Annotated in this window: 175 protein-coding genes and 2 pseudogenes; 81 read left to right on the top strand and 96 right to left on the bottom strand. The window is 48.1% G+C overall.

The genetic code is table 11. The features are described 5' to 3' along the window. From ACFS7Z_RS14860 to ACFS7Z_RS14840, 5 genes are all read right to left on the bottom strand, one after another. On the bottom strand, window positions 1-479 hold a 479-nt coding region (locus ACFS7Z_RS14860; RefSeq protein WP_377485936.1), incomplete at its 3' end, for a hypothetical protein. A 174-nt stretch (window positions 480-653) separates the two neighbouring features. Further along, window positions 654-848, bottom strand: a complete 195-nt coding sequence (locus ACFS7Z_RS14855; protein WP_377485934.1) for a hypothetical protein — start codon at window positions 846-848, stop codon at window positions 654-656. A 76-nt stretch (window positions 849-924) separates the two neighbouring features. Continuing rightward, window positions 925-1,473: a hypothetical protein gene (locus tag ACFS7Z_RS14850; protein ID WP_377485932.1), complete on the bottom strand. Its 549-nt coding sequence runs from the start codon at window positions 1,471-1,473 to the stop codon at window positions 925-927. Between the two features lie 836 nt (window positions 1,474-2,309). Further along, a complete protein-coding gene (locus ACFS7Z_RS14845; RefSeq protein ID WP_377485930.1) occupies window positions 2,310-3,986 on the bottom strand; it encodes a hypothetical protein in 1,677 nt (558 codons plus the stop codon). Window positions 3,987-4,346: 360 nt separating this feature from the next. Then, window positions 4,347-5,399, bottom strand: a complete 1,053-nt coding sequence (locus tag ACFS7Z_RS14840) for an endonuclease/exonuclease/phosphatase family protein (RefSeq protein ID WP_377485928.1) — start codon at window positions 5,397-5,399, stop codon at window positions 4,347-4,349. Between the two features lie 710 nt (window positions 5,400-6,109). Between ACFS7Z_RS14840 and ACFS7Z_RS14835 the strand changes: the two genes are divergently transcribed. The 3 genes from ACFS7Z_RS14835 to ACFS7Z_RS14825 all read left to right on the top strand — a co-directional run bounded on the left by ACFS7Z_RS14835 (window position 6,110) and on the right by ACFS7Z_RS14825 (window position 7,549). After that, on the top strand, window positions 6,110-6,223 hold the full coding sequence (locus tag ACFS7Z_RS14835) for a DUF2391 family protein (RefSeq protein WP_377485944.1): 114 nt from the start codon (window positions 6,110-6,112) through the stop codon (window positions 6,221-6,223). A 257-nt stretch (window positions 6,224-6,480) separates the two neighbouring features. Next, window positions 6,481-7,122, top strand: coding sequence for a DUF389 domain-containing protein (locus ACFS7Z_RS14830; protein ID WP_377485926.1), 642 nt, complete (start codon window positions 6,481-6,483; stop codon window positions 7,120-7,122). 181 nt (window positions 7,123-7,303) lie between these two features. Beyond that, window positions 7,304-7,549 (top strand): hypothetical protein, encoded by a 246-nt coding sequence (locus ACFS7Z_RS14825; protein ID WP_377485924.1) that lies wholly within the window; start codon window positions 7,304-7,306, stop codon window positions 7,547-7,549. 587 nt (window positions 7,550-8,136) lie between these two features. On the opposite strand, the gene ACFS7Z_RS14820 is transcribed toward ACFS7Z_RS14825, so the two are convergent. From ACFS7Z_RS14820 to ACFS7Z_RS14810, 3 genes are all read right to left on the bottom strand, one after another. Next, a complete protein-coding gene (locus ACFS7Z_RS14820) occupies window positions 8,137-8,538 on the bottom strand; it encodes a hypothetical protein (RefSeq protein WP_377485922.1) in 402 nt (133 codons plus the stop codon). A 60-nt stretch (window positions 8,539-8,598) separates the two neighbouring features. Next, window positions 8,599-8,916, bottom strand: coding sequence for a hypothetical protein (locus ACFS7Z_RS14815; RefSeq protein WP_377485920.1), 318 nt, complete (start codon window positions 8,914-8,916; stop codon window positions 8,599-8,601). A gap of 427 nt (window positions 8,917-9,343) precedes the next feature. Beyond that, window positions 9,344-9,502: a hypothetical protein gene (locus ACFS7Z_RS14810; protein WP_377485918.1), complete on the bottom strand. Its 159-nt coding sequence runs from the start codon at window positions 9,500-9,502 to the stop codon at window positions 9,344-9,346. Between the two features lie 184 nt (window positions 9,503-9,686). On the opposite strand from ACFS7Z_RS14810, the gene ACFS7Z_RS14805 reads away from it, so the two are divergent. Together ACFS7Z_RS14805 and ACFS7Z_RS14800 are read left to right on the top strand one after the other, a co-directional pair. Next, a complete protein-coding gene (locus ACFS7Z_RS14805; RefSeq protein WP_377485916.1) occupies window positions 9,687-9,989 on the top strand; it encodes a hypothetical protein in 303 nt (100 codons plus the stop codon). Window positions 9,990-10,347: 358 nt separating this feature from the next. Beyond that, complete coding sequence (locus ACFS7Z_RS14800; protein ID WP_377485914.1) at window positions 10,348-10,728, top strand: hypothetical protein; 381 nt, start codon at window positions 10,348-10,350, stop codon at window positions 10,726-10,728. A gap of 203 nt (window positions 10,729-10,931) precedes the next feature. Here the strand turns inward: ACFS7Z_RS14800 and ACFS7Z_RS14795 are convergent, their stop codons facing one another. The 6 genes from ACFS7Z_RS14795 to ACFS7Z_RS14770 all read right to left on the bottom strand — a co-directional run bounded on the left by ACFS7Z_RS14795 (window position 10,932) and on the right by ACFS7Z_RS14770 (window position 17,198). Continuing rightward, window positions 10,932-12,038 (bottom strand): hypothetical protein, encoded by a 1,107-nt coding sequence (locus tag ACFS7Z_RS14795; RefSeq protein WP_377485912.1) that lies wholly within the window; start codon window positions 12,036-12,038, stop codon window positions 10,932-10,934. A gap of 55 nt (window positions 12,039-12,093) precedes the next feature. Further along, window positions 12,094-13,047 (bottom strand): glycosyltransferase family 2 protein, encoded by a 954-nt coding sequence (locus tag ACFS7Z_RS14790; RefSeq protein ID WP_377485910.1) that lies wholly within the window; start codon window positions 13,045-13,047, stop codon window positions 12,094-12,096. Further along, window positions 13,044-13,697: a hypothetical protein gene (locus ACFS7Z_RS14785; RefSeq protein WP_377485908.1), complete on the bottom strand. Its 654-nt coding sequence runs from the start codon at window positions 13,695-13,697 to the stop codon at window positions 13,044-13,046. The genes ACFS7Z_RS14790 and ACFS7Z_RS14785 overlap by 4 nt, the downstream gene beginning before the upstream one ends. Further along, window positions 13,694-14,398 (bottom strand): WbqC family protein, encoded by a 705-nt coding sequence (locus ACFS7Z_RS14780; RefSeq protein ID WP_377485906.1) that lies wholly within the window; start codon window positions 14,396-14,398, stop codon window positions 13,694-13,696. The genes ACFS7Z_RS14785 and ACFS7Z_RS14780 overlap by 4 nt, the downstream gene beginning before the upstream one ends. Window positions 14,399-14,569: 171 nt before the next feature. Beyond that, a complete protein-coding gene (locus ACFS7Z_RS14775) occupies window positions 14,570-16,027 on the bottom strand; it encodes a lipopolysaccharide biosynthesis protein (RefSeq protein ID WP_377485904.1) in 1,458 nt (485 codons plus the stop codon). Between the two features lie 88 nt (window positions 16,028-16,115). Continuing rightward, window positions 16,116-17,198, bottom strand: a complete 1,083-nt coding sequence (locus ACFS7Z_RS14770; protein WP_377485902.1) for a DegT/DnrJ/EryC1/StrS family aminotransferase — start codon at window positions 17,196-17,198, stop codon at window positions 16,116-16,118. A 989-nt stretch (window positions 17,199-18,187) separates the two neighbouring features. Here ACFS7Z_RS14770 and ACFS7Z_RS14765 point away from each other — a divergent pair. The 3 genes from ACFS7Z_RS14765 (at window position 18,188) to ACFS7Z_RS14755 (ending at window position 20,678) form a co-directional block, all read left to right on the top strand. Further along, window positions 18,188-18,499, top strand: a complete 312-nt coding sequence (locus ACFS7Z_RS14765) for a hypothetical protein (protein ID WP_377485900.1) — start codon at window positions 18,188-18,190, stop codon at window positions 18,497-18,499. Between the two features lie 608 nt (window positions 18,500-19,107). Further along, the gene (locus ACFS7Z_RS14760; protein WP_377485898.1) at window positions 19,108-19,914 is read left to right on the top strand and encodes a site-2 protease family protein; all 807 of its coding nucleotides are present in this window, start codon (window positions 19,108-19,110) and stop codon (window positions 19,912-19,914) included. A gap of 149 nt (window positions 19,915-20,063) precedes the next feature. Then, window positions 20,064-20,678, top strand: a complete 615-nt coding sequence (locus ACFS7Z_RS14755; protein WP_377485896.1) for a MarC family protein — start codon at window positions 20,064-20,066, stop codon at window positions 20,676-20,678. 16 nt (window positions 20,679-20,694) lie between these two features. Here the strand turns inward: ACFS7Z_RS14755 and ACFS7Z_RS14750 are convergent, their stop codons facing one another. From ACFS7Z_RS14750 to ACFS7Z_RS14740, 3 genes are read right to left on the bottom strand one after another with little or no spacing between them, the layout of a single operon-like run. Then, window positions 20,695-21,570 carry a universal stress protein gene (locus tag ACFS7Z_RS14750; protein WP_377485894.1) on the bottom strand — a complete coding sequence of 292 codons (876 nt, stop codon included), beginning with the start codon at window positions 21,568-21,570 and terminating at the stop codon, window positions 20,695-20,697. Continuing rightward, the gene (locus tag ACFS7Z_RS14745; RefSeq protein WP_377485892.1) at window positions 21,567-23,255 is read right to left on the bottom strand and encodes a BCCT family transporter; all 1,689 of its coding nucleotides are present in this window, start codon (window positions 23,253-23,255) and stop codon (window positions 21,567-21,569) included. Before ACFS7Z_RS14745 ends, ACFS7Z_RS14750 begins: the two co-directional genes overlap by 4 nt. Before the next feature lie 17 nt (window positions 23,256-23,272). Continuing rightward, on the bottom strand, window positions 23,273-24,418 hold the full coding sequence (locus tag ACFS7Z_RS14740; RefSeq protein ID WP_377485890.1) for a hypothetical protein: 1,146 nt from the start codon (window positions 24,416-24,418) through the stop codon (window positions 23,273-23,275). Window positions 24,419-25,067: 649 nt separating this feature from the next. Here ACFS7Z_RS14740 and ACFS7Z_RS14735 point away from each other — a divergent pair. The 4 genes from ACFS7Z_RS14735 (at window position 25,068) to ACFS7Z_RS14720 (ending at window position 32,493) form a co-directional block, all read left to right on the top strand. Then, a complete protein-coding gene (locus ACFS7Z_RS14735) occupies window positions 25,068-25,754 on the top strand; it encodes an alpha/beta fold hydrolase (RefSeq protein WP_377485888.1) in 687 nt (228 codons plus the stop codon). A 45-nt stretch (window positions 25,755-25,799) separates the two neighbouring features. After that, window positions 25,800-25,973 carry an alpha/beta fold hydrolase gene (locus ACFS7Z_RS14730; RefSeq protein ID WP_377485886.1) on the top strand — a complete coding sequence of 58 codons (174 nt, stop codon included), beginning with the start codon at window positions 25,800-25,802 and terminating at the stop codon, window positions 25,971-25,973. Window positions 25,974-26,622: 649 nt separating this feature from the next. Next, window positions 26,623-28,314 carry a potassium channel family protein gene (locus tag ACFS7Z_RS14725; protein ID WP_377485884.1) on the top strand — a complete coding sequence of 564 codons (1,692 nt, stop codon included), beginning with the start codon at window positions 26,623-26,625 and terminating at the stop codon, window positions 28,312-28,314. A 1,050-nt stretch (window positions 28,315-29,364) separates the two neighbouring features. After that, window positions 29,365-32,493 carry a transglycosylase domain-containing protein gene (locus ACFS7Z_RS14720; RefSeq protein WP_377485882.1) on the top strand — a complete coding sequence of 1,043 codons (3,129 nt, stop codon included), beginning with the start codon at window positions 29,365-29,367 and terminating at the stop codon, window positions 32,491-32,493. 148 nt (window positions 32,494-32,641) lie between these two features. Here ACFS7Z_RS14720 and ACFS7Z_RS14715 read toward each other — a convergent pair whose 3' ends face one another. Continuing rightward, complete coding sequence (locus ACFS7Z_RS14715) at window positions 32,642-33,517, bottom strand: ATP-binding protein (RefSeq protein ID WP_377485880.1); 876 nt, start codon at window positions 33,515-33,517, stop codon at window positions 32,642-32,644. Between the two features lie 543 nt (window positions 33,518-34,060). Between ACFS7Z_RS14715 and ACFS7Z_RS14710 the strand changes: the two genes are divergently transcribed. Further along, window positions 34,061-34,441, top strand: a complete 381-nt coding sequence (locus tag ACFS7Z_RS14710) for a DUF2255 family protein (RefSeq protein WP_377485878.1) — start codon at window positions 34,061-34,063, stop codon at window positions 34,439-34,441. A gap of 70 nt (window positions 34,442-34,511) precedes the next feature. On the opposite strand, the gene ACFS7Z_RS14705 is transcribed toward ACFS7Z_RS14710, so the two are convergent. From ACFS7Z_RS14705 to ACFS7Z_RS14695, 3 genes are all read right to left on the bottom strand, one after another. After that, complete coding sequence (locus ACFS7Z_RS14705) at window positions 34,512-35,033, bottom strand: GAF domain-containing protein (protein ID WP_377485876.1); 522 nt, start codon at window positions 35,031-35,033, stop codon at window positions 34,512-34,514. Between the two features lie 67 nt (window positions 35,034-35,100). Beyond that, on the bottom strand, window positions 35,101-35,475 hold the full coding sequence (locus tag ACFS7Z_RS14700) for a response regulator (RefSeq protein WP_377485874.1): 375 nt from the start codon (window positions 35,473-35,475) through the stop codon (window positions 35,101-35,103). Window position 35,476: 1 nt separating this feature from the next. After that, the gene (locus tag ACFS7Z_RS14695) at window positions 35,477-38,017 is read right to left on the bottom strand and encodes a PAS domain-containing sensor histidine kinase (RefSeq protein WP_377485872.1); all 2,541 of its coding nucleotides are present in this window, start codon (window positions 38,015-38,017) and stop codon (window positions 35,477-35,479) included. 432 nt (window positions 38,018-38,449) lie between these two features. Here ACFS7Z_RS14695 and ACFS7Z_RS27425 point away from each other — a divergent pair. Next, window positions 38,450-38,910, top strand: a pseudogene (locus ACFS7Z_RS27425) (transposase); the annotation flags it as partial. Between the two features lie 148 nt (window positions 38,911-39,058). Here ACFS7Z_RS27425 and ACFS7Z_RS14685 read toward each other — a convergent pair. Beyond that, window positions 39,059-39,250 carry a CsbD family protein gene (locus ACFS7Z_RS14685; protein ID WP_377485868.1) on the bottom strand — a complete coding sequence of 64 codons (192 nt, stop codon included), beginning with the start codon at window positions 39,248-39,250 and terminating at the stop codon, window positions 39,059-39,061. A 329-nt stretch (window positions 39,251-39,579) separates the two neighbouring features. Here ACFS7Z_RS14685 and ACFS7Z_RS14680 point away from each other — a divergent pair, with 329 nt between their 5' ends. Together ACFS7Z_RS14680 and nudC are read left to right on the top strand one after the other, a co-directional pair. Beyond that, window positions 39,580-40,083 (top strand): phosphoheptose isomerase, encoded by a 504-nt coding sequence (locus tag ACFS7Z_RS14680; RefSeq protein ID WP_377485942.1) that lies wholly within the window; start codon window positions 39,580-39,582, stop codon window positions 40,081-40,083. Between the two features lie 142 nt (window positions 40,084-40,225). Next, on the top strand, window positions 40,226-41,164 hold the full coding sequence (gene nudC, locus ACFS7Z_RS14675; protein WP_377485866.1) for an NAD(+) diphosphatase: 939 nt from the start codon (window positions 40,226-40,228) through the stop codon (window positions 41,162-41,164). A 19-nt stretch (window positions 41,165-41,183) separates the two neighbouring features. On the opposite strand, the gene ACFS7Z_RS14670 is transcribed toward nudC, so the two are convergent. The 8 genes from ACFS7Z_RS14670 to ACFS7Z_RS14635 form a co-directional block, all read right to left on the bottom strand. Continuing rightward, window positions 41,184-41,600, bottom strand: a complete 417-nt coding sequence (locus ACFS7Z_RS14670) for a c-type cytochrome (protein WP_377485864.1) — start codon at window positions 41,598-41,600, stop codon at window positions 41,184-41,186. After that, entirely contained in the window at window positions 41,587-42,276 is a 690-nt protein-coding gene (locus ACFS7Z_RS14665; RefSeq protein WP_377485862.1) for an SCO family protein, read from the bottom strand. The genes ACFS7Z_RS14670 and ACFS7Z_RS14665 overlap by 14 nt, the downstream gene beginning before the upstream one ends. Continuing rightward, window positions 42,260-42,694 carry a hypothetical protein gene (locus ACFS7Z_RS14660; RefSeq protein ID WP_377485860.1) on the bottom strand — a complete coding sequence of 145 codons (435 nt, stop codon included), beginning with the start codon at window positions 42,692-42,694 and terminating at the stop codon, window positions 42,260-42,262. The genes ACFS7Z_RS14665 and ACFS7Z_RS14660 overlap by 17 nt, the downstream gene beginning before the upstream one ends. 270 nt (window positions 42,695-42,964) lie before the next feature. Then, window positions 42,965-43,396, bottom strand: coding sequence for a GNAT family N-acetyltransferase (locus tag ACFS7Z_RS14655; protein ID WP_377485858.1), 432 nt, complete (start codon window positions 43,394-43,396; stop codon window positions 42,965-42,967). A 123-nt stretch (window positions 43,397-43,519) separates the two neighbouring features. Beyond that, complete coding sequence (locus tag ACFS7Z_RS14650; protein WP_377485856.1) at window positions 43,520-43,672, bottom strand: hypothetical protein; 153 nt, start codon at window positions 43,670-43,672, stop codon at window positions 43,520-43,522. A gap of 117 nt (window positions 43,673-43,789) precedes the next feature. Further along, window positions 43,790-44,026, bottom strand: a complete 237-nt coding sequence (locus ACFS7Z_RS14645; protein ID WP_377485854.1) for a hypothetical protein — start codon at window positions 44,024-44,026, stop codon at window positions 43,790-43,792. Window positions 44,027-44,231: 205 nt separating this feature from the next. Further along, window positions 44,232-44,657 carry a DUF2267 domain-containing protein gene (locus ACFS7Z_RS14640; protein WP_377485852.1) on the bottom strand — a complete coding sequence of 142 codons (426 nt, stop codon included), beginning with the start codon at window positions 44,655-44,657 and terminating at the stop codon, window positions 44,232-44,234. A gap of 157 nt (window positions 44,658-44,814) precedes the next feature. Then, window positions 44,815-45,144: a DMT family protein gene (locus ACFS7Z_RS14635; protein ID WP_377485850.1), complete on the bottom strand. Its 330-nt coding sequence runs from the start codon at window positions 45,142-45,144 to the stop codon at window positions 44,815-44,817. A gap of 184 nt (window positions 45,145-45,328) precedes the next feature. Between ACFS7Z_RS14635 and ACFS7Z_RS14630 the strand changes: the two genes are divergently transcribed. Together ACFS7Z_RS14630 and gyrB are read left to right on the top strand one after the other, a co-directional pair. After that, a complete protein-coding gene (locus ACFS7Z_RS14630) occupies window positions 45,329-45,967 on the top strand; it encodes an SIMPL domain-containing protein (RefSeq protein WP_377485848.1) in 639 nt (212 codons plus the stop codon). Window positions 45,968-46,251: 284 nt separating this feature from the next. Further along, window positions 46,252-48,210 carry a DNA topoisomerase (ATP-hydrolyzing) subunit B gene (gene gyrB, locus ACFS7Z_RS14625; protein ID WP_377485846.1) on the top strand — a complete coding sequence of 653 codons (1,959 nt, stop codon included), beginning with the start codon at window positions 46,252-46,254 and terminating at the stop codon, window positions 48,208-48,210. A 97-nt stretch (window positions 48,211-48,307) separates the two neighbouring features. On the opposite strand, the gene ACFS7Z_RS14620 is transcribed toward gyrB, so the two are convergent. Then, entirely contained in the window at window positions 48,308-48,898 is a 591-nt protein-coding gene (locus ACFS7Z_RS14620; protein WP_377485844.1) for a hypothetical protein, read from the bottom strand. Between the two features lie 791 nt (window positions 48,899-49,689). Here ACFS7Z_RS14620 and ACFS7Z_RS14615 point away from each other — a divergent pair. Beyond that, window positions 49,690-50,325: a class I SAM-dependent DNA methyltransferase gene (locus ACFS7Z_RS14615; RefSeq protein ID WP_377485842.1), complete on the top strand. Its 636-nt coding sequence runs from the start codon at window positions 49,690-49,692 to the stop codon at window positions 50,323-50,325. A gap of 254 nt (window positions 50,326-50,579) precedes the next feature. Here ACFS7Z_RS14615 and ACFS7Z_RS14610 read toward each other — a convergent pair whose 3' ends face one another. Next, window positions 50,580-51,293 carry a DUF6565 domain-containing protein gene (locus tag ACFS7Z_RS14610; protein WP_377485840.1) on the bottom strand — a complete coding sequence of 238 codons (714 nt, stop codon included), beginning with the start codon at window positions 51,291-51,293 and terminating at the stop codon, window positions 50,580-50,582. A 60-nt stretch (window positions 51,294-51,353) separates the two neighbouring features. Next, window positions 51,354-53,213 carry a glycoside hydrolase family 3 protein gene (locus ACFS7Z_RS14605; protein WP_377485838.1) on the bottom strand — a complete coding sequence of 620 codons (1,860 nt, stop codon included), beginning with the start codon at window positions 53,211-53,213 and terminating at the stop codon, window positions 51,354-51,356. Between the two features lie 241 nt (window positions 53,214-53,454). On the opposite strand from ACFS7Z_RS14605, the gene ACFS7Z_RS14600 reads away from it, so the two are divergent. The 5 genes from ACFS7Z_RS14600 (at window position 53,455) to ACFS7Z_RS14580 (ending at window position 57,730) form a co-directional block, all read left to right on the top strand. After that, window positions 53,455-54,288: a rhomboid family intramembrane serine protease gene (locus tag ACFS7Z_RS14600; protein ID WP_377485836.1), complete on the top strand. Its 834-nt coding sequence runs from the start codon at window positions 53,455-53,457 to the stop codon at window positions 54,286-54,288. Continuing rightward, entirely contained in the window at window positions 54,281-55,105 is an 825-nt protein-coding gene (locus ACFS7Z_RS14595) for a TVP38/TMEM64 family protein (RefSeq protein ID WP_377485834.1), read from the top strand. Before ACFS7Z_RS14600 ends, ACFS7Z_RS14595 begins: the two co-directional genes overlap by 8 nt. Before the next feature lie 564 nt (window positions 55,106-55,669). Continuing rightward, window positions 55,670-56,149 (top strand): hypothetical protein, encoded by a 480-nt coding sequence (locus ACFS7Z_RS14590; RefSeq protein ID WP_377485832.1) that lies wholly within the window; start codon window positions 55,670-55,672, stop codon window positions 56,147-56,149. A gap of 105 nt (window positions 56,150-56,254) precedes the next feature. Next, the gene (locus ACFS7Z_RS14585; RefSeq protein ID WP_377485830.1) at window positions 56,255-57,100 is read left to right on the top strand and encodes a potassium channel family protein; all 846 of its coding nucleotides are present in this window, start codon (window positions 56,255-56,257) and stop codon (window positions 57,098-57,100) included. A 63-nt stretch (window positions 57,101-57,163) separates the two neighbouring features. After that, window positions 57,164-57,730 (top strand): HD domain-containing protein, encoded by a 567-nt coding sequence (locus tag ACFS7Z_RS14580; RefSeq protein WP_377485828.1) that lies wholly within the window; start codon window positions 57,164-57,166, stop codon window positions 57,728-57,730. Between the two features lie 39 nt (window positions 57,731-57,769). On the opposite strand, the gene ACFS7Z_RS14575 is transcribed toward ACFS7Z_RS14580, so the two are convergent. Beyond that, complete coding sequence (locus tag ACFS7Z_RS14575; protein ID WP_377485826.1) at window positions 57,770-57,961, bottom strand: hypothetical protein; 192 nt, start codon at window positions 57,959-57,961, stop codon at window positions 57,770-57,772. Window positions 57,962-58,161: 200 nt separating this feature from the next. Between ACFS7Z_RS14575 and ACFS7Z_RS14570 the strand changes: the two genes are divergently transcribed. Then, window positions 58,162-59,124: a sterol desaturase family protein gene (locus tag ACFS7Z_RS14570; RefSeq protein WP_377485824.1), complete on the top strand. Its 963-nt coding sequence runs from the start codon at window positions 58,162-58,164 to the stop codon at window positions 59,122-59,124. Window positions 59,125-59,175: 51 nt separating this feature from the next. Here ACFS7Z_RS14570 and ACFS7Z_RS14565 read toward each other — a convergent pair whose 3' ends face one another. Further along, entirely contained in the window at window positions 59,176-59,613 is a 438-nt protein-coding gene (locus ACFS7Z_RS14565) for a hypothetical protein (RefSeq protein ID WP_377485822.1), read from the bottom strand. Window positions 59,614-59,718: 105 nt separating this feature from the next. Beyond that, window positions 59,719-60,768: a nucleoid-associated protein gene (locus ACFS7Z_RS14560; RefSeq protein ID WP_377485820.1), complete on the bottom strand. Its 1,050-nt coding sequence runs from the start codon at window positions 60,766-60,768 to the stop codon at window positions 59,719-59,721. A 418-nt stretch (window positions 60,769-61,186) separates the two neighbouring features. On the opposite strand from ACFS7Z_RS14560, the gene ACFS7Z_RS14555 reads away from it, so the two are divergent. Together ACFS7Z_RS14555 and ACFS7Z_RS14550 are read left to right on the top strand one after the other, a co-directional pair. Further along, entirely contained in the window at window positions 61,187-61,846 is a 660-nt protein-coding gene (locus ACFS7Z_RS14555) for a hypothetical protein (protein WP_377485818.1), read from the top strand. 275 nt (window positions 61,847-62,121) lie between these two features. Next, window positions 62,122-62,850, top strand: a complete 729-nt coding sequence (locus ACFS7Z_RS14550; RefSeq protein ID WP_377485816.1) for a porin family protein — start codon at window positions 62,122-62,124, stop codon at window positions 62,848-62,850. Window positions 62,851-62,987: 137 nt separating this feature from the next. Here the strand turns inward: ACFS7Z_RS14550 and ACFS7Z_RS14545 are convergent, their stop codons facing one another. The 3 genes from ACFS7Z_RS14545 to ACFS7Z_RS14535 form a co-directional block, all read right to left on the bottom strand. Beyond that, window positions 62,988-63,629, bottom strand: a complete 642-nt coding sequence (locus ACFS7Z_RS14545) for a hypothetical protein (protein WP_377485814.1) — start codon at window positions 63,627-63,629, stop codon at window positions 62,988-62,990. A 359-nt stretch (window positions 63,630-63,988) separates the two neighbouring features. Further along, on the bottom strand, window positions 63,989-64,702 hold the full coding sequence (locus ACFS7Z_RS14540; protein ID WP_377485812.1) for a response regulator transcription factor: 714 nt from the start codon (window positions 64,700-64,702) through the stop codon (window positions 63,989-63,991). A 157-nt stretch (window positions 64,703-64,859) separates the two neighbouring features. Then, entirely contained in the window at window positions 64,860-67,139 is a 2,280-nt protein-coding gene (locus ACFS7Z_RS14535; protein ID WP_377485811.1) for a sensor histidine kinase, read from the bottom strand. Between the two features lie 296 nt (window positions 67,140-67,435). On the opposite strand from ACFS7Z_RS14535, the gene ACFS7Z_RS14530 reads away from it, so the two are divergent. From ACFS7Z_RS14530 to ACFS7Z_RS14520, 3 genes are all read left to right on the top strand, one after another. Then, on the top strand, window positions 67,436-68,284 hold the full coding sequence (locus tag ACFS7Z_RS14530) for a redoxin domain-containing protein (RefSeq protein WP_377485810.1): 849 nt from the start codon (window positions 67,436-67,438) through the stop codon (window positions 68,282-68,284). Window positions 68,285-68,386: 102 nt separating this feature from the next. Continuing rightward, on the top strand, window positions 68,387-69,631 hold the full coding sequence (locus tag ACFS7Z_RS14525; RefSeq protein ID WP_377485809.1) for a T9SS type A sorting domain-containing protein: 1,245 nt from the start codon (window positions 68,387-68,389) through the stop codon (window positions 69,629-69,631). Between the two features lie 115 nt (window positions 69,632-69,746). Continuing rightward, window positions 69,747-70,757 (top strand): alpha/beta fold hydrolase, encoded by a 1,011-nt coding sequence (locus ACFS7Z_RS14520; RefSeq protein WP_377485808.1) that lies wholly within the window; start codon window positions 69,747-69,749, stop codon window positions 70,755-70,757. Between the two features lie 10 nt (window positions 70,758-70,767). Here the strand turns inward: ACFS7Z_RS14520 and ACFS7Z_RS14515 are convergent, their stop codons facing one another. Continuing rightward, entirely contained in the window at window positions 70,768-70,995 is a 228-nt protein-coding gene (locus tag ACFS7Z_RS14515; protein ID WP_377485806.1) for a hypothetical protein, read from the bottom strand. A 148-nt stretch (window positions 70,996-71,143) separates the two neighbouring features. Here ACFS7Z_RS14515 and ACFS7Z_RS14510 point away from each other — a divergent pair, with 148 nt between their 5' ends. Both ACFS7Z_RS14510 and ACFS7Z_RS14505 read left to right on the top strand, forming a co-directional pair. Next, window positions 71,144-71,911, top strand: a complete 768-nt coding sequence (locus tag ACFS7Z_RS14510; RefSeq protein WP_377485804.1) for a DUF547 domain-containing protein — start codon at window positions 71,144-71,146, stop codon at window positions 71,909-71,911. A 93-nt stretch (window positions 71,912-72,004) separates the two neighbouring features. After that, window positions 72,005-72,367: a hypothetical protein gene (locus ACFS7Z_RS14505; RefSeq protein WP_377485802.1), complete on the top strand. Its 363-nt coding sequence runs from the start codon at window positions 72,005-72,007 to the stop codon at window positions 72,365-72,367. A 102-nt stretch (window positions 72,368-72,469) separates the two neighbouring features. Here the strand turns inward: ACFS7Z_RS14505 and ACFS7Z_RS14500 are convergent, their stop codons facing one another. The 3 genes from ACFS7Z_RS14500 to ACFS7Z_RS14490 form a co-directional block, all read right to left on the bottom strand. Further along, a complete protein-coding gene (locus ACFS7Z_RS14500) occupies window positions 72,470-72,853 on the bottom strand; it encodes a hypothetical protein (protein ID WP_377485800.1) in 384 nt (127 codons plus the stop codon). Window positions 72,854-73,380: 527 nt separating this feature from the next. Next, the gene (locus tag ACFS7Z_RS14495) at window positions 73,381-73,794 is read right to left on the bottom strand and encodes a response regulator (protein WP_377485798.1); all 414 of its coding nucleotides are present in this window, start codon (window positions 73,792-73,794) and stop codon (window positions 73,381-73,383) included. Window positions 73,795-73,804: 10 nt separating this feature from the next. After that, window positions 73,805-77,149 carry a PAS domain S-box protein gene (locus tag ACFS7Z_RS14490; protein WP_377485796.1) on the bottom strand — a complete coding sequence of 1,115 codons (3,345 nt, stop codon included), beginning with the start codon at window positions 77,147-77,149 and terminating at the stop codon, window positions 73,805-73,807. A 449-nt stretch (window positions 77,150-77,598) separates the two neighbouring features. Here ACFS7Z_RS14490 and ACFS7Z_RS14485 point away from each other — a divergent pair, with 449 nt between their 5' ends. Further along, entirely contained in the window at window positions 77,599-79,833 is a 2,235-nt protein-coding gene (locus ACFS7Z_RS14485) for a heavy metal translocating P-type ATPase (RefSeq protein ID WP_377485794.1), read from the top strand. Window positions 79,834-79,864: 31 nt separating this feature from the next. Continuing rightward, window positions 79,865-80,074 carry a heavy-metal-associated domain-containing protein gene (locus tag ACFS7Z_RS14480; protein ID WP_377485792.1) on the top strand — a complete coding sequence of 70 codons (210 nt, stop codon included), beginning with the start codon at window positions 79,865-79,867 and terminating at the stop codon, window positions 80,072-80,074. Window positions 80,075-80,133: 59 nt separating this feature from the next. On the opposite strand, the gene ACFS7Z_RS14475 is transcribed toward ACFS7Z_RS14480, so the two are convergent. The 10 genes from ACFS7Z_RS14475 to ACFS7Z_RS14430 all read right to left on the bottom strand — a co-directional run bounded on the left by ACFS7Z_RS14475 (window position 80,134) and on the right by ACFS7Z_RS14430 (window position 90,594). Continuing rightward, entirely contained in the window at window positions 80,134-80,523 is a 390-nt protein-coding gene (locus ACFS7Z_RS14475) for a transmembrane 220 family protein (protein WP_377485790.1), read from the bottom strand. A gap of 311 nt (window positions 80,524-80,834) precedes the next feature. Beyond that, window positions 80,835-81,056, bottom strand: a complete 222-nt coding sequence (locus ACFS7Z_RS14470) for a hypothetical protein (protein WP_377485788.1) — start codon at window positions 81,054-81,056, stop codon at window positions 80,835-80,837. Between the two features lie 293 nt (window positions 81,057-81,349). Further along, complete coding sequence (locus ACFS7Z_RS14465) at window positions 81,350-82,645, bottom strand: sensor histidine kinase (protein WP_377485786.1); 1,296 nt, start codon at window positions 82,643-82,645, stop codon at window positions 81,350-81,352. Beyond that, window positions 82,629-84,008, bottom strand: a complete 1,380-nt coding sequence (locus tag ACFS7Z_RS14460) for a sigma-54-dependent transcriptional regulator (protein ID WP_377485784.1) — start codon at window positions 84,006-84,008, stop codon at window positions 82,629-82,631. The genes ACFS7Z_RS14465 and ACFS7Z_RS14460 overlap by 17 nt, the downstream gene beginning before the upstream one ends. Window positions 84,009-84,075: 67 nt before the next feature. After that, on the bottom strand, window positions 84,076-85,257 hold the full coding sequence (locus tag ACFS7Z_RS14455; protein WP_377485782.1) for an ABC transporter permease: 1,182 nt from the start codon (window positions 85,255-85,257) through the stop codon (window positions 84,076-84,078). Beyond that, on the bottom strand, window positions 85,254-86,492 hold the full coding sequence (locus ACFS7Z_RS14450) for an ABC transporter permease (protein WP_377485780.1): 1,239 nt from the start codon (window positions 86,490-86,492) through the stop codon (window positions 85,254-85,256). The genes ACFS7Z_RS14455 and ACFS7Z_RS14450 overlap by 4 nt, the downstream gene beginning before the upstream one ends. A gap of 4 nt (window positions 86,493-86,496) precedes the next feature. Then, entirely contained in the window at window positions 86,497-87,195 is a 699-nt protein-coding gene (locus ACFS7Z_RS14445; protein WP_377485778.1) for an ABC transporter ATP-binding protein, read from the bottom strand. Between the two features lie 80 nt (window positions 87,196-87,275). Next, entirely contained in the window at window positions 87,276-87,641 is a 366-nt protein-coding gene (locus ACFS7Z_RS14440; protein WP_377485776.1) for a DUF3471 domain-containing protein, read from the bottom strand. A gap of 41 nt (window positions 87,642-87,682) precedes the next feature. Beyond that, entirely contained in the window at window positions 87,683-89,158 is a 1,476-nt protein-coding gene (locus ACFS7Z_RS14435) for a TolC family protein (RefSeq protein WP_377485774.1), read from the bottom strand. 188 nt (window positions 89,159-89,346) lie between these two features. Further along, complete coding sequence (locus ACFS7Z_RS14430) at window positions 89,347-90,594, bottom strand: efflux RND transporter periplasmic adaptor subunit (RefSeq protein ID WP_377485772.1); 1,248 nt, start codon at window positions 90,592-90,594, stop codon at window positions 89,347-89,349. A 391-nt stretch (window positions 90,595-90,985) separates the two neighbouring features. Between ACFS7Z_RS14430 and ACFS7Z_RS14425 the strand changes: the two genes are divergently transcribed. After that, window positions 90,986-91,393 carry a DoxX family protein gene (locus ACFS7Z_RS14425; RefSeq protein WP_377485770.1) on the top strand — a complete coding sequence of 136 codons (408 nt, stop codon included), beginning with the start codon at window positions 90,986-90,988 and terminating at the stop codon, window positions 91,391-91,393. A 74-nt stretch (window positions 91,394-91,467) separates the two neighbouring features. Here ACFS7Z_RS14425 and ACFS7Z_RS14420 read toward each other — a convergent pair whose 3' ends face one another. Then, window positions 91,468-92,691, bottom strand: a complete 1,224-nt coding sequence (locus tag ACFS7Z_RS14420; RefSeq protein ID WP_377485768.1) for a glycoside hydrolase family 88 protein — start codon at window positions 92,689-92,691, stop codon at window positions 91,468-91,470. A gap of 258 nt (window positions 92,692-92,949) precedes the next feature. On the opposite strand from ACFS7Z_RS14420, the gene ACFS7Z_RS14415 reads away from it, so the two are divergent. The 7 genes from ACFS7Z_RS14415 (at window position 92,950) to ACFS7Z_RS14385 (ending at window position 102,867) form a co-directional block, all read left to right on the top strand. Continuing rightward, window positions 92,950-94,728, top strand: coding sequence for an aminopeptidase P family protein (locus ACFS7Z_RS14415; RefSeq protein ID WP_377485766.1), 1,779 nt, complete (start codon window positions 92,950-92,952; stop codon window positions 94,726-94,728). A gap of 294 nt (window positions 94,729-95,022) precedes the next feature. Beyond that, window positions 95,023-96,744 (top strand): hypothetical protein, encoded by a 1,722-nt coding sequence (locus ACFS7Z_RS14410; RefSeq protein ID WP_377485764.1) that lies wholly within the window; start codon window positions 95,023-95,025, stop codon window positions 96,742-96,744. Further along, window positions 96,734-97,957, top strand: a complete 1,224-nt coding sequence (locus tag ACFS7Z_RS14405; RefSeq protein WP_377485762.1) for a radical SAM/SPASM domain-containing protein — start codon at window positions 96,734-96,736, stop codon at window positions 97,955-97,957. The genes ACFS7Z_RS14410 and ACFS7Z_RS14405 overlap by 11 nt, the downstream gene beginning before the upstream one ends. A 475-nt stretch (window positions 97,958-98,432) precedes the next feature. Then, window positions 98,433-99,131, top strand: a complete 699-nt coding sequence (locus ACFS7Z_RS14400) for a 3'-5' exonuclease (RefSeq protein WP_377485760.1) — start codon at window positions 98,433-98,435, stop codon at window positions 99,129-99,131. Then, entirely contained in the window at window positions 99,128-101,035 is a 1,908-nt protein-coding gene (locus ACFS7Z_RS14395; protein ID WP_377485758.1) for a DUF294 nucleotidyltransferase-like domain-containing protein, read from the top strand. Before ACFS7Z_RS14400 ends, ACFS7Z_RS14395 begins: the two co-directional genes overlap by 4 nt. A 41-nt stretch (window positions 101,036-101,076) precedes the next feature. Beyond that, window positions 101,077-101,784, top strand: a complete 708-nt coding sequence (locus tag ACFS7Z_RS14390) for a 2'-5' RNA ligase family protein (RefSeq protein WP_377485756.1) — start codon at window positions 101,077-101,079, stop codon at window positions 101,782-101,784. A gap of 171 nt (window positions 101,785-101,955) precedes the next feature. Beyond that, window positions 101,956-102,867 (top strand): AEC family transporter, encoded by a 912-nt coding sequence (locus ACFS7Z_RS14385; RefSeq protein ID WP_377485754.1) that lies wholly within the window; start codon window positions 101,956-101,958, stop codon window positions 102,865-102,867. Between the two features lie 121 nt (window positions 102,868-102,988). Here the strand turns inward: ACFS7Z_RS14385 and ACFS7Z_RS14380 are convergent, their stop codons facing one another. The 3 genes from ACFS7Z_RS14380 to hemN all read right to left on the bottom strand — a co-directional run bounded on the left by ACFS7Z_RS14380 (window position 102,989) and on the right by hemN (window position 106,005). Continuing rightward, window positions 102,989-103,621 (bottom strand): hypothetical protein, encoded by a 633-nt coding sequence (locus ACFS7Z_RS14380; protein WP_377485752.1) that lies wholly within the window; start codon window positions 103,619-103,621, stop codon window positions 102,989-102,991. Window positions 103,622-103,775: 154 nt separating this feature from the next. Beyond that, on the bottom strand, window positions 103,776-104,309 hold the full coding sequence (locus ACFS7Z_RS14375; protein ID WP_377485750.1) for a CopD family protein: 534 nt from the start codon (window positions 104,307-104,309) through the stop codon (window positions 103,776-103,778). 316 nt (window positions 104,310-104,625) lie between these two features. Beyond that, window positions 104,626-106,005 carry an oxygen-independent coproporphyrinogen III oxidase gene (gene hemN / locus ACFS7Z_RS14370; protein ID WP_377485748.1) on the bottom strand — a complete coding sequence of 460 codons (1,380 nt, stop codon included), beginning with the start codon at window positions 106,003-106,005 and terminating at the stop codon, window positions 104,626-104,628. A gap of 158 nt (window positions 106,006-106,163) precedes the next feature. Here hemN and ACFS7Z_RS14365 point away from each other — a divergent pair, with 158 nt between their 5' ends. Both ACFS7Z_RS14365 and ACFS7Z_RS14360 read left to right on the top strand, forming a co-directional pair. Beyond that, window positions 106,164-107,285, top strand: coding sequence for an alanine racemase (locus tag ACFS7Z_RS14365; protein ID WP_377485746.1), 1,122 nt, complete (start codon window positions 106,164-106,166; stop codon window positions 107,283-107,285). 3 nt (window positions 107,286-107,288) lie between these two features. After that, window positions 107,289-108,173, top strand: coding sequence for a glycoside hydrolase family 25 protein (locus tag ACFS7Z_RS14360; RefSeq protein ID WP_377485744.1), 885 nt, complete (start codon window positions 107,289-107,291; stop codon window positions 108,171-108,173). 125 nt (window positions 108,174-108,298) lie between these two features. Here the strand turns inward: ACFS7Z_RS14360 and ACFS7Z_RS14355 are convergent, their stop codons facing one another. Further along, window positions 108,299-109,504: a hypothetical protein gene (locus ACFS7Z_RS14355; protein WP_377485742.1), complete on the bottom strand. Its 1,206-nt coding sequence runs from the start codon at window positions 109,502-109,504 to the stop codon at window positions 108,299-108,301. Between the two features lie 125 nt (window positions 109,505-109,629). Next, a complete protein-coding gene (locus tag ACFS7Z_RS14350; RefSeq protein WP_377485740.1) occupies window positions 109,630-111,435 on the bottom strand; it encodes a glycosyltransferase in 1,806 nt (601 codons plus the stop codon). 278 nt (window positions 111,436-111,713) lie between these two features. On the opposite strand from ACFS7Z_RS14350, the gene ACFS7Z_RS14345 reads away from it, so the two are divergent. From ACFS7Z_RS14345 to ACFS7Z_RS14335, 3 genes are all read left to right on the top strand, one after another. Beyond that, on the top strand, window positions 111,714-112,997 hold the full coding sequence (locus tag ACFS7Z_RS14345) for a glycoside hydrolase family 2 TIM barrel-domain containing protein (RefSeq protein ID WP_377485738.1): 1,284 nt from the start codon (window positions 111,714-111,716) through the stop codon (window positions 112,995-112,997). 233 nt (window positions 112,998-113,230) lie between these two features. Beyond that, window positions 113,231-113,986 carry a nucleotidyltransferase gene (locus ACFS7Z_RS14340; RefSeq protein ID WP_377485736.1) on the top strand — a complete coding sequence of 252 codons (756 nt, stop codon included), beginning with the start codon at window positions 113,231-113,233 and terminating at the stop codon, window positions 113,984-113,986. Between the two features lie 3 nt (window positions 113,987-113,989). Next, window positions 113,990-114,733, top strand: a complete 744-nt coding sequence (locus ACFS7Z_RS14335; protein ID WP_377485734.1) for a metallophosphoesterase family protein — start codon at window positions 113,990-113,992, stop codon at window positions 114,731-114,733. A 103-nt stretch (window positions 114,734-114,836) separates the two neighbouring features. On the opposite strand, the gene ACFS7Z_RS14330 is transcribed toward ACFS7Z_RS14335, so the two are convergent. The 5 genes from ACFS7Z_RS14330 to ACFS7Z_RS14310 form a co-directional block, all read right to left on the bottom strand. Beyond that, the gene (locus ACFS7Z_RS14330; RefSeq protein WP_377485732.1) at window positions 114,837-115,127 is read right to left on the bottom strand and encodes an acyl carrier protein; all 291 of its coding nucleotides are present in this window, start codon (window positions 115,125-115,127) and stop codon (window positions 114,837-114,839) included. A gap of 145 nt (window positions 115,128-115,272) precedes the next feature. After that, entirely contained in the window at window positions 115,273-118,446 is a 3,174-nt protein-coding gene (locus ACFS7Z_RS14325) for an efflux RND transporter permease subunit (protein WP_377485730.1), read from the bottom strand. Window positions 118,447-118,477: 31 nt separating this feature from the next. After that, window positions 118,478-119,530, bottom strand: coding sequence for an efflux RND transporter periplasmic adaptor subunit (locus ACFS7Z_RS14320; RefSeq protein WP_377485728.1), 1,053 nt, complete (start codon window positions 119,528-119,530; stop codon window positions 118,478-118,480). Between the two features lie 20 nt (window positions 119,531-119,550). Further along, on the bottom strand, window positions 119,551-120,903 hold the full coding sequence (locus tag ACFS7Z_RS14315; protein WP_377485726.1) for a TolC family protein: 1,353 nt from the start codon (window positions 120,901-120,903) through the stop codon (window positions 119,551-119,553). A 69-nt stretch (window positions 120,904-120,972) separates the two neighbouring features. After that, window positions 120,973-121,434, bottom strand: a complete 462-nt coding sequence (locus ACFS7Z_RS14310) for a GbsR/MarR family transcriptional regulator (protein WP_377485724.1) — start codon at window positions 121,432-121,434, stop codon at window positions 120,973-120,975. Between the two features lie 352 nt (window positions 121,435-121,786). Between ACFS7Z_RS14310 and glgP the strand changes: the two genes are divergently transcribed. After that, the gene (glgP, locus tag ACFS7Z_RS14305) at window positions 121,787-123,454 is read left to right on the top strand and encodes an alpha-glucan family phosphorylase (RefSeq protein WP_377485722.1); all 1,668 of its coding nucleotides are present in this window, start codon (window positions 121,787-121,789) and stop codon (window positions 123,452-123,454) included. Window positions 123,455-123,516: 62 nt separating this feature from the next. On the opposite strand, the gene ACFS7Z_RS14300 is transcribed toward glgP, so the two are convergent. Further along, a complete protein-coding gene (locus tag ACFS7Z_RS14300) occupies window positions 123,517-124,986 on the bottom strand; it encodes an aminoacyl-histidine dipeptidase (protein WP_377485720.1) in 1,470 nt (489 codons plus the stop codon). A 223-nt stretch (window positions 124,987-125,209) separates the two neighbouring features. Between ACFS7Z_RS14300 and ACFS7Z_RS14295 the strand changes: the two genes are divergently transcribed. Further along, a complete protein-coding gene (locus ACFS7Z_RS14295) occupies window positions 125,210-126,073 on the top strand; it encodes an ROK family protein (protein ID WP_377485718.1) in 864 nt (287 codons plus the stop codon). Window positions 126,074-126,136: 63 nt separating this feature from the next. Further along, a complete protein-coding gene (gene proB / locus ACFS7Z_RS14290) occupies window positions 126,137-127,225 on the top strand; it encodes a glutamate 5-kinase (RefSeq protein WP_377485716.1) in 1,089 nt (362 codons plus the stop codon). 82 nt (window positions 127,226-127,307) lie between these two features. Here the strand turns inward: proB and ACFS7Z_RS14285 are convergent, their stop codons facing one another. Continuing rightward, the gene (locus tag ACFS7Z_RS14285) at window positions 127,308-128,999 is read right to left on the bottom strand and encodes a cation:proton antiporter (protein WP_377485714.1); all 1,692 of its coding nucleotides are present in this window, start codon (window positions 128,997-128,999) and stop codon (window positions 127,308-127,310) included. Beyond that, entirely contained in the window at window positions 128,999-129,823 is an 825-nt protein-coding gene (locus ACFS7Z_RS14280) for a universal stress protein (protein ID WP_377485712.1), read from the bottom strand. The genes ACFS7Z_RS14285 and ACFS7Z_RS14280 overlap by 1 nt, the downstream gene beginning before the upstream one ends. 302 nt (window positions 129,824-130,125) lie before the next feature. Between ACFS7Z_RS14280 and mgrA the strand changes: the two genes are divergently transcribed. Continuing rightward, on the top strand, window positions 130,126-131,115 hold the full coding sequence (mgrA, locus tag ACFS7Z_RS14275) for an L-glyceraldehyde 3-phosphate reductase (protein WP_377485710.1): 990 nt from the start codon (window positions 130,126-130,128) through the stop codon (window positions 131,113-131,115). Window positions 131,116-131,244: 129 nt separating this feature from the next. Here the strand turns inward: mgrA and ACFS7Z_RS14270 are convergent, their stop codons facing one another. Both ACFS7Z_RS14270 and gloA2 read right to left on the bottom strand, forming a co-directional pair. After that, entirely contained in the window at window positions 131,245-132,309 is a 1,065-nt protein-coding gene (locus ACFS7Z_RS14270; protein WP_377485708.1) for a flavin reductase family protein, read from the bottom strand. A 54-nt stretch (window positions 132,310-132,363) separates the two neighbouring features. Then, window positions 132,364-132,753 carry an SMU1112c/YaeR family gloxylase I-like metalloprotein gene (gloA2, locus tag ACFS7Z_RS14265; RefSeq protein WP_377485706.1) on the bottom strand — a complete coding sequence of 130 codons (390 nt, stop codon included), beginning with the start codon at window positions 132,751-132,753 and terminating at the stop codon, window positions 132,364-132,366. 293 nt (window positions 132,754-133,046) lie between these two features. Between gloA2 and ACFS7Z_RS14260 the strand changes: the two genes are divergently transcribed. The 5 genes from ACFS7Z_RS14260 (at window position 133,047) to ACFS7Z_RS14240 (ending at window position 138,515) form a co-directional block, all read left to right on the top strand. Beyond that, window positions 133,047-134,420 carry an NAD(P)/FAD-dependent oxidoreductase gene (locus ACFS7Z_RS14260; protein ID WP_377485704.1) on the top strand — a complete coding sequence of 458 codons (1,374 nt, stop codon included), beginning with the start codon at window positions 133,047-133,049 and terminating at the stop codon, window positions 134,418-134,420. Window positions 134,421-134,428: 8 nt separating this feature from the next. Beyond that, window positions 134,429-135,973 (top strand): 4Fe-4S binding protein, encoded by a 1,545-nt coding sequence (locus ACFS7Z_RS14255; RefSeq protein ID WP_377485702.1) that lies wholly within the window; start codon window positions 134,429-134,431, stop codon window positions 135,971-135,973. Between the two features lie 39 nt (window positions 135,974-136,012). After that, window positions 136,013-136,378: a hypothetical protein gene (locus tag ACFS7Z_RS14250; RefSeq protein ID WP_377485700.1), complete on the top strand. Its 366-nt coding sequence runs from the start codon at window positions 136,013-136,015 to the stop codon at window positions 136,376-136,378. A gap of 169 nt (window positions 136,379-136,547) precedes the next feature. Then, window positions 136,548-137,480 carry a hypothetical protein gene (locus ACFS7Z_RS14245; protein WP_377485698.1) on the top strand — a complete coding sequence of 311 codons (933 nt, stop codon included), beginning with the start codon at window positions 136,548-136,550 and terminating at the stop codon, window positions 137,478-137,480. 138 nt (window positions 137,481-137,618) lie between these two features. Continuing rightward, the gene (locus tag ACFS7Z_RS14240; RefSeq protein ID WP_377485696.1) at window positions 137,619-138,515 is read left to right on the top strand and encodes an alpha/beta fold hydrolase; all 897 of its coding nucleotides are present in this window, start codon (window positions 137,619-137,621) and stop codon (window positions 138,513-138,515) included. A 121-nt stretch (window positions 138,516-138,636) separates the two neighbouring features. Here the strand turns inward: ACFS7Z_RS14240 and ACFS7Z_RS14235 are convergent, their stop codons facing one another. The 3 genes from ACFS7Z_RS14235 to ACFS7Z_RS14225 all read right to left on the bottom strand — a co-directional run bounded on the left by ACFS7Z_RS14235 (window position 138,637) and on the right by ACFS7Z_RS14225 (window position 141,853). Next, a complete protein-coding gene (locus tag ACFS7Z_RS14235; protein WP_377485694.1) occupies window positions 138,637-139,197 on the bottom strand; it encodes a hypothetical protein in 561 nt (186 codons plus the stop codon). Beyond that, on the bottom strand, window positions 139,190-140,692 hold the full coding sequence (locus ACFS7Z_RS14230; RefSeq protein ID WP_377485692.1) for a PQQ-dependent sugar dehydrogenase: 1,503 nt from the start codon (window positions 140,690-140,692) through the stop codon (window positions 139,190-139,192). The genes ACFS7Z_RS14235 and ACFS7Z_RS14230 overlap by 8 nt, the downstream gene beginning before the upstream one ends. A gap of 438 nt (window positions 140,693-141,130) precedes the next feature. Next, entirely contained in the window at window positions 141,131-141,853 is a 723-nt protein-coding gene (locus tag ACFS7Z_RS14225; RefSeq protein ID WP_377485690.1) for a hypothetical protein, read from the bottom strand. 304 nt (window positions 141,854-142,157) lie between these two features. Here ACFS7Z_RS14225 and ACFS7Z_RS14220 point away from each other — a divergent pair, with 304 nt between their 5' ends. From ACFS7Z_RS14220 to ACFS7Z_RS14210, 3 genes are read left to right on the top strand one after another with little or no spacing between them, the layout of a single operon-like run. Then, window positions 142,158-143,402: a glycosyltransferase family 1 protein gene (locus ACFS7Z_RS14220; RefSeq protein WP_377485688.1), complete on the top strand. Its 1,245-nt coding sequence runs from the start codon at window positions 142,158-142,160 to the stop codon at window positions 143,400-143,402. Between the two features lie 58 nt (window positions 143,403-143,460). Beyond that, window positions 143,461-144,687: a UDP-galactopyranose mutase gene (glf, locus tag ACFS7Z_RS14215; protein ID WP_377485686.1), complete on the top strand. Its 1,227-nt coding sequence runs from the start codon at window positions 143,461-143,463 to the stop codon at window positions 144,685-144,687. Continuing rightward, entirely contained in the window at window positions 144,644-146,161 is a 1,518-nt protein-coding gene (locus ACFS7Z_RS14210; RefSeq protein ID WP_377485684.1) for a hypothetical protein, read from the top strand. Before glf ends, ACFS7Z_RS14210 begins: the two co-directional genes overlap by 44 nt. A gap of 192 nt (window positions 146,162-146,353) precedes the next feature. On the opposite strand, the gene ACFS7Z_RS14205 is transcribed toward ACFS7Z_RS14210, so the two are convergent. Beyond that, on the bottom strand, window positions 146,354-146,902 hold the full coding sequence (locus tag ACFS7Z_RS14205) for an NUDIX domain-containing protein (RefSeq protein ID WP_377485682.1): 549 nt from the start codon (window positions 146,900-146,902) through the stop codon (window positions 146,354-146,356). A gap of 686 nt (window positions 146,903-147,588) precedes the next feature. Between ACFS7Z_RS14205 and ACFS7Z_RS14200 the strand changes: the two genes are divergently transcribed. The 7 genes from ACFS7Z_RS14200 (at window position 147,589) to ACFS7Z_RS14170 (ending at window position 154,015) form a co-directional block, all read left to right on the top strand. Continuing rightward, on the top strand, window positions 147,589-148,245 hold the full coding sequence (locus tag ACFS7Z_RS14200) for a response regulator (RefSeq protein ID WP_377485680.1): 657 nt from the start codon (window positions 147,589-147,591) through the stop codon (window positions 148,243-148,245). A 982-nt stretch (window positions 148,246-149,227) separates the two neighbouring features. Continuing rightward, window positions 149,228-149,542 carry a hypothetical protein gene (locus ACFS7Z_RS14195; RefSeq protein ID WP_377485678.1) on the top strand — a complete coding sequence of 105 codons (315 nt, stop codon included), beginning with the start codon at window positions 149,228-149,230 and terminating at the stop codon, window positions 149,540-149,542. A gap of 481 nt (window positions 149,543-150,023) precedes the next feature. Further along, a complete protein-coding gene (locus ACFS7Z_RS14190) occupies window positions 150,024-150,908 on the top strand; it encodes a TIGR02587 family membrane protein (RefSeq protein ID WP_377485676.1) in 885 nt (294 codons plus the stop codon). Window positions 150,909-150,914: 6 nt separating this feature from the next. Next, entirely contained in the window at window positions 150,915-151,337 is a 423-nt protein-coding gene (locus ACFS7Z_RS14185) for a hypothetical protein (RefSeq protein ID WP_377485674.1), read from the top strand. Between the two features lie 44 nt (window positions 151,338-151,381). Beyond that, the gene (locus ACFS7Z_RS14180; protein ID WP_377485672.1) at window positions 151,382-152,278 is read left to right on the top strand and encodes a cyanophycinase; all 897 of its coding nucleotides are present in this window, start codon (window positions 151,382-151,384) and stop codon (window positions 152,276-152,278) included. Between the two features lie 17 nt (window positions 152,279-152,295). Further along, window positions 152,296-152,673, top strand: a complete 378-nt coding sequence (locus ACFS7Z_RS14175; protein WP_377485670.1) for a hypothetical protein — start codon at window positions 152,296-152,298, stop codon at window positions 152,671-152,673. 22 nt (window positions 152,674-152,695) lie between these two features. Next, window positions 152,696-154,015: a hypothetical protein gene (locus ACFS7Z_RS14170; protein WP_377485667.1), complete on the top strand. Its 1,320-nt coding sequence runs from the start codon at window positions 152,696-152,698 to the stop codon at window positions 154,013-154,015. Between the two features lie 48 nt (window positions 154,016-154,063). On the opposite strand, the gene ACFS7Z_RS14165 is transcribed toward ACFS7Z_RS14170, so the two are convergent. Genes ACFS7Z_RS14165 through ACFS7Z_RS14155 form a run of 3 tightly spaced genes read right to left on the bottom strand, consistent with a single transcriptional unit; the run spans window position 154,064 to window position 157,744 of the window. Next, a complete protein-coding gene (locus ACFS7Z_RS14165; RefSeq protein WP_377485665.1) occupies window positions 154,064-155,422 on the bottom strand; it encodes a DUF2254 domain-containing protein in 1,359 nt (452 codons plus the stop codon). 42 nt (window positions 155,423-155,464) lie between these two features. Continuing rightward, on the bottom strand, window positions 155,465-156,379 hold the full coding sequence (locus ACFS7Z_RS14160) for an isoaspartyl peptidase/L-asparaginase family protein (RefSeq protein WP_377485663.1): 915 nt from the start codon (window positions 156,377-156,379) through the stop codon (window positions 155,465-155,467). A gap of 42 nt (window positions 156,380-156,421) precedes the next feature. Then, window positions 156,422-157,744, bottom strand: coding sequence for an erythromycin esterase family protein (locus ACFS7Z_RS14155; protein ID WP_377485661.1), 1,323 nt, complete (start codon window positions 157,742-157,744; stop codon window positions 156,422-156,424). 555 nt (window positions 157,745-158,299) lie between these two features. Here ACFS7Z_RS14155 and ACFS7Z_RS14150 point away from each other — a divergent pair. Then, complete coding sequence (locus ACFS7Z_RS14150) at window positions 158,300-160,303, top strand: heavy metal translocating P-type ATPase (RefSeq protein WP_377485659.1); 2,004 nt, start codon at window positions 158,300-158,302, stop codon at window positions 160,301-160,303. A 226-nt stretch (window positions 160,304-160,529) separates the two neighbouring features. On the opposite strand, the gene ACFS7Z_RS14145 is transcribed toward ACFS7Z_RS14150, so the two are convergent. From ACFS7Z_RS14145 to ACFS7Z_RS14130, 4 genes are all read right to left on the bottom strand, one after another. Then, window positions 160,530-161,729, bottom strand: a complete 1,200-nt coding sequence (locus ACFS7Z_RS14145; RefSeq protein ID WP_377485657.1) for an MFS transporter — start codon at window positions 161,727-161,729, stop codon at window positions 160,530-160,532. 534 nt (window positions 161,730-162,263) lie between these two features. Continuing rightward, window positions 162,264-162,911 (bottom strand): class I SAM-dependent methyltransferase, encoded by a 648-nt coding sequence (locus ACFS7Z_RS14140; protein WP_377485655.1) that lies wholly within the window; start codon window positions 162,909-162,911, stop codon window positions 162,264-162,266. A 381-nt stretch (window positions 162,912-163,292) separates the two neighbouring features. Further along, window positions 163,293-164,897, bottom strand: a complete 1,605-nt coding sequence (locus ACFS7Z_RS14135) for a peptide chain release factor 3 (protein WP_377485653.1) — start codon at window positions 164,895-164,897, stop codon at window positions 163,293-163,295. Between the two features lie 331 nt (window positions 164,898-165,228). Next, window positions 165,229-165,435, bottom strand: coding sequence for a dodecin family protein (locus ACFS7Z_RS14130; RefSeq protein WP_377485651.1), 207 nt, complete (start codon window positions 165,433-165,435; stop codon window positions 165,229-165,231). Window positions 165,436-166,056: 621 nt separating this feature from the next. On the opposite strand from ACFS7Z_RS14130, the gene ACFS7Z_RS14125 reads away from it, so the two are divergent. The 3 genes from ACFS7Z_RS14125 (at window position 166,057) to ACFS7Z_RS14115 (ending at window position 170,179) form a co-directional block, all read left to right on the top strand. Then, window positions 166,057-167,022: a hypothetical protein gene (locus ACFS7Z_RS14125; protein WP_377485649.1), complete on the top strand. Its 966-nt coding sequence runs from the start codon at window positions 166,057-166,059 to the stop codon at window positions 167,020-167,022. Between the two features lie 399 nt (window positions 167,023-167,421). Further along, entirely contained in the window at window positions 167,422-168,999 is a 1,578-nt protein-coding gene (locus ACFS7Z_RS14120) for a SulP family inorganic anion transporter (protein ID WP_377485647.1), read from the top strand. Window positions 169,000-169,396: 397 nt separating this feature from the next. Beyond that, window positions 169,397-170,179 carry a polysaccharide deacetylase family protein gene (locus ACFS7Z_RS14115; RefSeq protein ID WP_377485645.1) on the top strand — a complete coding sequence of 261 codons (783 nt, stop codon included), beginning with the start codon at window positions 169,397-169,399 and terminating at the stop codon, window positions 170,177-170,179. A 5-nt stretch (window positions 170,180-170,184) separates the two neighbouring features. On the opposite strand, the gene ACFS7Z_RS14110 is transcribed toward ACFS7Z_RS14115, so the two are convergent. After that, the gene (locus ACFS7Z_RS14110) at window positions 170,185-171,483 is read right to left on the bottom strand and encodes a hypothetical protein (RefSeq protein ID WP_377485643.1); all 1,299 of its coding nucleotides are present in this window, start codon (window positions 171,481-171,483) and stop codon (window positions 170,185-170,187) included. 81 nt (window positions 171,484-171,564) lie between these two features. Beyond that, window positions 171,565-172,614 carry a hypothetical protein gene (locus ACFS7Z_RS14105; RefSeq protein WP_377485641.1) on the bottom strand — a complete coding sequence of 350 codons (1,050 nt, stop codon included), beginning with the start codon at window positions 172,612-172,614 and terminating at the stop codon, window positions 171,565-171,567. Window positions 172,615-173,222: 608 nt separating this feature from the next. On the opposite strand from ACFS7Z_RS14105, the gene ACFS7Z_RS14100 reads away from it, so the two are divergent. Together ACFS7Z_RS14100 and ACFS7Z_RS14095 are read left to right on the top strand one after the other, a co-directional pair. After that, a complete protein-coding gene (locus ACFS7Z_RS14100) occupies window positions 173,223-175,058 on the top strand; it encodes an outer membrane protein assembly factor BamB family protein (protein ID WP_377485639.1) in 1,836 nt (611 codons plus the stop codon). 54 nt (window positions 175,059-175,112) lie between these two features. Beyond that, window positions 175,113-177,074, top strand: coding sequence for a T9SS type A sorting domain-containing protein (locus ACFS7Z_RS14095; protein ID WP_377485637.1), 1,962 nt, complete (start codon window positions 175,113-175,115; stop codon window positions 177,072-177,074). 128 nt (window positions 177,075-177,202) lie between these two features. Here the strand turns inward: ACFS7Z_RS14095 and ACFS7Z_RS14090 are convergent, their stop codons facing one another. The 4 genes from ACFS7Z_RS14090 to ACFS7Z_RS14075 form a co-directional block, all read right to left on the bottom strand. After that, window positions 177,203-177,976 (bottom strand): metallophosphoesterase family protein, encoded by a 774-nt coding sequence (locus ACFS7Z_RS14090; RefSeq protein ID WP_377485635.1) that lies wholly within the window; start codon window positions 177,974-177,976, stop codon window positions 177,203-177,205. 52 nt (window positions 177,977-178,028) lie between these two features. Next, window positions 178,029-178,505 (bottom strand): arsenic resistance protein, encoded by a 477-nt coding sequence (locus ACFS7Z_RS14085; RefSeq protein WP_377485633.1) that lies wholly within the window; start codon window positions 178,503-178,505, stop codon window positions 178,029-178,031. Window positions 178,506-178,568: 63 nt separating this feature from the next. Continuing rightward, complete coding sequence (locus tag ACFS7Z_RS14080) at window positions 178,569-179,414, bottom strand: arsenite methyltransferase (RefSeq protein WP_377485940.1); 846 nt, start codon at window positions 179,412-179,414, stop codon at window positions 178,569-178,571. Window positions 179,415-179,463: 49 nt separating this feature from the next. Then, the gene (locus tag ACFS7Z_RS14075; protein WP_377485631.1) at window positions 179,464-179,796 is read right to left on the bottom strand and encodes an ArsR/SmtB family transcription factor; all 333 of its coding nucleotides are present in this window, start codon (window positions 179,794-179,796) and stop codon (window positions 179,464-179,466) included. A gap of 433 nt (window positions 179,797-180,229) precedes the next feature. Between ACFS7Z_RS14075 and ACFS7Z_RS14070 the strand changes: the two genes are divergently transcribed. The 5 genes from ACFS7Z_RS14070 (at window position 180,230) to ACFS7Z_RS14050 (ending at window position 184,585) form a co-directional block, all read left to right on the top strand. After that, window positions 180,230-181,165 (top strand): ring-cleaving dioxygenase, encoded by a 936-nt coding sequence (locus ACFS7Z_RS14070; RefSeq protein ID WP_377485629.1) that lies wholly within the window; start codon window positions 180,230-180,232, stop codon window positions 181,163-181,165. Window positions 181,166-181,385: 220 nt separating this feature from the next. After that, window positions 181,386-181,922 (top strand): YceI family protein, encoded by a 537-nt coding sequence (locus ACFS7Z_RS14065; RefSeq protein WP_377485627.1) that lies wholly within the window; start codon window positions 181,386-181,388, stop codon window positions 181,920-181,922. A gap of 145 nt (window positions 181,923-182,067) precedes the next feature. Further along, complete coding sequence (locus ACFS7Z_RS14060; RefSeq protein ID WP_377485625.1) at window positions 182,068-182,781, top strand: pirin family protein; 714 nt, start codon at window positions 182,068-182,070, stop codon at window positions 182,779-182,781. A gap of 9 nt (window positions 182,782-182,790) precedes the next feature. Continuing rightward, a complete protein-coding gene (locus ACFS7Z_RS14055; RefSeq protein WP_377485623.1) occupies window positions 182,791-183,726 on the top strand; it encodes a ring-cleaving dioxygenase in 936 nt (311 codons plus the stop codon). A gap of 232 nt (window positions 183,727-183,958) precedes the next feature. Continuing rightward, a complete protein-coding gene (locus tag ACFS7Z_RS14050) occupies window positions 183,959-184,585 on the top strand; it encodes an alpha/beta hydrolase (RefSeq protein WP_377485621.1) in 627 nt (208 codons plus the stop codon). 77 nt (window positions 184,586-184,662) lie between these two features. On the opposite strand, the gene ACFS7Z_RS14045 is transcribed toward ACFS7Z_RS14050, so the two are convergent. Together ACFS7Z_RS14045 and ACFS7Z_RS14040 are read right to left on the bottom strand one after the other, a co-directional pair. After that, on the bottom strand, window positions 184,663-185,865 hold the full coding sequence (locus ACFS7Z_RS14045) for an AI-2E family transporter (protein WP_377485619.1): 1,203 nt from the start codon (window positions 185,863-185,865) through the stop codon (window positions 184,663-184,665). A gap of 295 nt (window positions 185,866-186,160) precedes the next feature. Beyond that, window positions 186,161-187,153: a helix-turn-helix domain-containing protein gene (locus ACFS7Z_RS14040; RefSeq protein WP_377485617.1), complete on the bottom strand. Its 993-nt coding sequence runs from the start codon at window positions 187,151-187,153 to the stop codon at window positions 186,161-186,163. Between the two features lie 107 nt (window positions 187,154-187,260). Here ACFS7Z_RS14040 and ACFS7Z_RS14035 point away from each other — a divergent pair, with 107 nt between their 5' ends. Beyond that, window positions 187,261-189,699 carry a TonB-dependent siderophore receptor gene (locus ACFS7Z_RS14035; RefSeq protein ID WP_377485615.1) on the top strand — a complete coding sequence of 813 codons (2,439 nt, stop codon included), beginning with the start codon at window positions 187,261-187,263 and terminating at the stop codon, window positions 189,697-189,699. Between the two features lie 106 nt (window positions 189,700-189,805). Next, entirely contained in the window at window positions 189,806-190,993 is a 1,188-nt protein-coding gene (locus ACFS7Z_RS14030; protein WP_377485613.1) for a PepSY-associated TM helix domain-containing protein, read from the top strand. 243 nt (window positions 190,994-191,236) lie between these two features. Here the strand turns inward: ACFS7Z_RS14030 and ACFS7Z_RS14025 are convergent, their stop codons facing one another. The 3 genes from ACFS7Z_RS14025 to ACFS7Z_RS14015 all read right to left on the bottom strand — a co-directional run bounded on the left by ACFS7Z_RS14025 (window position 191,237) and on the right by ACFS7Z_RS14015 (window position 195,154). After that, window positions 191,237-192,310, bottom strand: a complete 1,074-nt coding sequence (locus tag ACFS7Z_RS14025) for an NADH:flavin oxidoreductase/NADH oxidase (protein ID WP_377485938.1) — start codon at window positions 192,308-192,310, stop codon at window positions 191,237-191,239. 194 nt (window positions 192,311-192,504) lie between these two features. Beyond that, entirely contained in the window at window positions 192,505-193,146 is a 642-nt protein-coding gene (locus ACFS7Z_RS14020; RefSeq protein ID WP_377485611.1) for a hypothetical protein, read from the bottom strand. 544 nt (window positions 193,147-193,690) lie between these two features. After that, on the bottom strand, window positions 193,691-195,154 hold the full coding sequence (locus tag ACFS7Z_RS14015) for a M48 family metalloprotease (RefSeq protein WP_377485609.1): 1,464 nt from the start codon (window positions 195,152-195,154) through the stop codon (window positions 193,691-193,693). 346 nt (window positions 195,155-195,500) lie between these two features. On the opposite strand from ACFS7Z_RS14015, the gene ACFS7Z_RS14010 reads away from it, so the two are divergent. After that, window positions 195,501-195,962, top strand: coding sequence for a DUF4268 domain-containing protein (locus tag ACFS7Z_RS14010; RefSeq protein WP_377485607.1), 462 nt, complete (start codon window positions 195,501-195,503; stop codon window positions 195,960-195,962). Between the two features lie 117 nt (window positions 195,963-196,079). Here ACFS7Z_RS14010 and ACFS7Z_RS14005 read toward each other — a convergent pair. The 4 genes and pseudogenes from ACFS7Z_RS14005 to ACFS7Z_RS13990 form a co-directional block, all read right to left on the bottom strand. Next, window positions 196,080-196,588 (bottom strand): annotated as a pseudogene (locus ACFS7Z_RS14005) (NADAR family protein). A gap of 43 nt (window positions 196,589-196,631) precedes the next feature. Next, complete coding sequence (locus ACFS7Z_RS14000) at window positions 196,632-196,829, bottom strand: peptide-methionine (R)-S-oxide reductase (protein ID WP_377485605.1); 198 nt, start codon at window positions 196,827-196,829, stop codon at window positions 196,632-196,634. A gap of 282 nt (window positions 196,830-197,111) precedes the next feature. Continuing rightward, window positions 197,112-197,801 (bottom strand): LytR/AlgR family response regulator transcription factor, encoded by a 690-nt coding sequence (locus ACFS7Z_RS13995; RefSeq protein ID WP_377485603.1) that lies wholly within the window; start codon window positions 197,799-197,801, stop codon window positions 197,112-197,114. Beyond that, complete coding sequence (locus tag ACFS7Z_RS13990; protein ID WP_377485601.1) at window positions 197,794-198,831, bottom strand: sensor histidine kinase; 1,038 nt, start codon at window positions 198,829-198,831, stop codon at window positions 197,794-197,796. Before ACFS7Z_RS13990 ends, ACFS7Z_RS13995 begins: the two co-directional genes overlap by 8 nt. Window positions 198,832-199,181: 350 nt before the next feature. On the opposite strand from ACFS7Z_RS13990, the gene ACFS7Z_RS13985 reads away from it, so the two are divergent. Beyond that, window positions 199,182-200,564 (top strand): phosphatase PAP2 family protein, encoded by a 1,383-nt coding sequence (locus tag ACFS7Z_RS13985; RefSeq protein WP_377485599.1) that lies wholly within the window; start codon window positions 199,182-199,184, stop codon window positions 200,562-200,564. Window positions 200,565-200,959: 395 nt separating this feature from the next. On the opposite strand, the gene ACFS7Z_RS13980 is transcribed toward ACFS7Z_RS13985, so the two are convergent. Then, the gene (locus ACFS7Z_RS13980; RefSeq protein WP_377485597.1) at window positions 200,960-201,418 is read right to left on the bottom strand and encodes a GNAT family N-acetyltransferase; all 459 of its coding nucleotides are present in this window, start codon (window positions 201,416-201,418) and stop codon (window positions 200,960-200,962) included. Between the last annotated feature and the right edge of the window lie 204 nt (window positions 201,419-201,622).

Genomic DNA, 201,622 nt, shown 5'->3' with positions numbered 1-201,622 from the left:
GCGTTGTTGTCCCACAGGCCGAACACCCCATCGGTGTATTCCCTTTCCCCCAGCATGCTGTTTCGGTCCGTATCCCAGTTGCCAAACCAGCCGCTGTCGGCAAAGCCAGTTCCAAACTCGCTGGTATTCAGGAAACCGTCGGTGTTCATGTCCCAGTCTGACCAGGTCTCGTTCTCCAGCCCCCAGTCGTTGGAGGCGGTGTTCCACTCGTTCTCGTCCAGGCGGTTGTCGTTGTTGACGTCCCAGGTATCGTAGAGGCCGGCATTGTACTCGTTCTGGTCCAGCAGGTTATCGTCGTTCAGGTCCCAGTCCTCATAATAGTTGTTGGAGGCGAAGGTGGAGTTGAACTCGTTGCTGTCCCACGGGCCGGTGCCCAGGTCAGCGTCCGCCCCTGTCGCGCAGGCAGCCATACCCGCTGCCAGTAATAGGCTGAGCCCGTTGATGGACCACTTCCTGATGTTTGTTCCTTTTTCTTTCATAGCATTTGGTTTTGATTGGTTAACTTGTGTTTCTGTTTTGTTATGTCAGCAAATAGACTAGGGAGGCATTCCTGCAGGCCAGCCTGAAAACGCCCCATCTTTTCAGTGTTGGCCATTGAATTGTTTGGCACAGCCACCACTTATAGTACAAAGTCCGTTACAGCTAAGTGGAGTTTACTCGTTGCTTTCTTCTGTACCCGTGACAACCTCCTCTGAATCGGCTTGGCTTCCTTCTTCTCCTTCCACACCTTCTTCGGTCATGTTTCCTTCGGCCACCTCTTCTCCTCCGCAGGCCACCATGCCCGCCATGAGGAAAATACAAAGCCCGCTTCTGATTCCTTTGAGGATATTTATACCATTCACTTTCATCTTTTCTATTGTTTATGGTTTACATAAAAGTGAGGATAACCCCTTGATAAGGCGCTCTCATTGTATCATTCCTTTTTTAGTCGCCGTAGTAGGTGCCGTAGAAGTCATCGTACTCTTCCTCTGTCAGTTTGTCGTCGCCGTCATCGTCCCACAGTCCGAAGATGCCGTCGGTGTACTCCCGCTCCTCGAGCATGTTGTCGCCGTCCATGTCCCAGCCTTCATACCAGTCGGTGAAGTAGTCGTTGGTTTCTATGCCTGTCATAAACTCGTTCATGTCCAGCATGCTGTCACCGGTCGTGTCCCAGGTGTCCCAGTCAGTCATGGTCAGGCCGAAGTCAGCCGTGGCCTCGCTGAGCTCGCTGTCCTCGAGCATGTCGTTGTCGTTGGTGTCCCAGGTCTCAAAGAAGCTGGTCGTGAACTCATCGTCACTGAAAAGGTCATCGCTGTCCGTGTCCCAGCCGCTGAAAAGGTTACTGGAGGAAAAGTCCTCATAGAAACTGTCGTTGTCGAACACGGCAACCTCGTCCTCCTCCTCATCGTCGCAGGCCACGGCCCCCAGCATCAGGAACAGGCAAAGCCCCATCCCCATCTTTCTCCACTTGTTTGATTTTGTCGTTTTCATCATCTGTAACCGTTGGTTTTATTTAACTCATGATATTTATACTTATTATATCATGATATATATACTTACCCTATCATTTACGGCTGCTGCTGCACATCGTTCAATTAAAAAAATATTAACTGTGTGATTATTAGATATATATGTTTATAACTTATAAAACAATGCGAAGGTACTAATGCAACAAGAGGTTGTAAAAGCTTGCTGGATAGCACTATCAGCTGAAGACAGAGACAAGTGGGAAACAAGCAAAAAAGAATTGCAGACGGAAAACTGCAGGGTCAGGACTGGCTACTTGTAAAAAGGGCAACCCGGCTGAAGGGAAGGAGTAAAACAAAGGGCCGTCTTCCCATGTACGGTTGGTTTGTTTAAGAGGAAATGGGCGACTGTCTAGCATGTCCCCCTTTTTCCTTTCCTCTTGCAGAGATACTCCCATTTAACCTCAAATAGTTAACCTATGAAAAAAACCAGTGCTGCTTCTGCTCATGGCTTTTTAGTGTCTGCGTGTCCGGTTTTGGCCAGACCAACATTATCACCATGCCGGTGGCAGAGATTGTTCAGAAGTAAAAGGTGTATCTGCAGCCCGGGAGGCGTGGTAAACAAGGATATCATCCAACTGGCAAACATCGTCACTTACGGGTTTGGGGGGAACTTTCAGGGAGGAGTAACCATGAGCGACGTCACCTTTGACTATGGTGCAGAAAGGCTTTAAGCTCAACGACAAAACTTGTCTGGCAGTCGGAGCACTCTCGGGTGTAAAAGTTGCGGACAACGGGACTGACTTCTCCACCTTAAACTATGTCAACGCGCAGACAAAGGTTCTGGCCTTATGAAGTGTGTCCTCACTTCTTGCTGACCTTCCAGAGCACCCCTGTAAAAGGATGGGCGCTCATGCCGCTGGAGTTGAACTCCACTATCCCGAAGTCCACGATGTAAAGATCTCCGTTCCGGCTCCACTCCAGCTGAATAGGGCGCTCCAGTCCACCGGCGTTTTGAGTGGCAGAGGCGGGGACCCTGCTTTCGTTGTAAATGTAGTCGTACGCCTTGCCCGTGCTCAGTTCTACCCGCTGCACCTTGAAGCCGGGCCAGTCATAGGAAACGCCGGGAGGCGCATTCTCTTCTGCCGTAGGCACCTCCTTGGGGAAGTTGGGGTGGTACTTCTCTCCCTTGAAGAAAGGGATGATGGCCCCGAACTCTGCGACCAATATATCGCTTTCCGCTACCCCGAAGCCTTCCCTCCCGAACACCATTCCCTCGGCCGCGCTATGTACTGGCAGTAGCGCGATAGGCTGAATAGGTCTCTCCTTTCCCTTCAAAAGCTTACGGTGCGTTTCCTCGGTCAGGGCAAACTTCCGCACCTCGTCTTTGTACTCAAAGCGCTCATCTGTGATGGGGATGCCGCTGTAGAAGTCCGGCCAGCCATACCATTCCCCCTCCTTCACCTCGTACACCTGCTCATAGTCAAAGTAGAGCCCGCGCGGGGGCATGGGGTTGGCGCTGTTCATGGTGGTGATGAGCCTTCCGTCGGGTGAGAAACGGTACCCAAAGCTTGAGCGGAACCCCCAGGCTATCCTCTTCAAGTCCGTCCCGTCAGGGTTCACGCTGTAGAAAGCCCCGTTGCAGATCTCCTGCCCCTCTATCACCTGCCCGTACTCTGTCTCCGTGCCTAAAGAGACATAAACCCCTGTCAGCACAGAGTCCTTGGTAACACTCTTCATTCCCTTTGTGGGCACCCAGTAATTCAGCCCCGTCAGCACCACATCCTCCCCCGGTATCTCGCGGGCCTGCGGTTTGTTGAAGATGTCCATCACGCTTGTCCAGTGCTTTTCCGGCACGCCGGTGTTACCCTGAGTGGACAGGAAGAAGTACATCCTCCCGTCTTTGAAGACAGGCTTTGCATTCAGGAACTCCCCCCAGGAGGGAAGCCCATCGACGATGGTCTTGAACTCGCCTGTCTGAAGGTCATAAGTGGAGTAGCGGGACCTGTGGGAGATGTATAGCTTCCCCTCATGGTGCGTGACGCCTGTAACAGGGGGAATCAGCCCCTCGGGAAGTTTCCCCTTTGTCGGGAAGGAGACGTTCTTTATCACATCCACCGGCACCACCTTGTCATACACCACTTCCCATGTCCCTGCCTCCGTGAGCCTCATGATGCGGGCGCCTGGTGCCTTCTCTGGCTTTGTGCCGTAGGTGTGGCCTCCGGCCTCGGCGATGTAGACGCTTCCCTCGTCATCAAAGGTAACGTCCACAGGGTAAGTCAGCCCCTGCGACACGGCCTCAATCTTCAACCCTTCCGGCAGGACTACGTCCTCCGGCCTTACCTTTCGCGTGGTCTCGGGTGTGCCGGAGGTTTCAGCGACTCCTTTTGTGTTGTTTGGCTGGTCCTGGATTCCAGCGTTGGCGGTAGCGTCAGTTCCTGTGTTTCCAGCTTTTTTCCCCCCGGAGGAGGTGCAGCCTGTCTGAATCGCCAGGAACAGAAAAAGACTGGCAAGAGCGGATATGTAAACTTTAGTTTTCATAAGTATATAAAGAGTAAAAATAGCTTTGTGCGCGGGTAGGGTATCACCATGTGTACTCTTTTTAAGCGGATTCGTTTTACCCTCTACCGGTGGAGAACCAGGCTCGCTGAATTTTACAGCTTTAGCACATTGCAATTACCTAACGTGTGTGATGTCCCGAAAACGTGGGAGTTTTGAGATGTTTTACAGACAAGAATCTTGTGCTTACCATAACAGCTGTTATAGCGCAAACCGCGCCTACTGCCTGGAGATGGAGTGTAGGATTTGAAGAAGAACCGCATGTCCTGTATAGGCGCCTGCTAGCCCGTTGCTGCGTCATACCATTGTGCAGCTTGACCATGAAGGAGGCTTTTTCTGTTCTTATGGCTTTAAGCTCAACTTGGCATAGAAAGGAAAATGGTCGGAGCCGAAGTCCGGCAACCGCTCCAGCGCTACAACGCCAAAGTCTTCTGTGACATAGACGTAATCCAGGGGCCAGCGCATGATTGGGTTCTTTGCGCCGAAAGTAGGGTAAATGCCGCGCCCAACCCGTGTATCATGCAGCAGGCCGGCCCCGTCAAACAGCCTTTCGCGCTGCGCCCAGGACACATCATTGAAATCTCCTGCCACAATAGCCGGTACAGCGGTATTGGTCACCATCTGCCCAACCTTTACAAGGGCCACCTCCCTGTCTTCCACTGTGCCGGGGCCACTTGGGAAAGGGGTAGTGGGGTGTACGCCATGAAATTTAACAGTTCGTCCACCGGGTAGCTCAAGTCCCGTGTGAAAGGAGGGGACACTGTCGGTGGACAAGAAGAGTATCTCAGGGTCCCGCAAAGGGAACTTTGAGTATAGTATCATGCCATAGGTATTGCCCAGGGGGTGTTCCATTCCGTAGGCGTACTTCTCATCAACAGGCTCCAGGACATCCTCCCACCATGCGTTTGGTTCTATGGCAAGCACAACATCAGGGTTTAGCTCATCTATCATTCTCAAAAGACCGACGGACTCCCGGTTATGCATTTTCACGTTAACCACCAGCACACTTACTGTAGCGTCCGGGTCTGCCGCCTCTTCAGCAACAGAACCCACCTGCTCTTCCGCCATTCCGGTATAGGGGTACAGATAGATACACTGTAACACAACCGCTGCGACCAGCCCCACTATAAACGAAGCTTTCCAGATTCCTCCCTTATCCTCTCTGTCTCTAGTTATGTATCTGTCCTCATCCATGTGTCTGTCTCTGTCCTTTTGCACAAGCAGGAAAAGAACCAGCACCATTACCAGTGCAATCAGCACCTGAATACGGGGGAAGTCAAGAACCTTGACCCACCACCACTGCTCGTCTGCTACAAGAGAGCCGAGTGTGGCCAGAATAAGCAGTGTTCCGAGTAGTATCAGGAGGTAGAAGAAAAACTTTCTGGTGTCGCTCATATCGCTGACGCTTTAGTTAATGTTTTATATACCAGTAAAAAAGCAGCATGTCTCAACCTCCCTTTCTGTGGTTTATGTAGAAACGAGTTGAGGCTAAATAAAACAGCTTAAAGGAGCGTAAGCTTCTTATACTAAGGATGCTTAGCTCCTTTGTTCTACAGCCAAATGCAGATTTTACACTTTCATCTATACGTGCTTTTAGAATGTTTCCCGGTGCAAAGAAGAAATATAACTACTGTTTCGGGGCACTGTACTAATGGCACTTGCACTACATACTGATTTTGCTGTGAATGTGATACCTACTAAAAGACCGCTGTATGGAGTTCCTTTTGCCAATTTGGATATTACACTCATGAACTTTATCAAGCAGGCATCAGTGGGAGTTTTCCATGCTGTTTGAGGGGACGCATCTCTCGTGGTCACGGGTACTTTGCTTTTACTTCTGCCAGGGTTGAGAACAAGTCAAAGGTCATCGGACACCCTACACCAACCGGCCACGGCAAGAGGTATATTATGGTCCTTAGTCTTGGTTATAATGAATATTGCTGCTGGTAGAGGTGTGTCGATGTACGAAGGTGCTATCCCTTTACAGCATCCTGAGCCGATATAAGACCCGACAATGAACTATGCTGTGCACGTTGCCTGCGGTACAAGTTGCCTGCTTTACTTTCAGTCAAGGTATAACATAAACCAGAAGACATGGCGCAAAGATTCTCTACGGGCGGACCAGTAAAGGATTCCCTGAAGGAGTATGCGCAGGGCTTGGCTTCAGCTTTCCGCTGCTCTACACGATGGAGATATGGTGGCACCGCTCTCCTGTGTGACAGCCTTTTCAAAAATGCTTCTATTTTTTTCTGTAACTGTTCGTTTAAGGGTAAAAGCAGGAATACAAAACTAAAGGCTAGGCTGAGACAGCTTCAATTTGGGATGCCAATGGTTAGAATCAAAACCTGAAGCACTGATTTATTTTTCCTTCTTCTGTTATAGAGGTGTAACAGTTTCAGCTTCTTACCTAATACCGGTAATGTTGTGAAAAAGTAAAACAAAGCAGGGTACATTGATATATTATTGATTGATGGCTATGGTAGTGAAAATTCGAAAATTCGTATCAGGAGAGACAGTACTCCGAATCGCCAAACAGGCGGAGTTTAGTATGTCATACTTGGTTTTTATGGCAATGGCAGGAATTCTCGCGGCAGTAGCACTCCTTACTTCCTCTGTACCCATTTTGATTGGTTCTATGGTTATTGCACCTGCCTTTGCTCCCCTTGCCTTAATTGCCTTTGCTATTGTTGGAAGGCAGCCAGGGCTGGTTTGGCGGGGAATCTGGATAGCAACTGTTGGATTACTTGTCTCAACATTGGCTGCAATGTTAATTACCTGGTTGTTGAATGTAACCAACGTGATTCCACCGGAAACAAACCTACTTGATAAACCACTATTGGAAGAGCGGGTCCGTCCCGGTTGGTACAGTGTAGCTGCAGCCTTTGCGGCTGGTGTTGCTGGTACCTTTGCGTTAGCCAAGCAAACAACTGACACCTTGGTAGGAGTAGTGGCTGCCTTGGCACTTGTGCCAGCCGCAGCAGCTGGAGGAGTGTGTCTCTTAACGCAAGATCCGCAACGTGCAATAGGCGGCTTTGGATTGCTGGGAATTAATGTCGGATTAATTATCCTAATGGGAATAGTTACACTTCTTTTACTTCGACCAGACCAGAAAGACTAATCAATTAGATTTACTTTATAATAGCTTTACCTCTCGTTTAACCGTCAAAGCTTGTTTTAACGCCCTCCCTCATTCTCTGTTTCTTCTTTACTTTTATTTATCAAATCAATCAGCTCTTTCTTGTATTTTGGATTTCTGGCCCAGAATTCGTCAAGACTGTTTATAACAGCTAAAAGTAAATTTGCTCACCTCCTGCCATGGCCGGGAAGCCTTGGATATCGTCAGGGAGGTGTGCCAGCGTACGCAGTGCCCGGTGTTGATTCTGCTGGATATCCATATGCCGGTCCTGGACGGCTTCGGGTTTTTAGAGGCGCTGCAAAACTCGGCTGACCTGAACTGCGCCGCATCCGGATCGTACTGCTTAGCTCCTCCACGCATGCTTTGGATGTGGCTAAGGCAAAAGAATACCCGGTCATTGATTTTATAGAAAAGCCCCTGACCCTGGGGAAGCTGTCCAGGTTTTTGTGAAAGGCACCTGCAGCTTGGTTCCTTCGCTCTGGTAGTGCCCCTAGTAGAGAGAGGCTGCCCCGTTTATCATAAACAGGTTTATGGGCAATCTTATAAGATATTTCATGAACTGTGTTGAAACAAGCGCATTCATTCTTCCTCTCAGTTTCTTTTACTCGTTCCGCAACTCCCGCAGCCTATCCTTTAACTCCTCCCGTAGCCGCTGGCATACCCGGTGCAGGTCAGGGTCCTATATGTTCAGAGCGTGAAGGTAGAACAGGCACTGAGCGACTTCAAACGCACTCAGGTGCTTTACCTCCACTTTCATGATGTGTTTATACAAAAAAGACATGTACGACCTTACGGCACTTGTCCTTTTGTTGCTGCCGGATTATTACAGAACGTCATGGAGTAAAATACTGAGATTGCAGGTGCTACTACTTAAATTGAACAATTCTCGGGTCTGGCAACATCTACTTCGTCTACTTTCCGTTGCGGGGGGAAGGGAGAATAGGTTCCGGGGAAGATGATTTGAGGTATGAAGGTGATTAAAAAGATCATTGCCCTCTATTTCCGGCAAGGCCTCCTTGATGGGCCTGCCCAACAGTTGGCGGCCGGGAAACAGTTGCTGGTAGCTTGGGTTGACCAACTCGTATACCAGGTCAGGCCGTCAAGGATGCAAATCGCGGCCGGCGCCTGCATAAACAAACGCTGCAGCCGCAGCCGCTGCCGTTCGGCTTCAGCCTGGGCGCTTTGCACCTCCCTAGTATGCTCGGCTACGCGGGCTTCCAGCTCCTCGTTGAGCTGCTCCACCTGCTGCCGGGCCCGAACCTGCGCCGTCACTTCATAGGCGAACACCAGGATGCCGTCCACCTCGCCTGCCGGGTTGCGCGTGGCCTGATAGGTGAAGTTATAGTAGTTTTGGCCCAGGCGGCCGCCGGAGTTGTCGTGGTCGAGCTGCACCAGCATCTCGTGGGCGTGGAAGCTCTCGCCAGGGCGGAACACTCAGTCCAGCAGCCCGAAGAAAGGCTAGCCCGGCTGCTCGGGTATGGCCTCGGCTATGGGCCTGCCCAGCAGCGGGCGCTCGCCCTCCAGCCGCTGGTAGGGCGGGTTGACCAGCTTGAAGACGTGCTGCGGCCCCTCGAAGATGCAAATCATAGCCGGGGCCTGCATTAAGATGCCGTGCAGCTGCTGGCGGCTCTGCTCGGCTTGCTGGGTAGTGGAATCGGACTTATGTAGGCAAGGTATAGTAGCCCAGAGGCTAAAGATAAGGAGACAAGGTGTAAGCTGAATGGGTTTCTGAGAATCGAGCCCGAAGCGTGCTGGCGTCTTCTCTGACGTTCCCAAACTCGCCAGGTTACAGCCCGTGTGGTGAATCCGTCTGTATGCAGGACCATTCCGGCTTTTCCAAGCAGGCACAATTCAGAAATAAGAAAGCGGGCTCATGTCGCCAGTTCTACTCAACATAAAACTAGTTATCAGAAGAATATAAGTTGATTTTAGGCAAATCTTCTATTTGCTTGCATAACTCTTCCTGCTATAAGCGGCTTTTGTTCAGCCTGCTGATGCCTCCGTTCGGTGAAGCCAAAGCAGCTGGATCATATTGAATCGACTCAGTCCCTGTGCCTTACCAGTAGTAGCACGTATTGCATTTTAAGTAGTTTTCTGAGTTTATTTAAGTAACAACACGGTATCACCTGAGGTGTGAAAGCCGTACTATATCTATGACTATATAAGCAAAGTTGAGGTAGGAAGCAGGGGGCGTTCGAAGCTGCTAAGTACCTGTTACCATCGCTGCCTTGCTGAGGAGGACGCTAGCCTGCACCGGCAGGGCAGGCTGCGGGAAGAGAAGGGCCTCGTGGAGGTGCCTGCGTGCGCTGTGCCGGGAACCGGAAAGAGGCTCCGGCAACATTCCCTGGTCCTGTAGGTGCATCACCCTGCCTACACCCCCCTCTTCTTTACCTCCGGGAGCAGGCTTGTGAGCTGGATTTCTAATTTTTTAACCCTAAACTACCTTCGCCTATGCACGTGCAGGTGATTCATGATTGCGTCTCCTACAGCTTTGAACCGGGCTTGGCTCTGTTCCAAAGCAGGTGGCTGAAAACCGTAGAAAGCGAATGCTACCGGGAGGGCATGCTGCACCTGTGCGGGTGCATAGGGCCCGCTGCTGGCTCCACCATTCCTCCAGGCATTATCTGCCTACTCTTAGTGACCAGGCGTGGATGTTAGAGGTGCTCTACCCGCTGCTGGCCCGGACCAAGCTCAGGCGGGCGGCCATCGTCTTGTCGGAGGACCTGTTTCTGCAGACCATCCTGGAGCAGCTCTGCAGCCGGTCTAAGCCAATCTTCCTAGGCGGCATCCGGATGAGGACCTTCCACGATGTGGATAGCGCCGAGGAGTGGCTGCTAGCAGGTGAATGACGGGGAGGTGCCTTGTTATATTCTACTTCCTCCTTTCCCACTGGCCAAACAAGCCATGCCCGGTGCCAAAGTATTCTTTGTTCACGGTGTATCACGAGGCGTACCATTCCACAAGCTCGTTTAAGTTTCATGCTCACCTCTTGCAAATTTTACAATTGTACTTCTTGATAACATATAAGTAGCTAAAGCATTCTTACACAGTGCTTCCCCTTTTGTGGCAGCGCCTTTCAGGCAAACACTTCATTCGTATAATGATAGTATACAATTGAATAGAGGCGTCTCAACATGCAAAGCCATGGCTTTGGTTTAGGTATATTCAGATGAGTACGGAGAGGTTCAGTGTGACAGGGAAAACCACTTGGTACAGGTCTATTGGTCCACCCACTGCAGCGAGCAGCCTCTAAGGAACCTGCTTTTAGAGGCGGCCCGCCACGCCGCTTCATCCCATCTGACGGCATGGCTTTGCGACATGCAAAAACTGTACTACATGGAAATGGCAGACCAGAACTGGCTGATAAATGAGCTCTTCCCGTCTCTCAGCAGGCGGAACCGCTATCGGGTGGCCTTTGTGGTGAACATCAACAACTATGATCTGATGTCCAGTTACCAAACAAAGTCCATGGTGCTACACAACCCTGATCTTGCCCATGTCATCACCATGGACTTCTTCCTGACCAATGGTGAAGTCAAAGGTTGGCTGCTCTCACAAACTCCCCCCGATAACGCCCCCTCTCTTTAGGGGCAGAGACCCCACCAGTTCGTCTTCCGTCAGCTGGGCTATTACTAGGAGAGGTATCCGAGCACCTGAGCATTCAGTGTAGTACAATGTCTTGAAACAGGTCCTGTTAAACAGAATAGTGCTTCTCGTTCTATAACGCCTCTTATGTTCAACAGGACCACCTGTAGAGCAGACTGATCTGGGGGTTGCCAGTGGCAGTTAACTTACTTGGCTTTACGGTGTGCGGAGTCACTATCAATGTGCTCCTCTTGACTCTGGTAAGCTTCTTCGGTGCTACTGAAGAAATCATGCATTGCCTCTGCTTCTTTATTATTTCCCCCTCTCATAAATTTTTGCTGTGCCACGGACACGAGTTCCCTTAAAAAATTGAAATCAAAGGGAGTCTTTGCCAAGCCATACAAAGCATTCTTGCATCCTGAAAGGAAACAGTTCCTGGAGAATGCATCGATAGAGCGTTCTTTCAGCTTGTCTGCCTGTATGAGCTTTGGAAACCGAAGGGATAGCTTTTTAACAGTTGCCAGCTTATTCTCTAAATCCAGGCAGGTAAAACCATCATTATATACCGACAAGAGGATCTTGTCAATAAATTTTTTCTGGCGCTGGCCCCAATAATGCAAAATATACTGGTCGCAGGGCAAAATCTGAGTTGCAGTCTGTAGCACCAGGGAAAAAGCCAGCTGCTCACTTATATGCCAACGGGTAGCGCTGTAAAACTCATCGTTAAGTGTAAAGACATCGGGTAAGAGAGGGGCGCTTTCCTTTGTTAAACCAAGCACTCCGGAATTCCAGTAAACCTGCTTTTTATGAAAGCTCTTTACCTTTTTTCTAACTGTGAAAGTTTTACTCTCTATCAGTTTGATAAGTGCTATTGGATAATGCTCGTGATTGAAGGAGGCATTGTGCCTGACTGCTCCCTCGAAAGTGTGCTCTGCCAGGTGCATGTACGACTTTCCGGGAGCAAAACTTTCAAGCCAGGGTAAAGCGTCAGACATGAAAAAAATATCTGAATCCAGAAAAACCAGATCATCAGAAGGAAAGCGCTGAAATACCTCGTCGACAACAGCTATTTTCCGCCGGTGTATGTAATCCATCCCTCCCAGCATAGATTCTAACTTTGAAGCGGAAAGATATTCATACTCTATAGGGAAATCAGAAAGCAGAGGGTAGAAAAACCCGGGATTATCCGTAAAGATGAAAATGCGAACATCCGATTTTTTGCCGCTGAACCAGGCCCAAAAGCTCAGAACAGCGAAAACTGCCATTCTATAGTCAGCTTCTCGTTCGTAAGACAGCAAAATGATGTTTTTCATATTTTCAGGGTAGGTTATTGAAACAGGATATGCTGCCTCTTTTACTCGCTACTAGTTATGACTTCAGCTTATAGTAAATGTAAAAGTTGACAGGGCTGATGGAAACAATAAACATCCCGAAATACCGGTACTGGAACAGCAGGTCTTTGTTCAGCTTAAAGCACAGCTTCGCATACTCCCTGTACTTTTTGTAGTCTCTGTTTTCAATGGCTACCCGTGTCAGTTTGTAATGAAACCACTCCAGCACCGGGTATATCTCCTTTTTGTACCTGTAGTCGAAGTGCCGGTCGATACTGGTGTAAAGCTCTATCATCCGTTCCCAGTACCTGTAGCCATTCAGGAAATTGGTGGTACCTTGCCTGTGCCTGCGGTATACACTCATGACACCAGGCAATAGTTTGAGCTTGCCGTGCGAGGCAAGGAGAATGAAAAAGGGAGTGTCTCCCACTACGGCTCTCCTTAGCCACTCCGGGTAGTCTACAATCAGGTTTCTCCTGAACATGACAGAGGCCGTGGGAACCAGCCATTTCCCAAACAAGTCTGTAATTTCGTAGGTGTCCTTGGCGTACTCTTTGAACAGCTCAGGCTCCCTGTCTGGCTCATGCTCAAATTTCACGGAGCTGTTATGAAAGCACATGGCATAGGCACTGTTCCCTTCCAGAAAATCCACCTGCTTTTGGAGCTTCAACGGGTCTGTCCAATAGTCATCGCCTTCACACAGGGCAATGTATTTGCCTCTGCAGGCTTCCCTTGTTCTCTTTGCGTTTTCCTGTGCCCCTATATTTTTACCAGACGCCAGTAAGTTTACCCTATCCGGGTACTTAGCCTTGTATTCTTCACAAATCACCCTGGTTTCATCGGTGCTGCAGTCCTCTCCAATGACAACCTCAAAGGGGAAGTTTGTCTCCTGCATAAAAACCCCTTCCAGGCACTCTCTGATGTAACTGGCGTGGTTATAGGTTATGATTCTTGCGCTTACAAGTGGGTTCTCTATCATTTTCTCCTTCATTGAGCATTCCTCAAAAGCTTGGCCGGGTTGCCAGCCCAGATTTCCAGCTCCCCCATATCTTTCAGTAACACACTTCCCATGGCAAGTGTGGAGTAGTTGCCTATGGTTAAGAACTCCCTTATGGTGCAGTTCATGCTGATGTGGACTCCCTCACCCACCTTCAGGTTGGAGCCCGAGCAGGAGCCGGCGGCAACAAAAGTATGTGCCCCTATCGTACAGTTGTGGCTGATAATGGCACCAATCATGACACGGGCACATTTGCCTAGCTTAACGCTCGTGGATATGATGGCATTCGGCATGACGACGCTTCCAGGGCCAAACTCAACGTTTGCCGCTATATAGGCAGTAGGGTGAACAAATACCGCCAGGCGTTCATCTGGTATATTCAGTGAGTCAAAAAGCTGGATCCTTTCTCTTTGCCCGTCTATTTTATAAATGGTGTTTAGGAAATAGTAACCTTCATCTATAAACCTGGGGATATCCCCCAAACCGCCTTTTACAGGATATCCCTCTATTTCCTCCGCATTGTCCCTGTCATTAATATACCCGGTGAATTGGTATTCATTGGCCCCTCTCTTGTTTGCATCCATTATCGCATTGGCAATAACAGAGGCATTGCCCTGTCCGCCCAGTATCAGAACTTTTTTCATAGTAGTTTATATGATTTTAAATATGTGGCGATTGTGTCTTTATCATTGAACATCAGTACGTCAACCATTGACAGCCACGGGACAAACTCACCGTTAGGCTGTGGGTAAGAAATGGGCATAGATTGAATAAAGTGCAGCTGTATACCATGCCGGGCAAAGGAAGCTTTGGTGTATAATTCTCTGCCTCCTATGGCATTGATATATTCGTTGCCATTCTCTTTTAGCACGATATCAACCAGCCTGTCTTCCCTTCTCAGCTCATGGTTAGCGTAATTGGCCTGTGAGCTTCTTTTGATGGAGGTTGTAAGACCTAGGTAGGAGCAAACCTGCTTGATGCTTTCTGTGGCTAAATCTGCAATAGTTTCCTGCGCTTTGTTTTGAAGCACTGCCTCTAGAAGTGGGTACACTTCCTCAAAATAAGGAGCTTTGCAATAGGCAGTTTCTATGGTTGCGCGCAATTTCCGCGTTTCTTTACTCGACCAGTCAACGCTGATGTCTTTGATGAGCTTGTTTTGGCTTGGGTTCAAACAGGGTATGGTAAACGTGTGTGCAGAACCGTTCAACAGGATGCGGTTCCTGTTTATCCAACCTTTCTTTGTGTACTGAACATCATCGTACAAGACGAACAAGTCGACAGCCTGGAGCATCTGGAAATAACCTATATAGGGGAACACGTACGGCTGCATGATGGCGATTTTCATTGCGTATCCGGGGTAAGGCGCTTTTACGGGTTTAATTTCCTTGAAGTTGACTCTTTGTTTCCTGCTTGCCGGGGCAAGGTCAATTGTTATGTTTCTTAAGTATTCCCATTCTTAGCAACACTACGTTTCATTCTGCTATAGAGATGGTTTGCCTGCCATAGCACCTACACCCTAAGTTCTTCCCAACCTGTACCGCTGCATTGAGAAATTGTATAGGTAGAGGAGGTCTTTCCTGTTGAAAGCAGCACTGACGGCCAGGTAAAAAAGGGTGCCCAGCGAAGGCCACAGCAATAGCCCCCACCAGGTATAAATACCCAAGGCCTCACTACCCCACATCACCAGTAGCCCCATGCTCAAGGCTGCCACGAAGTTTGGAAGAATATCCTTTAACTGCTGCGTCATGCTATAGCCAATAAACTTGTTGGAGTAATGGGTATTGATGAGGAGGGACAGGAAAGATTGGGCCACCTGGCCGTATATCAGACCCATAATCCCCCATCTGAAAGTGATCAGAACGGCAATGACCGTAAGGGCTTTTTTGAAAATCTCCAGGTAAAGGAACAGGTCCGACCTCTTCTTGAGTGTTAGGATGTTGAGGTTCAGCGAGTGTATCGGGTAGAGAAGGCCCACGAAAGTAAGTGCTTTCAGCATAGGGATTGCCTCCGCCCATTTTTCCGTGAGCAGGACGAGTACCAGGCTTTCACTGATGCCCATCAGGCCCATTAGCATGGGGAAATAAACAAAGGAGATTACCTGCATCAGGCGCCTACAGGCATCTTTCAACTTGGGAGGGCTATCCTGGAGTTCAACCAGGACTGGATAGGATACTTTGCCTGTTACCTGGGAAATCAATGTCTGCGGAATATCCTTCAGCGTGACGGCCCTGTTATAGTAGCCTAGGGAGGAGGCTGCGTAGAACTTGCCTATCATCAAGGGATAGAGGTTCCCAAACCCTGTGTTCAGCAGGCTGGAGAGGAGTAGCTTGGAGCCAAACCCGAAAAAATCTTTGAACGAGTCCTTCGAGAACCTCAAGGAGGGAAGCCATGCGCCCAGGGACCAGTATAGAACGGTGGCAATGACAGCGTTTACCAACTGCCGGACAACAAGCGCCCAGTAGCTCCACCCACTGTAGGCCAGGTACAGCCCGACTGCCCCTGATATAATGTTGCTTGTCAAAGAGCGGAAGCTTATACTGCGGAAGTCAAGCGCTTTTGCTAATCTGATGTTCTGAACTATGTTCAGGGAGTTGACGATTAGCACCAGTCCCAGTACCCTGACTATCTGGGTTAACGCTGGTTCCCCATAGAACCCGGCAACCAGAGGTGCACAGAGGAAGATTACAAGGTAAGTGGCCGATGATAATGCTACGTTGCTCCAGAAAACAGTAGCATAGTCCGCGGCGGTTGCGTCTTTCTTTCTCATCAAAGCGCTACCCAGGCCAGCATCAACGAAAGGGCTTAGGAATGCTATAAAAACACCGACCATCGCAATCAGACCGAACTCACTGGGCGCAAGGAGCCGGGCCAGGAACACAGATATGATAAAGTCGCCGAGCATGTTGCCAAGGCGCTCTCCTGTCATCCACACAAAACCTGAGGCAGCTTTGCCCTTTAAACTGGTGTCTTTCATGGCGTAAAGACAAACACCTAGAGCAGAGAGGCAAAACCAGGAGATGAACTGATACCAGTCTCCCCTTTACCTACTCCAGCATTTGCTTTTAATAATTTTGAGCTCTTAGTATGGCTCTACAAATCATTTTAACTTCTTCTATCGATAAATCGTGGTACAAAGGCAAGCACAAAACCCTAGCCGAGACTTCACTTGACACTTTAACCTCCTGGTTGGGCTCTACATAATTCAGCGTCTCCAGGGAAGGATAGAAGTACCGCCTTGGGTAAACATAAATGCCATGTAAAGCCCTGATTATTTTCCTCACAGTCTCCTCCGTCTCGAACAGGACAGGGTAGTAAGCATAATTGAAGCCTGCTTCCGGGCTAAGGAAAGGCCTGCCAACCTTCAGAGGCTTTAGCATACGGTTATACTCCTCGGACAGCTGCTTCCTGCGCTCAAGAATCTGGTTGACGTATTTCAGGTTACACAAGCCCATGGCGGCATGGAACTCACTGTTCTTCCCGTTAATCCCCACCCCATAGAATTTTTCCGGGCCATTGTATCCGAAATTGCGCATGTGGGCGATCTCCTTGGCAATAGCAGGATCGTGGGTAACGATAGCGCCTCCTTCAATGGTGTGGAACAGCTTGGTTGAATGGAAACTAAGCGTGCTCACATCACCATGCCGCACCACTGGTTTCCCCTTATAGCTAGTCCCGAAGGCATGTGCGGCATCATAAATCACCCTCAGGTTATGCTTTGCAGCAACAGCTTCTATTTCTCCTACCGCGCAGGGGTTACCAAAGACATGGGTAGCAAGAATGGCACTGGTATCGCTCGTAACAGCCGCCTCAATTAGGCTTGGGTCTATGTTGTAGGTGGCAGGGTCAATGTCCACAAACACGGGCTTGCAGCCTTCCCATACAATGCTGCTGGTGGTAGCCACGAAAGAAAACGGGGTGGTGATAATTTCACCTTTCAGCTTCAGTGCCTTTATGGCTATCTGAATAGCAATTGTGCCGTTGCTAACAAAGAACAGGTGTGGAACGCCTAAATATTCTTTAAGACTGAGCTCCAGCTCGTTTACCAGCGGTCCATTGTTTGTCAGCCACACCCTGTTCCATATACCCTTCAGGTAGTGGTCATACTCTTCTTTGGGGGGGAGAAAGGGCTTATTGATGTTTATCATTCAGGGGCGAAGTTTCAAAGAGGCTGTTTATGAAATTGGAAGAACAGGTAAAGTGGACATGAGATAATGGAGGTTGATTTTTGTGAACGAAGTTGCAATGCTAAGATATGAGAAGCAGGTGCTCATCAGAAGACAAGCTGTTTACGTCGGCAGAGGCTTAAGTATGGTTTCTACTTTGATACTGAACTTAGTAGGTACTGATTCTTCAAATTAATTATGGAATTTGAAAACACTGTTAGTTTGTTAAACCTCATAGGCACTTAGACTTTGATTGGTTTTATGGCTTGGCTTCACCAGGCAATATTGATGCTCTTAGCTACTTCTTTTAAGAATCTTCCTTATATGTAATTGGTCTATTTTAATCATCTAACACTCCTCAAGGCATGCCTTTAAGTTGAATTAACTCGAAAAACGCTAACCTACAGGCTACGAAGAAAGGTCACAATTGTTTATAATCATAGTTAAAGTTTATCAAAAGAAGCTTTAAGTAATCTTAAAATAACTTAGCATCATGAGGTATGCCCAGTGCTGCTGAGGTCGATAGAATCAAGACAATCTGAGCACAGGCTGGAGTGCATGTATGTGGTCAGGCTGGTGGAGGAACAAGTATCAAGGTCATTACCAGAAAGAAGTATCGGGTGCAGGCCCTGTCATTTACATGTTTTTGCCCTAGACGGACTGGAGTAGGCTCAGTTGTTTTATGCTGTCACTTCCAGAGGTAGGCTGCTGTTCTGCAGCCTGAACATGGCAGTGTGCCGGTTTATTAGTTAAATCATTATATAATTTATTGGAGAAATTAATTTCGATTAAACATTGGAGGATGGTTTAGCAGGCTCTAATACACCTCTCACTCGACTAATTAGTCTAAAACAGGAGTTTTCTTCACAGTTCCATCGCTTCATTCATCCTGCAGCAGGCGAAACAATGCATGAAACCAGGTTAAGAATTGAAAACAGGCACTTCCCATACTTCCTGCGGGGGAGAGCCTTATGGTTCAGGAAGTAAATATTGTAGTAAAGACGAAAGAAAAAGATAACATCCTTCAATTCAATGGAAAAAATATTCAGTTGGGACAAGGACCTCTTCCACTCCCAATTACAGCTCCCTCTGTTGCACTGTCGGTTGATTCATCGGTAGTGGAACCTGCTTGGGGAGGATTGCCACAGGCAATCTTTTCCAGACTTTCAGGCTCCCCAATTGGTGAATGGACTTTAAGGTTTGATCCTACGGAACTACGAATTACCGATATGGTAGAAGACATCTTTATAGGAATACAGTATGAAATTGGTAGTACAACATAGGAGGCTAAAATTGTTAGCCAGATTAAATCATATTTACAAGTAAGCACCATTCAAATGGCAGAACCATCTTATCTCCAGCCTATAAACATAGATGAATATTCAGAGGAGGGAGTTTGAATAGTTTATAAATTTAAACTCCCAACACCGCAACCTGATCTTTGCGAATGGGTACTTCAAAGGAGAGGTTATTTGTAACATACACGATAGGAGAAAGTAAATGGAATCCTAGCAGTCTGGTGATATATTGCAGACCTTGTAATTTGCGAAGGTAACAGGCTCTTAGGTGCTGTCTATAGCAGGAAATAGAAAAATTACAGTTACAAATTGCGTCACACCAAGAATTCAATTGCCTGATAACCAGCTATTTAACTAAAAAATAATGATTCCAAACGGGATCACTATCAAGCACTTATAGGGTAAAACTTGTAAGTGCTTTTTTTATGTGCATAAAACATAGCTTCCGATTATCAGGAGTCGCCTTTTTTCAACAAGAGATTGCCAGGCTCCTCATCACCTTGAGCCTTTCCTGTTCAATAATATTGGTTCTGCTCAGTACTTGTTCTACTTCATTTCTCTAATTTATGCGCTGTCGCAACGGCTCTTCTTGCATGACCGATACTGAAGAGCAGGAGCATGCGGAGTTCAACTTTATACTACACGCACGTTCTTGTGCAAGAAAAAAAAAGCAGTGGAAAAACAAAAATCATTTCCTGGTTACCGTAACAGGTAGGGTTATGTTTGGAATAAATGATTTACCAAAGTTCTTTCTGGCCTTTTTCCTTGTGCTTCCTGTTATTTCGTTGGTGCATGAGGCGGGGCACGTGTTTTTCGCCTGGCTAATGGGGGGCAGGAACATCAAAGTGACCATTGGTACCGGGGACGTGCTGTTCCGGGTTGGCTTGCTGGAGGTGCGCCAATACTACTTCTGGTACGGCCTCTGCTCTTTTGATAACCTGAAGCGGAATGAACGCCTAGCCAACATCCTTATTTTCTCGGGGGGCGCCCTCTTCAATGCTATATCAGCCGTGGTTGTGATATCCCTGATAGAGAACAACAGGCTGGAGCCGAACCTGGCTACTTATCAGTTCACCTACTTTTCGCTGTACTACATCTTCTTTGCGCTACTGCCGATGCCTTACCCTGGAGGAAGCTACAGCGACGGCAAAATTATACTGGACCTAATCCGGAACAAAAAAAATCTGGGGGAGAAGACATACCGTGTGCAGTGGAACGAGGACAGGAAACAATGGTGCTTACTGGACCACGAGCACAAACTCATACAGGCTTTTGGGGATGAAGAGCAGGCACTTGCCAGAGCACATGAGGTGGCGCAAAGCAACCGGCCTAGCCGCTTGCTCAACAGTAGAAACGGGGAAGAGGTTGAGGTGCAGAACTACCCGAGGATACCCCTTTAAGCCTTCTTCTCGTTCAGTCATCGCCGTATTGCTGCTGAAACAAAACGGCGTAGACGGAATGTTTCGCAAAGCTTACCGTCTGACAGTCCTGTAAAATCTATCTTCGCGGTGCCCCGTAACAAGGAAGGCACTAAACCCACAATCATACTATGATAGCAGCCATCTTCAGTTTTCTGGTTATGCTCAACCCATTTGCACTTTTTTTGTACCTGAAACCTGTGATGAACGATTTATCGGACGCAGATTTCCGGTCTGTTTTTCTAAAGGCTACCTTCATTTCCTTCTTTGTTTTTCTGGTTTTTTTGCTTTTTGGCGACGTTGTATTCCAGAAGGTGTTTCGCATCAATTTTGAATCTTTCCGGATATTTGGCGGCATCGTGCTCTTTTCCTTTGCCTACATTTTTATTGTGCAGGGCAAAAAAGGCTTTATCCAGATAAAAGGTGACCTGCATGATTTGGCCTCTGAGATAGCCCTACCGTTTATGGTGGGGGCAGGCACCATCTCCCTTACTATTCTGATGTCGGATCAGCTAGAACTGTGGCAGGGTGTGGTGTCGCTGGCACTTATCATGCTTTCCAACTTCATCATTATCATGGGGCTCAAGCAAATCCGCCGCGGCATGCGCTCTAAAAGTGTGCAGACCGCCTTCGATAAGAACATGGAGCTGCTGTTGCGCATCAACGGCTTTTTCCTTGGTGCCATTGGTGTAGATATGGTGGTGACCGGAATCAGCAACCTAATGGCGGCCGCAAGCCAGGGATAGGCTGCTGTGCCGGCATTTACTTAATAACTTCCTCTGAGTACACCAGCCAGAGCGGCGTGTCGATGTCCATGTTGTATATCTTTGTTGGCACGCTGCCCAGGCTGAGTGACGGTATGGGGTTGCTTCCCTTCAGGCCGAGCACCAGCAAATCGTACTTTCCTTTGCGAAGCTGCAGGCAGATCCGATCGGCCGTGCTTTTTCCGGCGGCACGAACTAAGATGTAAGGCACATCGGCTATTTCACCGTGCCGTTTCTGAAGCTCCCTGAACCTTCCATTTACCACCTCTTCCGCTTTCTTTACTGCTTTCTCCTCGGATATCAGCGGGAAGTACTGCGTGGGCAGTTTATAAACGTGCATAATCTCGAGGTTTAGCCCTAGCTGGTCCGAAAGGCTTTTGCTAAGCCGCAGCGCGTGCACCGAAGCGTCAGAGAAGTCTATCGGTGTCAGCACCCGCTCTACATTGAACCTGGCTGTTTCCGGGAAAACAAGAATGCTGCAGGGCAGGATGCGCAGCAGCTTGGTGCCCAGGGCACCTGTGCTTTTATTGCTCATCCGTTTGCCAAGCAGTGTCAGCTTTACATCATATCGCTTTACCAGGTCAGCCATCATCACCTCGGTATTCGGTTCTTCGCTCACCAGTATCTCATGGTCGCAGCCCCCGGCAAAATGCTCCGCCACGATGTCGGCGATATTAGCCTCCACCTCTTGACTCAGGTCCACATCACCGAAAGTTTCCCGGAAATCCTCGCTCAGTTCAGATGTCTTTATATTATGGACAAAAAACACCTTTTTCACCGGCAGGCGCTCACATACCGAGCGGGTGAAGGCCACCAGCTTTTCATCTATATCACTTAGGTCCAGGCAGACCATCATAGCATCTATTGCAATCATAAATTTTGTTCAGTTTTTGAAGGTGGTGGTACATCTCTTTTCCCGTCAGATGCGCTGTTCCTTTCAGATGCGCTGTGCTCCTGCTTTGTCGCTCGCTTCGCTAGCATCTCAGCCATTAACTGCTGGTAGTCTTTCCGTTGCTGTGCTGTATTCAACTTGTTTTCTTCTTCCATCTCTTCGCTTAGCCCCTTGTACAGGCTGTAGCACATCGAGAGCAGAATAAGGGCAAAGGGCAAACCTGTGATGATTACAGCCGTTTGCAGGGCCTGTAAGCCCCCGCCAAGCAAGAGTACTGCGGCCACAGCGCCACCTGCCAATGCCCAGAAAATACGCAAGCCCACTGAAGGATTTGGATTACCGCCCGAGGTAAGGCTTACCACCACCAACGAACCGGAGTCGGAGGAGGTAACAAAAAAGCCGGCTATCAGCAGCACTCCAATAACAGATAATATGGTGGAGAAGGGCAGCTGTTCAAAGAATATGAACAAGGCCGTGGAAATATCTGCTGCCACCGCATCGGCAATAGCCGTGTTGCCGGCCAGTGTTTCGCGCAGCGCCGTGCTGCCGAAAGCGGTCATCCACAGGAAGGAGAGGAGGGAGGGGGCTATGAGTACACCCAGTATAAACTCCTTGATGGTTCTGCCCTTAGATACCCGCGCAATGAAAATACCCACAAATGGTGCCCATGAAATCCACCAGGCCCAGTAGAAAACTGTCCAGGTGCCCTGCCAGTTGTTAGAGGAGAAAGCTTCATTCCAGAACGAGAGCTGCATAAAGTTACCCATGTAGGAGCCAATGTTCTGCACGTAAGAGCCCAGTATAAAAACAGTTGGCCCCAGTACCAGCACCGCCACCAGTATTAACAGTGCAATGCGTATGTTCCACTCACTCAGGATGCGCACACCCTTATCGACTCCGGTTGCCACAGATACAGTGGCAATACCGGTGATCACAGCAATAAGTATAATCTGGGTGGTGATGTTGTTTACAATGGCTGGAAATACATGGCTAAGTCCTGCAGCCACCTGTTGCACACCTAGTCCCAATGAAGTTGCCAGACCGAAAAGCGTTGCAATTACAGCCAGCGTATCGATAATGTGCCCTGCTATACCATGAATCCGCTCGCCCAGAAAAGGATAGAAGGCAGAGCGCACTGTTAGCGGTAGCTGCCGGTTGTAAGTAAAGTATGCTAGCGCCAGCGCTACCAGTGCATAAATAGCCCAGGCGTGTAGTCCCCAGTGCAGGAACGTATAGTTCATGGCTTGTCGGGCGGCGGCAGGTGTGCCAGGCTCCCCAAGTGGGGGTGTCTGGAAATGGTTGATTGGCTCAGCAATGCTCCAGAAAAGTAAGCCGATTCCCATGCCCGCACTGAAGAGCATGGCAAACCAGGCGGAGGTGGTGAACTCAGGTTTGGCGTCCTTGCCGCCTAATCTTATCCCACCAAATCGGCTGAAGGCCAAAAACAGGCAAAAAGCTACAAATACGTTCACGCTGAGTATAAATAGCCAACTCATGTTAGCCGTTACAGCCGTCTGTACATCGCTGAATATCGCCTCGGCACTCTCCCGGAAAATAAGCACCAAAGCGATGCTGATCACCAGAAAAACAATGGATGACCAAAATACAGGGCCATTTACCTCCAGGCCCAGTGACTTCTTTGTATCGCTTCTAGTTACTTTACTCATCAATCAGAAATTTTAAATCAGAAATAATACCCCATGTTTATATTAAAGCGCAAGTGCCAGTCCGTGTCTCCGGGTGTGCCGAAGGCAAGGGCGTTTGTCCACTCGGGACCGAGCCAGGGTTGGTTATACCCGAATGCTGCATCGGTATAGATGTACATCGGACCGGCGGTGAACAAGGCACCCAGCACGTTCATATGGGTGTTCTCAAAGCCACTTACACGCTTGTTGTAGTAGCCGTAGTTGTTGTAGAAGGTGATGCCCTGCAGCAGGCGCGTGTCGAGGGGCAGGTGATAGGCTAAACTGGCGGTGTACATTTCACCTTTGGAGGCCACGTTGTAGTTCGCGCCGTAGGCCCCCATTTCTACAAAATTCAGGTCCTCCCCGGCTGCGTATTGTGGGTTCATGCGGTAGAGCATTGCCTGTAGCTTTACATTCCAGGGGCTGTAGGCAGGTTTGTACTCATAATGTACGGCGGCAGCGTACCTGGTGCCATTTTGCTCTGTGTCCAAGTTATAAAGGAGCCCGCCCTGAAGGGAAGCCCCCAGTTCATGGGCAAGGCTGTCGCCCAGGCGCCGCACCAGCTTGAAGTCCAGTTGGTTGTTCTCTTTGTTGCGACCGGTAATATCGTAGGAGTAGCGGTTGGGGCTGGGCTCCGCCAGGCCAAACACAAACTCCTCAGCGCTTTTATAATAGGCTGCCTGCCATTGCCACCTGCCGCTGTCGTGTATGTATTTTACCCCCATGTCATGGTCATCCTCGAAACCTACATAGTAGGTGATGTTAAAGAACCAGTTGTTGGAGTTGTACTGCTGAATGCCGAAAGGCACCTGGTTCAGGCCAACTTGTATCTGCGACCTTTCCGATAAGTCATGCTGAAACCAACCCTGCTTCAGGAAAGCGCCGCCAAAGGCCTGTGAGTAATGTCTGAACTCTGCGTTCAACTTAATGCCTTTGTACTCTGACTCTACATTGATACGGAATACGTCATAGCCAAAGTCGCCGCCCCGCTCCAGCTGGTCTTCTTTCCAGGTGGAAAGGTTGTAGTTGAAGCGCAGCGCGCCTCCTATTTTTAGGATTGGCTCAGGAGGGTCTTCTTCCGGATATTGAGCATAGCCCCATGTGCTGATGAGGCAGGTGATAAAAAGTAAAAATAGTCTTTGCATAATAGAAGGATGTAGTAACACATCTAAAATCCTTCATAAGTAGGACGGTTTTAAAGCGGAAATGTTCTTTGGAGTACCAGAAGTGGTTTTTATATCTGGTTTAATATTCATGAGTACTGCTGGATACGGTATACAATGGTAGGAGTAACGCATAGTTGCAGATGTATTCTCTCTGAGCTTACAGGAAGAGTTTTCTCTGCAGGGCATAGGCACTTCAATAATTCGTTCCTGACCTATCCATGTCAGTCCCTGGAAACCCCGCAGCACACAGAAGGTTTGATACTGTGTGGCCAGCGTCTGCCTGACAAAGATGTGCTGGGCATGGCACTCCTGTTTAAAGGTGCGGCAGCACTCCTCCACATGCCAGTGCTTTGCCTTCACCTCCTCAAAGTTTTCTTGTAGTTGCTGCCTTTGACTGGATGACTCATGCTTATCCAATCAAGTATGAAGGACTGGTACTAAAAAAGAAAATGGCTGCCTAACAAAACCCTCGGATAAGTCACTGCAATTCCAGCAGTCGGTTTTAAGGGTGTCTGCTGTTTACCTGCCCCTGCTATAGCGCCACTTTATCAGAGGGTGTGCGTTTAAAAGATATAGAGTGCGATCATCATGCCTTTCCGTCTGTCGGAAGAGGCCAACCCTGATTGCTATGGATGTAATTGAAGCGTACAAACAAAGCCGGGATAAATTATTCGAAGACAGAGGGGTAAAGTTCCAGTCAAAGCTGATACCTGCGAACGGGCCTGTCAGGCAAGTGCACTACCTTGAACTGGGCGCAGGGGAACCCCTTATCCTGATTCACGGCGGGGGCAGCCACTCAAGCGAATGGGTAGATATCCTCAAGCCCCTGTCGGAGCGGTACCATCTGTTTGTGGTGGACCGTCCGGGTTGTGGCCTCACCGATAGCATGAACTACCGTGGAGTTGCTTTCCGGCAAAGCGCCGTCGGGTTTATATCTTCTTTCATGAACGCGGCAGGCTTGGAAGCTGCATTGCTCATGGGGCAATCGATGGGGGGGTACTTCAGCATCTGCTTTGCCATGGAACACCCAGAAAGGGTAAAAAAGCTATTGCTCATGGGAGTTCCTGCCGGAATGAACAGGTGGATCCCTTTGGTGCTGCGGCTGTTGGGGACGAGAGGGGTCAACCGGCTGTTGGCTGGCACCATCGCCAAGCCCAGCATCCGGAACGTGAGGAGTATACACCGGCAGTTGCTGGTTGCCGATGCAGAAAAACTGTCGGAGGACTACCTCAGACATTGTTATCACAGCCAGCTCCTGCCCGGTTCTCAACCTGGGTTTCTGTCTTTGCTGGAGCGGGTGCTGACACTGAAATGATGGAGGGAGGACCTCTACATAGGCGATCAGCTGCATCAATTGAAAATGCCTGTCAGGTTCATATGGGGGGACAGGGATGTTTTCGAAAGGCCAGTGACGGGTATGCGTAAAGCCTCGGCTATACAGGACATGCGCTTTGAGGTGGTGGAAAATGCCGGGCACAGCCCCTGGCTGGACCAACGGGAACGGTGTGCCGATTTGGCTGCTGCCATGCTTTAGGAGTAGGCTTCCTGGGGCATGGCAGCAGGGATGAGTCCTGCCCCTACTGCAGTTAGAATACTTCCTGCTTATCCTGATAATGCAGTATACCAGCAGCAATATCAAAGCTGCAAAGAATTCTTATACACAACAGGCGTGGCCGGTATAATGCAACAGGAAAAGCCTAAGCGGCAGGATTAATGCCCTTCCTGGTGCATCTTTTGCTCTACGTGCTGGAGTAGTTGCCCCATCTCATGCCTGTAAAAGCTTCCTTTGAAGATGGCAATGGCAGACTGTACTGCTTTATGATTCATGACATACCTCAGTTTTTTCACACGAAGGGCTGATAGACAATGCTATATCCTTAATAAGTTGCTGGAATAAAGGATTCAATGAGAGTACGCAAGCATCTGTAACTATGAAGAACATAGTTATGTACCACTTCCAAGCAGTAGGTCTTTGGTTCGGATTTAAATGGAATTAACTCATATATATATATATATATATGAGTTAATTTATATATACTTGATACCTTCATTACATTTAACAGAGAGGGTTTTATTGTGTCGTGTGCAGTAGTTACGGATCTATCTCTTGAGAGCAGGGGACAACCTGCGGCAGTAGTGGTTTCAAGAATCCTTCACAGGCACTTTTACCGTAAACACTGCATATGAAGTTTCTCCCCACTCAACTCATACTCTTCCTGCGTAACAGCCCCGAGCGCCGCAACTTACAGCTCCTGTTTCGGTTTCTGGTGGTGTTGCTGATCCTGGTGCTGGCTTTCACCGTCATCTTTCACCTGCTCATGCTGCGGGAGGGGCAGCAGCATAGCTGGATCACCGGCTTCTACTGGACCCTCACGGTGATGTCTACTTTGGGATTTGGAGATATTACCTTCCACAGCGACTCCGGACGCTTTTTTTCTATTGTGGTGCTGCTGTCAGGCATGGTGTTCCTGCTGATTCTTTTCCCCTTCACATTCATTAACTTCTTCTATTCTCCCTGGATGAAGGCGCAGGAGAGTGCCCAGGTGCCGCGCGAGCTGCCTGCCGAAACGAATGGGCATGTGGTGCTAACCCGCTACGACCCGGTGACGGAGGCGCTGATAAAGAAACTGAACCGGTTCCGCTACCCCTACGTCGTGCTGGTACCGGACCTGGCTGAGGGGCTGCGTCTGCATGCACTGGGTGTGAACGTGATGCTGGGGGACCTTGATGACCCCAGAACATATAAAAAGCTGCAGGTGGAGGGCGCGGCGCTGGTAGCTACAACTGCCACAGACGTTATCAACACCAACGTTGCATTCACGGTGCGGGGGATAAGCAGTGAGGTGCCGATTATCTCCACCTGTAGCTTTGAAGCATCGGTTGACATCCTGGAATTGGCAGGAAGCAACCACGTGCTGCGGCTGGGCGAGATAATGGGCCAGTTCCTGGCGCGCAGGGCCAGCGGGGGAGACGCGCGGGCGCACGTCATCGGAAAGTTCGGGGAGCTGCAGATAGCGGAAGCCACTGTGGCCGGCTCACCGCTGGTGGGACTCACGCTGCGGGAGACAAAGCTGAGGGAGCAGGTTGGGGTCAGTGTGGCTGGTGTCTGGGAGCGCGGCAAGTTCAGGGCTGCGCAACCTGATACTCAAATCAGCCCCAGCACCGTGTTGGTGCTGGCTGGCTCAGAGGCTCAGGTGGACAAGTACAATGAGGTGTATCAGGTAGAACAGCCGAAGAGCCACCCTGTTGTAATTATCGGTGGCGGGAGAGTTGGCAGGGCCACAGGCCGGGCTCTGCAGGCACGCCAGCTGGACTACCGGCTTATTGAGAAGGCGCCGGAGCGGGTAAAACAAGACCCAAGGTACATTCTGGGGGACGCTGCTGAACTGGAAGTACTGCAGCAGGCAGGCATAGAAACTTCCCCCTGTGTTATCATCACCACACACGATGATGACATGAATGTGTACCTCACCATCTACTGTCGCAGGTTGCGACCGGACATACAAATCATCACCCGCTCCACCCTGGAGCGCAATCTGGGCACGCTGCACCGGGCCGGGTCAGACTATGTGATGTCTTACGCCTCCATGGGGGCGAACACAATCCTGAACCTGCTGAAGCGGAGTGACATTCTGATGGTAGCCGAGGGCCTTAACCTGCTCAAGGTAAAGGTGCCGGAGCGCCTAGCGGGGCGCACGATCGCACAGTCTTCTATCCGGCAGGAGACAGGCTGCACCATCATTGCTATCCGCCATGCAGGCATGCAGCATATCAATCCCGACCCCAACAATAAGCTTCCCGCTGATGCGGAAATCATTCTGATTGGAACCGTAGAGGCGGAAGAGCATTTTTTTCGCCTCTACGGGGCAAAGTAAACAACCTCAAGCAAAAGCTTACCCGCGGGTGATACAACATGCTGTGGATTAAAGGAGTAGTGAGTAAGAGTACGGCTCTATGGCCGCACCTGTAGTATGCCCTTCAGAAGATGTTTTCTAGTCCTATAACTTCGTCATCGTTACACACAGGATTATGCAACATAGTACTATAAATGGCCCGAAGCTATGGAGCAATGCTGCACTTGGAACTGCTCTCCAACAGTAGGAATAGTATACCACTTAAATAGATGCTGCTGTCCATGGTGGGCCAGCCCAGGGTCCTTCTGGTAAAGTAGCCCAGCAGTAGCATCACCACGACCTCAAGGAGCGCCTTCTCATGGAGGATACTGCGGGGATTAGCGTTACTTACGCCCTCCTTGCTTGCTGAAAGCCAGAAAGCAAAGCTGCTGAGACTCCTAACAGAAGAAGTGAGACAGGTTGCTCTGGCCAAGCTTATAGCCATATCGGAAGACATCACCGAAAAAATCCTTGTGAATTTTGCGTCTCTTCCTCCTGCTGCCACTATCTACTTCTTCCACGCATAGCGATTTCAAAAGCAGAAAACCTGAAACATATCAGGAATCATTGACAAGTTATGTGGTTCGGACAGAGCAACAGTTGGGCGTTGCAATCCCTGCTTTGCCCGGTTCTACCAGGAACTAAAACCAGAAGCGGTAGCTGAGCAGGCGACCGAAACCGGTTCTTGTAAAGTATGTGATAAAGGGATTGGATGGATTTAACCTTTTATAAATTTCTTAGCTATAATCCTGAATTTTGATACCATAAATTCTGTTAATTATACAGTTGTGTTAATATGGCGAGACAATCAGAATTATAGTAGACTGAATTACCAAAAATATATATTAGCGTGTAAACATTTATAGCAGTTCTTTGATATTCATGTTTTTAGTACAATCTTAATAGCTGGATAAAACAGATGTGGTGCAGGCTTTATTATAATATTTCTGATGCAACCAGTCACCTTTGAGGCTCTTTTAACGTAAAAACAGAAACAAAGCCCACCGCTTTTCACCCTAAAAAAAGTCCAAAATGATAGCAAACGATTACGCAGCCCCTATACCCACAGACAGGAAAGAGAAGAAGCGTGGGACCATACTTAAATGGACAGTGATTGGAATTCTGCTCCTGGGAATCTGCCTTGGCATTGCTGCTGTAGCTTATGAAATGCATACGTCAAAGTTTCAGGCACGTGAACTATCAGAATACGCCTCTTCCCTGACCTATAGCCTGGAGTCGGGGCCAAGCAATGAAGTGGTTTACCCGGAAGAAGGACCATTTGATGTGCGCCTTGGCTATGCTAAACTGCCGCATTTGCTGGAAAGAGCACAATCCCGTGGCTTAGAGGTAGCCTATCAGACTCGGTTCTCACCGGCCCTGGTAGATTACACTTCCAAGGGATTCTTTACACCTTACCCGGAGAAAAGTCAGACCGGCCTCAATATTGTCGACTGCCGGGGTGAGTCTGTATATCAGTCGCCATACCCGCGGCGCGTCTACTCCAGCTTTGAATCTGTTCCTTCCCTTACGGTGCAATCACTGCTATTCATCGAGAACAGAGAACTATTGGATACTGAAAGACCATACATGAACCCGGCCGTGGATTGGGGGCGTTTCACCAAGGCCATCATGCATGAGGCTGCCAAGGCTATCGGACTGGAATATGCAACAATAGGTGGCAGCACATTACCCACTCAAATTGAGAAATACCGCCATTCGCCTGCAGGGCTTACCGCCGGGCCTCGCGAGAAGCTCATGCAAATGGTGTCCGCAAGTGTGCGGGCATACCAGGGAGGAGCTGAAACGCTTCCTGCCCGCCAGGCTGCGGTGCTTTCGTATGTGAACACAGTGCCTCTTTCCGGTGCACCGGGATATGGCGAAGTACACGGCGTTGGTGATGGCCTCTGGGTTTGGTTCGGGTCGGACTTCGACAGCGTTAACCAACTGCTGAATATTCCGGCTGCCAGCGGCGATACACTCTTAGCACAGGGGCAGGCGCTGCGGCAGGTTCTGTCGCTGATGATTGCCCAGCGCCGGCCGTCCTACTACCTGGGTAACAGGGGCCGTGTGGAACTAAGCACCCTCACGGGTAGCTACCTGCGCCTGATGGCGGATAACGGTTACATCAGCCCGGAACTGCGGGATGCCGGACTGGCACAGGAAGTAACTTTCCGTGACTTCAGTAAAGACCCTGCCGTAACACCGATGGATACAGACAAAGGAGTTCTTATGGTGCGCACCCACCTTTCAGAGCTTCTGGGCACATCTTTATATGATTTGGACCGGCTGGACCTTTCTGCCACAACTACCCTGCAGAAAGACTTGCAGGAGCAGGTAAGCTCATACCTTAACCATTTGAGTGATCCGGAGTTTGCCGGTTCTGTTGGCCTTTTCGGGGAGCGCCTGCTAACACCTTCCAGTACCGAGCAGGTACGCTACAGCTTTACCTTGTTAGAGCACACCCCAAAGGGCAACCTGGTACGTGTGCAGACAGATAATACGGATCAGCCTTTTGATATCAACGAAGGGAGCAAATTGGAGCTGGGGTCCACCGCAAAGCTGCGGGTTCTGGTAACATACCTGGAGGTGATTGCTGAAATCCACAAACGCTACGCCAATCAGCCGGCAGAGGTGCTGCGGAAAGCGTTAGGAGAACCCCAGGATAACCTAACCCAGTGGGTGCTGGTGTACCTGCTGAGGGAGAAAGAGAAGGATTTGTCGGCTATACTGCATGCTGCGCTGGAGCGGCGTTATTCAGCCAGTCCGCGGGAGGTTTTCTTTACCGGAGGTGGCCAGCATACCTTCCGCAATTTCAGAAACGAAGATAACTGGAGCAACCCTACCGTGCGGGAGTCATTGCTGAAGTCCATCAACCTGCCATTTGTGCGTGTAATGCGCGACCTGGTGCGCTACAGCACCTACCAGACTGCCGGCTCCCGGGTGCAGCTGTTAGGAGATGATAAAGATCCGCGCCGCAGGAAATACCTGACACAGTTCGCCGACAGAGAAGGGAAGATGTTCCTGCTGCGCTTCTGGCGCAAGTACGAAGGTAAAAATCCTGAGGAGCGCCTGGACAAATTTCTGTCAGGGCTGCGCCAGGACCCGGTGCGGTTGGCCGCTGTTCACCGTTACCTGTACCCAGGTACCGACTCCGTTCTCTTTGCCAGGTTTTTGCGTGAGCGCTTGCCTGATGAAAAAATTAAGGATGACAGGGTCATGGAACTATACCATCGGTATGGGGCTAACGCCTATAGCTTACCGGACCAGGGGTATATTGCCCGTGTCCATCCGCTGGAGCTGTGGGTACTGCGCTACCTGCTAAAGCATCCGGAGGCGAAATGGGCCGATGTTGTGGAAGCAAGCCAGGAGCAACGCCAGGAAGTGTATACCTGGTTGTTCCGAACGCGTTTCAAAAATGCACGGGACTCCCGCATCAGTACCATGCTGGAAGTAGAGGCTTTTGCCGACATTCAACAGCGCTGGGAACGCCTCGGGTATCCTTTCGACCACTTGGTGCCTTCCTTCGCCACTGCACTCGGATCCTCCGGCGACCGTCCGGCGGCACTCGCAGAGCTGATGGGCATAATTCTGAACAATGGGGTGCGTCAACGGACACTCCGTATTGATAAGCTACATTTTGCTGCGAACACTCCTTATGAAACAGCCCTTACAAGACAACCTGTGGAAGGGGAGCGGGTAATGGCCCCGGAAGTGGCCACTGCTGTCAGGGGTGCATTGTCGGAGGTGGTGGATGCGGGAACGGCCCGCCGCCTGCAAGGTGGCTTTACCAAAGCCGACGGTAATCCTTTGCCAATGGGCGGTAAAACCGGTACCGGAGATAACAGGCTTGTTACCGTGAGTGCCGGAGGCCACCGCAAAACCTCCCGCGCTATTAACCGTACGGCCACGTTTGTGTTCTTCCTGGGCAACAACCACTACGGCACCCTGACCGCCTTTGTGCCTGGGCGCGAAGCAGCAGGGTTTAGCTTTACCTCGTCGTTGCCGCTACAGGTGCTGCGTGGTATGGCGCCAATCCTGCAGCCTTACCTGGAGCCCAGGCAAAATACCTCCTGCACAGAAGCGCCAGTGGTTTCTCCGGTGGCAGCGCAGCCGATAGCAGTAGAAGGGGAGGTGGCAGCTCAAACCTCCGCAGACAGTTAAGCTGGGTTTAAATGCTGCGATGTGGGTTTGGGTGCTTTAGAGGGATATGATATGAAGTCCGGGAAATTAAAAATGGGTGCCACTTCAGCGAAAGCAGGAAGTAGCACCCATTTTACGTAAGGGCACACGCATCGGGCGAGCTGCAAAATCAATAGTCCAGTTTATAGGCCACTACTTTGTTTTTTTGGAAAGTGGGAACCAGCACCAGTTTTTCTTCTTCTATATAATCAATATCTGCAGTGTTGGATTCTTCTCCTTTTGTGTCCAGCAGCAACTGCTCTTTTCCGTTACGCACCAGGTAAATCTCACCCTGCCACCGGCTGGCAATGTAGGTGCTGTCATCAATAATTACCAGGCCGTCGCCACCTGTTACAGTTTCATTTACAGGTTCAGCAGTTTTGTTCTGCATATTGTATTTTCGCAGTCCTTTTCCATCCAAAATAAACATTTCACCTGCCTCATTAAACGCGAGGCCGTTGATGCCCTCCATGCCTTCTGCCACCGTATTCACGCTGCCGTTTTCCAACACATGCACTTTGCCTGTTCCAGAATCAGTGAAATATACTTTTTTGCCATCAGTCGCGGCATCGTTCAGGAAGGTGGCACCCTGCACGGGGTAGCGGTTCGTGATGGAGCTATCGGCTATGCTAATTTCTACCAGTTCATCAATATCTGTTACATAGAGCTTGTCATTCATTTTCGCCAGGCCTTTTGGAGCATTCAATCCTGTCACCCAGTTCAGTTCGGCTACTGACCCATCAGGCCCCATCCTGGAAATATATCCTTTGCCGTCTTTTTCAGAATGATTCCCCTGGATGTTGCTGACATAGATGATGTTGGCGTCTTTGTCGTACAATGTCGACTCGGCAGTGGTCATGACCGTGTCTGTTTCCCATGCCTTTGTGAGGGTAGGGTTTCTAGGGGCCTCCGTTGCGTTTGCTTCTGCTGCTTCCTGGTTTTCAGTTTCACCTGAACAGGAAAACAAGACAGCAGCGAGTAATAGAAGTGAAAAAGTGCTCTTCATAGTCAGAAGGTTTTAGAGTGAGAAAAGTTTTTAAATATTTATTTTACAAAATATTATATTCCCTACGCAAGATAGGCGTTATGAGTATATCCTGTAGCTGTAAAAGATTGTTTTCAGCTTGTAGCCTACCATAAAAGGCTGCTGGAAAAGAAGCAGAGTGCGGCAGAAAGCTAAACGCTCAGGGAAGCATGTTTATGTTACCGGCATCGGGTCTGGCTATGCCGACACAGAAAGGGCGATAGGAGAAGGTGAATTCCGGGTTTCGTCAGTTGAAAAAGCATCGGCACAAGGTTTGGAAGTTATTGGGAACCGGAAATCCCTTGCATACATTATCAGGCGCCGGAGTACGATTGCTTCTGTTCTAGAGGGTCTGCCAGGGCAGCTATGCCAGAAAATGTATATATAAAAAGGCTGATAAAACCGTGCTGCCGGGCGACTGTGGGTATTTTAGAAATAACTATAGTTGCCCTGGCTATAAGCAGAAACTGGACATTGTATGGCGGGAGCCTGTTTATATCTTTTGAAAAAACTCACATGTCACTGATGGCTGATTTCGATCAAGCGGTACTGGATTTTATTAACAAACATAACCTGATAGGTATAAAAGCTGGAAAGAACAGAGACACCTTTCTCCAGATCTGGATGGTGGTAGTTGACAGGCGTGTGCTTGCCCGCTCCTGGGGGCTTAAAGAACGCAGCTGGTTTAACTCCTTTTTGCAGGACCCTCATGGGCAGATCCAGTGCGGCGACAGAACCGTTGCTATCAAAGCCCGCGTACAGGAAGGGGATGAGGAGCTACAGGAACGGATTAGCCAGGCCTACTTAAGGAAGTATGACAAGGGAGAAAACTCCTTCTATGAGCATGGCATAATCAGGCCGGAGCACGTAGCTAAAACAATGGAGTTTCTGCCCTTCGGTGAATGACGGAACTGCATACTTCCTGCTGTAGCGTGAAGTACAATTCTCGTATGGCTCATCTGAGTGGCAGGTGGTTCTACATGCTGCCCATAGCCAGCCGCTCCTCCAGTTCTTCCATCACTACAGTTGCCAACCCTTCCAGTAGCTTTTCTTCGTCTTTGGAAAATGTCCGCGGCTTCTTATCCGCGATAGCTATTACCCCGATATGAAAACCATCTGGTGTCTTGAGCGGAGCCCCTGCATAGAACTGCAAGCCAAAGTCGCCGTAGACGACTGGGTTCGATAACAGGCATAGTTCTTCTCTGGCGTTTTCGAAAACAGTTACACCCTCCTGAAGAACAGCCAGTGAACACAAACTGATGTCCCTGCTCATCTCATTCGTACCCTCCATGCTCAGGCTTGCTTCTATTCTTACCTTTGTGTCTTCTACAAAGCTCACCACTGCTACAGGCACATGAAAAATTCGTGCGGCCATGCTGACAACATGCTGGAAGGTGCCCATTTTGTCGTGGCTGTCTCCAATGTTGTAGCCATAGAGCTTTGCCAGCCTTTCGTTTTCATTTTGAGGAACTTGTTTTTTCTCGAGTATAGTTTCCATGAGTTATAAGGTGTTGTCTGTTATTGCTGCACTTTAAAGCACAAAGAGGGTGGCTGATTGAGCTGTTTTAACAAGCTACGATGTGGATGTCCTCGCTCCGGATGGGCTTTTGTATCAGCCCCGCCACAAAAGGATAATCCTTCAGCCGCAAAGTGTCTGAAACATCAAGCGAAGAAGTCAGAACGTAAATACTGCATCTTTCACGGAGCCTGTGTGCCATTGGAGCCAGTGCATTTAGAAAATCCCAGCCATCCATAACAGGCATGTTCAGGTCCACAAACATTAGCTCAGGAACATTGTCCTCATGCACTTCCTGAAGTGCCTCCAGCGCATCAGCTGCAATCAAGAAGGTGCTGATATCGTGTGTAGCATCCTCCAAAGACAACATGTTCATTGTCAGAAATGTGCTTAAGTGGTCGTCGTCGATGATGTATATTTTCATATCAGGCTTTTGGCAAATACATCAGGAACCTGGTGCCAACACCCACCTGGCTGGTCGCCTCTACGTGCCCACCCATGGCCTCCAGATGGGTTTTGACCAGGTACAGGCCAATGCCCCTGCCTTTCTTGTCGGTATGGAATCGCTTGTACAGCTTAAAGAGGTTGTTGTTTGCCCTTTGCATATCAAAGCCGGAGCCGTTGTCGGAGAAGGAGATAAAGGTGCCCTTGCCGGAGTTGCCGAAGCTTTTGATGCGCACCACCAGCGGCCGTTCTTCTGAGCGGTACTTAATGGCGTTAGACAGGAAATTGTAAAAGATGCTGTACAGGTACGCCTTGTTTACGCTCACGCTAAGTTCGTTTTCAACATAATTGAAAAGTGCACCCCCGCAATTCTGCAGCGGCTCCTGCAACGACGACAGCACCTGTTCTATAACCAGGTTTACGTCTACCAACTCCTGTTCCAGGTTCTCTTTGCTGTCGCGGATGGTGAGAATCGTGTTAATGTCCCTTAGTACAGTATCTAACTGTGCGATGCTCTGGCTTAGGGTAGACAACGACTTTTCATATAGCTCAGAGTTCTTGTCGAGCCTGGTCAGCAGGTTGGCCAGGCCCAGGGCGTTGGCAACGGGTGCCCGTAGGTTATGCGATACCAGGTATGTGAACTGCTGCTGATCGCTGTTCTTCGCGTAGAGGTCTTGGGTCATTTTCAGCAGGTTGGCTTCCGCCTCTTTCCGGAAGGTAACGTCCTTGAGAATAGCAACGAACTGCCTCACCGCTCCCACGTTATCAAAGACTGGCGTGATGTCCATCGATACCCAGAACTTTTCTCCGGATTTCTTATAATTAAGAAGCAAAGCATTAAAGTGGACTCCCAGTCTTAGTTTCTCACCTATCATTTTAGCTGTTGCTTCTTCTGTCTCTTCTCCCTGCAATAACTTGCCTGGCTTTATTCCGGCTATTTCTGAGAGGGTGTACCCTGTCGTTTTCGTGAAGCCTTCATTTACCCACTCCGTCAGTCCGTTGGCATCTGTAATGATAACGCCGTTATCCGTTCCGCTTGCTACCAACGACAGCTTTTCGAGTTCCTGCTGCGACTTTACCCTGTCGGTGATATCTGTCTGAACCGTAACGAAGCCCAAAATTTCTCCTTTCCCGTTACAGGTAGGGTTCACTTGTACAGAGAGCCATAATTCTTCCCCGTTTTTTTTGTAATTCAGAACTTCAAAAGACACCGGTTGGCAGCGGTTCATTTTCTCTTTCACCGCTTCAAAGGCCTTTTGGTCAGTTCTATGACCGTGCAGAAAGTCAGAAGGTATTTTGCCTGTAACCTCATCTAAACTATAGCCCGTGAGTCTGGTAAAGCCTTCGTTTACCCATTCAATTCTGCGCGCGCTGTTGGTGATGATTACGCCGTTGGTTGTTTTGCTGGCAACTAATGAGAGTTTTTCAAGCTCGTGTCTGGCCTTTACTTTTTCGGTGATGTTATCGAAGTAAACAGAAATGCCTTCTTCTGACGGAAATGCCCGCACATCCAGCCACACATCCGTTGGCTTGTAGTAAGCCTCGAACTGTACTGCCTTTCTTGTTTCTACTGCCAAGTGGTATTGCTGGTAGAAGGCGCCATTGATTTCGGAAGGTAGTTCCCTCCACGCGTTTTTCCCCAGGTAGTATTCCCTGTCAAGGGAAAGGAGCCTTTCCGCTTCGCTGTTGATGTAAGTGAAGTTCCACCCTTTATCTAAGGTGAAAAACGCGTTCGTGATGCTCTCAAAGATGGTGCTTAGCCTTTTGGCCAGCCGCTTGATAGTATTGTAGGAATGTACAAGAGACGTAACTTCCTTCGCTACCGTCTGCACGCAAACTACCTCATCTTTTACAATAACTGGGTATTTAATGGTGTCATAGATCCTGACCTTGCCATTTTTCTCAAACTCAAACTCGAACCGCATGGATTCTCCCTGCAGGGCTTGCCGAAGGTACCTTTCATTGACAGCAGCCATATCGGGAGGAAGGAAGGATGAGGCCGGAGCGTTCACCAACAACTCTTCTCTTATCCCAAGTGTCTTTACTACCTGCTGGTTGACCTCCGTAATCAGCCCCTGCCTATTTTCAACAAACACGATGTCCGGGTTATTGTCAAACAGGGCCCTGTACCGTTGTTCGCTTTCATGTAAGCGTGATTGGCCTAGTTTCTGCGTCGTCATGTCACGGCCTACACAATAAAGCACCTGATCGTCTTCTGACCAAACCCCATACCAGCGGATGGGAACCACGTGCCCATCTTTATGAATGTAATGGTTTTCAAAAGAGGTTCTCCTGGAGTCTCCATTCAGGTTTTCGATAGCCTGCATGGTGTCAAATAAATCATCAGCCTGAAGAAAATCTGAATAGTGATGGCCCATTAATTCGTTGCGCTCATACCCCAGTATTTGTTTGCAGGCATCACTCACGTACTGAATGTAACCATCCCGATCAATTCCCCCGATCAGGTCGAGAGAATGTATCACCATTTTTTCAAAGTCAAAAAGAGCCTGATCAGTTTTCATCTAATATTCAGGATTATATCCAGTTCTTGGGGTTATTGGTTTATTCCAAAAATAAATAGCCTGGCATTGCCGCAATTCTTTTCTAAATAAACCTGATAGCAAGATATAAGAATATTTTCTTCTTACAGTATATTTAAATCTAAATATTTAATTTATTAGATTATTACTAGATAGAGGCTTGTTTAAATGATTGTGCCTTTTAGAATATTTATAGTAAGTGAAACGCGGGGATAACTGCATTTCTGATGTCTAATTTCTGATGGTGTTGAGCTAAACAATGTTGCCTGTTTCACTTTTCAGTTAACAAACTTGTCTGCGCCTTTTTTATTTGAATTAGGGGATTAACTTATTTGAATTCAGGTATTTGTGCAACAAGAAAGGCTAAGGATTTGGTGGGAATATTTTCCGATGTTACACCTATTCCTTAGCCTTATGCACTTCATAATAGATCTGCCAAAGTGGTGGAAGTTTTCTGCTTCATCTACGATTTCTGTAAGGAAGTAAAAGACTACCTCACCCAACACCCGCTGCCAAAAGGCTCTTCGAGAAGCACCCGCCGGCAGGAGACCTGCCCTCTCTGAGAGCGTGGTCTTGAATATTCCCACACTTTACCACCTCTCGGGCTTCAAGTGCTTCGAGTACTACTATTAGCGACTGGTGCTCGAGAAGCTGAGGAGCTTCTTCGCTCGGGCCGTCGGCGCGCCTGCTCCTCACTCCGGCCAACGTGGCCGACAGCACCAGAGGTGCTGAGTAGTCTCTTAGAGGGGCTGAAGGGCAAGTGCTACGGGGACAGAGGCTATCTCTCCTTCCTGCTGGTGAAGGGCCTGCACCTGATGGCCAGGATGAGGAAGAACATGAAAAACATGCTCCTCAAGCTCAAGGTACGGAATAACAGTATTATTAATAGCAGCGGGAGTTTGAATAACAGACCAAAAGATAAATTTTACAGACTAAGCCGCACTGTGTTCTGATGTTTCTCTTTATCAAAGCAAAAGCCGCTCATAGTACATGAGCGGCTTTTGCTTTGATGGTCTTCGCTTGTTATAAAGAATCAATCCATTTCTTCAGCTCACCTTTAGCTTTGCCTGTCTTCTGCTGCAGCTTTCCCAGCCACTCATCCTGCTGTCCTTCGTTGTAAGTCAGGTCATCATCTGTCAGATCACCGTACTGCTTCTTTAGTTTTCCTTTTAGTTCGTTCCAGTTTCCTTTTGTTCTATATTCTGCCTCGTTCATAGGTGCTTTGTTTTATGTGGAACATAATTGTTATAAGGCTTTACGCGCTTTGTTTCAACGTGTTGTTTAACATAATCAAAGTTTTTAAACTATTGGTTTACAAAAAGATGATGAAATATAATGCAATTAGCTAATGGCTAAACAGGATAAGCAAAAGGAGCAGAGTAGCTGAGGCACCAAGTTGAAATGCAGAAAAATAGCGTAAGTTTTTCGCAAGGCTTTAGGTAGAAAACAGCAATTACTTTTACTTTTACATTTCCGGTTTTTAATGATGGTGCAACAGAAACATGAACCATCTATTCTCCAACTATTGAAAACGATATACTATGATGCCTACTGAAAACGACAAGCAGCAGCTGTTTAAGCAGATAGAGAGACAACTAACAGAGCAAGGCTTCTCCATCGACAAGCAGGACCAGTCAAGGCCCTGGGGTGGTTTCTTTGTGATAGACGAAAGCCAGGCCCAGCAATTTGCCGATACCTATTTCGAAGGCATGTCTGTAGACAAACTGAAAATATCAGGGAAGCTAAGCCCGAAGATTCTGGTGGTGGCACCGGAGAAGCGCCTATCGTGGCAGTACCATCACCGCCGTGCCGAAATTTGGAAAGCGGTGGAAGGCAAGGTAGGTGTGGTTACCAGCGACACAGATGAAGAAGGCGATATGATGATGCTGGAGCCAGGCGATTACATTACCCTGAAGCAGGGCGAACGTCACCGCCTGGTTGGGCTACAGGAGTGGGGCGTGCTGGCCGAGATCTGGCAGCACACTGACGCAGAGAACCCGTCTAACGAAGATGATATTGTAAGGGTGCAGGATGATTTCGGACGCTAATTGGCGTCTGCAAAATTATCCTCAGAAAGATACGAAAGAGCCAATCTGATTTTCAGGCTGGCTCTTTTGGTTTACCTACCTGTACATTGAACATGCCGCGCCATCAAACTGTATAAATATTATCAACCGCCTTACCCTTATCATGAACTTCTTCTCTCATAACCCCCTGAACCGCTTTTCAGAAATGCGTCCGGATGAGGCACACATGCAGCAACTGTGGCAGCAGCAGGAGGCGCGAGTGTTGGTGGTGCACGAATCCCTCAGCCTAATCAAAAAAACAGGTTCAGGAAAATTGGCTGCGGTGCTACGGCAACAGGAGGCAGAAGATCTGGCAAAGCTGGCACAGGTGCAGGTGTATCTTGGCTCAGAGGAGGTAGTGCCTTATTTTGTTCTGGGCTTTGAGGGAATGGAGGAACAGCTGCAGAATTTGCTGGGAGAAGACTACGCACTTGCTGATTTGCGCATGTCTGCTCATGAGCTACCGCAGCCGGATGGAGCTTTGCTGGCTTATGCACGAGGCATGGTACACTGGAACCTGCGCCACCGGTTTTGCGCCAACTGCGGCAGCGTGACCTACAGCACAAATGCCGGACATGTGCGGCAGTGCACGAACGAAGCTTGTAACCTGCACCACTTTCCGCGCACAGATACTGCCATTATTGTGATTATTTCGGAGGGAGATGCGTGTCTGCTGGGGCGGCAGGCGGTGTGGCCGAATGGGATGTATGCTACTATTGCTGGCTTTCTGGAGCCCGGTGAGACGCTGGAGCAGGCGGTGGCACGCGAAGCACAGGAAGAGACGGGTGTGGAGCTTCAGAAGATTACCTACCACTCCTCCCAGCCCTGGCCTTTCCCTAGTTCCATCATGGTCGGCTTCAATGCAGAGGCGCGTAACCGGAATCTGGTATTGGACAATGATGAATTGGAAGATGCCCGCTGGTTTACCCGTAAAGAGATTGAGGCTGGCTTGCAGGATGGAACCCTTCGCCTTCCACCACCAATTTCAATTGCCTACCGCCTCATCAGGGACTGGTTTAACGCCAATGGGGCCTATAAACTTGAAGAACTAACAGGTTATTAACCCGTCAAGGAGTATAGCCTTACTGCCGGTGCGGCGGGCAAGCCTCCAACAGCTTCCCTACCTCGGGTAAAGTATAGCGCTCGTTGTTATTCCCGAAGTTCGTCTGAATGTAGTTGAGCAGGTTAGTGACATCGTCTGTGTTCATGGTCTCAAGGCCTGGCATGGCGCGGTTGTATTCCTGGCCGTTTACAACCATGGGCCCTTCTATGCCATGGCGGATAAGACAGGGCAGTTCCTCACGGTGCTCCTGCAGGTAATCAGCCCCTGCAACAGGCGGAATCAGGTTGCGAAGGCCGCTGCCGTCTTCCATGTGGCAACTCTGGCAGTTCGCCTCGTATAGGCGCTGCCCTTCATTCTTTCTTTCTGTAAAGCACTGCGTAAGAGTGGTGAGGGCCAAAATTCCCGTCACCACCACTATTCCATTACTTCTGCGCATGCTTTTGCTCGTTCAGCAGCACCGGGATGTCCTGTAGCAGCTCGTCTACAGAGGCCTCTTTCGTGCCATCGTACACACCGCGTATGCGGCGCTGCTCATCCACCAGTATAAAGTGGCCGCCATGGGTAAATCCACCGCCTGCTGCGTCTCCGTCTTCCTGCACAGCTACCAGGTATTTTGAGGCAATATCATAGATACTGTCTTTCTCACCTGTCAGGAAGTGCCAAGTGTTGGATTGCACCCCTAGACGGTCAGCATAGTCCTTCAGCACCGCCACTGTATCGTGCTGCGGGTCGATGGAGTGGGAGAGCAGCATTACATCCGGGTTGTTTTTGTATTCCTCGTACACGCGCAGCATCTGGCTCTTCATTTTAGGGCAGATAGAAGGGCAGGAGGTAAAGAAGAAGTCTGTGACATAAATTTTACCCTTCACTGTTTCCTGCGTTACCTGCTGGCTGTCCTGGTTCACGAAAGCAAAGTCCGGGATCTGGTGGTAAAGCGTGTCAACCACTAACTGGCCGTTCACTTCCCGCTCTACAGCCTCCCGCTCCCCCAGTATGGGTAGCGTCTTTTCCTTTGCGTCGCTTTCGCTGCAGGAATACAGGAAACCGGCTGAAAAAGCCATTGCAGTAGATATGATAGCTTTTTTGAGGGTGAATTTATTTCTGTTGCTCATATTGCTGGTATGTTTTCCGGGCAGCCTGAATGGTGCTGTCCATTACTGTTTGTACTCGCTCAATTTTTTGTAGCTCCTGCTGTAGGTATACTTTTGCCTGCTCGGGCTGCAGGCTGTCAGGAGCAGTATAGTTGCGCATCCACACCATCATCACTTCATCCGCCTGATTCAGTTCGTCTATCTGCTGCTGAAGTGCCTGCAGAGTGGCGCTGTCGGTTTGCCGGGCCGCTAAAGTGTCGCGGAGGCTGCGAAAGCTGCGGCGCAGTTTATAGATATCGCCCATCCTGGCCATGGCGTCATCATGTATAGCCATAACGTTTGCCTCCAGTTCTTCCTGCTGCGTTGCCTCCGAAGAGCCCTGGTTGCAGCCAGTTAGCAGCAGGAACGGCACAAGAATGAGTATGATTTGATTCTTCATGACTTGCTTCAGATATAAAAGGATTTAGAAGGCAAAAAGGTTTAGTTGTGGCTGGATAAGAAGCGCATGTTTTCGTGCTGATTCAACAGCGGTGCTACTTAGTTTGATTGTAAGAAGAAAAGCAGTTGAAGGCATAGTTTTTTATTCCTGTGCGGCACGCTGCAAAGGTATGGCTGCCTGTTGCAAAGAACAAGTTTAGTTTGCAGTGTTTGTAAAGAGGGGGTAATGGGCTAAGGAGTGGCTGATGACTCGGTTCTGTACGATTTCCTGCTATAGCTTCAGTTCGAATACTTTCTGCTCTTTTGTTTCTGTAAAGCCTAAATTCTGGTAGAACTGATGTGTTTTGGATCGTGCTGAATTTGTTCTAACTCTTAGTTTGATGATGGACCTTTGTTTACTCCACTCCATCACTTGCTCTACCAGTCTCCTGCCAACACCGGCTCCCCTTGCACTGGTGTCTAAGACCAGTCCTCCAATTTCTACAAAGGGTGCCGATTCTATCCGTATGGCGAAAAAGCCATGTATCCACCCAACAACATTTCCTTTGGCTACTGCAACAAAAGCGCAATGCATTTCATCTGCCATTACGGCTTTTATTCGTTCTGCTGTCTCTGGCACAAAAGCATTGTAGCCTAATTGCTCTAAGAGGTTACAGATTGCCTCCGAATCTTCTAAAGCGACTTCTCTCACAATGACATCCATAAGAACAATTGATAGGTTTAAATATCAAAAAAAGCATAGTAACACTAAGGCTCCAGGGTAATGGGATGGTGCACTTGTGCTTGCTAGACTAGAAAGCATTCTACCTTTTCCTTTTCTTCATCGCTATAGTCTTTCTTCCACTTCAAGATGCAGCATGTCCTTTAGTGTTTCCACATCCTGCAAAGCCTCCTTTTTGTTTTCTGTTTTAATGACATAATCTGGAGTGGCAGCATAGGAGAAAAGGGCAATGGAATAGGTGGTGCGGGTATGGAACATAGTAGGAGAAATGCCGTTTGGAGAATTCCAGGCGCGATTGCTGTTAGAGGTGAAGCGGATTCTGCGAAAGTTTGGCAGGTTTTCCCAATCACCTGCTTTGTAGCCGAGCAGAGAGGTCTATTCTCTTATTCTTTTCTTCTCCGGATCTATCTGAGTGCCATTATAGGAGAACCGAAGGCACAAGCCCAGCAGCAAAGCACCCATGCCTACCAGTATTGTTCTGGTAAGGGAATCTTGCTGCTCCATAAACAGGGGGCTGAGCCAGACAGCAAGGGAAATTGCTACAAAGACAAACCAGAAACTGCTGGCCCCTCCAAACACATACCCGGTTTTTCTATCGAATCTGTTTTCCATATACTGGCGGATGCTCCGGCTAGTTGGCTGCTAAAACTTTATCTATGATACACAATATTGCAGTGTACTACAACTGAATACTGGCAGAAGCTATGAGAAAAGCATTTTTATCAGTTATTTTCTTTGATGCAAATTATACTGCCCCTTCAAGCAAAAAGGTCTGACCGTAGCCAGACCTTTAGGATGTTTTTTTAGTTTGTCTTGCTTAAGCTGGTATCGTGAATTCTGAGTGCAGCGCCTGCGCTACCTGCTCATACTGTCCTTCTGAAATATGGTCGCGAAGGAAAGCCATTACATCATGGTAGGCATAGTACGCGTGGTCCAGTGTCGGGAAATCTGCTTCTTCCGCGCCTGCATCCTTGCTGCGGATAAACTCCAGCCATTCGTCTTCGTGTCGGATGCGCACGGGTTCATGTACAGTAAAGCCATGGAAGTATATGCCTTTCCAAAGTATTGGCAGCTGCGCCGCCAGGTGAATGGCCTCACCGGTCGGGATGCGGTCGCGGATGGCGTGCAGCACCGAGCGGAAAATCCTTGCTGCTTTTTGCTCATCCTCTATTCCCAAATAAGAGCAAAGCTCATGGAGCCATGTCTTTCCGTCTTTTAAATAATTATCTAAGTTCATTGCCATAGTTTTCCTCCTTTCATTAAAGTGAAACATCTATTAAAATGAACGTGTGCTACAAAAGAGGGTTTAAGGCTACACCATGAATCAAATCAGAGAACTGAGCCATGGCCTGAAATCAGAGAGCCAGGCGGCATAATGTAAAATGGATTTACCGCGTCCTTCACCACTTCTTAAACACAAAGAAAACGGCGGCTAAAATGAAGAGAAAACCTACCAGGTAGTTCCACTTCAGATCCTCGCGCAGGTACAGCACCGAAAAGCCAATGAATACCACCAGCGTGATGACCTCCTGTATCGTTTTAAGCTGGAAGGCTGTAAACTGGCCATACCCGATTCGGTTGGCGGGCACCTGAAAGCAGTATTCAAAAAAAGCTATCAGCCAGCTGATGAGAATTACCTTCCAGAGCGACACCTCCCTGAAACGAAGGTGCCCGTACCAGGCAAAAGTCATAAAGATGTTGGAGATGAGCAGCAGGATAATCGTTCGCATCGCATCTTGTTTTTGCCTGCAAATCTGGGGATTTTATGCACTGGTAGTATACGTATATGATACATTTCTGCTGTTATGATACATTTCTGCTGTTGTGCAGCATTTTCTAAAGCCAGGCTGCATCTGCAATTATCTGGCATGATTCTCGTTATTTGAAAACTATATACTCTTATCCTATATAACTATGAAGCAAGTACATGTGTGGGTGCTGGTGCTGCTAGCCGGCTTTGGCACCCTGAGTAGCTGCCAGGTGCGTGACGAGGAAAAAGAAGATTATCTGGAAGTCATCGGAGAGCATGAGCAAACCATGCCAGATGCAGGTTACCGTCTCAACCTGTCTTACAACGGCCCGATGGGCATGCGCAACGAGTTTATGGAATGGGCCGATTCCCTACAGAAGCAAGTGCCCAATATGGTGCTCACGAGCGAGAACATTTACATACACTATATGCCGGAGCAGATGGGCCGCGAGAAGATAAAGCCCGAGATGTACCAGACCAGCGTTTCCTATAATATTACTGTGGCAGACAGTGCCATGTACGGCCGCATTATGCAGGATGTGCTGCGCCATAATTTCCCGTTCAGCGTGAACGTATCGGGCACTGTCATAGACCCCGCCAAACGACAGCAGGTGCAGCAGGAACTGATGCAGCAGGCGCTGGAAAACGCGAAGGCAAAACTAAACTTCCTGAGCCCCGGCGAAGGCAGTTATAAGATCGTAGGCGTGGAAGAGATGGATAACACAGTACCCTACGGTCCGGAATATAACGACTTTAATCGTCGCATGGTGTCTCGGGTGAAGGTAAAGGCGAGGCTGCTGTAGCTGCCTTCTGCCATTTGCAGCATGCTGGGTAATATTTTCCTGTTTCTAAACTGATAAAAGGCAACCTGTCAGCACAGGTTGCCTTTTTGTGTTTTACAAAGATGTTCGCAGGAGCTGGCGGCACTAATCAGCCGCCTTTTTTGTTGATATAGAAGCGTTTGTGCCTGTTGGAAAAAGGGAGGGTATGTAGGAGGTGTTCAAAGCCGCCTGTTTACCCTCAAATGTATAGCATAAACGAAATAAAAGTAGTAATTTTACCTAATCAATCTTTCTGATAACACAACATGAGTGACGTAGAAGAGATAGCAAAAGCTAACAATTATTCAGCCAACAGCATCCAGGTACTGGAGGGACTCGAAGCAGTTCGCAAGCGTCCGGCCATGTACATCGGCGATATCGGTATCAAGGGCCTCCACCACCTGGTATGGGAGGTAGTAGACAATTCTATTGACGAAGCTCTTGCCGGTCATTGCGACGAAATATCTGTAACTATAAACGAAGACAACTCCATCACAGTGTCCGACAACGGACGCGGCATTCCGACAGATTTCCACACTAAAGAAGGCCGCTCGGCCCTGGAGGTAGTTATGACGGTGCTGCACGCTGGTGGTAAGTTCGACAAAGACACCTATAAAGTATCCGGTGGTTTGCACGGAGTGGGGGTATCCTGCGTCAACGCACTGTCTACCGACCTGCATGTTACGGTGCACCGCGACGGCAAAATTTACGAGCAGCACTACAACATCGGTGTGCCTGCTTTCCCGGTGCGTGAGATTGGCAACACCGACAAGACAGGAACAACTGTTCGCTTTCAGCCGGACGCCTCTATCTTCACCACCACCGAGTATAAGTATGATACCATTGCAGGTCGTTTGCGCGAACTGTCGTTCCTGAACAAGGGCATCCGCATTAACCTGACGGACCTGCGGGAGATGGACGATCAGGGAGAGCCATTGTTTGTTTCCTTCCTATCAGAAGGTGGTCTGAAGGAGTTTGTGGCTTATCTGGATGAGACGCGCGAAAACCTGATACCGGAGCCAATTCACGTGGAAAGCGAGAAGAACGGTGTGCCAGTGGAAATTGCCCTGCAGTATAACACCTCTTACGCTGAGAATATTTTCTCTTATGTAAACAACATCAATACTATAGAGGGCGGTACGCACGTAGCTGGTTTCCGCCGTGCCCTTACCCGCACCCTAAAGTCTTACGCCGACAAGTCTGGTATGCTGGACAAGGTGAAGATAGAAATTGCCGGTGATGACTTCCGCGAAGGACTCACTGCCGTTATCTCAGTAAAGGTGCAGGAGCCCCAGTTTGAAGGCCAGACAAAAACCAAGCTGGGTAACTCAGAGGTTTCCGGTGCTGTGGATACGGCTGTAGGCGAAATGCTGACACAGTACCTGGAGGAGAATCCAAGGGAGGCTCGTATTATCGTACAGAAAGTGATACTGGCGGCGCAGGCCCGTTTTGCAGCGCGAAAGGCGCGTGAGATGGTGCAGCGCAAGAGCGTGCTCTCCAGCACCAGCCTTCCAGGCAAACTGGCCGACTGCTCAGATAGCAACCCTGAGAACTGTGAGATTTACCTGGTAGAGGGTGACTCAGCGGGTGGTTCTGCCAAGCAAGGCCGTAACCGTAAGTTCCAGGCTATACTGCCGCTGCGGGGTAAGATCCTGAACGTAGAGAAAGCGCAGGAGCACCGCATTTACGAAAACGAGGAAATCAAGAACATGATCACGGCCCTTGGTGTGAGCTTCGGAACAAAAGAAGACGACAAGGCCCTAAACATGGAGAAACTTCGCTACCACCGCGTTATCATTATGACGGATGCGGACGTGGACGGTTCTCACATCCGTACGCTTATTCTGACCTTCTTCTTCCGTTATATGAAGGAGTTGATTGAAAACGGTTACATCTATATTGCGCTTCCGCCGTTATACCTTGTGAAGAAAGGCAAGGAGGAGCGTTACTGCTGGAGTGAGCAGGACCGTGTGGAGGCGATACAGGAACTGGGCAAAGGCCGTGAGGACAGTGTAGGTGTGCAGCGTTATAAAGGTTTGGGTGAGATGAATCCGGAACAGCTCTGGAACACCACCATGGACCCTCAACACCGCAGCTTAAAGCAGGTATCCATTGACTCTGCCGCTGAGGCTGACCACTTGTTCTCGATGCTGATGGGCGATGAAGTTGGCCCACGCCGCGACTTTATTGAGCGAAACGCCAAGTATGCCCGTGTAGACGTGTAATTCAGTTCTTAAACTACCATAACCGGCAGCGGCTATATCTTTCATTAGGTATAGCCGCTACTGGTTTATATGAATCTGCTTTGCACTAAGATTAGAGCTAAGGCTGTTGTGATTGGGCTACATTGTGCTGTAGGCAGTGGTAATCTGTAACAATAAAAGAAGGGCTTGTATTGTCAGGTGATAGGAGTACTTTTTTGAAAGAGCCACTAGCAAAGAAGATGTACCGAATCTGCAATTGTTGCTTTCTTCTTTTGCCATTTAACTGCCACTGATGCTTAATGGGATCCAGATGTATCATGGAAAAATCTGGATCCCACTTACCTCTCATCATCACGATTGCGTTTCCTTTCGGATTAAACTGTACAAACTCAAAATGTTCCTTTTCTTCATCATAACGCAGCATGCCCTTTACTTGCTGCGTTACCCCATCAGGCTGTATAATTTCAAACTCCTCGTGCAAAATCTTATTTTCGTTTCTGCTGTAGCGTACGCTACCAGTCGAATTAAAGAAATTCACCTGATCAGGCTGCCAGATCATTGTTTTCACCAGATGCGTACCTTGCATCTTCTTAAAGAGTAGGTCTGCATCTGCGGCTGTAAAGTCTTTGCCTCTCTGCGCTTGGGTGGTAACAGGCACTGCCCAAATCAGCAGCACCAATGACAGTAGTAGAATCGTGTTCTTTTTCATGTTTTATTTGGTATAGGTTGTAGTAGTCGCACTATAGGTAGCTGGCAGTGAGGCAGCATACAATGGCTTAATCAATGGTATTCATCAAAAGAGATTATTTAGTATCATTAGAATTTGCTAGCAGGATATGCACCATAGATAATTGCACTCGCACGCATGATATTATGCAGCGGTTCTACCTGTATTATAAGCTGGAAATAGCCGCTTTAATCAAAATTTCCTTCTTACTGCTGCCCATTTACACTTTTGTTTTATTCGTTTTTGAAGAGTTATTTAATTCTGTTTTATGCTAGTATTCAAGCTTATACCCGATGTGCAATAGTATATTGTTTTTAGCATTCATGTATTATTCTAAACAGAGTATGACTTATTGCTAATTATTTTCTTTCCTAATTTTACAAGCCAATAGCGCTTTGCCTGTGTCCTGCTTCAACTATACCAATTTCAGCATGATTGATGTAAACCGGATTGACTAGAGCGAACTCGCGTTGAGGTGCTATTATAAACTGGTACAATTGATTAGCCCTGGCAATATGAGGAGAAAGAATAGTGATAACAGATAAGCGCGGCCAGTATTAGAAGGGTATCAAACAGGGAGTGCTCGATATATTTTCTAGGGCTGTACTGTCAGTAAGTGCGGGTACATGGGGTATAGGAAAGAGTATAGAGGATACTGGCCGGTGCACCTGCTCTGTGTCGTGCTGCAGGTGAGCGAGCAGCAGCGCCTGTATCGAATACGCCTTGCGCGCTTTAGCTACTAAATATAGACGACAGAACTTTCAACAAAAGCAATGGAAATAATGGACGTAAAACAGGCCTATAACATTTGGGCAGAACAATACGATACGAACAAGAACAATACCAGGGACATGGAAGCAGTTTCACTGAGGGATACTTTAGCGAAAACAGACTTTGAAAATTGTTTGGAAATAGGATGCGGAACAGGGAAGAACACACAGTGGCTGATAACCAAAGCAAAAAGTGTTACATCCGTAGACCTTTCTGAAGAAATGCTCAAAATAGCCAAAGAGAAAATAGTATCAGATAAGGTACGGTTCTATCAGGCAGACATCACCCAGGATTGGAGTTTTGTGCATCAGACATATGACCTTATGACTTTCAGTCTTGTTTTAGAGCACATAGAAGATTTAGAAAGCATTTTTCAAAAAGCAGCTAGCGCAATAGCATCAAAAGGGTACCTCTATATAGGGGAGCTGCATCCATTTAAGCAGTATTCAGGTACCAAAGCCAGATTTAATACCGAAGCCGGGCTACAGGAAGTAACGTGCTTTACTCATCATATATCAGAATTCATACATGCTGCCAAGAAGAATGGATTCAGGATTGAAGAGGTAAAGGAATATTTTGATAACGATAACAAGAACAGCACTCCCAGAATCTTGACACTGCTTTTTATAAAAGTTTAACAGTATACTACTCAACTCATGCCTGGGAAAGTAATGTGAACTGTGTGCCTGTTGCACAACCCACTAACAATAGGTTTGAAACAGGACACGTATGAGAGGTTAGAGGAAAAAAGCGAAAGAAGGCGCTCAGGCCCGGCAGGAGCTTTGAAAGGCTGCGAAAGCTCTTCACAGGTTCTACATCAACAACAAGTCATATAATCAGAAAAGCTGGCATAAGACCAGCTTTTCTGATTATATGACTTGTATTACGTCTTTTATCTGTTAGCGCTGCCGCGCAACATATCCTGGGTATCAGCAGAGCCTTCGAGAGCCAGGTACTCCGCCTGTAGGGTGCGGATCTTAAGCTTATCACTGGTTCTTAACTGGTTTTCAATTTCGCGGCGGCGTTGGTTTAGCTGGCTGTACACGTAGTCTACATAGTCCCAATCGTCCTGCGTCCAGTTGCTGCGCTTGGCTCTTACCTCACCCATCAAGGTAAGGTATGCCTCCCGTATGTTCTCAGGCTGTACGTTATTTAGGTTATTGTACTCGTCCAGCAACTGGTTCTGCCATTGGGTTACTTTGGCAGGATCAAGTGGCTGATCCTGCCGGCGTTCCTGCCGGTCTTCCCAACGCTCGTAACGGCCCTGCAGCGTTCTGAATTCTTCTTTCGATTGTTCCGAAAGGCTGTCAAACTTCTGCTCCAGCCTGGCATTGCGTTCACGTAGCTCTTCCCGCACCTGCGGCCACTCCCGGCGTATGGCGGTGTCTCCTTTCTCTGTCTGCCGGTTTAACCAGGCCCTGAACTCCTCCAGTTCATCCTCTGCTGTGTTGCCTGTTCTCACCACACGGGCTGTGTCTTCACTTTCAGCGGTGTCCACGGTTATCTCTTCTGTCGTTTCCACTTCGCGGCGGTTTTCACAGCTCCAGAGAGCAAGGCTTAAGCAGAGCATTGCAGTATATCTAAATGTTACCATTAAAGTATCCATAGTTATCTAGTGTTAAAAAATGCTTCTGCCTTATGTACGAAAAGAGCTTCTTTTAGATAACTACCGGGTAGCTAAGGGGTTTTTCGCCGTGATCAGAGGTTTGTCTTTGCTGATGCCATCGCCATAGGCGTAATACCTGTTTACCGTAACAGGCAAGGTCCCCCGTGCCGGTATCTTACCGAAAATCAATTTTGCGGCTGCTTCCTGTGCGTGGAAGTGCGGCTGGTAAGCCACTAGCAGGCTCTTGCTTTTCTCTATTCCCGGGAACTGGTTCAGCGCATAGGCGTTATCGAAGAGCGTGATGACGGCCTTATTAGAGGCTGCCAGCTTTTGCACCAGTTCGCGGGCCTCTTTAGAATAGCCCAGGTTGTTGCTCGGCCGGATGCTGGGTCCGTAAAGCCCCACCAGCACCACATCATACTGCTGTAGCTTTTTCCAGAGCTTCCTTGTTTTCTTTGCTTTGGCTTTGCGTGAGATAACGAAGTCAGTGGTTTTGGCACGCTCCTTCACCTCGCGCTGGAAAGCCATGGTGCGCCTGGCTCCGATAGACAAAGTTGCAATACGAAGGCCGCGCTTCTGCTTCAACGGCAGCATGCTCTTCCTGTTGTTCAGGAGTGTCAGAGCAGCTTCTGCAATGGCACTGTTTGTACTGTCGGCTGCACTCGGGTTCAGGTCCTCATACAGGTTGTTCAGGTCAATGGGCGTGTAATTATCCAACCCTACCCATTGCTTGGCTGTAAGGATGCGTTTGCAGCGGCGGTCAATTTCATCCTGTGTTATTTCGCCCCGCCTGATGGCTGCTTTTATGGCCATGATAGCCTTGGGGACGCTTTTTAGACGTTCCAGGACATCATTACCAGCCACAAGCGCACGTGCCTCCGCCACACCAGGCTCAAAGTGTTTGGTCACACCCTTCATCACCATGGCATCGGTAAACACCAGCCCCTCAAAGCCCAACTCCTCTTTCAGCAGTCCGGTTACAATAGGTTTAGATAAAGTAGACGGCAGGTTGGCACTAGAATCGAGCTGCGGGATGTGCATGTGAGCTACCATTACACCACCCAACCCCTGCTTTATCAACTCCCGGAACGGGTACAACTCCAACGAGTCCAGGCGTTCGCGGGCAAAAGGAATTACCGGCAGGTCGTGGTGTGAGTCCACATCCGTATCGCCATGGCCCGGAAAGTGCTTGGCTACGGCAATGATATCATTTTCCTGCATGCCTCGCATAAAAGCAAGGCTCTTTGCTGTCACATCCTTCCTGTTTTCTCCGAAAGATCGGTAACTGATAACCGGGTTATTCGGGTTGTTGTTGATATCGGCAACAGGCGCGAAGTTTACATGCATGCCGAGTCGCTTAAATTCTGCTGCCACCTCGGCTCCCATAGCGTAAATCAATCCATTATCGGCTACGGCGCCTAGCATCTGCTGGAAGGGGTACTGCACAGTGCTGTCGAGCCGCATTCCGATGCCTGTCTCTGCATCCATCGAAATGAACAGGGGCACTTTGGAGGCTGCCTGGTATCTGTTTGTGAGGATAGCCTGCCGCACCGGCCCACCCTGGAAAAAGATGATACCCCCGACTTTGTACCGCTTCACCAGGTTGAGCACATCAGCCTCATACGCAGCCCCCTGATCCGAGAAAGCTTCTATCACAATGAGCTGTGCGATGCGCTCTTCAGGAGTCAGGGTATTAAAAACGGAATCCACCCAAAAGGAAGAAGAAGTATCCCGCAGCGCTGTTATCAGGGAAGCAGGGCGTACATAATCCACCCGTTCAACAGGGAAATATGCTTGCTGCTTCTCAGCATAGGTTTGCCGTGTAGTGTCAGAACTCTCGCAGGACAACAACAGCGGCAGTAGCGCCAACGTGAGGCAGCATAATATTCTTCTAACAGTATATGGAGTAACAGTATGCATTTTTAGTTTCTTATCGCCACCACCTGCACTTACCAGCCTGAACTTAAAAAGTACCCGCGCTGCAAATATCCAGGTTGCGGGGGTGATAGCCTGTGCTTCCAGTTTTTAGTTTACACCGGGCCAATACAGTACGTAAGAACTGCATGAACAGGTAAAGCAAAATGTACTGTTTTTTGTTCATTAACTGTATCTTTCATAAAACTAATGGAGATGTCACAGACTTATCCATCTAATTACCCCTATGGCTGTACTTCTATCTGAAAGCAATACCTATGATGATTTGCAGGGCGAGCACGTACACTTTGGCTACAGTTTTCTGCCCGGAACCCTGTTTGTGGCACTTCTGGCGCTCATCAGCCTGCTGACTTACCTGACAGAAGCCAGCCTGATCTGGCTTGGTGTGCTGCCGCGGAGTTTCTTTGGCTTGATTGGGGTGTTTACAGGTCCGCTCATACACAGTGGCCTGCTGCACCTGCTCTCCAATGCCTTTCCGCTGGTGCTGTTGTCAGGGTTCATCCTCTTCCTGCACCGCCCGACGGCTACGCGCGTTATTCTGCTGGTGTATGTGCTGAGCGGCATCCTGACGTGGTTTATTGGCCGGCAGGCTTACCATATAGGAGCGAGCGGGGTAGTGTATGGGCTGGCAGGATTCCTGCTGTTCAAAGGTTTCCTGCAGCAGAACCGGAGCTCGATGGCGGTTTCCCTGGCGGTGCTCTTTTTGTACAGCGGTCTGTTCTATGGCCTGTTCCCGAACGAGGAACATGTGTCGTGGGAAGGGCACATAGCCGGTCTGGTAGCGGGGCTTGTTGCAGCCATTGTATATGCTGAACCTAATCCACAGCAGGCAGACCAAAAGCCCATAGAACCAGAAGTTGTACAGCGGCATATGAGCAATACCTTGGGAGTGCACTATCATTACTTTGGAATCCATTATGCTGTTCGGGAGGAAAAGAAAGATAAAACTACCTACTCCTACACCCTAAATCCTGCCACTGGTGCTGCTAAAATGCCAACCAAGCGTGCTCCTGTTTCGTCTAACAGATGGAAAGCAGGATTCAACAGGAAGTATGACTGAAGACGAAAAATACAAAAAGCGGTATAATAACGACGGTTTTCCCCAGAAAGACGATCACCTGCGGGGGGACTATGACCATCCGCACCTGCAGCAGGAATCTGCTCCTGCGGACAAAGACAAGCAGGAAGATCACGATGAATTCAAGCAAAGTAAGTGGCCGCTTATTATCACAGGCATACTCATAGCGGCACTGGTAGCTTCTTATTTTATATTCCCGTCCTTTCAGCAGGAAGTAGATAAAGCATGGGATGTTCTGACGAGCGGGGACGAGCAGCGCATATCGGATTGGGTAAGCCAGTTCGGCTTTTGGGGGCCGTTCTTTATCATACTGGCTATGGTAGCCCAGATGTTTCTGCTGGTAATTAATGCAGTAGCGCTTATGCTGGTAGCCATCATTGCCTACGGGCATTTCTGGGGTTCCCTTATCGCCATTGCGGCCGTTGCGGTAGCTTCTACCGTCGGGTACTGGATTGGTCACGGCCTGGGAGAAGCAGGTGTCAGTAAGCTGATTGGCCGGAAGTCAGAAAAGAAAATCGTTAAGTTTGTTGATAACTATGGGATTTGGGCTGTTATCATCGCCCGTATCTCGCCTTTTCTATCGAATGATGCGGTTAGCTTTGTGGCAGGACTGGCCCGTATGGGCTACATCAAATTTCTGGGGGCAACACTGGCCGGAATTGTACCCCTGACGGTTCTTCTAGCCTGGCTTGGTCAGAACAACGAGCGGTTAAAAACCGGGTTGATATGGGTATCTGTGGTCAGCCTCGCCGCGTTTATCGGCTACATCATCTACGATAAGTATATAAAGAAAAAGTAATGCAGATACAGCAGGCTTCTGTTCTGGTATAGCCTGAATTCAATCTTCCTTAAATAAAGTAGATTATTTTTAACCTGAAAAAGAAGCGTCTCCGGAAGCAAGCTAGCTCTCTTTCCGGAGACGCTTCTTTTTTGTGTGACAGGGTGAGTCCTTTCTCATGGATGATGCATTGTTTGCCCGTTCCTCCGGTAACTGAAAAATCAGGAAACTGGTTGTGGGGAAAGGATAAGTACAGTTGTGTTCCACATATTAAGGTATAAGCTGTGTCATATTAAGTGTCAGTTTTGTTGTTTTTAAGTGCAATTGTTCTTTGAAATAATACAGGACAGACACAACTATATATAAATTTTCTATTGTCCTGTTTATATAAATTATTATTAAAATAATAATGAAGTAAAATTTAGGAGAAAACTACCTTTTTAACCGCCTCATGTAACAAAATAAAACCATTCTCTTTTCCTGTCGTTTAAGCGGGTTATTGAAAAATAAATCGATGTTCCACGAAAAGGATAACTAATGTTTAGGACTAAATTACTCGCCGCCTTACTCTCAATTGTATTAGCCGTGGCAGAAGAATTTTCCTTGTTTGATGAGGAATCCCCCGAAACGAAAATCGAAGAAAAAGACGAAAATCTTACCTGGCATTTAAAAGCCCCCGACCGCACTATCAGAGAAATAGAAGAAACAGAGCCTGAACTAGTTCCTACAGCCACTTTCACTGTTTCCGCTTCCATTTATCATCCAGTGCCGGGCCAGACGGATTCCACCCCGTACATTACCGCAGATGGCTCCCGCATCAATAAGAAAAATCCTAAAAAGCACCGTTGGATAGCCGTCTCCCGTGACCTGCACAGCCGCTGGGGTGGCGATATCAGCTACGGTGATTCCCTTCAGATAACAGGAGTCTCGGACGAACTGGATGGCCTGTATATAGTGCGCGATGTGATGAACCGCCGCATCCGCAATCAGATTGATATTCTGGTAGGGGAGAAGGACAAGGTAATGGGCTTCTGGAAGAATGTAGAAATCGCCAAACTCAATTAACATAACAGGAGCTACCAGCCGAACGAACTGTTGCCTGCGCCGTACCCTATGCTGAAAAGCAGTATTGCCCACTAAACGGGCGATGCCTTTGATGCAAACCGTTATATGACGAAAGAAGATCAGGAAAAAGGCGCAGCCAAGCAGGAACTGGAGAAGGAGCGTTATGAGCTGCTGAAAAGACTGCAGGATGCGCTGGAACTGCCTATGGTGGTGCTGGGCTTTATCTGGCTGGTGCTGCTCGTGGTGGAGTTTATCTGGGGCTTAAGTCCGGTGCTGGAGCTTATCAGCACTGTTATCTGGATACTCTTCATTCTCGACTTTGTACTCAAGTTCATACTGGCACCCCACAAGCTCAATTTCCTCAAAAACAATGTGCTCACTACCATCTCACTGGCTGTTCCTGCCCTGCGCCTGTTCCGTATTACGAGGGCTTTCAGGCTCATCAGCACCGTGCGGGCTACACGGGGGCTACGGCTTGTAAAAGTAGTCGGTTCCATCAACAGGGGTATGCGCAGCCTCGGCAAGGCCATGAAGCGCCGTGCCTTCGGCTATGTGGCAACACTGACCTCGGTGGTGATTACAGCAGGAGCGGCGGGTATGTATGCCTTCGAAAACGAACATGGCCTTAAAACGTATGGGGAAGCCGTTTGGTGGACTGTGATGCTGCTCACCTCTATTGGCAGCGATTACTTCCCGGTTACTCCGGAAGGACGGGTACTCTGCCTGCTGCTGGCCATGTATGGCTTTGCCGTTTTCGGCTATTTTACGGCTACCTTAGCCACTTTCTTTATAGACCGTGATGCTGGCAGCGAGGATGCAGAGGTAGTAGGAGCAAGGCAGGTAAAGGCGTTGCAACAGGAGATACGGCTGCTCCGGGAAGAATTGCAGGCATCGCTGCCCCGGCAGGAGCATCCATCGCCGGGCCAGCCCAACACTCCCCCGGAAGTATAATCCCTTTTTGACAGCTTTAGAAGTTTATGTATTTTGGGGGTTTGAAATAGAACAACCGAAAGCATGAGACACAAAGAAGCCGTAGAAATACTGAACAGCATGACGACCAGCGAAAGCCTTCTCCGCCACGCCCGCACTGTGGAGCTGGTGATGCAGGCGTATGCCAGGAAGTTAGGAGAAGATGAAAGCAGGTGGGCTATAACGGGCCTGTTGCATGACTCAGATTATGAGGCCTACCCGGACCAACACCCGAACGTAATCGTAAACCTGCTGCGTGAGCGGGGGGAGGAGGAAATAGCGCATGCTATTTCAGCGCATTACACGCACTGGGGAGTAAGCTACGACACCTTACTGGATAAGGCTCTGATAGCCTGCGACGAAATAACCGGTTTTGTAGTAGCGTGTGCGCAGGTAAGGCCTGACCGCCTGCAGGGGCTGGAGGCCAAATCTGTGATAAAGAAACTGAAGCAGAAAAGCTTTGCTGCCTCCGTAGACCGGGAAGAAGTACGGAAAGGCGCTGAGTTGTTCGAAGTAGATATTTCTGAGCACATCGGCTTTATTATTCAGGTGCTGCAGCAACACCAGGAGGAACTGGCTTTGCTGCCTCAGGCCAGCAATTCAGAAAACTAAGCAGAAGGAGCAGTTGTATTTTGTAGCAGCGCTCCCGTTTTACATCATGTAATCCTGCAGTATCTCGAGCCCCTCCTTGTCGTCCCGGGCTTCTACCACTTCGTTTATTACGAACTGAATCTCCTGCTCTGTCCAATTCTCCTTCTCGGCCGCTTTTGTAAAGGAATCCAACGCTGCATAGCGGGAGCCTTCTGCGGGTACCTTAGCCTTAACTTTCTTTCTGATGCGCATGGTCCGGGGTTTTTCCTGCAAATGTACGAAAGCCGCAGAACAAAGAAATTAGCAGCCTTCGATTTATCGCTAACGCTTAACCGTTTGCATAGCACATTCCCGTTAATGAGTCAGCCGTTGGCCCTTCTTGTGCGTGTTTCTGCTTAACCCTTTACTCTTTTGGCCGTTGAATTAAAGGTACGTTAGAGTAAAAGCACCCTATGGAAAAACAGATTTTTACGTTCGATGAGCTACAGCACCTCGACGATCTCACCATCATGCACTATGCCATTCCGGTAATTGTGCTATCGGTGTTGGTTGAGTGGATTGTAGGCATTTACAAAAAACGTAACAACTATCATAAAAAAGAGTTTGCATCAGCATTGATCATTGGGGCCGTAAACACTGTCCTGAGTGGCTTGCTTAAAATATGGCTGTTTGGGGTAGCACTAGTAGTTTATAATATGGTGCCTTGGGCCATGCCAAGAGAATGGTGGGGATTTGTTGTCTGTTTTATAGCCGTGGATTTCTGCCGCTACTGGGCGCACCGAATTGCGCATGAGCAGCGCTTCTGGTGGGCAACCCATGTCACGCATCACTCCTCAGAAATAATGAACTTCTCTGTGTCGTTTCGTACCAGCTGGACACAACATATCAAGTTTATCTTCTTCATTCCGGTGCCTTTACTGGGCATCGACCCGTTCACGTTCTTTATATGCCACCAGGTGGCGGTGCTGTACCAGTTCTTTGTGCACACCGAACTCGTGAAGAAGCTGCCTGCGCCTATTGAGTATATCTTCGTGACGCCATCGCACCACCGCGCGCACCATGGATCCAACCCGGAATACATCGACAAGAACTACGGGTCCACCTTCATCATCTGGGACAGGATGTTTGGTACCTTTGTGCCGGAGGAAAAGAAACCGATTTATGGCCTGACCAAACCTGTTAAATCATTTAATCCTATCTACCTCGTTTTTCATGAGTGGGTGGATTTGATAAAAGACCTGAAGCACACTAAGTCTCCAAAGGAAGTATTCCGTATGCTGTTTAGTCCTCCCGGTACGATTGTAACCGAGCATCAGCAGCTGAGTTTAGTGCCACCGGCGGCCCAAGAGGCAACAGCAGAAGGGGAGAAAGAAAAAGTGATTTACAGGCCAACAGATACGGCGGGCGCGGCCTGATTTATAAATATACAGAAATAAAAAAGCATGGCAACTGCCATGCTTTTTCTATTAATAATTTTCCTGGTTTAGCGGACTTTGATGCCGTGACGAGGGGTTGCTCTGCGCTTCTCGCGGCACACCCATCTTCTCTTCCCGGCGCTGCTGGTACTGCTGGAACTGCAGTGGGGTTAGCACATCTTTTATCTGGGAAAGTCTCGTCTGGCTGATAACGTCCATTTGCTTTACCATTTTTCGGGGCTCCTTCTGAAACTTTACCTTGGCTTCCTCCGCACTTTGCATGCTCTTGAGGTTGATAGCTTTTATCTTCTGGGTTTGCTCCGGGGTAAGCCGCAGGTTTTTTGCCATACCTGCCGTTATCTCGTCTGCACGCTGGTCAAGGGTTTTAACACCTGCCTGAGCGGCACCAGGCTGCTGAGCAGCCGGGCCCTGTGCGAAAGAGGCAGTAGTGGCAAAAGCAAAAAATAAGGCAAAGGCTAATCTCTTCATAATATCGGTTTTATCTTCCAGTGTCCCATTACAATTTTCATTCCGCTTTTACGTCGCATTGGCTTTTTAAACAAAGCTTTAAACACATGCATGCAGTAGCTAACGTCAGCTCTCATTGTGAAAGTATACTTTATAGAAGTGCATGCCACGTTCCTGGTCAAATCCACGTTCCACATACTGCTCACTCTGCTCCGGGTTATAACCGCTGAACTTGATTTCTATCTGCGTATCCAGCTTGATAAAGTTGCGGAACTTGCGCTTCATGTTGCGGACAGTGTTTTTGTTTATAGTAAAATCAGTAAAGCCTTCTATGTCGCGCTCTTCGGCAAAAGCCTGGCTGTAGTTTTTGAAACGCTCTTTTGTTTCCGGCTCATCAATCACACTGCTCGTAAATTCCTCCAGGTCAAACATCTCGCTCTTCGAAAAATAGTCTACGGAGCGACTGATAAAATCAACTTGGGCCTTTTTGCTTTCTGTTCTGGCAAATACTTCCTCAGAAAAATCATTGCATAGGTTCAGGGCAGTTTTAGTGTTGAAGTTAGTATCTTTCAACTCTGTCACGTTCAGGAAATCTTCTTTCCAGAACACGGCATCAGTACTGTTGGCATCCACTAGCTTCACCCGGAAGCCATCTTCGGCTTCTATGTTAAAGATCATGCAGCCCTTGTCTACCCCTTTCAGGTTCACGCCGGAATGATAATCCACATTCAGGTCATCCTCGCTGTCTTGAATGGTAAGGAAGGTGTCTTTGTTCTCCGACTTAAAGATACCGACTGCCTCCACGATGTCGTCTTCCATTAAGCAACCGGCAAAATGCACCACGTAGAGTTCTCCGCTCTTTACCTTCGGGTGGTCCGATTGCTCGTAGAGGTGGTTCAGAATGTGCACGGAATACTCAAAGAATTTGGAAGGCTCATTAAAGATCAAGGCCGAATAGGCAAACATCTCATTCAGGGCAATATCTGAGGTGTGCGTAAACCGGAAGAACTCTTCCTGCTTAAAAGGGGACAGGAAGTAGTTTAGCAGCAGGTCCGACAGCTGCTCATCGCGCAAATCAACCACCTCTTTTGAGGCGATGACACCTTCTTCTTTTGCTTTGTTGCCTACCCGGTGAATGGCCAGCTGCTTCAGGCGCACCTGTGTTTTTTCGTTCATCTCTTACATCCTTCTGTTGCGTTGCAAAGCTACTATTTTAATTTTTGTTGATGCAGAAATTGCACGTTGGGGAAACTGTTCTTTGATGTTGAAGTAAAACTTTTGAATGGAAGGATAATCAGCATAAACAACCTGCCCCTCCTTGTAGGGAATTAGCTGACACCTGTAGATTCCTTCTTTGGAGTAGGGTAATTTCATTCTATACTTGTCTTTGCTCGCGTCCCACGAGTGTGCGCTATACTTGGGCTTCTGGCCCAGTTGGGTTACATACCCGACATCATTTAAGACACAAGTTTAAAAACTTGCGCCAGTACAATGGAAAATAAAACAGCATAACTCTCAGGCAGGGTTGGGGAATTTTTTCGCAACTGCTGATTTGATTTTGAAACTCAGGCTAACAGATACAACAGACCATACTATGAAGCCAGACCTGATTGCGCCACCACCCTGGAGATTAGCCGGAGAAGGCACTGTGCTGCTGTATCATTTCCCGCGGGGATTTAACCAGGAGTACGGCTTTATGGAGCCTTTTCAGAGCAAAGGGTACAAAGGCTGGATAGGGGCAGTGATGCTGGTGGAATATACAACATCGGAAGTGGGACCGTACTTTGAGCTGCTTTGTATACCCGGCTTCTTTACAATAGGAGGGAAGTTTACATTCTCTGTCTCCAGAATTTTTGTCTCTACTCACGAAAGTGCCTGGAATGGGAGACACAACTGGGGCCTTCCCAAGCAAGTGGCTGACTTTACCGTTGTAAAGCGGGCTGACGGGGAGCGTTTGTATGAAGTAGAGGTGGACGGACATTTATTTTTAAAGGCACATGTGAAGCCCTGGAGTCCGTCAGTTCCTTTTTCTAATAAAGTGGTTCCCTTCACACGCATTGTGCAGCAGATTCAGGACCAACTGCTGCTGACGCGTCCTGTCGCATCCGGGTATATGCAGCTGGCTTCACTAAAGCAAGTGGCTGCCGAACCCAATTATTTTCCTCCGCTTCACCAGTTGAAGCCCCTGGCATGCCTATACATGCCGGATTTTCTAATGACTTTTCCGAAGCCGGAAGAACTTTGGGGCAGCTAGCTAGTTTTTACATTTTTTTTAAGGAAATAACAAAAGAAGGTTCTCTATGCTCCTCTATCATGAGAACTCATTCAAATACAGCAAGGAGTTCCATTCTTCATTTATAGGGTGTGCGCGGCTTGGTGAAAAAAATATAATACTATTAATCAGTAACTTTTATAATAAATAAAGAAGGTTAGAAGTTTAAGGAACCTTTCTGGCATGATATTTCCATTAAGCACGTTAAGCAGCGCAGCTTATAAAATCAATAGGGTATAATTTAATGGAACTTCATCATGAAAAAGATATTTCTACTTATAGCGGTTGCGTTTAGCTTGATAGTAAGCGATGCAAGTGCACAAAAAAGACCGGGATACATAAATCCAGAACAACCATATAATACACAGAAGCAGCAATCAAAAGTCTCCTTTGGTATAAGAGCAGGCGTAAATCTTGCTGATTGGGAAGGGGAAACCATGCAGAGTGTGCAGGATTTAGTGGACATGTCTGGCGGTTCTTTCTCGCAGCAAATGCGAACAGGATTTTACGCTGGCGGCTATGTTTCCATTCCGATACTACCGGGTTTAGAAATTGAGCCAGGGCTGCAGTATTCTCAGAAAGGTACTGTGCTGACAGGTAAAATTCCGCTGGAGCAGGTAGAGTTTCTGAATACAAATGTGACTATTACAAATAAAGCAGAGTACCTCGACATGCCTGTGCTGGCGAAAGTATACGTAGGGGAAGGCTTCCACATTTTTGCCGGACCACAAGTGTCTTACCTGTTGTCTAACAAAGTAAAAGCAGAGGCTGGTGCTTTAGGGTTTAAGGCGCTGAATCAGGAGTTTGATATGAAAAGCGGCTTCCGCGAATTTGATGTGGCACTTACAGGAGGTTTGGGCTACAAGTTTACAAATGGCTTCAACGTAAGCGCAGGCTACGACTACGGCCTCAATAGCATAGACGACAATGGTAGCTTCGACACCTTTAACCGGGTTGTGAAAGCCTCAGTCGGGTTTACATTTTAATTTTTAAGTTTAGTGTTTTAGGACTAGTATTGGGCTACCGTTTTACGGTAGCCCAAACTCCTTTAAAAAGCATGAGCCCTGCCTTTATTAAAAGGCAGGGCTCATGCTTTAACTTTTTCTGCTATCTGGTTACTTTCTTATGATTTTTGATTTTTGTACGGGAATTTCTTCGAAGAATTGCGCATCAGGGCGTTAGTAAGCGACTGTCTGTTGCTGCCTATACTCCCGGAGGCAAAATAGTCGTACTTCCACATCAGGTCCCCTTTGGCTCCTTCGTGTATTGTGATGGTGGTGTTCACCGAGTTTGTTGGTCCCCAGGCACCAACCAGAAGACCTACAGCAATAGCTGCACCTTCAGACATAGGCTTTGTCATGGTAGCATTGCCTGATACCACAGCATCTACTCCTAAAATCTGGCAGATTTCTTCTTTAGAGGCATTGCGGAGATCTTCATAGGTAATACCGGCATCCGCTAAAATAGCGTTTGTTTTGTGTACATCCTGGAAAGTAACTGTATAACGGTTTTTGCTCATTTGCTTTAGGAAATAACCGTACACATCGCTTTGCATGCCATAGCCATAATCACGCTGCTGATCCTCAAGCATTTCAGGTGTCACACCTTTTGGTAGTTTTCTGGCTTCAATCAACACATCGAACGGCATGATGGCCACAACTTTATGGTTTCTGCTTTCTTCCTGGAAAGAGGCAGCCTGGTAAATCTGAGGTCCGCAGCTTGTGAAAGCAATGCAGAGCATCACGAAAAATAGAATTTTTTTCATGGCTAAGTAATTTAAAGTATAAAGTTTCAGATAGCTCAAATATTACACATCATCCTGAATCAGCGCCTTAATGGGTGCTGGTGCCAAATTTTGGAGGTTCGGTCAATAAAGGATAGACATGCTTTAAGATGAAGCAAATATATAATAATATTAGAACATCTGATATAACTTTAAAAATATTTATTTTTTACTTTATATAAGAATTTTATATCTATCAACACGTTGATTACGTGCGGTTTAAACAATTAAAAGTTTGAGAATAGACTATCAGGGAAGTTGATTCTGTTGCAGGCGGGGTGAGTTGACTTTTATAAGGCAGAATTTGATAGTTGATAGTATGTTATACGGTTGTAGCAAAATCAGTGTAACGCTCCATTGTGAACGCACAACCTATAGCCCTGCCCGTGTATGTTTATGATTTCTACAGTAGAGTCTTCTTTCAGAAATTTGCGAAGTTTAGCGATGTATACATCCATGCTACGGGCGGTAAAGTAGCTGTCTTCGTGCCATATTTTGTGCAGGGCTTCTTCGCGTGGCAACACGTCGTTTAGGTGCTGGCACAGCATGCACAGCAGTTCTGCTTCTTTAGGGGATAGCCTTTGTTCCTGGCCCTTGTATACGAGCAGTCGCAGTTTCGACTGGAAAACATACTTTCCTATAGGAAACTCTGACTGCTCTGGCTTTGCCGTTGCTGCTCCGGCTTTTCTATTAAGTATGGCTCTTATCTTGCAAAGCAGTACTTCAGAGTCAAACGGCTTCGTAATATAGTCGTCGGCACCAATCTTAAAGCCTTCTAACATATCTTCTTTTAATGTTTTAGCTGTTAGAAAGATAAGCGGCACGTTCGGATTGAGCTTCTTGATGTCCCGGGCGAGTGTAAACCCATCTTTCTCCGGCATCATCACATCGAGTATGCAAAGGTCATACGTGCCTTTACGGAATGCGGTGAGGCCCTTGCAGCCGTCTTTACAGAGGGTGACTTCATAATCGTGCAATTCCAGGTAATCGCGCAGTACAATGCCGAAGTTAGGGTCATCTTCGGCCAGAAGTATCTTTGTAAATGTTTCTGCCATGGCTCTCTCTGGTTTAGGATGTTAGATATTAGAGGATTGGAGTCTTAAAAATATGACGCAGGTACAGCATGCAAACTACCTTAAGTTCATGAGTACACCTATAGAGTAAATATCCTTTGTCTACTATCTTAAGTCTAAAGTCTAACGTCTTAAAATATTAACTCATCGGCAGGAAAATCTCAAACCGGCTGCCTTTGCCCAGTTCGCTTTTTAGCCTGATGTCTCCGTGGTGCGCCTGTACAATGGCCTTCACATAGCTCAGGCCAAGGCCGAAGCCTTTTACATTATGCAGGTTACCTGTAGGTACCCGGTAAAACTTCTCAAACACACGCTGCTGTGTATCTTTGCTCATGCCGATGCCTTTGTCTTCAACAGCAATCAGAATGCCGCCGTTCACATTCTTCGTCACCAGTTGAATGTCAGGGGAAGCAGGGGAGTATTTATTGGCGTTGTCCAGGAGGTTGCAGATAACGTTGTAAAGATGCACCTCATCAGAGCGTAATTCATGCTGCAGGGCATCCAGTTGCACGTTCACCTGACCCAGGCGCTGCTCTACCTGCAATTGAATTCCTTCAATCGCTTTCACAATGAGGGCATGCACATCTATAGGCTGGAGGTTCATCTTAAACTCGTTCTTTTCCAGCAAGGCAATCTGCAGCACGTTCTCCACCTGCGCATTCATCCGCTTGTTCTCCTCCCTTATAATACGGGTATAGTACTGTATCTTATCCGGGTTCTCGTATACCTTCGGGTTTGCAATAGAATCGGTGGCCAGTGAAATGGTGGCGATAGGAGTCTTAAACTCATGCGTCATATTATTGATGAAGTCGTTCTTCATCTCAGACAGCTTCTTCTGCTTATAGATAATATGAATTGTGGTGCCAAAGGTAGCAATGATCACCATCGTGAAAAGCGCTGAAAGCAACAGCATCCCCCACAGCGATCTAAGTGCATAGGCTTTGCTCTCCGGGAAGTAAAGGCCCAGGTAATCAGGCTTATCAAAAATATCATTTGGAAAGAGCGTGGCTTTGTAGCTCGGCAGGCCCCGGTGCCTGATGGCAGCTAAGTTCTGCGCGGCCACAGTGTCGGTTTGTCCGGCTACTACCCAATATCCGAAGTCCAGGCAAATGCCCTGCTGCTGCAGCTCTGCCTTCAGCAGTGTCTGGAGGCCATGCAGGTTCAGGCGCTCCCGCAACGGCTCATCTTTTACCGCATACTCCACCACCATCTTCTGTACCACATCGTTGAGCATGTCTTTCTTTATCTCTATCTTCTCAATGCTGGACACATCCGTTTTAGCATTCGGTAGCCGGGCAGGTTTTGCGCTGGCAGCAGACCTGCCTTCTGTTGTTACTTGCACAGGCTTCGCAACTTTGGCCTTAGGTAGCACCGCAGTAACCCTTAATGGTGTCGATGCCCTCATTGGTGTAGCAGCTCTTATTGGCCTGGCTTCTCCCCATATAGTGGTTGCGCCACCAGCACTGTTGGCCCGGGAAACGGTATGACGTCGGAATTCCGCTTCCTTTGCCGTGTCTGTATGATAAATAAAAATGCTGTCGTTGCGCACGTCTACAGAGGAAATGGCAGCAGGTCTGATTGTTACAGGAAGCCTTTTCTGGTGTTTCAGGTTGTCCAGTTCAGCTGCGAGAAAGCGCAAAGTATCAACCGAAATACCCATAGGCCTATTGTGCTGTGACCTGAATAAAACAGCTGACGAATCAACTAATCTTTTAAAATCCTGCACCTTCTCAACCTTCAATATAGAATCTACAGAAAAGTAGGCTCTGTTTGCCGAACCTTTAAAATGGATGGTGTCCGGGTAACCTTTTATAATCTTGTGAGAGCCACCAGATGCCTGTGCATAGGCACTTTGCGCAGCTGCTATAGATTTGTTTTTCTCTTTCAGTTGCTTTGCACTGCTGGTTGGGTTATCCAGGCGATACTGGTATGCAACTGCTCCTTGTGGCGATAAAACGATATAATCGGCAGGTGCAACATTTTGTATGGTTACAGCGTCAGTAAAGGCGATTGGCTCTGCAGCTGGCTCTGCTTTCTTACCAGAAGAAGGGCCGGAAGTAGTCTTGCTTTTTCCTGGGAAAGAAAGGTTTTTCCCTGTTTTTGCAGGTTTTGATTTCTCTTTGGGTGGCTGAGGAGGTGCCTCATAAACCTCCTCCACTACAGGTACAGGCTCTGTGTCCGGTAAAGGAATAGTTGTGGGTTGTTCATTCAGGGATGCCATTTGGTGTGCCACCACAGAAACGGCTTCGTGGGTTTCGAGCTTCTCCACCACTTTTGTAAGCGCCGCATTGACACTACGGTCAAATTGCTCCTGCTTTACTTTGATGGCGTCGTTAATCCAATACAGTTGCAGCCCCACTACGCCCAGGAGGGAGATGCTCATCAGCACGATAACGCCTATAATAGTATGCTTGCTCACAAAACAAATGTACGTTTTTGAAAATGCCTGCGCTCTACTTTAACTTTTCTTTAACCTTTTTAACAGTTGCAGCTTCTGAAACTGTAAGTTGTTGAAAGATAGGGCTAGTGATTGTATAAGTTAAGCACATAATACCGCATTTTCAATAAGAACCACAAGTTGCGGCGTACAGTTCTGCCGCCGTCTCTTTTAACTTTTCTTTAACATACTTTAACCTCTCCTTAACTATCTGCAACAAGCAGGAAAGGTACATTTGTATAGTTGGTTTTCAGCGCAACCCTGTACAAAATAGAATCATGAAAAAAGCATTGATAAGAGGCAGTCTGCTGTTTGCGTTGCTGGGCCTATACCCGGCAACGCAAACGCTGGCTCAAAAAGCTACGACTGTAGAAGGAAGTAAAGTAGAAGGAGCTAAAGCGCAAACACTGCAGCCAGTAAAAATAGCCTCTCCGGCTGTTGCGCCTGTAAAAGCAGAAACAGTCACGCTGAAACCAGCAAAGGCTGCACCAGCACCAGTCAAAGTATCAACGGTTTCTGTAAAAGGGGCAACTCCGGTCACTGCAGCCAAAGCTACTACCATCGTCAAAGCGACTGCGGGTGGTGGAGAAGAACTGAGCAAAGAAGAAGTGGATAGCCTCATCAAAGCCGGAGTTATTAAAACAATGACGCATGAGGAGATAGAGGATCACACGCGGAAGCGGGAGGAGCGGTTTCTGATGATGGTCAACAAACCAGCCCCTGCCTTCACTGCTACTGATTTAAGCGGCAAGACCTATGCGTTGGAACAGCTGAAAGGAAAAACGGTAGTGCTCAACTTCTGGTTCATCGGCTGCAAACCCTGCATCATGGAAATGCCCCACTTAAACGAGGTTGTGCAAAAGTATAAACAGGAGGATGTGGTGTTTCTTGCTTTTGCCCTCGACCAGGAAGAGGAGCTACGTAAGTTCCTGGCTAAAACTCCTTTCAACTATAACATTGTGCCGGATGCTAACAGGATTTCCCGGGACGCCTACGGTGTGAATGCTTTCCCCACTAGCCTGGTAATTGACAAAGATGGGATCTTAAGGGATTATCTGACTGGCTATAGCGAGGATGTAGGGGAGAAGCTATCCAAGATGATTGAAAAAGCACGACAGCAGCAATAGGGATGAAAGCTTTAACTTTTCTTTAACACACTTTAACCTTGCCTTAACTAAATGGAGGAGCAAATTGACGTAAGTTTGAACAGGAACATAAAGAACAGAAACATGAATACGGTAACCACTTTTCTCCTGAACATAGTAAAATTGGCCATCGCTTTTTTGCTGGCCTTCTTCCCTCTTCACCAAACAGAAGCACAAGATGCATCGGAAGCGAAGGCAAAGACACTGCGTATTAAGATGCTGAAAGAAGTGGACGGTGAAATCCAGGTAATCGACACTACCGTGCTGGCTACCGATCATGCGGAGCTGTTGAAATCAATCAAAGGCCTGAAGGCTGATACGGCCATGATCAGGCGGTTTAGTTCTGGCCTTCCTGCTGTCATTAATTTTGATACCACTGTGAATATGGCAGACATGAAAACAATGATTTTCAACGCCGACAGGTTAAAAATAGATTCTGCTGTATTTCAATCTTTGCATGGCGACAAGGTGAGCATCATAAAGCTGAATGGTGAGGTCAGCGGCATAGATGGGAAAGCGTTGCTGGAGCGGGTAGGAAAGCTTAGGCAGGATACCATATTCGTGCGTTCTATAAAAGGAAACAAAGCCGTGTACCTGAGAGCAGACAGTGTCAATAAATTTCACAGGTTTGATTCTTTAAAAGAAGGGGATGTGGTGAAGTTCCGCTCAGAACACCCCAATGCCCTTTATGAGTCCAGAATAGATTCAGCAGGCAATGTATTCCGGCTGCGTAGTGGCAGCGAAGTTCTGTCGGACATTGACCCGAGCCATATCAGAAGCATCGTCGTTCAGAAAGGCCATAACGCCATCAGCATAGATTCCCTTATTTCTTCAGGCGAAACCAGAATACAATTTAATGTAAAGCAGGACGAGAAAACAGGCGAAAAGAAAGTATACAGAGTCGACAAAAATGGTAAAGAGGAACTGGTAAAGGGGCAATACCTGAAACTGGACCACGGAAGCGCGAAGGTTGTGATTTTTATGAACGCTACCGTAGAGGACATAACCGCTGATGATAAGGAAGCTTTGAAAGAAGCAGGCGCTACAGTAGAAACCAGGAAGAAAGAAGCTTTAGGAGTAGAGGCTATCAGCTTTTACCCAAACCCGAATAATGGGCGCTTTAACCTGAACTTTAAACTGGAAGATAAAGGTACCACTAGGGTAAGTGTGATGGACAGCAGGGGAGAAGAAGTGTTTGTGGATACGGTAGAGAATTTGTCGGGTGAGTATAACCGGCAGATAGACCTGACACCATTCGGGCGCGGATTGTTTTACCTGCAGATTGCCCAGGGGAAGAAATACCACACGAAAAAAATATTAGTACAGTAGGTATTTAGTTAAAATTGTTTGTTCCAGAAAGCTTGTTACCCCAGGTGGCAGGCTTTTTTGTTTTAAACCTGGCGGATGTTTCTGTAGTACAGTATTGCGGGTTAAAGTTCATACTATGAAACAAACAGATAAACTTTTCAGATTTTGGAATGCTCTTTCCATTTGCCTGCTGCTAAGCCTGCCGCTACAGGCACAGGTTCCTGCCACACTGAACGCAACACTGGATGAGTATAAATATCCATATGAAGTAAAATATCTGCCTGTAAGTGTGGAGGGGGAACAGTACAGAATGGCATACATGGATGTGCCTCCTGCCAAAAAGGTGCCCAATCCTCCCGCAGTGATGCTGCTGCACGGCAAGAACTTTTTCGGGGCATACTGGGGGCAAACCATCAAATACCTGTCCGAAAACGGTTACCGCGTTATTGTGCCGGACCAGATCGGTTTTGGTAAGTCAGAGAAGCCGGAGATTTACTACTCTTTTCACCAGTTGGCTGAGAATACGAAACAGCTTTTACAGCACCTGGGTGTACAGCAGGTGGCAGTAGTGGGCCACTCGATGGGCGGCATGCTGGCTACCCGGTTTGCGCTGCTATACCCGGAAATGACAACGAAACTAGTGCTGGAAAACCCAATCGGGCTTGAAGACTATAGGTTGTTTGTGCCTTACAAAAACCTGGAAGAGCTATACCAGGCAGAGCTTAAACGCACAGAAGAAGGTATACGAGATTACCATAAAACGTACTACACATCCTGGAAGCCTGCTTATGACGAGTGGGTTGAGGTGCCAGCGGCACAAATCGGCCACCCGGATTACCCGAAGGTAGCACAAGCCTCGGCTCTGACGTATGCCATGATTTATCAGCAGCCTGTTGTATATGAGTTTGATCAGCTGCAGGTTCCTACGCTGCTGGTAATTGGGCAGGAGGACAGGACCATTGTAGGGAAAGGCTTCATTAAGGACAAGCAAAAACTACAGACGCACGGGCAATATCCTCAGTTGGGGAAGAAAACAGCTCAGTCTATTCCGAATGCTAAACTGGTAGAGCTGCAGGGAGTGGGGCACATACCGCATATAGCCGCCACGTCACGTTTTCATGAGGCACTGCTAACGTTTCTGAAATAGTAGCAGTTTGTTAATGGTGGTGGTGATGGTCATGATCGTCAGGGCTGCTGTTGTAGTTCACAACAGTACCCAGCGCAAAAAAAACAGCCCAGCAGAGGTAGAGCGCCTCGAAGTTGGGCATGCTCTTACCAATGAGCAGCATGATGATGTTCGCTACTAACGTCATAACTAAGCCAGTTGCTGCTACGAACTGGTAAGAGTTCATCTCTCTGGGGTCGTATACCTTTGTAAATTTCATATGCTGCTATTGAATTCTTGTTCTTGTGCCTAACAGTTATTTAGCAACAGTGGTGCCATAACCTTGCATTTTTCGCTTCAAAGATAACAGAACGGCGCAGTTGTTGTTATATCATGGCATAACAATGAATCAGTTTACCTGCTAATAAATGAAGAACTTTCTGTACAGCGTTTCGCTCTTCCTGTGCTGGCTTTTGCTAGCCAGTGTACCTGCCAATGCTGCCTTGACGCTACGTACTATAACTGTTTTAGCTGATGATGCTTTTTATACAAACTTTTCCCAGCTTCTGCAGAAGCACGTAGCAGGAGGACAAGTGAATTACAGAAGCCTGCAAAAAGATAAAGCGGCTTTGCAGCAACTAGTGCAGCAAACTAGTAACTACAACCTGAAGAATACTTCCGCAGCAGAGCGAAAAGCTTTTTATATCAATGCTTATAATGTACTCGTGCTACAGCAGGTGTTGTCGAACTACCCACTTAAGTCAGTGATGGATGTACCGGGCTTTTTTGATAAACAGAAGTTTAATGTGGCAGGGGAGCGCCTTACGCTGAACGAAATCGAAAAGCAGAAGCTAATAGCTCCATATAAAGATGCCCGCCTTCATTTTGCTTTGGTGTGTGCTGCTAAATCCTGTCCCCCGCTTCTGAACAAAGCCTATACTCCGGCACAGGTAGAGGCACAGTTGGAGGCACAGACAAAAGAGACATTGCAAGACCCAACATTTATAAAAGTGCAGGCTAACGGAAAGAAGGTGCTGGTATCAGAGATATTCAAATGGTATGAGCAGGACTTCAAGCAGGAAGCGTCTTCTGTTTCAGCTTACATCAATAAGTACAGAAGCAATCCTTTGCCGCCGGGATACAAGCTAGGCTACTATATTTACAGCTGGAACCTGAACGACAGCGTTAGACAATAGTCTATAGTTGATTTATTATGTTAAATTATTCTTTTCCTACCAAACATGTGTTAGGAGCCAGCGTATACACAAGGGTAACAAAACAATAGAGTTATGAACAAGAAAGAAGAAGATCCACATAGTGAACAAGATAATATAAACAACGATTACCGCGACCGTGTAGGAATGGGCAACCATCCTGATCCATCAGCTAAGCGTAACATGGGCCCTAACGGTACGACAGAAAGGCCTGGACAGAAAGACAAACTGGAGAACCTGCACATTGGTGGCAACGAAACCACAGGCTACGGAGCAAACACGGATGAGAACGCAGAGTCCATCTCTCAGGGACCAGGGTTTGAGTTTGAAGGGAGCGACACCGCCATGGATGACAGTGTAAACGGTATCAGGCGAGGCGACCAGTTGCTTGGCGAAGATGAAGAGAAATCAAATGACGCTGACTATAGCCGCCGGTAATTACAGTACAAATATAAAAGCAAGAGGGGAGCCAACTGGCTCCCCTCTTGCTTTTATATGCTATGGCAGGCTAACGTGCAGGTTAGTCTAAGTCTAAGTAAACTATTTTTTTTCAGTAGATGCTACAAACACTGTCTGTGAAGATTCTTCTCTGAACTCGGCATAAGCCTCGAGTTGCTTCGCTGTCAGTATAGCAGCTATCCCCTTTTCATAAGCGCTTTCCACTTCCTCCATTTTCTCACGCAATACACGCTCGTTGTTACCATAGGCTGCCTGCAAAGCTTCTGTTTTAACAATACGTTCGCAGTTTATAGCTTTTAACTGTATATAACCCATCTCAGTCAGGCGTAACTCCTGCGCCATAACTTGTGTTATACGGGTACACTTTTTTTCTATTTCCGGAGATATAGAAGAAGTTTTAACCTGTGCGAAGGTTGGAGCAGCAAAGAAAAGAGCAAACAGAACAGGAAGTAGAACTTTTTTCATGGGCTTGTAAAGGTTTTTCTATAGGGTTAGTTTTAGATAGATTTATACTGGTAATGCAATATTGTAAGCCTCAAAACACTCGCTACCTTTTAAACTGTTGAATATATATAAGTAAATGTTTTGATTTACAAAGGAAGTAAATTTTTATCAAATACATAATGTATTATATATATAATTAAAACTATTATTAATTGTTGTAAGAAAGGATGTTAATAAGAGTACAGCTTTTAAAAGAAATAGCTTCTGAAAATAATGATAATACCCTTAAATTCAAAAGATTAACAGACACAAATGTTTCGTAAGCCTTTGAGGTGCCTGTTCATTTGATGTTCAAGTATTATTGTTCAAAGAAAGCAAATAAAGGTATGAAGAGCAGCGGAATAGGCTGTCAAGTGGAAGAAATGACTGACATTAGCTTCAATAGGAGAGTCAGTACAACCTTGCTTTTGAAGAATGGGGAATGAAGCGAAGACAGGAGTGGTAAAAAGAAAGGGCTTGTTTGAAACAAGCCCCTGGTCTGGATAATGCTATCTCTTAATAATATAGTCTTCCCTGATAATATCGAGTATTTCAGGAGACAGAGGCTTTGAGAAGAACTCCTTTACTTCTTCGTTGCTTTTGGCTGTCTGAATGTCTTTTCTGTCTACGGCAGACGAGAGCATGAACAGGCAGCAGTGCGCTGTAGCCTGCACAGGTAATTTTCTGTACTCATTTATAAACGTCCAGCCATCCATGCCGGGCATGTTTATATCCAGGAAAATAAGATCTGGAAAGTTGGCCACTCCTTTATTAGATTCTTCCTGCAAGTACTTCAAAGCATCTTCTGCCCAGTCGAAACTGATAATTTCATCTGCGAATTTTTCGTTACGGATAATACTCTCGCAAACGAAATTATTCACCTGGTCATCATCTACTAATACTACCTTCTTAAGAGTGTTCATTCTAAAATTTCTAACTTTTAAAGTAGACATCGAAGGTGGAACCTTCATGGAGTTTGCTTTGAACCTCTACCTTTCCTCCCAACAATTCTACCTGTGTCTTTACCAGATGCAGCCCAAGTCCTTTACCCTCAACACCATGGTGAAAGCGTTTGTAGAGCCCAAAAATTTTATCCTGCTGTTTTTCCAGATCTATACCCGAGCCATTGTCCTGTACACGGAGGCAAATATAGTTGTTTACCCTGAATGTGTTAATGCTTATCAAAAGTTTTCTGTCCAATTTCCTATATTTGATAGCGTTCGAAACCAGGTTCATCAAAATGCTGAGCGCGTAGCTTCTGATAGCATTTATCTTCGGAGCAGCCTTAAAATCGGAGGTGATGCTCGCCCCGCAGGCCGTTATTTCAGCATCCAAAATTTCGCGCACATTCTGGAGCAGGCAATCGAATGCAATACTCTCTTTCATGCTGCCGATCTGGCTGCGGATAGTCAGGATATCGTTCAGGTCCCGGATGGTAGTATCAAGCAGCTGCGCTGATTTCACCATGTTATCGATCACCTTCTGGTTAATCGGGGCGTCAATCCTGTTCCTGTCGTAGATAGAGGTAAGGCCGAGCATGTTGGCAATGGGGCCCCTGAGGTTATGGGACACAATGTATGCAAACTGCTGCAGGTTCTGGTTTTGCTGCATCAGCTGCTCTGAAAGCTCCTGCTGTTTTGCCTCAGCCTCTTTGTACGCCGTCATATCCGAAACGGAGCCATATACCCGCATTACCTTGCCCTGGTAATCAAGGCCCGGCGACATCCGAAGTAAGAGCCAGCGCAGCCTGCCCTCGCTGTCTACCAGGCGCATTTCATATTCCTGCTGCTTTCCCGCTAATACCTGTGGCAGCACTTGCTGCATCAAAGGCTTCTTGTCATCAGGGAAAATCACTTTGAGCCATGTTTCCGGCTTCCCTAAAAAAGCCTCTTCCGGATAGCCCGTAATCTGCTTACACTGCGGGCTTATGTAAATTATGCTAAGGTCAGGATCAAGTGTGAAAATAATCTCAGGTATGTTCTCGATGGTCGTCTGAAGCAGGTTTTTCGCTTCTGTAACCTCCTGCTCCGCCATCTTCCGTTCCGTAATGTCCTGCACGGTGCCAGACAACTTGATCACGTCCCCATCTTCATTGCAGGTTACTTCTGCCACCTCCATCACATTGGCCACTTTGCCATCGGGTAAAATAATGCGGTGCTCAAAATTGAGCATGCTTTTCGTGGCGATGGCTCTCTGGTAATTGGCCTTTACCTTTTCCCTGTCATCCGGGTGAATGAGGGCGAGCATGTTGTGTAGGGAAGGGGCAAAGTTTTCTTTGTGCTTACTGTACACTGCAAAGGTGCCGTCAGACCATGTCAGCATGCTCTGCTTTACATGGTACTCCCAGCTGCCAAGTTTGGCCAGCTGCTGGGCACGCGCCAGCTGCAGCTCGTTTCGTTTTATCGTTTCCAGGGATAGCTTGTTCTCCGAAATGTCACGGATGGTAAGGGCAACTGCCAGAATATTATTTTCTTCAGAGGTTACCGGCTGATACGTTATTTCATGCCAGAACGCACCCTGCCCAGCTTCAAACACAACTTTCTCGCCCTGCATGGCCCGCGCGTGGTTGGCAATGGTACTGCTTACCTTGGCGCTGGAAATGTACTCGAGCATGCTTTGCCCCGGTTCCAGCTTCTTTAATAGATACTTTCTTACGTCTGCGGCCGCTTCTTTATTGAAGGAGAGCACTTTCAGATTCTCGTCCAGCAGGAAAACAGCCTGCGATGAGCTATCGAGGAGGGCCCGCAGGTTTGCCTCATTTCGCTTTAGCTGTTCCTGTGTCTCTTTCTGCTTTGTTATGTCTATGAAGGTGCCATTCCAGACTACAGTACCATTACCGCGATCAGAAGGAAGGCTGTGGCCCCGCACCCAAATATACTTTTTGTTCTCTGGCTGCCATACCCTTAATTCATACTCCCAGGGTGTCAGGTTTTTATAAGACAATGCTGTCGTGCGCTGTACCCCGGGAAGGTCGCTGGGGTGCAGGTTCTTGTAAAGCAGCAAAGCATCCTGGTATACTTCCTCAGGCGTAACGCTACATAAGTTAAGGATGCCTTCGCTAATGTATGGAAAGCAGAAACTGCCATCCTGCTCCATCTGATACTGGAAAACGGCACCCGGCACACTGGAACTAACTTCACGCAGTTGCTCCTCACTTTGTTTTAACTTCTCAAGTGCCTGCTCCCGCTCCTGCACATTGAAGGCCACGACAAACCTTGGGAGCAATCCATCTTTAGAAGGCAGTGAATGGGATCTTACTTCAACTTTAAGCAAGGACCCATCCTTGCGTTTATGAATAGAGGTAGTAGAAGTGGCCTCCGTAGTTTCTTTTGCTTTGTTGAGATTGGAGATAAATCCCTCTATTTCCTCTGCAGGGCGAAGGTCAAGCACGGTCATCTGCAGGAATTCCTCTTCCGAGTAACCATACTCCTGGACAGCAGCCTGATTGGTTTCTAAAATCCTGTAAGTTTCCCGGTCATAGATCCACAGGGGTATCGGGTTGCGGTTGAAGAGCATTTTATACTCCCGCTTTTGCTCATTCAGGTCGTGCTCCAGCTTCGTCCGCTCCCTTATTTCTGTATTCAGGAACTCATTTTCCTGTTTCAGCTTCTTGAAAACAAGAAATATGACGTAAGCCGCAGCTACAGTTGAAACGAGGGCCGCAAGCAGCAGCAGGCTATACCTGTCAACTGTGGAATTAACAGTTGCTATGGCATCATTGGCGCGTGAATCTGCCGTAGATTGAATTCTTTTGCTGAGGTTGTGCAGGTATTGTTGATGGCGTTGGTGCACTGGCCTTAGGTGAGCCTGTGCGAAGGCTCTTGCTTTCTCCTGGTCATCGTCACTCAGGGCCAGGAGGCTGTCGGTTAAGATATAGTAGGTCCTGCGTTCTTTGAGAATGTTCTGAAGGAGAACCTGCCTTTCCTTGTCCTGCAGGAGCCCTTTTAACTGGCGGATAACAGCAGTGTTCTTAAAGTGGGCTTTTTGTATATCCCCTCTGATCTGGCTTTTCAACCGGGCATCCTCAGAACTGATGTACGTAACCAGCAAGCTTTGGACTTCACTTTCGTTGTTGTGCAGTTCATTTACCAGTTCCAGCTTATTCAGTGCACTAAGAACCACTAAACTGTAATTCTGCTTTACCTGCCTGGCAGCAATAAAGGAAATAGTACAAACTGCTACAAGCACAAATGCCAAACCGGCAAAAGCAAATCCTATAAAACGGATTGTTCGTTCATAAGTACTTGTATTATTTGGGCTAAAATCTTTAGGGTGCATAAACAAAGTTACCTGAAAACAAAGCAGCTATAAAGCTCTGGAAAGTGAAAAGTACTATATAGTAATGAGAATGGCAAAAACTATGTCCTATGTTTTTTAAATGAAGAAATGCAAGGTAAAATTTAGTACTTTACTAATATAAAATTATTTAATTATGCTAATATCTTAAAGGTATTTGTGTTAAATTCCTTAGAGAATTCCCTTGAGCCTATTTCATAGTCAGACTTCCGCTCGTACAAATATGCTGACTGGAATGGATTCAATTTATTACAATTCGGGATATTGGTGAATTCTCAAAAATCTACAAGTCAAGGCATAGGAAGCCTCCTGGCTGGGAGCGTGGCTTCTCAGTTATTGGATTCTGAAAATCTGTAACACGTAGTTAAAATTGTGTAACAGCGCAGGGGAGTAGCTGCCGTATCTTTGTAATAGAAACTAAAGTGATGAAGATGGCAACACTAACAAAAGGTAAAGTAACCAAAAGCACATTTCCGGTAGAGGGAATGAGCTGTGCCTCGTGTGCCAGTAGCATCGAGAGTATGCTGCGGGCACGGGAAGGGGTGCAGGAGGCGAACGTTAATTTTGCCGGCAAAACACTGCAGGTAGCCTACGAGCCGCAAACTGTTACACCGGTGCAACTGCGCGAAACGGTGCAGGAGATTGGCTTTGATATACTGATTGAAAAGAAAACGCAGGAGGAACTGGAGGAGCGGCAGGCTGCTGCGCTGAATAATCTGAAGCGTAAGACGCTTATAGCGGTTGTGCTGGCGCTTCCGGTGTTTATTCTGGGCATGTTCTTTCATGGCACCTTTGCCTGGGGAAACTGGGCGATGCTTGTTTTAACGGCACCCATACTCCTGTGGGCTGGCCAGCGCTTTTTTGTGGGGGCATGGGCCCAGGCAAAGTACTTCAGGGCGAACATGGATACGCTGGTGGCGCTCAGCACCGGCATTGCCTTCCTCTTCAGCCTTTTTAATACAGTATACCCGGAGTTCTTCCTGAGCCGGGGCCTGTTGCCGCATGTTTATTATGAAGCAGTTGCTGTTATCATTGCCTTTATACTCTTAGGGAAGTACCTGGAGGAAAATGCGAAAGACAGGAGTTCGTCTGCCATCAAAAAGCTGATGGGGCTGCAACCAAAGACGGTGCGGGTGTTGCGGGACCAGAGCGAACTGGAGATAAAAATTGAAGAAGTGCAGGTAGGGGATAAAGTACTGCTGCTGCCCGGAGATCGCGTGCCAGTGGACGGTGAGGTAGTATCCGGCACTACCTATGTAGATGAAAGTATGCTCAGTGGGGAGCCGCTGCCGGTGCAGAAGCAACCCGGAGACTTGCTATATGCCGGCACCATTAACCAAAAGGGCAGCCTGCAACTGGTAGCGCGGAAAACGGGAGGCGAAACCATGCTGGCGCACATCATCAGGCTGGTGCAGGAGGCACAGGGCAGCAAAGCCCCCGTGCAGAAGCTGGTAGATAAGATTGCTGGTATCTTTGTGCCTATAGTGCTGGCTATTGCCTTGCTTACCTTTGTAGTATGGATTGTGTTTGGCGGTGAAGCATATCTTTCCGAGGCCTTGCTTTCAATGATATCAGTACTTGTCATCGCCTGCCCTTGTGCGCTGGGGCTGGCCACGCCGACAGCCATCATGGTGGGTGTGGGGAGAGGCGCTGAGAACGGTATCCTGATAAAAGACGCTGAGAGCCTGGAGGGGGCACACAAAGCCGATGCCGTTATCCTGGATAAAACCGGCACTATCACATTAGGCAAACCTTCGGTAACGGATGCAGTATGGGCTGATGAAACAGTAGAGCAGGAGCACCTGGAAAAACTTTTTTTCTCTATGGAGGCGCAGTCAGAGCACCCTATTGCGCAGGCTATCTATACCTTCTATAAGGAGAAAGGCCAGCAGGCGCTGCAACCCACCTACTTCAACAGCCTGACAGGCTTGGGTGTGGAAGCTGATTTTGACGGCGTGCGCTATTTCTCGGGAAACGAGAAGCTGCTCAGGCAGCAGCACATCCCAACTCCGGACCACCTGCTGCAGGCCGCAAGGCAGCTGCAGGAAATGGCTAAAACAGTTATCTTCTTTGCCGACGCCACGAAGGCCTTAGCAGTGTTTGCAGTAAGCGACCCTGTTAAACCAGCTTCGGCAGAAGGTATAAAGGCCATGCAGGATGCCGGGCTGGACGTATACATGCTCACAGGTGATAACAAGCAAACTGCAGCAGCAGTGGCAAAGCAGGTGGGGGTGGCACATTACCAGGCAGAGCTTCTGCCAAATGACAAGGCAGCCTTTGTGAAGCAGCTGCAAAGCGAAGGCAAGGTAGTTGCCATGGTAGGAGACGGTATAAACGATGCGCAGGCGCTGGCTACCGCTGATGTTAGTATTGCAATGGGGCAGGGCACAGATATAGCCATGGAAGTGGCTAATATAACGCTGATGCGCTCAGACCTGAGGCATGTTGCCGGTGCCGTTAAACTCTCCAGAGCTACTGTGCAGACGATCCACCAGAACCTGTTCTGGGCGTTCTTCTACAACATAATTTGTATTCCGGTGGCTGCGGGCCTGTTGTACCCTTTCACGGGTTTCCTGCTGAGCCCGATGGTGGCAGGTGCTGCCATGGCCCTGAGCTCTGTTTCGGTGGTGGGCAACAGTCTTCGCTTAAGAAGCAAAAAATTATAAATAAATTTTTAGTTGATAAATTATGTTAAATATGGAAACGTACAAATTTAAAACAACCATAAACTGTGGCAACTGTGTTAAGGCTGTAACGCCGCACCTGAATAAGTTGGAAGGAGTAGAGGAGTGGAAAGTAGACACGAATAACCCGGACAAGGTGCTGGAAGTAAAAACTGACTCCTTAGATGCTCAGCAGATAAAAAGTACAGTGGAAAAAGCAGGCTTTAAAGCCGAGCAAATTTAAAAGAACATTGCTTTGTGCTACAGGGAGCTGGCCAATCGATTGGCTAGCCCCCTGTTTTGTTATAGCCTTGTATCAGCTATTTTTTTGTTGCTGCTTAACCTGTTGGCCATGAGAAAACTCAGCATAGCGACGCTGCAGATGCCTAACCCCAGTGACTCGCGCCCTTCTTCCACATTCCTCAGGAGGAGACCGGTAGTTGAATCCCGCATGCTATCGCCTACTCCCTCAAACTGCTCAGGCCACCAGTATATGACACCGGCTGCATAAACAACAAAGGCAACACCCAGTAATACATTGCTTACTTTTCCGAATCCTGCTGCAACACTAAGAGCTGCAGCAACAACATAAATGGCAATCCATAAGGCCGGGTCAGGATCATTATACTGTACCACTGCAAAGGCAATGAAAATGAACCCGAAGAAGGCACCCAAAACTTTCTTTAGTAACATAGAAGCGTTTCCTGTTTTTTAGCCGGTTGAAGCATTGTGCTAAGCTTGCTTTAGAAATGAATCTACAATTATATTATGAAATTGTCAACTTATTGACTGTTCCCTTCCCTCAATAAAATAACCGGCTAGAGTACTGTAAGAGACTTACCTTGCACAGGCACACCTGTATCAGAAAGTATCAAGGTTACCCCGCTGTTCGCCGGAATGCTAAGTATACCCAGGCAATAAAAAAAACCACCTCCAATGTCTGCCTCTTTAAAAGCTGACAAGGGAGGTGGTGCATACTTTGGCTAAAAGTATTTATAGGGTAATTATTCAATCCATCGGGTTCGCCGCTGCTTGGCAGCCTGCTGGTTTTGCAATTGCTGGTGCAGCAAGCGGATGCTGTCTTTTGGGTGACGCACAATTTGTTGCGCGTATCCGTCCATGTGCTCCAGAATAGCTCCTTTCAGTTTCCAGCCTTGCGGAATGAAACCTGCTACTTCTGTTGCTAAAATCTCTAATGTAGGGGCGATAATAATGTTGTATTCCATGACCTTTGTTGCTAACTATAGGTCTAATATATTGAATAAAAACATAAGTTGTATCGCTGCGCAACGAAAAATTTTACAAAAAGGTTACATTCTTCTTAATTTTCATATAAAGCACTTGAAGTTTATGTTTTTGACAATTTAAATTCACAATGTTGCCTTATTTAGCAAATATGCAGAGATGTTATTGAATATATGTTTATGTGATGTAGTGCCCTTAAATGCTGAAAAATGATGAAATTTCACAAATTTGTTTTGCCTGTGATATGGGAAGGAAGCCTGCCTGCAGGTGTTCGCTATAACCTGATAGTAAAGCTGGTTAGTCCTCTCTCTGAACTTAAGGAGAAGGTAAAGCCGTGGTTCACAAGGATGTCACGCACCATAGTCAGGCCAATCCCCTGGCCGTTGTTTTTAGTGGTATAGAATGGAGTAAAAAGACGCTGCTGTACTTCCTCGGATATCCCCTCGCCGTTGTCTGTGATGGTAAGCTGAGGCGGGTCAAGCTGTGTCCGGATGCTGATTTCCCCTTCCTCCCCAATGGCTTCCATGGCATTTTTTAAAATGTTCAGTATCACCTGCTCCATTTGCTGTTCATCAATCGAAACGACCAGGGGCTCAGAGGCGAGGTGCCAGGTGCAGCTGATATGGCGTTTCTCGAGTTGGGGTTGTAGGAGGCGCTGCAACTCCTGCAGCAAAACATGAATATCTTTGGGCGCTTTCTGCGGTTTCGGCAAGCGCACTACCTCCGCAAAATTAGCCATAAATCGACTTAAGTTGGCGTTCCGGTCAATAGCCACTTGCAGCACATGCTCAAAATCAGGCTGGTGCTCTTCCTCTAACTGGGGAGCATAGTATTGCAATGAGCCTAGTATGGAGTTAACGGCCCCGGTTGTGTTGTTCACTTCATGCGACATCACCCGGATAACTTTCTCATACGCCTGGCGCTCGTTTTGCAGGATGGCCTCTGTCAACTCCTCTATCAATATAAAGTAGTGCTGAAAGCCGCGGTCGAGGAAGTGGGCGCGATGGCAGCGGTAAGTCCAGGTGCCATGCAGGCGAAAAGTGGTAGATTCGCCGGAAGAAAGTGGCACCAGTTCCTTCGCCCAGTCCTGCGGCAACTGGCTTACATGTTTCCCCATTAATTCATGCCCTTTGTGCTGCAAAAATCGCTCTGCCGCAGGGTTTACTCCCTCCACCTGGTTATCAAAGCCTAAAAGTATGATTCCGGCAGGGGAGGCCTGAATCAGCTTCTCTAAAAGAAAGTGCTTTTCTGCCTGCCCCACCCGTTCCTTGCGCAGCTGGTCCATCATGCGGTTGTACACGTTCACTAGTTCGTCCAGGTCCTGCTGGCCCACCGCCATGAACTTGGTAGAGAAGTCTTTGTCGCGGATAGATTCTATACCTGCTCTTATTAGCTTAAGTGGCTTGAAAAACGCCTGGTACAACTGCCCCGTCACCAGTACCGAGAAAATGATAACCAGCTCCATCCCCAGGAAAAGGAACTTGTTTTCCTGCAGCAGGTACCAGGCCATCACCGCCAGTAAGGTGTGGATAAAAATGGCGAACAGCAGAAACTTAGTCCGCAGGGTCATAGGGAATGTTGAATTTGTCGAGGCGGCGGTAGAGGGCGGCACGGCTAAGGCCAAGTGCCCGGGCTACCTTGCTGATGTTGTTGTTGTAAAAGTCCATCGACTTCTTGATCATAGAAGCCTCCATCTGGTCCAGCGTCATGGTGCCTACAGCAGGCAGCGTTTTATCGCCGGGTTTGCCAGGGCCCTTTTGCGCCTGCGCCTGGAAGTCCTCTGCTTCCAGCATATTATTTTCAGCCACCAGCACCGTGCGCTCCACCAGGTTCTTCAGTTCCCGGATATTGCCTGGCAGCGACAGCTCTTTCAGCCATTGCAGCGCCCGCGGGCTTACCTGCAGCTCTGGCCTGTGGTATACTTTTTTCAGGTTACCCACAAAGTACTGTACTAGTAGCGGGATGTCATCGGAGCGTTCCCGCAGCGAGGGCAGCCGAACTTTTATCAGGTTAATGCGGTAGAACAGGTCTTCCCTGAATTTCCCTTCTTCCACCAGTTGCTCCAGGTTTCGGTTGGTGGCGCACACTACCCGGATGTCAAGCTTCCGGGACTTGCTGTCACCCAGAACTTCATAAGTGCGGTCCTGCAGCACACGCAGCAGCTTTACCTGGCTGCTCAGGTCCAGCTCCCCGATCTCATCCAGAAAAATAGTACCTTTGTTGGCCATCTCGAAACGACCAACACGGTCTGCTTTGGCATCGGTGAAAGCGCCGCGTCTATGGCCGAACATCTCACTTTCAAAAAGGGAGGAGGAAATGCCACCCAGGTTTACCTTTAAGAAGGGTTGGTTCTTGCGGAGACTGTTGCGGTGCACCGCCCCTGCAATCAGTTCTTTTCCGGTGCCACTCTCGCCTTCTATCAGCACAGAGGCATCGGTAGGGGCAATCTGCCCCACCTTCTTCAGTATCTTCAGCAACTCGGGGTCCTGGCCCACAATAAAGCCTAAATCATACTGATGGTCTAGTTTTTTGCGTGTCAGGGCATCGCCTGCATCAGTCACCTCCTCCGACAGGCTGAGTGCTGTGCGCACCGACTGCAGCAGGTAGTCATTGCTCCAGGGTTTGGTAACGAAATCTGCGGCACCTGCCCGCATGCCTTCCACAGCGAGGTTAATAGAGCCCCAGCCTGTGATGAGGATAACGGGTACCTCTGGCATCAGCTTTTTAAACTGTTCGAGCAGCTGCAGCCCATCATGCCCGGTGGTTTCTATGGAGAAGTTCATGTCCATGATCACCAGCTTAAGTTTGTACTGCTGCGCGAGCTCAAGCGCCTCTTTCGGGGAGGCTGCTTGTTGCGTTTTATAGCCATTCTGCTTCATAAGCAGGCTCAGCGAAGCACGTACGGCAACATCATCATCTATAATAAGAATCATCTGATGGTTTGGTTTAAGCTGGTAATTAGGAGATATAAAGATAATTCATTTTTAGTATATAGAGCGCTTACTCTTCGTGCAATGCAGTGGCCGGATGTATAGCTGCTGCCTGCCTGCTGGGGTAGAGGGCGCAGCTAATTACCAGGAGATAGATAAAGGCTATGGCTGCGAGTATGGCCGTCACATAGACCTCCGGGGAAAGGTCAAACACACCCAGCAGCGGGAACTGCCCGGCAAAGAAACAGCCCAGTATAAGGCCGAATGTAGTGATAACGAGCACTTCTCCCAGGAATTGTTTATAGATCTGCCCTGCCGTAGCACCCATGGCACGCCGTAAGCCAATTTCAGAGTACCTCTTGTTGATATTATACCACAGCACCCCAAACAGGCCTAGGGCCACATTTAAGATTAAAAAACCGCAGATTAACCCAAACGCGATCATCGGAACCAGGGTAAGTTTCTCTTTGCTTTGGCGCATCTTCTCAAGTGTTGCTACTTCTATGGTCCAGTCTTTCGCAATACCCGACAGTTGCTTCACCATCTTCTCCTCGAAGCCCACTCCCGTACCCGGTTTCACCCGAATCAGGAGGCTATTCCATAGCTGGTCTTTATTTTCCCGAAGATTGATGCGGGAAATAAAGGCGCCTTCTTCTGCCTCGAACTCACTGTACGCCCGGTAGTAATCCATTACCCCCACCACAATATAGTGTGAAGAGTCGCCGTGGGGGATTAACTTACCAATAGGATCCTCTTCCCCAAACAATTTCTGTTTCAGCATACTGTTAATTACGATGGGGTCATGTGTTGAGGCGTCATCCTGCGGGCCAAACCATCTTCCTTTTTGCATCTGCAGCTTCAATACACCCTTGAAATCATCCTGAGCATCGAATACAGCAGTCTGAACATCTTTGGCATTACCGTAAGAAAGGCCCATCCGCATCTGGCTGAAGGCAAAGGGGACGTTACTGTTAGAGAGGGAGGCATGTTCTACCTCCTGAAAGCTCTGAACCCGCTGGAGCAGTTGCTCCTGAATCAGCGCGTTTTGGGCCGTGGAATCTGAATTCGGGCGGAGCGAGAGCAGCCATACATCCTCGTAATCATAGCCTAAGGGCTTGCTATAGTTGCTGTAGTTATAGATAATAAAGCTTAGTACTCCGAACAGCACCAGGAAAGAAAAGAAAATTTCGGTAATCAGCAGGAAGTTGTTTTTCTTCCGGTTCCAGATCAGTTTAAACAGATGGCGTATCATTTGGATCCTCCTTTCAAAGCTTCAACAGGTTGTAGACGTGACATTCTAAAGGCTGGGTACACTCCGGAAATTAATCCGAACACCAGGCAAAGCAATATTCCCCAGCCAAACACCCGCAGGTTGAGGCTCAGGTCAGCGTAGGCAAGGATACCACTATCATTAATCATCTCCAGCACTATTGCCGACAGACCAAAACCCAACAGCCCGCCAAACAGTGTTAAGAAGATGTTCTCAACTATAAACTGACCAATGATGGTGGAAGAGGAGGCGCCGAAGGCTTTCCGTACACCAATCTCAGAGGAACGCTCCATTATGCGGCTAATATTGATGTTTATAAGGTTGATGGTGGGCAGCAGCATGAACAGCAGTGTGATGCCTGCCAGAATAGTGTATAGTAGCCCCACTTTGTCATCCTTCCCGTTGCCAAGCAGCGTGCGCGCGAAGCTTTCCAGGATAGTGTCAGAGTAGGAGTGAAGGGATTTTACCTCTTTTGGGTTCTGAATCGGCACTTGCTGCATCATGCGGGCGTACTCCTCTTTTATAGCGGGTATATCGGAGGCCTTGCGCGCTTTGATAGTGGCAAAATATTCGCCGTGCATCCCGTTGTTCTTAAAATCCTTGCTGCGGAGCGTAATGGGCACCCAAATGTCGGCGTAAGAGTGAAGGCGCAACACGGGCACATCTTCCACCACGCCTACCACACGGTATTTTACCTGGTCTACCTCTATTTCTTTGCCTATGGCTTCGCCTGTGCCGAAATACTGTTCACGGGTGTTTTGGTTGATGACGGCCACACGGCTGGCATAATCCACCTCCTGCTTTCCGAAAGGCTTGCCTTCCACAAAGTTGAAGTCGAGGATCTCCCAGAACTCGGCATCTGTAAACTTGATGTCGAGGGTGAGCTTCCTGTTGTCCACGTAGCTGTTCACGGTCACGTATACCGAATTGATGGACACTTGCTCGGGTGTTTCCAGCGGGCGCACGTAGCGGTTGAGGAAGTAGTAGCTAGGCGGTCCGCCTTGCATACCATTTTCTAACTGCGAGCGCATCATGTTCACAAAAAGCAATTTATCTGATTCCCGCTCCGGCATCTGCGGGCCGAAGGCATGGTCGAAGAGCGATGTCGCCACCATCAGCACCATCAGGGTAAAGCTGATGCCGAAGAGGCTGATGAAGGTAAAAAATTTGCGCCGCAAGAGTACCTTCCAGGCTATTTTAAGATAGTTCTTCAACATGGCTTTATACTTTCTGATAGTCGTATAATTTAGCATCGGATACCTGCTGGCCGTCGAAGAAGCGCACGAGCCGCTCCGTTTTCAAAGCCATCTGCTCATCGTGTGTCACCATCACAATGGTTGTTCCTTCCTGGCGGTTCAGGTCCAGGAGTATCTGCATAATTTCCTCTCCCATCACAGAGTCAAGATTACCCGTAGGCTCATCCGCTAGGATGATCTCCGGCATGCCAATGAGGGCACGAGCAATGGCCACGCGCTGCCGCTGCCCACCCGACAGCTGGTTTGGATAATGTTCGGTGCGGGAACTGAGTCCTACTTTCTCCAGTGCTACCTGCGCCCGCTTCCGGCGATCAGAGGCTGACACATGGCTGCGGTAGAGGAGGGGCAACTCCACATTGTCCAGCACACTCAGATCCTGTATCAGGTGGTAACTCTGGAATACGAAACCTATTTTCTCGTTGCGGAGGTGCGCCAGTTCTTTATCTTTATAGGAGGTAATGGCCATTCCCCCAATCTCTACAGTGCCGCTACTGGGTACATCCAGCAGGCCCATGATGTTGAGCAGCGTACTCTTGCCGCAGCCAGATGGCCCCATAATAGAGAGGAACTCTCCCTGTGGTACCGTCAGGTTCACGTTTTGCAGGGCTACTGTTTCAATAGACTTCGTTTGGTATACCTTTTCGATATTTCTTAGCGTTATCATCGTCTTATTTCTTTTGTCTAATATATATTTTAATCACTTATTTGCTGCTTAGCTAGGGTATGGTTAGAACCGGCATTTTTCTAATTCACTTTCTTCAGCTTTAGCCCTCCCTGCATGTTCACAAACAAGTACTGCACCTTCCCATCCTCTTCCAAGAACTCAACCTCTGTTTCAGGGCCTTTTACAAGAAATTTATTTCCAGACACCGGGGTGAATTCTGTTTTCTCTGCATCGCCTTGTGCCAACGCATATAGCTTGCCTCCTTCAAGTGATATGGTAATGCTGAACTGCTCGTTCATCTTGTACACCCCAACGTACCTGGCTAGAGCTTCCTCAGCTTCAGCCAGCGCAGTGCTGTAAGTTGGTTTAGCCTGGTTAACATCAGGTTTGGGATTTGCAAACAGGGTAACAGGAGAAAGCAGGATTATAAAAATTAACTTTTTCATAGTTGTAGGTTATTAAGTGGATAGTCTGTTTAGTTAGTATGTTAAATTTCCTCGTCCTTACTCAGCAGTACTTCCTGCTTTTCAAAGTCGTAGAGCGTCAGCTGGCGGAGGTTATAATAGGCTTCCCAAAACTCGCTGAGAGAGGCAATATAAGCCCGTCGGGCCTGGTCTTTCTCGGTCAGAGCGATGCCCAGGTCTGTGATGCTGATGCGGCCAATCAGGTAAATGCTTTTGGCAATGTCGTAGCGCTCCTGGGCAATGGCATCTGCTTCGGCGGTTACTTTAATGCGGTTTTTGAGCATGTTGTACTGGTTCACCTGTGTGATAACAGACTGCTCGAAACTCGCCTCCTCCTGGGCCACTGTGTGCTGCACCAGTTTCTGGTCCAGGGTTGCTACTTTATAGTTGGCACGCTGCCGCCCCCAGTCCATTATCGGCATGTTGAACCGTATCAGTACCCGCTGCTGGTTTTCGGGTCGCTGATAGATGTCCAGCCAGTTGCTTCCGATGTTTGTAAGGCCGATGGTGGCATAAACACTCGCGTTTAAGCCATTGTCAGCTTTCGCTTTGGCCACGACGCTCTCCGCCTCCAGCAAGCGGCGCTGAAAGTTCAGGTTTTCCTTCCTGTTCTTGTATGCTTCTGACAGCGCGAAAGTAGTCTGTACATCAGCTGTTGGGATTTTTTCCGGCACCACTAGCTGCAGTTGCAGGCTGTCGCGAATACCGACGTATGTCTTAAGGGCGAGCAGCGCTGTCTGCGCGTCCAGCGTTGCCTGTGCCCGTGCCAGCCCTGCATTCAGCACAGCCAGGCGCAGTTGCAACAGGTCGTTTTTCGAAATGCGGCCCAGCTTGAACCGCTCCTGCGCCACCTGGTACAGTGTGTCGTTGTTGGCCAGGTTCTTCGTTGCTATGTCCTGGTTTACCTGTGCCAGCAGCAGGTCGAAGTATAGGTTGGTTGCCGTTACAGCTATCTTCTCCCGGTCCTCCACATACTGTTTCTGAGATTCTTCGAAACGCAACGGCTCAATTCGCCTGTCCCAGCGCAACTTATTGTAAGCGAAAAGGGGCTGCTCAATGCCAAGCATGGCCGGGTTGCCATTATAACTGGTTTGTGTCCTGTCAAAATCATCGAAGCGCTGCAACAACGAGGTCACAAATATGCTACCACCCGTCGGGCTGACAACCTGCTTCAGCGTCAGGCCCACTTCTGAATAGTTATTAGTGACCGGCCGAAATTCTAAATTACCGTCTGGTTGTGTTACCGGGTTAAAGGTGCGCTTGAAGTCAGGAAGGAAGCCTCCGATGCTTAGCTGCGGCTTGTAGCCTGATTTAAAGCTGCGCCATTGCCAGTAGCTGGTTTCCTGCGTTGTCTCTACCTGCTTTGCCACCGCCGACTGCTCCTGCGCCAGAGCAATCACCTCCTGCAGGCGCAGCTGGCGCGTAGCAGTCTGAGAGAAAGTCAGGGCAGGAAGCAGGAGGCCCACAGACAGCAAACAAAGGATAAAATGGGTTTTCATAGTTTTTGAATTTAGGTGTCAGGGAGCACGAATCTATAGCTGTATCACGTAGTTCGTGTCTCGTAGCAAGAAAAGGGTTAAAATCTGCAGGGATTTATTAAGATTGATGACATATTTCTCATAGCTCAGAAAGGCGCGGGGGATATAGTAAGTCTTGGTAGTTGATTTGTGCTACCTGATTTGCGTACCTATTTCAGCTGTATTTTCTTCAGGTGTTCATAGTCCTGTAGCGAGGAGATTACAATTTCATCTCCAGGCTGTACATCGCCTTCCACCTCTACATAATCTGCGTTGCTGGCACCGGTACTGGCAGGTATTTGAATCAGCTCATCTCCGCGCACCACAAAGAGGCGGCTGTTGTTGCTGGCGCTGTTAAAGTAGGGGCCGTTCTTTATGCGAAGGGTGTTCGGCTTGGTGGCTGTGGTCACGTACACTTCCACGCGCAGGTTAGGGCGCAGGAGCTTATGTGCGTTTTCATCCAAAGCCACGAAAAAAGTGACGGTTCCGTTGGTAACCGTAGGCTCAATGGCGGCAATGGTTCCTTTCAGGTCAACTTCGTTCACGCGTACGGTTGCCTCTCCACCAGCCTGTAGCTGTTCTGCATAAGCATCCGATACAGCGGCTTTTATTTTGAAGCTGCTCAGGTCAGCCAGCCTCACGATTACATCACCGGCATTTACACTGCTGCCTACCTCGTTTTTCACCCAAGTTACTACTCCGCGATGCGTGGCCCGTACCTCCGCCTGTTCCATTTTGCGCTGCAGTTCTTCAATGTTTCGACCCTGCATGGCCATTGTAAAGCCAAGTTCCTGCTCGTCTGCTTTCAGTAGCTCCCGCTCACTGGCAATGTCCCGCTCCAGTTGGGCCAGTTCCTGCTGTGCTATTTTCAGGTTCAGTTCAGCCTGCTTTACCTGCTCCTGGGTGCCGCCGCCAATTTTCAGAAGGTACTGCTCGTCTTCGAGGCGCGCCTGCAGGCTCTTCACGCTCATGCGCTTGATAGCTAACTGCGACTCCAGGGAGTTTAGCTTTTTCTGTAGTTGTAGCCGGAGCTGCACCCGCTTGTGCTGGTTCATTTCCTGCTCATCTTTTAGCTTGTCGTACGCCAGTTGCGTGAAAGACCTGTCCAGCAGCAGTACCTGGTCGCCGGGTTTAACCTCTTCACCAGATGTGCGCACCACCTGCTCAATGCGCGCCTGTATGGGACTTGTAATGGCCTGCTCCAACTCCGGTACCACCACCCCAGTTGCAGTTAAAGTCGCGACCACCGGTCCGCGCTCCACCGTTGCCGTCCTGATTTCGCTGCGATTTAAGCTTGGGGAAATAAGGGTGTTAAAACCATAAATAGCTGCTGCCACAATAGCGACAGCAACACCTATTTGCCAGAGGCGCTTGCGCTTATGAGCTTGTTTTGTAGTGGCTGATAGTTCACGGTCCATCTCGTTTTTCTAATCTGATTCAGAACTATATAGCCAATTCCTGTGCCATTACGTTAATGATTTGACTATCAGTATATTATGTCTGAAAATTGACATTTATTGCCTTGCTTGAGTGTTCAGTATTGAACACTTTGTTCGGTTTTGGGAGGGGGGGATTTTTGATTATGCAGGAGGTAGATGGGGATAATCGAGGAACTTTAGCTCCACTATTTGCGACAGCTTTATGTTTAGTGTCTCTGCGTTTATAGTTGGCAAAAGCATCAAAGCTTCAAAAACTGAGAGAACAGTTAGAGATATAGATTTGTATAGGCAACAGCAACCAGTTAGCTGCCTGTACAGAATGGAAATAAACAAGATCCTGTGGTGAAAGTTATAAATAAAAAGACACCACATGAATACTTCTTCCCTCAGTTACCTTTTGGCCCGTTTGCCCATTGCCCTGAGTATGTTTGGTCATGGATTAGTACGGCTACCAAAGTTGAATGAATTCAGCAACTCCATGGTCGGCCAGTTTGAAAGCACCTGGCTGCCAACGGCGCTGGTTTCGCCCTTCAGTTATGTTTTACCTTTTCTCGAATTCACTGTCGGGGTACTGTTGATATTAGGGTTATTTACGAGAACAGCTTTAGTGGTTGGGGCACTCCTTATGCTGGCGTTAATTTTTGGCTCCAGCTTATTGGAGAATTGGAGTAGCATTGCAACACAGATGTTTTACGGTGTGTACTTTGCCGGTCTTCTCTTCTTTGAGGATTCTTACAACCACTATTCCCTGGACCACAAGTTTAGCAGAGGCGACTGAATGAAGGCTAAAAACAGAATCGCCGGCTCCCTCAGAAGAGAGCCGGCGATTCTGTTTTTAGCTTAGCAGGGTAATTAGCTGGCAAGGTCCTTATAGCGCTTCAGTGCTTCAATGTAATAGTAGTCGCCGTAGGTAAGCGGCACGTCTACCTCGGTGCCTGCAGGCATATGGCCTACTCCATGCTTGAGTATAAAGCCTCCATTTGTGCCGGGAGCTGCCTTGTAAGTGTCTGTTGACAGGTTTTTCAATATAGTCTCTGCTGTGGTGAAGTATTCCTGCCCCTTTACTTTGTCTACATACTGGCTTAACTCCAGAAGGGCAGAGGCGGTGATGGCGGCGGCAGATGCATCCCGCAGCGCATCCGGAATACGGGGAGCATTGAAGTCCCAATATGGGATTTTATCTTCCGGCAGGTTCTCATGGTTCAGCATAAAGTCAGCAATGCGCTGCGCCTGCTGCAGGTATTTCTCACCTTTGGTTTCGCGGTAGGTGTCGATAAAGCCGTACAGGCCCCAAGCCTGCCCTCTTGCCCAGGCCGATTCATCAGCTGCTCCCTGTGCTGTTTTCTTTTCCTGCACTTCGCCGGTGGTGGGGTTATAGTTGATGACGTGGTAGGTGCTGTTGTCCGGGCGGAAGTGGTTTTCCATGGTAGTGTTGGCATGCGTTACGGCAATGTCGTAGTACGTGGAGTCACCGGTTTCTTTTGTTGCCCAGAACAGCAGGTCGAGGTTCATCATGTTGTCGATGATGACGATGAAATCTTCCGGCTTTGAATCCCAGGAGCGGATAGCACCTACTTGCGGGTTGAAGCGGGACGCCAGCGACCGGGCGCTGTTCAGCAGCACCTGCTTGTACTCCGGAGAGGGCTTAATTCGGTTAGCATTACCATAGCTGTCGAACATCATAAAGCCCAGGTCGTGCGTGGAGGTGTTATACTGTTCTTTCTCCAGTAGCTTAAGCACGCGCATGGCCTCGTCGTAGAGTGCCTGGTCCCCGGTTTCTTCATAGAGGTACAGCAATGTGCCGGGGTAAAATCCGCTGGTCCACCATTCTGAGTCGCTTGTTTCCAGGTAATCTCTTTCCTCATGAAAAGTCTTCGGCAACTTATCTTCCGGAAGCCGGGCCATCAGCACCTTGTACTGGGCTGCCGCATCCTCGAAGGCAGAGTCGGCCAGCGCTACAACCGCCTGTGTAGGGTTCAGGTCATTTCCCTGCATTTTTTCACTGCTGCTGCAGGCAGTGCCCAGGCATACGCCCGCAAACAGGAGTGCTTTGGCGTATAAATTCATTTTTTGCATAGTATCAGAAGTGTCTTTCAAATTGATTTCTGTTTATCATCCGGCTTAGCAAGCTTGAGATTCAAAATCCACAACCAGAAACAGAAAATTTGTCTTTAAATTCAATATAGGCATTTATTGGATTAAGAGGCTTTGCCTCATGAAATTATTTCCATAGGTTTTATTCCAATGAGCCTGCCAGTAGGGCTTCCGGGTGAAGAAGGGCAAGCTTTTCCGCTCATCTTTTCTTAATTTGCCGTAAACCGATACACTAAAACTATGAAATATAAAGAAAGATTGGAAGCCATTCGCTCCCAGATGAAAGGCGAAGGAGTAAGTGCCTATATTATACCTTCCGCTGACCCGCACATCAGCGAATACTTACCAGACAGGTATAAATGCATCGAGTTTGCCTCCGGATTTACCGGCTCGGCAGGCACCTTAGTGATAACAGAAGATTTTGCCGGCCTCTGGACCGATGCCCGTTATTTTGTGCAGGCAAAGGAACAGCTCGCGGATACTGGTTTTGAACTGGTGCCGCTACAGGCACAAGGTGCGCCGGAGTATATTCAGTGGCTGGATGAGCGCCTGCCGGCTGGCGCCACTGTGGCGTATGATGCCAAACTTATCTCCGTAGCGTTGGCCCAGTTGCTGGAGGCGCAACTGGTACCACTTGGCATACACCTGAACAGCGACCGTGATTACCTGGAGCCTATCTGGCAGGACAGGCCGATGCTGCCAGATGCACCGGCTTTCCTGGTAGGGGAGGAAACAGTAGGGGAGTCACTGCAAAGTAAGCTGGAGCGGCTGCGTGCGGCCCTGAAAAAGCAAAGAGCAGACTATCACCTGATTTCTTCACTGGATGACATGGCCTGGCTTTTTAACATGCGCGGTGCTGATGTGAAATGCAACCCGGTGGTGCTGAGCTTCGCGCTAATCAGCCAGGACAAAGCTATGCTGTTTATAGATGCCACCAAATTGAGCCAGGAAGACCAGGAGAAGTTGCAGGCAGCAGGAGTAGAACTGGAGCCTTATGATTTGATTGAGAAAGCCATTGCGTTTCTGCCCTCCGGTGCCAGTATTCTCATCGACCCGAAGCGGAATTGTTTTGCGCTTTACAAGAAGTTGCCTGCTACAGTTAGAGTGTTGCAGGACACCAATCCTACTACCTTCTTCAAAGCGCAGAAAAATGAGGTGGAAGCAGAAAACACCCGTAAAACCATGATAAAGGACGGAGTGGCGCTGACTCGCTTCTTCAAATGGCTGGAGGAGAATGTGGGAAAAACAAAAGTAACAGAGCTTTCTGTGGCTGCTAAAGTACGTGAATTCCGTGCAGAGCAGGAGGGCTTTGTGGGCGAGAGCTTCGATACCATTCCCGGTTACAAAGCCCATGGTGCCCTGCCGCATTACAGGGTAACGCCTGAAAGCGACGCCGAGCTTCAGCCAGATGGCCTGTTCCTGCTGGATTCCGGTGGACAGTACAACACCGGCACCACCGACATCACCCGGGTAGTATCACTGGGTAACCTGACAGAAGAGGAAAGCATGGACTATACACTCGTGCTAAAAGGAATGATTGACGGGGCTACTGCCCGCTTTCCGAAAGGCACGCCCGGTTACCAGATAGACGCCATCACACGCAAGCCACTCTGGGACTATGCCCGCAACTACGGCCACGGCACCGGCCACGGCGTTGGCTTTTTCCTGAATGTGCACGAAGGGCCGCATGTGCTGAACGCTTCTGCAACGCCTGTACCACTTGCTCCTGGAATGATATCTTCAGTAGAGCCCGGTATTTACCGCACGGGCAAGCACGGCATCCGCATTGAGAACCTGGTGCTTTCAGTGCAGGATGAGACAAATGACTTTGGCGAGTTCTATACCTTCGAGCACCTGACATTAGCCTTTATCGATACCACACCGGTTAAAAAGGAACTGCTGGAGGCACACCAGGTAAAATGGCTGAACAACTACAATCAGCGGGTAGTAGCGCAACTCGGGCCGCATTTATCAGAGGAGGAACTAAGCTGGCTGAAGGAGAAAGCGAAAGCAATTTAAGCTGGCATCCCGACAAACAACCGTAGGTTGGAGTCATTGGAAAGCCATAGCTGCAGACAAAGCAGCTATGGCTTTTTTTGTTTGGTAGGGCCGGCTGTTTCTTTCGCCTTCAGGATAACAAGTGCTAATAACCTCAGCAATACAAACCAAAGAACATAATAGGATAAGAGAATGAGAGGTTAAAAAATAATGTCAGTATATTGTAATATACTATTAATTTTTATGTCTATATTAATTTATACATTTCAAGCATTTATTAAGCGTCTTAAGGTTAGAGCTATAAACAATACTACCATGAAGATAAAGCTTCCTTCAGGAACCGGGGCGACACCTTTGTTCGTGTTGCGATACATGAAGAAGTATCGAGCACCTGTTAGCATGCTACTGGTGTTCTCTTTGATGCACCTCACGCTAAGTTGCCATTACTATAAAGTTGATTCTGTAAGAGAAGATAGCGCGCAGTTTGCCAAGATTAACGAGGCCATCAATAATAAGAAGTACTTCATAGTTTCTAATTCAAGCCAGCGGCTGTATGCAACGAACCTGGTACTGAGCAATGATTCGCTGAAGATGACACTGGAGGATATTCCTCCTACTGTTAACCTGGCTTATGAAACTGTTAATCAGGAAAACCAAAGGTACAAAGCTTACAAGGCAGAGAGTAATATCCTGAATGAAGTACGACTCATATTGAACGACGGAGTCGCTATCAAGAAAGGAGCGTACAGCGTTCCTTTAACTGCCATAAACAGGGTTGATGTGTTAGATCGGAACAGTGGCAGAACTACAGCTTCTTATATTTTAGGAACGGTAGGAGTAGTTGCCGGAGCAATGGTTATACTAGGCGTTATTGTGGCCCTCACTAAAAGCTCCTGTCCCTTTGTTTATACGCACGATGGCGAGGGGTATACCCTGGCAGGCGAAACGTTTGGAGGAGCTATTTTTGCGCCGGTGGAGCGGGACGATTACCTGGCGCTTCCGGGATTCACACCTGTGGATGGAAGTTACCGGCTCAAGATCCAAAACGAGCTAAAGGAGCGGCAGTACATTAACCTGGCACAACTGGTAATGGTGCAGCACTCCACTAACAGCACCGCCCTGATGGACCGGACCGGAAACATCTATACCGTATCAGCGCCACAGGCACCCCTCTCTGCTGTAACAGAAGAGAAGATAGATTACACCAAACAAATGCAGGCACGGGACAGCCACCTGTTCCTGTTTAACGAGGGCGATAAAGAGAAACTGAAGAGCGGGCTGTTCCTGACGTTCAGCAAAAGTAAAGCAGATAAGGAAGGAAAGCTCGTTTTAAACCTGAAGAACTCGTTGTGGCTGGACTACATCTACGGAGAATTCACAAAGCTTTTTGGCAGCTACTATAACAGCTGGGCAGAAAAGCAGAAGTCTGAACCAAAGGTGAAGTTGAACCAGTGGTTTTTTGATCAGGAACTTCCCCTGAAGGTGTATGTCAAAAAGAAAAACGCATGGGAGTTTGTGGACTATGTAGATCTGATAGGTCCACTGGCTGCAGCCCGTGATGTGGTGGTGCCGCTGAAACAGCTCTCTGCCATAGAAGGAGACAAAGTGGAAATTAAGATTGAAAGTGGGTTTATGTTCTGGGAACTGGATTATGTGGGGCTGGACTTAACCCCTAATGAGGCGGTACTGGTTCAGAACGCATCAGGCAGTGCTGCTTTCACAGACAAAGGCGAAGATGTTTCGGGGCTACTTGCCGGCACAGACGAAAAGTACCTGCAGCAGTTACAGGTAGGAGACCAGGTGGAGCTAAGCTTTAAAGCACCGGAACCCGGAGACAAAAAAGTGTCGTTTTTCCTGCACACAAGAGGCTACTACGAGCATATCAGGGATTATGAGGGAATGCCGGATTTGTTGGAACTGATATCCTTCAGAAAGCCCGGTAAATTTACCTCTTTCTCGAAGGAGAAATACCTGGAACTGGCAGGAGGTATGGCTAGTCCAAAGAAACCAAAAAAAGAGGTCGCTTATGCTCACTAAGAAAAAGCCTGTTATCACCGAAGAAGCAGTTGTTTCTGTGCAACCAGTGCGGGGGTATATGCCGCCCTCTATTATCAGCAACAAACTGCATGTTCGTTTAGTTGGGCTAGGTATACTCCTAAACGTTTGGGTGCTGGCACTGGGTCATATCCTGAATCCATTGAAGGCAGCAAAAGCTGTAAGAGACTTGAGGGCGCTTAGTGTTGCCTACCTTGGCAGGAACCCGGAAAAGCTGGTGAAGGTAGACGGGCGTTATCATTATGTGATGGGAGGGCCTTCTTGGCCTTCCCTTTCATTCAACAGGTACATCCTTAGTGAGCTGAACCGGTTTCAAGAGTTCAGGGCACCAAAGCCTTCGTTGCGAAGCGTCTATTTTGCTATTACAAAAAAGTGCCCCTTAAACTGCGAGCATTGCTTCGAGTGGGATAACCTGAATAAGAAAGAAGCCCTCGCGCTGGCAGACCTGAAGCAAATCTTATGGAAGTTTCAGGAGCAGGGGGTTATGCAGGTACACCTTAGCGGAGGAGAGCCTCTTGTACGGTTTCAGGACATGCTGGAGCTGCTCCATTCCGCTCAGAAAGGAACTGACTTCTGGGTGATTACATCGGGCTATCATTTAACACTAGAAAAAGCGCAGCAGCTTAAAGATGCGGGGTTGGTAGGTATAGCTATTAGCCTCGACCACCATGAGCCGGATAAGCATGATGCATTCAGAGGCTTAGAGGGGTCTTATGATTGGGTTATCAAGGCTGCCCGTAGTGCACGGCATGCTGGGTTGGTTTTGACTTTAAATTTATGCGCGACGAAAGACTATGCTTCAGATGAAAACCTGTTTGCTTACGCTAAACTGGCGCACGAACTGGGCGCTTCGTTTATCCAGATTCTGGAACCTCGTGCCGTTGGTCACTATGCCGGAAAGGCTGTAGCACTTGAACCGTCTCACATCAAGCGGATAGAAGATTTTGCAGACATGCTGAATTATGATGCCGCTTTCAAGAACTGGCCAATCGTTACGTATCACGGAACGCATCAGCGCAATGTCGGCTGCTTTGGCGCTGGCAACAGATTTTTATATGTGGATACGGACGGAGACATGCATGCATGCCCTTTCTGCCAGAAAAAATCAGGCAACGCGCTTCACGACGACCTGCCGCAGTGTATTCAGGAGATGCGTTTAAAAGGATGTCATGCGTTTGATAGTGCCGGCTTCTAATTCGTTATAGTTGCTTAAGCTTAGATTTGTCTAAGCTGTCGTAGTAGCGGCTTATCCAGCGCTTCATTGATGGCCTTTTGCATCGTTTACTACGTGCGCTCCACTCCCGCGGGGCGCTTTTTCCTTTCAAGGCTGTTGGGGGTAAGGCCTCACTGTTCGCTCTGCTCGGGCTGCCCCACTGCGTGTGGCACCGGAACATCTAAAAATAGAGGGCCCCTACTCCCGGTGCTGCTCAGATAAACTGGTATCACTTTTCATTCGAGCTAATGTGCAATAATGTCCGCTGTACAACAGCACAGGCTTTTATGACGGTAGGCTGACCTGTATTTAACAGATAAATAAGTATAGCTGAAGCGTTTAATGTGAAGAGATGTTACAAACAAATGAATTCGTAAAGAGGGTCTTGAATGCTTTAGATAGTGGAAATTTAAATACAGACTTATGCCATGTAGGAAATTAATCGGTACTTTAAGGCGTGAGAGATTATTTGCTGTTTATTGACACCGAAACAACCGGTATACCCAAAAACTGGAGCGCGCCTTATTCAGATAATAACAGCTGGCCCCTTTCTGTGCAGGTGGCCTGGGCCATTTATACCAAAGACGGAAAAGAGGTAAAAGCAGAGAACTTCTATGTGCGGGACGATGATTTTGAAATCTCTCCGGAATCTGTTAAAATCCACGGTTTAACGAGTGCTTTCTTACAGGAGCATGGCGTGCAGCGCGAAGAGGTGCTTTCGCAACTTGCTGCAGACCTGAACCGATACCAGCCACTCGTCATCGCTCATTTCATGCAACTGGATTACCACATGGTCGGGGTCTGTTTCCAGAGAGCCGGCATGTACAACCCCCTGCCTGAGCTGCCGCTATTTTGTACCATGCAGGCTTCTTCCAATTTTCTACTCTACCCGCACCAGCATTTTTTACGCCTGAGTGAGATGTATGAGCGACTATTCAACGAGCCACTCGAGCATCATCACAATGCCATAGTAGATGCTCAGGCCACTGCAAAATGCTTTTTTGAGTTGGTGCGGCGAGGAGATATAAACGATAATGTCATTGAGAAACAACAGGCTAAGTCTATCGTAGCACCTGCTTCTGACAAGCAGATAGGATGTGGTGTGAGCCTGTTATTTATGTTTGTGATTTCCCTTTTGCTTAGTTACTGGACATGAACAATCAGTTAGAATTTCTAAAAACAGTGCAGCCGTTTAATGTGCTTTCAGAGGATGTGCTGCAAGGCGTGGCAGAACTGCTGCAGGAAGTAATTTATACCAAAGATACGCCTATCTATCACCAGGAGGTAACCAAAATGCGAGGGGTAGACATCATTGCAGAAGGGGAGTATGAGGCTTTCTTTTACGACAGCGAGCACAACAAAAGGGTGATAGAGTACCACCACAAAGGCTATTGCTACGGAGGTGTTTCCGTGCTGCTCAACCGGAAAAAGTCGCTGCGCTCAGTCATCGCTAAAAAAGGCACAGTTGTTTACTTCCTTCACCGCCGGGACTTCAGGGCGCTTTGCCAGACGAATGAGGAATTCTTCCAGTTCTTTACCGGGGAGTTTGGCAAGCGGATGATAAACGATGAGTACGCCCACTTCGTGAAGAAGCCAACTACTTTCGAGCAAAATTACATTGCTTCAGACCAGCTGTACTCCAGGAGAATTGAAAGCATTGAGTACCGGAGTTTGGTATCATGCGCCCAGGACGCGCCCATCTATGAAGTGGCCAGGTGGATGGCCGCACAAAAGGTGAGCTGCCTTTTCGTAAAGGATGCTCAGAACAGAATAGTAGGCTATGTAACTGATATAACACTGCGCGATAATGTGGTGGCGCAGCAGGTGAATGTAAGTGAGCCTGTCAGCAGTATCATGGACAATCCCATTGTGTCTATTTCAACGGAGGCTTTTGTATATGAGGCTATCCTGCTGATGTTCCGCACACAGACCCGCTACTTGCTGGTAGAGGAAAACGGGGTTTACCTTGGCTTTATCAGCCGGAACAAATTGCTGAGTGAGCAGGCGCAGTCGCCCTTTATGTTCATTCAGTCGGTAAGGTTGGCGCGTTCTGTGGAGGAGTTGCGGCGGAGGTGGGAGAAGGTGCCGGAAATTGTGTACCAACTGCTGAGCCGTGGCGTGAAACCGGAGATTGTGAACCAGGTGATAACGACCGTATCAGATACCATTGCACTGAAGGTGATTGAGAGTGTAATTGATGAGATGGGAACACCGCCTGCCAAATTCGCTTTTATTGTGCTGGGCAGCGAGGGACGCAAGGAACAAACACTAAAGACTGACCAGGACAATGCCATTATTTACGAAGACAAAGCCAACGAACAGCGCGAACTGGTGCGGGAATATTTTCTGGCTTTCGCAGAACAGGTTTCGGAGCGGCTGGATAAGATTGGCTTCAGCTTTTGTACCGGTGGTTACATGGCCAAAAACACAAAATGGACGCACTCCCTCTCTCACTGGAAGCGCAACTATGTGAGTTGGATGCAAGAGCCGGACCCGGATAAAGTGATGAAATTCTCCGCTTTCTTCGATTGCCGTTACATCTATGGCGAGGCAGCCATTGTAGATGAGCTGAAGGCATTTTTAGATGAAGAACTGCAAAAACCTTTAGGACGCTTCCTGTTTCACATGGCCAACAACGCCATGCAGTACGAGCCGCCGCTGACGTACTTTAAGAACATTAAAACCTTTACTGTGGGCAGCCAGGAGGTATTTAATATTAAAAAAGCCATGACGCCTATCGTGGATCTGGTGCGGGTGTATGCGCTTCAGAACAGGATATTTAAAACCAATACGGGAGAGCGCCTGGAGGCACTGCTGGAAAAAGGTGTGTTCAAGGAGACGGAGTACCAGGAGTTGATGCAGTCGTACTATTACCTCATGAGTATGCGGTTAAAGAAGCAGGCGGTACAGATCATCAACGACAAAACCCCACCAGAAAACTTCATAGACATCAGAAGCCTGACAAAAATAGAACAGGTAACACTAAAAGAGATTTTCAAGACAATAGCCAACTTTCAGACGAACATCAAAGTTAAATTTACAAATGCCTTGTTCGGGTAAGGCCTACTTATGAAGACGGATGTGTAATAATTGATAAGAGCATGGCAGATGAAGCTGCGAAGCCATTTGACTTAGAGAAGCACTATGATCGATTATGGGAGCGCTCATTAAGTCAGTTTCAAGCAGGAGCTTTTGAATTAGATCCGCTCATAGAATCTGATAACGACACTAGGTTTGGAATTACGCTGCTGTTTCGACCAGGGCAGGAGGTCCGGGATAGGATACAGCAGTTTCTTTTGGAGTTGCAGCAACTGGAGCCTGAGCAGTATTATTACCCTAAGTCAGACATGCACGTGACGGTCATTTCTGTTATTTCTTGCCATGCCGGTTTCTCAATAAATAATATTAGGGTGGAGGACTATGTTCAATTGATTCAGCACACCCTCCAGAATTTTGGAAATTTTCAGTTAAGCTTTCGTGGTGTCACCGCCTCGCCCTCCGGCTTACTTATACAAGGCTTTCCTGTAGCTGATAAACTCAATGCGCTGCGGAACCAGCTAAGAGAAAGCTTCAGGAACACTACGCTACAGCAAACGATAGACGCACGGTATGTGCTTCAGACTGCTCATATTACGGCTGTTCGTTTTAAGGCTCCTCTTCAAAACGCGTCTGCCTTTCTTCATAAAGTGCAGCAGTATCGGAACAAAAATTTTGAAATGACAGAAGTGAATGAGCTTGAACTGGTCTATAATGATTGGTATCAGCGGCAGGGCCTGGTGCAGGTATTAAGCAGATTCAGTTTAAAATAAATGATCATTTAAATTACTCTCATTCTATACAACTGTTTCAGTAGAAAGCAGGCTATACGAACTCCCCTTCACAATTACTCACCGACTCTTTACAACCGTAGTAAGACATTTCTCGTCAGGCTGGCTTACCTTTGGAAGCCACTTGGGTACAGCATTGCTGTAAAGAAATGTATGAGTAGTTTAATCCTCTTATTTGGTTGCCTCGCAATAGGTATCCTGTTGCAAAGGGTGCGCGATTTTCCGATCAATTCACCGCTGGTACTCAATCAGTTTATTATTTACATATCACTGCCGGCGCTGGCGCTGTACTATATTCCGGACATAAAGCTGGACAGCACGTTGCTGCTGCCAGTAGGAGTGGCCTGGATTTGCTTTACCGCCTCTGCGCTCTTCTTCTGGACCATGGGGAAAATATTTGGCTGGTCGCGAAAGTTAGTTGGTTGCCTCATTCTTACAGCGGGTTTGGGCAATACTTCTTTTATCGGGTTTCCGGTAATTGAAGCGCTATACGGTGCAGAAGGTTTAAAAACAGCGATACTTATTGACCAGCCGGGTACGTTCGTGGTGCTCTCAACGCTAGGCATTGCATTGGCCGCGGTTTTCTCCAAAGGCCAGCCTGACGTAAAAGCCATCTCAAAGAAGATACTCTTGTTCCCTCCGTTTATTATGTTTTTCCTGGCCTTGCTGCTCAACGTGCTGCAGTATAGCTTCCCGAATGAAGTGAAAGATGTGTTTCAGCGGTTGGGCAGTACTGTAACACCGCTGGCGCTGGTTTCGGTGGGCATGCAGGTGCGCATCGAGCGGCGCAGCAAGCACTGGCGTTTCCTGGCGCTGGGCCTGTTTTTTCAGTTGGTTCTGGCGCCGCTCCTGATTTACCTGCTGTATGTGCAGGTGCTGGGTGTAAGGGGTGAACTGGCACAAATTACCATTATGGAGGCCGCCATGGCTCCAATGATTACAGCAAGCATTGTAGCGGCCTCTTATGGCCTGAAACCGCGCTTAGCCAATATGATGATCGGCTTCGGTATTCCGCTTTCCTTCCTGACGCTAACCATCTGGTACTGGCTTGTGCGGGGAATATGAAATTCGTTATTTGTTGTTTGTAAGATGGATGATCAGGAGTTTTTTGTCATGCCTAGCAACACGGAGGGTAGATCAGCAATTATAGAAATCAGTTTCGCTCTCCGATCAACGAACAACGAAATCACTCCTCCGGATAAGTATCCAGCTTGATTTTCTCGATAAGGAGATAGTTCTTAAACTGGTGTATGAGCTTGCCCATTTCTTTCTCCTTTTGCTCCAGTGCCTCCACCTCCTCGTCGGATGTTTGCAGTACCGGGCGTAGGCGGAAAAGGCTGTCCTGTAGTTGCGGAATAGCGCCCTCTATGTGCTGCTGCATCTCCTCGGTATGCTCTGTTTGCAGGCGCTGTTCCAGTTCCTGTATATAACGCTCCAGGAACTCCACCATGTGCCAGGGGTTGTTCGGACGGTTCCAGGTGAAGGTCGTGTTACAGCGGCGGCAGCGGTATGTATTACTTTTCCAGCCGTACTCGTTTGTAGCCACCCCGGTTTTCTTCAGCATGTCTGCTTTATGGCATTTGGGGCACTGCGCTTTGTCCTCAATAATTTGCTCAAGGCGCTCGCGCTTCTCCAGTATTGCAGCGCGGTTTTCAGCATGTTTGTAAAGCTGCGTCTCCAGATTCTGGCAAGCTTTTGTCAGCTGCTCATGCTCTTCCGTCAGCTCACCTGTAGCCACCAGTTGTTCGCCGCGTTTGCTAAAGAAGCGAATCAGCTTTATCAGTTCTCTCTCGTTTGGCTTCAGTTCTGCAATGTTCATGTCACAAAAATAGGAGGTATAGTTTGAGTTAGAAAGCTAGAGAGTTTTGGAGTTAGGAAGTTGATTCTAATTAAGGAATTAGGATAAAGAATACCAAGTAAGGACGAGCACTGGGAAGGTACTTTATGCTGTACGCCTTCGCTCTATCACTTTTTCAACTTCCAGTCTCTCTCACTCTTTTATAGATGCGTATGGCGAGCATGAGAATGGCAGAGAAAAGTATCAGCCCCAGGATGCCCCACAGCATACTCAGAGAACTTTTCAGTACTACCAGAAAAACAATGCTGATGAGGAATACTGTGGCCACTTCGTTCCAGATGCGGAGTTGGGTGGGACTATACTTCAGAATTCCTTGTTGCTGCTGTTTGAAAATACGGTGACAGAGGAAATGATAGACATAGAGCCCTAAAACAAAACATAGCTTCCAGACGAGCCAACCTGGAATGGCACCATACAGGTATAGCATCGCCAGACCAAAAATAAGGGTGAGCACAGCAGAGGGCCACGTGATGCCGTACCAGAGTCTTTTCTGCATCAGGGCAAACTGCCGTTGTAGGATGGATTTCTCCGGCTCCGGCTTCTCAGCAGCTTCTGCATAGTAAATAAACAGTCGCACAATGTAGAACAATCCGGCAAACCAGGTTACAACAAAAATAATGTGCAGCGCCTTAACGTAGAAAAAGCTCATGGCTTTGATGCTTGTTTCTGCAAAGGTAAGGGATATAAGGCAGAAATCAGGGCAGCTGTTTTTTCTAAGATGCTGTTGTCATTTGGCACGAACTTCTTGGAAATTCAGCACCGGGTCAAACCACCCCTGCCCCTCCTTGTCCAAGGAGGGGAGCTTTCCCTACTGCTTTCAGAGCTATGTCATTGTAGTTAGCTTATGTTTAAACCTGCTTAAAATAAGTCTCTATGAAAGCAAAAAGGTAGAACTTGAACAGCAGACTCCCCTCCTTGGATAAGGAGGGGTAGGAGTGGTTGGATACTCTATAGCGGCAAAACCCTTACACCGATCTGCTAAAAACGGGCGTGGTTGGCTTGGCCTCCCACAGCCTTGCGTCAAGGCACATGGCGATGTTGCGCAGGAAAGGGCGACCGGCCGGAAGCACTTCTATGAAGCCATTGCCATACTCTACCAGTCCATCCTCAGCTAAAGGCTGCAGGCGCACAAGAGCATCTATAAAAGATGATTCCTCTGTCTTACTCCAGGAGGTGCGCAGGCGGCACATCAAGTTAAGGATGTGCTGCCGGATGCGGATATCATCCGGCGTCAGTTCGTGCCCTTTAAAGACGGGGAACTGGCCTGTTCCGATAGCTGCCTCGTAAGCTTCCACCTCTTTTATGTTCTGCGTGAAGGCGGTGCCAGTATCAGAGATGCTGGAGGCACCCAACCCAATCAGCAACTCTGTGTGGCGGGGCGTGTAACCCATAAAATTGCGGTGCAGCGTTCCCTGTTGTGCAGCAATGTATAGTTCATCTTCCGGCAGCGCAAAATGGTCCAGGCCTATCTCCATGTAACCAGCCTCTTCCAACAAGGTGCTGCCCAATTCATATAAACCGCGCTTTTCAGCTGGCTCCGGCAGGTCGGCATCAGAGTAACGGCGCTGCGCTTTGCTCTTCCAGGGCACATGGGCATAACTGTAAAACGCGATGCGCTCCGGGCGCAGCTCTTTTACTTTCTTAATGGTATGGCGCACACTGTCTGCTGTCTGGTGGGGCAGGCCATAGATGATGTCGCCGTTGATGGAAGTGTAGCCAATGGCGCGGGCGGTATCGAATGTCTCTTTTGTCTGCTCAAAACTCTGGATGCGGTTGATGACAAACTGCACGCGCGGGTCAAAGTCCTGGATGCCTACGCTCAGTCTTCTGAAACCAAGGTCATACAGCACCTGCAGCTGCGCCGCGTTTGTTGCATTAGGGTGCACCTCTAAGCTAAACTCAGCTTCCGGTGTTACTTCTGCTTTGCTGAGCAGGGTTTCCAGCAGCTTCTTTAGGTTTTCAGCGCTGAAGAAAGTGGGTGTGCCGCCGCCCAGGTGCAGCTCTGTTATGCGTGGCTTCTCCCCAAACGTGGCCAGGTACAGATCCCACTCCTGTAACAGCGCCTGCATGTATGGTTCTTCTACGCCGTGGTTTTTTGTGATGCGCTTGTTGCAGCCACAGTAGGTGCACAGTTGTTCGCAGAAGGGGAGGTGCAGGTATAAGCTGATGCCCTCAGTGGTGTTAGATTTCCGGAAAGCCTGTTTTACATGCTGCAGCCAGCGTTCCTGTGTCAGCGGGGCTTCGTCCCAGTAAGGCACGGTAGGGTAGCTGGTATAGCGTGGCGACGGCACATCATACTTGGCCAGTAGGGAAGCCGGCGTGGTGGTGGCTGGTACATTGCTCATATTTTCTCCTCTCATCCTTGAATTTCTGTGTGCAAATATCGGTTGAAGGGGGAAGGCAGGAAATGACATTTGTCACCTAAAAGCATGCGCTGGCGTGACTTTTAGCATAAACCTGTGTAACTTCACAAGATTTGCTACAAAAACTGTGTTTTTGACATATGAGATTAACCACACCAACACTACTGCTGGATAAGAAGAAGTGCCTGAACAACATCAGAAGGATGGTGCAAAAGGCAAAGGAGAATGGCATCCGGTTGCGCCCGCATTTCAAGACGCATCAGTCGGCGCAGGTGGGTGCGTGGTTCCGTGAATATAACGTGGATGCCATTACGGTTTCCTCAATTAAAATGGCCCGCTATTTTGCTAACCAGGGCTGGAATGATATTCTGGTGGCTTTTCCGGCTAATGTCTTAGAGATGGACAGCATGAATGAACTGGCCTCACGCATTAAGCTGCATTTATTGGCAGTGAATGAAGAGACGGTAGAGGCGCTCGCTATAGGCCTGAAGCACCCTGTAAACCTTTGGGTAAAGATTGATACAGGCTACCGCCGCACGGGTGTGCTGGCGAATAACCATACTGATTTAGATAACATCCTCAAGAAAATTAAGGAGAGCGATATGTTAACGTTTGGGGGTTTTGTGGTGCATGACGGCCATACCTACAAACAGACAGATACTTACGCCATCCAAACGATACACAATACATCAGTATACCTCCTGCAGTTACTGCGGGAACGATACATCGGGCAGTTCCCTGACCTGCAGCTTTCTATCGGTGATACGCCTTCGTGCAGTATTCTGAATAACCTGAGCGGGGTGGACGAGATTCGGCCCGGAAACTTTGTTTTCTACGACCTGATGCAGCAGCGCATTGGCTCCTGCAGCTTCGATGACATTGCCGTGTGCGTGGCCTGCCCGGTGGTGGCTAAACACCAGAAGCGCGGGGAGATAATTATTTATGGCGGCAGTGTTCACTTTTCAAAAGATGCGCTTCAGCAGGAAGATAGCTCTGTTATATTTGGCAGGGTAGTGGAGTTTACAAATGATGGCTGGACAGCACCGGTAAACGGCATCGAGCTGGTATCGCTGTCGCAGGAGCATGGCATTATCAAGGCCTCGCCTGAACAGTTTGACAGATACCACATTGGTGATATGATTGGGATACTGCCGGTGCACTCTTGCCTGACAGCAGACTTGATGAAGGGTTATATGACAACTGACGGTGAGGTGCTGGAGCACCTGTCGGGGGTGTCGCAGCGGGAACTGAAACTGTTGTAAGCGTTGAGCCGGAAGGGAAAATCTACAGCCGAAGATACCTGGGATGCTTTTCCGAAGCAGCCGGTAAAACGTGTTATTCGCACCAAGCCAGCAGCTAAACCAACGGCAAAGCCAGCAGTTAAACCAACTGCCAAAGCCAGGCCTAAAAAGAAGCCGAAGCAACAATCGCCCTATAAATTCTGGCTAGGAATTGCGGCGCTGGCTACTTTGGCGCTGGTAGTGCTGTATGTGGAACTGTTTGTTGAAAAACCTGCACCTGTCTGGCCTGCAGGCCATAGCATTTATGGTGTTGATGTGTCGCACTACCAGAAGGAGATAGACTGGCAGCAGGTGCGGGAGAATGAAGTTTCTTTCGCTTTTGTGAAAGCAACGGAAGGCAGATCATTAAAAGACAAGCATTTCCAGAAAAACTGGGACGGTGCAGGTGCAGCAGGTATAATTCGGGGAGCCTATCATTTTTACCTTCCTTATCTGAAGCCGGAAGTGCAGGCAGAAAACTTTATCTCCACCGTGAAGCTCTCTCCCGGCGACCTGCCCCCTGTGCTGGATGTGGAGGTGCGTGGCCGGAAGCCGGTGGCGCAACTTCGGAAAGAACTCAAAGTATGGCTGGAGAAAGTGGAAGAAGCCTACGGCGTAAAACCCATTATCTATACCGGCTATAACTTTTACCAGGAGTACCTGGCGGGTCATTTTGATCAGTATCACCTCTGGATTGCACATTATAATGTATCGAAGTTAAAGCTCGAAAAGAGCGAGAAATTAAAGCTGGCATTCTGGCAACATACGGATGGGGGTGCCGTCAAAGGCATTGAAGGTAAAGTTGACTGCAATGTGTTCTACGGCAGTATGCGCGAGTTACGCAGTGTGTGCATTCCGCTAAATCAATAGGGTATAGTTAATGCAAGAACTCTTTTGCCTAAAACCTTAGGCACCTGCAGCGCTGTCACACATAAGCTTAAAAAAAGGGAGCAGCTAATCGGCTGCTCCCTTTTTTATTTATATATGATTCCGGCTTAGTAACGGCCTCCGATGCTTCGGTCACGGTCATCGCCTCTGTCGCGGTCCACGGTGCGGCCACGGTTGCTGCTCTTGATATAGTTGCTGTCTGAAGAGCCTCTGCCTGAGTTTCTGTTCGTCAGGTCATAGGGCTGCGGCTGGTCGTTGCTGTAGCCTCCGATGGAACCATACCCATAAGAGCTGTAGCTTCTGCCTGACCCATATTCATCCTGGGAGTCACGGTTATAGCCGCTGCCCATATAGCTGCCTTCGTCCCCGCCAAAGTTTGCAGAGTTATACTTGTCGGAGCCAAAGCTGCCTCTTTTGCTGTTGTCTCCGTAGCTGCTGCGGTTGCTGCTGTCCCTATAGGAGCCACTGCCGTAGTTGTAGTCGTCCTGATCGAAATCGTAACGGCCCTGGCTTGTGCCTTCAAACCTTCTGGAAGTGTCGGAACCATACAGGTCGCGGCTGCCTGAGAAAGAGCCCGAACTTCTGTCTGAGCTGCGGCTGTCACGGCGTTCGTTGCCCAGGAAGCCTCTGTTCCTGTCGTTATCGCTGTCCCTGTCCCTGTCCTGGTCACTACTGTAGTTCGAGCTGCGGCCTGGCTTGTTCTGGTTGCTATGCCCGGATGAGTATGAAGAGCCCCCTCCATAGGAGTTATAGTCATTCTGACCCGAGCCGTAGTTCCCACTGTTATAGTCCTGGCTACCTCTTGAGGTGCCGGAACGGCTACTGCCATAACTCCTGTTACCCATATCTGAACCATGGCTGTCGTAGTCCCTCTCGTAGCTGTACACGCGGTGCCCTCCAGGGCTGTAGCTACTGCCACGTGCCTCGCCCGGGTTGCCCATGCCGCTCTCAAAGTTGTAGTTGGTGCTCTCCGAGCCATAGTGGCGTTGCGCGATAGTGCCTCCCCTGGCCGTGCCGAAGCCCTGTGCGCCACCGTAGCTGCCCATGTTGCCGTAGTTGCGGGAGGTGCTGTAGGTGTCGTTGCTGATACCGCGGTTGCTTACATTGCGGGAGCCAGCCATTTCATTGCCCTGGTTTCCCCAGGTGCCGGAGTGGCTCTCATTGCCATAGCCACCGCGGGCTGATGAACCATAGTCATCGAAGCGGTAGTTACTGCCTGTATTACTGTCCCTTTCAGGATGGCGGTATTTCTCGGAGCGGTGTGTTTGGTAGCCACCGGAATTATCGTGGCGTTCATTCTGATTTCTGTTCATAGCTTTGGGGTTAAATTAAAGGATATTGTTATCTGTTAATTTAACGAAGAGAAACACAGTGAGTTTAGCGCAAGCTTTAGTTATCCGTTAGACGGCATCGGGAAAACAATACTCCGTAAGAGCTGCTATTCTGCAGGCTCCAGTCTTTTTATGGCTCTTCTCCACCAGCTTGTAGGCTCTTCTGTTTTCTCTTTGTCCAGGTCACGCTTCACTAAGGGCTTGTCTAGAAAATGAAAGGCGCTGTCGCCCGCAGAAATAAAAGCAATGGAAACAGAGGTGGCCAGAATAGTGGTTGCCAGCGCTAATCGCCGGATACCATTGTAGAAGCCATGTCTGGATTTCCCAAAGTTCTTCCTGAGAGGCATCAGGACGGGCTGCAGCTTAGGCGCATCGAAGAATTTATGCTGAAGTGACGCCAGCAGCCGTTCCTGCCCAATCAGGACCACGCTGCCAAGTATGGTGATGTTTACAAAAGCAAACATGGCCATCATCTGTACATAAGGGTTGTAAAGCAGGTAGCCATATGTGATTTGATAGTAGTAGATGGCCCAAAGGGAGAGCGCACAAACAATAATGTTTGGTAAGCTGAGAATGATGTTGTTTTTGGGCTTGTCATCCTTAGGCGTTGGAATGTAGGGCACCTTTATCCTCAGGATAGAATAGACAAGACCAAGGCAAAATACCCACCATGTGCCGGTGCGGAGAATACCGCCAAACAGGTGAAACCCGTTCTCCTTCTTCTCCAGCAGCCACCGCTGCGCGTAGTGCCTGATACAGACAGAGATAATGAAAAACGGGCCGAACATAACCAGAAACTCTCCCAGCGAGACATACCACGGGAACTCAGCCAGCACAAGGGCTAAGATGGGAATAAGGAAGTCAATGAGGTTAAAGACGCCGAAGAGGTAGTAAAGCGGGAGCGTCAGGTAGTGGATTTTCTGCCTCCAGGTGAAGCTGCCAAAGAGTTTGGGGTATACTGTAAAGAGCAACTCGAAGGTGCCACGTGCCCATTTAATCTGCTGCTTGTAGTAAGATGCCAGCGTAGCGGGTACAAGCCCGCGTGTTAAAATCTTTGGAACATAGACGGATTTCCACCCCCTGGCGTGCATCAGCATAGCAGTATGCATGTCCTCTGCCAGGCCGGGGGCATGCCCACCGATAGAGTCCAGTGCTTCCCGACGGAAAGTACAGTTCGCCCCAATGGCCTGTACGGTGCCATAACTGTTCATGCCCATCATCATGGGGCCATAGAAACTGTACGTCTGTTCCGCGGCACCATAGGCTACAACGCTTTCCCGGTTGTTGCTGTACGCCTGCACGACCTGCACAAATCCTACATCCGGATCCTCGAAGTACGGCAGCACCTCATCCATAAACTCAGGCGCAGGTACGTGGTCCGGGTCCAGGATCAGGCAGATGTCGCCTGTGGCATGTCGCAGTGCATTGTTAACGTTACCAGCCTTCGCGTCTTTCTTGTCAGTGCGGGTTACGTGTATCACGCCAAGTTGCCTGCAGGCTTCTTTCAGGTGCGGATCGTCGCCTTCATCACACAGGTAGGTCGTGTGCGGGTACCGTATCTGCTGTATCGCAGTCAGGGTATTGATGATCATACTATGAGGCTCACCGGGGTAGGAGGTGGTGAAAACATCCACCTTAAAGTCTGTTTTCAGCTCAGGCCGCAGGGGTTTGCTTACGTTAAAGTAGTGGTACCACTCATGCAGGGTCCGCAGCAGCTTGAACCCCAGGGCAGTGGTCAGCATCCAGTAAAGGGGATCATACCCCACATGGTCCTCATCAAAAAACCAGTAAAGGAAAATGACAAGCGTAACAAGCCCCAATACGATCATAGTTCGTATGGTCGTTATCTCTGTGCGTTTAAGAGGGGTATCCGGGCCAGCTGTGTATTTTTCCTTCTGATATTTTGTATGCATATACATCATGTAGATGTAGGGATAATGGTCTTGATTGTTTGGGTAATGTATCCGAACTCACGCAGCATTGAATGTTGGCGAAGAATCCCTTTAAAAGAACATGCACCCCGATATACTCGTACCATGCTTCAAAAGTTTTGTATGTAGAACGCCGGTTACTTTCGTGCAATTGTTTTAGAGTATAGTTATTACCTGTTGCTAATTCATCCTAAAAGATTTACATGCCCTCCCTTTATAGAAACTTTGTTCTACACTATCTAGCTGTTTCTTTAATTGCTTTGTGTTGGCTTCTGACAAGTTGTGGAGAGCCTACAAGTGCGAAAGAAAAGTACACCCGCAAAGGAAGAAAAGTAGAGATTGTCAGCCAGAATGGTGGCTTTACGTTGCTGCGCAACGGGGAGCCTTACTTTATAAAAGGGGCGGGTGGCTATACTAATTTCGATAAGATAAAGAAGTATGGCGGGAATTCCGTGCGGGTCTGGCATGAGGATAATGCCCAGCAGATCCTGGATGAGGCCCATAAGCATGGCCTTACTGTTACCCTGGGCCTGTGGATGGAACGTGAGAAGGAAGGCTTTAACTATTACGACAAGAAGCTGGTGGCGCAGCAACTGGAGGAGTTCCGCAAGGTGGTGCTCCGGTACAAAGACCACCCCGCCTTGTTGATGTGGGGAGTTGGCAACGAAGTGAACATGGAAGCCACCAACTCAAAAGTATGGAATGCGGTGAACGAGGTAGCTGAGATGATTCATGAAGTGGATCCGGATCATCCTACCACAACCATGTTGATCGGGCTGAGAATCAGGACTGTTAACCTTGTTCATCGGCTGTGTCCTGCTATTGATGTAATTTCCTTTAACATGTTTGCAAGTATGAGAGGCGTGGAGAAAAGGGTGAAAAAGTCTACCTGGCAAGGGCCTTACCTTATCTCTGAGTTTGGTGCAAGAGGTGCCTGGGAGACCTATACGACGGTGTGGGATGCACCGCTGGAGCAAACCAGTTCCGAAAAAGCTGCCTTTGTCAGGGAGCGCTACGAGACAAACATAAACCCGGAGGCCGAACGTTGCTTGGGGGGATATGTGTTTTTCTGGGGCTCTAAGCAAGAATATACGCCTACCTGGTTCAGCCTGATACGAAAGACAGGTGAAGAAACGGAGGTAGTAGACGTGATGCACGAATTGTGGACAGGTGATACGAGTGCCAACAAGCCGCCCTATGTTGCCTACATAAAGCTAAAAGGGTCTTTTGATTATCAGAGCGTGTACCTGGATCCGCAGCAGGAATACGGTGCTACTGTTTATGCCTTCGACCCGGATGGAGACTCTATCCGGGTGGAGTGGGAGGTGTTGCCGGAAACACTTAAGAAGCTAGGAGATACCAGTAAGGAAATTGAGCCTGATCCTGTGCCAAACGTGCTTTGCGGAGCGGAGGGTAACAGCACCAGGGTGTTAGCGCCCGTAAAAGAAGGAGCTTACCGGTTGTACGCCTATATTTATGATGGTCACGAGAACGTCGCTACTGCTAATTTCCCTTTCTTTGTATCCAGTAATCCTCCTTATTAAATATTTATTTAATACAATTAATGTTGTGGAACGCTGCTTCTGGCAGCTGGCTATTTCTTAATTGAATGTCACCAGGTCATAATTTTAACAACCATTCCAGCGGCTTTAAAGTAAATGGGGAGTATGCACAACGGTTAGAGTAGTACAAAAATCATATTAGTTTTGTGTAAACTCCCCTTGGCTAAGCCGCTTTCCTGCGGCCATTGTTTAAAATCAGAAAGAACAGAAGCAGAATGGCAAAAGTAATAGAAATAAACGACGGTTTGCAACGTCAGGCAGCGCATGAATTTTACAAGGAGGTTCTCACCTTGCTGACAGAAAGCAAATCAGATTTTTTAGTGGGCGGAGGCTTTGCCTTGCGCCTGTACACAGACCTGATGCGCGATACCAAAGACCTGGACATATTCTGTAAGTCTGGGGATACGCCGCGCATACTGAAGCAGTTCTCTGACAACGGTTATGAGACAGAACTGACGGATGCCCGCTGGCTGGCCAAGGCCATCAAAGGAGATCATTTCATGGACATCATCTTTAACAACCCCGGAAATCATTGCCACGTCGATGACAACTGGTTTGAGCGGTCGGTGCAGAGCGAAATGTTGGGCATTCAGGTGCGTGTTATCCCGGCGGAGGCGCTCATCTGGTCTAAGCTGTACGTGCAGAACCGGGAGCGCTACGATGGCGGCGACATCAACCACATCATCCTGCGCTACGGCCAGAACCTCGACTGGAAATGGCTGTGGCAGAACATAGAGGTACACTGGCAACTGTTGCTGGCGCAGTTCCTCTCGTTTCAGTTCGTGTATCCCTCCGAACGCGACATTGTTCCAAAGTGGCTATTTGATGAGTTGCTGGTACGGGCAAAAGAACAGTATGATATGCCGCTCCCAAAAGAGAAAATCTGCCGCGGCCCGCTCATAGATCAGACTCAATACGCAACCGATGTGACCGAATGGGACTATAAGGTAGTAACCATCAGATCAGTTTAAGGAATGACAGACAAAAAGAAGAATAAAACCAGAATTGCTGCAGTTGGGGATATACATGTCCGTGAGACGGACAGCGGGAAGTTGAAGGAATTTTTCACGCAGGTGTCGGAGAAGGCAGACGTGCTGCTGCTATGCGGTGACCTGACCGATACGGGCCGCGTGGAAGAAGCAGAAGTGCTGGCCGAAGAACTCAGAGCCTGCAGCATACCTGTGGTGGCCGTGCTCGGCAACCACGATTATGAGCGGGAGAACCACGAGGAAATCCGCAAAACGCTGGTGAAAGCCAACGTGAACATGCTGGATGGAGATAGTGTGGTATTTGGTGATGTAGGTTTTGCCGGTGTCAAGGGTTTTGGCGGCGGCTTCGACAAAGGCATGCTGGGCATGTTCGGGGAGCAAATGATCAAGAGTTTTGTGCAGGAGGCTGTGGATGAGCAGTTGAAACTGGATGGTGCTTTAGCGCGACTCGACAGCGATTACGCCGACATCAAAAAGGTAGCGGTGCTGCACTATGCTCCTATCAAGGCCACAGTGGTAGGGGAGCCGGAGCAGATTTTTCCGTTCCTGGGTTCATCCCGGCTGGCAGAGCCGCTGAATAGACGGGGTGTATTGGCTGCTTTTCACGGGCATGCGCACATTGGTACCTTAGAGGGCGAAACAAGCAAAGGAGTAAAGGTATTCAATGTATCCAAACCCATCCTGGCGCAGCAAGGGTATGACCCTCCCTTTTATGTTCTGGAAGTATAGCTCCACATATTCATAAAAGAGAGAAGCCGAAGGTACACCCTCGGCTTCTCTCTTTATGTGGTTCTTAATTTTCTACTTAGTATCAATGTTCACTTACTTGTTGTTATAAGCGTCTGGTTGGAATATGCTTCCGTTCCGGCTTGGCTATCAGTTGACTATAGACGTAGCGCACAAAATCATCTACGGAGTAAACCGGTACCTCATCCGGAATGGTCAGGTTATAGATCTTCTCCACCTCCAGTATAATGTCTACCACATCCAGGATGTCGAGGCCGAGCTTTGTCAGGTCACGGACCTGTAACAGCCTGTCCTCATCCTGTACTTTGGTAACAGTCTTGATAATGTTTACCACCTCTCTCTCGATTGCCTGAGTAGAATAGGGCATAGTATTCATGGCGTGTATAGGTTATTGGTTTGGGTGCAATGCAGCTGCTTCTTTCGGTCCAGCTTTAGCTGTAAAACAAGAGCCTGTAAAATGCTTGCGAAGGCAAGTGGCCTCCGCAAGCATAAGCTAAATTGTATGAAAAACAGGTGTTGTCTTAGTAAGCATGGCTCATCTTCTTCTCTTCCAGCAGTGCAGTCTCGTGCTCCAGCTCTTCCAGTGTCTTGTCTTCCAGCTCAATTACAGTTTTCTTGTCCATCCCAAACTTGGCCAGCACTCTGTCGAACAGGTAGTAAATTACCGGTACCACAATAAGTGTCAGGAACATGGAACTGGTAAGACCACCAATCAGCGCCCAGGCCAGGCCGTTCTTAGATGCCGCTACTGAACCACCAGCCAACGCAATCGGCAACATACCAATCACCATTGCCAGCGTTGTCATCAGAATAGGGCGGAAACGAATTCTTACCGCTTCTATCAATGCCTCTTTCACTTCCACACCTTCCGCTTTCAGGTTGTTGGTAAAGTCTACCACCATAATCGCGTTCTTGGCAACCAGACCAATCATCATGATAATACCAAGGATGGAGAAAATACTCAGCGTTTGGGCAGCCAGCGCCAGAGCAAGCAAGGCACCAATAATGGCAAGCGGAATAGAGAACAATACCACCAGCGGGTATACATAAGAGTCATACAGCGCCACCATAATAAGGTACACGAAGATGATGGATGCCAGCAAGGCAATACCCAGTGTACCGAAGCCTTCGCTCTGGTTTTTAAGGTCACCGCCGAACTCTACTGTTACTCCGTTCGGCATTCTGATTTCCGCCAGCTTCGCCTGTATGTCGGCTCCCACTGAACCAGCCGGACGACCGATTACCTGTGAATTCACATTGACAGACGTTACCCGGTTGTAGCGCTCTAACTGCGACGGGCCGGTAGACTGCTTGATATCCGCAAACTGCGCCAGTCGCACCAGTCTGCCCTGGTTGTTCACGAAAGACAGGTTTCCGATATCGGTCACACTGCGGCGGTCGAACTCATCCAGCCGGATGTTGATGTCGTAGTCTTCGGTGCCGGAGCGGAACGTAACATCGGAGTTGCCACTAAAGGCCAACTGCATGCTTGCACCCACACTCTCCAAAGAAAGACCAACACTGGCCATCTTGTCACGGTCTACCACCACCTCAATCTCCGGGTTACCGCCTTCTACCGAGGTTTCAACGTCCACTGTACCTTCCACGCTTTCTACTATCGGCATTACCTGCTGCGAGAAAGTCATCACTGTGTCTAAGTTGGAGCCGGAGATGATTATCTGGATTGGGGCCTGCGCTGTTCCTACCAGTCCTACCGGCACCGGCGTTACCTCCACATCCGGAATTCTGCTTTCGATATCGGCTTTGGCCTGGCGGCTGAACTGATTTGTGCTGAATGCACGCTTCTCCACATCTACCAGTGATACAGAAACCTCTGCTTTATAAGCTGTGTTCTGGCCAGCTTGCGCCGAAGAAGTAGTACCTACGGTCGTAAATATTTTCTCTACTTCAGGAATCGTCTGCAGGTATTCTTCCACCTGCTTTGTAGCGAAGTTGGTTTGCTCTACTGTCGCATTTTTAGGTAGCTCCAGCTGCAGGTTTACTTCCCCACGGTCACCGGCAGGTATAAATTCTGAACCGATGAAGCCGAAAGGCACCAGCATAAAGGAGGCCACCAGCATCACTAAAGTCACGGCCAGCGTAATAAACTTGTGACCGAACGCCCACTGTAAAGCAGCAGTGAAGCCATCAATAATGCGGTCCAGGAAACGCTCGAACGCCAGGATAAATCTTCCGAAGATGTTCTTATCTGAAACATGCTCGAGGCGTGAGAAACGGCTGGCCAGCAGCGGAATTAAGGTGAACGCTACGAACAGCGATATCATCGTTGCCACGGCTACCACCACCGCAAACTGACGCAGGATATCTGATACCAGGCCACTGGAAAGCGCAATCGGAATAAACACAACCACAATTACAAGCGTGATGGAAGTAACCGTTGCCGCAATCTCACGAATACCGTCGTAAGCGGCCTGTGCCGGTTTTTTACCCATCTCCATGTGGCGGTGAATGTTTTCGATGACCACAATGGCATCGTCCACCAAGATACCCACCACCAGGGAAAGCGCCAGTAAAGACATCAGGTTAAGCGAGAAGCCAAACAGGGACATCGCAATGAACGTTGCCACCAGCGAGGCCGGAATAGAGATCATCACAATAACCGCGTTGCGCAAGGAGTGCAGGAAAAGCAGCATCACCACGGCCACCAGTATAATGGCTATCATCAAATCGTGCATCACCGAGTCGGCAGCTTCCAGTGTAAAGTCAGAAGAGTCGTTGGCAATGCTGAACGTCAGGCCTTCGGCGGCATAAGTATTCTCCAGTTTGGCAAGCGCCTCTTTTGTAAGACGGCTCACTTCCACTGCGTTGGCATCAGACTGCTTCTGTATGGTAATACCCACAGAAGCCTTGGAGTTGATGCGGTTTAGTACCTCTACGTCTTTCTGCGTATCCTGCACCTCCGCCACATCGCCCAGGCGTACCATACCGTTCTGGTCTTCGCGTATAATCAGGTTGCGGAGCTGGTCCAGCGACTCAAACTTACCTGCCAGTCGTATCTGCGTCTGCCCGCCTTCTTCCTTTATTTTTCCAGTAGGGAAGTCGAGGTTAGAGTTGCGGATTTTCTGCTGCACCTGCAAAATGGATAGGTTGTAAGCTTCCAGCTTATTGGCATCAATGTTCACCTTGATCTCACGCTCCTGGCCGCCAAGAATTTTGATGGCCGCCATACCCGGCACACGCGACAGCTCAGGTTTGATTTTCTTGTCAATCAGGTCATAGAACTCTGTCGCTGACATGTTAGCAGTGGCACCCATCTTGATGATAGGCATATCATCGAAGTCGAATTTGTTCAGCGTAGGCGCATCTGCATTTTCCGGCAACTTAGCCAGAATGGTATTGATTTTACGCTGCGCATCCTGCAAACTTAAGTCTACATTCGTCCCTTGGGTTAAATTGATAACGACCATGGAAAAGCTCTCCAGAGAAGTACTTTTCATGTCCTTTACATTTTCCAGTGATGCCAGTGCATCCTCAATTTCCTTCGTAACCGAGTTTTCTACCTCGTTAGGCGACGCGCCCGGATAAATGGTGCTAATCGTTAGCACCGGGGGGCTGAACTTAGGTAGCAGTTCGTAGTTAAGCGATTGGTAGGAAACAATCCCAAGCAGTGTGAGGACGGTAAAAACCACCACCACCAGGGTTGACCGCTGTATAGATAATTTGGTTATGTTCATTTCTGTTCTCTTAAAAGAATTTATACAGTTCCTAAAGTACCGACACCTTCGTGCCTTCGCGGAGGTTAATTTGTCCGCTTCTTACAATCTGCTCGCCAGGCTGCACACCATCCAGTATCTCTACCTGGTTCTGTGTTACAGTACCCACACTCACCGGGCGTAGCGCAGCTTTCTGGTCTTTTACCACGTACACACTAGGATTCTGAATGCTGCCTACAATGGCTTCGCGCGGTAACAGAAGGGCATCGCGCTGGTCAGCTACATCAAAGAAAGCAGTGCCATACATACCGGCTCTCAGGTTGTTGTTCGCAGCGTTTTTTACTTCCACTTCCACATCAAATTTCAGGGATGGATCGGCTTGTGCACCTATGGCTGTAACTGTTCCTTCGTATTCCTGACCAGCGCCAGCGTCTGCTTTTACTTTCACTTTAGCACCTTTTTCCACCAGCAATACTTCACTTTCAGATACTTTCACTTTCAGCTTCAGCTTGTCCACGTTCACAATATCATACAGCTTCGTTCCCGGGTTAAGGAAAGAACCAACTTCCACATAAATCTCGTTGATTTCGCCGCTGATAGGGGCCGTGATGCGGGTCTTGTTCAGGCGCTGACGGGCAGCTACCAACTGGCCCTGCGTTGATTTAACAGCAAGGCGGGCATCCTCTAACTGTCTTTTCGTGATGGCGTCGCCGGCAGCCAGGTTCTCGAAACGCTCCAGGTCTCTTTTGGCTTTCTCAGCGTTGGTTTGTGCGGTGGCCAAATCAGCAGCCATGGTGTTGTTTTCTACCACCAGCAGCAGATCGCCAGCTTTTACTTTGTCGCCTTTGCGTTTTAGAACACGCTGTATCTGCCCCTGTGTTTCCGACAGAAGTGTCAGGCTCTGGATAGGAGCGAAGTTACCCTGGGCGGTAAAGGACTTGTCTAGCTTAGCGCTATTGACCTCTGTTACAGCAACCGGAATTGCATCGCTTTTAATTTCTGCCACTGCTGCTTTTGCTGCCATTTGTTCTTTATTATCCATTAGCTTAAACCCTATGGCAACCAGAACAACAAGCACAACTACGATATAAGTTACCTTCTTCATTTTAGTCTCTGATGTATGTCTTATTTGATTAGTGTTTCCAGTTCTCCTGTTGCCTGCAGATAATTCAGCTGGGCAATCTTAAATTTCAGTACCTCGTTGTTCAGATTCGTTCTTGCCTCCCTGAGCTGTACTTCTGCCTCCAGCAGGTCCGTCAGCGGGGATAGTCCTTCTTTGTAAAGCTGGTTGGTGGTGTCGTACACCTCCTGGGCCAGCTTCACGTTTTGCTGCTGCGCCTCAATGGTATCCTCGCTGTTCTGCAGCTGACTGATGGCATTGGTCAGGGTAGCGCTTGTGTTTTCAGTAAATTTGTTCAGATCTTGCTCTAATTTCTTCTGCTCCAGCTGCGCCTGCTTTACCTGCGCGTCTTTCTTAAAGCCGTCAAAAATCGGGATGTTGAGCTGCAGGCCAACCACTGAAGATTTGAAGTATGGTATGGAGCTGTCGAACAGCTCATTTCGCTGTGTCTGGTAGCCATACTGTCCGTAGGCAGCCAGTGAAGGATAGTAACCTGCCTTTATGTTTTTCTCCTGAAGACTCGTTAGTTGCTTCTGCGTGTTCAGCAACTGGAACTGGATCTTTCGGGTGGCAGCTGTGGCAGCATCTACTGTGCCCGGTAGTACTTTCTCCAGTGAGATAGTAGCATCCTGCAGCGCTATTTCCTGATCCAGTGGCATACCAATAAAGAATTTCAGATAGTTTTTCTGCTGCTCAAAGACAGTGCTCAGGCTTTGCTGCTGGTTTTGAAGGTTGATTCTGCTTACCTTGATGCGATTCACGTCCACCTTTTTCACCAGATCGTTCTCGTACTGCAGCTGCATAATTCTTTCCAACTGCGTCAGCCTCTCCAGGTTTGCCTCGATGGTATTGAACTGCTCCTTTGTCTGCAGGGCCTGCAGATATGCCGTTCCGATGTTGTAAATCAAATCTTCCTTTACCATTTCCTTGCGGAGCTGGTAGAGGTCCTGCGTGGTTTTGGCAGCCTGAAGGCCTACAAAGTAAGACTTGTTAAAGAGCAGTTGGGTGAGCTGCACGTTGCCTTTTACGTTGTAGTCTTTCCCGAACTGCACCGGAATATCCTCGCCTGGCTGGCCTGCCAGGGCACCCGGAAGGATTTGCGTTGGCAAGGCCGGGAAATAGTCCAGGCCGCCGCTAGCCGTCACCTGTGGCAGCCCCACGCTTTTTGTTTCCCTTATCACCTGGGCAGCTATCTGCTCATCATAAGTGGCTTTCTTTACATCCTGGTTATTGCTCAGGGCATACTGGATGCTTTCCTGCAGCGTCAGTTCCTTCGCCGGTCCGGCGGCAGGTGCCTGCGCAAAGGCAGGTGCCATCCAGGTAAGCAGCAATCCGATTACTAAATATTTCTTAATCACCGTATAAGTTTTGTTTGTTTTAAAAATTTTGGTTAGTTCAGAAATTACAGAACTATAGAACTAAAAAAATTATTCTTTTTCTTTTTCCCACTTTTCAATTAGTGTGGGCAATTGTTGTTTCAGGTAGTCCAGAAAGCCTATAAAGTCTCTGAGCTTCATATCATACATCGGGTTTTCTCTTTTCCTGACCTCAAGCACGCGCTTTAGCAGGTTGTTAAGCGCACTCAGTTCCTCCATTTTCTTAGAAAACGTATCCTGCCAGTTGGCAGACCTTATTTTGAAGTATCGTTTTCTATCGCCTGAAAAGGTGGTGTACTCTATATGGCCTGTATTGAGCAGCATGTTCAGGGCATTGCTTGTGGCGCTTTTGCTGATATTGAGTGTTTCAGAAATTTCATCAAAAGACAACTCAGGCTTGTCTGATACGAGCAGAAGACCTACAACACGCGCTACAGCTGGCTGAAAACCATTGTTTTCGTGGTAGATACCAATCTGTTCTATCAGTTCTCGTTGTTGTTCGCTAAGTGCCATATCTGGTATAGGGGTATTGTTCTTTTGATGATAGAACAGGGCAAAGGTAATAATTAGTTCTATCAGTTCTAAATCTACAGAACTAATTTATTCTAATTTTTTCTTACTGCCAAAAACACAAAACCACCTACATGACGTATCAGTACAGATTGCTGAAAACGAGGAAATTGCACTGTAAAAGACTCTCTCTAACCTTTGGTCACTCAGCTACCGTAGTATATAATTCATGCTTTGGCCAACTAATACTTAGTATGAAACGTGATTTATACCTAATTTAACAGAAACAAGTGTAAGGCAGGCAATTACACTTTTAAAAAAGAAGTTGCCTTCAAATTCAAATGAAATTAAGCTTATGCCTTCAACCTACAGCAGGTGGTATCATCCATATGATACAAATGATAAATATACCCGTCGTGTAGCATACTTCTGCATGGAATATGCCATTCACCAGTCACTCAAGATATACTCAGGAGGATTAGGGTTTCTTGCCGGCTCGCACATGCGCAGCGCCTTTGACCTGCGCCAGAACATGGTCGGTATCGGTATGCTCTGGAAGTACGGCTACTATGACCAGGAGCGCAACGAAGACCAGAGCATGCGCCCTCATTTTATACAGAAGTATTACAATTATTTACAGGACAGCGGCATTACCGTTCGCGTTGTGGTAAACAACCACCCGGTGTTGGTAAAGGCCATGGTGCTGAAGCCAGAGGTTTTCGGGACAGCTCCCATTTACTTTCTGACCACAGACGTGCCTGAGAATGACCACCTGGCCCGCACCATCACGAACCGTTTGTACGACCCTGAGCCTAATGCCCGTATTGCGCAGAGTATTGTGCTGGGAATTGGCGGTGCTAAAGTGATTGAGGCCCTTGGTGGTGCAGAGATCTACCATATGAACGAGGGCCACGCCCTCCCGCTGGCGTTCCACCTGTACCAGGAGTATGGGCAGAAAGAGGAAGTGCGCCGACGCATGGTGTTTACCACCCACACACCGGAAAAAGCCGGTAATGAGGAGCATGACATCCAGATGCTGCACGACATGAGCTTCTTTAACGGTATTTCATTGGATGAGGCAAAGGAACTGACTGGTACCAACGGGCACATGTTCAACCATACACTCGTGGCCCTGCGCCTGTCGAAGGTTGCAAATGGCGTTTCGCAGCTGCACGGCGAGGTAGCCCGTGATATGTGGTATGAGAATGAAGGCGTTTGCGAAATCAAATCCATTACGAATGCGCAAAACGTGCCTTACTGGATGGACAAGAACCTGTGGGAAGCACAGGAGCGTGACAAAGACATGTCGCTGCAACGGCGTAAGGAGGAAATGAAGAAGAAGCTGTTTGACGTTGTGGCAGACCAGGCAGGTAAGATTTTTAAGCCCAATGTGCTGACTATTGTGTGGGCCAGGAGGTTTGCCGCCTATAAGCGCGCTGACCTGCTGGTGCGGGACATGGAGCGTTTCCTGAGGCTGGTGAACAAAACGGATATGCCAGTGCAGGTTATCTGGGCAGGCAAACCTTACCCGTTTGACCATAACGCTGTCAGTACCTTTAACAAGCTGGTATACATCTCACAGAAACTAGACAATGTGGCCGTTCTCACAGGGTATGAACTGGGCTTGTCAAGAAAGCTGAAGCATGGCGCTGACGTGTGGCTGAACACACCGCGCCGCCCACGGGAAGCTTCCGGTACGAGTGGTATGTCGGCCGCCATGAACGGTGCCATCAACTTCTCGGTGCAGGACGGCTGGCTGCCGGAGTTTGCCCACCATGGTGAAAACAGTTTTGTGCTGCCGGTTGTGGATACGGAATTGCCTGATGAATTACAGGACGAGGAAGACTACAACAACATGATGCGCATACTTGAGCAGCAGGTGGTGCCGATGTATTACCGCGACAGGGACCGCTGGGTGCATATTATGAAGCAAAGTATGCGGGATGTGGTGCCTGCCTTCTCTTCTGACCGTATGGCCCATCAGTACTATGAGCAGATGTACAATTATCAGAGTAGAACCTGATGCACTAAGCGGGCATGTGCTTTACCCGCAGCTGCTTCTGCTATTATCGGATATGTCAAAATCTAAGCTTGTGCTTTCTCCGGTATGCGCTGCAGCGTGGCAAGCAGGAAGTCCCAGTATTTCTGTACGGAGCTTATCTGGACTTTTTCATCAGGGGAGTGGGCGCCCCGAATATTGGGGCCAAAGGATATCATCTCCATGCCCGGATAGTTTGCTCCCAGTATACCACACTCTAAGCCAGCATGGCAGGCATTTACATCCGGCTCTCCCTTATACCTGGTTCGGTACAGGTCGCGCATCAATTGGATGATGGCAGCATCCGGCCTGGGAGTCCAGCCAGGGTAGGAGCCGCTGAGCTCCACCGCAGCGCCCGCCAGTTCCAACGCACTTTGTATGGCCTGCGCCAAATCCATTTTTTCACTATCCACGGAGCTGCGGGTAAGGCAGAGAATGGTATAGCTGCCATCCTGCACCAGCACACGGGCCACGTTGTTGGAAGTTTGCACCAGCCCCTGGATATCGGGGCTCATGCGGTAAATGCCATTGGGGCAGGCGTAGATGGCACGCAATAATTTGCCAGCAAAACTCTTTGTTAAAACCTGGGCAGGAGCCGCTGTAGCCTCTGCCAATACCTGCAACTTCGGGTCTGTAGTGCTGTATTCCTGCTGCAGCACAGTAGCCTGTTCCTGCACAAACTGCTCAAAATTTGATTTGTCTGCATCTGCTACGGCAACAGTGGCCACAGATTCCCGCGGAATGGCATTTCGCAACCCTCCGCCGTCGATGCTGCCAACACGCACATCGAACTGCGAAATAGCCAGGTACAGCAAACGGTTCATCAGCTTGTTGGCATTACCACGGCCCAGGATTATGTCCATGCCGGAGTGGCCGCCCGTGAGGCCTTTTACACTGAGTTTATACCCTGCCATGGCTGCCGGAGTACTTTCCGGTTCATAGCTCCCTTTTGCGCTAACGTCTACACCGCCTGCACACCCAATAGTGAGTTCCCTGTCGTCTTCTGTGTCCAGGTTCAGCATAATGCTGGCGTCCAGGATGCCGCCTTTCATACCCAGTGCCCCGGTCATACCTGTTTCTTCGTCTACAGTAAAAAGGGCTTCCATAGCGGGATGCGCTATGTCTTTAGAGGCAAGCAGCGCCATCATCGTTGCTACGCCTATGCCATTGTCAGCGCCCAGCGTGGTGCCTCTTGCCTTCACCCAATCCCCGTCCACATACATATCGATTCCCTGTGTGTCGAAGTTGAATTCTGTGTCTGCGTTTTTCTGGTGCACCATGTCGAGGTGGCTTTGCAGCGCCACCGTCTGCAGTTGCTCCATACCCGGTGTGGCAGGCTTTTTTATGATGACGTTGCCGGTTTCGTCTTCATCCGTTTCGAGGCCAAGGCGCTGGCCAAAGTCTTTGATAAACTGTATTACACGCGCTTCTTTTTTGGAAGGGCGCGGCACAGCATTTAAGTCAGCAAAGTTCTCCCAAAGTGCTTTGGGCTCCAGGTTGCATATTTCTGAGCTCATAGTTAATCATTTTATGTGTTTGGTGTGGCAAAGCTGCCGCAGCCTAAAGTTACACATTTCAGATGTAAAACGGGATTTGCCTGTACTCCTGCCCGTTGTTGATTTTATGCTTAGTGCGGATTCAATTTAGCTAAAATTGTCTGGTGCTTTTATAGGTGGGGATGTGAACGTATATTTATGGCTTTGGAACATTTGAACGGCTTCATAAGCGAAGAGCAGAATCATGGCTGTACATAAGACAGTAGGTGTTGATATAGGAGGGACACACATTACAGCAGCACTTGTTGATCTGGAAAAAAGCACCCTGATAGCAGACACGCTCACACGGGAGGACGTGGATGCGAAGGGAGACATAGCAGCTATTATCAGAAGCTGGGCACAAGGAATAAAACATGCTGCAGGCGGAGGGAAGGCAGAAAGTGTAAAGATAGGAATAGCCATGCCTGGTCCTTTTGATTATGCAGCAGGTATTTCGCTGATGCAAAACCAGGATAAGTATGATGCCCTGTATGGCCAGAATATAAAGGTACTGCTGGCTGACGCGCTGCAAATATCCCCAGACCAGCTTCAATTCACGAATGATGCCGCCTGCTTTTTGCAAGGCGAGGCTTTTGGTGGGGCCGCTATAGGAGCAAGCCGGGCCATCGGCCTGACATTGGGCACTGGCCTGGGTTCAGCCTTTTTCCGGGATGGAATGGCCGAAGATGCCGCTCTCTGGCGTGCTCCTTTCAAAGATGGTATAGCCGAAGATTACCTCAGTGCCAGGTGGTTCTTAAAGCGCTACTTATTACTTACAGGGAGAGAAGCCAGCAATGTGAAAAGCCTGGTGGAACTGCTATCGTCGGATGCGCAGGTGCAAACTGTTTTAAATGAATTCGGGCGGCACCTAGCTGAATTTCTGCTCCCTTACATAGACAGCGAAAATCCAGAAGTGATCGTGATAGGCGGCAACATTGCGCAGGCACTGCACCTTTTCCAACCTGCACTCCAGCAAACGTTAGTTTCAGAAGGAAGCAATGTGCCTGTAAAACAAGCTGTATTAGGCGAAGAAGCAGCCTTGATAGGTGCAGCAAGTGTGTGGAAATAAAGCTCCTGCGCTAAGAAGTTACTTACCAGAACATCACAAAAAGAGACATACATAAACATTAACATGGCGCTGACCTACAACCGGATAGTAGTAAAGATTGGCTCAAACGTGCTGACCCAGGACAATGGTATGCCGGACCTGGCGCGGATGCAGCACCTGGTGGAGCAGGTATCCTACATCAAAAGCCAGGGCAAGGAAGTCATTGTGGTGTCGTCGGGGGCAGTAGCAGCGGGGAGAAGCCTGATAAAGGTGTCGGAAAAAGCCGATGCGGTTGCCAGTCGCCAGTTGCTTGCTTCTATCGGTCAGGTGAAGCTCATCAATACCTATTCCGAACTATTCAGTCCCTTTGGGCTTTTATGCGCCCAGGTATTAGTCACAAAGGAGGATTTCCGGGACCGCCTGCATTACCTGAACATGAAGAGCTGCTTCAAAATCTTGCTGCAGAACAATGTCATTCCCATAGTCAATGAAAACGACGTGATATCGGTTACAGAGCTGATGTTTACGGACAATGACGAGCTGGCCGGACTCATCGCGTCGATGCTGGATGCCGATGCCCTGATTATACTGAGTAATGTAAACGGCATCTACAATGGCGACCCGAAAGACGAAAAATCAGAAGTGATCCAGGAGATAGCCTCCAACACCACCAGCTTTGCCTCTTTCGTGACAACACAGCGGTCGCAGTTCGGGCGGGGCGGCATGATTACAAAGTGCCATATGGCCCAGAAAGTAGCGCAGCTGGGTATAGCCGTACACATCGCAAACGGTAAAACGGAGAACATCCTGCCTAAAGTACTGAATGAGGAAGTTGTGAATACGCGCTTCGTTCCTAAGAAAACAGCATCCGGCAAAAAGAAATGGATTGCGCATTCAGAACAGGCAGCCAAGGGCAAGGTGGTGGTGAACGAAGGCGCCTGTGCGGCACTAACCTCCTCCAAAGCCACCAGTTTGCTACCAGTGGGCATTATCCAAATCATCGGCGAATTTCAGAAAGGCGATATCATCAAACTGATAGACGAACAGGAAAAGCCAATAGGACTTGGTGTTGCGGAGTACGGGTCAGACAAAGCACAGGAGCGCATGGGGCAGGCAAACCAGAAGCCCCTGGTGCACTACGACTATTTGTTTCTGACACCAGAAGCATTTTAGCTAATTGAGCCAGTGTCCAGGGCATGATGAAGTATTGCAGGGAGCAGCTGTAAGGCAGCAACTGCAGAAACCTCCTGGCTGCTTATCTCAGGCTGGTGGTACTGCTTTGTTGTGCAGTAGCGTTATTAAAGCTCAAACTGTCTAAGCGCTGTTTTATACTATCGGCGGCCATAGAAAAAGGCGTTAAAATATCATCCGGCTCGTGCTTTCTTAGCCGGAACTCACTTTTTGCGTTTGTAGCGGTAACAATGATTTTACCCTGATACCCGGAAGACCGCAGGTTTTTGATCATGCTTTGCGTGAGGCCCTCGTCCGGAACTGTATTGATGATGTAATCCGCGTTTTGATAGGGAAGCCGCTCAAACAGATCAGGGTCCTCCAGATCACCATATTCCACAAATCGTCCCTGCGCCCGCAGGCTTTCTACTACCTTAGGGTCGAAATCGACCCCCATGGTGGTTATACCATGCTTGCTCAGGTTATTCGAAATGGCGTTGCCAAACCTGCCCAAGCCTATGACGATGGCTTTGAAGGAGAGTTGTTCGTTTATCTTGATGGCGCTTTCCCGGTATGGGTTTTCCCGCTCGAACACCTGTAGCAAAGGGGCCATCCATTTGTATAAGAAGTGGGAGTAAAGAATCATATAGGTGGATAAACCGATAGTAATCAAACCCACCAGCGTTATCAGGCCCACAACTTCGGCGCTGATGTGCCCCACCTGGTATCCCATACCCGCGAAGATGAGGGAGAATTCGCTGATTTGCGCTACTGTCAGGCCAGCCAGGAAAGAGGTTCTTTTTGTATAGCCCATAATGCCCATGATGATAAGGACAATCAGCGGGTTACCAATGAGAACGAAGACAGAGAATATCAGGGCAGACGGCACCTGTGCTCCCAAAGCCGAAAGGTCGAGGGTGGCTCCCAGGTTGATAAAGAAAAACAACAGCAGGAAATCACGCAGACTTACCAACCTGCTGCTGATGGCTTCTCTGAAGGGCGTTGAAGCAAGGCTTACACCGGCCAGAAACGCACCCACTTCGCTGCTGAAGCCCATGAGCTCGCTTAGCGCGGCTAAAAGAATGGCCCAGGCAATTGAGAACAAGGTGAGCAGTTCCTGCGATCTCGCCAGGAAAGCACTTGTCTGTGGAATAACCCACTTCATCAACAGGTAGATGGCTACGGCCAGTACGGCGCCATTTAAGAAAGTAAGGGCGAAGTCTTCAAAAAGCGACCTGTCTCCGCCTTTTCCCAGGGCTGAGAGTATCACCATCACTAAAATCACCACCAGGTCCTGAACAATCAGAAATCCAATCGCTATCTGACCGTGAAGGGAGTCTATCTCTTTTTTATCCGTGAGAAGCTTCACGATAATAATAGTACTGGAGAAGGTGAGGGCCACTGCGATGTAGAGGCTTTGCAACGCCGTGAATCCCAGGAGTAACCCCAACAGGTAACCTAGTGCTGATGTGAATATCACCTGGCCCAACCCCGTGAACAACGCTATTTTACCGGTTGACTTGATTAAGTTTAAGTCCAGTTTGAGGCCCACAATAAAAAGGAGCAGCGCAATCCCGATTTCAGCGAGGAGGTGGATTTTGTCTTCTGATTGAATGATGTTCAGCGAAGACGGCCCTATGATTATGCCCAGGGCGATAAACATGACGATGAGCGGTTGCCGCAGGAGTTGCCCCAGGCTACCTGCCGCGGCAGCCAGAAAGAGTATAACAGCAAACTCAAGAAAAGGCTCCCTTACGATATCTATTAGCCAGCTCACTACGGCAGGATGATCAAAGGTATGCTGGCATCATGTACAAGTTCATTGATAAAAAACTCCCTGAAAAGGTAATCAGACAGTGCCCTCGAGCCCTTCTGAACCAGGAGCACGCTATCTTCCTGGTTCCGCATATATGCCTTGACTTCGGCGAAAGGGTTATTTCCCTCAAATAGCCGGGTATGGACATCTTCTCCCTCCTTAAATGTGGCTCTTAGCCTAGACAGGTGGCGTACTGCCTGTTGCCTGTCATCTTCTGTAGTTAAAACAGAGATGAAAACCAGGGAATGAATTTTATTTGCCAGCAACTGGATAAACTGCTGAAGTCGGATAGAGTGAAATATGTAATGGTAACTAACGCCTACATGCAGGTTTATTTTCTCAAAAGCTCTTAACTTATGAGGAATGGCAACTATAGGTATGTCTACTATGTCAAGCAGCTTAAGCACAGTGCTTCCCATAAAAATCCGTTTCAGCACTCCGTGGCCTTTAAGCCCTGCAAAAAGTAGCCTCGTGTTATACTGGCTGCTAATCTGGGTGATGGTGAAAGCTAAATTTTTTACAGAGATATGCACGTTTTTAGCAGGTATAGGCGCTCCTATAGTTTCTTCGTAGCTGCGCTGCAACCTATGAAATGCTTCTGACCTGGAATGGGCATCTAATTGCTGCCTCACCTGCTGATCAGCCATGGCAGGAGCAAAAGTAGCTTCCTGGTTGTACAAAATGTGGAGGTCAGCTCCTGCCCACCCACTCCATTGGTGCGCAACCCGCAGTGCCTGGCGCGCATACTGGGAAAAGTCATAGAGTACAAGAAAGCTGTACTGCATCTGAATAGTTGTTTGAAGTCAGGTTCTAAATTCTGTGCTTTTGATCTACTACATGGCTTTTACTTTGAACTAAACCAGGGGTGAACCGAAAGGTTAGGTTCAGGTGGAGAGGAATGATTAAAGAATGATTGAGATTATTCCTTTATATGCTATACGTGTTTTATGATTAATGATATAAACGCAGATAACGATATCCTATTCATTTCATGCAGACTATGTAGGAGAGGTGTTCTGTTGAAGAATGTTGCTTTGGCCATCAAGCCATAACTTCTTATCTTCCCTTTTAACTTCTATACCTGGCTATGACCTATACTCCTAATCCAGCTCGTTATAATTCGATGGTGTACCGCCGCTGCGGCAAAAGCGGATTGAAACTGCCAGCACTCTCGCTGGGGCTGTGGCACAATTTCGGGCATGTGGACGTGCTGGAGAATGCACGGCAGATGCTCCGCGACGCTTTTGATGCCGGTATCACGCACTTCGACCTTGCTAATAACTATGGCCCTCCGTATGGCTCGGCAGAAGAGAATTTTGGCAGCATCCTGGAGAAAGATTTCCTTGGCTACCGTGATGAGCTGATCATTTCCACAAAAGCTGGTTATGATATGTGGCCAGGTCCTTATGGTGACCGGGGCTCCAAAAAGTACCTGGTGTCGAGCCTGGACCAGAGCCTGAAGCGTATGAACCTGGAGTACGTTGATATCTTTTATCACCACCGCCCGGACCCTGAAACACCTCTGGAAGAAACAATGGGAGCATTGGACTTGCTTGTGCGCCAGGGAAAAGCATTATATGTCGGCCTCTCGAATTATAAGCCCGCAGAAGCTGCTGAAGCTATCAGGATACTACGTGACCTTGGCACGCCCTGCCTCATTCATCAGCCGAAGTACTCCATGTTTCTGCGCTGGGTAGAAGATGGCCTGCTGGACCTGCTGGAAGAGGAGGGAGTAGGCTGTATTCCGTTCTCACCACTAGCGCAGGGCCTCCTGACGAGTAAGTACCTGAAAGGCATACCCGAGGGCTCAAGAGCAGCAAAATCGCACGGGCACCTGCAGGAAACAGACATTACAGGTGAAAAGGTAGAGCAGATCCGGCAGCTGAATGAACTGGCGCAGCAACGCGGGCAGTCGCTGGCACAGATGGCGCTGGCCTGGCTCCTGAAAGATGATAGAGTCACCTCTGTGCTGATAGGAGCCAGCTCCCCAGCGCAGTTAGCGGACTCTCTGAAGAGCCTGCAGCATACCAGATTCAGCGCTGATGAGTTGGAGAGGATAGAGACGATTTTGAGGTAGAAGGAAGTCACTCAAAATTCATAAATAGTTGTCATCTCAAACGCTATTGAGAGAGCTGCTGCCGTCAAAGTAAAGATCTCTCTCTCCGTCTGGTCGAGATAATAAAGTTGTGAGGAGGCTGAATCAGTATTACATCACCTCCAGCACCACCTCGCCGCCAACCGGGTAGGCTACACAGGAGAGGGTTAAACCTTTGGCCAGGTCCTTTTCTGTTAGCACCTCGTTATACGACATCCACACCTCGCCTTTTAAGCAGCGGGCGGCGCAGCTGCCGCACTTTCCTGTCTCACAGGAGTAGGGGAGCGCAAGGCCTGCTTTCTTGGCAGCCTGCAGAATAGTGGTAGGGTGCTGTACCTGCAGTTTGTATGAACGGTCCTTATAATGCAGCGTAACCGGGTGTGGATCTGTGTCTGGAGGCAGGAGGGGCACCTTGACCTTCGTTGTGCTGAAGTTCTCTCTGCGGATACTATCGTTTGGCACATCAACCTGGCGCAGCGCATAGAAGCACATGCGCATGTAGTTAGTTGGGCCACACAGGTAAAACAGGATTTGGTGGTAAGGAGCCACAGCGTGTTTCCGAAGCTGTGCCTGTAGAAGGTCTTTATATAGCCTCGCCCTTGACAGGTCTGGAGAAACGCTGTAGAGGAACTCAATGTGGAGTTGCTCCGGAAAGCCCTGCACTAGCTGCTCCAGTTGTTTCCGAAAAATAGACTTCTTCGGATTATTGTTGCTGTAAATGAGTACCACCTTCTGCTCGGGGTGCGCATATAGCAGCGTCTTGAGCAAAGAAAAGATGGGGGTTATGCCACTTCCTGCCGCCAATAGGAAAACCTGCTCATACTGACCCAGGTCATCCGGCAAAGTGAAAAGGCCTGAGGCACCCACAGTATAGAGCCTATCGCCAACCTCAGCTTTGTCTATCAACAGCCTTGAAAAGAAGCCGTTTTCAACACGTTTTACTCCTATGGCCAACGGCTCCTGCAAAGCCGGGGTGGAGGTGATGGAATAGGAGCGGCGCACTTCCCCGCTGTGGCCCTGGTGGGCAAAGGTAAGGTACTGGCCCGGCAGGTAGTGAATGTCTTTTGCGTCGTTGGCTCCAAAAATAAAGGTTTTTACACCAGGTGCCTCTTCCTTTATGTCAGTTATCGTAATGGCTTTATAGTCCGGGTTTGATTCTATAGCGTTTTCTTCCATACAGTAGGTTCTTACGGAAGTACGTTTTAAAAAGGTCCTGCTGCAGGAAACCTCTTACCCCTCATACAATTCCAGCGGCAGATCGTCCGGGTCAGCAAAAAAGGTGAAGCGCTTGCCGGTATACTCATCAATCCGGATAGGTTCTAGTGTGACACCCTGCCGTTGCAGTTCCTGTACTGCTGTTTTAATATCAGAGACCTCAAAAGCAAGGTGACGCAAGCCTCTTGCTTCTGGACGCGAGGGCCGCGGCGGCGGTGTCGGGAAGGAGAACAATTCTATGATGTAATCCCCGTTCAAAGCCAGATCCAGCTTGTAAGACTGCCGCTCCTCCCTATAAACCTCCTGTATGACCTCCAGACCAAGCACAACGGTATAAAAGTGCTTTGATGTTTCGTAGTCAGAGCAGATAATGGCGATGTGGTGGACTTTCCGGAGTTGAAGCATATTTGAAAAATGAACGACAGCGTTTCAGAAGCTAGTTTACACGAATCAGGTCTTCTAATCAAGCAGAACCGGTTAATTCTGCTTCTGCACGACTCTCAAGTTGCCATTACACTATATTTCGTACTAAAAGCTTTATTTTTCGTTTACTGTTCGGCAGGCTTATGTATCAACAACTTATTGAACAACTGAAAGTGCTGGCGGTTAAACCCAAAGATAACAGAAGTCACAACTTAGCCTGAATTTGCTTTACCTCAACCAATCGTTTAACCAGCATCATAAAGAAGAGAACTTTTGTGAGTGATAATCCTGAAATAAGCTCCGGCAACGGGCGCAGCATCGTCATTATCGGCAATGGCATTGCAGGCGTAACCTGCGCGCGCCATATCCGCAAGCGAGACAGTGAGGCCCAGATTACACTCATATCCGGTGAGACAGAGCATTTCTTTTCCCGCACGGCCTTAATGTACCTTTACATGGGGCATATGAAGTATGAGAACATCAAACCCTATGAAGACTTTTTCTGGGGCAAAAACCGCCTGCAGTTGGTGCATGACTGGGTGACAGCTATTGATGTTGAACAGAAAACCCTGCAACTACAACAGCATGACCCGGTTTCCTATGACATCCTGATTCTGGCGACAGGCTCTGTTCCAAATAAGTTCGGATGGCCGGGACGGGACCTGAAGGGCGTGACGGGCTTATACAGCTACCAGGACCTGGAGGCGATGGAGGCAAGTACGGTTTCGTGCCAGCGGGCGGTGGTGGTTGGCGGCGGCCTTATAGGTATTGAAATGGCAGAGATGCTGCAAAGTCGTGAAATACCCGTTACATTTCTGGTGCGAGAGGAGAACTTCTGGGGAAATGTGCTTCCAAAAGAGGAGGCGCAACTGGTGAACCGGCATGTACTGGAGCATCACATCGACCTGAAACTGGTACACGAGCTAAAGGAGATTTTGGATGATGGTACCGGTAAAGTAGGTGGCGTCATCACCTCCGAAGGGGAACAAATCGATTGCCAGTTTGTAGGACTCGCGGTAGGGGTAAGCCCGAATATTTCCTTGCTGAAAGATACCCTCATAGAAAAAAACCGGGGAATACTGGTAGACGAGTATTTTGCCACGAACATACCGGATATATATGCCATTGGAGACTGTGCTGAGTTCAAAACACCTGTCTTAAACCGCAGGAGCATTGAGCAGACGTGGTATACCGGGCGCATGCACGGCGAAACGCTTGCCTACAGCCTCACCCGGGAGCCGGTGCCATATCATCCCGCCGCCTGGTTTAACTCTGCTAAATTCCTAGATATTGAGTATCAGACCTATGGAATAGTACCCGCTCAGTGGGGCGAAGAACTACAGTCGCTTTACTGGGAACATCCCAACGGCAAGATATGTTTTAGAGCGGTATTCGAGGCCGAAACAAATGTGCTGATCGGCGCGAATGCTTTTGGGCTGCGGCTGCGGCATGATTTCTTTGATAACGCCTTCCGGAAAGGCAGCACCATAGAAGAAGTACTGGACAATCTGGACAAGGCGGATTTTAATGGAGAGTTTTTTGATAAAAGTTACCAGCAGGACATCGTCAGGACCTATAATGAGCAGTTTGATGCATCGCTGCAGGTAAAAAAGAAGAAAAGAGGCCTGTTTTCATTTTTAAGGAGTTAACCCGCAACATGAAGTATATAAAACCTGTCGGACTGGCCATTTTTTTTGCGGCGTTAGTTCTTTTTACTGCCCTGTTATTTGTGGGGCAATACCGGCTTACGGATACTGTTTTACAGGAAGCAGTAAGTGAAGCGCATTACCCTATCCTGAAGGAAGAGCTGGCGCCGATGATGAACGAAACCTACAGCTCCAATTTTGCATTTGTGCAGGATTTTAACCGTCTCTTCGGCGCCTATAATGACGAGCTAAGGCTGGAGGGGCAGTATGAGAAGGTTATCTGGGACGACTATGCATTTTCAGTCACCAAGGCCTCCAGCATCGGTTTTGTAGCCGATAATAAGCTGCTTTTGCTCCTCCTTACCATAGTGGCGGGTGCTTTGGGTGTGCTGATGTACGTGCTGCCAACACAGACACATAAAACCGGGGGACTAAAACACGAGGGCGTGTACCACTCCTCCCTCAAATCGAGAGGCTGGGTGGGCATTGTGCTGGGCACTTATCTGATTGTGCTGTACGTGCTGCTCTATTGGTTTGCTGAGTACATTACGAACTGGGTGCTGTTGGCAGACCCGGTCAGCATGGTACTCTCCAGTAACCCAGCCAGCAAATGGTTTATGTATGGCCTTATTTATACCCTGGCTATCCTGGTGATGGGCGTGCGTATGTTCCGTAAACACCGGGGCAACAAATACCAGACACTGCGGACGTCGTCCGTTATGTTTTTCCAGCTGGCGTTCGCTTTCCTGATTCCCGAAATACTGGTGCTTTTCAATAAGCCCTGGAACGACTTTAAGCATATCTGGCCGCTGGATTATACTTTCTTTTTTGAGTACCGGGTAGAGAATATGGTGAGCAGCGGTGCCATCGGCATGTTTATGCTGATATGGGGAATTTTGTTGATAGTAGTAGGAGTACCGGTAATGAGCTACTTCTATGGAAAGCGCTGGTACTGCAGCTGGGTCTGCGGCTGCGGAGGCCTGGCCGAAACAGCAGGTGACCCTTTCCGGCATCTGTCTAACAAATCGTTGAAGGCCTGGAAGATTGAACGGTGGATGGTGCACAGTGTGCTGGTCATAGCTGTGGTGATGACGGTGATGACCGTCGCTAATTACTTTTCTGGTTTTGGAATACTTGGTGACGCGACCGGAGTGGTGCACCAATGGTACGGTTTCCTGATTAGTGCAGCTTTTGCCGGAGTCATAGGCGTAGGTTTTTACCCGCTGATGGGCAACCGCGTGTGGTGCCGCTACGGGTGCCCACTGGCAGCCTACATTGGTATTGTGCAGCGTTTCAAGTCCAGGTTCCGGATAACCACAAACGGCGGCCAATGTATTTCCTGCGGCAACTGCTCTACCTACTGTGAAATGGGCATAGATGTGCGTTGGTATGCGCAGCGCGGACAGAATGTGGTGCGCGCCTCCTGCGTGGGCTGTGGCATCTGTGCAAGCGTTTGTCCGCGAGGTGTACTGAAGCTGGAGAACGGCCCCGAACATGACCGCATCACAGATATTCCGATTTTAACCGGAAACGACTCTACTACTATTCTGCAGTAGCTCATTATCTAGTTATACAATAGCGAGAGGAAGGTAAATATGAGCCAGAAACTGCAGTTTGTATACAATGCCAAGACAGGACTCTTTAACAAGCTGACTGATTTTGCGCATAAAGCCATTTCGCCAACTACTTACAACTGTAATCTGTGCGCGCTAACCTATGGTACCTTCACTATGAAGCAGGAGTGGGCAGATTATGTAAAGAGCCTGCCTTTGGAGGTGGAGTTTATATACAAAGACGAGTGGAAGTACAGCGCTTCCCATACTGACTATCCACTGGTGGCGCTGCAGACAGGAGATAAGAAGACAGTGGTGGTGCTGGACGCTAAACAGTTGAATGAGTTAAAAAGCCTGCAAGAGCTGAAGCTAACTATTAATGCTGCTTTGCAAAATATAAAAGCTTGATCTGTGCTAACCCACTTGCAGGATGATATCAATTTTTAGTAAGAAAACCGTTTACCTACCCTTACTCCTCTAGGAAGGTGAATATTCTACTCTTGCAGAAATTCCCCTCCTTGGAGGGGTAGGGGTGGGTCCTTTTTACATTTGATAAATAATCAATACCAACTACAACATGACAATATTCACATACCTTCTGCTGCTCTTCTCTATGGCAGCTGCCTGCAGCCCGTTAGGAGCCACTGACGCTGAAAAGAGCGATAGGGAAGTTGATTTCAAAGCCTTCGGGAAGTATTGGTACCAGGGAAAGGCGGAGCTTAATTCATATGATTTGGAACAATACCGTTATGGCGAAAAGCGACAAGGGGAGGCTGTTCTTATTTTTGTGACGGAAGACTTTTCACGGGCGAAACAGGTGAAGCTGGATAGGCCGCAGGAAAATGAGCAGGATGCACAGAAAGTGCTGAAGCTAAACATGACGAAGAAGTTCATCACCGGCATTTACCCCTACTCCATGATGCTTTCCGCTTTTACTCCGGTGTATGATAAGATCCCTGCCGCAAAAGTGACAGCGAGTGTGCAGGAGTGGTGCGGACAGACATATACCCAGATGAACCGGCAGGCGAACAGCTATGAGGTGGAGCTCCGTTCTTACTTTGAGCAGGAGGGAGACCAGCAACTGACACTAAATGGCCGCTCTGAAGATGGTATCTGGAACCTCATCCGCCTGAACCCAAAAGAAGTGCCGACAGGTAGGCTGAAACTGATACCCAGCCTGCTTGACCAGCGCCTGTCGCATATTCCACTGGAGGCACAGGACGCAACTATTACCATTCAACCAGCTCAAACCGCAGTTGCTGGTTTTGAAGCAGCAAAGCTGAATGTATGCACCGTTACCTACGACACCTATCCCCGCGTTCTGCGCATTTACTACAGTTCAACTTTTCCTTATGAAATTGCGGGTTGGGAAGAAGTGCGGAAATTAGAGAACGGGGAGGAGGAAGTAAGCAGAGCAAAGCGAAAAGCCGTTATGCTGCAGGACTACTGGACCAAAAATAGAAATGAGTTCCAGCCACTGCGAAAGGATCTAAAACTCAGCAACCCTTAGCCCTGACCTGGAGGATTGGTAGCCTTAACGTAAGGTGCCTCTGCTTGCATTTAGCATAAACTTCAGACTACTCCTGCTTGTGAACCACAACAATCTTACTGGAGTGCGTACAAAAGCATTTCACTTAAGTTGTAGCGCATGAGTAATAATTCAACTGTTGACCAGGTAATAGAGCAGCATCGTGCTTCTGGAAAATTTATTAGAGTAGATGGGGTTCAGACGTTCGCCCTAGACTACGGAAGCGGTGAACCGGTACTTTGCCTTCATGGCGTGCCAACCTCCTCTTTTTTGTACCGGAAGGTGCTCCGTTCTTTAGCTGATAAAGGCTATCGTGGTGTTTCCATTGATTTACCGGGCCTGGGGCTGGCAGAACGTCCGGAGGATTTTGATTACTCTTTCCCAAACTTTGCACGTTTCATCGCCAAAGCAGCCGAAGAACTGGGGCTGGACAAGTACCACCTCGTAGTGCACGACATTGGCGGTCCCATTGGTTTTGCCCTGGCAGCTGAAAACAGAGAAATGATACTTTCGCTAACAATACTAAATACATGGGTGGATGTGGTGCATTTTGAGAAGCCGCTGGCCATGCGCCCATTTGAAAAGCCTTTGCTGGGAGAGGCGGAGCTGGCGGGCATTCAGTACGCTACCTGGAACCTGATGTTTTCTGCTGGGGGTGTCTCTAACTCAGAAATTATTCCAAAAGAAGAAATTTACGCTTACGTGGACCTGCTCAAACGCGAAGATGGGGGAGATGCCTTTCTGAAGATCATGCGCAATTTCGCAGATTCAGAGGAGTACCGGGAGCTTTGTTACAAGGCTGTTCAGGGTGTGCCTTACCCGGTGCAGGCCATTTGGGGAGCCGAAGACCCGGGGTTGCGCTATGAGCGCTATGGTACTGAAGTAAAGGAAGCCGCAGGTTTAGCAGAAGTACACAAACTACCCGCCAAGCACCTGCTCCAGGAAGAGCAATGGGAAGCAATCGCTCAAATGATTACAGAAATAGCGGCGCGTTCTAAGGAAATGCTGCCGAGGTAAATTTTTTGTCATTTCGACCACCGGGAGAAATCTGAATTTAAATGCTCTTTTTAGTAGCAGATTTCTCCCGGTGGTCGAAATGACATTTTAACTGTGTCCTTTTCTTTGATTCTGTCTCATCTCAAAACCGCTCATGGTAAAGTATCGACATAGAGCACATTTCCAGCACACACTCCTGTAGCAGGAGCTGGTCAGTGGATTTATCTGCTATCAACTGAAAGGTAATATGAGCGACTTCAGGAATACCTAGCGCCAGGCCTAGTTGCTCCGCCACTGATATCGCTCCCAAAGAGTTGTAGTTGGAAAGGTATACCTGGTGCAGGTCCTGCCAGGGACCTCTGGCCCCGCCTGTCAGCGCTATCATATCACCCAGAGCCTCGCGTGCTTTTCCGGCCATCGTGCCTAAAAGAGAGCGCACATCCGAGGGTTCTCGGTCTATGGCAGAGAACAGCTTCCCCCGTATTATCTCCTCATGTGTTTCCGCACGCATCGCTATTTCTGCGAGGTACTGCTTGATGTGAGGCTCGTCAATTTTCTCTACTGTATCGGAAACAAGCTTCCGGTAAGATGCCTGCGTGAGTAGGACATTGTTGAACCAGACGGCGGCTCTGTCGAGTTGTTTGCTCCGGGTTTCATTATCGAGCTCGATGAGGATGGGCATTGTTTGTGTTGTATTATCCATTGTTGTTTTCCTTTTTAGTTACCTTCCATAGCACACCTGTGTGAGCGTAAGCCAGCATGTTACCCGATGTTACCTGTACTCCGCCGAAATCCAGCACATACAGGCTTTTTCCATCGGGGCTGAATTTGCAGGATACTGGCCGCTCTATACCGCCACCGCCTACTTTAGAGGCAGGTCCCATTTCTTTGTTGTGGACGAAAGGCTCCGCTGTTCCGTTTTTTACATTTACCCGAACCACTCTGAACCCGTGGTTTAGGTCTTCAGGGTGCGGGGAGTTTAGCGGTGCCATCGTTCCCCATTCCGCTACGAAAAGTTCTCCCCTGAAGCCAAAGGCATCAGACCGTGAGAAGTCCATGCGGCACATGCAGGAGTGCGGCTGCTCTAAAAAGGCGGCCGGACCTGCTAGTGGTGGATGATTTTCCATCAGCATTTCTGCCGGTGTGCCTCTGGATGGCAGGTGGGACGGATGATTTACGGGCAGCCCGTCGTGGCAAAAATCCGGAAAGCCATACCAGTCTGGTGTTTGGATGGAGCCGAAAGGTTGGGAAGCGTTTTTGATGTGCCAGATACAGTCAGGGTCCTTGGCCATTGCCCGTTCTCCTTTCTCCTCAAAGTCATTATCTGAAACGTAAAGCTCGCCTTCTTCATTCAGAGCCATGCCAAAGGGATTGCGGATACCCCAGGCCAGCAACTCCATATCAGAGCCGTCCGGACGTGAGCGCCAGACGGCAGAGTTGCAGTTTATACTGCCTTTTACTACTTCTCCTTTTTTTGCGGCTGTACCAAAAGGTTTGAACGGCCCTGTTTCTACCATGTATGGGTATGGCATGCGCGGGTCACGGCTCCTGACATTGTTTCCACTCAGTGTCACGTCCTGCCCCGGCACGTCATGCGCCAACGGGTGCTTGGCCATATCCACCGTAAATCCTGCCGGCAACACTACTCCTTGCTGAGATACAGAGCCGTTTCCGAAATACATTAATCCGTCATCACCGAAGATAGGCCCTCCCGGTTCATGCCAGCCACCGCTGGGCAGCGAGTCAATCAACACTTTCAGCTCACCAGTCTGCAGGTTATACTTCACAATCTGCATGTGGTAACCGCCTTTCAGCGCCATGTAAAGCTCGCCGTCGCGCCAGGCAATGCCTCTTGGCCCTGCCTGCACATTCATGTCTATTGTTTCTGTCTCTCCGTTTGCGTGCAGTGCAATTACCCGGGCAGGCATATAGGGGCGCGTAGGCCACGAGCTGCCGCCTTCGCTCACAAACACAGTTCCTTTATCGTCAAAAGCGATGTCGGTGGGGAAGGAGAGACCCACCATCACAGGCTCTATCGTATATCCGTCCGGCACCACCACATCCCGGGCATCTACAGTAGGCCGTGCAGGTATAGGAAGGTTATGGAGGTCCTGCGGATGGGCAGTGCCTGCCTGAAATTTTGATTTCGAGATTTTGAAACCGGTGTTCTTGCGCCTTTGTGCGTTACTTGTTTCCATAGGTTGAAATTAGAAGTATAGGTTTTTCTGCTCTTCCTCCTAAGGAGAGCGTAATTTGAAAGAGGTGCTTTAAGGGTGTCCTGCCTTAGTAAATGGCAGAGGTGAAAACCTATATTACATTTGCTTTCCTAAACAGCAGATGCCGGGAAAGCAGCTATAGGTTGGTAGTTGGTTAGGGTGTGGCTATTTTATACAGTAGCAGAAAGGCAAAGGTTATCTGGTTTGTTCTTTTGATATGGGTAGGTGTTTTTGAATGGAGAAGGTACAACTGCACTGACTTTATGTACAGGTAAGAAAACTGTTGTTGAAGAGAGGATGGCAGGAGAAAGTAAGGTTTCCTTGCCTGACAAGGAAGGGTCGGAGAACTCCGGTAAAAGTTGCCTTAATCAGCAGGTATAGCACATCAGCTAGCTGGCATGAAACAGTAAATCAGGTAGCCTAAGCTTCTAACTCCGTACTATATAATAGCTCATTCCGTTTTTTGCCATTCAATGTGATGGCTCCCATTTTGCGCAGGCAGTAGGTTATCTGGCGGCAACGGTGTAGCGGTAGCTGTAAAGCAGCAGCCAGATCTTTATTCGAAAAGGGCTGGGCAATGTTAGCGGGAATAAAAGTCAGCAGGTCTTTTGTACTCTTGAAATTATAAGATTTAACCACTTCTATTAGTCGCCTGTCTACTACGCTTACCCGCTTTCTGTGCTTGCTGCCCTTTCCGTCGCGGCACCTTACTTCCTCTTCCTTAATAAAAAGCACTTCAAAAGAGAAGTTATCATGGGCCATCAGCTCCGGTATCCGCACCAGCTCTTCGAAGAGATCACTCAGCTTTCCTTTGTAAGGCGATTTGCGGCGGGAGGCAATCTTTTGGCCTGAAGTATCTACCTGCACCACCCATTTCTCAGAAGTAACAGGATGCAGCAGGTGCACCTTGTGCTGCTTTAAAAGTGACTTTAGTTTATTCCGAATGGCTGAAAAATTGCGGGTTTGGATTTCAATCAGCTGTTCCCCCCGCACCAGGTCTATCACGTAGCCGCCCAAAGGCACTTCAAACCTATCCTCAGGCAAACTTACCCACTGTTTCAGGGCCGCATGCAGCGATCTTTCGTTGCGTAATCCTATTCCGTTGCTTGCTGCGCTTTCTTTCTCTTTTGCTTCTTCGGGCATGTTGAAAAGGATACTTTTTCTTTTATTTCACTAAGGCTGGCAAAGATAACAAAGCATCCGGAATGCTTCTTAGTCAAATCAGTTACTTATAACAGTATAATAAAACAGAACCTGTTACTTAATAAATTTATACTTAAATCTATAACTATATTTATTTAATGTTATGACAATTTGAGTATAGATACTGAGCATTATTACGTGTTTATAGCATGTTTCTTCATGATGAAAGTGCGTATGTACAGGGACATTTTCATGCTGTTACAGGGGTTGCTCCTGCTGCTACAGCTTAGATATACTATCATCTATGTTCAAAACAAACACAACAAACCCTGTACCGGTAAACCCCGGTGAAAATTGGACTGATACAGAAACAAATGCACCTGCTGAAAAAAGAAAAGCGAGCAGCATCACAACTGAAACAGAGAGCTTTTTAAAGAACCTTCCTGATGTTGTTTGTCTCTCTCACCTGCGTTGGGATTTTGTGTACCAGCGCCCTCAACACCTGCTATCCCGATTTGCAAAATATGGGAGGGTCTATTTCGTAGAAGAGCCCATTTTCGATGATTCACATGCCTCAAGGCTGAATGTCTCTGCCCGGGAGGAGAACCTATATGTGGTGGTGCCTAATCTACCGCATAGATTAACAGCAGAACAAATAGAGGAGGAACAGCGCACGCTCCTGAATAGCCTGCTAAAAGAGCAGTTGCTGGAGCGCTTTATACTTTGGTACTATACGCCAATGGCTTTGGGCTTCTCGAGCCACTTGTCACCAGCCTTAACCATTTATGATTGCATGGATGAGCTTTCGGCGTTTAAATTCTCGCCCCCACTCTTAAAGGAGCTGGAGCAAGAGCTTTTTAAAAGAGCTGACCTGGTCTTCACAGGAGGCCAAAGTCTCTACGATTCCAAGAAGAAGCAGCACATGCAGACGCACCTGTTTCCGAGCAGTATTGACAAGGCACATTTTGCCAAAGCAAAAGAACAGCTGGAGCAACCAGCTGATCAGGCCGCTATACCAGCGCCTCGTATCGGTTTCTTCGGTGTGATTGACGAAAGGATGGATCTGCAGTTGATAGCAGCGGTGGCAGATAAACGGCCGGACTGGCAAATTGTGATGTTGGGACCGGTGGTGAAAATTGACCCGGCAGATTTACCGAAGCGGGAGAATATTCAATACCTGGGAGGTAAATCTTACCAGGAACTGCCCGCCTACATCAGGGGATGGGAAGTAGCGCTTATGCCATTTGCCCTCAATGAGTCCACAGAGTTTATCAGCCCAACTAAAACACCGGAATATTTAGCAGCCGGGAAGCCTGTCGTCTCCACCCCTGTCCGGGATGTGGTGAAACCGTATGGCGAGGCGAAACTGGTGCACATTGCGTGCACACCAGAAGAGTTTGTCTCTGGAGTAGAAGCCGCCATGGCACAGGCATCAGATCCAGCGTGGCACTGCGACGTAAATGCTTTCCTGGCAGGCAGATCCTGGGACAACACATGGCGTGGCATGGTGCAACTCATGAGCCAGGCGCTGCAGCACCAGACAGCCTGATCTTAATTGCCCTTTAGCCAGGGTGTAAAATTTTCATTTAAAGTAGAAAGGGATAAGTATGTTCGATTATCTTATAGTTGGGGCTGGCTTTGCCGGTAGTGTGGTGGCTGAAAGGCTTGCATCCCAGTTAAATAAAAAAGTACTCATAGTAGACAAACGGCCGCATATAGCAGGCAACGCTTTCGACCATTATAATGAGGAGGGGATACTGGTGCACAAGTACGGGCCTCACATCTTCCACACCAACTCCAGGGACGTGTTCGACTACCTCTCCAACTTCACCGAGTGGCGTCCCTACGAGCACCGGGTGCTGGCCAGCGTGGACGGGCAGCTGGTGCCCATGCCCATCAACCTGGACACCATCAACAAGCTCTACGGGCTGAACCTGACGGCCTTCGAGGTGGAGGGCTTCTTCCAGTCCGTGGCAGAGCAGGTGCCCGAGGTGCGCACCTCCGAGGACGTGGTGGTGAGCCGCGTGGGGCGGGAGCTGTATGAGAAGTTCTTCCGCAACTACACCCGCAAGCAGTGGGGCATGGACCCCTCGGAGCTCGACAAGTCGGTGACCTCACGGGTGCCCGTGCGCAGCAACAGGGATGACCGCTACTTCACCGACACCTTCCAGGCCATGCCCCGCCACGGCTACACGGCCATGTTCGAGAAGCTGCTCAGCCACCCCAACATCAAAATCATGCTCAACACCGACTACCACGAGATAGTGGACGTGATTCCCTTCAGGAAGATGATTTTCACAGGGCCCGTGGACGAGTACTTCGACTTCTGCTACGGCGAGCTGCCCTACCGCTCGCTGGAGTTCCGGCACCAGACCCTGGAGCAGGAGGTGCACCTGCCCACGGCGGTGGTCAACTTTCCCAACGAGCACGCCTACACCCGCGTCACCGAGTTCAAGTACCTGACGGGCCAGCAGCACCCCAAAACCAGCATCGTCTATGAGTACCCGCAGGCGGAGGGGGAACCGTACTACCCCGTGCCCAAAGCGGAAAACGCGGCTATATACAATCAGTATAAAAAGTTGGCAGACCAAATCAAAGACGTTTACTTTGCCGGAAGACTGGCAACTTACAAGTACTATAACATGGACCAGGTAGTGGCCCAGGCACTGACTCTCTTCAAGAGGCTGAAGACAGCGCAGGAAGAAAAGGCCCTTGTATTGGACAGCGTTGCAGTAAGCAACGGAAACGGCAAGGGAACAATGGTAGCGGCTACCTTAAAGAATGGCATAAATGGAGCAGACAAAGCATCTGATTCTAAATACAAAGACAACTGAATTAAAGGAAATATATATAAGCGACACTGCTTCGGGGCTGGAGCAAGAGGTAGTGCAGAGTACAGCAAATGACCTTCCCTGGATACAGGTAGCTCCTGACGCACCTTACTTCGTTACAGACGAAGGAGAGAACTGGACACCCATCGGGCAGAACGACGCTATAACCTGGCCCGATTTTGCGAATGCTTTCAGGCGGAAGGACTTGAAGCAGGTGGAGGGGCACTTAGCCTGGCTCGCCAGCCATGGCGTGACCTGCCTACGCTTTATGCTGGAGTATGCCCAAACTGAAAACCGCTATTTTGAGCGGCCGACCGGTACGTTTTCGCCCAACATGGTGCGCCTCTGGGATAACCTGTTTGAGCTGTGCGGGAAGTATAAGATCCGCATTTTGCTCACGCCAGTTGATACCTTCTGGATGTGGATCAGGTGGAAGCACCACCCTTACAACAAGCAGAATGGTGGCCCCTGCAGCCACAGATCGCAGTGGCTGCTTTGTGCCAATACCCGAAAAGCAATCAAAAACAGGCTCACGTTTGTGACGGAGCGCTGGGGCGGGAGCGGTGTTTTGTTTGCTTGGGATTTGTGGAACGAGATACACCCGGCTCATGCCAATAACCGGACCGAAGTCTTTCATAGTTTTATCAAAGAGGTAAGCGAACACCTGCGGGAGACGGAGATGCGCCTGCATGGCCGTTCGCACCCGCAAACAGTGTCGCTGTATGGGCCGGTGTTAGATGAGAACCCGGAAGTAGCGGATGCTATATTCCGTCACCCTAACCTCGATTTTGCCAGCACCCATTTTTATGATGCGGCTACTATCAACAACCCCAAAGATACGTTGTGGTCTGCCATCGTGACGGGGCGGTTGGTGCGGGAGGCGCTGGAGCACCTGAACAAATCAAGGCCGTTTTTTGATAGTGAGCACGGACCAATACACGCTTTCAAGGACCGCAAAAAGACTTTGCCGGAGCCTTTTGATGATGAGTACTTCCGCCACATGCAGTGGGCGCACTTTGCATCAGGTGGTGCTGGGGGAGGTATGCGATGGCCCAACAGGCATCCGCACACGCTCACCCACGGCATGCGCTGTGCTCAAAAGAGCCTGGCCGCCTTCACCAGCCTTATCGATTGGAAGCGCTTCAAACGGAAGAACCTGAACTATGAAGTCCAGACCAATTCTACTGCTGTCACCGTATTTGCCTGTGCCGATCAGGAGCAGGCTGTGGTATGGGTGCTGCGGACTGATACGGTGCGTAAGCGCGAAGGAAAACTCAACCCGGCAGCAAGACCCCTCGAGGTGGGGCTGAAGGTGCCGGGCATGGAGAAAGGAAAATACCTCTTCACGATCTGGAATACAGCAGAAGGCAAGACTATACTTCAGGAAGAGGCCCAGAACTTGGTTTCAGGAAGTCTCAGCGTAGTTATACCTGCCGTTGTGACTGATGTGGCGCTGGCTATCAGGAAGATTGGTTGAAGTGGTAGGAGGGGGTAAGTAAAACCTCTTATGAGAATGTTTACTTGCCCCTTCTAAAAGGCATAGGTACAGTGAGCCTAATATACTTTGCATCACGAAGTGTGCTTTAGTTGAAAGGATTAGAGACGGGAAAAGCCTATTTGATTTTATCCTTCGCCCTTGATCAGAAACATCCATAACTATAAGCGCCAATCACTTTTTAATAAAAGCCTCTTGCCGTTGCGGTATTTTTCCGAGGCGGGCTACCATCCATTGTACGGCAATGATAGTTTTGGCATCACGGAAGGTCTGGTTTAGTAGTTCATCTGCACTTAGAGTAACTATTTCTATCTGCTCATGCTCTTCATCTAAACCGCCACCTTCCTTTGTTTTGGCACTAACTTCTGCATAGTAAAGGTGCACGATTTCTGTGCAGGCGCCGGGAGAGGTGAAGAAGTCCCATACATGCTCTATGTGGTCTACTTTGTAGCCTATTTCTTCTTCTATTTCCTTTAATATTGTTTTCTCAGGATCACCGTCTTCGAGGACACCGGCAACAACCTCCACCAATTCTGTTTCGGCGCTGTAGCGGAACTGCTTCACGAAAATGTATTTACCCTTTGTGGTGTCGTATACAAGTGCCGCCGCAGCACCTCCGCTATCGAACTGCTCCCGCTCAATTTCCCTGCCTTTGTCTTCTAATATTACCTTTCGGAAGGTATAGAAGCCATCATACACCGTTTCTTTTCGCTTTATCTTCATATCTTTTTATTCCATAGTTAGCGCCTGTTTACGTTTCCCAACTCCCTGCAGCTATAGGCTATGCCTGCTAAAACAGTTCATACATTTACATAAAACAGCTTTGCGCTTCATGAAGTTGTCAGGTTTTTTCAAGTCCTTCAGAAGGAAAATTTCCTGCATCAGGTTATAAATCAGGAGCGTAGTCTGCTTCTGTACGTGATAGTGATGTATGCCAGTGCTGGGGAAACCAAAGAGGTATTACTACTTAAATTGTGCACGCATCAAGGGCTGTACTCCTGCAACCCGAAAAAGCTGTTCTTTTGTGGGAAGCTTTGAAGGAACTCTCCTAGCAGGCATCATGACAAGGGTGCTGCGTTTAACTCATCAGTTTTTTTATTGTAGTGCCATCTTAAGCGTGGCATGTATCTTCCTGTTTAGCTCCAGTGCCAGGAGATGTCTCGTAAAACTCAAATGGAATGAAGTCTTGCTGGCGCATTAGTGTTCATTGCTAGTATTCACGTAGTACTTTAACTAAAAATGTGCGGGAACTAGGTATTACACGTATAAGTTTCTAAGGGCACGGGACAGCCAGTAAAGCATCACCTTCAAAGAGTACAGAAGCAGTTCTGACTGTACCGCTGCCTATAATTAATTCCAGCTGCGTTGAGCAGCCTTATCAAAGCAGAAAGACAATGGGAGATAAACAGATGATTAGAGTTGTACTAACAGATGACCATAATATCATAAGAGAAGGACTACGTTCTCTGTTGGAGGACGATGAAGAAACAGAAGTGGTGGGAGAAGCCTCAAACGGTCAGGAACTGTTAGACTTACTTGAGCATACTCCTGCTGATGTGGTGCTGCTGGATATTAACATGCCTGTAATGGATGGGTACGAAGCGGCAAAAAAGGTGACAGAACGTTTTCCTGATACAAAAGTACTGGCGCTCTCCATGCTGAACAGCGAACCCTTTGTTCATAAAATGATTGAGAATGGTGCCTCTGGCTATATTCTGAAGAACACGGGTAAAGCAGAACTTCGGTCGGCTATTAAATTGGTAGCGAGTGGCAGCCAGTTTATGTGTGCCGACTTAGCTATCAGCTTCCTTAACAAATCAAATACTCCCAAAGAAGAGTCAGAAAAGGCACCCCGCGGTTCCAATATCTTATCCAAACGCGAACTGGAAGTGCTGGCCCTGATAGCAGAAGGATATACCAATGCAGAAATTGCTGATAAACTCTTCACGAGTAAGCGTACTATCGAGACGCACCGGCAAAATATACTGGAGAAGACAAACGCCAAAAATACTGCGAATCTGGTAAAATACGCCATCCAAAATGGTTACATCAGCATCGATTCCTAATTATCAGGCTTCCCTCCCTCTTAAATACCTGCTCATGTGTTACTATAAGACTCTATTTAGCAAAGGAGCATGTGACGCCACAACAGGTGGGGGTTGTTTTATTTTTAAGGTGTTTTTTTCATGCAAAGATTTTCAACCTGGTTTTCACCGGCTTACTTAATAACCAGCATTGATCGAAGCAAATAAAGAAGGCCTTCATTCTCAACTGCTGTTGTAGAATAAAGGCCCTTCTATAGTAGCTATGTAACGTGGTAGCCTTAAGCACCCATTTATCAGCATCCACATCACTCGTAGCTGTCGCGGTCTGTTCCGGTTATGGGACGTCTTCCCTAACGGGCAGTGTCTTAAAAGATTACTTAACCAACCAAAAGCATCTTTGCACTAAATTCCAGCCGTTTCCAATCTATACGGCCTTCTCACAGTCAGGTATCAAAGGAGTGCTGCTTTTGGGTAGTTATACAGCAAAACTACCGTTTTATACCATGTCTCTACGTATCTTTTATTAGCGTTTTGCTTCTCCTTTTCCACCTACACTTCTATATGCTCTTTCCGTCCCGGGCATAAAAAAACTATTTTGTGTTCAGGAGCCGGGTGCCCTCCTTATCTGGGGCAACGGCCGGTATGAAGCGATAATATCTTTACAAATTGCTGCGAAGGAGGGTTGCGTTTTCTTGGTATTTTTGTAGCGCAAATACTTAATCCTGTCCTTTAGGTTTGACCAGAAGGCAAATAAGCCGTAAATTCAAGTATATAAAGTAGCTTAAAAGAGGTGTTATTCAATTAACGCATATGTTTTAAGACAGCTTTATTTTAACAAGGCTAAGGAGCGGCCAAACTTAAACGGGTGCTGAGGATGGCCCTCCTTACGTCTTGCTAAAAAAACACATTCTTGCCGGACCACCCTTCCTGTCACCTGAAAAGGTAGCAATACAGAATAGGATTGCCATTACCTATGCACCCGTTCATTTAATGGAGTATTGTCATGAGCTTACCAAAAACCAAGCAATCGAACTTCAATTACAGCAGATCAGGAAAGCATGCCGTACCTGCAGGTAACAGCTTTGTAGCGCACCGCTACAATCCTATGTGCCCACCCTCTAAAAGAACAGGTTTTGTGAAAATAAACAGAAGCAAGCGAAAGTCTGGGGGCTATGCTTCTGTGCCTTACAGCGGAGCCACAGATGAAAATAAGATAAGTGTGAACGCCAGTGCCTCAACGTACAGTGACTTTATTCACTATAATTATGGAGCGGCCAGCGATCGCCAATATCCATCAGACCCGGGCAGGAAACCTTGATTAGTTTTCCCTGTAAAGTGTGCAAAAAGATGAAAGCGGAAGCGATTTCTTAGGGACATTTTAAATGTTTAATATATTTGGTATTTAAGATACGATGCAAGTACAAAGTGTTCTTGCGTTCGCTACAAGAAGTCTGCGTTTGCAGGCTTCTTTTTTTGTGTCTGCGCCTATCTTACGGCATTGTAAACCTAGGTAGGAGTGAAAGTGACAAGAGAGCAGGTGGTTTCAAAAAAAGTGTAAGCGGTGCAGATGTCAGTATTAAAACATGTATTTTGATAGGTGTAAGTACTGAAATTGCCCACTATAGTTAACCCATAAATTAGTCCAACGTAAATCCATACACTTTATCCCTTTACAATCTGAAATAGCAGTAGCACTTTCCACAATAGCCATATTCAGGCGAAATGTGCTGCTACAGCAAAACTTAACGGTTGGAAACCGGTGCAATTACGGGAACAGGAACAAAGACTAAAAACGCATTATGAAGCAGCAGGAGCAGGGTAGCATGAGCCGACCGGTGTCGCAGTCGCTGAAAGAGTATGCGCGCGGAATAGCTGGTGGCCTGCTCTTTTCCTTCCCCTTGCTTTATACTATGGAAGTTTGGTGGGCTGGTTTTGTAGCGGCGCCACTTGATTTGATGCTGCTGGTGGTGGTAACGTACCTGCTGCTACTGGGCTACAACCGTTATGCCGGCATGCGTGCAGATGCTTCCTGGCGGAGCGTATTTGTGGACTCTGTAGAGGAAATGGGAATTGGCATTGCACTGTCATTTGGCGTGCTGCTCATGCTGAACCGCATCAGTATCGGGAGTATGTCTGTAGAGGAAATAATGGGGAAGGTTATTCTAGAGGCAATGGCTGTGTCGATAGGCGTTTCAGTGGGAACAGCGCAGCTTGGTGTTGGTGAAGAAGGAGACCCGCAGAACCGAGACTACGATGCTGGTAAGCAAAATGACGAGCAGAACGGAAGGAATACAAGTAAGATGGCGGCGGTCGTGCTCTCGCTTTGTGGTGCCATACTGGTAGGAGGGAATGTGGCGCCGACAGAGGAGATAGTAATGATTGCTGTAGAGGCTGAGCCTATTCATATACTTTTCATGGCCATTGTGTCTATCCTGTTGAGCGTAGTGGTCGTTTACTTCAGCGATTTTAGAGGCAGCAAAGTCAGGTTATCCGGGAGTTTTGTATTTGATGTGACCCTGAACACGTGTCTGTCATACCTTATTGCGCTCGCTGCTTCAGCCTTTGCCCTTTGGTTTTTCGGCCGCTTCGATAACATGGGCCTCTGGAAATCCTTAGCCCAATGTATTACACTGGGTGTTATTGCTTCGCTGGGTGCTTCTGCCGGGCGGCTGCTGATAAAGTAAAACTGAATGCAAATAAGTAACGACGATAAGAACAACCAACAAGGAATAAAAGATAGGAAGAATCTGTTGGAGTGGATTGTTTTCTGGGTGAGTTTACTGCTGGTCATCACCATTTTGGGTTACCTGGGTTACCAGGCCTATTCTTATAAACCATCATCCCCGGAAATTCAGGTGGAGGTGAAGCCAGACCCAACCGCGCAACAACCATTCCGGTACCATGTGCAGGTGTACAATAAAGGTGGAGAAACCGCCGAGTCTGTGCAGGTGGAGGTGGAGTTGAAGGAGAACGGGAAAACAGTGGAGAAGATAGAACTGCAGCTGATGTTTGTGCCGCAGGAGTCAAGGCGGGAAGGATGGGTTAACTTCAACCGCAAACCTAATAATAGGGAGGATGTCTCAGCACATGTAGTTTCCTATCAGAAGCCTTAAAATTTTTAAATTAAACGAAACAACATACTCAGTATGCTGAGACTATGGCAAAGAGAAAAGTATCAGACCGATATAAGCGCAACAAAGAGGCTCCGGTTCCAAAAGGGTGTTTGCTGGCTATTGGCGGGAGTGAGGACAAGGGCAAAAAGGAGCTAAAAGAGGAGCAGGCGCGAAATGTTAACTTTGAGAAAGAGGAAATCCTAAAGTTCTTTATCAGTGAACTAAAGGGCGAGAACCCGATGGTAGCTGTAGTACCTACAGCCTCTACTTTGCCGGAAGAAGTTGCACAGGATTATATCGAGGTTTTCAAGAAAAATGGTGTAGCCAATGTGGAGATAATTGACATAAGGCAGCGCCTTGATGCAAAGAATCCGGCCTTTTTAGATATAGTAGAGCGGGCGGCTGGCATCATGTTTCCGGGCGGAGATCAACTGCGGCTGACCTCTATACTGGGTGGCACCGCTGTGCTGGAACTCATGAAGGAGCGCTACACCTACGATGAAGGAATTTTGATAGCTGGCACAAGTGCCGGAGCCACTGCCATGTCTACACCCATGATTTACGAAGGGGAAACAAAGGGGGGATACATAAAGGGAGACGTGCGCATTACCACTGGACTCGAGTTCATAAAGAATGTTGCGATTGACACGCACTTTATTGAGCGCGGCCGAATCGTACGCATGGCGCAGTGTATCTCCACGAATCCTGGTTGTATCGGCATCGGTCTGGAAGAGGATACAGCCATCTATGTAACAAAAGGAAGTCAGTTCAAGGTGCTAGGTAGCGGTCTGGTAACGGTGGTAGACGGTATGGGCATAACGGCCACTAACATTTATGAAATAGGTACCGGAGAGCCTTTTACAGTGCGTGATATGCGGGTGCACTTGTTGTCTAAGGGCGAAGTATATACTATTCCTACATACGATCAGCTTCACATCTAATTTTCTATGCCACCGCTATGAAGCCTCACTTAAGCTTGGTCTCTCTAGTACAGGGAGTTTACTGGTTTATAACAGGTGTGTGGCCTTTTGTGCATTTGAGCAGCTTTCTATGGGTAACAGGCCCGAAAGAGGATATCTGGCTGCTGTACACGGTAAGCGTGCTTATCATAGCGATAGGTGGTGTGCTGCTGGCGGCGGGTGTGCGAAATGCTGTTACACAGGAGATAAAGTGGCTAGGCATAGCAGGTGCGGCTGGTCTGGCGGGCATCGATGTTTATTATGCCTTGTCTGATGTTATCTGGGATGTATACCTGCTGGATGCGGCAGGAGAAGTGGTTCTAATAGGGTTGTGGTTTTGGGCGGGCAGAAAAGACCTGCTTACGAGAGAGAAATAATTAACTGAAGGGAAGAAAAACCATGCAGCAAGTAGTCGAACAATTTAAGACCAGGCATTACCCCGCTATACCGGCGTTAGTAGAAAATGGGACTGCCACACTGAATGATTATGAACTACGCCGGCACTGTGTAGCCATAAGTGTTTTGCAGGAGTACATGACGTTGCCTTCAGACCCAAGCCTGATACCAAGCGCCGATGGCGCCCTTGATGGTATCGTGTTGGCACTGCCAGCCTATGCACTGAAAGGGCAGGAAAACCCGTTATGGAAGGCGTACCAGGATTATCTCCTTAAGCTACCCAGGTACACGCGTTTTTACATTCTGGTGCATGCTTCTGTGAAGGAAACGCTACAACAGTGGTTAGAGGAGCAAAATTTAATGAGCCGGGCGATCATTTATACTGTTCCTGCGCAGTATGAAAAAACCACATGGGTGGAAGATGAATACAAACTGGTGCGGGATACAAGGGATGGCGCGGTATACATGGTGCAGCCACACACAAACAGGAAGTCCACTGACGAGTACGTCTGTTACCATGCCAGCAGGAAGTTTGGATGGGAACGGGTAAAGGTGCCGCTTTACTTCGAAAGCGGAAATGTGCTGGTCGGAGACAACTTCTTTCTTATAGGTGCAGATCATGCCGTAGATACCTTCCTGGATTTGAATGAGCTGGTGCCGCAAACAAAAACACTGTCTGCCGGCAAGGCGCTCATAGAGCCCTTTCAGCGGTACCTTGACCAGGAGCGGGCCTTGTTCTTTATTGGCAGCGCCTTACAGATTCCCGCAGAGAGCAGAAGAACCTTTTGCCTGAATGGAGAAAAATGGACGGAGGTGATTTATCACCGGAATAAGGAAGGAACCGCCCAGCCCTTGTCGTACCTGAACTTATTTCTGTCGCTGGCCGGCCGCAACGGGGACGGCAGGTACCGGGTGTTAGTTGGCGATCCGCAGCTGGCATCGGATATGCTGGGGAACCTCACTACAGAGTTGGCTACGCCTGAGGTGTTTGACAACATTGCAGAAATTCTGGAACGCCTTGGTTTTGATGTGATTCGCAATCCCCTCCCGTTAATTTACGTGGACGATGAAGAGGAGCGCATACGGAAGTGGTATTTCGCCTCTTACAATAGTGCGCTTGTGGAGATAAAGGGGGAGCAGGATAAAACAGTATGGCTGCCCACTTATGGTCACGGAAACTGGCTGGAACTGGAAGTAACTGATAGCGAGAACGAAGCCATTTGGCAGCGCCTGGGCTTCCGGGTCTTCAGATTAGCAGACCATCATCCTTTTGCTGCTTATCCAGGCGCTGTGCAGTTTATCAACAGGTTTCTCCGGATATAAGGAATTATGATTTTCCTTTGACTCAGGCAAGAAAGAACCGGCCAAATCTTAACTGGCAAAAACATCCTGTACCTCCAGCAGTGGAAGTTGGTACCTGGGCGGGGCTATATCGTTGAAGATTCTGATAGGCTCATTTAGCCGGCTTCTGTCAATGAGGTTTTCAATGTTCTTGTCAGCGTCATAAACTACTGCCAGGGCATGTTTGGATATGACATCCTCGTACGCATTGTAAGGGCTCTGGTGCAGCAGGTTGTAGAAGCATTTCAACAACCGCATGTTAATTTGCAAATCTCCCTTGCCATACGTTCTGATCGGGCTCAGGTACCGGTGCAGCAACTCATCCAGGGAGATGTTCTTTTCTATTACCCGCAGGTTCTCTTCCTCATCCAGCAGGCAGTTGCGGTCCTCGCACTTAACCCGGAAAATGAACAGGAGTGACAGAAAGTCGATGGCTTTTAGAGCGGTGCCCGGATCATTAATGCCCGGACTCAATGCCTTTACCGCCACCTCAGATAGCTGCTTAACCCCCTGCTCGAAGTCTTCCATGATAACCTCTTTCTCGTGCAGGGAAAAACAATCCTGCAACTGCTGTGTCAGCCCTTCATACTGCTTCGGGTCAGCAGAAAGGCGTAGCAGGGGGGTGCCTTCCACTGTAAAAGCACCTACTTCCGCCAGTATTTCTATCTGCAGATCGTGTTGCCTGGCAAGTTGCTGCAGTTCCTGCAGGTGTATGCGTTTCAAATAGCCGTTTGCATCATTTTTCACAGTATGGGTAAGCGCTCTGACATTGTCTAGTTTTGTGCTTTTTGTTTTGTTGGCAATTTCTCTTTCACTGTGCAGCGCCTCTTTTGCCTTCTGAAAAACACTGTTCATGATGTTATCCACCTGTATGGCTCTGGAGATGGAATGAATAAAGTAAACAAAAAGAACAAGGCAGATAATAGCAAAGGCCATCGCCAGCAGAATAGCAATGGCCGGTATATCTTGATCTTTTCCCCTCATGCTTTCAAAGTTGAGCAGCAGGAGAAGCGTATAGATGATGGTGCCTATGTAAAAGCCAAGTACCACCTGGTGGTACTTGACAGTTGTCAGGCCCGGAATTACCCTCGGCGATTGATTATTCGATGCCTGGCTCAGCACGATCATCACCATAGAGAAACTGAAGACAGTTAAGGAGATAATGCCACTGGCAATCGTGCTGAGTATGACGCGGGCATTCTCTTCCTGCGGCACCAGCAGAGAGGGCAGCCTGCGCTCTATCTCCAAAGCAAGGGGCAGTGACTCGAAGTACATTGTGCCTACTGCCAGAAGAAGAAAGGCGGTTGCAATAACAGACGGAAGAAAGGCGATGCTGCTGGTAATAGTCGCCTCTTTCTTATAAGACGATGAAGTAAGTTTGCTAAACATGTTTAGTGGCTGTTTCTTGTTCAGGATAGGGAACGCTGGCTTCTAGGTGTTGTCTCCTTTCCAGACAGCCACAAATGGTTCCTCTCCCTCTACACGATACGCTCTTTTCATCTGGTTGGTATTAAAAGCAATAGCAACTTCTCCGGTGGGGGATACAGCGATGATACCTTTGTCGCCCTGCAACTTATCATCATCTACTTTAACTGCCTCAGAGCAGGCCTGCTGCAGCGAGTTTCCGGCATATTTAATGCGGGCACATACTTCGTGCGCCAGTACGCCTTTCATAATAGGCTCGCCCTCTCCGGTGCAGGAAACAGCGCAATAGGCGTTGTGCGCGTACGTGCCGCCCCCAATAATGGGGCTGTCACCCACGCGCCCTTTGTGCATATAGGCGAGCCCACCTGTAGAAGTGGCTGCCGCTACGTTACCGTTTTTGTCCACGGCTACAGCACCTACCGTGTCATGCTGCCCGGTCAGTTCTTCCTCCTGCTTCTCTTTCCACTTTTTCTCTCTCTCCTCTGTTATGAAGTAGGCAGAATCCTCCATCTCAAGCCCCTGGTCTTTAGCAAATTCCTCAGCGCCTTCTCCTGACAATAGTACATGTTTGCTTTCCTCCATAACGGCCCTGGCAAGTGTAATGGGGTGCTTTACATGATGGATGCTGCACACAGCGCCCGCTTTCAGTTCTTTTCCATCCATGATGGCGGCATCGAACATGGGGTCTCCCTGCTCGTTGAGGTTTGCACCTTTACCAGCATTAAAAAGCGGAAAATCCTCCATGCTCTTTACGGCTGCCTCCACGGCATCCATCGCGCTGCCGCCCCGCTCCAGTATCTCGTAACCCGCCTGCAGCGCCTGCTTCAGACCCTCTTTATACTTTTTCTCTTTCTCTGGGCCCACCGTCTCTGGTTTTACGGTTTCTGCGCCTGCATGTATCACTATGGCGTATTTACTCATAGCTCGTGTTGTTTATGTGAAGTAAGTTGGAAGGTGTGGGACCTACTGTAAAGGGTGAAGCGCCTCTGTCTGGTCAATAAAAACGAAAGCATCGTAGCGCTCGGGCAGCACAGAAGGAACATAGTTTCCTGACTCAGCACCAGGGTTGTAAGTTACGCCAATGGCCCGGTGCCCGATTCGCTTCATGAATTTTTCATGCTGCCTCAGTTCGTTCAGGAGTATGATTTTGTCTTTCGGATCCTGCCGGTGCAACATCCACTCCCAACTGTTCTGTTGTGCCTGTGGCACCGTCATAGTTTGTGTGGCACTGCCCCAGCTCTGGGCTGCAGTCACTGTCCCGCTATACGTGCCAAACCCTACAATGTACACATTCTCTTCCCCATGCTCATCCCGCGCCAACTGGCCCACGTTTACCATACCGGCATCTGCCATGGTGGTAGCTCGTGCGTCGCCAACATGTGTGTTGTGTTCCCATACTATAATTTTTGCGTCCGGTCCATACTGTCCCAGTAGCCTGTTAACGGTGCCAATCATGTGCTGGTCCCGGATGTTCCAGGACTGCGCATTACTCACAGCGGAAGCGCGATAGTAGCGTTCTGCGTTCACGGCCACCAAAACATTCTGTAGTGCATTGAAAGTTGCCTCATCCCCCGGAGACTCAGCTTCAACTTGCCTTTGCACCGCTTCCAGCAGCGCGGCCAGTTCATCGCTGCAGTTCTCGGATGAGGTGCGGGTAGCGGTGATGTAGGCTGATTCATCCTGGTTGTAAGGGGCGAAGCAGAGCATCGCGTCACGGGCGGCCTGGGCGGCGGCAGGGTCTTTGTCCTGCAGGTAAGCATTCACTTCCTCCATTGATTCCCACATGCCGTACACATCCACACCATAGAAGCCAACCTGCTCGTCTGCGGCTTTTCCAGTATTATAGGTTTTCAGCCAACCTGCCAGGTCAGCTATCTCTTCGTTTGCCCACATCCAAGTAGGCCAGCGGTCGAAGCCCTGCAGGAGAGCCTGTTCTGCTGTGGTGGCATTGCTGTTGCCCCTGATGTAGTTATTCAGCACGTAAGCATCTGTCCAGTCCCCTTCCACGGCAATAATATCGAAACCCTTTTCCTCAATCAGCCTTCTGCTGATGGCTGCGCGCCAGGTATAAAACTCTGAAGTACCGTGTGAAGCTTCCCCCAACAGCACCACCTGGTCATCGCCAATCTCATTCAGAAGTACATCCAGGTCCTCTTCCGTTTGCAGGGCATGCACAGCCTCGGCAGGCAGTTCTCCTGTATTTGTTGTCGTGTTATCTTGCTCCTCCTTTTCACAAGAGAACAGGAAGATGCTTATCAATAACAATAGTGGTTTTATTCTTTTCATCCTAATTGTCCTTTCATTTAAAAAATCTCCCCTCATAAAAGCAGTACAATTCAGGTGCTGACACCTTTATGCAGCATGTATCTCCCTTAGCAAAACATTGCTAAAGCACACTTGCAGCGGTGTAAGTTCTATTTTACTTTTTTAATAAAACGAAGTTGAAGCGGAATGCTCACTGAACTAATAATTGGTGTTTTATGCTATATTAATACAGTTTAATACGGAGGAGGTATTGTGAACCGGGTTTGAAAAAATATAACTAATCCTGTATTTGATTGTAGGGTGAAACACTTGCTTTGTGAAGTGGGAGGTGTTCAGCTATTTGAATGAATTCTTCTTTGTTGAAGGAATAAAAGGCAGGTAGTAAAACATATAACTCTCTTACAGAATTGTGTAATAGTGCGAGGGAGTAGGAGTGGTATCTTTGTTGATAATAGTTCACAGTCAAAAAACCAGCTGAATTCCTCTGCAGCATGATGTAAAGGCCCCCTTTTAGCGGAAGCGAAAGGAAATACGTACAATTTAACAGAGGACTTTGAGAGGGAAGAAAAGATAATTATGAAGAACGATAAAGCAGATATAGAAACAGAATTTAAACCATTAGAGATTACATCACCCAGAACAGCTACGGCACCGGGTCCGCAGGTGGAGGATAGCTGCTGCTCCGGAGGGGCATGCAGTGTGTCGGCAGGGCAGATGGCAGAGGCACAGGAAGAGGCAAAAGAATCGTATCTGCCTACTATCCTCAGTTTTTTGCTCCTGGCAGGTGGTATCGCGCTGGATTATTTTGATGTGGCCTGGTTTACAAGTTGGCTTAGATTTCTGACCTTTGGCTTGGCTTATGTGCTGGTGGGATGGCGCGTGGTGTGGCATGCCATCACCAGCATGCGAAGCAGCTTTTTTAATGAATTTTTGTTGATGACGGTGGCCACGCTGGGTGCCTTTTATTTAGGTGAGTATGCGGAGGGCGTAGCGGTGATGCTATTTTATGTGGTAGGAGAGCACTTTCAGGAAGCAGCCGTTATCCGCTCCAGAAGGTCTATCAGGAACCTCATCGATAACCGACCGGACATGGTAAACCTGCAGACAGCTGCAGGTGTGACCAGTGTGCCAGCCAAAGAGGTAAGAGTAGGAGATACCATTCTGGTACGGCCAGGGGAAAAGGTAGCACTTGACGGAGACTTGCAGACAACAGCAGCCTCCTTCGACACAGCAGCATTAACAGGCGAGTCGAAGCCCGATACAAAGCGTGAAGGCGATAAAGTGCTGGCAGGCATGATTAACCTGAATACAGCCGCCACCCTGCGTGTGACGGCTGCTTACGAAGAAAGTGCCTTGTCTAAAATATTGCAACTGATTGAGCAGGCCAGTGGCCGTAAGGCCAAAACGCAGAAGTTTATTACGCGCTTTGCCAAAGTATACACTCCTATAGTCTTTTTCCTGGCGTTGGCCATTACGCTGCTACCTTACTTTTTTGTAGAAACCTATGTGTTCGGCGACTGGTTCTACAGGGCTCTGGTGTTCCTGGTAATCTCCTGCCCCTGTGCTTTGGTGGTTTCCATTCCACTGGGCTATTTTGGTGGGATTGGAGCTGCTTCGCGGAACGGTATCCTGTTTAAAGGGGCTAACTTCCTCGACCTGGTCACACAACTGGATACGGTGGTAATGGATAAGACAGGAACCCTGACAGAAGGCGTTTTTGAAGTGCAGGAAGTGAATACGCTGTGGCCGGATGAGCAGGAATTCCTTGCTTATGTAGCGGCCGTGGAAAACTTTTCAACGCACCCGGTAGCACAGGCTGTTACAGGGTATGCCGGCAAAGTAAGTCTGCAGGCAGAGCAGGTGCAGGAAATTCCAGGCCATGGTGTGAAGGGGTTGGTAAACGGCCGCGAAGTGCTGGCAGGAAACGGAAAGCTGCTCCGGCAGTTCAGAGTGAAGTATGATATTTCCATTGATGCCGTACCGGAAACCACTGTGCTGGTAGCTGTAGACGGCAGCTATGTTGGCCATATCGTGATTGCAGATAAGTTAAAAGCTGATGCAGCAGAAGCTGTAAAAGCTTTGCGTAAACAGGGGGTAAAGCGTCTGGTAATGCTATCCGGCGACAAAGACGCTATTGTGCAGAAAGTAGCCCAGGAACTTCAGTTAGACGAAGCATATGGTGGGCTGTTGCCACAGGATAAAGTTGCCAAAGTAGAAGAGCTAAAGGCACAGCAGAGGAAGGTGGCCTTTGTGGGTGACGGTATAAACGATGCTCCTGTAATTACGCTCTCCGATGTGGGTATGGCCATGGGCGGCTTAGGCTCTGATGCAGCCATCGAAACAGCAGACGTGGTTATACAGACAGACCAGCCTTCTAAAATTGCGACTGCGATTGCAGTAGGTAAAAAGACGAAGCAGGTAGTGTGGCAAAATATCGGAATGGCTTTCGGAGTGAAAGCGGCTGTGCTGATTTTCGGTGCTGTGGGCATTGCCTCTATGTGGGAGGCCGTGTTTGCCGATGTAGGCGTTGCCTTGCTAGCCATCCTGAACGCTGTCCGGATTCAACATTCAAAGTTTTAGGAAAGTCTACATCTGCTTGGCTTTCAATGTAACGATATTTTCTTTTCGACCAGAGGGAGAAGTCCGGGGTGTTCAGCACTCCAGATTTCTCCCTTTGGATTAAATGCCATCTTAGTTTCTGGTAAATACTTATTCTTCAGATGACAGTTTGCCCACATTCACCAACGGCAGGTGCAAAGCCTGTGGGAATCGTAAACTAAAAGGTATTCAGAGAATAAGCAATTTCTCAGGTTCCTTTCTTCAGCCTCCATCCATTCAGGATTATAATAAATGTAAATGCAGACAAAACGAGCACAATCGAATGGATGCTGTAGCCCATATCCATGAAGAGACCTACTAACATTGGCCCTAGTGCTGTGCTGATAACCATCACCATAGTAAACAGGCTTCTGACAGAACCGAGCCGCTCAACGCCATACATCTCAGCAATCAGCGCTGACTTCACAGGGCTGCTCAGTCCGGAGGCCACGCCAATCATCAACAGAAAAAAAGCAGCACCAATCAGGCCCGGTATCAGGGCCAGGCCTATCAGGCTGAACAGAAGTGGCAGCAGGTGATAAATGAAGACCCTACGGGCTGAAAAGGTGTCTATCCAGCTACCTCCAATCAATGAAAAGCAGAACTTGGTGAAGGCGTAGCCTACAAAGAAAAGGGAGTATGTTTCATAGGGCCACCCCCGTTCTTTCGCTATGACTAATTGAAAGAAGAAAAGGCTCGTTACGATAAAACCAAGAGCCATGGAGGCAGGTCCCAGAATCCAGAATACCTTGTCGCGCAGCAGGGCACCATATTCTGCCAGGGATACTCCTTTCGGTGCTTTCTTCAAATCTTCTTCCTGCTGGTCCAATTCTTCCAGGTTCAGTTTGAACAGTATAGGCACCAGCACCAACAGCAGCATGACTCCTGATGCCGCTGCTGCCCAGCGCCAGCCGAAGGACAAAAGAAGCGACGTGATGAGCACCGGGAATACAGCCTCACCTACCGAGTAGCCAAGGGAGGACAGGCTTAACGCCTTGCCACGGTCTTTGTCGTAGTAGCGGGAGATGATGGTGAGGCTGATGTGGCTCATCATGCCCTGCCCCGTCAGGCGCAACCCTGTGAGCGCAATCACCAAAAGGATGGGGTGGAAGGACAAACCCAGCAAAATGGTAGAAGCAGCAAGGCCGAAGATCGTGAAATAGGTAACCAACCGGACAGGCTTGAAGTCAACGTAAGGGCCATAGCGCAGCATAATAACAGAGGCAGCCACCGTGCATAGGGCGTACATCGTGCCAAACGCACCATTTGTTAAATTAAATGTGCTGAGTATGTCGGGAACGTAGAGTGATATCAGGAATGTCTGGCCAAAACTGGAGAAAAATGTAGTGAGCCATCCGAATCCAACGTAAGGCACGTTGTCCTTAAGAAACAAATAATATGCTTTCATGTAATGTATTGGATGCTTGTGAAGCAATTGTCTACAGCAACAGCCAGAGCTACATAAGCTAAATCATATATTAATTTTTGCGACTGATAAGGTACTAAGTAATACCAAATCGCCTAAAATGTATTCCTTAGGAATGTTGATTTTTTTTTCTGTCTGAGCTGCCGTAGCTGTAGTTCATCCAGCGGCATCAACCTGCTGTTCTGTAGTTTTGCTCTTTACTCTCCCGGCTGGGAGCCTTCTTGGGCATCGCGCTGGGAATTTTTCTGCGCTATGGCGCTGCCGCTCCAGCGGCACCTAAAAATCTCCAAAGAGAGGACCCCTACCCCCAGTCGCTCAACCCATAGACTGGAAACTCATTCACTCTGTTCGGACATATAAAAGTGACCTGGCTTTATGGAAGGAGGTTTTTGTGAATGGGTATAAGATGTCATGTAAACGCTAGGCCGGCTATAGAAGTTTCCAGTCGTCTTTGGGTTTGTGTATACCCCTTGCCCTTTAATTTGTTCTGCTTCTTCATTAAACCAGCAGGAACCTTTATTTTTTGCGAAGAATAGTCACCCGGTTGTTGTCTGTGAATAAAATCACAAAGTTAAACTGGCTGCATATTTTCCGGAAAGTGTGCTGGTGGTAAAACGAGACATGGGTCGGGTCACGCACATAATACCAGTGCGCGAAAGTTTCTTCCTTCTTCCACTGCTCCGTCATGATAACAAGCAGACCTTCTTTGTTTAGCAGCATGCTCAGTCGCTGCAGGTCTTGTTTTGGATTAAAGAAATGTTCGAAGGACTCGGTAGAGAAAATAAAGTCATACTTCTTTTGCGCATCCAATTCAGGAAAGAAGAAAGGGTCGTAATTATCCAGGGTATAGCCTTCTTTCTTTAGCAGCAACGAAATTGCAGGAGCGGAGCCACAGCCATAATCGAGGCCCTGCATACCCGGTCTTAAGTAGGGAAGGGCCGGGTGAACGGCTTTGTTCAGAAAATCAATGTAGCCCTGGTGCTGTATGCCGTTCTCATGGTTGAGGTAGTGCTTTACCTCTTCCTCTTTTGAAGGAAGCCAGCGCCTGTCAGCAAATATAAGGTAGCAGGTGCTACATAGGTAATAGTCCTTGCCATCCGGACCTTCCAATTCCCTGAATGGTGGAGGCTGCTCGCATAAAGGGCACACAATAGTTTGTGTCATTCATGAGCATACGATATGTGCTGGTTGTTGGCTAAAATGTAAATGCTGCGTTACACTTTCACACATCACATTCATCATACCCTCTATGTATTTGAGGGTGTTCACAACTTATGCTAGTTTACATAAAACGCTTTTGTCATCCACAGGTGTAATCATCTTCCACACCCCTTTCAAAAGATAGGGTGGTTACATTCTAGCATTGCCTCGCTCTCGTCCCGCGAGTGTGCGGGATACTTGGGCCTCTGGTCAGTCGGGTTACAAACCCGATATTATTTTTAGACACAATTTCGAAAACTTACGCCAGAAAAACGGAGAATAAAACATCCCTGCCTCAAAGGGAGACTTATGGGCGTAGTATTCTTTCTGGTTAGCTATCGTTGTCTAATATACCTCTGTGGCAGCATCAAACTTAAAGTCTGAAGTAAAGTGGAATTTCAGGGCAGGGTACGATTCCTGCACTGACCGCAACACCCAGGCTGTGTCGGCGAAGAACACCGGGTTTTCGTCTTTATCGTAGGCAATGCTGCTGCCTTTGAAGGAGATGAACCGGGCTAATGCCTCTTTGTCATCTGACGTTATCCAACAGGCTTTGTAGTAGTTGAGGTTATGCAAATCGGCGGTAGCGCCATACTCCTGCAGCAGGCGGAATTTAATTACGTCGAACTGCAGTTCGCCCACCGTACCGATGATTTTGCGGGAACCCGGCTGCTGCACAAATAGCTGCGCCACGCCTTCGTCTGTCAGCTGGCGTATGCCTTTCTCCAACTGTTTTGTCTTGAAAGGATCCCTGTTCACTACTTCTTTGAAAATCTCAGGCGAAAAGCTCGGCAGGCCTTTGTACTGCAGCATTTCGCCTTCTGTGAGAGTGTCGCCGATTTTAAAAGAACCTGTATCATAAAGGCCTACTACGTCGCCGGGCCATGCCTCCTCCAGCAGGCTCTTCTCGTTGGCCATAAAGCTGGTAGGGCTGGAGAAGCGAAGCTTCTTGTCGAGGCGCGTGTGGTAGTAAAATTTGTTACGCTCAAACTTGCCAGAGCACACCCTGCAGAAAGCAATGCGGTCGCGGTGGTTCGGGTCCAGGTTGGCGTGAATTTTAAAGATAAAGCCGCTGAAGGTATCCTCCTCCGGCCGTACTTCGCGCTGCGATGCCTCCCGTGGTTGCGGGAAAGGAGCTATCTTTACAAAAGTATCCAGCAGTTCACCCACACCAAAGTTATTGATGGCACTTCCGAAGAAGACAGGCGCCAGGTACGCTTCCCTGTATAGGCCCAGGTCAAAGTCCTCGTAATATCCTTCCAGAAAATCCACGTCCTCCCGCAGCTGTGCTGCAAAGGCTGGCCCTATGAGCTGGTCTACCTGTGCATCAGTTATATCCTCAATCTCAACCACATCCTTCGCCATCTTGGTTTTGTTTACCGAGAAGAGGCGGAGTTCTTTCTCATAGATGTTATATACGCCCTTGAACCGGGCTCCCATCCCAATTGGCCAGCTCAGTGGGCGCACATGTATGTTCAGCTCCCGCTCCAGTTCATCCAGCAGTTCGTAAGGGTCGCGTCCCTCCCGGTCCATTTTGTTGATGAAGATGATCACAGGTGTGTTGCGCATGCGGCAAACCTGCATCAGCTTTCTTGTTTGCTCCTCCACGCCTTTCACACTATCTACCACCAGAATTACACTGTCCACAGCAGACAGCGTACGGTATGTGTCTTCTGCGAAGTCGCGGTGGCCGGGAGTATCCAGTATATTCACTTTGTAGCCCGCATATTCAAAACCCATGACAGAGGTGGCCACTGAGATACCACGTTGTTTCTCTATCTCAAGAAAGTCGGAAGTGGCAGTTTTATTGATTTTATTGCTCTTTACAGCTCCGGCGGTATTGATAGCGCCTCCGAAAAGAAGCAGTTTTTCAGTAAGCGTGGTCTTGCCAGCATCAGGGTGGCTTATAATCGCGAACGTCCTTCTTTTAAGGATTTCTTCAGTTGTCATCAGGTCAGGTGTTCTCTGGCTTGCTCTGCCAGGTAAAGCATTTAATTATAATTCAGAAAGTACAGGTCCAGTTGTCCTGCTTGTTCAGGAGAAGGATGAGCACATAAAGGACTGTTGGCGTGTTGTTTTTACTGTAGCCATTCTTAAAGATGTAAAAGTACAAAAACCTGACTATGCAAACAATAAAGAAGGCAAAGAGCTGCAGGAAGTGTGAGGTTGATGGCGTTGCCGCGGCAAAAGTTCTTATCGAGAAAGGGCGCGAACAGAAACAGAGGCAAAAAAAAGGGCAACCGCGGGGTTGCCCTTGTAGACCGTTGATGTTTTCAGATTTCTACAGGTTGTCTACTTCGAAAGAAATTTTCGCATTCACTCCGTAAGACACTATTTTATTGTCGGTTACGTTTGCGGTCATTTCCTTGATGTAAATGGACTTTATGTTTTTAACGGATTTAGCTGCTTCTGCGAGCGCATTGCGTGTTGCATCATCAAAACTTTTTTCTGAACCTGCGATTACCTCTATAACTTTAACTATTGGCATGACTATAAAATTTAAGTGAAAAAATATTTTATTATCAATTTTTTTACGCGACAGCAAACTTATAGTTAGACTAACTGTCGCTTCACTAGATTATTTATGCCAAGGGTAAAGTATTTTGAAAATGTGTCTGCTCCTGAAAAAAGTTATAAAGTTCTGCGAATACGGTGCTTTAGAAAAGTTTTTGACTTGGGTTACTTTTCTACTGAGAACAAAAAAGGCTGAAAATAGGCCGTACTGGTGTTGAGTCTTCTACCTGGTACTACTTTCATATCAGATACTATAGAAAGGGTTTGCTTAATTAAAATTGTTGTCCTTGTTTCTTAAAAAACAGTAAGAAGGGGATGAATACTAAAGTGTGCCGCAACTTCCAGAAGATCAGCTATCTGGCAGCAACGCTTCAAAATATTATTCCTCATCTTTGCAGTCGAGGCCAACCCTAATATAAAATGTGCCGTAAGATTCAGGGTTTTGAATAAATAAAAAGAACGAACCTTTCTGGTATCAAGCACAAAATACGATCTACCTCCTTTCCATGTCTGGCTATTTGTTTCTGCAGTAACTCCTTATAAATAAATTACTTATTGATTTTTCTGCTGACATCTGCTATGTTAGAGAGGATATATGTTAAATAAAACAATGCAAAGTGTTGTCCTGAAGTTACTCTACCTTGTGGCTTCTCTCAAGTATCCAAAAATCGAGAAAGATTATCGGTATTTTATCAGAGATAATTATTTCTGCAGGATCAATCAGACCAAGTATCTTTTCCGTGATTATATTAAAAAAGATAAATATAAGGTTATCTCCTATAAAGGTGAATTTGATCAGGAATTACGCTATGTCATACCATTTGCCTACTGGCACTACTTGAACGGCACCTTAAAAAAAACTATCTCTTGCAGGAATACTAAAGAACTCTATTTCTTTAGCGATAACCACGAAGAAAGATTTGAGGAGCGGGACTGGGAATTCTCTTATAGCAACTATGAGTTCCCAAACATGACTCACAGTAATTCCTTCAGCTTCTCAAAGTGGAAAAGAGTTCCGTACAAACAGCACTTCAAGAATGATGTCTTTGTATATGAGAAACCTCTTTTAGTTATTTCTAACAAGTTTAACATTGAATGGGACAGTGCACCCCTGAACTTTTTAGGAATTGAAGATCTGGAGAAAATAATATCCCTTTACAGATCTAAGTATCAAATTGTCTATAACCGGCCTCTTCCCACTCAGATTATAACAGATAATAGTGAAACCCTTGATTTGAATGAATACAGTTGGTTAAGGGAGAATCACCCTGAAGTTCTTTTAGTGAATGATCTGTATGAGCAGCACAGGTCAATTGTAAATAATTTTAATCATCTACAACTGATGGTTTATTCTAACTGCAACCATTTTATATCCATGCATGGTGGTACCGCGGCCCTCGCGAGTTGTTTTGGAGGAGTTAATTTTATACTATCCAAAGGAAATCCCAAGGAAGTGCACCTGAATGAATTCTCCACCATTTTCCCTGCCTTATCGGGAGCAAGGATTATACATGCCAGCAGCACTGATTCTTTGTTCGAGCAACTCGAGAAAGTATTGTAAATACAAACAGCTAAGCAATAATAGCGTTATCACTGTTTTTGGGTTTCTCTTTAACTGCTACAATACAGGTGCTTAGTTGCGCTTTGAAAGCATATAAAGAAGAAGCATTTTGATGCTTTAAGCAAAATGGCTACCTTTGCAGCCACAATGAATTCAACAGTCCTACATACATTCATTACTCCAGACTGATTTAGTCTGATACAGGCAGCAGGCAATCCCATGCTATAAGCTGTCCTTTCCCTGATCTTCCTGATCCATGAAGCATACTGCCCATACAAGGCAGACGGGGCTTGCATTTAACTTCTGGAGCATCAGGGTAGATTCAAAATTCAGGTACATCTGAGGTATGGACCTACAGCCAAAGACATTCAATTAAATAAATCATTACAAATCACTTTTATGGATCAAAACAATACACCGCTACCCGGAGAGGTAAAGAGCGGGATGTTCTCACATGTAAAAACAGACATACCGTCGGGCCTTGTTGTTTTTCTAATTGCACTCCCTTTATGTTTGGGTATTTCCCTGGCGTCCGGTGCTCCTCTCTTTTCCGGAATTATTGCCGGTATCGTTGGGGGCATTGTGGTGGGCTTAGTTAGTGGGGCTAAAATTAATGTTAGTGGTCCGGCAGCAAGCGTAGCCCTTATTGTGTTTACGGCTATACAATCGTATTCGTTCGAGGTTGTACTGAGTGCCACCATCATCGCTGGTATATTCCAGATCATACTGGGCTACATAAGAGCAGGAACTATCGCCTACTTTTTTCCTTCTTCGATGATCAAGGGCATCCTGGCTTCTATCGGTCTTATACTTATTATTAACCAGATTCCGCATGCCTTCGGGTACAGAGGCGAAGACTTATTTGGTGGTATGGAAGACGGTTTTGTAGAAGGCATTTTTGCTGTCATCAACAACATTGTGGAGTATATCAGCCTGGGAGCAACAATTATAACGTTAGTTTCGCTTGCTATTATCTTTGCATGGGACCAGCCTGCCCTCAAACGGTTTCCTTTTTTTAAGTTTGTTCCATCCGCTCTGGTGGCAGTTATCGTGAGTATTGGGATTAACCTCCTGTACAAAACTTATTTCCCGGAACTGGCACTGGCACAAAACCACCTGGTGCAGCTTCCGGCGGCAGACGGAATAGTGGATTTCTTTTCCTTCTTTACATTTCCTGACTTCTCCCAGATTACGAATCCGGAACTGTATACCATAGCCCTTAGTATTACCTTTATCGCCAGCCTGGAGTCTTTGCTAAGTACCGAGGCTGGAGATAAACTGGACCCGTACAAGCGCAAAACCTCTACTAACCGGGAGTTGAAAGCCCAGGGAATAGGAAACATCGTGTCTGGGTTTATAGGTGGTTTACCTGTAACAGCTGTTATTGTGCGTACTTCTGCCAACGTTACAGCAGGAGGTAGAACACCGCTTTCCACCATTACGCACGGTACTATTATGCTGATCTGCGTGATGGCTATTCCCCGGATACTGAATATGATTCCGTTGGCGTCTTTGTCAGCAATTCTGTTTGTAGTGGGCTACAGGCTGACCTCTTTTACGCTTTACAGGAATATGTTCAGGGCGGGTAAGAGGCAGTTCATACCTTTTTTCGCCACTGTCCTAGCCGTAATGTTCACCGACCTGATTACGGGTATCATGATTGGGGGCGCAGTATCTGTGTTTGTTATATTGCGCGACAACTATAAAACACCTTTCTTTTTCGATAAGGAGAGCCATCATGAGGGGGAGAAAGTAGAACTGGTGCTTTCGCAGGATGTTACATTCCTGAATAAAGCCAGCATGATGCTGACGCTCGATCATGTGGCCAGAAACTCTGAGGTAGTGATTGACGCCTCCCGTTCTGTGAACATAGATGATGATGTGCTGGAGATAATTGAAGAGTTCAAGAACACAGCCGCCTATAAAAATATCAGCCTGACTTTGATTGGTTTGGATAAATTTGGAATCACTGCTTAAAAGGAAATATGTAAAGGGTACTTATACCTCTACCCCCACGACGAGGCCACTCGGCTGGAGCACAGCGCAATAGCTATAGAACAGTAGGTCTGATGCCACTGGATGAACCGTTACTACGGAAGCTTAGACAGAAGAAAGCTCTCATGCCTATGGAATACACTTTATGTGATTTGGTATTACACGGTAGCTACTGTTACCTTTAAGTAAGCCTGCTGCTTGGCTGCAGGTAGAAAAGCTGTGCGGGAATTTCCTGCACAGCTTTTCTTATGGCTGTGGCTAATGCGTTTCCGTCGCTTGTGAAATATAACTTTATTCTTATATTTAGGCTTCTGTTAAATCTATTCACAGATTACAGCATAAACCTAGCTCTCAGGAGTGGCTTTACCGGCACCTATAAATGGAAGATACAAAACAGCCTGCATCACTGAAAAGGCTTTACCTCACGATAGATGATTTTCCTACAGCAGCATCTGAGGATATGCTGGATTTTCTGGTGCAAAAGGATATCCAGCCCTTGATTTTTTGTATCGGGAACACCCTGCAACACCAGAAGCGGCTGGCGGTAAAAGCGCTTTCCATGGGTTTTATACTAGGCAACCATTCGTTTGCGCACCAGCATTTTTCAAAGCTCTCTACAAAAGAAGCACTCGATGATATAGCCATAGCCGACGGGCTTTTAGAAGAAATCCATGCCGAGGCAGGAGTGGTGTGGGAAAAGAAGTTTTTCCGTTTTCCGTACGGAGACAAAGGGGATGGCCGACGGGGCAGAATTTTTACACGCAGCTTTTTCCCCTGGAAAAAAATAAAGAAAAACGCTATCCAGGAAAGGCTGGCAGAACTCGGTTATGCCGTTCCGGAGTTGCCAAGTATTACGTATGCCTACTATAACCAGAAACTACTGCAGGACAAAGACCTGCATTGGACAATGGATGTGATGGAATGGTGCCTGAAGAGTGACGAAGGCATGTTTGGTATACGCACTGAAGGAGATGTGCTGCAAAGGCTTTTTTCCCGAAACCCTTTCGATTGCAGGGGTGCTGTTCCGGAAGCACAGTACGGCATGCTTTATTCAGACTCGGGTGAGATTGTGCTGATGCACGATTGTGAAAAGACCTTCGCCACCTTTAAGGAGGTGATAAATGAAATCCATTCCGAAGGGTATACTTTCTCCGGATTTTGAGAAATTCAGCTCTCCAGCAACTGGTAAGTTTCCAGATACGCAGCGGCTACCTTTTCATTTGAAAAATGCGCTCTTGCCGTTTCTGCGATTTGGTCCCCGGGCAGTTCATTACATAATTTCCTGAAGTCCATGCCCTCCACGGGAGTCTGAACAACATCCAGGTCCCCCAAACCGAGGTCTACTACTCTGCCCGTATTGTTCTGCTGCACATAACTGGCAGCACTGCGCACATTACTGTTTACCAGCACCGGCAAACCTACTGCGTTATACTCCACTATTTTGGTTCCGAGGGCTATTTTTTCTTTCCTTAAAAACATTAAACCGTAATCTGCTGCTGATAACAGCTTCGGAACCTCATCATAATCCGGCGACAGCAACAGGTATTCACTTTCGCTGATGCCGCTGTCAAGAAAAACTTTCTCTGTAAAATGCCGGGCGCCCTGCGGTATCAGGAACAGGAACAGGTGCCTGTTAGCAATTAACCGAAAGCGCAATATCAGTTCCGCATAAACCAGTGGGTCATGCCAGGTGCCAGCGCCTAAAGTGCCCAGGTAGCAGAACACCACCTTACCGTTCAGTTTATACCTGTCTCTGTAGCGGTTTCTGTATTCCGCGTCAAACTTAAAATCATAACAGCATACATTATTAGGAATCACTCTGAAAGCAAACCCCGGACTGATTTTCTGGTAATGCTGGTGGTATTGATCAGAGATGCACACGGTAACAGAGGACTTTTCTAAAAGCTCCTTCTCTTGTCTTTTCCAGAATCGGAAAGGCGCGCTTTCTCTTTTCCATGAGTTCTGTATAAGGTTTTCCTCCGGATAATCGGAACGTGGATCAAATATCAGTTTGATACGGCCACTTAGCTTCTTAAAAGCTAGCACGGTAGCAGCTGCCCGGTAACTCCTGCAATGAAAGATTGAAAAACCATCTACAAGAAAATATTTGTAGAGCAATGGCAGCATCAGCAGTTTTAGCACCCATAGAAAAGTGCCGGTGTGGGCTTCATGCGGCCTGAAGCCCAGCCCCTTTTTATAGACAGGAAAAAAGTAAGGCAACGGAAACGGGAAAGGAACCGGCAGAAATTTCAGCTCAACCGGGTGTGCAGTGAATTCTTTTTTGAAGTTTTCGAAATGGCTCTTTTTGGTATATTGCCAGAACCAGGGGTAGATGTACAAAAGCCGTATCTTCAGGCGCTTGTCTAATCCGGCCACTGTTTGTAGCAACTCCAGCACCTGCCTTTTAAGCAAGGGGCTCCATATCTCCTCCCCATAAATAACATAACAAACTTTAAGTTGACGCATGTAAGCAGGCAATGAAGAATTACTTTGATTTAAGTTTCAGATTAGTGAGAGTTGGAAAGAGCCCGATCTTTGTTCTGATTCTCAAAATTTAAAAAATGAGGAATTTTGCATATAAAGGTACTTTATGTCTGTACTTTTCTCCATATCTGGTTTTACCTGCGGTTCCGGGAAGGCACTGTTTTGCGCCTTGAGGAGTATTTGTGCCTGACCTTTCAGGCCGGTGCTTTTGTTAAGCCAGTCGTGATGAGTAAACCTTTCCCCATTTTCAAACACATCCTGTGCTACAATCACGCTGAATTGATTTAAGGAAATTTTCTCATCCTCAAACTGTAGAATCCGGAGAGGTACCTTCCCATAAAAGGAGGCCCACATAGAGAAAGTACTTGGAACTCCTATAATATAATCTGTTAAGCTCAAAGCATACAAGTCCTCTACATCCACAGAGTTGGAAATCTGGAAGGTGTTCAGCCCTTTGAAATGGGATTGATTTAATTTCTCGTCAGAGCTAAGTAAAAAGGAAACACTTTTTCCGGCTGCCTGCAGCTCTGTCTCCAGTGCTGCCATGTAATTGTAATAGGTAGAGTCTTGGAAGTAGTAGGCGCCTCTTTTAAACCAGCGGTAGTCGCTCCGGCGGATGTGTACGCCCACTACAACCTGATGCTTTGTGCGTTGTTCCTCTAGCTGCTGCGCTATCTTATATATAATCGCCTGCCTGGGCCTGAATAACAGGCGTACTTTCTCGTGGTGTTCAGGTAGAAAAAGGCTTTTTTGCAGGTGTTCCACTCCGCTTTTAAAGTATATATGTGTTTTATGAGCAGGCAAAGCAGAACTCCAGCGTTCGTTTTCCCAGAAGTCTTTGTCAGAATAAATATTCGTAAATCGAAGTGCAGGCTCCGGTAGCTTCGGGATAACACGGTGCAGCAGCCTGCTGCCCAGGGTGAGTTTCCCTGCAGTATGGTGTTTCTGCAGCCGAATACCGGGTACAGCCTCCAGGTCGTCAAACAAATCGTAATATCTATCGAAATGAAGTATAAGCAGCTCCTGCCCGTGTTTCAGGCAGAAAGAAATAAAGGGCACATAAGACCACAATCTGTTACACAGCCTCCCGGGGTGATCCCTTAGAACAATCATTGAAGCAGGGTTTAAATGCTGAAGGTAAAAACAACTATACGTACAAAACAACTTTAAATATAAAAATAACAAAATATTATTATATTGTATAACCCCGCCTCCTGAATATTCAGTTGTTGCTATGATTAATTGTGTATAATATAGTAACAGGGAGTCTAAAAATTTTTTGTATTACAGCAGGGGTAAGCTGCATTTTGCGCTCCTTTCTGCTTTGCTTTCTTCAGAAGAGACAAAAACTTCTGTACAGAAGAAACTTTTTTAATTTAAAACCATACATGATTAAACGTAAGCAGGAAAATGCCACATGCATGTTTTCACTGCTGCCAATGCTTGCCGCTTTTGCTGTTTTCGCAGCAGCTTTACCTGAAATGTGAATCCGGGGCGGCTTGTAAAATTGCGCCTAACTACTACCCTCTGGTGATACTGGCAGTTCAGTTACCTTCTGCTGTTATCGCTGCTGGCTTTAACTGCCCTTCACCTCTTTTCTACCTTAACTTCCTTTGTAGCCATTTCATTCTCAGTTAAGGAGTTTTACCTGCCTGGTTTGTAATCTAAAATATTTCATTTTCTGGCGTATGATTTCTCCCGTACTTTCACTTTTAACTGGAATGCCTTGTTTCCGCCAGCTTTTTCCTTACTTTTTTATTATCATTTGCCTGGTGCGCTGCATTCCTTCTCTTGCCCAAAACGTGACGGAGGAATGGGTCCGGCTCCACGATGGTGAAGGGCCGGGGGATGAATACTTCCAGGCCTCGGCCATAGACGCGGAAGGGAATATATATTTAACAAGTACCAGTTTCACTGCACCTGCTTACAGTTTTGGCTCGTTGCAGAACCACGGAGAAATCCTGACGGTGAAGTACTCCCCATCCGGGGAAGTACTCTGGGCTTCAAGGTTTGTAGAAGAAAGCGGCAGGAGCATTTCGCAGTTTAGTGATGAAGCCCGTGCCATAGTCCTTGATGGGTTGGGTGGCGTTTATGTGACCGGTGTCAGGCAGACGGAGACTGCTCCCTTCATAATAAAACAGGATATTATTCTGTTTAAACTTAATGTAGAAAACGGAGAGAAAATTTGGGATTCAGAATTCGCTGAAGGGGATGAAGATAAAGAAGTACATGCTGTCACAATAGATGAGTCTGCTAACCTATACCTGACAGGAACAAGCATAGCGAGTTCTACTTTGCAAAATTACCTAACGCTAAAATACAATGGTATGAACGGAGACTTGCTTTGGGACAGGCAGTATGATGGGGTTGGTAAAGGGAATGATAAGGCTTCTGCTATCGCAGTGGATAAAGAGGGAGGGGTTGTCGTGACAGGCAAAAGCTTTAGAGAAGTTATATCCTTTCCAGGACATGGCCCGAGCTATCAAGTATATGATATCGCCACCATCAGGTATGATGCTGATAATGGAGAAGAACTGTGGAGCGCTGCCTATACCGGTGACACTCTTGTAGACGTTGGGGGCTCACTGCAGTTTCAGCCCATTAATACATTTCTTGCAATAGACGATGAAGGTGATGTATACGTGGCAGCGAAATATAGAAGTATGTTCGGTACTGGTGGGGTTAGCGCTGGCGTGGTTACCATGAAGTATAACAGCGAGAATGGAAACCAGGTATGGGAATCCCGCTACAACAGTAATTCTGCAACGGACCCTTCCATCGCGCTGGATGGTTCGGGAGGGGTTTATGTGGCAGGTCATTTCGGATTAAGTAATGCCCAAAGGACGTTCTATACTATAAAATACGAGTCTGCTAGTGGAGAGGGGCTTTGGGAAGAAACATTTACCGGGGTTACTGGAAATTTCCTTTCTGCACCTCAGGTTCATGTCGGGAATGCCGATGATGTGTACCTGACCAGCATAAGCGATTCTGTAGGTATAGATAACGGTATTGCAACGCTTCGTATCAACAGCATGAACGGTAGCCTCATCTGGAATAAGTTTTATAGGGCCAGCCTTACTTCGCTTAGGCCTTTTAGGAGCTTAACGTCTACCCCTCATATCGCGCTACTCGTGGATGAATCTGGGATCCCCTATGTGATGGGTTCAGCATATACTACAGATAACAGGATAAACAGTAACCTTTTTATAGTTTCGTATAGTGTGGAGAGGGGTGCTGTTTTATGGAATGAACAATATGAAGCAACAGGTCATCTACATGATTTTGTTAGAGCTTCAGCAGTGGATGCAGCGGGAAACATTTACGTTGCCGGGATAAGCACTGGTTTTGGTATTGGGAACGACATCAGGGTTGTAAAATACTCTAATTCGGGAGAGGAGCTATGGGTAAGAACCTATGATGGTGGCGTACATGACAGGTTAGAAGCCATTGCGTTGGATGGCGCTGGTGGTGTGTACTTGGCAGGTACCTCCGGCCTTGCTGTTAGAAGTGACTTCCTGACTTTAAAATTAAACGCATCAGATGGTGCGGTAGTTTGAGAGGCTCTTTTCGATGGTGGGGATAATAATACTGATGGGGCTTATGCAATTGCATTGGATGAGGAAGACGGAGTGTATGTAACTGGCCAGAGTTACAGTTCTAATCCTTCTTTCAACAGTGACTTTGCTACCGTAAAATACAATGCCACGAACGGAGAGCAGGTGTGGGTAAGGCGCTATGATGGCGGCTATAACCTCAGCGATGAGGCACATGCCATTGCAGTGGATAACGCAGGTGGTGTTTATGTGACAGGTGGTGCAACATACAGTTCAGATGATTATAATGGAAAAGATTTTGTAACATTTAAATATAGGGCCTCAGATGGCGAGCAAGTTTGGATGGCCCGATACGATGGTGGATATGGATACGATGCTGCAATTGCGCTTGTTCTTGATAGGGAGAATGGAGTATACGTTGCGGGCTATAGCACTGGAGAATATAACAAAGTATCATTTTCTACCATCAAATATGATAGCCAAAATGGGAGCCAATTGTGGGCAAAAAGATTCGATAACCCAAGCGGCATAAGCGGTATGGCAGTAGACTATGCTGGCGGAGTATACATATCTGGATACAGTTCTTTAATGTCCTCTGATCAGGAGTTTCAGGCAAAATTTTTAACTGTAAAATATGAAGCTTCAGACGGTGAGCAAGCCTGGGCACAAACCTATGGGGAAGGTCTTTCTGTGTCACGGGCCTATGACATTACAACAGACAGTGTGGGAGGAGTATACGTGACCGGGCAAACTATAACAGGTGCAGGTAATGAAGGAGCAGGGGCTGTGGCAACGCTGAAGTACAATAGTTCAGATGGGGCAATATTGTGGGAGGTGCTGAAAGAGGGAATTGATGAAGAAGGCCGTACAATTAGTTTAGATGAACTGGGCAATGTATACGTGTCCGGCTCCAGTTTCTCAAACAGGACGTATGGCGATTTCCTGACAATCAAGTATAGCCAGAACGGCGGCTGTACTCCTGTTGTAGCACAAGGAATCACAGGGCCTTCAACAGTGCGTGCCGGCACCCAGGATGCCAGCTATACTTTGGCCGGTACAGGGGCTGATACTTTTAACTGGACTGTCAGCGGAGAACAAACTGTACCCATCTCTGGGCAGGGTACCGGGCAGGTTATGTTGGACTGGCCTACTGAAGCAGGTATGTATGAGGTAAGGGCATCTTACAGTGCCGGAGAAGCCTGCCTAGCTCAGGACACCACACTGACGGTAGCCGTATTCGATCCCAATGCTGGCTTCGTGATTGGCGCCGGCTGGTTTGACTCTCCTGTAAATCCTGCGCTGCCTTACATGCAGGTGGGTGGCAGGTTGCATTTTGCCTTTGCCTCGTGGTATGCCAAAGACGCCCGGACCGTTCCCGGCTACACCGTCTTCCGCTTCAGTAGCGGTGGCCTTGATTTTCGCAGTGCTGCCCATACACCCATGCGCCTAGTTATCTCTGGCGACATGGCCAATTACACAGGCCTTGGTATAGTAAACGGGATGGAAGGTTATGGCTTTCTGGTAGCTGCTGTGGACGGAGATGTTGGGCAGGGTCATCAGCGGGACCGGCTGCGCCTGAAGATATGGGAAATAGCATCTGGTCGTGTCGTGTATGACAACCAGGCAGGAGCAGGAGAGGGTGCCGTCGCCTCAACAGCCATAGAGGGAGGCCAGATTGTTATTCACCGGCCACTGGGTCGGTCGCTGGAAAATTTAGCTGCTCTGGCAGAGGGAATGAGCGAGGGTTCTGTACCTGAGAAGCACGTCCTACAGGCGTATCCAACTATATTCTCAGGAAAAGCGACCGTCACCTTTACCCTGGACCAGGAGCAGGAGTATACCTTAGGGCTGTATGACATGAACGGAACACTTGTGAGAAACGTCGGAAGCGGCAGGGCAGGGGCTGGCAGGCAATACGAGTTCGTTGTTAACGAAGAGAGGCTCTCTAACGGACTCTACTTTGTGCGGTTGATAGCAGGTGCCGAGGTACAGACAGTGAAGCTACTGCTGAGCAGGTAAAAAGCATACTGCATTGATCTGTCATCCGGAGGGACTATCAGCAGGTAGCTCTCCGGATGCTTTGACATTACAGACAGTTGCTAGGAAAGGAATCTGAGTCCCGCAATCCTGTTTGATTCTAAAAAATATCAATACGCCTTTCGAAGCATATCCGCGTACTTATTTGGAAGCAGGCTTTGTTCTACAGCTTTTGCTGCTTTCTCCACATCGTACGCAAACCGGACGAACTCCACTTTTATACTCTCACTTACGGCTTCACGCGCATTTTCATCTAGGGTTATAATGGCATAGCAGCCCCTGCTGTCGCCATCTTTCGGTTTACCTACAGAACCAATGTTGATCGCGTGGCGGTAGCGGCTAGAGGCTTGATCATCCTGTGGCAGCACACGGTGAAATGGCTTATGCGTGTGGCCGAAGCACATAATGTCAGCATCAGCGTCCTGCATAATGCGGCGCAGGCTTTTCTCCTCCCGGTCCTCAAACAGGTACTCATTTATTTTGCGCGGGCTGCCATGCACCAGCAAGAGGTTTAGTTGGTCGTTGTTTAGCTGGTATTCAACCCGGATGTGGGCGGGCAGGGTGCGCAGGTACTGGCGCTCAGTCTGCTGCACTACCTCGTTAGTGTAGGAGATGGATACCTTACCCATGGCCTTGTCCTCGTCTGTCTTATAGGCGCAACCGCACTCGTTGCTGTTTCTGCCGATGCCATAGTCGTAGTTGCCTGCGATGGTGGGGATGTTGCGTTTTCGTATTTCATTGATAACCTCGTTTGGCCAGATGTTATACCCCACCAGGTCCCCGAGGCAATAGGTGGCATCTATGTCGCGGGTTTCCATGTCTGAAAACATGGCTTGCAGGGCCGGAAGGTTGGCATGTATATCCGAGAAAAGAGCGATTTTCATGTTTTTTGCTTTAGATGATGAACTTCAGGTAAATAAAGCCAGGTATAGGGTTTTAGCTGCAGGTAAAGGAAGTTAAGCTTCCTGCCGGAGCCTGTTGCAGTGGTGAATCAGGGAAGTACTTTCTCCTGAACCACACAGCCACATTTACCCGGACAAGGCCAATTTGAATCAGGCCTGTCATGTATTCAGTGTAGTCGCGCAGAAACGTAATGGCCAGCACGAACATCAGCAGTGGCCCGAGGACCCAGTTCAGCAGCAGCGAGAAGCTGATGACTTCAACATTTCCGAACACCTTTGGCAGTAGCCGATAATTAACTTTTGCCAGTGGCGGGTACATCATCAGGATAAGACCTATGGCTATCGGGATGTTGGTTGTGCCGCTGGAGAGCGCGTTAACGTAGCCGGAGCTTTCAGGTAGAAATTTGCCAGTGGCAACCCTAGCCAGCATCGCCAGGAAAATCCAGAGGGTAAGGTAGCGGTTCAAATAGCCGAGGCCAATTTGGTTATGTGCGGGAGCGCAGTGTTCCATAGTCTGTAAAAGCTTTTCCCGCACAGGTATAAATCTATGCGGGGGCTTTTGAATTGAAGGGTTTTAGCAGCAGCCTGCGCCGGGGGCACAGCAAGCCGAACCGGCAGGCTTGTCGCCATACACGGTGATGCTGAAGATGCCAGTGTTGCTCTCGCGGAAAGAGCGGAGGCCTGCTTCATCGAGGTAATCCTTCAGGATCTCGTCTGGTACCTGAATAGCCTTTTCTTTTTGCACCACCACGTTATCGAATCCAGCTTCCCGGATTATTTGCAGGTATTCTTCCTTCTGGATGGCACCCGACACACAACCGGCATAAAGTTCGCTGGCTTTCACCAGTCCTTCCGGCAACTCGCCTGCCAATACCACATCAGAGATGCTGAAATGTCCGCCCGGCTTCAGCACACGGAATGTTTCGGCAAAGGCCTTGCGTTTATCTGGCACCAGGTTCAGCACACAGTTGCTGATAACCACGTCCGCCCGGTTAGCCGCAATGGGCAGGTCCTCAATCTCGCCCTGGCGGAACTCCACGTTGTGGAAACCGAGCTTTTCAGCATTGTCACGTGCTTTCGCAATCATCGCTTCTGTCATATCCACACCCAGCACTTTGCCTGTTTCGCCTACTATGGCACGGGCTACAAAGCAGTCGTTGCCAGCACCGGAGCCAAGGTCAATCACCACATCTCCGGGTTTTATCTGCGCAAATTCTGTTGGCACACCACATCCCAATCCCAGGTCTGCGTCTGGGTTATAGCCTTCCAGTTGCGTATAATTATCAGCGAAAATAGCATAGTCTACAGTGCAGCAGCCGGTGGCCCCGCAGCAGGAGGCTTCGTTCTGCTCTTTGCTTTGCAGGGCTATCTCGCCATACTTCTCTTTTACCAGTTGTTTTAGTTCTTCTGCGTTGTTTATCTTTTCCATTGTTTTATCGGTTTATTACGATTAATCAGATTAAATTTTTTTAGCAGCAACTGCTATTGCAAGAAACGTAACCAGAGAAGAAGACCTGCAGCATTTGTTGTGCCTCTTTCCAGGATTGCGCATCAATGCAATAACAAACTTTCTTGCCGTCTATGTCTCCTTTTATGAGTCCTGCTTCTTTCAGCTCTTTCAGGTGCTGCGACACAGTAGACTGCGACAGCGGCAGTTCTTCCACAATATCGCCACAGATGCACGACTGTCGCTCCAGCAAAATACGCAGGATGGCCACCCGGGCAGGATGCGCCAGCGCCTTTGCATATTTCGCCAGCACCAGGTCCGTATTTGTGAATGCTTCTGTTTTAGTTACTCCCATAGAAATGCTTTATCATCGTAAAGTTACGATAATAACCGAAACAGCCAAAAAAGGTTCAGACATTTTTTAGAAAGGGTTTTTCATTATTTTGACTGGATTCTACGGAGGTTATAATAGTCACGCTTTGCAGATTATCTACCTGCTGCTTTTTTCTGCTCTGTAATCATGATGCACAACAACATATTGTTAACGCATTTACAACCCTTATTCTCTTCTGTAAGTAAAAATGAAGCTTGTCTGAGTATAAAGAAAATGAAAACGGTCACTGTAAAACCGGCAGGGGTTGATTTAAGTATCACATAAAACGGGGATCATAGAAAGAAATGGAGTGTAGACGAGCCAAAGAAGACAACCGTGCCATAGTTTAATGCATACATGAAGAGTTAATCGCACAGATCGGCAGGCTCTTTCTTAATCAGGAAAAAACTTACCAATGATCCATAAACTCTTAGGTCTGCATCACATAACCGCTATTGCAGGAGATGCCAGGCGCAACCTGAACTTCTATACCAACGTGCTGGGGCTGCGGCTTTTAAAAAAGACCGTAAACTTCGATGACCCTAAAACTTACCACTTTTATTATGGAGATGAGGTAGGTTCCCCAGGGACCATTCTGACGTTTTTCCCCTGGGGAGAAATAGTACCGGGCAGAAGAGGACCTGCTATGGCAACAGAAATAGGCTTTTCAGTGCCGAAAGGCAGCTTTGACTTCTGGTTAAAACGCTTTGAGCAGTACAACGTGACCTACAACAAACCGGCAGAAAAATTTGGGGAGCGCTACCTGACCTTCCTCGATCCGGACGGGTTAAAGCTGGAACTGATTGAATCTGTGAGTCCGGACAGCAGAAAGCCATGGGAAACACCGGAGGTGCGCGCGGAAGTGGCCACCAAAGGTTTTCATAACGTTACGCTGACGCTGAATGACGTAAAAGCGACGGCAGAAATTCTGACGGATGTTTTAGGCTATAAGCAGACTGACAAGCACGTAAACCGCTACAGGTTCAGCACAGATGCAGTAGAAAATGCCGCCATTGTGGACATAGTGGAAGTGCCTCACGAGATGCGCGGCCATCTGGCAGGTGGTACAGTGCATCATGTGGCTTTTCGGGTAGAAAATGAACAGGTGTTGATGGAGTACCGAAACCAGATTGCTGCAAAGGGGCTGGAGGTAACCGAGCAGATAGACCGCAACTACTTTTACTCTGTTTATTTCAGGGAGCCAGGCGGCGTGCTATTCGAGATTGCCACCGACAACCCCGGTTTTACAGCTGATGAGCCTTTGGATAGTTTAGGCACAAGCCTGAAACTACCGGAGCGTTATGAACACAGAAGGGAAGAACTGGAGCAGGTGCTTCCGAAACTGGATTAAGTAACTTTCGCTGTTTACGTTGTCTTCAACTACTGGCACTCATTGTATTAAAAGATACAGGATGTAAAGTCAGCCTTTGCAGCTTTAGCCAAAACCTCAAGGCAAATAGTTGTTTCGAGGGAATCTTTTTTTGCTAAAAATTATGTATATACATTAAATGTATATACATTTGTTTTGTTGTTCACTCAGCAGAATATTCTCTTAATAAAAACCTGAAAAAATGGCTAAAGTAAAATGGGCAGTTGACCCGACACACAGCGAAGTACAGTTTAAAGTAAAGCACCTCATGATCACTACCGTTACGGGTTACTTCCAGAATTTTAATGTGGAAGCTGAAACGGAAGATGAGCAGTTCTCGAACCCTGCCAACGTGGTGTTCACGGCAGATGTAAACTCTATCAGCACCAACAATGAGCAGCGTGATACGCACCTAAGGTCTGCTGACTTCTTTGATGCGGCGGAGCACGAAGAGATACGCTTTGAAGGCACCAACTATGAGAACGCAGGTGGCGACGATTATAAACTACACGGTAACCTGACAATCAAAGGCAATACAAAACCTGTTACAGTTAATGTGGAATTCGGCGGAATTGTTGTAGACCCTTACGGACAGACAAAAGCAGGATTCACCCTGACAGGTAAAATCAGCCGCAAAGCGTTTGGCCTGACCTGGGATGCTGTAACAGAGGCCGGTAGCGTAGTGGTTAGCGATGAGATCAAGCTTCAAGCTGAGATTCAGTTGGTTAAGCAAGCTTAGGCAGTTGTACGAGACGTATGGCACAGGACAATAAACGAGCAGTAATATCCTGTGTCATACGTCTTACCTTTTGTTTTAAAACGTATTGAACGTATTGCGCCTGGTGGTGGCGGCAGAACCGTTATTCATCACAACATCAGAAACTATGAAACATAAGAAATTCAAGTCCGGTGAGCGCGGTCTCAAAGACATTGGCTGGCTGAAAAGTAATTTAACGTTCAGCTTCAACAGCCACTATGAACCGGTTCGTACTGGTTTCGGTCTGCTTCGCGTATTTAATGATGATTTTGTAGCGCCTGAAAATGGCTTCGGCCTGCACGCTCATAGTAACATTGAGATTATTTCCGTTATGCTGGCTGGCTCCATGAATCACATTGACTCCCTGGGCTACAAAGAGGTAGTGCACAAAGACTGGGTACAGATTATGAGTGCCGGCACAGGCCTGCGCCATGAAGAACACAACGTTGGAAACGATGAAGTGAACTTCCTGCAGATCTGGATTGAGCCGAAGCTGCAGAACATCACCCCCCGTTACCAGCGCCGGTATTTCCCGGAAGAGAACCGTTTAAATAAGTTAGTAACAATTGTCAGTAACGAGGAAGGGCAGGGGCACTGTTGGATAAACCAGAATGCAAAGTTACTGATAGGGAGTTTCGAAAGAGACAAGGAAGTAAGGTATCAGCTGAACCCGGTGAACAAGGCGGTGTATGTCTTTAATATCAGCGGGAGTTTGTTGATAAATAACGAAGAGCCACTCGAGCAGCGGGACGCCATAGGTGTATGGGAAACAGACCATCTGCACATTACCTGTTTAACCGACAGCAAATTTCTCGTAATAGAAGTACCCGTTAACCATTAAAGACCAACTATGGAAGACAGAATTTTAGGCTTGCACCACATTACGGCGATAGCCGACAGAGCCAAACAGAATTTGGATTTTTACACTAAGGTCCTGGGTCTTCGCCTGCTAAAGAAGACTGTAAATTTTGACGACCCTGGCACCTATCACTTATATTACGGCGACGAAGTGGGTAGTCCGGGTACTATTCTTACCTTCTTCCCATATGAGGGATCGCGTCGTGGCCGGGTAGGTACCGGCATGGCGTCACATATTGGCTACTCAGTGCCCGAGGGCAGCTTCGATTTTTGGATCAAGCGCCTGCAGGAGCATGATGTTACTTTCAGCCAGCCTGCAGAAAAGTTTGGGGAGCAGTACATCTCTTTTAAAGACCCGGACGGATTGCAGCTGGAACTGGTGATTCCGAAAAACAACGATACCCGAAAGCCCTGGGAAACAGGTGAAGTGAAGGCAAACGTGGCTACCAGAGGTTTCCACAGCGTCACCCTCACCCTGCGAAGTGTGAAGCAGACGGCAGAAGTACTAACGGAGCTGTTAGGCTTTAAACTGCTGGAGCAAAACGGTAACTATCACCGCTACATGACAGATGCCGTTGATAACGCCGCCATTATCGATCTGATAGAGGAGCCTACTGCAAATCGTGGGGATGGCGGTGCCGGTACAAATCATCACATCGCTTTTCGGGTGAAGGATGAGGAAACACTGATGAGATTCAGGGAAAGGATAGCCGGCAGGGGCCTGAACATCACAGATAAAATAGACCGTAACTACTTTTACTCGCTCTACTTTAGGGAGCCGGGTGGCGTACTGTTCGAAATTGCCACCGATAACCCTGGCTTTGCTATTGATGAGCCCGTTGACAAACTCGGAAGCAGCCTTCTGCTGCCGCCGCAGTACGAAGCGCACAGAGCCAGGATAGAAGCAGTGCTGCCGAAACTTGATTGAGTTTCTTTCCTGGATGCTGCTTTAAAACAGAGACTTTGCTCAGTTAGGGGAACCTGCCCCTCCGAGGAAGGGAATATTTTATTCAAGCTGAAATTCCCCTCCTTGGAGGGGTAGGGGTGGGTTAATGCTATCAGCATAATTCAACTTTAACAGGCACTATAATTCCGTTTTTGTTACACTGAAAGATGCGTGGAGAGGTAGCGCTTTTCTTCATCTGCAAATTACATCGTTTATGTACACACACGAACAAACCATAATTACCCACGGTCAGCCGCTGGAGAAAACAGGTAAAGCCCTTATTTTGATACACGGGCGGGGAGCTACAGCAGAAAGTATACTGTCGTTGAGTGCGCATTTATATGCCTCTGATTTCTCTCTTTTTGCACCACAGGCCACTAACCAAAGCTGGTACCCCTATTCCTTTATGGCCCCTGCTTCGCAAAACCAGCCGGCATTGGATTCTGCCCTGGAACTGATCCACAAAACTGTTACTTCCATAAAAGAACAGGGAATTGAGAGTAGAGACATCTTCCTGCTTGGCTTTTCACAGGGTGCCTGCCTGACTGCAGAGTATGCCACCCGGAACGCACAGCGCTTTGGGGGGCTGCTCATTTTTACAGGAGGTCTTATTGGTCAGCAACTGGATACCAGCAACTATAAAGGCAGCTTTGATGGTACCCCCGTTCTCATCACCACCGGCGATCCGGACCCGCATGTACCGGTAAGCAGAGTAGACGAAACGGTGAAGATAATGGAGGAAAAAGGAGCAGAAGTGACAAAGAAGATATACCAGGGAAGATCACATACCATCCTGCAGGAGGAGATAGACCTGGCAAAGAAGATCCTGATTAACAAGTAGCTGCTCCCAGATTAGGGTGCTGGTTTAAAGGAAGTGAGGAGGATGTAGATGCAGTGTCCGTACTTCATCTTTATACCTCACTTACCCGCTGCCCAACGCTTTATCTTCTGAAAAATGTTGCTGTTGTCATCCTTGTCACCAATGTCCTCATCGCCGAACAAATACCCTAGCGGTTGAAGCGCCGGAATATTGTCGCAAACAACTTTGGCTATGCCAAGGGCTGGTATGGCCACGAGCATACCGATTATACCCCACACTGCACCACCCAGTACCACCGCCAGGATAGTAAAAATAGGGTTGATGCTTACCTTATCGCCGACAATGTACGGCTCCAGAATATAGCTTTCCACAAACTGCGTCACTGCAAAAGTAGCCGTGACCCCCAATGCTCCTGTAACGCCGCTACCCGAAAGAAAAGCCATGGCTATAGCTAAAGCATAGCCAATCATGTTCCCGATGTAGGGAATAAGGGTAAGTACGGCTGCCAGTATGGAAATAAAGATAGCCTGCCGGACACCAGACAAAGAAAGCCCGACAGAGTAGATGACAGCCAGAATAATAATGAGAATCAACCTGCCAAAAAGGTATCCGTGCGCCACCTTTACTGAACCGGAGATTATGTTCTCAACTGCCCCTTTTCTCTCTTCCGGAGCCATTTTAATGAAGGACCTTCTGAACTTGTTCCTGTAAAGCAGCAAGAAAAAGATATAGACAAAGGTGAGCAGAAATGTTCCAAGGAATGCAAGGAACCGCATCATATAACTTCCTGCCGAGGACATAACTCCGCCGTTGGACGGCTGACTTGCCGGGCCGTATACAGCCGAGCTTTGGTTTCCCTGTAGTTGGGTTGAGGAACTGTTTTTCACCTGCCCATCTGTTCCGAAGTCGCTGCCCAGAATCGGCAAGCTTCTGTTCTGCTGCTCCACAGATATGCCTGTTTTCTCTGCTATGTATTCCTGCAGGTCATGGACTTTCGGGACAATCCTTTCTTTTATCTTTGGCCAGTCCTGCGAAAAGCTGTTTACCTGATAGCCAATGACGCCAGCTATCGACACAAAGAAGAACAGGATGAACAGGTCTGAGAACAAAGAAGCCCAGGCCCTACTCAGGCCCTTATTCTCCATCCAACGGGCAACAGGCAGCACTACCATGGCAAGCAAGGCTGCCACAGAAAGGGGAGCCAGAAAAACCTTTGCCTTTACAAGGCCATAGAATAAGAAAAACAGGCCAACAACAATCAGTACAAAATAAGCAAGAATAGTTTTCGCTCTGTTTTCCATAGATTATCTTTAGAATAAAAAACGTAAATAGAGGGACGAAAGGTTTTTGAACCCCGTATACTCAGCCTTTAGGTGCTTTTTGAGCCAGACTGCTCCTTTTGCTCCACCACCTCAAACCTCTCTTACCCCTTAACAGAGCCAGTTGAACACATGCTTTTCGGGCTTTTTATCTGTCTGTTCAGTTAGGAGTCTTCATTTTGTTTGTTCAGGGGAAAGGCCTGCAGCTAATTTGAACAAACTCTATGGCTTTTACAGTCCTGTGTAGGAGCAGGAAAAGCAGGGGCAGCGAGGAGGCTCATATCTTTATTTCACTCGGCAGAAAACCGAAGTGTTTTTTAAAGGCTGCTGTAAAGTGTGCCGCGTTTTTATAGCCTACCTGGTAGGCAACGTCTCCAATGCTTTGCTGTGCTTGCGTTAGCAGTTGCCTCGCTTTCTCCATCCGGAGCCACACCACATACCCATGTATGGTATAGCTGTAGCTCGCCTTGAAGCCTTGTTTCAGCTTAGTTTCGTTCAGGTAAACGAGGCGTGCCAACTCCTGTATGGTAGGAGGGTTGTGGTAGCTTTCTTCCAGAATGGCCCTGGCCTCAGCTATGCGCTGTGCATCGTTTCCCCGCAACATACTGTTTACTGGGTGTTGCTCCTGCAACTGCTGCCATTGCTCCATCTGGAGCATCAGCAACTCCATTACCTTCGCTTCGAGGTAAAGCCTTTTTAAAGGGCCTTTGCGCTGGCAGTTACGGATATCATTCAGCACCCACTTCATTTCCGGCGTTATTTCCAATGGCTCTTTGCTGAGGTAGGTATGGTGGCCCTGCAGCACATGCTCTGCAAAGTCCTGGTGAAGCTCGCTTTGCTGGTGCAGTAACCGGAAGTAAAATTCTTTTGATAAGATGACTAGGAAATACCGGTGCAGCTTGTGCGGCGGCATCCGGAATTCGGCCTTAAAAGCAGGGGTATAGCAGATGTAGTGGATGTTAGCCGGATTAACTGATTGCTTTAATAAGCCGGTTATTTCTGAAGAAGCTTCCCCTTCCAGGTAGAAACCCATTATGATGCTCTCGCCGGATACCTCAAATTTATCGCACACTGGCTGGTTAAAAGCTAACTGTGTGTCTATAATGAAAAGACCGCTTGCACAAATCTGTGTGCTGCGAAGAACAGCAATGGCCGGATCCTGAAGCACCACTTCCTTTTCCTGTGGCAGACAGCAATTGTCGTAGGCTGGGGCAAGTTCCTCATGGCATATCCAGGCGTCCACAGCGTTTACTTTGGAGGTGATCTTCATAATATTTCTTTTCGCGATATTTTTAATTCCATTTTCGATAACCGCCCCCCGTTGCTTCACTTACTTTTGCCAAAGTTAGTTATTTATAATAAGACTAAATAAACATAATGAATAAAAGTAATACGCTTCTCATGCTCTGCATTCTCTTTACACAACTGGTGTGGGCGCAGCATCGCCATGCAGGCATCAAAGGCCATGTACTGCAGGAAAACGGTGAGGCCATAGCGGCAGCCAGTGTTGTATTGGAGGATACCCGCTTTGGCACCATCACCAACGAGAATGGCTTTTTCGATATGCACAAACTGTCCGAAGGAAGATACCTGGTGCGGGCCATTTCTATAGGCTTTGAGAGTAAGACAATTCAAGTGCAGTTGGAGAGAGGCGAAACAGAAGAAGTAACATTAAGATTAACTGTTAAGACAAATGCAGTAGCGGAGATAGAAGTGTTCGGGGAGCGCGATAAACAACCTGAGAAACTGGATGCCATTACGCGCCTGCCGCTCAAGCCGAGCGAGCAGATTCAGAGCATCTCTGTTATTTCGGAGCGGCTGATTGAGCAGCAGGGAGCTTTAACTGTTATAGAAGGAGTACGCAATGTGCCGGGCGTGTATACCTACGCTACCTTTGGTGGTGTGCGGGAAAGTATCTCCTCCAGGGGGTTTCGCGGTATTCCGACGCTAAAAAACGGGGTGCGGGTGATGACGGATTTCCGCGGTGGCGGTTTCTCCACGGACATGCAGGGTGTGGAAAGCATACAGGTGTTGAAGGGAGCCAGTTCCATTACGATGGGTGCGGCAACTGACCTGGGTGGGCCGGGCGGTATTGTGAACATCGTGACCAAAACGCCGAAGTTCGAGAACGGAGGTACTGTATCGCTGCGTGCGGGAAGCTGGGGCCTTGTTCGCCCTGCTTTTGATGTGCAGCGCGTGGTAAATGATTCAAAAACACTGTCGGTGCGCTTAAACGGTTCCTATGAAAACGGGGGTAAGTTCCGTAACCACATGCGCAATGAGTCGTTCTACATCAATCCCTCTATAGAGTGGCGCCCGAATGCCAGGAGTACCCTGACCCTGGAAATGGATTATTTTGATGAGGAGCAAAGCATTGATGTTGGTACGGTAAACCTTTCGGTGGGTAACCTGAAGAATGAAATCTATGACCTGCCCTCCAATCGCTTCCTTGGGTTCGAGTCTGACCTGACGGATGTGCGGCATAGCACCTACGCTGCCCGCTTCAGGCATAACCTGAACAACAATTTATATATACGTGCAGCCGCTTTTCACTCAGACTATGATGCAGATGCTATCAAGAGTAACCTCTCTGCTGTAAAGCAGGACGTTGCCAACGACATCAATGGAAACCAGGTGAACTGGTACAACCGCTCCATCGCCCATAACTCCACCCGCGATGACAAGAGTACGGTGCTGCAGTTTGATTTAATTGGGCGGAAAGTAAAAACCGGAAGCATACTGCATACTTTCCAAGCTGGTGTCGATTACCGTTACATAGACCTTTACCAGCCAAGCTACAACTCCATCGCCATAGACAGGATTAATGTGTTTGACCCGGCCACTGTATCGAACTCTCTTCCGGAGGGTGTGCCTGCTTTTGAGCTGACAAGAGAAAACCAATCCTACGACCACCGTTTTGGCGCCACTTTTCAGGATGTTATACAGCTGACAAAATGGGCAAGAGTGTACGGTGGCGTGCGGTACAGCACAAACAAAACAAGTGCGGGCGGAGAGACCAGCGAGTCGTCTGATTTCTGGAATCCATTGGCGGGTGTCATGTTCATGGTAAAAGACAACATCAATATTTTCGGCTCTTATACCAACAGTTCCAATCCGCGCTCTGCGGCAGTTGTAGATGTTAACAGGAAAGCCCTTGGCGCCGAACGCATCGATCAGCTAGAGGCAGGACTTAAGACAGAATGGTTTAATAACAGGCTGCGCTTTAACCTGACGCTCTTCCAGATTAATAACAAAGACATGAACCTGGAGGTGTTCAGGGTAGATGATACGGGTGCGGTGGTAGCTGCAGGTTATTACACCAAAGGCGGTAACGACGAGCGAAAAGGGGTGGAAGTGGAGCTGACCGGGCGGTTACTGAAGAACCTAGAGCTAGTAACAGGGTACGCATACATCGACGCGCAATATAAGGAACATACTACTTTCGTACAGGGCTCAGCACCTAACAATACGCCAAAGCATACCTTCAATGCGTGGGCCAACTATTCCTTTAAAGAAGGAATAGCGCGTTGGCTGAACCTTGGTTTGGGAGCTTACTATCTGGGAGAGCGCCCCTATAATGACTGGACTCTGGATGGGGTGCAGTACCATGCAATAGCGCCAGATACTGCTCCCTGGTACAACAAGGCTTACACTATTTTGAATGCACAGGTAGGCTATGAGTTTGAGAAGCACTGGGGAGTAAGGGTGCTGTTGAACAACATTCTGGACGAGATGGGTTATGATGCCTACCGCTCTAACTTCATAGACAGAATACAGCCTAGAAATTTCTCTGGCGTGGTGACTTATAGATTATAACTATTGATTTGGAAATTTTCTAAATTTGTAAAACAGCTGTTGCTGTACTTTACCAGCAGCTTGTTGCCTCTCAAGGACTAACAGAAAGTATCAACAAAACCAAAATATGAATTACTCCTTCCGCAAACTCTTCAACGACATCCACCTGTGGCTGGGCATAGCCAGTGGTCTCGTGCTCTTTATTGTCTGCCTGAGCGGTACCATCTATACCTTTCATTCTGAGATTGAGGCGCTGGTAGAGCCAACAAAGTATGAAGTGGAGGTTGATGCGCAGGCAAAACCTATCTCCGTGGATGTACTGACAAAGCAACTGGGGCAGGAGCTAAACGGAAAAGTAGTTGCCATCGAAATTCCGCAGGACAGGGAAAGCACGTACCGGGTAAGTGTTGCAGCCAAGCCAGAAGGCGAGGCAGCGCATGCAGGTCCCGGGGGCGGACATGGCGGCGGCCGACCTACAACCTATTTTGTGAACCCTTATACTGCTGAGGTACTGGGTACAACAGACGGCCCTGCCACTGAGTTCTTCCGTACCGTGATGCAGCTGCACCGCTGGCTGTTGATTGAGGGAGGCGTCGGTAAATTGATTGTCGGCATTGCCACCATCATCTTTATTTTTCTGATACTTTCCGGCCTTGTGCTGTGGTTCCCGGTAAAGCTGAAGAACTGGAAGCAGGGATTCAAGGTAAAAACGGATGCCAACTGGAAGCGCGTAAACCACGACCTGCATAACACACTGGGCTTCTATTCCTTTTTATTGTTGCTGATCATGAGCATCACTGGCCTTTGCTGGTCCTTTGAGTGGTACAAAGAGGGCTTGGGCGAACTAATGGGAGCCGAGGTCTTTAAAGGCAGGGGAGAGAAACCACTTGCATCCATACCACCTGCAGCTGATGCAGTTCCTTTGCCTGTTTCTGACTTTCTGGCCAGAGCAAAAGCTATCATGCCCGAAGAAGGTAACTTTCGGATCGCGCTATCGGAAGATGATTCGACCGCAGTGGTCGTATCTAAAACAGCCGCAGGTTTCTTTGCTTTCTCTGCCCCGGATAAGGTGCAGCTGGACCAGTACTCCGGGCAGCCCCTGAAGGTAGAGCTCTTCGCTGATAAGCCATTGAATGTGCAGATAGTGTCGCTGATTAAGCCGCTGCACCTGGGCGAGGTATATGGTACTTTCTCAAAGATTCTCTACTTTATTTCCTGTCTTGTAGCTACCAGTTTACCTATAACCGGTACGCTTATCTGGGTGAACAAGCTGAGGAAAAAGAAGCCAAAGAGAAGAGTAGCTGCTGCAGCTTAAGCAAAGTTAGGCGCTGCGAGTATTAAGGCTTAAGAACAGCAAAGCGGCTGGGAAGATATTTCCTCAGCCGCTTCGCTGTTTACGTCAGTGTCAATTCGACCGAAGTGAGTAATCTGTCATTTTGCAGAGTCATGAAATAACTCAGATTTCTCACTTTGTTCGAAATGACAGATTAATATGAAAATACTAGTGGATTCTATTATTCATATCGTGTTACCTGATACGAATATCATGATACGAGCTTTACTTTCGCGGCTTCGCCCGCTCGTACTGCACCGGCCACGGCACATCTTCCCCTAGCTCTATGGCGGCATGAAGCGGAAAATAAGGGTCCCGCAGCAGCTCACGTGCCAGCAGTACAATATCGGCTTTGCCCTCCGAGATGAGGCTTTCAGCTTCCTGGGCAGTCGTTATCATTCCGACGGCGCCGGTTTTGATGCCGGTTTCTTTCCTGATGCTCGCTGCAAACTGCGCCTGGTACAGGGGGCCAACCGGAATACTTGCCTTTGGTACATTACCGCCGGTGGAGCAGTCAATTAAATCCACGCCTTTAGATTTCAGCACCCTCGCCAGCTCTATAGAGTCTTCTCCTGTCCAGCCGCCTTCGGCCCAGTCGGTGGCAGAGATGCGCACCAGCAGCGGAAAATCCGAAGGCCATACTTCCTGTACAGCTTCCGTCACTTCCAGGAGCAGGCGCACCCGGTTTTCAAAAGAACCTCCGTAGCTGTCGGTGCGGTGGTTGCTGAGCGGTGAGTAGAATTCGTGCAGCAGGTAACCGTGGGCGGCGTGTATCTCCACTACTTTAAACCCTGCCCTGCGTGCCCGCTCTGCTGCGGCGCGGTAATCATCCACTACTTTCCGGATACCTGCTTCATCCAGCGCTGTGGGGACGGGTTCATCTGGTGTGAAGGGCAGGGCGCTTGGTGCTACCGTTTGCCAGCCTGACTCTTCGGAAGGGGCAATGGAGGTGCCGACTTTCCAGGGGCTTCTATGGCTGGCTTTTCTACCGGCATGTGCCAGCTGCACGCCGGGCACAGCACCCTGGCTTACTAAAAAGGTATTGATGCGCTGCAGGCCTGCTATATGCTCCTCCTCCCAGATGCCCACATCATCCGGCGTGATGCGTCCTTCCGGTGATACAGCCGTGGCTTCTACAATGACAAGGCCTGCGCCTCCAACAGCCCTGCTTCCCAGGTGCACGAGATGCCAGTCGGTGGTAAAGCCATCTTCGCTGGAATACTGGCACATAGGCGAAACGGCTATCCTGTTTCTTAACGTAATGCTTTTTATTGTCAATGGTGTAAAGAGTTGTGCTATAGCCATGCTGGTTAATTTGCTTTGTATCAGGATAAGGTACAGCTTTAGCCTGATTTTGTTTTCTAAAGCTGAAATCAGCACTACATATAAATACAAAAGCCGCTTGACTATACATCAAGCGGCTTTTGCTTTGGAGGATTGTTATACTTATGCAAGCATGAAACTCCAATCAGAGTTGTTCTGACTGCTTACTGCTACTTTTTACCTTTCGCCTTGCCTTTGCCCATGCCCATACCTTTTCCGTTGTTCATAGGCTTTATTTCACCACATGCAACCGGGAGGGTAGCAACATATACTCCGTCTACTGTCATGCCATGCAAAACGATAACATCATTCTGTAATGGAAGCAGTGCTGGCATATCGCTGATGTCGAATGTCTCTTTGTAATCAATCGTACCATCTGGTGCTACCGGGAAAGGCTGGAGTGGAAGTAGTACCGGGCCATAGAAAGGTAGGCCTTCGCCCAGTTCCACTAGTCCGTCACCATCCATGTCAGCTGACATTGGCGGGCACTTTGCGTTTTTGTTATTTTCCATAAAACCGTGTATGTGCTGTGGGTGCACCATGCCTGGTTCTAAGCCACTAGCCATAATATGTACCGTCAGCATGTCTCCCTCAAGCATCAGTGTGGCCGTACCCATTACACCAGAGTTGTTAAGTGACATGATATCAGCAGTATAGGTCTTATGGAGGTTCATAGACTTACTACTTCGAGCCTCCTCTATATTCTGAGCAGACAAGTCCTGTGGAGCTACATCGTCTTCGCTACAAGCGGTGAACATAAACATGGCACAAGCTGCCATAATAGAAGTAGGTTTCAAGAATAAATTTTTCATAAATTTTGTATTGTTTGTGTATGGCATTAGGTACGGCAGGAGTGGATAAATACGTAACTATTTATCTAATAAAGAATGTGAGTGGTCACTTTTTATATTTAAGTAGCCTAATTTAGTAAGTTAATGTTTGCTGTCGTGTCACTAAGTATGTGCTGAACGTAAAAACCTATCTTACATGATTATTGTATATTTTCTGTATGTGGCAGCACCCTTCGCCTTTGCTGCTGCTATCCATAGTCAGGTTTAACAGAAACAAATAACCCGGAGTACCTGCCGTTGCTGGTCTACTTCATATAAGTTCTGGTATATCCATTATGTTAAGATAGGCTGCCTTGCCTCGGGCTAGTATGCGCATGCTATGATAAGATCTTTATGTAAGGCAGTTGCAGGCAGCATCAAATAGACTATTCTTGCCTATATTATAAAAATAAAAAGCATAGCTGTTCACTTAAAACAAAGAGGCGGCCCATACTATATGGACCGCCTCTTTGTGCATTGCTATAATCTCAATCTCAGTGCCTGCTCAAGCTAATAAAATGGAGGCTTACTTGTTGTACTTGGTCAGTAACTTGATCATAGTACCTTTTTCTACTGGATCATCCAGAAACAGGCCATTCAAAATCGCCAGCTCTTCCATGCGCTCCTGGGGCACCTGGTACCTCTGGAATATCTGCCTCAGGTTTGCTGTTTCTTTTACTGTTTCAATCTTGATGCGCGTGGGTTGTCTGTTGAGCTTATCAGGCTCCGTAAGCGGCGCAAAGTTTTGCATCGTGGACGCGAATGTCGGGGCATAGCTATCGAAAGTGGTAGGGCTGGTTACGCCAATCATCGCGTAGATATTACCCCCATACTTAATCAGGTAGATAAGGGTGCGAACAGGCTGTTGCTGCTGTTGCCCCTGCTGTGCCTGCTGGTCCGCCACAATGGCAAGTGCAGGTAAGCCGTTTACCGTTACACTTTTAGACTCAAGCGGTTGCAAACCATAATTCTTGAGCAGCTGTTGCGCAGCCCCTTCCAGGGATTCTCCAGGAGCGAGTGTCAGCAGCATCATTGCCTTACCGTCAGGCGCTACCATCTGGAACTGCTGCGGAGAGTTCATGTGCTGCCACTGCTGCGGTATCGGAAATCTGAACTTCAGCTCTGGATGGTAAAACGTGTTGTTTTCCACAAATCCCTGCTTCGGGTCCTCCCCGTAAACCAAGCCGTCGATTAACTGTAAATAGCTGTTCCTGTCTACCTGCGCGCGTGTCAGGTTCAGCTTCTGCTTCCATTCAAAGGCCAGCTTGTTCACTGTCTCGTAGCGGTCTTCGGGGTTAGGGTGCGTAGACAGAAAAGAGGGAATGGCAGCACCATTCTGCTCCTGCGTTCGCTGCAGGGTAATAAAAAAGTCAGCCATTTCCTCGGCATCATACCCAATCTTAGAAGAGTATTCAACGCCCAGCCTGTCTGACTCCCGTTCGTCGTCGCGGCCAAACTTCAGAAACAAAAGGCCCAGGCTTTGTGAAGCGGCATTCCCCAACTGCTGAGCTACCTGTGGCGCTAAAATAGAGCCCAAAATAAGTCCTCCCTGTGCCAGTACTGTTTTACTTTGCTGCTGGGCAGAGTGGCGAGCCGTAATATGACCTATCTCGTGGCCCAGCACCCCTGCAAACTGAGCTTCGTTGTTGAAGTGCGCCATAATACCGCGGGTGAAGTATACATAGCCACCAGGCACAGCAAAGGCGTTTATCACCGGGGAGTCTACTATCTTGAAAGAGTAATTCAGGTTGCTGCGGTGCGAGATAGCTGCCATTGCCTGCCCCTTCTGTTCAATAAAGCGCTGTAACTCCGGATTCTCATATAACCCGAACTGCGCTACAATAGCTGGGTCAGCCTGCTGGCCCATGGCAACTTCCTGTTCCTCCGATATCAGGATAACGTCTCTCTTGCCTGTTACCGGATTCTTGACACAGGAGTTAAAGAGGAGAAGTATAGCCGTTGTAAAACAGGATATGGTGAATTTTTTCATGTTTTCGTTTTTAGTGCCTCCTTTTGTTGAACCTCAAAAATATTATATATAGGAGGCGGTTAATTTCATATATGGAACGATGATGTAAAATGATAAGTTACAAGAAGCTGCTGCTGCTGGCAATGCAGCACGAACCTGCAGCGAAGTACGCTCGGCCTTGTATCGGTTCTTCTCCCTTTGCTAAATCCAAAACTGTGCCGATGGAGCAGAGCTAGTAAAAGAATTACCGTATGCAGGAATTCCTGTAACCCTGAACTGGCTTACGGAGAAGCAGTTTTTACATGAAGAGCAACCGAACAAGGGAGCTGCCCTGGAAAGATAAAAACAGAATAACTAAATTGGGCACATGTATAAAAAAGAAGAAGCGTCACAACTCCGGCAGGCTTTCTGGACGACGCTGGGGCAGTACATAGCACCACTTCCGTCTGCGGAGGGTGTAAAAGTGAACTGGCTTAATTATAAGACAGGGCTGAAGCATGTTTATTTCAGGATGCAGGCCGATAAGAAGGCAGCTTCCATAGGCATTGAAATCACCCATCCTGATATAGAACTGCAGCAGCTGTTTTTTGAGCAGTTTGCAGAGCTCCGGTTTGTACTGCACGAATCTGAAGGGGAGGAGTGGGAATGGGCGCTGCACACCACCGACGAGAACGGGAAAATTATCAGCAGGATTTACAAAGAAATAGCACCGGTCGATGTGTTCAACCGCGACGACTGGCCGCAGCTGATTTCTTTTTTTAAGCCCCGCATCATAGCGTTGGATGAATTCTGGAGCAACGCCAGGTATTCCTTTGACAGCCTGATGTAGAGCGCTTTTACGGTACGGAGTGAGGGCTACAGGAACCTTCTTGTATCGGCTTGTACAGCCTGAGCCCGAAGCGTAGCAAGGGATAAGACTGGGCTGGGTTTGGGTAAGTTGTTATTACTAATTCTTCAAAATGTCTCTGGTCTCCATCAAAGCAAAGCCTAACAAGTTAAGTCCTTCCCATTTTTCTGGGTTTGCTGCTCTTTCGTCGTCCGCTGCCAGGCCTATACCCCAAATGCAGTCAACTGGGCTTGCTTCCACTAATACTCATTCTTTAGTGTTCAACAGAAAATCTCTTAAGCCAGAATTCTGTCTAAACTTTGCCAGGCTTCCATTCACAACTAACTCAAATCTCTTTTCTTCCCAAGTGTTCTGATTAAAGTTCTTTACCTCTCTTCCAACAGCTTTGGCTTCACCTGGCGATTGACTATTGTGTAATAGGCTTCTTTGTCTCTAAACAGAAGGGCCTTTTGAGCCATCATCCAATGTTCGGCAGTTTTATAAATAATGCCACCTACAACAAAGGGAGCTTCCCACCATTGGCTAAAGCATGAAGAAGAAATATGCCCATTCCTGTTTGGCTGATGGCCCCAGAAGAAAAGGAATTTGAGATTCTTTGCTTCTTCCATACTTTGGATAAGCCATTTACAGCTATACTTCATCTTTTTCTTTTTACACTAACTGAATAGCATCTGCATTGATACAATACCGGACTTTTGTAGGAGTCAGGGAATGGTCGAAAAGGTAGCCTAGGTGCAGCCCGCAGACATTGCACACGAGCTGTATTCTTAACCGGCCGTAAGTGTTGAGCCTTTGTTGTCTGACATTCTCCCCAATATGCGACCAAAAGCTAGGGAAGACCAAGCACATCAAATATCGAACAATCTCTTTGATGATTTAACTGCCATCGCTGATTTTTACCCTACTAACAAGTGACTGGGGATTAGCAAAAGAGGAGCAATAGTTTGATGGATTACAGCTCCTCTTTTGCTAATTTAGCCTTGGCTGATAAGTATGTTTATATAATGTAGAACACCTTTCCTATGACAATAAAGCAAAACAGAGAAAAGACAGTCTCTATATTACAGGCTCTATATTTACATCTTGCTTTGTTAAGCACCATGTCGGCTGTTCTTGGGAAGGGAAGCATCATCACATATCGCCGAAAGTGTCTTTGTAGCCCCTGCCAATGGGAATAAACACCCCATTCACCTCAACTTCCTCGGCAGAGTAGGATTCTATTTTGTTCAATGAAACGATGAAAGACCGGTGAATCCGTTTGAAGAGCTTGGCGGGCAAGAGCTCCTCGACTTCATGCGTGCTCATCTTGGGTAGGTAGGTATTCTTCGTGGTAACAATCTTAGTGTACTCCCGCTGGCTTTCAATGTAAACGATATCCGAGAATACAATCTTCACTTTCTTCTTTTGCACGTTCAGGAAAAGATAATCTTTTTCAAGGCTATCTTTTCCTGATTGTTTTTCTCTTTGAGCCGCTTTTACCTTATTCACGGCTACCAGAAAACGCTCAAAATCAAACGGCTTTAACAAATAGTCTGTCACATTCAAAGTAAAACCCTCCACCGCATACTGATGGTAAGCGGTGGTGACGATGATCGCGGGTGGGCTTACAAGCGTTTTCAAGAAAGCCATCCCCTTCAGCTTAGGCAAATGGATATCCAGGAAGATTAGGTCGACGGGTTGCTCCCGCAGGTGGTCTGTGGCCAGAATGGCATCTTTGAACGCTCCCTGTAATTCCAGGAACGGCACCTGGGAAACATAATCTGACAGAACCTTTACGGCCAGGGGCTCATCTTCTATGATAATGCACTTGATGTTAGACATGGCTTGAGAGGTTGATTTTTAACGTTGCTGTAAACACAGTCTCAGCCTGATGGACAGAGAGGCTGTAATCTTTGTAAAGCAGTTCCAGTTGCCGTCTCAGGTTGGAGAGTCCGATATTCTCTTTTACATGGCGCTCCGCTAGGACTGTCTCCGTAGAATTTTTTACATAAAACTCTAACTGCCGCTGCTTCAAGGAAAGATGAATATCCAGGAAGGGCTGATTTCTTGTTTCAGAGACACCATGTTTGAATGCATTTTCCACTAAGGGGACCAGCAGAAGTGGCGGCAAGGCTTGCCTAATGTCTTCCACGTCATAGTTGAAGCTAACGTGTAAAGACGTGTCGTAGCGCAACTGCTCCAGAGCGATATAGTCACTGATAATCTTCAGCTCCTGCTCTATGGCTATATACGCTCCGCCGGCCTCATACAGCATAAAGCGCAATATTTTTGACAGGCGCAAAATGGATTCCGGAGCCAGCTCCGACTTGTCCCGCGCCAGGACATAGATATTATTCAGGGTATTGAACAGGAAGTGCGGGTTTGTTTGAGACTTGAGGTAATTCAGCTCCGCTTCCTGCTTCTCAATACGCAGCAATTGCGCTGCTTCTTTCAACTTCCTGTAATCATAGATATGCTTTATAATTCCGAAAAATAAAACGGAGAATACACCAGCCCCAAATTGGTCGCCCACTCCTTCAGGGAAGGAAGAGTATGTTTTGAAGGCAGTGTGTACCCCTAACTGGATACCCAAATATCTCCAGCCATACAAGCCAAAAGAATAGAGAAAGAACTGGCCCAGAGCAAGGAAAGCAGACCTGAAGATTCTTTTCCTGCTAAGCCTAGGCAGGGTGTACTCGAAAAACAGAATATTGACAATGACAATGTAAAGAGCCCGCCAGAATTCATTTGAAGCCCACAGCCGAAATGCCTCAGGATGACTTACCAGGTCAACAAACAGCCATAAAGAAAGGTAAGCGGCCCCGACTCCGAGGTAAAACCTAAACCGCTTTATATCGAGTGCTAGCTTCATCTGTCTGAAAAGTCTATAGGTATCCTCCTTTACATTCCGCTGGTTATAGAAACGACTTTGCGGCAAGCTATCAGCCTGAAAAATTAGTCAAAGAATGAAAAGGTGTTATCCATACAGTAGAATACGGCCTTTTATCTGTTCCTGCTGTTTCTGTGATTGCCCTAACTCCGCAGTTTGTAGACCATCGCCTGCAGTCTGTTGACAGCTGCATTTCCCTCTATTTTTATTACCTATAATTACACAATAACCCACAGGTTTAGGGTTGAATCAATCTATTTAATCTGAAATAACAAACATACTTGATTTGCAAATGGTGACGATATGCTTACTTAACCTCTACAACAATGAATATGAAAAATTATCTAAATCAAATTCGACTGCTTTGTCTATTATTGATTTCATCGACTGTAGCTATTAATACTTGCTTTTCACAGGCTGCCAATTATGAAGCCAGCAAGTGGAAGACAATGCTGCTCGATAACCCACAGGGAATAAGAATTGATGCTCCTCCGGGAAGTGCCGCTACTAAAGCAGAGTTAAAAAATATCAAGCAGCGAATGGGTGTGCTTAGCCAGCAAGAGTTATCCCAGATAAGGTACTGGAACGCAGGAGCCCCGGCTTATCGCTGGAACCAGTTGGCTACCAGACTGTTCCCTCAAAAGTACACTTCTAAGCTCCGCATGCCGGGGGCCTGGATGAATATAGCAATATATGATGCCACCGTTTTAGCATGGCAGGAAAAAGTCAGGTATAAGAGACAGCGCCCATCGGTAAAAGACTATTCGTTAATTACAGTGATTGCTTCTCCGCTTACTTATTCCTATCCGTGTGAACATTCGGTGACGGCAGCTGCGGCGGCACATGTACTGGCCTATTTTTTACCAGAGAAAGCCGATTCTATTTTGCAGCTTGCACGAGCTGCATCACAGACGCGTATTGATGCAGGTGTACAGTATCCAAGTGATGTAGAAGCAGGCTGGAAACTGGGTGAGCAGGTAGCCAGGCAAATTATCCAGAAGGCAGAGAATGATGGATCTGCAACAGCCTGGAATGGGGAGTTGAACAAAGACCCAAAAAAATGGACAGGGTCTTTCCCGATGGGCATATCGCTCGCTGCCTTCACTCCAATGGTTATGAAGTCTACAGATCAATTCAGGCCATTGCCGCCGCCGGATTTTGAAGCTGACATGAAAGAGCTCAAAGAATTCAAGCCGACCTTCAAGACAAATGCACTTGCTTATTACTGGGCTAGTACCGCTGACATATGGATCGATCTGGCAAACGAGAAAATGTTCGAATACGGCATGTCGCATGATGCACCAGCTTTGGCGCGCGTATATGCTGTGCTGTCTTCAGCTGCCTATGATGCAGCAATTGCCATAATGGATGCGAAATATGCTTATTGGGGAATCAGGCCGGACCAGTATGACAAAACTTATAAACCGCTGATTTCTACGCCACCCTTTCCAGGATATCCTTCCGGTCATGCGGCAGGTGCGGCAACATCCAGCGCTGTTTTGGAATACTTTTTTCCAGATGATGCGGAGCAATTCCAACAGTTGGCGAAGGATTGTGCGGATTCAAGGTTTTACGCTGGCATACACTTTCGGACAGATAATGAAGTAGCGCTTAAAATGGGTAAAGAACTCGGAAGATATGTTGTTGAAACCTGGATGAAAGAAACACTCCCTGGTAGTAACGGTTTGAGCAGCAGGAATAATAGATATAGATAAAAATTACATATTCAGCCACGAACAAGGCAACCTATAGCTTTGGTATCCACTGAAAAGGGAAGAAATCATCAACCAAAAAAGCCGCTCCAGTTTTAAGTAGAGCGGCTTTTTTTACTGTATCTTACCAAAGGAGTGAATTACTGAACCTTTTACACGTTGATTTCGCGGCTATGGACGAGTATAGCAGGTGGGAGAGTGAAACGTTTATATCTGTTTTACTCGCCCAGCTTATTAAATGATCCTACAAAAGCAACAAACCATAAAGGCCCACACCAAGAAGAGCCTTTCTTGTTCTATAACGAAGGTTATGTTCACCAGGACCGACTGTAGTGCAAGTTAACGTCCAAGGTAAATGTTGGCTGGGTTTGATAATCATATTTCACCTTGGCTTGCATTTACTTCTTGTTAGATGCTGAGTTATCAAATATCCATTCGAGTACATTACCATCTTCATCGTCGTATACAGTTCCGATGGATTCGAATCCATTTCTTTCTAATATCTTTATAGATGCTCTGTTCTCTGGTAACGTTCTTGCTGTTACACTTATAGAGGGTTCTGTCTGCAGAGCTAAGGACACTAATTGTTGACAAATCCTTGTGCCGATTCCCTGTCCTTCAAACTTCTTAAAGGTGCCGTATGATATCTCCACTCTACCATTTTTTGGTTCTCCTTTAAATCCGCCACCGCCAATGATTTCACCCTTGTCGTTGCTTGCAAAATAAGCTATCCATGGCTTTTGGAAACCTACTTTCTTGTAATGCTCTTGAAACACATTAAGTATTACTACACATTCTGGGTTATCATTGAAATTTGCGTTAAGAACGTCATCCATTTCTATAGGTATTAATTTCATCTATTATTGTGTTTTAGCTTTGCATCTAACGGCCGCGTGTATGCTTAGCCCGCTGCGCAGCAAGAGTTGAGTATACATTTTGTGTGCGCCCAGTATGGGCACCTGATACTAAAGGTATCAATTTATTCCAGAGGGTGAAAGTCCCTTGCAGGCGAGTTGGTGAAGCCTGTTAGCAAGCCGCAAGCTGGTTCGTCGCGAGGCGTG

The organism is Pontibacter toksunensis, assembly GCF_042686245.1.
Taxonomy (GTDB): Bacteria; Bacteroidota; Bacteroidia; order Cytophagales; family Hymenobacteraceae; genus Pontibacter; species Pontibacter toksunensis.
This window is presented reverse-complemented; position numbering and strand designations above follow the sequence as displayed.

What these genes read in the sequence shown, in the direction of transcription:
- ACFS7Z_RS14855 (WP_377485934.1), bottom strand. Translation starts at nt 848, where the DNA reads ATGAAAGTGAATGGTATAAATATCCTCAAAGGAATCAGAAGCGGGCTT.
- ACFS7Z_RS14850 (WP_377485932.1), bottom strand. Translation starts at nt 1,473, where the DNA reads ATGATGAAAACGACAAAATCAAACAAGTGGAGAAAGATGGGGATGGGG.
- ACFS7Z_RS14845 (WP_377485930.1), bottom strand. Translation starts at nt 3,986, where the DNA reads ATGAAAACTAAAGTTTACATATCCGCTCTTGCCAGTCTTTTTCTGTTC.
- ACFS7Z_RS14840 (WP_377485928.1), bottom strand. Translation starts at nt 5,399, where the DNA reads ATGAGCGACACCAGAAAGTTTTTCTTCTACCTCCTGATACTACTCGGA.
- ACFS7Z_RS14830 (WP_377485926.1), top strand. Translation starts at nt 6,481, where the DNA reads ATGGTAGTGAAAATTCGAAAATTCGTATCAGGAGAGACAGTACTCCGA.
- ACFS7Z_RS14820 (WP_377485922.1), bottom strand. Translation starts at nt 8,538, where the DNA reads ATGCTGGTGCAGCTCGACCACGACAACTCCGGCGGCCGCCTGGGCCAA.
- ACFS7Z_RS14810 (WP_377485918.1), bottom strand. Translation starts at nt 9,502, where the DNA reads ATGCACCTACAGGACCAGGGAATGTTGCCGGAGCCTCTTTCCGGTTCC.
- ACFS7Z_RS14805 (WP_377485916.1), top strand. Translation starts at nt 9,687, where the DNA reads ATGCTACCGGGAGGGCATGCTGCACCTGTGCGGGTGCATAGGGCCCGC.
- ACFS7Z_RS14795 (WP_377485912.1), bottom strand. Translation starts at nt 12,038, where the DNA reads ATGAAAAACATCATTTTGCTGTCTTACGAACGAGAAGCTGACTATAGA.
- ACFS7Z_RS14790 (WP_377485910.1), bottom strand. Translation starts at nt 13,047, where the DNA reads ATGAAGGAGAAAATGATAGAGAACCCACTTGTAAGCGCAAGAATCATA.
- ACFS7Z_RS14785 (WP_377485908.1), bottom strand. Translation starts at nt 13,697, where the DNA reads ATGAAAAAAGTTCTGATACTGGGCGGACAGGGCAATGCCTCTGTTATT.
- ACFS7Z_RS14780 (WP_377485906.1), bottom strand. Translation starts at nt 14,398, where the DNA reads ATGAAAATCGCCATCATGCAGCCGTACGTGTTCCCCTATATAGGTTAT.
- ACFS7Z_RS14775 (WP_377485904.1), bottom strand. Translation starts at nt 16,027, where the DNA reads ATGAAAGACACCAGTTTAAAGGGCAAAGCTGCCTCAGGTTTTGTGTGG.
- ACFS7Z_RS14770 (WP_377485902.1), bottom strand. Translation starts at nt 17,198, where the DNA reads ATGATAAACATCAATAAGCCCTTTCTCCCCCCCAAAGAAGAGTATGAC.
- ACFS7Z_RS14765 (WP_377485900.1), top strand. Translation starts at nt 18,188, where the DNA reads ATGGTTCAGGAAGTAAATATTGTAGTAAAGACGAAAGAAAAAGATAAC.
- ACFS7Z_RS14760 (WP_377485898.1), top strand. Translation starts at nt 19,108, where the DNA reads ATGACCGATACTGAAGAGCAGGAGCATGCGGAGTTCAACTTTATACTA.
- ACFS7Z_RS14755 (WP_377485896.1), top strand. Translation starts at nt 20,064, where the DNA reads ATGATAGCAGCCATCTTCAGTTTTCTGGTTATGCTCAACCCATTTGCA.
- ACFS7Z_RS14750 (WP_377485894.1), bottom strand. Translation starts at nt 21,570, where the DNA reads ATGATTGCAATAGATGCTATGATGGTCTGCCTGGACCTAAGTGATATA.
- ACFS7Z_RS14745 (WP_377485892.1), bottom strand. Translation starts at nt 23,255, where the DNA reads ATGAGTAAAGTAACTAGAAGCGATACAAAGAAGTCACTGGGCCTGGAG.
- ACFS7Z_RS14740 (WP_377485890.1), bottom strand. Translation starts at nt 24,418, where the DNA reads ATGCAAAGACTATTTTTACTTTTTATCACCTGCCTCATCAGCACATGG.
- ACFS7Z_RS14735 (WP_377485888.1), top strand. Translation starts at nt 25,068, where the DNA reads ATGGATGTAATTGAAGCGTACAAACAAAGCCGGGATAAATTATTCGAA.
- ACFS7Z_RS14730 (WP_377485886.1), top strand. Translation starts at nt 25,800, where the DNA reads ATGCCTGTCAGGTTCATATGGGGGGACAGGGATGTTTTCGAAAGGCCA.
- ACFS7Z_RS14725 (WP_377485884.1), top strand. Translation starts at nt 26,623, where the DNA reads ATGAAGTTTCTCCCCACTCAACTCATACTCTTCCTGCGTAACAGCCCC.
- ACFS7Z_RS14720 (WP_377485882.1), top strand. Translation starts at nt 29,365, where the DNA reads ATGATAGCAAACGATTACGCAGCCCCTATACCCACAGACAGGAAAGAG.
- ACFS7Z_RS14715 (WP_377485880.1), bottom strand. Translation starts at nt 33,517, where the DNA reads ATGAAGAGCACTTTTTCACTTCTATTACTCGCTGCTGTCTTGTTTTCC.
- ACFS7Z_RS14710 (WP_377485878.1), top strand. Translation starts at nt 34,061, where the DNA reads ATGGCTGATTTCGATCAAGCGGTACTGGATTTTATTAACAAACATAAC.
- ACFS7Z_RS14705 (WP_377485876.1), bottom strand. Translation starts at nt 35,033, where the DNA reads ATGGAAACTATACTCGAGAAAAAACAAGTTCCTCAAAATGAAAACGAA.
- ACFS7Z_RS14700 (WP_377485874.1), bottom strand. Translation starts at nt 35,475, where the DNA reads ATGAAAATATACATCATCGACGACGACCACTTAAGCACATTTCTGACA.
- ACFS7Z_RS14695 (WP_377485872.1), bottom strand. Translation starts at nt 38,017, where the DNA reads ATGAAAACTGATCAGGCTCTTTTTGACTTTGAAAAAATGGTGATACAT.
- ACFS7Z_RS14685 (WP_377485868.1), bottom strand. Translation starts at nt 39,250, where the DNA reads ATGAACGAGGCAGAATATAGAACAAAAGGAAACTGGAACGAACTAAAA.
- ACFS7Z_RS14680 (WP_377485942.1), top strand. Translation starts at nt 39,580, where the DNA reads ATGCCTACTGAAAACGACAAGCAGCAGCTGTTTAAGCAGATAGAGAGA.
- nudC (WP_377485866.1), top strand. Translation starts at nt 40,226, where the DNA reads ATGAACTTCTTCTCTCATAACCCCCTGAACCGCTTTTCAGAAATGCGT.
- ACFS7Z_RS14670 (WP_377485864.1), bottom strand. Translation starts at nt 41,600, where the DNA reads ATGCGCAGAAGTAATGGAATAGTGGTGGTGACGGGAATTTTGGCCCTC.
- ACFS7Z_RS14665 (WP_377485862.1), bottom strand. Translation starts at nt 42,276, where the DNA reads ATGAGCAACAGAAATAAATTCACCCTCAAAAAAGCTATCATATCTACT.
- ACFS7Z_RS14660 (WP_377485860.1), bottom strand. Translation starts at nt 42,694, where the DNA reads ATGAAGAATCAAATCATACTCATTCTTGTGCCGTTCCTGCTGCTAACT.
- ACFS7Z_RS14655 (WP_377485858.1), bottom strand. Translation starts at nt 43,396, where the DNA reads ATGGATGTCATTGTGAGAGAAGTCGCTTTAGAAGATTCGGAGGCAATC.
- ACFS7Z_RS14650 (WP_377485856.1), bottom strand. Translation starts at nt 43,672, where the DNA reads ATGTTCCATACCCGCACCACCTATTCCATTGCCCTTTTCTCCTATGCT.
- ACFS7Z_RS14645 (WP_377485854.1), bottom strand. Translation starts at nt 44,026, where the DNA reads ATGGAAAACAGATTCGATAGAAAAACCGGGTATGTGTTTGGAGGGGCC.
- ACFS7Z_RS14640 (WP_377485852.1), bottom strand. Translation starts at nt 44,657, where the DNA reads ATGGCAATGAACTTAGATAATTATTTAAAAGACGGAAAGACATGGCTC.
- ACFS7Z_RS14635 (WP_377485850.1), bottom strand. Translation starts at nt 45,144, where the DNA reads ATGCGAACGATTATCCTGCTGCTCATCTCCAACATCTTTATGACTTTT.
- ACFS7Z_RS14630 (WP_377485848.1), top strand. Translation starts at nt 45,329, where the DNA reads ATGAAGCAAGTACATGTGTGGGTGCTGGTGCTGCTAGCCGGCTTTGGC.
- gyrB (WP_377485846.1), top strand. Translation starts at nt 46,252, where the DNA reads ATGAGTGACGTAGAAGAGATAGCAAAAGCTAACAATTATTCAGCCAAC.
- ACFS7Z_RS14620 (WP_377485844.1), bottom strand. Translation starts at nt 48,898, where the DNA reads ATGAAAAAGAACACGATTCTACTACTGTCATTGGTGCTGCTGATTTGG.
- ACFS7Z_RS14615 (WP_377485842.1), top strand. Translation starts at nt 49,690, where the DNA reads ATGGAAATAATGGACGTAAAACAGGCCTATAACATTTGGGCAGAACAA.
- ACFS7Z_RS14610 (WP_377485840.1), bottom strand. Translation starts at nt 51,293, where the DNA reads ATGGATACTTTAATGGTAACATTTAGATATACTGCAATGCTCTGCTTA.
- ACFS7Z_RS14605 (WP_377485838.1), bottom strand. Translation starts at nt 53,213, where the DNA reads ATGCATACTGTTACTCCATATACTGTTAGAAGAATATTATGCTGCCTC.
- ACFS7Z_RS14600 (WP_377485836.1), top strand. Translation starts at nt 53,455, where the DNA reads ATGGCTGTACTTCTATCTGAAAGCAATACCTATGATGATTTGCAGGGC.
- ACFS7Z_RS14595 (WP_377485834.1), top strand. Translation starts at nt 54,281, where the DNA reads ATGACTGAAGACGAAAAATACAAAAAGCGGTATAATAACGACGGTTTT.
- ACFS7Z_RS14585 (WP_377485830.1), top strand. Translation starts at nt 56,255, where the DNA reads ATGACGAAAGAAGATCAGGAAAAAGGCGCAGCCAAGCAGGAACTGGAG.
- ACFS7Z_RS14580 (WP_377485828.1), top strand. Translation starts at nt 57,164, where the DNA reads ATGAGACACAAAGAAGCCGTAGAAATACTGAACAGCATGACGACCAGC.
- ACFS7Z_RS14575 (WP_377485826.1), bottom strand. Translation starts at nt 57,961, where the DNA reads ATGCGCATCAGAAAGAAAGTTAAGGCTAAGGTACCCGCAGAAGGCTCC.
- ACFS7Z_RS14570 (WP_377485824.1), top strand. Translation starts at nt 58,162, where the DNA reads ATGGAAAAACAGATTTTTACGTTCGATGAGCTACAGCACCTCGACGAT.
- ACFS7Z_RS14565 (WP_377485822.1), bottom strand. Translation starts at nt 59,613, where the DNA reads ATGAAGAGATTAGCCTTTGCCTTATTTTTTGCTTTTGCCACTACTGCC.
- ACFS7Z_RS14560 (WP_377485820.1), bottom strand. Translation starts at nt 60,768, where the DNA reads ATGAACGAAAAAACACAGGTGCGCCTGAAGCAGCTGGCCATTCACCGG.
- ACFS7Z_RS14555 (WP_377485818.1), top strand. Translation starts at nt 61,187, where the DNA reads ATGAAGCCAGACCTGATTGCGCCACCACCCTGGAGATTAGCCGGAGAA.
- ACFS7Z_RS14550 (WP_377485816.1), top strand. Translation starts at nt 62,122, where the DNA reads ATGAAAAAGATATTTCTACTTATAGCGGTTGCGTTTAGCTTGATAGTA.
- ACFS7Z_RS14545 (WP_377485814.1), bottom strand. Translation starts at nt 63,629, where the DNA reads ATGAAAAAAATTCTATTTTTCGTGATGCTCTGCATTGCTTTCACAAGC.
- ACFS7Z_RS14540 (WP_377485812.1), bottom strand. Translation starts at nt 64,702, where the DNA reads ATGGCAGAAACATTTACAAAGATACTTCTGGCCGAAGATGACCCTAAC.
- ACFS7Z_RS14530 (WP_377485810.1), top strand. Translation starts at nt 67,436, where the DNA reads ATGAAAAAAGCATTGATAAGAGGCAGTCTGCTGTTTGCGTTGCTGGGC.
- ACFS7Z_RS14525 (WP_377485809.1), top strand. Translation starts at nt 68,387, where the DNA reads ATGAATACGGTAACCACTTTTCTCCTGAACATAGTAAAATTGGCCATC.
- ACFS7Z_RS14520 (WP_377485808.1), top strand. Translation starts at nt 69,747, where the DNA reads ATGAAACAAACAGATAAACTTTTCAGATTTTGGAATGCTCTTTCCATT.
- ACFS7Z_RS14515 (WP_377485806.1), bottom strand. Translation starts at nt 70,995, where the DNA reads ATGAAATTTACAAAGGTATACGACCCCAGAGAGATGAACTCTTACCAG.
- ACFS7Z_RS14510 (WP_377485804.1), top strand. Translation starts at nt 71,144, where the DNA reads ATGAAGAACTTTCTGTACAGCGTTTCGCTCTTCCTGTGCTGGCTTTTG.
- ACFS7Z_RS14505 (WP_377485802.1), top strand. Translation starts at nt 72,005, where the DNA reads ATGAACAAGAAAGAAGAAGATCCACATAGTGAACAAGATAATATAAAC.
- ACFS7Z_RS14500 (WP_377485800.1), bottom strand. Translation starts at nt 72,853, where the DNA reads ATGAAAAAAGTTCTACTTCCTGTTCTGTTTGCTCTTTTCTTTGCTGCT.
- ACFS7Z_RS14495 (WP_377485798.1), bottom strand. Translation starts at nt 73,794, where the DNA reads ATGAACACTCTTAAGAAGGTAGTATTAGTAGATGATGACCAGGTGAAT.
- ACFS7Z_RS14490 (WP_377485796.1), bottom strand. Translation starts at nt 77,149, where the DNA reads ATGCACCCTAAAGATTTTAGCCCAAATAATACAAGTACTTATGAACGA.
- ACFS7Z_RS14485 (WP_377485794.1), top strand. Translation starts at nt 77,599, where the DNA reads ATGGCAACACTAACAAAAGGTAAAGTAACCAAAAGCACATTTCCGGTA.
- ACFS7Z_RS14480 (WP_377485792.1), top strand. Translation starts at nt 79,865, where the DNA reads ATGGAAACGTACAAATTTAAAACAACCATAAACTGTGGCAACTGTGTT.
- ACFS7Z_RS14475 (WP_377485790.1), bottom strand. Translation starts at nt 80,523, where the DNA reads ATGTTACTAAAGAAAGTTTTGGGTGCCTTCTTCGGGTTCATTTTCATT.
- ACFS7Z_RS14470 (WP_377485788.1), bottom strand. Translation starts at nt 81,056, where the DNA reads ATGGAATACAACATTATTATCGCCCCTACATTAGAGATTTTAGCAACA.
- ACFS7Z_RS14465 (WP_377485786.1), bottom strand. Translation starts at nt 82,645, where the DNA reads ATGACCCTGCGGACTAAGTTTCTGCTGTTCGCCATTTTTATCCACACC.
- ACFS7Z_RS14460 (WP_377485784.1), bottom strand. Translation starts at nt 84,008, where the DNA reads ATGATTCTTATTATAGATGATGATGTTGCCGTACGTGCTTCGCTGAGC.
- ACFS7Z_RS14455 (WP_377485782.1), bottom strand. Translation starts at nt 85,257, where the DNA reads ATGATACGCCATCTGTTTAAACTGATCTGGAACCGGAAGAAAAACAAC.
- ACFS7Z_RS14450 (WP_377485780.1), bottom strand. Translation starts at nt 86,492, where the DNA reads ATGTTGAAGAACTATCTTAAAATAGCCTGGAAGGTACTCTTGCGGCGC.
- ACFS7Z_RS14445 (WP_377485778.1), bottom strand. Translation starts at nt 87,195, where the DNA reads ATGATAACGCTAAGAAATATCGAAAAGGTATACCAAACGAAGTCTATT.
- ACFS7Z_RS14440 (WP_377485776.1), bottom strand. Translation starts at nt 87,641, where the DNA reads ATGAAAAAGTTAATTTTTATAATCCTGCTTTCTCCTGTTACCCTGTTT.
- ACFS7Z_RS14435 (WP_377485774.1), bottom strand. Translation starts at nt 89,158, where the DNA reads ATGAAAACCCATTTTATCCTTTGTTTGCTGTCTGTGGGCCTCCTGCTT.
- ACFS7Z_RS14430 (WP_377485772.1), bottom strand. Translation starts at nt 90,594, where the DNA reads ATGGACCGTGAACTATCAGCCACTACAAAACAAGCTCATAAGCGCAAG.
- ACFS7Z_RS14425 (WP_377485770.1), top strand. Translation starts at nt 90,986, where the DNA reads ATGAATACTTCTTCCCTCAGTTACCTTTTGGCCCGTTTGCCCATTGCC.
- ACFS7Z_RS14420 (WP_377485768.1), bottom strand. Translation starts at nt 92,691, where the DNA reads ATGCAAAAAATGAATTTATACGCCAAAGCACTCCTGTTTGCGGGCGTA.
- ACFS7Z_RS14415 (WP_377485766.1), top strand. Translation starts at nt 92,950, where the DNA reads ATGAAATATAAAGAAAGATTGGAAGCCATTCGCTCCCAGATGAAAGGC.
- ACFS7Z_RS14410 (WP_377485764.1), top strand. Translation starts at nt 95,023, where the DNA reads ATGAAGATAAAGCTTCCTTCAGGAACCGGGGCGACACCTTTGTTCGTG.
- ACFS7Z_RS14405 (WP_377485762.1), top strand. Translation starts at nt 96,734, where the DNA reads ATGCTCACTAAGAAAAAGCCTGTTATCACCGAAGAAGCAGTTGTTTCT.
- ACFS7Z_RS14395 (WP_377485758.1), top strand. Translation starts at nt 99,128, where the DNA reads ATGAACAATCAGTTAGAATTTCTAAAAACAGTGCAGCCGTTTAATGTG.
- ACFS7Z_RS14390 (WP_377485756.1), top strand. Translation starts at nt 101,077, where the DNA reads ATGGCAGATGAAGCTGCGAAGCCATTTGACTTAGAGAAGCACTATGAT.
- ACFS7Z_RS14385 (WP_377485754.1), top strand. Translation starts at nt 101,956, where the DNA reads ATGAGTAGTTTAATCCTCTTATTTGGTTGCCTCGCAATAGGTATCCTG.
- ACFS7Z_RS14380 (WP_377485752.1), bottom strand. Translation starts at nt 103,621, where the DNA reads ATGAACATTGCAGAACTGAAGCCAAACGAGAGAGAACTGATAAAGCTG.
- ACFS7Z_RS14375 (WP_377485750.1), bottom strand. Translation starts at nt 104,309, where the DNA reads ATGAGCTTTTTCTACGTTAAGGCGCTGCACATTATTTTTGTTGTAACC.
- hemN (WP_377485748.1), bottom strand. Translation starts at nt 106,005, where the DNA reads ATGAGCAATGTACCAGCCACCACCACGCCGGCTTCCCTACTGGCCAAG.
- ACFS7Z_RS14365 (WP_377485746.1), top strand. Translation starts at nt 106,164, where the DNA reads ATGAGATTAACCACACCAACACTACTGCTGGATAAGAAGAAGTGCCTG.
- ACFS7Z_RS14355 (WP_377485742.1), bottom strand. Translation starts at nt 109,504, where the DNA reads ATGAACAGAAATCAGAATGAACGCCACGATAATTCCGGTGGCTACCAA.
- ACFS7Z_RS14350 (WP_377485740.1), bottom strand. Translation starts at nt 111,435, where the DNA reads ATGCATACAAAATATCAGAAGGAAAAATACACAGCTGGCCCGGATACC.
- ACFS7Z_RS14340 (WP_377485736.1), top strand. Translation starts at nt 113,231, where the DNA reads ATGGCAAAAGTAATAGAAATAAACGACGGTTTGCAACGTCAGGCAGCG.
- ACFS7Z_RS14335 (WP_377485734.1), top strand. Translation starts at nt 113,990, where the DNA reads ATGACAGACAAAAAGAAGAATAAAACCAGAATTGCTGCAGTTGGGGAT.
- ACFS7Z_RS14330 (WP_377485732.1), bottom strand. Translation starts at nt 115,127, where the DNA reads ATGAATACTATGCCCTATTCTACTCAGGCAATCGAGAGAGAGGTGGTA.
- ACFS7Z_RS14325 (WP_377485730.1), bottom strand. Translation starts at nt 118,446, where the DNA reads ATGAACATAACCAAATTATCTATACAGCGGTCAACCCTGGTGGTGGTG.
- ACFS7Z_RS14320 (WP_377485728.1), bottom strand. Translation starts at nt 119,530, where the DNA reads ATGAAGAAGGTAACTTATATCGTAGTTGTGCTTGTTGTTCTGGTTGCC.
- ACFS7Z_RS14310 (WP_377485724.1), bottom strand. Translation starts at nt 121,434, where the DNA reads ATGGCACTTAGCGAACAACAACGAGAACTGATAGAACAGATTGGTATC.
- glgP (WP_377485722.1), top strand. Translation starts at nt 121,787, where the DNA reads ATGCCTTCAACCTACAGCAGGTGGTATCATCCATATGATACAAATGAT.
- ACFS7Z_RS14300 (WP_377485720.1), bottom strand. Translation starts at nt 124,986, where the DNA reads ATGAGCTCAGAAATATGCAACCTGGAGCCCAAAGCACTTTGGGAGAAC.
- ACFS7Z_RS14295 (WP_377485718.1), top strand. Translation starts at nt 125,210, where the DNA reads ATGGCTGTACATAAGACAGTAGGTGTTGATATAGGAGGGACACACATT.
- proB (WP_377485716.1), top strand. Translation starts at nt 126,137, where the DNA reads ATGGCGCTGACCTACAACCGGATAGTAGTAAAGATTGGCTCAAACGTG.
- ACFS7Z_RS14280 (WP_377485712.1), bottom strand. Translation starts at nt 129,823, where the DNA reads ATGCAGTACAGCTTTCTTGTACTCTATGACTTTTCCCAGTATGCGCGC.
- mgrA (WP_377485710.1), top strand. Translation starts at nt 130,126, where the DNA reads ATGACCTATACTCCTAATCCAGCTCGTTATAATTCGATGGTGTACCGC.
- ACFS7Z_RS14270 (WP_377485708.1), bottom strand. Translation starts at nt 132,309, where the DNA reads ATGGAAGAAAACGCTATAGAATCAAACCCGGACTATAAAGCCATTACG.
- gloA2 (WP_377485706.1), bottom strand. Translation starts at nt 132,753, where the DNA reads ATGCTTCAACTCCGGAAAGTCCACCACATCGCCATTATCTGCTCTGAC.
- ACFS7Z_RS14255 (WP_377485702.1), top strand. Translation starts at nt 134,429, where the DNA reads ATGAAGTATATAAAACCTGTCGGACTGGCCATTTTTTTTGCGGCGTTA.
- ACFS7Z_RS14250 (WP_377485700.1), top strand. Translation starts at nt 136,013, where the DNA reads ATGAGCCAGAAACTGCAGTTTGTATACAATGCCAAGACAGGACTCTTT.
- ACFS7Z_RS14245 (WP_377485698.1), top strand. Translation starts at nt 136,548, where the DNA reads ATGACAATATTCACATACCTTCTGCTGCTCTTCTCTATGGCAGCTGCC.
- ACFS7Z_RS14240 (WP_377485696.1), top strand. Translation starts at nt 137,619, where the DNA reads ATGAGTAATAATTCAACTGTTGACCAGGTAATAGAGCAGCATCGTGCT.
- ACFS7Z_RS14235 (WP_377485694.1), bottom strand. Translation starts at nt 139,197, where the DNA reads ATGGATAATACAACACAAACAATGCCCATCCTCATCGAGCTCGATAAT.
- ACFS7Z_RS14230 (WP_377485692.1), bottom strand. Translation starts at nt 140,692, where the DNA reads ATGGAAACAAGTAACGCACAAAGGCGCAAGAACACCGGTTTCAAAATC.
- ACFS7Z_RS14225 (WP_377485690.1), bottom strand. Translation starts at nt 141,853, where the DNA reads ATGCCCGAAGAAGCAAAAGAGAAAGAAAGCGCAGCAAGCAACGGAATA.
- ACFS7Z_RS14220 (WP_377485688.1), top strand. Translation starts at nt 142,158, where the DNA reads ATGTTCAAAACAAACACAACAAACCCTGTACCGGTAAACCCCGGTGAA.
- glf (WP_377485686.1), top strand. Translation starts at nt 143,461, where the DNA reads ATGTTCGATTATCTTATAGTTGGGGCTGGCTTTGCCGGTAGTGTGGTG.
- ACFS7Z_RS14210 (WP_377485684.1), top strand. Translation starts at nt 144,644, where the DNA reads ATGGAGCAGACAAAGCATCTGATTCTAAATACAAAGACAACTGAATTA.
- ACFS7Z_RS14205 (WP_377485682.1), bottom strand. Translation starts at nt 146,902, where the DNA reads ATGAAGATAAAGCGAAAAGAAACGGTGTATGATGGCTTCTATACCTTC.
- ACFS7Z_RS14200 (WP_377485680.1), top strand. Translation starts at nt 147,589, where the DNA reads ATGATTAGAGTTGTACTAACAGATGACCATAATATCATAAGAGAAGGA.
- ACFS7Z_RS14195 (WP_377485678.1), top strand. Translation starts at nt 149,228, where the DNA reads ATGAGCTTACCAAAAACCAAGCAATCGAACTTCAATTACAGCAGATCA.
- ACFS7Z_RS14190 (WP_377485676.1), top strand. Translation starts at nt 150,024, where the DNA reads ATGAAGCAGCAGGAGCAGGGTAGCATGAGCCGACCGGTGTCGCAGTCG.
- ACFS7Z_RS14185 (WP_377485674.1), top strand. Translation starts at nt 150,915, where the DNA reads ATGCAAATAAGTAACGACGATAAGAACAACCAACAAGGAATAAAAGAT.
- ACFS7Z_RS14180 (WP_377485672.1), top strand. Translation starts at nt 151,382, where the DNA reads ATGGCAAAGAGAAAAGTATCAGACCGATATAAGCGCAACAAAGAGGCT.
- ACFS7Z_RS14175 (WP_377485670.1), top strand. Translation starts at nt 152,296, where the DNA reads ATGAAGCCTCACTTAAGCTTGGTCTCTCTAGTACAGGGAGTTTACTGG.
- ACFS7Z_RS14170 (WP_377485667.1), top strand. Translation starts at nt 152,696, where the DNA reads ATGCAGCAAGTAGTCGAACAATTTAAGACCAGGCATTACCCCGCTATA.
- ACFS7Z_RS14165 (WP_377485665.1), bottom strand. Translation starts at nt 155,422, where the DNA reads ATGTTTAGCAAACTTACTTCATCGTCTTATAAGAAAGAGGCGACTATT.
- ACFS7Z_RS14160 (WP_377485663.1), bottom strand. Translation starts at nt 156,379, where the DNA reads ATGAGTAAATACGCCATAGTGATACATGCAGGCGCAGAAACCGTAAAA.
- ACFS7Z_RS14155 (WP_377485661.1), bottom strand. Translation starts at nt 157,744, where the DNA reads ATGAAAAGAATAAAACCACTATTGTTATTGATAAGCATCTTCCTGTTC.
- ACFS7Z_RS14150 (WP_377485659.1), top strand. Translation starts at nt 158,300, where the DNA reads ATGAAGAACGATAAAGCAGATATAGAAACAGAATTTAAACCATTAGAG.
- ACFS7Z_RS14145 (WP_377485657.1), bottom strand. Translation starts at nt 161,729, where the DNA reads ATGAAAGCATATTATTTGTTTCTTAAGGACAACGTGCCTTACGTTGGA.
- ACFS7Z_RS14140 (WP_377485655.1), bottom strand. Translation starts at nt 162,911, where the DNA reads ATGACACAAACTATTGTGTGCCCTTTATGCGAGCAGCCTCCACCATTC.
- ACFS7Z_RS14135 (WP_377485653.1), bottom strand. Translation starts at nt 164,897, where the DNA reads ATGACAACTGAAGAAATCCTTAAAAGAAGGACGTTCGCGATTATAAGC.
- ACFS7Z_RS14130 (WP_377485651.1), bottom strand. Translation starts at nt 165,435, where the DNA reads ATGCCAATAGTTAAAGTTATAGAGGTAATCGCAGGTTCAGAAAAAAGT.
- ACFS7Z_RS14125 (WP_377485649.1), top strand. Translation starts at nt 166,057, where the DNA reads ATGTTAAATAAAACAATGCAAAGTGTTGTCCTGAAGTTACTCTACCTT.
- ACFS7Z_RS14120 (WP_377485647.1), top strand. Translation starts at nt 167,422, where the DNA reads ATGGATCAAAACAATACACCGCTACCCGGAGAGGTAAAGAGCGGGATG.
- ACFS7Z_RS14115 (WP_377485645.1), top strand. Translation starts at nt 169,397, where the DNA reads ATGGAAGATACAAAACAGCCTGCATCACTGAAAAGGCTTTACCTCACG.
- ACFS7Z_RS14110 (WP_377485643.1), bottom strand. Translation starts at nt 171,483, where the DNA reads ATGCGTCAACTTAAAGTTTGTTATGTTATTTATGGGGAGGAGATATGG.
- ACFS7Z_RS14105 (WP_377485641.1), bottom strand. Translation starts at nt 172,614, where the DNA reads ATGATTGTTCTAAGGGATCACCCCGGGAGGCTGTGTAACAGATTGTGG.
- ACFS7Z_RS14100 (WP_377485639.1), top strand. Translation starts at nt 173,223, where the DNA reads ATGCCTTGTTTCCGCCAGCTTTTTCCTTACTTTTTTATTATCATTTGC.
- ACFS7Z_RS14090 (WP_377485635.1), bottom strand. Translation starts at nt 177,976, where the DNA reads ATGAAAATCGCTCTTTTCTCGGATATACATGCCAACCTTCCGGCCCTG.
- ACFS7Z_RS14085 (WP_377485633.1), bottom strand. Translation starts at nt 178,505, where the DNA reads ATGGAACACTGCGCTCCCGCACATAACCAAATTGGCCTCGGCTATTTG.
- ACFS7Z_RS14075 (WP_377485631.1), bottom strand. Translation starts at nt 179,796, where the DNA reads ATGGGAGTAACTAAAACAGAAGCATTCACAAATACGGACCTGGTGCTG.
- ACFS7Z_RS14070 (WP_377485629.1), top strand. Translation starts at nt 180,230, where the DNA reads ATGATCCATAAACTCTTAGGTCTGCATCACATAACCGCTATTGCAGGA.
- ACFS7Z_RS14065 (WP_377485627.1), top strand. Translation starts at nt 181,386, where the DNA reads ATGGCTAAAGTAAAATGGGCAGTTGACCCGACACACAGCGAAGTACAG.
- ACFS7Z_RS14060 (WP_377485625.1), top strand. Translation starts at nt 182,068, where the DNA reads ATGAAACATAAGAAATTCAAGTCCGGTGAGCGCGGTCTCAAAGACATT.
- ACFS7Z_RS14055 (WP_377485623.1), top strand. Translation starts at nt 182,791, where the DNA reads ATGGAAGACAGAATTTTAGGCTTGCACCACATTACGGCGATAGCCGAC.
- ACFS7Z_RS14050 (WP_377485621.1), top strand. Translation starts at nt 183,959, where the DNA reads ATGTACACACACGAACAAACCATAATTACCCACGGTCAGCCGCTGGAG.
- ACFS7Z_RS14045 (WP_377485619.1), bottom strand. Translation starts at nt 185,865, where the DNA reads ATGGAAAACAGAGCGAAAACTATTCTTGCTTATTTTGTACTGATTGTT.
- ACFS7Z_RS14040 (WP_377485617.1), bottom strand. Translation starts at nt 187,153, where the DNA reads ATGAAGATCACCTCCAAAGTAAACGCTGTGGACGCCTGGATATGCCAT.
- ACFS7Z_RS14035 (WP_377485615.1), top strand. Translation starts at nt 187,261, where the DNA reads ATGAATAAAAGTAATACGCTTCTCATGCTCTGCATTCTCTTTACACAA.
- ACFS7Z_RS14030 (WP_377485613.1), top strand. Translation starts at nt 189,806, where the DNA reads ATGAATTACTCCTTCCGCAAACTCTTCAACGACATCCACCTGTGGCTG.
- ACFS7Z_RS14020 (WP_377485611.1), bottom strand. Translation starts at nt 193,146, where the DNA reads ATGAAAAATTTATTCTTGAAACCTACTTCTATTATGGCAGCTTGTGCC.
- ACFS7Z_RS14015 (WP_377485609.1), bottom strand. Translation starts at nt 195,154, where the DNA reads ATGAAAAAATTCACCATATCCTGTTTTACAACGGCTATACTTCTCCTC.
- ACFS7Z_RS14010 (WP_377485607.1), top strand. Translation starts at nt 195,501, where the DNA reads ATGTATAAAAAAGAAGAAGCGTCACAACTCCGGCAGGCTTTCTGGACG.
- ACFS7Z_RS14000 (WP_377485605.1), bottom strand. Translation starts at nt 196,829, where the DNA reads ATGTGCTTGGTCTTCCCTAGCTTTTGGTCGCATATTGGGGAGAATGTC.
- ACFS7Z_RS13995 (WP_377485603.1), bottom strand. Translation starts at nt 197,801, where the DNA reads ATGTCTAACATCAAGTGCATTATCATAGAAGATGAGCCCCTGGCCGTA.
- ACFS7Z_RS13990 (WP_377485601.1), bottom strand. Translation starts at nt 198,831, where the DNA reads ATGAAGCTAGCACTCGATATAAAGCGGTTTAGGTTTTACCTCGGAGTC.
- ACFS7Z_RS13985 (WP_377485599.1), top strand. Translation starts at nt 199,182, where the DNA reads ATGAAAAATTATCTAAATCAAATTCGACTGCTTTGTCTATTATTGATT.
- ACFS7Z_RS13980 (WP_377485597.1), bottom strand. Translation starts at nt 201,418, where the DNA reads ATGAAATTAATACCTATAGAAATGGATGACGTTCTTAACGCAAATTTC.